The 223532-nt window shown below is 68.1% G+C and carries 215 protein-coding genes, 1 tRNA gene and 1 riboswitch (1 of these 217 only partly in view); of the genes, 116 read left to right on the top strand and 100 right to left on the bottom strand.

Annotation, left to right across the window (positions count from 1 at the left end):
* From ACS5PN_RS22355 to ACS5PN_RS22325, 7 genes are all read left to right on the top strand, one after another.
* Positions 1–892: the final stretch of a hypothetical protein gene (locus ACS5PN_RS22355; RefSeq protein ID WP_439466212.1), read on the top strand. Its footprint begins 1382 nt before the window's first position; the window shows 892 of its 2274 coding nt (coding positions 1383–2274); the start codon falls outside the window, past its left edge; its stop codon occupies positions 890–892.
* A gap of 87 nt (positions 893–979) precedes the next feature.
* Entirely contained in the window at positions 980–2542 is a 1563-nt protein-coding gene (locus ACS5PN_RS22350) for a methyl-accepting chemotaxis protein (protein WP_439466211.1), read from the top strand.
* Between the two features lie 77 nt (positions 2543–2619).
* Positions 2620–3684, top strand: coding sequence for a sensor histidine kinase (locus tag ACS5PN_RS22345; protein WP_439466210.1), 1065 nt, complete (start codon positions 2620–2622; stop codon positions 3682–3684).
* Positions 3681–4457, top strand: a complete 777-nt coding sequence (locus ACS5PN_RS22340; protein ID WP_439466209.1) for a LytR/AlgR family response regulator transcription factor — start codon at positions 3681–3683, stop codon at positions 4455–4457. The genes ACS5PN_RS22345 and ACS5PN_RS22340 overlap by 4 nt, the downstream gene beginning before the upstream one ends.
* 51 nt (positions 4458–4508) lie before the next feature.
* On the top strand, positions 4509–4766 hold the full coding sequence (locus ACS5PN_RS22335) for a hypothetical protein (protein ID WP_439466208.1): 258 nt from the start codon (positions 4509–4511) through the stop codon (positions 4764–4766).
* A 13-nt stretch (positions 4767–4779) separates the two neighbouring features.
* Positions 4780–5598 carry a hypothetical protein gene (locus ACS5PN_RS22330; protein ID WP_439466207.1) on the top strand — a complete coding sequence of 273 codons (819 nt, stop codon included), beginning with the start codon at positions 4780–4782 and terminating at the stop codon, positions 5596–5598.
* Positions 5599–5656: 58 nt separating this feature from the next.
* Positions 5657–7426 (top strand): glutamine--tRNA ligase/YqeY domain fusion protein, encoded by a 1770-nt coding sequence (locus ACS5PN_RS22325; protein ID WP_439466206.1) that lies wholly within the window; start codon positions 5657–5659, stop codon positions 7424–7426.
* A 9-nt stretch (positions 7427–7435) separates the two neighbouring features.
* Here the strand turns inward: ACS5PN_RS22325 and ACS5PN_RS22320 are convergent, their stop codons facing one another.
* Both ACS5PN_RS22320 and ACS5PN_RS22315 read right to left on the bottom strand, forming a co-directional pair.
* The gene (locus tag ACS5PN_RS22320; RefSeq protein ID WP_439466205.1) at positions 7436–7645 is read right to left on the bottom strand and encodes a hypothetical protein; all 210 of its coding nucleotides are present in this window, start codon (positions 7643–7645) and stop codon (positions 7436–7438) included.
* Positions 7646–7773: 128 nt separating this feature from the next.
* A complete protein-coding gene (locus ACS5PN_RS22315) occupies positions 7774–8667 on the bottom strand; it encodes a hypothetical protein (RefSeq protein WP_439466204.1) in 894 nt (297 codons plus the stop codon).
* 185 nt (positions 8668–8852) lie between these two features.
* Between ACS5PN_RS22315 and ACS5PN_RS22310 the strand changes: the two genes are divergently transcribed.
* Positions 8853–9359, top strand: coding sequence for a hypothetical protein (locus ACS5PN_RS22310; protein ID WP_439466203.1), 507 nt, complete (start codon positions 8853–8855; stop codon positions 9357–9359).
* Positions 9360–9363: 4 nt separating this feature from the next.
* Here ACS5PN_RS22310 and dbpA read toward each other — a convergent pair whose 3' ends face one another.
* From dbpA to ACS5PN_RS22270, 8 genes are all read right to left on the bottom strand, one after another.
* The gene (dbpA, locus tag ACS5PN_RS22305) at positions 9364–10761 is read right to left on the bottom strand and encodes an ATP-dependent RNA helicase DbpA (protein ID WP_439466202.1); all 1398 of its coding nucleotides are present in this window, start codon (positions 10759–10761) and stop codon (positions 9364–9366) included.
* Between the two features lie 21 nt (positions 10762–10782).
* The gene (locus ACS5PN_RS22300) at positions 10783–12009 is read right to left on the bottom strand and encodes a cysteine desulfurase-like protein (RefSeq protein ID WP_439466201.1); all 1227 of its coding nucleotides are present in this window, start codon (positions 12007–12009) and stop codon (positions 10783–10785) included.
* A gap of 45 nt (positions 12010–12054) precedes the next feature.
* Complete coding sequence (locus tag ACS5PN_RS22295; protein ID WP_439466200.1) at positions 12055–12456, bottom strand: hypothetical protein; 402 nt, start codon at positions 12454–12456, stop codon at positions 12055–12057.
* A gap of 92 nt (positions 12457–12548) precedes the next feature.
* The gene (locus tag ACS5PN_RS22290) at positions 12549–13967 is read right to left on the bottom strand and encodes a S41 family peptidase (RefSeq protein WP_439466199.1); all 1419 of its coding nucleotides are present in this window, start codon (positions 13965–13967) and stop codon (positions 12549–12551) included.
* A 73-nt stretch (positions 13968–14040) separates the two neighbouring features.
* Positions 14041–15138: a helix-turn-helix domain-containing protein gene (locus ACS5PN_RS22285; protein WP_439466198.1), complete on the bottom strand. Its 1098-nt coding sequence runs from the start codon at positions 15136–15138 to the stop codon at positions 14041–14043.
* A 6-nt stretch (positions 15139–15144) separates the two neighbouring features.
* Complete coding sequence (locus ACS5PN_RS22280; RefSeq protein ID WP_439466197.1) at positions 15145–15489, bottom strand: translation initiation factor Sui1; 345 nt, start codon at positions 15487–15489, stop codon at positions 15145–15147.
* Positions 15486–17690 carry an alpha/beta fold hydrolase gene (locus ACS5PN_RS22275; RefSeq protein WP_439466196.1) on the bottom strand — a complete coding sequence of 735 codons (2205 nt, stop codon included), beginning with the start codon at positions 17688–17690 and terminating at the stop codon, positions 15486–15488. The genes ACS5PN_RS22280 and ACS5PN_RS22275 overlap by 4 nt, the downstream gene beginning before the upstream one ends.
* 20 nt (positions 17691–17710) lie before the next feature.
* Entirely contained in the window at positions 17711–18118 is a 408-nt protein-coding gene (locus ACS5PN_RS22270) for a rhodanese-like domain-containing protein (RefSeq protein WP_439466195.1), read from the bottom strand.
* Between the two features lie 64 nt (positions 18119–18182).
* Between ACS5PN_RS22270 and ftrA the strand changes: the two genes are divergently transcribed.
* Together ftrA and ACS5PN_RS22260 are read left to right on the top strand one after the other, a co-directional pair.
* On the top strand, positions 18183–19175 hold the full coding sequence (gene ftrA / locus ACS5PN_RS22265; protein WP_439466194.1) for a transcriptional regulator FtrA: 993 nt from the start codon (positions 18183–18185) through the stop codon (positions 19173–19175).
* 85 nt (positions 19176–19260) lie between these two features.
* On the top strand, positions 19261–19920 hold the full coding sequence (locus ACS5PN_RS22260; protein ID WP_439466193.1) for a peroxiredoxin: 660 nt from the start codon (positions 19261–19263) through the stop codon (positions 19918–19920).
* A gap of 61 nt (positions 19921–19981) precedes the next feature.
* On the opposite strand, the gene ACS5PN_RS22255 is transcribed toward ACS5PN_RS22260, so the two are convergent.
* A complete protein-coding gene (locus ACS5PN_RS22255; protein ID WP_439466192.1) occupies positions 19982–20257 on the bottom strand; it encodes a DUF4242 domain-containing protein in 276 nt (91 codons plus the stop codon).
* Positions 20258–20375: 118 nt separating this feature from the next.
* On the opposite strand from ACS5PN_RS22255, the gene ACS5PN_RS22250 reads away from it, so the two are divergent.
* Together ACS5PN_RS22250 and ACS5PN_RS22245 are read left to right on the top strand one after the other, a co-directional pair.
* Entirely contained in the window at positions 20376–22826 is a 2451-nt protein-coding gene (locus ACS5PN_RS22250) for an ATP-binding protein (protein ID WP_439466191.1), read from the top strand.
* 96 nt (positions 22827–22922) lie between these two features.
* Positions 22923–23621, top strand: coding sequence for a DUF899 family protein (locus ACS5PN_RS22245; RefSeq protein ID WP_439466190.1), 699 nt, complete (start codon positions 22923–22925; stop codon positions 23619–23621).
* Here the strand turns inward: ACS5PN_RS22245 and ACS5PN_RS22240 are convergent.
* From ACS5PN_RS22240 to ACS5PN_RS22225, 4 genes are read right to left on the bottom strand one after another with little or no spacing between them, the layout of a single operon-like run.
* Positions 23618–24091 (bottom strand): nuclear transport factor 2 family protein, encoded by a 474-nt coding sequence (locus ACS5PN_RS22240; RefSeq protein ID WP_439466189.1) that lies wholly within the window; start codon positions 24089–24091, stop codon positions 23618–23620. The genes ACS5PN_RS22245 and ACS5PN_RS22240 overlap by 4 nt on opposite strands.
* A gap of 12 nt (positions 24092–24103) precedes the next feature.
* Complete coding sequence (locus ACS5PN_RS22235; protein ID WP_439466393.1) at positions 24104–25012, bottom strand: tRNA dihydrouridine synthase; 909 nt, start codon at positions 25010–25012, stop codon at positions 24104–24106.
* Positions 25013–25026: 14 nt separating this feature from the next.
* Positions 25027–25521, bottom strand: coding sequence for a YgjP-like metallopeptidase domain-containing protein (locus ACS5PN_RS22230; protein ID WP_439466188.1), 495 nt, complete (start codon positions 25519–25521; stop codon positions 25027–25029).
* A gap of 51 nt (positions 25522–25572) precedes the next feature.
* On the bottom strand, positions 25573–26064 hold the full coding sequence (locus ACS5PN_RS22225; protein WP_439466187.1) for a 6,7-dimethyl-8-ribityllumazine synthase: 492 nt from the start codon (positions 26062–26064) through the stop codon (positions 25573–25575).
* Positions 26065–26152: 88 nt separating this feature from the next.
* A riboswitch (FMN riboswitch) is annotated at positions 26153–26307 on the bottom strand.
* A gap of 55 nt (positions 26308–26362) precedes the next feature.
* On the opposite strand from ACS5PN_RS22225, the gene ACS5PN_RS22220 reads away from it, so the two are divergent.
* Positions 26363–26638: a 2Fe-2S iron-sulfur cluster-binding protein gene (locus tag ACS5PN_RS22220; protein WP_439466186.1), complete on the top strand. Its 276-nt coding sequence runs from the start codon at positions 26363–26365 to the stop codon at positions 26636–26638.
* 1 nt (position 26639) lies between these two features.
* On the opposite strand, the gene ACS5PN_RS22215 is transcribed toward ACS5PN_RS22220, so the two are convergent.
* Together ACS5PN_RS22215 and ACS5PN_RS22210 are read right to left on the bottom strand one after the other, a co-directional pair.
* Positions 26640–28313 (bottom strand): serine hydrolase domain-containing protein, encoded by a 1674-nt coding sequence (locus ACS5PN_RS22215; protein ID WP_439466185.1) that lies wholly within the window; start codon positions 28311–28313, stop codon positions 26640–26642.
* Positions 28314–28441: 128 nt separating this feature from the next.
* Positions 28442–29614, bottom strand: coding sequence for a serine hydrolase domain-containing protein (locus tag ACS5PN_RS22210; protein ID WP_439466184.1), 1173 nt, complete (start codon positions 29612–29614; stop codon positions 28442–28444).
* A 235-nt stretch (positions 29615–29849) separates the two neighbouring features.
* On the opposite strand from ACS5PN_RS22210, the gene ACS5PN_RS22205 reads away from it, so the two are divergent.
* Both ACS5PN_RS22205 and ACS5PN_RS22200 read left to right on the top strand, forming a co-directional pair.
* Complete coding sequence (locus tag ACS5PN_RS22205; protein WP_439466183.1) at positions 29850–30440, top strand: 1-acyl-sn-glycerol-3-phosphate acyltransferase; 591 nt, start codon at positions 29850–29852, stop codon at positions 30438–30440.
* A complete protein-coding gene (locus tag ACS5PN_RS22200; protein ID WP_439466182.1) occupies positions 30437–30676 on the top strand; it encodes a VF530 family DNA-binding protein in 240 nt (79 codons plus the stop codon). The genes ACS5PN_RS22205 and ACS5PN_RS22200 overlap by 4 nt, the downstream gene beginning before the upstream one ends.
* On the opposite strand, the gene minE is transcribed toward ACS5PN_RS22200, so the two are convergent.
* Genes minE through minC form a run of 3 tightly spaced genes read right to left on the bottom strand, consistent with a single transcriptional unit; the run spans position 30673 to position 32642 of the window.
* On the bottom strand, positions 30673–30939 hold the full coding sequence (gene minE / locus ACS5PN_RS22195) for a cell division topological specificity factor MinE (RefSeq protein ID WP_439466181.1): 267 nt from the start codon (positions 30937–30939) through the stop codon (positions 30673–30675). The genes ACS5PN_RS22200 and minE overlap by 4 nt on opposite strands.
* Positions 30940–30952: 13 nt before the next feature.
* Positions 30953–31768, bottom strand: a complete 816-nt coding sequence (gene minD / locus ACS5PN_RS22190; RefSeq protein WP_439466180.1) for a septum site-determining protein MinD — start codon at positions 31766–31768, stop codon at positions 30953–30955.
* 37 nt (positions 31769–31805) lie between these two features.
* Complete coding sequence (gene minC / locus ACS5PN_RS22185; protein ID WP_439466179.1) at positions 31806–32642, bottom strand: septum site-determining protein MinC; 837 nt, start codon at positions 32640–32642, stop codon at positions 31806–31808.
* A 591-nt stretch (positions 32643–33233) separates the two neighbouring features.
* Between minC and ACS5PN_RS22180 the strand changes: the two genes are divergently transcribed.
* Genes ACS5PN_RS22180 through ACS5PN_RS22165 form a run of 4 tightly spaced genes read left to right on the top strand, consistent with a single transcriptional unit; the run spans position 33234 to position 36597 of the window.
* Positions 33234–33416, top strand: coding sequence for a hypothetical protein (locus ACS5PN_RS22180; protein WP_439466178.1), 183 nt, complete (start codon positions 33234–33236; stop codon positions 33414–33416).
* A gap of 39 nt (positions 33417–33455) precedes the next feature.
* Positions 33456–35522, top strand: a complete 2067-nt coding sequence (gene metG, locus ACS5PN_RS22175; RefSeq protein ID WP_439466177.1) for a methionine--tRNA ligase — start codon at positions 33456–33458, stop codon at positions 35520–35522.
* A 28-nt stretch (positions 35523–35550) separates the two neighbouring features.
* Positions 35551–35754 (top strand): DUF3460 family protein, encoded by a 204-nt coding sequence (locus ACS5PN_RS22170; protein ID WP_439466176.1) that lies wholly within the window; start codon positions 35551–35553, stop codon positions 35752–35754.
* 3 nt (positions 35755–35757) lie between these two features.
* Positions 35758–36597, top strand: a complete 840-nt coding sequence (locus ACS5PN_RS22165; protein ID WP_439466175.1) for a segregation and condensation protein A — start codon at positions 35758–35760, stop codon at positions 36595–36597.
* On the opposite strand, the gene ACS5PN_RS22160 is transcribed toward ACS5PN_RS22165, so the two are convergent.
* Both ACS5PN_RS22160 and ACS5PN_RS22155 read right to left on the bottom strand, forming a co-directional pair.
* Entirely contained in the window at positions 36598–37503 is a 906-nt protein-coding gene (locus tag ACS5PN_RS22160) for a DUF808 domain-containing protein (protein WP_439466174.1), read from the bottom strand.
* A 48-nt stretch (positions 37504–37551) separates the two neighbouring features.
* Positions 37552–38007, bottom strand: coding sequence for a MaoC family dehydratase (locus tag ACS5PN_RS22155; protein ID WP_439466392.1), 456 nt, complete (start codon positions 38005–38007; stop codon positions 37552–37554).
* An 89-nt stretch (positions 38008–38096) separates the two neighbouring features.
* On the opposite strand from ACS5PN_RS22155, the gene ACS5PN_RS22150 reads away from it, so the two are divergent.
* The 10 genes from ACS5PN_RS22150 (at position 38097) to ACS5PN_RS22105 (ending at position 46729) form a co-directional block, all read left to right on the top strand.
* Complete coding sequence (locus ACS5PN_RS22150; RefSeq protein WP_439466173.1) at positions 38097–38756, top strand: response regulator; 660 nt, start codon at positions 38097–38099, stop codon at positions 38754–38756.
* Positions 38753–40135 carry a sensor histidine kinase gene (locus ACS5PN_RS22145; protein ID WP_439466172.1) on the top strand — a complete coding sequence of 461 codons (1383 nt, stop codon included), beginning with the start codon at positions 38753–38755 and terminating at the stop codon, positions 40133–40135. The genes ACS5PN_RS22150 and ACS5PN_RS22145 overlap by 4 nt, the downstream gene beginning before the upstream one ends.
* Positions 40136–40187: 52 nt before the next feature.
* Positions 40188–40754: an outer membrane beta-barrel protein gene (locus ACS5PN_RS22140; protein WP_439466171.1), complete on the top strand. Its 567-nt coding sequence runs from the start codon at positions 40188–40190 to the stop codon at positions 40752–40754.
* A gap of 29 nt (positions 40755–40783) precedes the next feature.
* Positions 40784–41440 (top strand): NAD(P)H-dependent oxidoreductase, encoded by a 657-nt coding sequence (locus ACS5PN_RS22135; protein ID WP_439466170.1) that lies wholly within the window; start codon positions 40784–40786, stop codon positions 41438–41440.
* Complete coding sequence (gene kefC / locus ACS5PN_RS22130; protein ID WP_439466169.1) at positions 41437–43284, top strand: glutathione-regulated potassium-efflux system protein KefC; 1848 nt, start codon at positions 41437–41439, stop codon at positions 43282–43284. Before ACS5PN_RS22135 ends, kefC begins: the two co-directional genes overlap by 4 nt.
* Positions 43281–44111, top strand: a complete 831-nt coding sequence (locus ACS5PN_RS22125) for an SIR2 family NAD-dependent protein deacylase (RefSeq protein WP_439466168.1) — start codon at positions 43281–43283, stop codon at positions 44109–44111. The genes kefC and ACS5PN_RS22125 overlap by 4 nt, the downstream gene beginning before the upstream one ends.
* 22 nt (positions 44112–44133) lie before the next feature.
* Positions 44134–44565, top strand: coding sequence for a DUF1841 family protein (locus ACS5PN_RS22120; protein WP_439466167.1), 432 nt, complete (start codon positions 44134–44136; stop codon positions 44563–44565).
* A gap of 198 nt (positions 44566–44763) precedes the next feature.
* Positions 44764–45132 carry a hypothetical protein gene (locus ACS5PN_RS22115; RefSeq protein ID WP_439466166.1) on the top strand — a complete coding sequence of 123 codons (369 nt, stop codon included), beginning with the start codon at positions 44764–44766 and terminating at the stop codon, positions 45130–45132.
* A gap of 109 nt (positions 45133–45241) precedes the next feature.
* Complete coding sequence (locus tag ACS5PN_RS22110) at positions 45242–45826, top strand: TetR/AcrR family transcriptional regulator (protein WP_439466165.1); 585 nt, start codon at positions 45242–45244, stop codon at positions 45824–45826.
* Positions 45827–45955: 129 nt separating this feature from the next.
* Positions 45956–46729: an SDR family NAD(P)-dependent oxidoreductase gene (locus ACS5PN_RS22105; RefSeq protein WP_439466164.1), complete on the top strand. Its 774-nt coding sequence runs from the start codon at positions 45956–45958 to the stop codon at positions 46727–46729.
* A gap of 48 nt (positions 46730–46777) precedes the next feature.
* Here ACS5PN_RS22105 and ACS5PN_RS22100 read toward each other — a convergent pair whose 3' ends face one another.
* The 3 genes from ACS5PN_RS22100 to flgA form a co-directional block, all read right to left on the bottom strand.
* On the bottom strand, positions 46778–47167 hold the full coding sequence (locus tag ACS5PN_RS22100) for a hypothetical protein (protein WP_439466163.1): 390 nt from the start codon (positions 47165–47167) through the stop codon (positions 46778–46780).
* A gap of 3 nt (positions 47168–47170) precedes the next feature.
* Positions 47171–47503, bottom strand: a complete 333-nt coding sequence (gene flgM, locus ACS5PN_RS22095; RefSeq protein WP_439466162.1) for a flagellar biosynthesis anti-sigma factor FlgM — start codon at positions 47501–47503, stop codon at positions 47171–47173.
* Positions 47504–47641: 138 nt separating this feature from the next.
* Positions 47642–48337, bottom strand: coding sequence for a flagellar basal body P-ring formation chaperone FlgA (flgA, locus tag ACS5PN_RS22090; protein WP_439466161.1), 696 nt, complete (start codon positions 48335–48337; stop codon positions 47642–47644).
* 158 nt (positions 48338–48495) lie between these two features.
* Here flgA and flgB point away from each other — a divergent pair, with 158 nt between their 5' ends.
* From flgB to ACS5PN_RS22050, 8 genes are all read left to right on the top strand, one after another.
* Positions 48496–48909: a flagellar basal body rod protein FlgB gene (flgB, locus tag ACS5PN_RS22085; protein WP_439466160.1), complete on the top strand. Its 414-nt coding sequence runs from the start codon at positions 48496–48498 to the stop codon at positions 48907–48909.
* A 14-nt stretch (positions 48910–48923) separates the two neighbouring features.
* On the top strand, positions 48924–49340 hold the full coding sequence (flgC, locus tag ACS5PN_RS22080; protein WP_415657274.1) for a flagellar basal body rod protein FlgC: 417 nt from the start codon (positions 48924–48926) through the stop codon (positions 49338–49340).
* Positions 49341–49356: 16 nt separating this feature from the next.
* Complete coding sequence (locus tag ACS5PN_RS22075) at positions 49357–50001, top strand: flagellar hook assembly protein FlgD (RefSeq protein ID WP_439466159.1); 645 nt, start codon at positions 49357–49359, stop codon at positions 49999–50001.
* Positions 50002–50031: 30 nt separating this feature from the next.
* A complete protein-coding gene (gene flgE, locus ACS5PN_RS22070; protein ID WP_439466158.1) occupies positions 50032–51378 on the top strand; it encodes a flagellar hook protein FlgE in 1347 nt (448 codons plus the stop codon).
* 25 nt (positions 51379–51403) lie between these two features.
* The gene (gene flgF / locus ACS5PN_RS22065) at positions 51404–52135 is read left to right on the top strand and encodes a flagellar basal-body rod protein FlgF (protein WP_439466157.1); all 732 of its coding nucleotides are present in this window, start codon (positions 51404–51406) and stop codon (positions 52133–52135) included.
* A 2-nt stretch (positions 52136–52137) separates the two neighbouring features.
* Positions 52138–52920, top strand: coding sequence for a flagellar basal-body rod protein FlgG (flgG, locus tag ACS5PN_RS22060; protein WP_439466156.1), 783 nt, complete (start codon positions 52138–52140; stop codon positions 52918–52920).
* A gap of 11 nt (positions 52921–52931) precedes the next feature.
* Complete coding sequence (locus ACS5PN_RS22055; RefSeq protein ID WP_439466155.1) at positions 52932–53600, top strand: flagellar basal body L-ring protein FlgH; 669 nt, start codon at positions 52932–52934, stop codon at positions 53598–53600.
* 68 nt (positions 53601–53668) lie between these two features.
* Positions 53669–54397, top strand: a complete 729-nt coding sequence (locus ACS5PN_RS22050; protein WP_439466154.1) for a substrate-binding periplasmic protein — start codon at positions 53669–53671, stop codon at positions 54395–54397.
* On the opposite strand, the gene ACS5PN_RS22045 is transcribed toward ACS5PN_RS22050, so the two are convergent.
* The 4 genes from ACS5PN_RS22045 to ACS5PN_RS22030 all read right to left on the bottom strand — a co-directional run bounded on the left by ACS5PN_RS22045 (position 54387) and on the right by ACS5PN_RS22030 (position 58466).
* Positions 54387–55655: an amidohydrolase gene (locus ACS5PN_RS22045; RefSeq protein ID WP_439466153.1), complete on the bottom strand. Its 1269-nt coding sequence runs from the start codon at positions 55653–55655 to the stop codon at positions 54387–54389. The genes ACS5PN_RS22050 and ACS5PN_RS22045 overlap by 11 nt on opposite strands.
* A gap of 45 nt (positions 55656–55700) precedes the next feature.
* Positions 55701–56621, bottom strand: coding sequence for a glucosamine inositolphosphorylceramide transferase family protein (locus tag ACS5PN_RS22040; protein ID WP_439466152.1), 921 nt, complete (start codon positions 56619–56621; stop codon positions 55701–55703).
* The gene (locus tag ACS5PN_RS22035) at positions 56621–57712 is read right to left on the bottom strand and encodes a glycosyltransferase (protein WP_439466151.1); all 1092 of its coding nucleotides are present in this window, start codon (positions 57710–57712) and stop codon (positions 56621–56623) included. Before ACS5PN_RS22035 ends, ACS5PN_RS22040 begins: the two co-directional genes overlap by 1 nt.
* Before the next feature lie 352 nt (positions 57713–58064).
* A complete protein-coding gene (locus tag ACS5PN_RS22030; protein ID WP_439466150.1) occupies positions 58065–58466 on the bottom strand; it encodes a hypothetical protein in 402 nt (133 codons plus the stop codon).
* A 225-nt stretch (positions 58467–58691) separates the two neighbouring features.
* Between ACS5PN_RS22030 and ACS5PN_RS22025 the strand changes: the two genes are divergently transcribed.
* From ACS5PN_RS22025 to ACS5PN_RS22005, 5 genes are read left to right on the top strand one after another with little or no spacing between them, the layout of a single operon-like run.
* The gene (locus ACS5PN_RS22025) at positions 58692–59792 is read left to right on the top strand and encodes a flagellar basal body P-ring protein FlgI (protein ID WP_439466149.1); all 1101 of its coding nucleotides are present in this window, start codon (positions 58692–58694) and stop codon (positions 59790–59792) included.
* Positions 59792–60673, top strand: coding sequence for a flagellar assembly peptidoglycan hydrolase FlgJ (gene flgJ / locus ACS5PN_RS22020; RefSeq protein ID WP_439466148.1), 882 nt, complete (start codon positions 59792–59794; stop codon positions 60671–60673). Before ACS5PN_RS22025 ends, flgJ begins: the two co-directional genes overlap by 1 nt.
* 10 nt (positions 60674–60683) lie before the next feature.
* Positions 60684–62666, top strand: a complete 1983-nt coding sequence (gene flgK, locus ACS5PN_RS22015) for a flagellar hook-associated protein FlgK (RefSeq protein WP_439466147.1) — start codon at positions 60684–60686, stop codon at positions 62664–62666.
* A 2-nt stretch (positions 62667–62668) separates the two neighbouring features.
* Positions 62669–63955: a flagellar hook-associated protein FlgL gene (flgL, locus tag ACS5PN_RS22010; protein ID WP_439466146.1), complete on the top strand. Its 1287-nt coding sequence runs from the start codon at positions 62669–62671 to the stop codon at positions 63953–63955.
* A gap of 56 nt (positions 63956–64011) precedes the next feature.
* Positions 64012–64899 carry an NAD(P)-dependent oxidoreductase gene (locus ACS5PN_RS22005; RefSeq protein ID WP_439466145.1) on the top strand — a complete coding sequence of 296 codons (888 nt, stop codon included), beginning with the start codon at positions 64012–64014 and terminating at the stop codon, positions 64897–64899.
* On the opposite strand, the gene ACS5PN_RS22000 is transcribed toward ACS5PN_RS22005, so the two are convergent.
* The gene (locus ACS5PN_RS22000; protein WP_439466144.1) at positions 64853–65644 is read right to left on the bottom strand and encodes an AraC family transcriptional regulator; all 792 of its coding nucleotides are present in this window, start codon (positions 65642–65644) and stop codon (positions 64853–64855) included. The genes ACS5PN_RS22005 and ACS5PN_RS22000 overlap by 47 nt on opposite strands.
* Before the next feature lie 105 nt (positions 65645–65749).
* Between ACS5PN_RS22000 and ACS5PN_RS21995 the strand changes: the two genes are divergently transcribed.
* The 3 genes from ACS5PN_RS21995 to ACS5PN_RS21985 are packed head-to-tail and all read left to right on the top strand — an operon-like array spanning position 65750 to position 70035.
* On the top strand, positions 65750–66934 hold the full coding sequence (locus tag ACS5PN_RS21995; RefSeq protein WP_439466143.1) for an EAL and HDOD domain-containing protein: 1185 nt from the start codon (positions 65750–65752) through the stop codon (positions 66932–66934).
* Positions 66935–66963: 29 nt separating this feature from the next.
* On the top strand, positions 66964–69411 hold the full coding sequence (locus ACS5PN_RS21990) for a sensor histidine kinase (RefSeq protein WP_439466142.1): 2448 nt from the start codon (positions 66964–66966) through the stop codon (positions 69409–69411).
* 9 nt (positions 69412–69420) lie between these two features.
* A complete protein-coding gene (locus ACS5PN_RS21985) occupies positions 69421–70035 on the top strand; it encodes a response regulator (protein ID WP_439466141.1) in 615 nt (204 codons plus the stop codon).
* Here the strand turns inward: ACS5PN_RS21985 and ACS5PN_RS21980 are convergent.
* Positions 70032–71366 carry a sensor histidine kinase gene (locus ACS5PN_RS21980; protein ID WP_439466140.1) on the bottom strand — a complete coding sequence of 445 codons (1335 nt, stop codon included), beginning with the start codon at positions 71364–71366 and terminating at the stop codon, positions 70032–70034. The two genes, ACS5PN_RS21985 and ACS5PN_RS21980, sit on opposite strands and share 4 nt — an antisense overlap.
* 174 nt (positions 71367–71540) lie before the next feature.
* On the opposite strand from ACS5PN_RS21980, the gene ACS5PN_RS21975 reads away from it, so the two are divergent.
* The 6 genes from ACS5PN_RS21975 to ACS5PN_RS21950 all read left to right on the top strand — a co-directional run bounded on the left by ACS5PN_RS21975 (position 71541) and on the right by ACS5PN_RS21950 (position 78416).
* Positions 71541–71909, top strand: a complete 369-nt coding sequence (locus tag ACS5PN_RS21975) for an Hpt domain-containing protein (RefSeq protein WP_439466139.1) — start codon at positions 71541–71543, stop codon at positions 71907–71909.
* 11 nt (positions 71910–71920) lie between these two features.
* The gene (locus ACS5PN_RS21970) at positions 71921–74143 is read left to right on the top strand and encodes a putative bifunctional diguanylate cyclase/phosphodiesterase (protein ID WP_439466138.1); all 2223 of its coding nucleotides are present in this window, start codon (positions 71921–71923) and stop codon (positions 74141–74143) included.
* A gap of 3 nt (positions 74144–74146) precedes the next feature.
* On the top strand, positions 74147–76012 hold the full coding sequence (locus tag ACS5PN_RS21965; protein WP_439466137.1) for a GGDEF domain-containing protein: 1866 nt from the start codon (positions 74147–74149) through the stop codon (positions 76010–76012).
* A 7-nt stretch (positions 76013–76019) separates the two neighbouring features.
* Positions 76020–76919, top strand: coding sequence for a helix-turn-helix domain-containing protein (locus ACS5PN_RS21960; RefSeq protein WP_439466136.1), 900 nt, complete (start codon positions 76020–76022; stop codon positions 76917–76919).
* A gap of 34 nt (positions 76920–76953) precedes the next feature.
* Positions 76954–77613 (top strand): ankyrin repeat domain-containing protein, encoded by a 660-nt coding sequence (locus ACS5PN_RS21955; RefSeq protein WP_439466135.1) that lies wholly within the window; start codon positions 76954–76956, stop codon positions 77611–77613.
* Positions 77614–77699: 86 nt separating this feature from the next.
* Positions 77700–78416: a substrate-binding periplasmic protein gene (locus ACS5PN_RS21950; protein WP_439466134.1), complete on the top strand. Its 717-nt coding sequence runs from the start codon at positions 77700–77702 to the stop codon at positions 78414–78416.
* Here ACS5PN_RS21950 and ACS5PN_RS21945 read toward each other — a convergent pair.
* The 5 genes from ACS5PN_RS21945 to flhA are packed head-to-tail and all read right to left on the bottom strand — an operon-like array spanning position 78406 to position 85050.
* Entirely contained in the window at positions 78406–79752 is a 1347-nt protein-coding gene (locus ACS5PN_RS21945) for a methyl-accepting chemotaxis protein (protein ID WP_439466133.1), read from the bottom strand. The genes ACS5PN_RS21950 and ACS5PN_RS21945 overlap by 11 nt on opposite strands.
* A 51-nt stretch (positions 79753–79803) precedes the next feature.
* Entirely contained in the window at positions 79804–80517 is a 714-nt protein-coding gene (locus ACS5PN_RS21940) for an RNA polymerase sigma factor FliA (RefSeq protein WP_439466132.1), read from the bottom strand.
* A 17-nt stretch (positions 80518–80534) separates the two neighbouring features.
* Positions 80535–81317 carry a MinD/ParA family ATP-binding protein gene (locus ACS5PN_RS21935; protein WP_439466131.1) on the bottom strand — a complete coding sequence of 261 codons (783 nt, stop codon included), beginning with the start codon at positions 81315–81317 and terminating at the stop codon, positions 80535–80537.
* On the bottom strand, positions 81317–82963 hold the full coding sequence (flhF, locus tag ACS5PN_RS21930) for a flagellar biosynthesis protein FlhF (protein ID WP_439466130.1): 1647 nt from the start codon (positions 82961–82963) through the stop codon (positions 81317–81319). Before flhF ends, ACS5PN_RS21935 begins: the two co-directional genes overlap by 1 nt.
* Entirely contained in the window at positions 82960–85050 is a 2091-nt protein-coding gene (gene flhA, locus ACS5PN_RS21925) for a flagellar biosynthesis protein FlhA (protein ID WP_439466129.1), read from the bottom strand. Before flhA ends, flhF begins: the two co-directional genes overlap by 4 nt.
* A gap of 281 nt (positions 85051–85331) precedes the next feature.
* Between flhA and ACS5PN_RS21920 the strand changes: the two genes are divergently transcribed.
* The 6 genes from ACS5PN_RS21920 to ACS5PN_RS21895 all read left to right on the top strand — a co-directional run bounded on the left by ACS5PN_RS21920 (position 85332) and on the right by ACS5PN_RS21895 (position 88908).
* Positions 85332–87182: a hypothetical protein gene (locus tag ACS5PN_RS21920; protein WP_439466128.1), complete on the top strand. Its 1851-nt coding sequence runs from the start codon at positions 85332–85334 to the stop codon at positions 87180–87182.
* A 10-nt stretch (positions 87183–87192) separates the two neighbouring features.
* The gene (locus ACS5PN_RS21915; RefSeq protein WP_439466127.1) at positions 87193–87522 is read left to right on the top strand and encodes a hypothetical protein; all 330 of its coding nucleotides are present in this window, start codon (positions 87193–87195) and stop codon (positions 87520–87522) included.
* Positions 87523–87527: 5 nt separating this feature from the next.
* Positions 87528–87872 carry a hypothetical protein gene (locus ACS5PN_RS21910; protein ID WP_439466126.1) on the top strand — a complete coding sequence of 115 codons (345 nt, stop codon included), beginning with the start codon at positions 87528–87530 and terminating at the stop codon, positions 87870–87872.
* Entirely contained in the window at positions 87869–88186 is a 318-nt protein-coding gene (locus ACS5PN_RS21905; protein ID WP_439466125.1) for a hypothetical protein, read from the top strand. Before ACS5PN_RS21910 ends, ACS5PN_RS21905 begins: the two co-directional genes overlap by 4 nt.
* 110 nt (positions 88187–88296) lie before the next feature.
* On the top strand, positions 88297–88596 hold the full coding sequence (locus ACS5PN_RS21900) for a hypothetical protein (RefSeq protein WP_439466124.1): 300 nt from the start codon (positions 88297–88299) through the stop codon (positions 88594–88596).
* 21 nt (positions 88597–88617) lie between these two features.
* Positions 88618–88908 (top strand): hypothetical protein, encoded by a 291-nt coding sequence (locus ACS5PN_RS21895; protein WP_439466123.1) that lies wholly within the window; start codon positions 88618–88620, stop codon positions 88906–88908.
* A gap of 20 nt (positions 88909–88928) precedes the next feature.
* Here ACS5PN_RS21895 and flhB read toward each other — a convergent pair whose 3' ends face one another.
* Positions 88929–90098, bottom strand: a complete 1170-nt coding sequence (gene flhB / locus ACS5PN_RS21890) for a flagellar biosynthesis protein FlhB (protein ID WP_439466122.1) — start codon at positions 90096–90098, stop codon at positions 88929–88931.
* Between the two features lie 174 nt (positions 90099–90272).
* Here flhB and ACS5PN_RS21885 point away from each other — a divergent pair, with 174 nt between their 5' ends.
* A complete protein-coding gene (locus tag ACS5PN_RS21885; protein WP_439466121.1) occupies positions 90273–91019 on the top strand; it encodes a transporter substrate-binding domain-containing protein in 747 nt (248 codons plus the stop codon).
* Between the two features lie 3 nt (positions 91020–91022).
* Here the strand turns inward: ACS5PN_RS21885 and ACS5PN_RS21880 are convergent, their stop codons facing one another.
* The 9 genes from ACS5PN_RS21880 to ACS5PN_RS21840 form a co-directional block, all read right to left on the bottom strand.
* Positions 91023–91604 (bottom strand): hypothetical protein, encoded by a 582-nt coding sequence (locus ACS5PN_RS21880; protein WP_439466120.1) that lies wholly within the window; start codon positions 91602–91604, stop codon positions 91023–91025.
* Between the two features lie 157 nt (positions 91605–91761).
* A complete protein-coding gene (locus tag ACS5PN_RS21875; protein WP_439466119.1) occupies positions 91762–92397 on the bottom strand; it encodes a protein phosphatase CheZ in 636 nt (211 codons plus the stop codon).
* Positions 92398–92420: 23 nt separating this feature from the next.
* Positions 92421–92813 carry a chemotaxis response regulator CheY gene (gene cheY / locus ACS5PN_RS21870; RefSeq protein ID WP_233371843.1) on the bottom strand — a complete coding sequence of 131 codons (393 nt, stop codon included), beginning with the start codon at positions 92811–92813 and terminating at the stop codon, positions 92421–92423.
* 54 nt (positions 92814–92867) lie between these two features.
* Positions 92868–93866, bottom strand: coding sequence for a flagellar motor protein MotB (motB, locus tag ACS5PN_RS21865; RefSeq protein WP_439466118.1), 999 nt, complete (start codon positions 93864–93866; stop codon positions 92868–92870).
* Positions 93867–93877: 11 nt separating this feature from the next.
* Positions 93878–94735, bottom strand: a complete 858-nt coding sequence (gene motA / locus ACS5PN_RS21860) for a flagellar motor stator protein MotA (RefSeq protein ID WP_439466117.1) — start codon at positions 94733–94735, stop codon at positions 93878–93880.
* 90 nt (positions 94736–94825) lie between these two features.
* Positions 94826–95578: a class I SAM-dependent methyltransferase gene (locus tag ACS5PN_RS21855; protein ID WP_439466116.1), complete on the bottom strand. Its 753-nt coding sequence runs from the start codon at positions 95576–95578 to the stop codon at positions 94826–94828.
* Positions 95579–95601: 23 nt separating this feature from the next.
* The gene (gene flhC, locus ACS5PN_RS21850; protein ID WP_119043339.1) at positions 95602–96138 is read right to left on the bottom strand and encodes a flagellar transcriptional regulator FlhC; all 537 of its coding nucleotides are present in this window, start codon (positions 96136–96138) and stop codon (positions 95602–95604) included.
* Positions 96139–96190: 52 nt separating this feature from the next.
* Positions 96191–96511 carry a flagellar transcriptional regulator FlhD gene (gene flhD / locus ACS5PN_RS21845; RefSeq protein WP_439466115.1) on the bottom strand — a complete coding sequence of 107 codons (321 nt, stop codon included), beginning with the start codon at positions 96509–96511 and terminating at the stop codon, positions 96191–96193.
* A gap of 226 nt (positions 96512–96737) precedes the next feature.
* Positions 96738–97199 (bottom strand): tetratricopeptide repeat protein, encoded by a 462-nt coding sequence (locus ACS5PN_RS21840; protein ID WP_439466114.1) that lies wholly within the window; start codon positions 97197–97199, stop codon positions 96738–96740.
* Between the two features lie 443 nt (positions 97200–97642).
* Between ACS5PN_RS21840 and ACS5PN_RS21835 the strand changes: the two genes are divergently transcribed.
* The 7 genes from ACS5PN_RS21835 to ACS5PN_RS21805 all read left to right on the top strand — a co-directional run bounded on the left by ACS5PN_RS21835 (position 97643) and on the right by ACS5PN_RS21805 (position 104290).
* Positions 97643–98551, top strand: coding sequence for a flagellin N-terminal helical domain-containing protein (locus ACS5PN_RS21835; protein WP_439466113.1), 909 nt, complete (start codon positions 97643–97645; stop codon positions 98549–98551).
* Positions 98552–98842: 291 nt separating this feature from the next.
* On the top strand, positions 98843–99757 hold the full coding sequence (locus ACS5PN_RS21830; protein ID WP_439466112.1) for a flagellin N-terminal helical domain-containing protein: 915 nt from the start codon (positions 98843–98845) through the stop codon (positions 99755–99757).
* A 178-nt stretch (positions 99758–99935) separates the two neighbouring features.
* Positions 99936–100910: a flagellin N-terminal helical domain-containing protein gene (locus ACS5PN_RS21825; RefSeq protein WP_439466111.1), complete on the top strand. Its 975-nt coding sequence runs from the start codon at positions 99936–99938 to the stop codon at positions 100908–100910.
* Between the two features lie 144 nt (positions 100911–101054).
* Positions 101055–102476 carry a flagellar filament capping protein FliD gene (gene fliD / locus ACS5PN_RS21820; RefSeq protein ID WP_439466110.1) on the top strand — a complete coding sequence of 474 codons (1422 nt, stop codon included), beginning with the start codon at positions 101055–101057 and terminating at the stop codon, positions 102474–102476.
* Between the two features lie 128 nt (positions 102477–102604).
* Positions 102605–103042 (top strand): flagellar export chaperone FliS, encoded by a 438-nt coding sequence (gene fliS, locus ACS5PN_RS21815; protein WP_439466109.1) that lies wholly within the window; start codon positions 102605–102607, stop codon positions 103040–103042.
* A 46-nt stretch (positions 103043–103088) separates the two neighbouring features.
* The gene (locus ACS5PN_RS21810; RefSeq protein WP_439466108.1) at positions 103089–103388 is read left to right on the top strand and encodes a flagellar protein FliT; all 300 of its coding nucleotides are present in this window, start codon (positions 103089–103091) and stop codon (positions 103386–103388) included.
* A 170-nt stretch (positions 103389–103558) separates the two neighbouring features.
* Complete coding sequence (locus ACS5PN_RS21805) at positions 103559–104290, top strand: flagellar brake protein (protein WP_439466107.1); 732 nt, start codon at positions 103559–103561, stop codon at positions 104288–104290.
* Between the two features lie 55 nt (positions 104291–104345).
* Here ACS5PN_RS21805 and fliE read toward each other — a convergent pair whose 3' ends face one another.
* The gene (gene fliE / locus ACS5PN_RS21800; protein WP_439466106.1) at positions 104346–104672 is read right to left on the bottom strand and encodes a flagellar hook-basal body complex protein FliE; all 327 of its coding nucleotides are present in this window, start codon (positions 104670–104672) and stop codon (positions 104346–104348) included.
* Between the two features lie 147 nt (positions 104673–104819).
* On the opposite strand from fliE, the gene fliF reads away from it, so the two are divergent.
* The 14 genes from fliF (at position 104820) to ACS5PN_RS21730 (ending at position 118947) form a co-directional block, all read left to right on the top strand.
* Positions 104820–106511 (top strand): flagellar basal-body MS-ring/collar protein FliF, encoded by a 1692-nt coding sequence (gene fliF / locus ACS5PN_RS21795; RefSeq protein WP_439466105.1) that lies wholly within the window; start codon positions 104820–104822, stop codon positions 106509–106511.
* A gap of 120 nt (positions 106512–106631) precedes the next feature.
* Positions 106632–107627, top strand: a complete 996-nt coding sequence (gene fliG / locus ACS5PN_RS21790; protein ID WP_439466104.1) for a flagellar motor switch protein FliG — start codon at positions 106632–106634, stop codon at positions 107625–107627.
* Between the two features lie 9 nt (positions 107628–107636).
* Positions 107637–108413: a FliH/SctL family protein gene (locus ACS5PN_RS21785; RefSeq protein ID WP_439466103.1), complete on the top strand. Its 777-nt coding sequence runs from the start codon at positions 107637–107639 to the stop codon at positions 108411–108413.
* Positions 108410–109837 (top strand): flagellar protein export ATPase FliI, encoded by a 1428-nt coding sequence (fliI, locus tag ACS5PN_RS21780; protein WP_439466102.1) that lies wholly within the window; start codon positions 108410–108412, stop codon positions 109835–109837. Before ACS5PN_RS21785 ends, fliI begins: the two co-directional genes overlap by 4 nt.
* Positions 109838–109908: 71 nt before the next feature.
* The gene (gene fliJ / locus ACS5PN_RS21775; protein ID WP_439466101.1) at positions 109909–110364 is read left to right on the top strand and encodes a flagellar export protein FliJ; all 456 of its coding nucleotides are present in this window, start codon (positions 109909–109911) and stop codon (positions 110362–110364) included.
* A 14-nt stretch (positions 110365–110378) separates the two neighbouring features.
* Positions 110379–111680 carry a flagellar hook-length control protein FliK gene (locus tag ACS5PN_RS21770; RefSeq protein WP_439466100.1) on the top strand — a complete coding sequence of 434 codons (1302 nt, stop codon included), beginning with the start codon at positions 110379–110381 and terminating at the stop codon, positions 111678–111680.
* A 135-nt stretch (positions 111681–111815) separates the two neighbouring features.
* Positions 111816–112421 carry a flagellar basal body-associated FliL family protein gene (locus tag ACS5PN_RS21765; RefSeq protein WP_439466099.1) on the top strand — a complete coding sequence of 202 codons (606 nt, stop codon included), beginning with the start codon at positions 111816–111818 and terminating at the stop codon, positions 112419–112421.
* Positions 112422–112431: 10 nt separating this feature from the next.
* A complete protein-coding gene (gene fliM, locus ACS5PN_RS21760) occupies positions 112432–113436 on the top strand; it encodes a flagellar motor switch protein FliM (RefSeq protein ID WP_439466098.1) in 1005 nt (334 codons plus the stop codon).
* A complete protein-coding gene (fliN, locus tag ACS5PN_RS21755) occupies positions 113426–113872 on the top strand; it encodes a flagellar motor switch protein FliN (protein ID WP_439466097.1) in 447 nt (148 codons plus the stop codon). Before fliM ends, fliN begins: the two co-directional genes overlap by 11 nt.
* A gap of 129 nt (positions 113873–114001) precedes the next feature.
* Entirely contained in the window at positions 114002–114325 is a 324-nt protein-coding gene (locus ACS5PN_RS21750; RefSeq protein ID WP_439466096.1) for a FliO/MopB family protein, read from the top strand.
* Positions 114315–115064, top strand: coding sequence for a flagellar type III secretion system pore protein FliP (fliP, locus tag ACS5PN_RS21745; protein WP_439466095.1), 750 nt, complete (start codon positions 114315–114317; stop codon positions 115062–115064). Before ACS5PN_RS21750 ends, fliP begins: the two co-directional genes overlap by 11 nt.
* A 9-nt stretch (positions 115065–115073) precedes the next feature.
* On the top strand, positions 115074–115343 hold the full coding sequence (gene fliQ, locus ACS5PN_RS21740; RefSeq protein WP_056199307.1) for a flagellar biosynthesis protein FliQ: 270 nt from the start codon (positions 115074–115076) through the stop codon (positions 115341–115343).
* Between the two features lie 683 nt (positions 115344–116026).
* Positions 116027–116791, top strand: coding sequence for a flagellar biosynthetic protein FliR (fliR, locus tag ACS5PN_RS21735; RefSeq protein WP_439466094.1), 765 nt, complete (start codon positions 116027–116029; stop codon positions 116789–116791).
* Between the two features lie 104 nt (positions 116792–116895).
* Entirely contained in the window at positions 116896–118947 is a 2052-nt protein-coding gene (locus ACS5PN_RS21730) for a M13 family metallopeptidase (protein ID WP_439466093.1), read from the top strand.
* 187 nt (positions 118948–119134) lie between these two features.
* Here the strand turns inward: ACS5PN_RS21730 and ACS5PN_RS21725 are convergent, their stop codons facing one another.
* From ACS5PN_RS21725 to ACS5PN_RS21680, 10 genes are all read right to left on the bottom strand, one after another.
* Positions 119135–121225 carry a prolyl oligopeptidase family serine peptidase gene (locus ACS5PN_RS21725; protein WP_439466092.1) on the bottom strand — a complete coding sequence of 697 codons (2091 nt, stop codon included), beginning with the start codon at positions 121223–121225 and terminating at the stop codon, positions 119135–119137.
* 121 nt (positions 121226–121346) lie between these two features.
* Positions 121347–122663, bottom strand: coding sequence for an ABC transporter permease (locus ACS5PN_RS21720; RefSeq protein WP_439466091.1), 1317 nt, complete (start codon positions 122661–122663; stop codon positions 121347–121349).
* 1 nt (position 122664) lies between these two features.
* Positions 122665–123834, bottom strand: coding sequence for an ABC transporter permease (locus ACS5PN_RS21715; RefSeq protein WP_439466090.1), 1170 nt, complete (start codon positions 123832–123834; stop codon positions 122665–122667).
* 9 nt (positions 123835–123843) lie between these two features.
* Complete coding sequence (locus tag ACS5PN_RS21710) at positions 123844–124536, bottom strand: ABC transporter ATP-binding protein (protein WP_439466089.1); 693 nt, start codon at positions 124534–124536, stop codon at positions 123844–123846.
* On the bottom strand, positions 124533–125753 hold the full coding sequence (locus ACS5PN_RS21705) for an efflux RND transporter periplasmic adaptor subunit (protein WP_439466088.1): 1221 nt from the start codon (positions 125751–125753) through the stop codon (positions 124533–124535). Before ACS5PN_RS21705 ends, ACS5PN_RS21710 begins: the two co-directional genes overlap by 4 nt.
* A gap of 200 nt (positions 125754–125953) precedes the next feature.
* Positions 125954–126469 carry a YfiR family protein gene (locus ACS5PN_RS21700; protein ID WP_439466087.1) on the bottom strand — a complete coding sequence of 172 codons (516 nt, stop codon included), beginning with the start codon at positions 126467–126469 and terminating at the stop codon, positions 125954–125956.
* Complete coding sequence (locus tag ACS5PN_RS21695; RefSeq protein WP_439466086.1) at positions 126466–128400, bottom strand: TonB-dependent receptor plug domain-containing protein; 1935 nt, start codon at positions 128398–128400, stop codon at positions 126466–126468. Before ACS5PN_RS21695 ends, ACS5PN_RS21700 begins: the two co-directional genes overlap by 4 nt.
* A gap of 10 nt (positions 128401–128410) precedes the next feature.
* A complete protein-coding gene (locus ACS5PN_RS21690; protein ID WP_439466085.1) occupies positions 128411–129631 on the bottom strand; it encodes a diguanylate cyclase domain-containing protein in 1221 nt (406 codons plus the stop codon).
* 70 nt (positions 129632–129701) lie between these two features.
* Entirely contained in the window at positions 129702–130349 is a 648-nt protein-coding gene (locus ACS5PN_RS21685; protein WP_310263010.1) for a response regulator transcription factor, read from the bottom strand.
* Positions 130346–131503, bottom strand: a complete 1158-nt coding sequence (locus ACS5PN_RS21680) for a response regulator (protein ID WP_439466084.1) — start codon at positions 131501–131503, stop codon at positions 130346–130348. The genes ACS5PN_RS21685 and ACS5PN_RS21680 overlap by 4 nt, the downstream gene beginning before the upstream one ends.
* A gap of 198 nt (positions 131504–131701) precedes the next feature.
* Here ACS5PN_RS21680 and ACS5PN_RS21675 point away from each other — a divergent pair, with 198 nt between their 5' ends.
* The 5 genes from ACS5PN_RS21675 (at position 131702) to ACS5PN_RS21655 (ending at position 137510) form a co-directional block, all read left to right on the top strand.
* Positions 131702–132169 carry a hypothetical protein gene (locus tag ACS5PN_RS21675; protein WP_439466083.1) on the top strand — a complete coding sequence of 156 codons (468 nt, stop codon included), beginning with the start codon at positions 131702–131704 and terminating at the stop codon, positions 132167–132169.
* 53 nt (positions 132170–132222) lie between these two features.
* Positions 132223–132588, top strand: coding sequence for a response regulator (locus ACS5PN_RS21670; RefSeq protein ID WP_233371888.1), 366 nt, complete (start codon positions 132223–132225; stop codon positions 132586–132588).
* A 28-nt stretch (positions 132589–132616) separates the two neighbouring features.
* A complete protein-coding gene (locus ACS5PN_RS21665) occupies positions 132617–134749 on the top strand; it encodes a chemotaxis protein CheA (RefSeq protein WP_439466082.1) in 2133 nt (710 codons plus the stop codon).
* Positions 134750–134776: 27 nt separating this feature from the next.
* Positions 134777–135298: a chemotaxis protein CheW gene (locus ACS5PN_RS21660; protein WP_439466081.1), complete on the top strand. Its 522-nt coding sequence runs from the start codon at positions 134777–134779 to the stop codon at positions 135296–135298.
* A gap of 85 nt (positions 135299–135383) precedes the next feature.
* A complete protein-coding gene (locus ACS5PN_RS21655) occupies positions 135384–137510 on the top strand; it encodes a methyl-accepting chemotaxis protein (RefSeq protein ID WP_439466080.1) in 2127 nt (708 codons plus the stop codon).
* Between the two features lie 27 nt (positions 137511–137537).
* Here ACS5PN_RS21655 and ACS5PN_RS21650 read toward each other — a convergent pair whose 3' ends face one another.
* A complete protein-coding gene (locus tag ACS5PN_RS21650; RefSeq protein WP_439466079.1) occupies positions 137538–138677 on the bottom strand; it encodes a serine hydrolase domain-containing protein in 1140 nt (379 codons plus the stop codon).
* Between the two features lie 245 nt (positions 138678–138922).
* Complete coding sequence (alaS, locus tag ACS5PN_RS21645; RefSeq protein WP_439466078.1) at positions 138923–141547, bottom strand: alanine--tRNA ligase; 2625 nt, start codon at positions 141545–141547, stop codon at positions 138923–138925.
* A gap of 107 nt (positions 141548–141654) precedes the next feature.
* On the opposite strand from alaS, the gene ACS5PN_RS21640 reads away from it, so the two are divergent.
* A complete protein-coding gene (locus ACS5PN_RS21640; RefSeq protein WP_439466077.1) occupies positions 141655–143139 on the top strand; it encodes an NAD-dependent succinate-semialdehyde dehydrogenase in 1485 nt (494 codons plus the stop codon).
* 87 nt (positions 143140–143226) lie between these two features.
* Here the strand turns inward: ACS5PN_RS21640 and ACS5PN_RS21635 are convergent, their stop codons facing one another.
* A complete protein-coding gene (locus ACS5PN_RS21635; protein ID WP_439466076.1) occupies positions 143227–146634 on the bottom strand; it encodes a TonB-dependent receptor in 3408 nt (1135 codons plus the stop codon).
* Between the two features lie 433 nt (positions 146635–147067).
* On the opposite strand from ACS5PN_RS21635, the gene ACS5PN_RS21630 reads away from it, so the two are divergent.
* From ACS5PN_RS21630 to ACS5PN_RS21615, 4 genes are all read left to right on the top strand, one after another.
* A complete protein-coding gene (locus tag ACS5PN_RS21630; protein ID WP_439466075.1) occupies positions 147068–148744 on the top strand; it encodes a bifunctional metallophosphatase/5'-nucleotidase in 1677 nt (558 codons plus the stop codon).
* Positions 148745–148898: 154 nt separating this feature from the next.
* Entirely contained in the window at positions 148899–151502 is a 2604-nt protein-coding gene (locus tag ACS5PN_RS21625) for a response regulator (RefSeq protein WP_439466074.1), read from the top strand.
* Positions 151499–152437 (top strand): diguanylate cyclase, encoded by a 939-nt coding sequence (locus ACS5PN_RS21620; protein ID WP_439466073.1) that lies wholly within the window; start codon positions 151499–151501, stop codon positions 152435–152437. The genes ACS5PN_RS21625 and ACS5PN_RS21620 overlap by 4 nt, the downstream gene beginning before the upstream one ends.
* Positions 152438–152481: 44 nt before the next feature.
* A tRNA-Gly gene (locus tag ACS5PN_RS21615) sits at positions 152482–152555 on the top strand.
* 72 nt (positions 152556–152627) lie between these two features.
* Here ACS5PN_RS21615 and ACS5PN_RS21610 read toward each other — a convergent pair.
* Positions 152628–153254, bottom strand: a complete 627-nt coding sequence (locus tag ACS5PN_RS21610) for a LysE family translocator (RefSeq protein ID WP_439466072.1) — start codon at positions 153252–153254, stop codon at positions 152628–152630.
* Positions 153255–153406: 152 nt separating this feature from the next.
* Here ACS5PN_RS21610 and ACS5PN_RS21605 point away from each other — a divergent pair, with 152 nt between their 5' ends.
* The 4 genes from ACS5PN_RS21605 (at position 153407) to rpoH (ending at position 160770) form a co-directional block, all read left to right on the top strand.
* Positions 153407–155968 (top strand): ABC transporter permease, encoded by a 2562-nt coding sequence (locus ACS5PN_RS21605; RefSeq protein ID WP_439466071.1) that lies wholly within the window; start codon positions 153407–153409, stop codon positions 155966–155968.
* A complete protein-coding gene (locus tag ACS5PN_RS21600) occupies positions 155965–159141 on the top strand; it encodes an ATP-binding protein (protein ID WP_439466070.1) in 3177 nt (1058 codons plus the stop codon). Before ACS5PN_RS21605 ends, ACS5PN_RS21600 begins: the two co-directional genes overlap by 4 nt.
* 31 nt (positions 159142–159172) lie before the next feature.
* On the top strand, positions 159173–159673 hold the full coding sequence (locus tag ACS5PN_RS21595; protein WP_439466069.1) for a chemotaxis protein CheW: 501 nt from the start codon (positions 159173–159175) through the stop codon (positions 159671–159673).
* A 179-nt stretch (positions 159674–159852) separates the two neighbouring features.
* Positions 159853–160770 (top strand): RNA polymerase sigma factor RpoH, encoded by a 918-nt coding sequence (gene rpoH / locus ACS5PN_RS21590; RefSeq protein ID WP_439466068.1) that lies wholly within the window; start codon positions 159853–159855, stop codon positions 160768–160770.
* Positions 160771–160814: 44 nt separating this feature from the next.
* Here rpoH and ACS5PN_RS21585 read toward each other — a convergent pair whose 3' ends face one another.
* From ACS5PN_RS21585 to ACS5PN_RS21565, 5 genes are read right to left on the bottom strand one after another with little or no spacing between them, the layout of a single operon-like run.
* The gene (locus tag ACS5PN_RS21585) at positions 160815–161429 is read right to left on the bottom strand and encodes an SCO family protein (RefSeq protein ID WP_439466067.1); all 615 of its coding nucleotides are present in this window, start codon (positions 161427–161429) and stop codon (positions 160815–160817) included.
* Entirely contained in the window at positions 161429–162334 is a 906-nt protein-coding gene (gene cyoE / locus ACS5PN_RS21580) for a heme o synthase (protein ID WP_439466066.1), read from the bottom strand. The genes ACS5PN_RS21585 and cyoE overlap by 1 nt, the downstream gene beginning before the upstream one ends.
* A 2-nt stretch (positions 162335–162336) precedes the next feature.
* Positions 162337–163437 carry a COX15/CtaA family protein gene (locus ACS5PN_RS21575; RefSeq protein ID WP_439466065.1) on the bottom strand — a complete coding sequence of 367 codons (1101 nt, stop codon included), beginning with the start codon at positions 163435–163437 and terminating at the stop codon, positions 162337–162339.
* A complete protein-coding gene (locus ACS5PN_RS21570) occupies positions 163434–164066 on the bottom strand; it encodes an SCO family protein (RefSeq protein ID WP_439466064.1) in 633 nt (210 codons plus the stop codon). The genes ACS5PN_RS21575 and ACS5PN_RS21570 overlap by 4 nt, the downstream gene beginning before the upstream one ends.
* A gap of 16 nt (positions 164067–164082) precedes the next feature.
* Positions 164083–164790, bottom strand: a complete 708-nt coding sequence (locus ACS5PN_RS21565; RefSeq protein WP_439466063.1) for an SURF1 family protein — start codon at positions 164788–164790, stop codon at positions 164083–164085.
* Positions 164791–164820: 30 nt separating this feature from the next.
* On the opposite strand from ACS5PN_RS21565, the gene ACS5PN_RS21560 reads away from it, so the two are divergent.
* Complete coding sequence (locus ACS5PN_RS21560; protein ID WP_439466062.1) at positions 164821–165039, top strand: DUF2909 domain-containing protein; 219 nt, start codon at positions 164821–164823, stop codon at positions 165037–165039.
* A gap of 72 nt (positions 165040–165111) precedes the next feature.
* Here the strand turns inward: ACS5PN_RS21560 and ACS5PN_RS21555 are convergent, their stop codons facing one another.
* From ACS5PN_RS21555 to ACS5PN_RS21525, 7 genes are all read right to left on the bottom strand, one after another.
* Positions 165112–165996 carry a cytochrome c oxidase subunit 3 gene (locus ACS5PN_RS21555; RefSeq protein WP_439466061.1) on the bottom strand — a complete coding sequence of 295 codons (885 nt, stop codon included), beginning with the start codon at positions 165994–165996 and terminating at the stop codon, positions 165112–165114.
* Between the two features lie 47 nt (positions 165997–166043).
* A complete protein-coding gene (locus ACS5PN_RS21550) occupies positions 166044–166292 on the bottom strand; it encodes a DUF2970 domain-containing protein (protein WP_439466060.1) in 249 nt (82 codons plus the stop codon).
* On the bottom strand, positions 166289–166906 hold the full coding sequence (locus tag ACS5PN_RS21545) for a cytochrome c oxidase assembly protein (RefSeq protein WP_439466059.1): 618 nt from the start codon (positions 166904–166906) through the stop codon (positions 166289–166291). Before ACS5PN_RS21545 ends, ACS5PN_RS21550 begins: the two co-directional genes overlap by 4 nt.
* 1 nt (position 166907) lies before the next feature.
* Complete coding sequence (locus tag ACS5PN_RS21540) at positions 166908–167024, bottom strand: cytochrome oxidase small assembly protein (protein WP_439466058.1); 117 nt, start codon at positions 167022–167024, stop codon at positions 166908–166910.
* Positions 167024–168670 carry a cytochrome c oxidase subunit I gene (gene ctaD / locus ACS5PN_RS21535; protein WP_439466057.1) on the bottom strand — a complete coding sequence of 549 codons (1647 nt, stop codon included), beginning with the start codon at positions 168668–168670 and terminating at the stop codon, positions 167024–167026. The genes ACS5PN_RS21540 and ctaD overlap by 1 nt, the downstream gene beginning before the upstream one ends.
* Before the next feature lie 30 nt (positions 168671–168700).
* The gene (gene coxB / locus ACS5PN_RS21530) at positions 168701–169879 is read right to left on the bottom strand and encodes a cytochrome c oxidase subunit II (protein WP_439466391.1); all 1179 of its coding nucleotides are present in this window, start codon (positions 169877–169879) and stop codon (positions 168701–168703) included.
* A gap of 216 nt (positions 169880–170095) precedes the next feature.
* Entirely contained in the window at positions 170096–171019 is a 924-nt protein-coding gene (locus tag ACS5PN_RS21525) for a class I SAM-dependent methyltransferase (protein ID WP_439466056.1), read from the bottom strand.
* Positions 171020–171042: 23 nt separating this feature from the next.
* Here ACS5PN_RS21525 and ACS5PN_RS21520 point away from each other — a divergent pair, with 23 nt between their 5' ends.
* Positions 171043–171798 (top strand): ComF family protein, encoded by a 756-nt coding sequence (locus ACS5PN_RS21520; RefSeq protein ID WP_439466055.1) that lies wholly within the window; start codon positions 171043–171045, stop codon positions 171796–171798.
* Positions 171799–171975: 177 nt separating this feature from the next.
* The gene (gene trmL, locus ACS5PN_RS21515; RefSeq protein ID WP_439466054.1) at positions 171976–172446 is read left to right on the top strand and encodes a tRNA (uridine(34)/cytosine(34)/5-carboxymethylaminomethyluridine(34)-2'-O)-methyltransferase TrmL; all 471 of its coding nucleotides are present in this window, start codon (positions 171976–171978) and stop codon (positions 172444–172446) included.
* Here the strand turns inward: trmL and ACS5PN_RS21510 are convergent, their stop codons facing one another.
* From ACS5PN_RS21510 to ACS5PN_RS21495, 4 genes are all read right to left on the bottom strand, one after another.
* Positions 172447–173445: an NAD(P)H-dependent glycerol-3-phosphate dehydrogenase gene (locus ACS5PN_RS21510; protein ID WP_439466390.1), complete on the bottom strand. Its 999-nt coding sequence runs from the start codon at positions 173443–173445 to the stop codon at positions 172447–172449.
* A gap of 76 nt (positions 173446–173521) precedes the next feature.
* Positions 173522–173995, bottom strand: a complete 474-nt coding sequence (gene secB / locus ACS5PN_RS21505) for a protein-export chaperone SecB (protein ID WP_439466053.1) — start codon at positions 173993–173995, stop codon at positions 173522–173524.
* 140 nt (positions 173996–174135) lie between these two features.
* Entirely contained in the window at positions 174136–174396 is a 261-nt protein-coding gene (grxC, locus tag ACS5PN_RS21500) for a glutaredoxin 3 (protein WP_439466052.1), read from the bottom strand.
* A 12-nt stretch (positions 174397–174408) separates the two neighbouring features.
* Positions 174409–174819, bottom strand: a complete 411-nt coding sequence (locus tag ACS5PN_RS21495) for a rhodanese-like domain-containing protein (RefSeq protein ID WP_439466051.1) — start codon at positions 174817–174819, stop codon at positions 174409–174411.
* Between the two features lie 87 nt (positions 174820–174906).
* Between ACS5PN_RS21495 and gpmA the strand changes: the two genes are divergently transcribed.
* A complete protein-coding gene (gene gpmA / locus ACS5PN_RS21490) occupies positions 174907–175650 on the top strand; it encodes a 2,3-diphosphoglycerate-dependent phosphoglycerate mutase (protein ID WP_439466050.1) in 744 nt (247 codons plus the stop codon).
* Here the strand turns inward: gpmA and ACS5PN_RS21485 are convergent.
* A complete protein-coding gene (locus ACS5PN_RS21485; protein ID WP_439466049.1) occupies positions 175647–176624 on the bottom strand; it encodes a glycosyltransferase family 9 protein in 978 nt (325 codons plus the stop codon). The two genes, gpmA and ACS5PN_RS21485, sit on opposite strands and share 4 nt — an antisense overlap.
* A 53-nt stretch (positions 176625–176677) precedes the next feature.
* On the opposite strand from ACS5PN_RS21485, the gene ACS5PN_RS21480 reads away from it, so the two are divergent.
* Together ACS5PN_RS21480 and ACS5PN_RS21475 are read left to right on the top strand one after the other, a co-directional pair.
* Complete coding sequence (locus tag ACS5PN_RS21480; protein WP_439466048.1) at positions 176678–177307, top strand: DUF4254 domain-containing protein; 630 nt, start codon at positions 176678–176680, stop codon at positions 177305–177307.
* Positions 177304–178062, top strand: coding sequence for a hydroxypyruvate isomerase family protein (locus ACS5PN_RS21475; RefSeq protein WP_439466047.1), 759 nt, complete (start codon positions 177304–177306; stop codon positions 178060–178062). The genes ACS5PN_RS21480 and ACS5PN_RS21475 overlap by 4 nt, the downstream gene beginning before the upstream one ends.
* Here the strand turns inward: ACS5PN_RS21475 and ACS5PN_RS21470 are convergent.
* Genes ACS5PN_RS21470 through ACS5PN_RS21445 form a run of 6 tightly spaced genes read right to left on the bottom strand, consistent with a single transcriptional unit; the run spans position 178046 to position 182498 of the window.
* Entirely contained in the window at positions 178046–178774 is a 729-nt protein-coding gene (locus tag ACS5PN_RS21470) for a lysophospholipid acyltransferase family protein (protein WP_439466046.1), read from the bottom strand. The genes ACS5PN_RS21475 and ACS5PN_RS21470 overlap by 17 nt on opposite strands.
* On the bottom strand, positions 178771–180075 hold the full coding sequence (locus ACS5PN_RS21465; RefSeq protein ID WP_439466045.1) for a dihydroorotase: 1305 nt from the start codon (positions 180073–180075) through the stop codon (positions 178771–178773). Before ACS5PN_RS21465 ends, ACS5PN_RS21470 begins: the two co-directional genes overlap by 4 nt.
* Positions 180072–181034 carry an aspartate carbamoyltransferase catalytic subunit gene (locus ACS5PN_RS21460; RefSeq protein ID WP_439466044.1) on the bottom strand — a complete coding sequence of 321 codons (963 nt, stop codon included), beginning with the start codon at positions 181032–181034 and terminating at the stop codon, positions 180072–180074. The genes ACS5PN_RS21465 and ACS5PN_RS21460 overlap by 4 nt, the downstream gene beginning before the upstream one ends.
* Positions 181034–181519, bottom strand: coding sequence for a bifunctional pyr operon transcriptional regulator/uracil phosphoribosyltransferase PyrR (gene pyrR, locus ACS5PN_RS21455; RefSeq protein WP_439466043.1), 486 nt, complete (start codon positions 181517–181519; stop codon positions 181034–181036). Before pyrR ends, ACS5PN_RS21460 begins: the two co-directional genes overlap by 1 nt.
* The gene (ruvX, locus tag ACS5PN_RS21450) at positions 181516–181923 is read right to left on the bottom strand and encodes a Holliday junction resolvase RuvX (RefSeq protein ID WP_439466042.1); all 408 of its coding nucleotides are present in this window, start codon (positions 181921–181923) and stop codon (positions 181516–181518) included. Before ruvX ends, pyrR begins: the two co-directional genes overlap by 4 nt.
* Complete coding sequence (locus tag ACS5PN_RS21445) at positions 181920–182498, bottom strand: YqgE/AlgH family protein (RefSeq protein ID WP_439466041.1); 579 nt, start codon at positions 182496–182498, stop codon at positions 181920–181922. The genes ruvX and ACS5PN_RS21445 overlap by 4 nt, the downstream gene beginning before the upstream one ends.
* Positions 182499–182522: 24 nt before the next feature.
* Here ACS5PN_RS21445 and ACS5PN_RS21440 point away from each other — a divergent pair, with 24 nt between their 5' ends.
* The gene (locus ACS5PN_RS21440; RefSeq protein ID WP_439466040.1) at positions 182523–183974 is read left to right on the top strand and encodes a cryptochrome/photolyase family protein; all 1452 of its coding nucleotides are present in this window, start codon (positions 182523–182525) and stop codon (positions 183972–183974) included.
* 231 nt (positions 183975–184205) lie between these two features.
* Here the strand turns inward: ACS5PN_RS21440 and ACS5PN_RS21435 are convergent, their stop codons facing one another.
* From ACS5PN_RS21435 to ACS5PN_RS21390, 10 genes are all read right to left on the bottom strand, one after another.
* Positions 184206–185045, bottom strand: coding sequence for a response regulator (locus tag ACS5PN_RS21435; RefSeq protein ID WP_439466039.1), 840 nt, complete (start codon positions 185043–185045; stop codon positions 184206–184208).
* A gap of 114 nt (positions 185046–185159) precedes the next feature.
* Positions 185160–185795 (bottom strand): response regulator, encoded by a 636-nt coding sequence (locus tag ACS5PN_RS21430; RefSeq protein ID WP_439466038.1) that lies wholly within the window; start codon positions 185793–185795, stop codon positions 185160–185162.
* The gene (locus ACS5PN_RS21425) at positions 185792–187192 is read right to left on the bottom strand and encodes a CHASE3 domain-containing protein (protein WP_439466037.1); all 1401 of its coding nucleotides are present in this window, start codon (positions 187190–187192) and stop codon (positions 185792–185794) included. The genes ACS5PN_RS21430 and ACS5PN_RS21425 overlap by 4 nt, the downstream gene beginning before the upstream one ends.
* Before the next feature lie 203 nt (positions 187193–187395).
* Positions 187396–188436: a GGDEF domain-containing protein gene (locus ACS5PN_RS21420; RefSeq protein ID WP_439466036.1), complete on the bottom strand. Its 1041-nt coding sequence runs from the start codon at positions 188434–188436 to the stop codon at positions 187396–187398.
* An 11-nt stretch (positions 188437–188447) separates the two neighbouring features.
* On the bottom strand, positions 188448–194600 hold the full coding sequence (locus ACS5PN_RS21415; protein WP_439466035.1) for an Hpt domain-containing protein: 6153 nt from the start codon (positions 194598–194600) through the stop codon (positions 188448–188450).
* Positions 194601–194632: 32 nt separating this feature from the next.
* Positions 194633–197002, bottom strand: coding sequence for a methyl-accepting chemotaxis protein (locus ACS5PN_RS21410; RefSeq protein WP_439466034.1), 2370 nt, complete (start codon positions 197000–197002; stop codon positions 194633–194635).
* A gap of 81 nt (positions 197003–197083) precedes the next feature.
* Complete coding sequence (locus ACS5PN_RS21405; RefSeq protein ID WP_439466033.1) at positions 197084–197614, bottom strand: chemotaxis protein CheW; 531 nt, start codon at positions 197612–197614, stop codon at positions 197084–197086.
* Positions 197615–197616: 2 nt separating this feature from the next.
* The gene (locus tag ACS5PN_RS21400) at positions 197617–197982 is read right to left on the bottom strand and encodes a response regulator transcription factor (RefSeq protein WP_439466032.1); all 366 of its coding nucleotides are present in this window, start codon (positions 197980–197982) and stop codon (positions 197617–197619) included.
* A 26-nt stretch (positions 197983–198008) separates the two neighbouring features.
* Positions 198009–198398: a response regulator gene (locus ACS5PN_RS21395; RefSeq protein WP_439466031.1), complete on the bottom strand. Its 390-nt coding sequence runs from the start codon at positions 198396–198398 to the stop codon at positions 198009–198011.
* A 70-nt stretch (positions 198399–198468) separates the two neighbouring features.
* Positions 198469–198621, bottom strand: a complete 153-nt coding sequence (locus ACS5PN_RS21390) for a rubredoxin (protein WP_119043521.1) — start codon at positions 198619–198621, stop codon at positions 198469–198471.
* 181 nt (positions 198622–198802) lie between these two features.
* On the opposite strand from ACS5PN_RS21390, the gene thiD reads away from it, so the two are divergent.
* From thiD to mpl, 3 genes are read left to right on the top strand one after another with little or no spacing between them, the layout of a single operon-like run.
* Complete coding sequence (gene thiD / locus ACS5PN_RS21385; RefSeq protein ID WP_439466030.1) at positions 198803–199750, top strand: bifunctional hydroxymethylpyrimidine kinase/phosphomethylpyrimidine kinase; 948 nt, start codon at positions 198803–198805, stop codon at positions 199748–199750.
* Between the two features lie 18 nt (positions 199751–199768).
* Entirely contained in the window at positions 199769–201055 is a 1287-nt protein-coding gene (gene hemL / locus ACS5PN_RS21380) for a glutamate-1-semialdehyde 2,1-aminomutase (protein ID WP_439466029.1), read from the top strand.
* Between the two features lie 29 nt (positions 201056–201084).
* Positions 201085–202446 carry a UDP-N-acetylmuramate:L-alanyl-gamma-D-glutamyl-meso-diaminopimelate ligase gene (gene mpl / locus ACS5PN_RS21375; RefSeq protein ID WP_439466028.1) on the top strand — a complete coding sequence of 454 codons (1362 nt, stop codon included), beginning with the start codon at positions 201085–201087 and terminating at the stop codon, positions 202444–202446.
* Positions 202447–203030: 584 nt separating this feature from the next.
* Here mpl and ACS5PN_RS21370 read toward each other — a convergent pair.
* Both ACS5PN_RS21370 and ACS5PN_RS21365 read right to left on the bottom strand, forming a co-directional pair.
* Positions 203031–203441, bottom strand: coding sequence for a PaaI family thioesterase (locus ACS5PN_RS21370; protein WP_439466027.1), 411 nt, complete (start codon positions 203439–203441; stop codon positions 203031–203033).
* Positions 203442–203525: 84 nt separating this feature from the next.
* Complete coding sequence (locus ACS5PN_RS21365) at positions 203526–206186, bottom strand: zinc-dependent metalloprotease (protein WP_439466026.1); 2661 nt, start codon at positions 206184–206186, stop codon at positions 203526–203528.
* A 112-nt stretch (positions 206187–206298) separates the two neighbouring features.
* Here ACS5PN_RS21365 and ACS5PN_RS21360 point away from each other — a divergent pair, with 112 nt between their 5' ends.
* The 13 genes from ACS5PN_RS21360 to ACS5PN_RS21300 all read left to right on the top strand — a co-directional run bounded on the left by ACS5PN_RS21360 (position 206299) and on the right by ACS5PN_RS21300 (position 217872).
* Positions 206299–206889, top strand: a complete 591-nt coding sequence (locus tag ACS5PN_RS21360; RefSeq protein ID WP_439466025.1) for a YqiA/YcfP family alpha/beta fold hydrolase — start codon at positions 206299–206301, stop codon at positions 206887–206889.
* A 5-nt stretch (positions 206890–206894) separates the two neighbouring features.
* Positions 206895–207635, top strand: coding sequence for a 3-oxoacyl-ACP reductase FabG (fabG, locus tag ACS5PN_RS21355; protein WP_439466024.1), 741 nt, complete (start codon positions 206895–206897; stop codon positions 207633–207635).
* Positions 207636–207830: 195 nt separating this feature from the next.
* The gene (locus tag ACS5PN_RS21350) at positions 207831–209858 is read left to right on the top strand and encodes a ribonuclease catalytic domain-containing protein (protein WP_439466023.1); all 2028 of its coding nucleotides are present in this window, start codon (positions 207831–207833) and stop codon (positions 209856–209858) included.
* Positions 209855–210715 (top strand): energy transducer TonB, encoded by an 861-nt coding sequence (locus ACS5PN_RS21345; protein ID WP_439466389.1) that lies wholly within the window; start codon positions 209855–209857, stop codon positions 210713–210715. The genes ACS5PN_RS21350 and ACS5PN_RS21345 overlap by 4 nt, the downstream gene beginning before the upstream one ends.
* Positions 210712–211530: a shikimate dehydrogenase gene (aroE, locus tag ACS5PN_RS21340; RefSeq protein WP_439466022.1), complete on the top strand. Its 819-nt coding sequence runs from the start codon at positions 210712–210714 to the stop codon at positions 211528–211530. The genes ACS5PN_RS21345 and aroE overlap by 4 nt, the downstream gene beginning before the upstream one ends.
* Positions 211530–212243 (top strand): monofunctional biosynthetic peptidoglycan transglycosylase, encoded by a 714-nt coding sequence (gene mtgA / locus ACS5PN_RS21335; protein WP_439466021.1) that lies wholly within the window; start codon positions 211530–211532, stop codon positions 212241–212243. Before aroE ends, mtgA begins: the two co-directional genes overlap by 1 nt.
* Positions 212240–212824 (top strand): hypothetical protein, encoded by a 585-nt coding sequence (locus ACS5PN_RS21330; RefSeq protein WP_439466020.1) that lies wholly within the window; start codon positions 212240–212242, stop codon positions 212822–212824. The genes mtgA and ACS5PN_RS21330 overlap by 4 nt, the downstream gene beginning before the upstream one ends.
* 7 nt (positions 212825–212831) lie before the next feature.
* Positions 212832–213353: a TlpA disulfide reductase family protein gene (locus ACS5PN_RS21325; RefSeq protein ID WP_439466019.1), complete on the top strand. Its 522-nt coding sequence runs from the start codon at positions 212832–212834 to the stop codon at positions 213351–213353.
* A gap of 116 nt (positions 213354–213469) precedes the next feature.
* Positions 213470–213919, top strand: a complete 450-nt coding sequence (aroQ, locus tag ACS5PN_RS21320; protein WP_439466018.1) for a type II 3-dehydroquinate dehydratase — start codon at positions 213470–213472, stop codon at positions 213917–213919.
* Between the two features lie 56 nt (positions 213920–213975).
* Positions 213976–214443, top strand: a complete 468-nt coding sequence (accB, locus tag ACS5PN_RS21315; protein WP_439466017.1) for an acetyl-CoA carboxylase biotin carboxyl carrier protein — start codon at positions 213976–213978, stop codon at positions 214441–214443.
* Between the two features lie 14 nt (positions 214444–214457).
* Positions 214458–215807 (top strand): acetyl-CoA carboxylase biotin carboxylase subunit, encoded by a 1350-nt coding sequence (accC, locus tag ACS5PN_RS21310; protein WP_439466016.1) that lies wholly within the window; start codon positions 214458–214460, stop codon positions 215805–215807.
* A gap of 39 nt (positions 215808–215846) precedes the next feature.
* Complete coding sequence (prmA, locus tag ACS5PN_RS21305) at positions 215847–216734, top strand: 50S ribosomal protein L11 methyltransferase (protein ID WP_439466388.1); 888 nt, start codon at positions 215847–215849, stop codon at positions 216732–216734.
* Positions 216735–216807: 73 nt separating this feature from the next.
* Positions 216808–217872 carry a DUF3426 domain-containing protein gene (locus tag ACS5PN_RS21300; RefSeq protein ID WP_439466015.1) on the top strand — a complete coding sequence of 355 codons (1065 nt, stop codon included), beginning with the start codon at positions 216808–216810 and terminating at the stop codon, positions 217870–217872.
* 344 nt (positions 217873–218216) lie between these two features.
* On the opposite strand, the gene ACS5PN_RS21295 is transcribed toward ACS5PN_RS21300, so the two are convergent.
* The 4 genes from ACS5PN_RS21295 to ACS5PN_RS21280 all read right to left on the bottom strand — a co-directional run bounded on the left by ACS5PN_RS21295 (position 218217) and on the right by ACS5PN_RS21280 (position 223443).
* Positions 218217–218804: a histone gene (locus ACS5PN_RS21295; RefSeq protein WP_439466014.1), complete on the bottom strand. Its 588-nt coding sequence runs from the start codon at positions 218802–218804 to the stop codon at positions 218217–218219.
* 208 nt (positions 218805–219012) lie between these two features.
* Positions 219013–220185 carry a ribonucleotide-diphosphate reductase subunit beta gene (locus tag ACS5PN_RS21290; RefSeq protein WP_439466013.1) on the bottom strand — a complete coding sequence of 391 codons (1173 nt, stop codon included), beginning with the start codon at positions 220183–220185 and terminating at the stop codon, positions 219013–219015.
* Between the two features lie 157 nt (positions 220186–220342).
* The gene (locus tag ACS5PN_RS21285; protein WP_439466012.1) at positions 220343–223246 is read right to left on the bottom strand and encodes a ribonucleoside-diphosphate reductase subunit alpha; all 2904 of its coding nucleotides are present in this window, start codon (positions 223244–223246) and stop codon (positions 220343–220345) included.
* A gap of 11 nt (positions 223247–223257) precedes the next feature.
* Positions 223258–223443: a hypothetical protein gene (locus tag ACS5PN_RS21280; RefSeq protein ID WP_439466011.1), complete on the bottom strand. Its 186-nt coding sequence runs from the start codon at positions 223441–223443 to the stop codon at positions 223258–223260.
* Positions 223444–223532: the final 89 nt, after the last annotated feature.

Here is a 223532-nt window from a genome sequence, read left to right as displayed (position 1 = left end):
CGCGGCCCTGGCCAAGGCATCGGCCGGCGCCCACAACCTCGTGGCCCAGCAAGGCCTGGCGCTGGCGCGCAACCTCGACGAAGCCACGCCCTGGCTGGCCCGCGCCTGGAGCGGCTGGCGCGACCCCGACACCCGCGCCCAAGGGCCGGCCGAGAGCGTCAAGTTCGCGTTGGCCGCTGACAGTGCGGCCTATATCGCCACCCGGCTGACGCTGGCGCAATGGCAGGGCCTCGTCGAAGGCAAGGCCCTGCCCGCGCCGCTGCGGCTGACGCTGGCCGGGGCCCTGTGGTGGCGGGCCGAGTTCATCGGCCAGGCCGACCGCGCCCGCGCGGCAGCCCAGTTGATGCAGACGCTGGATCGCCGCCATGCCCCCGCCGTGCAGCCCTATCTCGCGGCCCGCAGCGCCGAGGCCCGTCGCGACGCGATCTGGCGCGCAGGCCTGCGCCACGACCTGTCAGCCAAGCTCTACAGCGGCTCGGGCAATGATGAGGACAGCGGCAACCGCCCGGAGACGGTCAAGCCGGAAGACGCCGTTGCCGGCGCCTGGTGCACGCTGGCTGAAGCCGAGCACGATGGCCTGGGCGATGCCGAGGTCGAGCGCGCGCCGCCGCTGCCGCCGGCCGAGGCCAGCCCCGAGCTGGCCGCCGAACGCACGGCGCTCGCCGCCCAGGGCACGGCGACTGGCGCCTACGCCCGCTGGGTGCAGGAGGTCGCCCGCCGCCAGCCCGCGCCGGCCGACCTCGACTGGCTGCTTTATGTGGGCGTGCAGTCCACGCGCGGCGGCTGCGTCGACGCCGACAACGGCACGCGCTCCAAGGCCATGCATGCACTGCTGCACAAGCGCTTCCCGCAGTCGCCTTGGGCGGCCAAGTCCCCCTACTGGTATCGCTGAGCGCCTCTTTTCGGGTCGACGGCGTGCGGGCCTTGGGGCAGACTGCTCCAACGCCACCGCCCTGCGGTGACACCCAAGGGAGAGGCCATGGAGACTCTGAAGCAGTTGCGCATCGGCAAGCGGCTGGCCGTCGCGTTCGCGGTGGTGCTGGCGCTGATGCTGGTCGTATCGGTTGTCGGTGTGCGCGGCATCTACCGCGTGGCGGCGGGTCTCGAGACGGTCTACAAGGACCGCACCGTGCCCCTGGCCCAGCTCGGCGAGATCAACAACATCACGACACGCAACCGGCTCATCATCGTGGAGATGTTGCGGGCACCGGGCTTTGACGAGATCAAGAAGCGCAGCGAAGAACTCGGCGCCAACATCAAGCGCGGCCAGGAGCTGCTGGACAACTACCTGGCCACCCAGCTCACCAGCGACGAGCGGACTCTCGCGCAGCGCTTCGTCGAGGCGCGCAAGGCCTACCGGGACGAGGGGCTGCTGCCCGTCGCCACGGCGCTGTCCTCCGGCGGCATGACGACGGCACAGCAAATCTACGAGGAAAAGACGCTGCCCCTGGCGACCAAGGCGCGCGAGCTGGCCGACCAGCTCGTCAAGCTGCAGGTCGACGAGGCCGCGGCCGAGTTCCAGCGCGGGCAGGACACACGCAGCTCGGCCGTCGCCCTGACCGTCATCCTCACCGCCGTGGCGCTCGTGCTGGGCCTGGCGATGGCGTGGATGATCACGCGCTCCATCACGGCGCCGGTGCGCGACGCCGTCGGTTTCGCCCAGGCCGTTGCCGGCGGCGACCTGACCGCCGACATCCGCGCCCAGGGGCGCGACGAGATCGCCGAGCTGCTCGCGGCCCTGTCCAGCATGCGCGACGGCCTGGTGCAGATCGTGCGCCAGGTGCGCAGCGGTGCCGACTCCATCCTGACCGGTGCCGGCGAGATCGCCAGCGGCAACGCCGACCTGTCGCAGCGCACCGAAGAGCAGGCCGCCAATCTCGAGGAGACCGCGGCGTCGATGGAGCAGATGAACGCCACCGTGCGCCAGAACGCCGACACGGCGCAGACGGCGACCCAGCTCGCCGCATCGGCCAGCGGTGTGGCCGCACGCGGCGGCGAGATGGTGCAGCAGGTCACCGCGACCATGGGCGATATCTCGGCCAGCTCGCGCAAGATCGCCGACATCATCGGCACCATCGACGGCATCGCCTTCCAGACCAACATCCTGGCGCTGAATGCCGCGGTGGAAGCCGCGCGGGCCGGCGAGCAGGGCCGCGGCTTCGCCGTCGTGGCCGGTGAGGTGCGCGCCCTGGCCCAGCGCAGCGCCCAGGCCGCGCGCGAGATCAAGGCGCTGATCGGTCAGAGCGTCGACAACGTCGACACCGGCTCGCGCCTGGTGGGCGAGGCCGGCAGCACCATGACGGAAATCGTCACCCAGGTGAAGCGCGTGGCCGACCTGATCGCCGAGATCGGCTCTGCCACCCAGGAGCAGACGACCGGCATCGGCCAGGTCAGCGAGGCCGTGTCGCAATTGGACCGCGTCACGCAGCAGAATGCCGCCCTCGTCGAGCAGGCAGCAGCGGCCGCCGACAGCCTGCGCGGCCAGGCCCAGCGCATGAATGAAGTGGTGGGCGTGTTCAAGATCTCCGGCCACGCCCGCTGAATGCGGCCGACGCCGCTCACCGCCTGTTCGTCACACGGCTCACGCCGGCGGGCCGGCGCTCTGCGATGCTGAGCGGCATGGCTTCCTCGCACCCACCCAACCGCCTGCTGGCCCACGTGGTCGGCACTGCCGCGATCTGCGTTGTCGTCGGCTTCCTGCTCTTCCTGATGCGTGGCCGCAACCTCGGCACGCACATGCTGTACTCCTTCACCATTGGCAGCCAGATCTCGCTCTACATCTCACTGCTGCAGTACGGCGCGGCCGAGGTGCTGCGCCGCCGCGGCGCGGGCGACGAGAAGCTGCAGCAGGGCTGGGTGGGCTGGCGCTGGATGATCCCCTGCACGCTGCTGGGCGCATTCGCCGGCTACTGCGGCGGGCTCTGGCTCGGCGACCTGATCACCGGCCAGCACTCCAGCCAGCCCTGGGACGGCGATCTCGGCGGGTCGGCGACGACGCTGGCCTTCACGCTGCTCATCGCGGCGCTGGGCACGCTGTTCTTCGTGTCCTATTTCAGCCTGCAGGCGCTGAAGCTCGGCGAGGCCCAGGCCCTGCAGCAGGCCGCCGAGGCCAGGCTGACGCTGCTGCAAAGCCAGCTCGAGCCGCACATGCTGTTCAACACCCTGGCCCACCTGCGCGTGCTGATCAAGCTGAGGCCCGACGAGGCCCAGCGCATGCTGGACCGGCTCATCGACTATCTGCGCGCCACGCTGCAGGCCAGCCGCGCGACAGAGCACGCGCTGGCCGACGAGTTCGAGCGCCTGTCGGACTACCTCGCGCTGATGCAGCTGCGCATGGGCGAGCGCCTGCGCGTGAAGCTGGAGCTGCCGGCCGAACTGGGCAGCATCGCCATCCCGCCGCTGCTGCTGCAGCCCCTGGTGGAGAACGCCATCAAGCATGGGCTGGAGCCGCATGTGGATGGCGGCGAGCTGCGCGTGACGGCGGCGAGGCAGCAGGCCCGGCTCATCCTCGAAGTGGCCGACAGCGGTGCCGGGCTGACGCATGCAACCGGCCTGCCCGGCACGGGGTTTGGGCTCTCTCAGGTCCGCGAACGCCTCGCCCAGCGCTACGGCAACGCAGCAAGCTTTGAACTCAAGCCACAACCGGGCGGCGGCAGTGTCGCCCGCATCGAGATCCCGTCATGACCACTGCCCTGATCGCCGAAGACGAACCCCTGCTGGCCGAGAACCTGCGCGCCGAGCTGGCTGCGGCCTGGCCGGCGCTGGACATCGTGGCCCAGGCCGGCAGCGGCACGGCCGCCGTCGAGCTGGCCCTGCAACACCGGCCCCAGCTCTGCTTCCTGGACATCCGCATGCCCGGCATGACGGGGCTGGAAGCGGCCCAGGCCATCAGCGAGGACTGGCCCGAGGAGGCCGGCCCCCTGCCCCTGTTCGTCTTCGTGACCGCCTATGACCAATACGCGCTGCAGGCCTTTGAAACCGCGGCGGCCGACTATCTGCTCAAGCCGGTGACGTCCGAGCGCCTGGCCCAGAGCGTCGCGCGGCTGCAGGCCCGCATCACCCAGCCTGCCGCGGGCGACGCGACGCTGGCCTCGCTGCGCCAACTGCTGACCCAGGTCACGGCACCGGCGCCGCGGCTGCGCCATCTGCAGGCCGCCGTCGGCGATGCCATCGAGCTGGTGCCGCTGGATGACATCGTCTACCTCGAAGCCGCCGACAAATACGTGCGCGCCGTGACGGCCCAGCGCGACTACTGGGTGCGGGTGTCGCTGCGCGAGCTGGTCCCGCAGCTCGATCCCGAACGCTTCTGGCAGGTGCACCGCTCCACCGTCGTGCACATCGACGCCGTCGCCCGCGCCTTGCGCCAGGAGAACGGCACCGTGCTGCTGGAGCTGCGCCAGCGGCCGGAGAAGCTGACCGTCAGCCGCGTGCACGCAAACCGTTTCAAAGCCCTGTAGCCACGCGGTAGCGGGAAAACGATGAAAACCGTATAAACGGTTTTCATCGTTATGAGCCAGCACCGCAAACCCCCGCCCCCTTCTGAGCGCGCCAAGCTCGTGCGCGACGGCTTCACCATGCCCGAGGCCGACTACGCCCTGTTCAAGGAGCTGAAGAACCGGCTCCACGACGTCAAACGCGAGGCCAAGAAGAGCGAACTGCTGCGCGCCGGACTGCAGGCACTCGCCTTGCTGGACGCGCAGGACCTGGCTGCGGCCCTGGACCGGCTGACGCCGGTCAAGACGGGGCGACCGCGCAAGCCGGACTGAGGAGTAGTACGACATGACCGACGCAACCTACTGGTGGCATCTGCTCTGCGCCATTGCCGGCGTGAACCTGATCGCCTGGACGGCCTCGACCGCCTGGCTGCACCGCAACCGACCCGACGGCACGACCTGGCCCCACCAGCGCCTGCAATTGCTGCTGTCGGCCCTGTATGTGCTGGGCTGCGGCTACCGGTCCTTCCTGCCGGTCTTCGACGTGCCGCGCGTCGTCATGGTGGATTCCTGGGCCTCCAGCGTCCTCGTCGGGCGCACGGTGGCCACCATCGCCGAGCTGAGCTTTGCCGCCCAATGGGCCCTGCTGCTGCGCGGCGGCGCCCTCACGACCGGGCACCGCTTCAGCCTCTGGGTGGCCCATGCCATCGTGCCGCTGATCGCCATCGCCGAGGTCAACTCCTGGTATGCCGTGCTGACGACGCGCAATATCGGCCATGTCGTCGAGGAGTCGCTGTGGGGCACGGCCGCGGTGCTCAGCGTGCTCGCCATGCTGGCCATGTGGCCGAAGGCGAATGCCCGCGGCAAGCGCTGGCTGGCCCTGGCCATGGTGGCCGGCGGCCTCTATGCGGCCTATATGTTTGCCGTCGATGTGCCCATGTACTGGGCACGCTGGCTGGCCGACGAAGCCGCCGGCCGCAGCTATGCCACCGTGGCAGCCGGCATCGCGGATGCGTCCAGCCGCTGGACCGTCTCCCACGACTGGGCGCACTGGCACAGCGAGGTGGTCTGGATGACACTGTATTTCAGCGTCGCGGTCTGGATCAGCATCGCCCTGGCCCACGTCAGACTGCCGTTGAAGCTGGAGCAACGGCCCCGTCCTTAGAATCGTCGCTATCGCGGGCCGAAATAACAGCGGCCCGCTTCCATTTGCATAGCCGACGATGAGCAACCCTGCCGCCCCCGCCGCCCCGGCGACGAATTTCCTGCGCCAGCGCATCGAGAACGACCTCGAGACCGGCGTGTTTGCCGGCCGCCACTTCGCCGGCACGCCCGGCGACGCCGCCCACCATGGCGCCGGCCCGCTGGATGAAGCGCGCATCCGCACCCGCTTCCCGCCCGAGCCGAACGGCTATCTGCACATCGGCCATGCCAAGAGCATCTGCCTGAACTTCGGCCTGGCGCGCGACTTCGGCGGCGCCTGCCATCTGCGCTTCGACGACACCAACCCCGAGAAGGAGGAACTGGAGTACGTCAACGCCATCAAGGAGATGGTGCAGTGGCTGGGCTGGAGCTGGGGCGACAACCTGTTCGAGGCCAGCAGCTATTTCGACTTCATGTACGCGGCCGCCGAAGCCCTGGTCAACGCGGGCCATGCCTATGTGGACGAGCAGAGCGCCGAGGACATGAAGGCCAACCGCGGCGACTTCGGCCGTCCGGGCGTCAACAGCCCCTTCCGCGATCGCACGCCGGCGGAGAACCTGGCCCGCCTGCGCGAGATGCGCGACGGCAAGCATGCCGACGGCGCCATGGTGCTGCGGGCCAAGATCGACATGGCCTCGCCCAACATCAATCTGCGCGACCCGACGCTGTACCGCATCAAGCATGCGGAACACCACGCGACCGGCAACAAGTGGTGCATCTACCCGATGTACACCTTCGCCCACCCCATCGAGGACGCGCTGGAGCGCATCACCCACAGCATCTGCACGCTGGAGTTCGAAGACCAGCGGCCCTTCTACGACTGGCTGCTGGAGCACCTGGCGGACTTGGGGCTGCTGGCGCGCCCGCTGCCGCAGCAGATCGAATTCGGCCGCCTCAACCTGAACTACGTCGTCACCAGCAAGCGCAAGCTGCGCCAGCTGGTCGAGGAAAAGCACGTCAACGGCTGGGACGACCCGCGCATGCCGACCCTGGTGGGCCTGCGCCGCCGCGGCTTCACGCCGGCCAGCCTGCGCGCCATGGTCGAGTCCACCGGCGCCAGCAAGCAGAACGCCTGGATCGACGACACCGTCCTCGACCAGGCCCTGCGCGCCGACCTCGAGCCGCAGGCACCGCGCGCCTTCGCCGTGCTGCAGCCCCTCAAACTCAAGCTGACCAACTACGCCGAAGTGTTCGGCTCCGCCGACCATCGCGAGCCCTGCGAAACCGCCGCCCATCCGCACAAGCCCGAACTGGGCCAACGCAAGTTCTCGCTCGGCCCCGAGCTGTGGATCGAGGCGGAAGACTTCGTCGAGACGCCGCCCAAGGGCTACTTCCGCCTGTTCCCGGGCAACAAGGTGCGCCTGAAGGCCGGCTACATCATCGAGTGCACCGGCGCCGAGAAGGATGCCGACGGCAACATCACCGCCGCCCTGGCCACCGTCATTCCCGACACCAAGAGCGGCACGCCGGGCGCGGATGCCGTCAAGGTCAAGGGCACCATCGGCTGGGTGGGTGCGCATGAGGCCGTGCAGGCCGAGGTGCGCTTGTATGAGCGCCTGTTCGCAGAAGCCCAGCCCGACTCCGGTGGCCGCGACTTCCTCGAGTTCGTCAACCCGAATTCACTGCGCGTGGTGCAGGGCTTCGTCGAGCCCTCGCTGGCCGGCGCCGCGGCCGACCAGCGCTGGCAGTTCGAGCGTCACGGCTATTTCGTGACCGACCGCGTCGACCATCGCGCGGACAAGCCGGTGTTCAACAAGATCACGGGGCTGAAGGACAGTTTCGCCAAGTAGCCGGCGGCGTCAGAGGCGGCGGACGGTGGGGCTGGCGTAGTCCCGCCCGACGACGGCGCGGGCGAACAGATAGTTCTGCAGCGCCTTCTCGCTCAGCGAGTCCAGCCGCACGCCACCGCGTGCATCGCACGGAAAGGCCAGCGCGCGACCGGCATGGAACAGGGACTCGAAGCGGAGTTCGTAGTCGTCGGACATCAAGGGCATGGGGCGTGAGTTCATGGGGCACCTCGTCTTGCTTGCAGACTAGGCGCCGCCTCCTCCCATTGCGCGTGAAAACGTCGCAGACCGCCCCGGCGCCCCCCGCAGACGCCTGTCCGGGCGCCAAGATGTCACGGCTGTAGCGGCTGCTAACGCGGTGCGGCCTTGAGCACGTCGATCTGGAAAGGCCGGTCGTTCATCTCGACGACGGCCGGGCTGGGCACGTTCAGCGTCATCAGCCGGCGCTGCGGCAGCTTGAGCAGCGCCAGCGAAGGCTGCAGATGCTGGCGCAGCAGGGCCTGCAACGAGCCGTCGGCATAGGCCTGGCGCAGACCGCGGGCGACGCGCTCGATGGCCGCCTGGTTGCCGGGATGGGTGTAGAGGTATTGCGGCAGGTCATAGGCCAGCAGCAGGCTGTCGTCCAGGGCCAGGCCCTTGAGGCCGGCGTGGGCCTTGGCCTCCTCGCCCACCTCCAGCACGCTGCGGCAGAAAAGGTCGGCCCGGCCCAGGGCCACCATCTGGAACAGGGCCTCGTAGGTGCCGATCTCAGCCACCGTGAAGCCATTGGCACGCAGGATGTCAGCGTCGGCCCATCCGCGACCCTGCACATGGCGCAGCCGGGCCACGGCACTCAGCGTGTCGGCCTCGCGCACCAGGGCGCGGTGTGGTTCATGCACGAAACAGACACGGTAGCGATTCACACCCAGGTGGATGGGAAACGGCACCGGCGCCAGGCCCGCCGCCCGGCCGGCATCCGGCCCGGTGACGACGAGGAAGTTGGGCGCGCTTTGCTGGGCCGCTTCCAGCAGCGCGCGTCGCTTGTTCATGGGCGCCGACAGCTGCAGGCGGTAGGCGCCGTCGCTGGCGCGCGTCTTGTCCAGGGCCAGCTGCACGGCGTCGCGGATATAGGCATTGCGCAGGTCCGTCTCGCTGTCCGGCGCGCGCAGCGTCAGCGTGAGCTCCTGCGCATGGGCCACCCCGGCAGCCAGCGCCATCACGGCGGGCAGGCCCCTCAGCAGTTGGCGTCTGTGCAGGCTGGACACCGGCCGAATGTAGCCCCGCCCGGGCCAGTCGGGAATCGCCAACACCCCTGAATGGCGGCGTTATGAGGCCGACCAGCGGTCGTGACTTCTTCCACACTTTGGGGCAGGCTGCGCGCTGCGCTTGCAATTGCTCACATTCAGCGCCAGAGGCCCTCCCTAGCATCTCGTTCGCCAGAGGAAACGCCATGCCGACCGCCATCACCAACCCCGTCCAACGCCCCGCCCAGCCCCGGCTGCTCAGTGGTGCGGGCGGCCGGTCCGGCGCCGGCACCCGGACAGCCACCGACGCAACCACCTTCACCGCCACCCTGCCCTACAAGCGGCCCGAGGCGACGACTGCGCGCGGGGCCACGGCTGCAGCCCCCGCCAAGGAAGGCCTGCCGCGCTGGGCCAAAGGCTTTGTCATCGGCGGCGTGCTGCTGGCCATCGCCATGCCGGCCTCGGTGCTGATGTCGCGTTCCATGATCGTCCAGGAAGCCCTGGCTCAGGAGAGCGGATCCAAGGCGGCCATGGTCTGCACTGCCGGCGAAGGCCGCGCCGTCGACGATTCCAGCCTGCTGGGCTGGCTGTTCGGCGGCTCCTACTTCAGCTGCGGCGACTGGGAAACCCGCGAGGCTCGCGTGCAGCGCGATCGCGATCGCGACCAGGCCAACTACATGGCCCGCGAACGGGCCAAGCAGGGTCTGCAGTAGAGACTCACTCCAGGTCGGCCATGCGGCGGACCTTGACCTTGCGGCCCTTCAGCTTGCCCAGCGACAGCCGGCGCACCGCTTCTTTCGCAATGCTGCGCTCCACGGCGACATAGCTGTGGAAATCGGTCACGTTGATCTTGCCGATCTGCGTGCCCGCGAAGCCGGCCTCGCCCGTGAGCGCGCCCAGGATGTCGCCGGGGCGGATCTTCTCCTTGCGGCCACCCAGGATCTGCAAGGTGTCCATGGCCGGCAACAGCGGGCCGCCAGGAGCGTCCTTGAGGCTGTCCAGTGGCTCCCACTTGAAGGCTTCGCCCTGCAGCTGCTCGATGCGGCCGATGCGGCCCATCTCGTCAAGACTCGCTAGGCTGAGGGCCAGGCCTTCCGCGCCGGCGCGGCCGGTGCGGCCGATGCGGTGCACATGCTGTTCGACGTCGGCACTGATGTCGACATTGATGACGCAGGCCAGGTTGGCGATGTCCAGGCCGCGCGCAGCCACGTCGGTGGCCACCAGCACCGAGGCGCTGCGGTTGGCGAACTGGATCAGCACCTGGTCGCGGTCGCGCTGCTCCAGGTCGCCATGCAGGGCCAGGGCAACAAAGCCCTGGGCGGCCAGCACCGCTTCCAGGTCGCGGCATTGCTGCTTGGTGTTGCAGAAGGCGATGGTCGACTCGGGCCGGAAGGCGCGCAGCAGGCGCGGCACGGCATCCAGGCGCTCGGCCTCGCTGACCTCGTAGGCGATCTGGCGGATGGTGGACGCGGCAGCGCTGGTCGAGCCAGCCACCTTGACCGTCTGCGGCTCGCGCATGAACTTGGCCGCGATGTCGTTGACGCCCTCGGGGAAGGTGGCCGAGAACAGCAGGGTCTGGCGGTTGCCGGGCGCGCGCTTGGCGATCGCCTTGATGTCGTCGAGGAAGCCCATGTCCAGCATGCGGTCGGCCTCGTCCAGCACCAGGGTGTTCAGCGCCGACAGATCGAGCGAGCCGCGGTCCAGGTGGTCGATGAGGCGGCCCGGCGTGCCGACGACGATGTGGGCGCCGAAGGACAGGCTCTCCATCTGCGGCTTCATGGGGTTGCCGCCGCACAGGCTCAGCACCTTGATGTTGTCGGCGGCGCGCGCCAGGCGGCGGATCTCCTGCGTGACCTGGTCGGCCAGCTCGCGCGTGGGGCAGAGCACCAGGGACTGCACGCGCGGCAGGTCGGCCTTGAGGCGGTGCAGCAGCGCAATGGCGAAGGCCGCCGTCTTGCCCGAGCCGGTCTGCGCCTCGCCGATGACGTCCTTGCCGGCCAGGGCCAGCGGCAGGCTGGCGGCCTGGATGGGCGTCATCTGCACATAGCCCAGTTGGCCGAGGTTGGCCAGCATGGCGGGGCTGAGGGGCAGGCGGTCAAAAGCGGTATCGGTCATACCGCGATTGTCCCCGCCCGTTCAGAGGATGGGATCGAGGACCGCGATCAGGCGGTCGATCTCCTCGGCCGTGTTGTAGTGGGCGATGGACACGCGCACCACGCCGCCCTGCTCGCGCAGGCCCAGGTTGTCGATGAGGCGGCGGGCGTAGAAGTCGCCGAAGCGGATGCCGATGCGGTGGGGGTCGACCTGCCGCACGATGGTCTCGCTGTGCTGGCCGGCGGCCACGAAGCTGATGGTCGGCACGCGCTGCCCGTCCCCTGTGCTGGTGGGCCCGATCAGCTTCACGCCGGGCTTGCTGGCCAGAAAACCCAGCAGCCGCTCGGCCAGCGCGTCCTCATGCTGCTCGAAGGCATCGAAGGCGGCCTGCATGCGCGCCCGCCCGCTGCCTGGCGTGCCCAGGCGCTCGCCCACCTCGACGAGATAGTCGGCAATGCCGGCGCAGCCCCAGCTCAGCTCGTAGTTCACATTGCCGGGCTGCAGCTTGTAGGGCAGCGTGGTCGGCGGGATGAAGTCGTGATTGAGGCTGGCCAGCGACAGCAGCAGCTCGCGCCGCCCCCACAGCACCGCGTAGTGGGGGCCGAACACCTTGTAGAAGCTGAACACGTAGAGATCGGCGCCGCTGGCCTGCACGTCCACCAGCCGGTGCGGGGCATAGGCCACCGCGTCCACGCACAGCCGCGCGCCGGCGGCGTGCACCAAGGCGGCCACCTCGGCCACCGGGTTCACCGCGCCCAGCACATTGGAGGCCTGCGTCATCGCCACCCAGCGCGTGCGGTCGTTCAGCAGGGCTTGCAGGTCATCCAGCTCCAGCCGCATCGTCTCGGGCCGCATGCGCCAGAAGCGGATCACCGCGCCGGCCTCGGCCAGCCGGCCCCAGGCGCCGATATTGGCCTCGTGGTCGGTATCGGTCACGATGATCTCGTCGCCCGGCCGGATGCCAGCGCGGATAGCCTGCGTCACCTGGAACATCAGCAGCGTGGTGGCGCCACCCATCACCACTTCTTCGTCATGCGAGGCGTTGATCAGCCCGGCCACCGCCCGCCGCGCCGCCAGCACCTTCTCGCCCGCCGCCTGCGACACCGCATAGCTCGCGCCAAGCTGCACCGGCGTCGTTACCAGGTAGTCGCGGATGCGGTCCGCCACACGGCCCAGGCACTGCGAGCCGCCGGCGTTGTCGAGGTAGACAAAGTCACCGGCGAGGGCGGGGAACTGGGCGCGGATGAAGGGGAGGTCGAGGGCGGGCATGGGGGAGGTCGGAGTCGGGAGGCCTAGTGCCGGCCTGATAGACGGTCAGTAAAGCTTAATCTCGAGGACAAGGTCGGTCAGTCGGTGAGGGACCCCACTTGACGCCAGGACCCGCGACAACTCGTCCAGGTTCTGCACCTTCGTTCCATGCGTATGCGTATCGTCCGCAAAGTCGCCGGCCTCCCAGTCGAATGTTCGCGGAATAACGATGTGGGCAAGGGTCGTGTAAAGGAAGGGCTGCCCCCACACCCCGCCGTCCTTGACGTGCGAGCCGGCCACGTCCTGCAGTGCGGGAAGGCCACAGGTCCAATAGTGCAGGTCGCTGCTCAACCTATCGAACAGAGTCCACGCGCACCAAGTAGTGCTCTTAGCAGGATCGCGGTGTCCGTCAGAACCAAGGACAGTGGCGCAAGCCTCAAAAAACGTTTTCCACTGCTGGTCGGTCATTGCAAGCGCCTAACACCCAGAGTGCCCATTCTCACCGTCCACAACCTGCACTCTGCGGATTTAGCCGCCGCCGAACGGGTGCGCCAGAGCCTTCAGTAGCCGCCCAGCAACCGCATCGCAGCGGCCAGTTCGGCGTCCACACCAGCGGCCACGTCGGCCCAGCGCGGCCGCACGACAACATCCGGCCGCACACCTGCATCCGGAGGCTCGCCGGGCGCAAAGTTCGCCACCAACGGGATGTCCACGGCCACGCCCGACGCCGGCAGCGTGATCCAGGCCAGTTGCCCGCCATTCAAGCCGCGCAGATTGCCGCCGGTGGGCTGGCCCAGCAGCGTGGCCGCGCCGCTGGCCTTGAGGTCGCGCGCCAGCAGATAGCCGGCCGAGCTGTTGTTGGGGCCGACCAGGGCGATGACGCGGCCTTTGAAGGGCCGGGCCGCCGGTTCGACGATGTTCGGCGGGCTGTCCGCCATCGCCCAGTTGCGGCCCGACGTCTTCGTCACCTGGCCGGTGCGGTCGAAGAAGCCGAAGTCCCAGGTGTCGAGATAGCGCGCCAGCACATAGGGCACACGTTCGTAGGCCGACTCGCGGCGGCTGCCGGGCTGGGTGAAAGGCTGAGTGATCAAGTGGCTGAGCAGGGCTCGGCCGAGGGCGTCGTCGCCGCCTTCGTTGTCGCGCAGGTCGATGACGAGACGGGCGATGCGGCGTTCGGCCAGTTCGGCAAAGGTCCGGTCGAGGAAGGCGGCGCCATCGAATTTGCGGTCCCAGAAGGAGAAGGTGGGCAAAGTCAACACGGCGACGCCGCTCTCGATGCGCAGCCGCCAGCCCGGGTCGGGCTCGCGCCAGCCTGCCACCCGCAGCGCCTGTTCGCGCTCGGCGGCTGTCAGCGCCGGCGCCCTCACCTCCCGCCCATCCGCCAAGCGCAGCCGCCAGCCGTCGGCGGCAGGCGGGAAGAGCAGCGGAAAGATGCGCTGCATCGCACCGCCATTCGCATCGTCGTCCAACTGGATCAGGCGCTTGCCGTCGCTGCTGCCGTCGGCGCGCAGATAGGGCAGCAGGGCGCTGGCGATCTCGGCGGGCGTCAGGCCTTCGATGGCCACCAGCTCACTGCCGGCCGGCACCGTTGGCGTGGCGCTGGCCAACACGCGGATGCGGCCTTCGACAAAGCGCAGCACCAGCGGCAGGGTCTGGCGACCCAGCAGGGCCTGCATGGCCGGCGGCTGGTTGGACGGGTTGGTCCAGGTGTGGCCACAGCGCACCGCGGCGGCCAGGCGGGTGGCCAGCAGATAGAGCTGGGTGCGGCTGGCGCCGTTCGCCACCTCGGCCTGGGCCGCCGCAAAACCGGCCTCGATCTGCGTCGGCGTGACGTAGCGGTAGAGGCCGGGGTGCAGGTCGACGAACGCACGCTTCAGGATGCGCAGATCGCGCTGGGCCTGTTCGGCGCTCAGTTCGGGCGCCGCCTGGGCGAGGCTGAAACCGAGGGCCAGGCAGAGGGCGAGGAGGAGGTTCTTCATGCCCGCCAGCGTCGCCGCGGGCGCCGCGCTGCGCGACCCGAATCGCCGCAAACCCGCGCGCGGCTTCAGTTTTTCAGGATCTGGCACGTCGCCAGGCCGACGGCGTCATGCCGGTCTGGGCCTTGAAGACGCGGTTGAAGCTGGTCTTGGAGCTGAAGCCGGCCTGCAGGGCCAGGTCGAGCAAGTCCTCGCTCGCACCGGCGGCCAGGCGCTGCTGCAGCCAGGCCACGCGCAGGCCGCCGATGACGTCGGCGAAGCCCTGGCCCAGGCCTTCGTTGAAGGCGCGCGACAGATAGCTGGTGTTGGTGCCGAGCTTGCGAGCCAGGCTGTCCAGGCTCAGCTCGGGGTCGCGGAACCAGGCTTCGGCTTGCGTGCGCTCGCGCCAGGCCGCACCCAGCGCAGCCCAGTCGGGCGGCGGGCGAGGCGCTGGCGGCTCGGTGGGCGCCATCTCGGGTTGCAGCGGATGGTGCTGTCCGGCATGTCGCCAGGCCTCCAGGCCCAGGGCGAAGACGAGGCCGGTCAGCGCGAGATAGAGGCCGAAGCGGTCGAAGTAGTTGAGCCGCCAGAGGGCCGTTGCCGCCTCATAGGGCAGGCTGATGGTCAGCAGCAGGGCCAGCGCGATCAGCGTGCCGGAAAGGCCGCTGTAGCGGTGCTCGTCGGCATTGCTGACATGCTGGCCCAGCCAGGCCTGGAAGTCGCGATGCCGGCGCCAGGCCAGGGCCAGATAGAGGGCCAGGGACAGCAGGCCGGCCCAGGTCAGGGCCGGGGCGACGAAACGGGCGTGGACGCTGTCGTTCCAGTCCTCCTTCCAGGCCAGCGGCTGCACGAAGCATGCGCAGTAGTACAGCGCCACCAGCGCGGCCGGCAGCAGATGCCAGGCCCAGCCTCGCGGCAGCGTCGCCCGCGTGCGCTGCTGCACATGCAGCCACAGCAGCGGCCCGAAGGCCAGCCCATGGTCCAGAGGCGCAAAGCTCAGCCAGGGCCAGGCGTCGTAGAAACCGGCATAGCCGATGACATAGGGCGTCAGCTTCAGTGCCATGACGGCCAGCAGCGCTGCCACCCAGCGGTTGGCGTGGCGCTGGGCTGGCACGGCCACCAGGGCTGCGGCCACGGCCAGCGCGAACAGCGCGCCCAGGCCCAGTGTGGTGCTCCAGGGGCCGAAGCGGATCATCCCGATTCAGCCGCCGGCGCGCTTGATCGTCCAGCCCTCGGGGCGCGCCTTCAGCCAGACCATGACCTTGTCCAGGTGGTCGCCCTGGATCTCGACGACGCCGTCCTTGACCGTGCCGCCGCTGCCGCAGGCCGCCTTGAGCTGCTTGGCCAGCGCCACCAACGCCTCGTCGTCCAGTGGCAGGCCCTTGATGAGGGTGACGCCCTTGCCCTTGCGGCCGGCCGTCTCGCGGCTGACGCGCACGATGCCGTCGCCGGCTGGGCGCGCCTTGGCTTTGCAGATGCACTGCGCGATGGGCTGGCCGCAGCCGGGGCAGACGCGGCCGACGTCGGTGGAATAGACGAGGGTCATGGCGCTGGCTTCAGATGCCGCTCGAAGAAGGCATCCATGGTGCGGTAGAGATGCAGGCGCGCCGCGCGGCCGGCGATGCCATGGGCCTTGCCGGGGTAGATCTGCAGGTCGAAGGTCTTGCCCGCGGTCTGCAGCGCTTCCACCAGGCGCAGCGTGTGTTCGAACAACACGTTGTCGTCGGCCGTGCCGTGGACCAGCAGCAGCGGCCTGGACAGCAACGACGCGCGCGCCGGCAGGTTGGCACTCGCGTAGGTGGCGGCCTTGCCGCCGTCCGGCATGCCGAGATAGCGCTCGGTATAGGCCGTGTCGTAGAGCGTCCAGTCGGTCACCGGCGCGACGGCCACGGCGGCGGCAAACGGTGTGTCGGCATCCAGCATGGAGCGCGCACCCAGGAAGCCGCCATAGCTCCAGCCGAAGAAACCGATGCGCGTCGCGTCCACGCTGTTGACGACGCTCGGCAGCTGGCGCACGGCGGCGAAGAGGTCGGCAATCTCGTGCTTGCCGAAGCTGCGGTAGTGGGCCCGCGTGAAGTCGCGGTCGCGGTTCTCCATGCCGCGCCCGTCCACCATCAGCACGCCGTAGCCGCGCTGCTGCCAGTAGGCGATCAGCGGCATGTCACGGCCCCAGCCCCAGTTGACGGTGGCGGAACCCGGGCCGCCATAGGCCAGCACGATGGCGGGGTGCTTGCCGCCGGGGCGCTTGGCCGGGAAGAAGAAGGCGTTCAGCGGCGTCTTGCCGTCGGCAGCCACCAGGTCCAGAGGCTGCGGCGTGTTGCTGAAGGCAGCCAGCGCCGGGTCGGGCGCGTCGCCGGCCAGGGCGATGACGCCGTCGCGGCCCAGGCTGCGCAGTTCCAGCCGCGGCGGCTGGCCCCAGGCGGAGCGCGTGATGAGCAGGCGGCTGCAGGAGCCGTCGGCCTTGGCATCGCGCCATTGATGCTCGGCCGTGCCCGGCAGGGTCAGGGCCTTGCCGCCGGGCAAGGGCTGCAGATAGAGCTCGCGACTCTTGCCGCGGTCGCCGGCGGCGGCAAATACGACGCCCCGCTCGCCCACGCAGATCGCGTGGGCCACGGCCTCGGCCTGCTGGGTCAGCGGCGTGCGCTGGCCGGTCGCGCGGTCGATCAGCAGCAGCTGGCGGCGGCCCGAGGCCTCGCTGGACCACAGCAGGCCGCGCGGCGTCTCCATCAGGTCGTCGTGCACCTCGACCCAGGCGGCGTCGGTCTCGACGGTGATGTCATGGGATGCCGACTTGAACTCGGTCAGCGTCAGCCGCGTCTGGTCGCGGTTGAACCACTGCAGCCAGGGCGTGCCGTCCTTGAACCAACCGGCACGGGCGATGTACTCGGCACCAGCCGGCAGCGGCAGCGGCAGCGCCTCGGCGGTGGCAACACCGATGACAAAAGCGCTGACCGAGGCATTCGCTTCACCGGCGGCCGGGTAGCGCTGCTCCGTCATCTCGGTGCGGTCCGCAAAGATCTGCGCCCGCGTCTTCAGGCCGACCTTGGATTCGTCGACGCGCAGGGCCAGCAGCTGGCGGCCATCGGGGCTCCACCAGTAGCCGCGGTGCCGGCCCAGCTCCTCGCCGGCAATGAACTCGGCCAGGCCCCAGCTGACCTGGCGATCCATGCGCGCGCCGAACAGCGGGCGTGGCTGGGCGCCAGCCTGCAGGGGCAGCACCATCAGCTCGCCGCCCTGCACATAGGCCAGGGTCTTGCCGTCGGGGGCGCAGCGCGGGTCCTGCTTGGGCGCGTCGGGCGTGCTGGTCAGGCGCTGGGCCTGCGGACCACCGGCCGTCAGGCGCACCAGGTAGAGGTCGCCCGACAGCGGGAAGAGCAGCGCGCTGTCGTCAGCGCCGCACCATTGGTAGCCGGTGATGCCGCGCTGGCTGATGCGCTGGCGCTCCAGCGCCATCTTCTCGGCCTCGCTGAGCTTCTGGGCGGCGCCGCCAAGCAGGTCGGCGGCGCTGACGAGCTTGCGTGGCTCGCCGCCACTGCTGGGTTGGGCCCAGAGCTCCAGCACCTCGCTGTCGGCCGCCGACGGGCGCAGGAAGCTGACCCATTGCCCCCCCGGCGAGATCTCCGCCTGGCGCGGCAGACGGCCGGCCAGCGGTGGGTCGGCGGTGAGGCGTTCGAGACTGAGGGCGGGGGTCTGGGCCAGCACCGCGCTTGTGGCGCAGGCAGCCAGCAGGGTCAGCAGGGTTTTCATCCCGCCATGCTAGAGCCTGTTCACGCCACGACCGGGGCCGTGGCCAGCTCGAAGCCTTCGTCCACCCAGCCGGTGATGCCGCCGGCCATGATCTTCACCGGCCGGCCCAGCCGCGCCAGGCGCAGCGCGCCACGAGCGGCGCCGTTGCAGTGCGGGCCGGCGCAGTAGGTGACGAAGAGGGTGTCGGCCGGCCAGGCAGCCAGCTTGCTCTCGACCAGCTTGCCGTGCGGGAAGTGGATGGCGCCGGGCACATGGCCGCGGGCGTAGTGCTCGGCCGAGCGCACGTCCAGCAACACGAAGTCGACCTCGCCGCGGCTGAAGGCATCGTGGACATCCCAGCAGTCGGCCTCGAAAGTGAATTCGGCAGCGAAATGGGCTTGCGCCTGGGCGGAAGGTGCGGCGGGAACAGCGGTCACATGAGAGGGCATGAGGGGCTCCGTTGAAAGGTGAAGCCATGGTCGCGACAGGAGGCTTGCGCCACAATTGGCCGCAATGACGACTATCGACAAGATCACGCCAAAGACGACGGGGCCGCTGGTGGTGGCGCCGGTCTACGACGGCCTGTGCACCTTCGAGTTCGCCATCGCTGCCGAGATCTTCGGCCTGGCGCGGCCGGAGATGGGGCCGGGCTGGTACCGCTTCGCCAGTGCCGCCATCGAGCCCGGGCCGCTGCGCGCGCACGGCGGCCTGAGCGTGACGACCGATGGTGGCTTGGAGCTGCTGGACCGCGCCGACCTCATCGTCATGGCCGGCTGGAAGGGTGCCGATGTGCCGGTGCCCGAGGCCTTTGCCGCGCGATTGCGCCAGGCCTGGCAGCGCGGCGCGCGGCTGGCGTCCATCTGCTCGGGCGCCTTCGCACTGGCGGCCACTGGCCTGCTGGACGGCCGCCGCGCCGCCACGCACTGGCGCTATGCCGACAAGCTCGGCAAGCGCCATCCGGCGATCGATGTCGACGCCGGCGTGCTCTACGTCGAGGAAGACCGCGTGCTGACCTCGGCCGGCAGCGCCGCCGGCATCGACCTGATGCTGCATATCGTGCGCAGCGACTTCGGCGTGGAGGCGGCCAACAGCGTCGCGCGCCGCCTCGTCATGCCGGCCCACCGCAGCGGCGGCCAGGCCCAGTTCATCGAGCGGCCCGTGCCGCCCGACCGCGGCCACCGCCTGGCCGGCGTGATGGAGCAGGTGCGCGCCGACCTGCGGGCGCCCTGGACGGTGGGGCGCATGGCCGAGGCGGCCTTGATGAGCCCACGCACCTTTCTGCGCCGCTTCACCGAAGCCACCAGCCAATCGCCCGGCGACTGGCTGATCGCCGAGCGCGTCGCCGAGGCACAGCGGCTGCTGGAGGCCAGCGCGCTGTCGATTGAGCGGGTTGCCGCGGAAACCGGCTTTGGCAGCGTGCAGGCCCTGCGCCATCACTTCCAGGCCCGGCTGGGACTGGCGCCACGGGCCTACCGCGCATCGTTCGGCGTGGCGCAGCAGGCATAGCCGGTTTCCGAACAAGCTCATGCGCAACAAGAGCTTGCTTACTTCCTATGATCCGCCCCACCCCCGGTCAACCCTGGAGACTTCCATGTCCCTGCGCATCAACGACATCGCCCCCGACTTCACCGCCCAGACCACGCAAGGCGAGATCAAGTTCCACGACTGGATCGGCGACAAGTGGGCCGTGCTGTTCTCCCACCCCAAGGACTTCACGCCGGTGTGCACGACGGAGCTGGGCTATATGGCCAAGATCGAGCCCGAGTTCACCAAGCGCAATGCCAAGCTGATCGGCCTGTCGGTCGACCCCGTGGACAACCACCACCGCTGGGCCGCCGACATCGAGGAGACCCAGGGCCATCTGCCCAAATACCCCATGATCGGCGACCATGACCTGAACGTCGCCAAGCTCTACAACATGCTGCCGGCCGACATCGAGGGCACATCCGAGGGCCGCACCGCCACCACCAACGCCACCGTGCGCTCGGTCTTCATCGTCGGCCCGGACAAGCGCATCAAGCTGATGCTGACCTACCCGATGACGACGGGCCGCAACTTCGACGAGATCCTGCGCGTGCTGGACAGCATGCAGCTGACCGCCAAGCACAAGGTGGCCACGCCGGTGAACTGGAAGCAGGGCGACGACGTCATCATTGCCGGCTCGGTGTCGGATGAAGATGCCAAGACGCTCTTCCCCGCGGGCTGGAAGGCACCCAAGCCCTATCTGCGCATCACCAAGCAACCGAGCTGAAGCACTTCGGTCCCATGAAGCGGCCGGTGCGGGCAGGCAGCCTGCACCGGCCGCTGTGCTTTCAGACTTCTGCCGTCACGGGATCGATGATGCGCCGCACCTGGGCCACCGAGTCGGCCGGGAAGCCGCCCAGCCGCGCATGCTCGCGCACCTTGGCCTCGTCGGGGGCGTTGTAGACGCAGTAGATCTTGTCGTCGGTCACATAGCTGTGCACCCACTGGATGCTCGGACCGAGGTCGCGCAGCACGCCGCAGGACGTGGCCGAGATGGCCTGCAGCTGCTCGCCGCTGAGCTGGCCGGCGCCGGGGATGTTTCTTTCGATGACGAACTTGGGCATGACAGTGCTCCTGAGTTGAAAGCCGCTCGGAGATCGAGTGGCCTGGCGTCATCCTCTTTTCCTGGGGGTGGGCGCGTCCTTTACCCGGCCTGAAATCTGGATAAATTCGCGTTCAGACATGAGCGCTTCCCACTACCGTTTTGGCGACTTCAAGCTGCTGCCGGCCGAGCGACTGCTGTTCCGCCGCGGCAGCGAGGTCGCGCTGACGGCGCGTGCCTTCGAGCTGCTGGTGGCCTTTGTCGAGCGTGCCGGGCAGCTGCTGGCCAAGGACGAGCTGCTGCGGCGCGTCTGGGCCGGCGTCGTGGTCGAGGAGAACAACTTGGCCGTGCAGGTGGGCGCACTGCGCAAGCTGCTGGGCGCCGACGCCATCAACACCATCCCCGGCTTTGGCTACCGCTTTGCCCTGCCGGTACTGGACGTGGCCGAGGCCGCGCCGGCGCAATCCAGCCCGCAAGGACGGCTGCCGCTGCGCCTGCCGCCCCTGATCGGCCGCGAGGATGAACTCGCCGAACTGCAGGCCCTGCTGCGCAGCAGCCCGGCCGTCACGCTGTGCGGCGGGCCGGGGGTGGGCAAGACCCGCCTGGCCCAGGAACTCGCGCTGCGCCTGGTGCGCGAGCAGGCCGACGGCGCCTGGTGGGTGGACCTGACGCTGCTGCGCGAGGAAGAGCCGGTGGTCGCCGCCGTGGCGCGAGCGCTGGGACTGCCGCCCAGCCAACTGACGCTGGCCACCCTGGCCGCGCGGCTGGCGACGCTGCAACTGCTGCTGGTGCTGGACAACGCCGAACACCGCGCTGCCGACGTCGCCGAACTCGTCACCGCCCTGGTGCAGAACACCGAGAGCGTCAGCGTCCTCGTGACCAGCCAGCTGCCGCTGCAGGCCCCGGGCGAGCGCGTCCATCGCCTGGCGCCCCTGCCCCTGCCCGATGCGGTGCGCCTGCTGGCCGCGCGCACCGGCGAGGCCGAGGCCGGCAGCGCCGCCCGCGCCGAGGAGATCTGCGCGGCCCTGGACTGCAACCCCCTGGCCATCGAACTCGCCGCCTCGCGCCTGGACGTGCTCGGCCTGGACGGCCTGGCCGCCCGCCTGCACGAGAGGCTGACGCTGCTGGCCCCGGCCGATGCCCGCAGCCCGTCGCGCCGCAATGCGCTGGCCGAGGCGCTGAGCTGGTCGCACGAACTGCTGGCCGAGCGCGAACGCCGCGTGCTGAGGCGGCTGGCCGTCTTCCCCGGCAGCTTCTCGCTGGAAGGCGCAGCCCTGGTGCTGGCCGACGACGACCTGCCCGCGGCCGCCGCGGTGGCCGCCGTGCTCAGCCTGGTCGAGCGTTCCCTGGTCAGCATCGACCGCGGCACGACGCAGCGACGCTTCCGCCTGCTGGAGACCATGCGCCTGTTCGCCATGGACAAGCTCCTGGCCGCCGGCGAGACCGCCCTGGCCCAGGCCCGCCTTGCCCATGGCCTGGGCTGGCTGCTGGACGATGCCTACGAGGAATCCTGGCGTCTGCCACATGCCGGCTGGAAGGCACGTTATGAGCCCGAGCTGCCGGGCCTGTGGGCCGCCCTGGCCTGGAGCCGCGAGCACGACCTGGCTGGCGCCGTCGCCCTGTTCGGCGCCGCCGCGCCGCTGTGGATGCCGCGCGCCACCCAAGCCCGGCCGCATGCCCTGGCCTTGGCCGAGCAGGTGGCGGAAGCCGGCGGCATCCCGACACCGGTGCTGGCGCGCTTCTGGTGGGCCTGTGCACGCTGCCACAGCGTCGTCCACCCCGGCCTGGCCCGCGAAGCGGCCGAGCGCGCGGCGCGGCTGTACCGCGAGCTGGGCGACGAACGCGGCGAGTACCTCGCCCTGGTCGAACAGGCCTTCAACTGGCGCGTCGATGGCCCCGAGGCGCGCGCCCTGCTGGCGGCCGCCCGCACCCTGGAGAATCCCGCCTGGCCCGCGGCCGTGCTGGAGCGCGGACTGACGACCGAGGCCGTGCTGCACCTGACCTCGGGCCGACACGACGAGGCGCGGCGCTGCTACCGGGCCGCGCTGGACCTCTGCGAGCGCGGCGGCTTCGATGCCGGCGTCGTCCGCGCCAGGCTCAACCTCGCCGACCAGGCCCGTGCCGCCGGCGATCTGGACGGCGCCGTGGCACTGGGCGAGGCCCTGCTGGCGGAGCCCGGCGACGCCGGCGACCTGACCTGCCTGGCCTCCATCATGGGCAACTTGATCGGCGCCCTGGTCGCCCAGGGCCGCTTCGACCGCGCCCGCGAGGTCGCCTTGCAATGCCCGCCGCGCCTGGGCCGGCTGGAACTGGGCGAGCAGCTCTGGGTCAGCCTGGATGCGCTGGCCCTGCTGCATCTGCATGCAGGCCGCACGGCGCTGGCCGCCCGGCTCGCCGGCGTGGCCGATCGCGAGTTCGAGGCCCATGGCCAGATGCAGCGCCAGCCCAACGAGGCCGTAGACCGCGCCGCGCTGGCCGAGGGCCTGGCGGCCCGCTTGAGCGCAGCAGACATCCAGAAGCTGGCCCAGGAGGGCCGGCGCATGAGCCTGCCCGACGCGATGCGGGCGGCCTTCGAGTTGGGCACGGCGTAGGCGCAGTCCTGCGTCGTACCGGAACACCGGCTGACTTTGTCGTTATGTCGGTCGGTCCAGCATCAGGGGGTGCCTCGCGCCGACAGGAGATTCCGCATGGCCCCGCTCACGTCCGCCACCCAGCTCGCCGAGAAGGCCAACCTGCCTTTTCCTGGCGCCTCTGCCGACTACACCCGGGCACGCAAGGCCCTGCTGGCCGAGGAGATCGAATTCCGCCGTCACATGACGCGCGTGGCCGAGCAGCGCCGCGCGCTGCCGCCAGGGCCTGTCATCGCAAAGGACTACCGCTTCAAGGACGAGCAGGGCTTCGAGGTCAGCCTGCTCGAGCTCTTCGGCACCAAGGACGCGCTGGTCACCTATTTCTGGATGTACGGCCCACAGCGCGAACGCCCCTGCCCCATGTGCACCAACTGGCTGGGCGCCGTCAACGGCAACGCGGCCGACATCAAGCAGCGCGTGGCGCTGAAGATCCTCGGCCGCTCGCCCGTCGAACGCCAGTACGCCTTTGCCCAGCAGCGCGGCTGGCGTGACCTGAACTTCGTCCAGACCGTCGGCGATGACTACGCCAGGGACCTGGGCCTGCTCAACCCCGACGGCAGCGAGAACCCGGCCCTGGTCGTGTTCAAGCGCGACGGCGACCAGGTGCGGCTGTTCTGGTCCAGCGCGATGACGCGCGACATGGCCGACCCCGACCAGGACCCCCGCGACGCGCCGGACATTGCCTCGCTGTGGTCCATCCTGGACCTGACACCCGAGGGACGGGCCAAGGACTGGTATCCCAAGCTGCAGTATTAAGGCGGCGTCATGGGCCGGTGGTCGTAGCTGAACACCTTGGCGATCTGCCAGTGGCTGCCGTCGAAGCGCCACAGGATGGTGAAGCGGCCCTGCTGAATGCAATCCGGCCGGCCGGCTTCGGCAAAGCAGTGCCTGCCCATCTGCAGGGCGCCGACCTTGGCCATCGGCCAGACTTCCATCGAGCCGGGCAGCAGCCGGCGCTCCACTTTGCCGCAGATGTTCTTGCGCACCGCCTGGATGAATTGCTCATGGTTCAGGATGCGCCCGGTCAGGTCGTGGAAGAACTCCACGTCGGGCGCGTACAGCGCCTGCAGCGTCGGGATGTCGCAGTGGTTGAAGGCGTCGAAATGGCGCTGGTCCAGCTTGGCGATCAGCGCAGGCAGCTCGGCGTCCGGGATGCTGGGGTGCACCGACTGCGCCTGCGCTGCGCCCATCAGCACCACGCCGAGCGCCAGCAGCCATCGTTTCATGGTCGTTCCTTTTCAGGCGAACAGCCGCCTGGCCAGTTCATCGGCATCGTTGACGGTGCGCAGCTCGGCGTAGGCCTGATCCGCCTCAGGATAGGCGCGCTTCAAATAGTGCAGCCACTGCTTGAGCCGGCCGCCCTGGTGCCTGGCCGCGACGGTGGCGCGCACCTGGGCGAAGAAGACCTGCATCAGCGGCAGCAACTCGGCCCAGGGCAAGGGAGTTTCTCGCGCTCCGGCGACACGCAACGCCAGCCCCGGGTCGGCCACCATGCCGCGGCCCAGCATCAGGTGCTCGCAGCCGCTGCGCTCGCGCGCCAGTTCGGCGTGCTCGACGGTCCAGATCTCGCCATTGGCGATGATCGTCAGTGGCACGGCCTCGCGCACTTCGGCAATGCGCTCCCAGTAGGCCGGCGGCTTGTAGCCATCGGCCTTGGTGCGGGCATGCACGACGATCTCGCTGGCGCCCGCGGCATGGATGGCGCGGGCGACGTCCAGGGTCTTGCTGCTGTCCATATAGCCCAGCCGCATCTTGGCCGACACCATGACGTCGGCCGGCACGGCGCGGCGCACGGCGGAGACGATCTCGTGGATGAGCTCGGGCTCGTCCAGCAGTACCGCACCACCGCGATGGCGGTTCACGCATTTGGCCGGGCAGCCGAAGTTGAGGTCGATGCCCTCGGGCTTGAGTTCAGCCAGGCGGGCCGCGTTCTCGGCCAGGCAGTTGACGTCCGAGCCCAGCAGCTGCGGATGCACGGGCACGCCGGCCAGCGTGCGACCGCCGTTGTGCAGCTCCGGCACGATGCGCGTGAAGACCCGCTTGGGCAGCAGCTGATCGGTCACGCGGATGAACTCGGACACGCAGCGGTCCACGCCGCCGACGCGGGTCAGCACATCGCGCAGGATGTGGTCGAGCAGGCCCTCCATGGGCGCGAGCAAGATCACTGCGGGTTCTCCATATTCATCAGGTAGAGCCGCAGATCGAACTCGAGCTGGAAGTAGTCCGGCTCCATGTGCTGGCAGAGCTGGTAGAAGGCCTTGTTGTGCTCCAGCTCGCGCAGATGCGCCAGTTCGTGCACGACGATCATGTTCAGCAGCGCCGCGGGCGCCTCCTTGAACAGCGTGGCGACGCGGATCTCGCGGCGCGTCTTGAGCTTGGCGCCCTGCACCTGGGTGCGGCGGGTGTGGGTGCCCAGGGCCTGCTGCAGCACACGCAGCTTGGCGTCGAAGCCCACGTATTGCAGCGGGCCGGCGTTGCGCATGTGGCGGTTCTTCAGTTCCTGCACATAGTCGAACAGGGCCGTGTCGCTGCGCACCTCGTGGGCTTCGGGCAGCCGGCGGGCCAGATGGTCAGCGAGACGGCCTTCCAGGCGCAGCGCTTCAGCTTGAGCGATCAGTTCCGGCGGATAGCCGGCGAGGTAGCGGGCGGCAAGCATGCGGTCGGGTCAAAAGGCGCGGCACCCTGGGGCGCCGCGCCGGGAGCGAGGTCAGGCGGCCAGCGCTTCGAGCTGGTCCAAGCTCGCTATTGTCGCGAGGCAGGCGCGCGCCACCTCCAGGCCCTTGGTGGAGAAGTGCTCGGCGAAGAAGCGTTTGTGCTCGCCATGCTCGTGGAAGTGGTGGGGCGTCAGGACGCAGGAGAACACGGGCACGTCGGTCGCCAGCTGCACATCCATCAGCGCCTGGATGACGGTCTGGGCGACAAAGTCATGCCTGTAGATGCCGCCATCGACAACCAGGCCGCAGGCGATGACGGCGTCGAAACGGCCGCTGCGCGCCAGGCGCTGGGCATGCAGCGGGATCTCGAAGGCGCCCGGCACCTCGATGACACTGACCTGGTCGGCCGGGATCCGACATCGGCCGAACTCGCTGCGGATGGCCGAAACGGCGACGCCGACGATGTCCTTGTGCCAGCTGGCAGCCAGGATGGCCACGCGCGGCAGGCGGGACAGATTGAAGGTGGGGTTGAGGGTCTGATTCATGGTGTCCTCTTGAAAGACGGTTTTTCCAGAATCAGGGCAAGCGCACGCAGCAGCGGCGCAGACCATGGGCATGGCTGCGCCGACGCTTGCGCGATCTCTTTCATCCGGACTGTGACCGTCGGCCCTGGCATCGCACCAGGTCTGCTGACCCTTCACCGTTTGGGCGGCGAAGGCGCTCGCGGGCTCGCGCTCTTTCGAACGCATACCGCCGGTGGGGAATTCCGCCCCGCCCTGAGAACGCTGCCGGCCTTGCGGGCCGGCGTGCGCATGTTAGAGCGAGGACGGCATGATGGCGGTCATGTCCGAGACATTCCTGGTGACCCTGCAACCCGGCGGCGAGAGCTTCGCCTGCGCCGCCGACCAGCCGCTGATGCTGGCCGGCCTGGCCGCGGGCGTCACCCTGCCCTGGTCCTGCCGCAACGGCACCTGCCGCACCTGCATATCCAAGCTGGTGGCCGGCCGCATCGAGCACAACATCCCCTGGCCCGGCCTCTCCGCCGAGGAGAAGGCCGAGGGCTGGGTGCTGCCCTGCGTGGCCTGCCCACGCAGCGACGTGACGCTGCAGTGGGTCTGAGTCAGTCCTTTCGAGGCATCACAAGTTTGCCGCCGCCCTGGGTCAGCGTCACCGATGTGGCCTTGCCGTCCTCAGGGCTGAAGTCGAGCTGGGCGTCGACCTCGGTCACATGCACGCGCCGTGGCGTGCTGGCCTTGAGCTCGAAGGCCGGCTGGCCCGGCGCCTGGCCCATCAGCCGGCCATTCTTCTCGTCCATGAAGACCTTGATCGAGAACTCCGGTGCGCTGTAGCTGCCGAGCAGGACCTGCTGCTGCGCCGCGCTGAGCTTGATGAAGGTCCTGGCCACCGGTGCGTCACCGGTGCGCGCCCAGCGCTCGGGTTTGCTGCCACCATCGCTGAAAAGGTTGACGGCCACGGCCTTGCCGTCGGCGCCGCGTTCGATCTGCAGATCGGTCATCTGGTCGGGGAAGGTGTAGCGGTCGTTGCCCAGGGGCGTCAGCGGGCTGGTCATGCCGCCGGCGCGCTGGCTGACCAGCACGCCGTCCTGAACGCTCAGCGTGCGCACCTGCCTCTCGTCGATGGCGTAGACGCCTTCGGCCGATTTCAGCTGCTCGGCCGCCACCGCCACCGCCTTGCGATCGACGAAGGGCTCGCCGATGGCGAATGCAGCCAGCTTGCGCGCGACGCCGTCCGTCGAGAAGCCGGGGCCGTCGCTGTTGCGCAGGATGACCACCGTGGTCTGGCTCTGCGGCAGGTAGTTCAATGCCGACACGAAGCCGTTGATGCCACCGCCATGCGACAGCATGGGCTGGCCGCGCAGCGTGCCGGTGGCGATGCCAAAGCCGTAGTTGCGCGGCTTGGCGGGGCCTTCCGGCGTCGTCATGCGCGCATAGCTGGCGGCGCTGATGAGCTTGCCGCCGTGCAGGGCCTGGTTCCAGCGCCACAGGCCCTCGGTGTTGGCGATCAGCGCGCCGGCCGCGTGCGGCTGGGTCATGCTGAGGAAACCGGCCGGGGCGACCTCGCCCTGGGCATTGAGGGTATAGCCCTGGGCCATACCTTTGAAGAGCTTGTCCCCCTCCGGGAAATGGACGGCGCCGATGCGGGCGGGCTGGAGCAACGCGGCGTCGAGCTGCTGGTACCAGGGCTTGCCGGCGATGGCTTCGATGACGGCGCCGACGAGCACATAGCCGGAGTTGTTGTAGGCCCACTGCTCGCCAGGCGCGAAATCGACCGGCTGATCCTTGAACTCCTTGACCAACTCCGCCGTGCTCAGGTCGCGGCGGATCGGGTTGCCCATATAGCCCGCAATGCCGGTGTAGCTCTTCACGCCCGAGGTGTGGTTGAGCAGCTGCACGACGGTGATCTTGCTGCCGTTGGGGTAGTCGGGCAGGAACTTGGAGAGCGGGTCGTCCAGCTTGGCCTTGCCCTCGTCGATCTGCTTGAGCAGGGTCGTGGCTGCGAACTGCTTGGTGACGGAACCGATGCGCATCAGCTGGTCGGCCTGCATGGGCACGCCCAGCTCGATGCTGGCCATGCCGCGCGCGCCCTTGTAGAGCAGCTGGTTGCCGCGCGCAACCAGCACGGTGACCCCGGGGCCGCCGCGGTCCAGCTTCTGCTCGTCGAGCAGCTTGTCGGCATAGGCCGCCATGGCCGCGGGCGTGGCCGGCTGACCGGCATGGGCCGAGAAGGCGAGCAGGAGGGACAGAGCGGCGACGCTGAGTTGGGTGGGGCGCATGGGTTGACGGGGTGGTTTTGAAGCGGCGCAGCATCGCGGGCCGCCTGCGCCGCGGCAAACTGGCATGCGACGAACGGTACAAACGAAGGCATGAGCTGCAGCGACCCTGAGCGCGGGCGCGCCGATGTTCAGCGGCGCGCGGCGAGCTGCATGGGCACCGGTGGCACCGCACGCGTGCCGGGCGGCAGCGCTGCAACCCGCGACTGCGCGTAAGGCTCACCGATGGCGAAGGCCGCGAGCTGGCGCGACACCAGGTCCATATCGAAACCCCGGACATCGCTGTTGCGCAGGATGACGACCGTGACACGGCTCTCGGGCAGGTAGAGCAACGCCGACACGAAGCCGTGGATGCCACCGTAGTGAAACAGCGTCGCGTGGCCCTGCGTCTTGCCGGTCATGATGCCGAAGCCGTAGCTCTGCGCCCGCGCCGGGCCTTCGGGTGTTGTCATGCGCGTGTAGCTGGCCGCGCTGATGAGCCGGCCACCATGCAGCGCCTGGTTCCAGCGCCACAGGCCTTCGCTGTTGGCGATCAGAGCGCCGGCGGCGTGCGGCTGCGTCATGCTGAGGAGGCCGGCGGGCGCCACCTGGCCATGGCCGTTCAGCGTGTAGCCTCGCGCCATCCCTTTGAACAACTGGTCGCCGGCCTCGTAGTGGACGCTCGTGATCTTTGCCGGCTTGAGCAGCGTGTCGTCCAGCGTCTGGTGCCAGTTCTGGCCGGAAATCGCCTCGATGACGGCGCCGAGCAGCACATAGCCGGAGTTGTTGTATTCCCACTGCTCGCCGGGTGGGAAATCCGCGGGCAGATCCTTGAATTCGCGGATCAGCTCGGCCGTGCTCAGATCGCGACGCACCGGGTTCAGCATGTAGCCCGGGATGCCGGTGAAGCTCTTCACGCCGGACGTGTGGTTGAGCAGTTGCAGCAGTGTGATGCGGCTGCCGTCGGGGTAGTCCGGCAGAAATTTGGACAGCGGGTCGTCGAAGCTCGCCTTGCCCTCGTCGATCTGCCGCAGCAGCGTGGCGGCTGCGAACTGCTTGGTGACGGAGCCGATGCGCAGCAGCTGGTCTGGCCGCATCGGCACGCCCAGCTCCACGCTGGCCATGCCACGCGCGGCCTTGTACAGCAGCTGCTCGCCCCGCGCGACGAGCACGGTGACGCCCGGGCCGTCGCGGGCGATCTCCTGGCCGTCCAGCAGCCGGTCTGCATAAGCCGTCATCGCGGCGCGCGTGGCCGGCGAGCCGGCCTGGACGTTGCCGGTCAGCAGTGCAAGCCCGAAGGCGGCGACGAGCAGGGGGTGGCGCATGGGCGGGAAGCGTGCAGTGGCGAGACGCGCATCATCGTCAACTCGGCGGCACATCGGCACGCCCGCGTGCGGCGGGCTTGCACAAGGCCTCGGAGCGCTGGCCCGCGAATCCACAGCATCTGTGGACAACACCGTGCACAGACTGCGGGCGAATGTCGCAAGTCCTTGGTCGTTCAGGACTTTTCTTAAGCTGCCTCAGTTTCGGGCAGGGGTGTCGGGCGGGACAATCGCCGCCATGCATCGCACCATCTTCACGACGCCCGGACTCAGCACCGTGCTGCGCGGCGTCTCCCTGGCCTGGCTCAAGCTCGCAGGCTGGACCGTCCAGGGCAGCTTGGCGCCCGAGGCGCGCAAGAGCGTCTTCATCGCTGCCCCTCACACCAGCAACTGGGACCTGCCCTACACGCTGTTCGCGTCCTTCGCGCTGCGCCTGACGCCCTACTGGATGGGCAAGTCCTCGATCTTCAAGTTCCCGTTCGGCGGGCTGATGCGCTGGCTGGGCGGCATCCCGGTGGACCGCAGCCAAGCGAACAACCTGGTGGCCGCGTCGGCGGCGGCTCTGCAGGCAGCCGACGGCCCGGTGCAGCTCATCGTGCCGCCGGAGGGCACGCGCAGCAAGACCATCTACTGGAAGACCGGCTTCTACTGGATCGCCGTCACGGCCCAACTGCCCATCGTCATGGCCCACATGGACTATCCGCGCAAGCTGGTAGGCCTGGGCCCGCTGTTCCAGCCGACGGGCGATGTCGAGGCCGACATGGCCGCCATCAAGCGCTACTACGCCCAGTTCAAGGGCAAGAACTCGGACCAGTTCACACACGAATGAACGGCAGCAAAGATCCCCTGCACGGCCTCACCCTCGAGGCCATCGTGACCGAACTGGTCGCGTACTTCGGTTGGCGGGAGCTGGGCCAGCGCATCGAGATCAAATGCTTTCGCATCGATCCCAGCGTGGCGTCCAGCCTGAAGTTCCTGCGCAAGACGCCGTGGGCGCGCGCCAAGGTCGAAAGCCTCTACCTCTTCATGCGGCGCGAGCAGGCGCGCAATGCGCCCAGGGCTTAGCGGCCAGCCGCCGCTTCCGGAAGTTCGATCTTCACTTCGAGCACCTCCAGGTCGCCCTGGCGCTCCATGTGGACCTTGATGTCGTCGGGGTTGATCGACACGTATTTGCTGATGACGGCGACCAGCTCCTTCTGCAGCTGGGGCAGATAGTCGGGGCTGGCGCTGCGGCCATTGCGCTCGTGCGCCAGGATGAGCTGCAGCCGCTCCTTGGCGACGCTGGCCGAGCTCTTCTTCTCGCCGAGGAAAAAGTTCAGGAATCCCATCGCGTGGCTCCCATCACTTGGCGCCGAAGACGCGCTTGAACCAGCTGGGCTTCACGGCTTCGGTGAAGCGCATGGGCTTGTCCTCGCCGAGGAAGCGGGCCACGACGTCCTTGTAGGCCTCGGCCACATCGGTGCCCTGCAGATGGATGGCCGGCGTGCCCTGGTTGGAGGCCTGCAGCACGCTCTCGCTCTCGGGGATGACGCCGATCAGCGGCGTGCGCAGGATCTCGTGGATGTCGTCCAGGCTCAGCATCTGGCCGCCCTCGACGCGATTCGGGTTGTAGCGCGTGATGAGCAGGTGCTCCTTCACGGGCTCGCCGCCTTCGATGGCGCGCTTGGTCTTGCTGGAGAGCATGCCGAGGATGCGGTCGCTGTCGCGCACCGAGGAGACCTCGGGGTTGGTCACCACCAGCGCCTCGTCGGCGTAGTGCATGGCCATCAGCGCGCCGGTCTCGATGCCGGCCGGCGAGTCGCAGACGATGTAGTCGAACTCCATCGCCTTCAGCTCTTCGAGCACGCGTTCGACGCCTTCCTGCTTCAGCGCGTCCTTGTCGCGCGTCTGCGAGGCGGCCAGGATGTAGAGCTTGTCGAGCTGCTTGTCCTTGATCAGGGCCTGGGTCAGCTTGATCTCTTCGTTGACGACGTTGATCAGGTCGTAGACGACGCGGCGCTCGACACCCATGATGAGGTCGAGGTTGCGCAGGCCGACATCGAAGTCGATGACGCAGGTCTTGAGGCCGCGCATGGCGAGGCCAGTGGCGAAGCTCGCGCTGGTGGTGGTCTTGCCGACCCCGCCCTTGCCGGAGGTGACGACGACGATCTTGGTCATCTGGAGCTTTCCTGTTCGTTCAGTTCAATCGGGGGCGTCAGAGAGCGAGGGGCTGCATCAGCAGCTTCTCGCCGTCGAGATAGACCTGGGCCGGCTTGCCCGACACCTCGGGCGGCAGCGGGTTCTCGGTCGTGCGGTAGATGCCGGCAATCGACAGCAGCTCCGCTTCGAGGCTGTGGGCATAGATGCGCGCGGACGTGTCGCCGCGGGCGCCGGCGATGGCCTTGCCGCGCAGCGGTGCGTAGACGTGCACGCTGCCGTCGGCGATGACTTCGGCGCCATGGTTGACGAGGGCCAGCACGACAAGGTCACCGCCCTTGGCGTAGATGCGCTGGCCGGAGCGCAGGGGCTTGTCGACCACCATCGTGGGCGCCGGCGTTGCCACGGGAACAGGCTTCTCGATGATCTTCTCGACGGTGATCTCGCGCACCACCTCTGCCGGTGCCGCCGCAGCGGCACGTTCGACAGCCGGCTCGTCGGCGGCGTCCGCCAGGCCCAGCTCATGGGCCAGGGCCAGCTCCTCGGCCGTCGCACCGGCCACGGCCACCGGCTGCAGCTGGCTCTTGCGCAGCAGCTCGACGATGGATCGGAGGTCGACCGGCGCCGGGCCGTCCAGGGCCAGCGGTGCCTGGCCTTCGACGGCCTCGGTCGTGGTGACGGGCAGGCGCTCCAGCTGGCTGAGGTCGATGACGACGGGCTCATGCTCGAAGCCGCCGGCACCGGCGCGCTGGGACCAGTCGGCGGCCAGCTCGGCCAGGTCGGCGCTGTGCAGCACCAGACCCAAAAGGCTGAAACGGCGCGACTTCAACTCGAAAGTGCCGGCGCGCGATGCGCTCTTGCCACGCCCGCCACTTTCCTTCTGCAAATCCGCCATTGCCCCGCTGTCGCCCCGCTCAAAAGGCCGCGAGTTTAGCCGCCGGCCTCAGGCGCACTTCTTGGGGACTGCCCCCAGAGCCCAGTTCGAGACCGCCTCAAAAGCAGGCAGACCACTCGGAGCGGTGGCCGATCAAGCACTTAGCGCCGCTGTCGTCAGCCCGCCCACAGACTTGTCCACAGTTGACGGGGACAAAGCGCACCGAAATGTCATCCCAACCCGTGACATCTGCACTTGGCGGCTTGACTTATCCCCAAATCTGGAACGCGTCAAGCCCTGCGACCCCGGCCGCCGCCTGCCACATGAGTCCATCGGCGCATGAGGCTAAGTTATTGATTCATATAGCCGCTCCGCGGCTGCCTAGAAATGAGGCAAGCTAAGACAACCCGCATTCCATAAGGGCTTGGCCGCGATGGAGTGGGGTTCTCCACAAAGTTTTCCACAGACTCGGTGGATAGCTTTCGGAAGCGTTACAAATCAGTGACTTAAGCGCGTTCCTTGATGCGGCGTGGAGCTTTCGGCTGCAACTTGGGAGCGCTGTCGGGCCCGGCGCAAGCTACATTGGGCCGGCCACCTCAAGGAGAGTCCATTTTGGCTACCCCGAACTACAGCTATGAAAAACGCCAGCGTGAGCTGGCCAAGAAGCGCAAGGCCGAAGAGAAGCGCCAGCGCAAGCTCAGCGGCAAGCCTGACGACGCCAATGCGCCGGACGAACCCCAGGCCGATGGCGAGGCCGCAGCCGACCCGGCCGCGCCGACCGACCCGCAAACCTAGAATCCGCAGTTCCGCCCGCCAGCCCCGTCACTCGCGCCCATGCCCCGCCAGCTCTTCGTCACCACCGCCCTGCCCTATGCGAACGCCGGTTTCCACATCGGCCACATCATGGAGTACACCCAGGCCGACACCTGGGTGCGCTTCCAGCGCATGGCGGGCCACGAGGTGCACTTCGTCTGCGCGGACGACGCCCACGGCGCGCCCATCATGATCTCGGCCGAGAAGGCCGGAAAGTCGCCGCAGGATTTCGTCGCCGGCATCGCCGCCGGACGCAAGCAATACCTGGACGGCTTCCACATCAGCTTCGACAACTGGCATTCGACCGACGGTCCGGAGAACCATGAGCTGTCCAAGGCCGTCTACCTGGCCCTGCGCCACAACGAGCTCATCTCGACCAAGACCATCGAGCAGTTCTTCGATCCGGCCAAGTCCATGTTCCTGCCGGACCGCTTCATCAAGGGCGAGTGCCCCAAATGCGGGGCCATGGACCAGTACGGCGATTCCTGCGAGGTCTGCGGCGCCGTCTATGCGCCCACCGAGCTGAAGAACCCCTACTCGGTGCTGTCCGGCGCGACGCCGGTGCTCAAGACCAGCGAACACTATTTCTTCAAGCTCAGCGACCCGCGCTGCGTCGACTTCCTGACGCAGTGGACCCAGGAGCCCGGCCGCCTGCAGCCCGAGGTGCTGAACAAGATCCGCGAGTGGTTCGAGACCGACGAGGACGGCAACAACAAGCTCAGCGACTGGGACATCAGCCGCGACGCGCCCTATTTCGGCATCGAGATTCCCGATGCGCCGGGCAAGTATTTCTATGTCTGGCTGGACGCGCCCATCGGCTACCTGGCCTCGCTGAAGAACTACTTCGGCAAGATTGGCAAGGACTACGACGCCTTCATGGCCAACCCTGACGTGGAGCAGATCCACTTCATCGGCAAGGACATCACCTATTTCCACACGCTGTTCTGGCCGGCCATGCTGCACTTCAGCGGCCGCAAGACGCCGAACCACGTCTTCGTGCACGGCTTCATGACCGTGAACGGCGGCGAGAAGATGAGCAAGAGCCGCGGCACCGGCCTGGACCCGCTGAAGTACCTCAGCCTCGGCCTGAACGCCGAATGGCTGCGCTACTACATCGCGGCCAAGCTCAACGCCAAGGTCGAGGACATCGACTTCAACCCCGAGGACTTTGCGGCCCGCGTCAACAGCGACCTGGTCGGCAAGTTCATCAACATCGCCTCGCGCGCCGCCGGCTTCCTGACCAAGCGCTTCGACGGCCACCTGAGCGCTGACCTCGGTGTCGAAGGCCGCACCCTGCTGGACGCGCTGCGCGCCCAGAGCGCCAACATCGCCGAGCTCTACGAAACCCGCGAGTTCGGCAAGGCCATCCGCGAGATCATGCTGCTGGCCGACAAGGTCAATGAATTCGTCGACCAGCACAAGCCCTGGGAGCTGGCCAAGCAGGAGGGCATGGACGCCGCCCTGCACGATGTCTGCAGCGTCTGCATCGAGGCCTTCCGCCTGCTGACCCTCTACCTGAAGCCCGTGCTGCCGGCCCTGGCCACCCAGGTCGAGAGCTTCCTGAAGATTGCCCCCCTGCAGTGGAAGGACAGCGCCCGCGCCCTGGGCGCCCACCAGATCGGCGTCTACCAGCATCTGATGCAGCGCGTGGACCTGGCCAAGGTCGAGCAGCTCTTCGAAGCCCCGCCGGCACCCAAGGTCGTGCCCGGCGGTGAAGACATTGCGGCCGAGATCAAGATCGACGACTTCGCCAAGGTCGACCTGCGCATCGCCAGGATCGTCAAGGCCGAACTGGTGGAAGGCTCGGACAAGCTGCTGCGCCTGACGCTGGATGCCGGCGAAGGCCCCGACCCGCAGGGGCGTCCGATCCATCGCAATGTGTTCAGCGGCATCCGGAGCGCCTACAAGCCCGAGGACCTGGAAGGCAAGCTGACCGTGCTGGTCGCCAACCTCGCGCCGCGCAAGATGAAGTTCGGCATCAGCGAGGGCATGGTGCTGGCCGCCGGCCACGCCGACGAGAAGGCCCACCCCGGCATCTTCGTGCTCGAGCCCCACGCTGGCGCCCAGCCCGGCATGCGTGTCCGATAATCCCGCCCCTCACCGAAAAGACACTGCCATGCCGCTGTTCTGGAAGCCCTACAAGTCCGAAGTCACCAACTTCATCGAGCAACTCAAGGCCCAGCGCCCGACGCTGGAGGCCGAACAGCGCGCCGGCCGCGCCCTGCTGTGGGACAAGGAGCAGGACCGCAGCGCCCAGGCCGGTTTCGACGACGCCCGCGTGCCCCAGCAGCCCTACGTCTATCAAACGTCCGGCAAATAAGTCTTGAGCGTCGTGGCTGAGGAATCCAGCCAGACCGGGTCCGACCTGCCCGAGGTCGTCGATGCGGTGGCCGTGGCACGCCTGTACGGCGAGCCGCTGTTCCAGATGCCGCTGGACCTCTACATCCCGCCGGATGCGCTGGAGGTCTTCCTGGAAGCCTTCCAGGGCCCGCTGGATCTGCTGCTGTACCTGATCCGCAAGCAGAACTTCAACATCCTCGACATCCCGCTGGCCGACGTCACGCGCCAGTACCTGAGCTATGTCGAGCAGCTGCGCAAGCACAACCTCGAGCTGGCCAGCGAATACCTGCTGATGGCCGCGATGCTGATCGAGATCAAGTCGCGCATGCTGCTGCCGCCCAAGAAGAGCGAGGATGGCAAGGAAGCCGAGGATCCGCGCGCCGAACTGGTGCGGCGCCTGCTCGAGTACGAGCAGATGAAGCTGGCCGCGGCGCGGCTGGACCGCCTGCCGGTGCTGGGCCGCGACTTCCTGCGCGCCCAGATTCACATCGAGCAGTCGCTGACGCCGCGCTTCCCCGACGTCAACAGCGACGATCTGCGCGATGCCTGGCTGGACATCCTCAAGCGCGCCAAGCTCAACCAGCACCACAAGATCAGCCGCGAGCAGCTGTCGGTGCGCGAGCACATGAGCATCGTGCTGCGCCGCCTGCAGGGCCAGCGCTTCGTCGAGTTCGAGGCCCTGTTCGACGTCACGCGCGGCCAGGCCGTCCTCGTCGTGACCTTCATCGCGATGCTGGAGCTCGCCAAGGAGCGCCTGCTGGAAATCACGCAGGCCGAGGCCTTCGCGCCCATCTATGTGCGGCTGGCCTACTCGGCCAACTGATCACTTGCCACGCAGCTTCTGCACCGCCATCACGGCGGCCAGCACGAGAGCACCGGCCACCACACCCACCAGCGCATTGGCGCCGTTCTCGATCAGCGCCGACACGGCCCAGGCCTGACCTTCGGCCAGCTGCGCAATGGCGTGATGCAGCGGCGCGATGCCATGCACCAGGATGCCGCCGCCGACCAGGAACATCGCCGCCGTGCCCAGCACGGTCAGCGTTTTCATCAGCAGGGGCGCGGCGGCCAGCAGGAAGCGGCCCAGAGCCTGCGCCGTGGCCCCGGCCTTGCGCGACAGCAACAGACCCGCATCGTCCATCTTGACGATGCCGGCCACGAAACCGTAGACGCCCACCGTCATCGCGATGGACACCGCCACCAGCACCGCCAACTGAGTCTGCAGCGGCGCGCCGGCCACCGTCCCCAGCGCGATGACGATGATCTCGGCCGACAGGATGAAGTCGGTGCGGATGGCGCCCTTGACCTTGTCGCGCTCGAAGGTCGGCATGTCGACCTGCGGATCGGCAATCGCCTGGACCCGTTCCTCGCGATGCGCCTGGTCCTCTTCCTCGCTGTGCAGGAATTTGTGAGCCAGCTTTTCGAAGCCCTCGAAGCACAGATAGGCGCCGCCCACCATCAACAGCGGCGTGATGGCCCAGGGCAGGAAGGCCGAGATGGCCAGGGCCGCCGGCACCAGGATGGCCTTGTTCAGCAGCGAGCCCTTGGCCACGGCCCAGACGACGGGCAGCTCGCGGTCGGCATTGACGCCGGTGACCTGCTGGGCATTGAGGGCCAGGTCGTCGCCCAGCACACCGGCGGTCTTCTTGGCGGCGACCTTGGTCATGGTCGCCACGTCGTCGAGGACGGTGGTGATGTCGTCGAGCAGGACGAGGAGGCTGGAAGCCATGGGACGGTCAGGCGGTCGTGGAAACGGCCGCCATGCTATCGCCCCCGTTCAGCGGAAATGCCGCGCCAGGCTCTCGGCCACGCAAACGGGCTTGGACACCCCCTCGGCTTCGATGGCCACTTCCACGGTCAGCTGCACGGCGCCGCCGGCCACATCGTCCATGGCCAGCAGCTTGAAACCGGCCCTCAGCCGGCTGCCCACCGGCACCGGTGCCGTGAAGCGCACCTTGTTGAGGCCGTAGTTCAGCACCATGCGGCTCTCGCGCACGGCAAAGCCGGTTTCGAAGAAATAGGGAATCAGCGACAGCGTCAGGAAACCATGCGCAATGGGCCCGCCGAAGGGCCCGGCCTGGGCCCGCTCGGGGTCGACATGGATCCACTGCCGGTCCTCGGTCGCCTCGGCGAAGGCGTTGACGCGGGCCTGGTCGACGGTGATCCAGTCGCTGTGGCCCAGGAGCTGGCCCGTCAGGGCCTGGAGCTCGGCGAGGGTGTCGAAATGGCGCATGCGCATGACCCGGGGAAACGGCGGTGGACTACGTTACCCTCGCGCGCCTTGCCCGACCGTAGCCCAGGCGACACCGCCGCCCCCGTTCCATGCACATTCTTTTGATCGAGGACGACCTCGACCTGGGTCGCGCGCTGCAGGCCGCGCTGCAGACCGAAGGTCACAGCAGCACCTGGCTGCGCCGTGCCGGTGATGCACCGCCCCAGCTGGACCCCGCCGCCCAGGACGCCGTGTTGCTCGACCAGACCCTGCCCGATGGTGACGGCCGCCAGCTGCTGACCCGCTGGCGGCGCCAGGGCAGCCTGGTGCCCGTGCTCGTCATCACTGCCCGTGCCGCGCTGGAGGACCGCCTCGCCGGCTTCGACGGCGGCGCCGACGACTACGTCATCAAACCCTTCGAAATGCCCGAACTGATTGCCCGCCTGCGCTCGGTGCTGCGGCGCAGCGCCCAGCAGGCCAGCGATTGCTGGACGCTGGGCGACCTCACCATCGAGCCGCGCCGCCAGCGCGTGCAGCTGAGTGGCGCCGAATTGGCACTGTCGCCGCGCGAATACCAGCTGCTGCTGGAACTGGCACGCGAACGAGGCGGCGTGGTGGCCAAGCACGCGCTGGCGCAGCGCCTGGCGCCGCTCGGCGAGCCGCTGGAGTTCGGCACCCTGGAGGTCCACCTGGCCAATCTCCGCCGCAAGATCGGCCCCGCTCGCATCGGCACGCTGCGCGGTGTGGGTTACTGGCTGGAATGCGCATGAGCTGGAACTGGCTGCGCCCGACACTGACGCGCCGGCTGATCGCCGCGCTGCTGCTGGCCTTCACGCTGTGCGCCGTGCTGCTGCTGGTCGAGGACCAGCTCGACATCCAGCAGACGCTGGCCACCGACTCCCCCTTGCGCCAGTTCGGCAGCGGCATCCTTGCCGGCATCAACGAGATCGACGACGCGACCGTGGCCGCCCAGGTGCTGGACGGCCACATGCGCCATGTCAACCGGGTGCGTGAGGCGCAGCACATGACACAGGGCCCGCTGCTGGCCCGGCTGGTCGACGCCGATGGCCGCGAGGCCTACGGGTCCCCCGTCGCTTTCGACATTGGCAAGGGCGGCATCGGCGAGCAGCAGATCGCGGGCAGGACTTACTGGACCTACCGCCAGGACGGCCCCCGTTGGTCGCTGCGGCTGGCCGAGCCGGCGCTGTCGCGTGCGAGCCTGCTGAGCTTTGCGAGCTGGGAGCTGGGCAAGCAGCTGTTGCTGGCCTTCCCGCTGATGCTGCTGCCGCTGTGGATCGCCGTCTACACGGGCCTCGCGCCGCTGCGCCGCTTTGCGCGCCGGCTGCACGGACTGGACCCCAGGCAAGACCTGGCACCTCTGGACGCCGACCTGCGCTATGGCGAACTGCGCCCATTGGGCCAGGCCTTCGACGCACTGCTGCAGCGCCTGCGCGAGCGCCGCGCCCGCGAACGCGCCTTCGTGCACGAGGCCGCGCACGAGCTGCGCACGCCCCTGGCCGTGGTCGCCACCCAGGCGCACGCTCTCGTACAGGCAGGGGATGAGGCCACCCGCGCCACGGCCGCCGCGGCGCTGCAACAGGCCATCGCCCGCAGCGCCCACCTGTCACGCCAGCTGCTGGATCTGGCCAGCCTGGACAAGGAACAAGCTGCCGAGCCCGCCGCGCTCGACCTGGCCCATTTCTGCGCGCAGCGGCTGGCCGAGCTGGCAGGTGTTGCGCGGGAACGCGGCATCGCGCTGACATTGGATGCACCCGAGCATCTGCCCGCCTTTGTCGATACCGTCGCGCTGCATTCGGTGCTGCAGAACCTGCTCGACAACGCGCTGCTCTATGTCGGCCGCGGTGCAAGTGTCGAAGTGCAGCTGGCCGTCACGCGCGACGGGCTGCGGCTGGCCGTGGCCGACGACGGCCCAGGCATCGCCGCGGCCGATCGCCCCCTGGTGTTCGAGCGCTTCTGGCGCGGCGCCGGTCACGACGTGACCGGCAGCGGCCTGGGGCTGGCCATCGTGGCGCGGGCTGCTGAACGGCTGGGTGGCCGGGTCAGCGTCAGTGATGGCCTGCCACGCGCCGGTGGTTGCGGCGCGCGCTTCGAGCTGCTCCTGCCTGCCACCGTCTTGGGCGTTTCTTAAGGCGCGGATTTCAAGAATGACCGGGTCACTTTCCAACCGACCCGGAGTTCCCTTGAATCTGAGAAGCCTGCCCCTCGCCGCCGCCCTGTTTGCCCTTGCTACCGCGGCCCGTGCCGCCGATCCTTACGTGGGCCTCAACATCACCACGCCGGGCGAAGCCAACTTCAGCATCAACGGCCACGACGTCGGCAATGACAACAAGCCGCATGCGATGAAGCTGTATGCCGGGCTGCAGTTCACGCCGTCCTGGGCGGCCGAACTGGGCTACGGCGCCTTCGGCAGCTATCACGCCGCCGACCCGACGCCGGGTTCGCATTACCAGGTCAAACTGTCCTCCAACGTGGCCTACTTGGCCGCGCGCGCCACCACGCCACTCGGCGAATCCTTCGCCCTCTTCGGCCGGTTCGGCGTGGCAGTGAACCGGCTCAAGGCCAGCGACTCGCTGGGCCATGGCGATCGCGAGTCCTTCGTGCGACCGATGTTCGGTGGCGGCCTGGAATGGAAGCTGGCACCCCAGCTGTCGGCCACTGTCGAATACAACCGCTACGGCTCGCACAACAGCGACGGCAACCGCTTCACGCAGCAGAAGGCCGAGCTGGGGCTGGCCTTCAAGTTCTAGTCGGGGCGGGCAAGTTAATCTCGCGGGCCATGCCTGAAGCCAACGCCCGCGACATCCTTGTCCTCGCCGCCCACCCCGACCTGGCCCGCTCGCATGCGACGCGCACCGTGCTCGACACGCTGCGCGCCTCGCCCGTGGCCGGCCGCGTGGAGCTGCGCGACCTCTACCGCCTCTACCCGGACTTCCACATCCACATCGACGCCGAGCAGCAGGCGCTAACCCATGCCAAGCTGGTCGTCATGCTGCACCCCATCTACTGGTACAGCATGCCGGCCCTGCAAAAGCTCTGGCTGGACGAGGTGGCGCGTCTGGGCTGGGCTTACGGCCCGGGCGGCACGGCCCTGCATGGCAAGGACTTCTGGCTGGTGGCCTCCACCGGCGGCGGCGCCGAGGCCTATGCACCCGGCGGCCACAACCACCACGCCATCGAGGAATTCCTGCTGCCCTACCAGCAGTCGGCCAAGACCTGCGGCATGCACTACCTGCCGCCGCAGATCCTGCACGCGGCCCATCGCGCCACCGACGAGGAGATCACCGCGCACGCCGAGCTGTTCGTGAAGCGGCTGACGCACTACCCCGAGTGGTGCCACCACCTTGCCGCGCCCGAGGTGGGCGATGAGGAAGCGGTGGCCCTGGACGAAAGGCCGCCGATGTTTTCCACGCTGGGCGGAGGGAGCGAGCCATGAGTCATGGCAATTGGCTGCAACTGCCTCTCGTCTTCCTCGCCGCCGCGGTGGTGGCGGTGCCGCTGGCGCGTTGGCTGCGCCTGGGTTCCATCCTCGGCTATCTGGTCGCCGGTGTGCTGATCGGGCCGGCCGTGCTGGCGCTGATCCCGGAGACGACGGCCATCCCCGAGGTCGCCGAACTCGGCGTCGTGCTGATGCTCTTCCTGGTCGGCCTGGAGCTGGAGCCCAAGCGGCTGTGGGCCATGCGCCGACCCATCTTCGGCTGGGGCAGCGTACAGCTGCTGGGCTGCGCGGCGGTGCTGACCGCCGTCGGCATCGCGCTGGGCTACCCGTGGCGGCTGACCGTCGTTGTGGGCCTGGGCCTGGCCATGTCGTCCACTGCTGTCGCCCTGGCCGTGATGGCCGAGCGCAACCTCGGCCGCACCACGGCGGGCGAAAGCATCCTGTCGGTCGCCCTGCTGCAGGACATCGCCGCCATTCCGGTGCTGGCCCTGGTGCCCGTGCTGGCACTCAGCGGCGCGCATGACGACGGCGACGGCAAGACCTGGCTGGCAGGAGCCAAGGCCGTGGGCGCCATCATCGTCATCATCTTCGGCGGCCGCCTCGCCCTGCGCCCGGCCCTGCGCTGGATCGCCCACAGCAAGACGCCCGAGATCTTCACGGCCGCGGCCCTGCTGCTGGTGCTGGGCACGGCAGCCCTGATGCAGCTCGTCGGTCTGTCGATGGCTCTGGGCGCCTTCCTGGCCGGTGTGCTGCTGGCCGAAAGCGAATACCGCCGCGAGCTGGAGACCGACCTCGAGCCCTTCAAGGGCCTGCTGCTGGGGCTGTTCTTCATCGCCGTCGGCATGGGGCTGGACTTGAAGGCCGTGGCGGGCCAGCCAGGCTTGGTGCTGGCCATCCTGGCGGCCCTGCTGGTGTGCAAGATCTTCGTGCTGGTGCTGATGTCCAAGGCCATGAAGATCCCGCTGGTCGAGCGGCCGGCCTTCGTCATCCTGCTGGCCCAGGGCGGCGAGTTCGGCTTCGTCGTCTTCCAGCTCGCCCAGAGCGAGGGCATGATCAACGCGGCCCAGAACTCGGCCCTGGTGGCCGCCGTGGCGCTGTCGCTGGCGTTGACGCCGCTGCTGCTGACCGGCGGCGACCGGCTGATGTCGCAGAAGCTGGCCCGCCGCGGCCTCAAGAAGCAGCGCAACGAAGCGCCGCCCGTCCCTTCGCCCATCATCATTGCCGGCAGCGGCCGCTACGGCCAGGTCGTCGCCCGCATGCTGCGCGCCAACGGCATCGAGGCCACGGTGCTGGACCACGACTCCGAGGCCATCGAGAGCCTGCGCCGCTTCGACTGGACGGTCTACTACGGCGACGCCACACGCCTGGACATGCTGAAGACCGCCGGAGCCGCGAAGGCCCGCATCCTCGTCATCGCCATCGACGACATCGCCCAGAGCGTCGAACTGGCCGAGCTGGTGCGCGAGCATTTCCCGCAGATCACCGTCGTCGCCCGCGCCCGCAATGTGCAGCACTACTACCAGCTGCGCGAGGCCGGTGTCGAGTTCGTTGAACGCGAGACCTTCGACTCGGCACTGATGAGCGCGCGCAGCGTGCTGGAGCTGACCGGCATGGAACCCCATGCCGCACGCCGTCAGGCCATGCGCTTTCGCCACCACAACATCGAGGTGCTGAACCAGATGGTGCCGCTGCAGGGCGACGAAAACGCGTTGATCGCCGCCGCCCGACTGGGCCGTCAGCAGTTCGAGCAGTTGATGGCCGCCGAGCGCGAGGCCGAAGACGCGCACCGCAAGGCCCAGCGCGGCGGCTGGGACAAGCACGACGTCGAACAGGACGCATGAACGAAGCGGCGCTGGACCAGGCCGCCGAGCTGATCGCCCAGGCCGATGCGCTGGTCATCGCCGCCGGCGCAGGCATGGGCGTGGACTCGGGTCTGCCGGATTTCCGCGGCCGTGAGGGCTTCTGGCGCGCCTATCCGGCCCTCGGCCGCGCGGGGCTGGACTTCACCAGCGTGGCCTCACCCCAGACCTTCGAGCGCGACCCGCACCTGGCCTGGGGCTTCTACGGCCATCGCCTGGCTCTCTACCGCCGCACGGTGCCGCACGCCGGCTTCGCGTTGTTGAAGCGCTGGGGCGAGCGCATGCCACAGGGACTGGCCGTGTTCACCAGCAATGTCGACGGCCAGTTCCAGCGCGCCGGCTTCGATGACACGGCGCCCCTGCATGAGTGCCACGGCTCCCTGCACTGGCTGCAATGCCTGCGCGGCTGCGGCCAGGCGCCCTGGCCGGCCGACGGCGTCGAGCCCGACATCAACGAAGCGGAATGCCGCTGGCCAGGTGAGCTGCCCGCCTGCCCCAGCTGCGGCGCCCTCGCTCGGCCCAACCTGCTGATGTTTGGCGACTGGGGCTGGGAGGGCGACCGCTACGAGGCCCAGTCCCGGCGGCTGTCCGACTGGCTGGGCTGCGTGGAGCGCGCCGTCGTCGTCGAACTCGGTGCCGGCACCGCGGTCCCCTCGGTGCGCCATTTCAGCCAGCTCGTCGTCGCTGCCCACGGTGGACAGATCCTGCGCATCAATGTGCGCGAGCCTCAGGTCGCCGCGGCCTTCGGCATCGGCTTGGGCCTGGGCGCGCTGGAGGCCCTGCAAGCCCTGGCGAGACGGCTGGATTGAGGGCGGCGGCGACAATCGCCCCATGTTCGCTCCCTCCCAGCTCGAAGTCCGGCGCTTCTTCTGTGCCACCTACCGCAAATGGCGCGACGGCGCGCCGCTGATCCCGATGGAAGCGATCGCCGCGGACTGGATTGCCGAACACCCCGAGTACCACGAAGACCTGTCCGACGAGGCAGCGGCGCTGGAGAAGGTCTACACGGTCGAGGAAGGCCGCACCAACCCCTTCCTGCATCTGTCCATGCACCTGACGATCACCGAGCAGCACGCCATCGACCAGCCCTCGGGCATCCGCCAGGCCGTCGACCTGCTGTCCGCCAAGCGCAACTCCCGGCACGAGGCCCACCACGTGGCCATGGAGGCGCTGGGCGAAATGATCTGGGCCTCGCAGCGCAGCGGGATGCCGCCCGACGGCCATGTCTATCTGGACAAGGTGCGCCAGGCCGCTACCCGCTGAGCCAGCGAATTCAACCTGTTTTCAGCACGACAGCAATTTGTCGTCGATGATTGTTTTCAATTTTCGAACGACGCATTGCTGCGGCACTGGTGTTTCTACTGAGGGGTGATGCCTACAGTTCAAGCCATGGACACCGCGGTCGCGATGCCCAAGCAAACCAGGCGGCACAACCCGCCACGGAACTTGAAGGAAATCATCATGAGCAAGCTGTCTACCGCCCTGAACACTTTTGCTGCCGCCGCCCTGCTGATCGCCGCCGGCGCCGCCTCTGCCCAAACCACCCGCGAAGCCGTCATCGCCGACCTGGTCGCCGCCCGCAACAGCGGTGAACTGGCCGCCCTGCAAGGCGAAAAGGGCGTCGAAGCAACCGTCCCCGTCGCCGCCAAGCGCTCGGCCGTCGCAACGGTCAAGCTGCCCCGCCAGGCTATCCTGACGGTCAAGCCGACGGAACTGCGCACCGAAACCGCCGCCGCCCTGGCTGCCGACCACGGTGAGAACGCCGCCCGCGAACTGGGCGACTTCCCGGCTCCGGTCGCCCGCCGTGCCACGGCCCTGGCTGCCAAGTAAGCGGCGCCTCGCACCATGACAAGCGACCCTTGGGGTCGCTTTTCTTTTGCCGATTGACAAACCTACCAATTGGTAGGCAAACTAGCGCCATCGACTCAGCCCCCGTGCCATGAAGCACTTCTCCGAACTCAGCCCCACCGCGGAACGCGTCGTCGACGTCGCCGAGAGCCTGCTGCAACTGCAGGGCTACAACGGCTTTTCCTATGACGACGTGGCCCAGCAGGTCGGCATCAAGAAGCCCAGCGTCCACCACCACTTTCCCACCAAGGGCGATCTGGCCGCCATGGTCGTGCAGCGCTACACGCACCGCTTCCGCGAGGAATTGCTGCGCATCGATGGTCGCCACGCGCACGCCCGCGAGCGGCTGGCGGCCTATGCCGAGTTGTTCGATCGCACCTTCGCCCGCGAGCGGCGCCTGTGTGTCTGCGGCATGCTCGGGGCCGAGGCGCACGACCTGCCCGAAACGGTGCGAGACGAGGTGACGCGCTTCTTCGACATCAACCTGCGCTGGCTGCGTGACAGCTTCGACCTGGGCCGCCGCGAAGGTGCGCTGAACCCACAAGCCCAGCCGGAGGCGCTGGCCCGCGCCTATCTGTGCGCGCTGGAAGGCGCCATGGTCGTCGGCCGCGGCCTGGCCGACGGCCAGGGGCCGACCGCTGTCGGCATGGCCATGCTCGATCTCTGCTGGCGCTGAACTGACGCCGGTCGGCGCCGCAGGCTTCACTGAAGGATTCCACCCGGCACCCGCGTGAGCGGGGGTGCAGCCACGGGCAAGCTCCGCTCACAAAACCTACCAATTGATAGGTAGTCAAAGGAGATTTTCATGACCCAGAACTTCCATGGCCACAAGGTACTCGTCATCGGTGGTGGCGGCGGCATCGGTGCGCAAGTCGCTGCCGATTTGCTGGACCAGGGCGCCCACGTGGTGGCGGTCGGCCGCAGCGCCGCCAAGCTGCAGGCGCTGGCCGGCGCGGCAAGCGCACCCAGCCGGCTGGCGACGATTGCGGCGGACATCACGACGCCCGAGGGCTTCGCTGCTGTCACCGCTGCGCTGCATGGGCCGCACCGGGACGTCGACCTGTTGGTCAACGCGGCCGGCGTGTTCGTACCCAAGCCCTTCCTGGCACACGAACCGTCCGACTACGACGCCTACCACGACCTCAACCGCGCCAGTTTCTTTCTGACCCAGGCCGTCGCCCGGCTGTGGGTGGAGGCACAGCGCCCGGGCGCCATCGTCAACATCGGCTCGATGTGGGCAAGGCAGGCCATTGCGGCGACGCCGTCGTCGGCCTATTCCATGGCCAAGGCCGGTCTGCACGCGCTGACCCAGCATCTGGCGATGGAGCTGGCGCCGCACCGCATCCGCGTCAACGCGGTGGCACCGGCCGTCGTGGCCACGCCGATCTACGAGGGCTTCATCGCCAAGGACCAGATCGAGCCGACGCTGCGCAGCTTTGACGCCTTCCACCCCCTGGGCCGTGTGGGCCAGCCGCAGGATGTCGCCAGCGTCATCGGCTTCCTGCTGTCGGAGCAGGCGGGCTGGGTGACCGGCGCGGTGTGGGATGTGGACGGCGGCGTCATGGCCGGCCGCAACTGAGAAATGAAAAAGCCACCCCGCGGGTGGCTTTCTCGAATCGGGGCGCTATCAGGCCTGGTAGCTGCCGCCGCCGACGCTGCGGCGCTCGGCCTTGCCGCCGGCGCCATACAGGCCGGTCGGTTCGCTGGGAATCAGCACGTCCAGGGCTCGATCCAGGGATGCATTGCCACGGGCCAGGGCCTCGCGCTGGGCGGCCAGCAGGCCACCGGCGCGCACCAGGCGGTTGCGCAGCGCGCTGGGCACGCTGCCGTTGCGGGCGGCTTCGCTGAAGCTCTGCACCGCCTTGGCCAGATGCTGATGCAACTCGGCCGCATGCTGCTCGATGGCCGCCGCATCACGGCGAGCCAGCGCATCGCCAAGCTGGTTCAGCGCGGCTTCGACAGCCAGCAGGGGCTGTTCGAGTTCGGCGCTGAGAGGAGACGAAGCGGTGGCGGTCATGTTTCAGTGTTTATTGACGCGGCTGTCCAGCAATTCTTGCGCATTCGAGACCAGCTTGTCCGCGATGGCGTTCGCGTTGACCGTGAACTTACCCTCACTGATGGCCTTGGAGATGCGGGCGACCTTGGCGGCGTCGAAGCTGCCATCGTCATTGCCCTGGGCGGCGGCGATCTTGGCCGTATTGGAAATGGCGACCTGGGCGCTGGGCGACGAGGTGGCGGCCTGGGCGGTCTGACGGACGATGTCGGTCGTGCTGGCGGCCTCGGGCTTGCGCGAGGCGGGACGCTCGGCCTTGGGCGGGCTGGCGGTGCCGTCAGGGCTGTTACCGATCTTCATGAGCTTCTCCAGGGTGCGGGGCGGGCCCCGCAGAGGGCATTGCAGGGGAGTTTCCCCCTGTATCGGCCCCCAGCCTAGGAACTTGAGCGGGAACTGGCGGGTTTTTCCAGCCAGTTGTAGCGATTCGTGGCAGTTTGCTCACAACAGCACATCCACCCGGCGCTCGCCGACCGCCCGGCCGCTGACGACGCGGCCACTTTCGAACCTCACCCTGACCTCCTGGCCCTCGACGCCGGCCGACAGGGCCTGGGCCTCGGAGGCAACGGCAAATCCCTCACCCACGGCCCGAACCTGGACGGTCTCTCCGGCAGCAAACCACTGGCGCGACTTCAGCACCGGCGCTCTGACGGCCTCGGAGGCGCTCAGCGGCCGCGCGAGCGTGCGCCCGATCAACAACGCAGGGTCGGTGAACACGGCGCCCGGCTCGGCAGCGATGTCGATATCGGCCAGGGCCAGTTGTTCTTGAGACAAATTCACGCCGGCCGGCAGAGGCCCGTTGGCGACGACGGCCCGGCCGTATACGGCGACGCGCACCGGCAGCGTCACATTCCAGCGTGCGACGCCATCGGTGCAGCGCAGGCCGATGCGGCTTTTGCCCCAGACGGCCATGCCGGGAGGCAGATAGGGTTGGATCTGCTGGCAGGGCGCCAGGCGCAGCCGGGCGTCGAGGGCGCCGATCTCGACGGCGACGCGGGTATTCGGGGGAGCCGCCGCACGGGCGGCAGTCTCGGCCAGCACGCGAACCCGTTCCAGCAGGGCTGGATCGAGCACGGTCTGCGCCCGCCCGGGCAGGGCGGCAAGCAGGCAGCCGAGGAGCAGGGTGGCACGGAGCATGGGCAGCACTCTAGAGAAGGGAGTCGTCCGCTCTAGGTCGGAATTGAACGGCTTTGGCCCCGCTAATCCCGCTCATGTTTTCGGGCCTGCTTCAGACAATTTGCGCAAGAGCCATCCCGGCCCTTCGGCCAGAAAGCTCCCTCGAAAGAGGCCCCCAGATGTTGAACCGACTCACCGACACGCTGAACTTCCAGACCCAGGCGCTCACGCTGCGGGCGGAGCGCCAGCGCCTGCTCGCCAGCAACATCGCCAATGCCGACACGCCGGGCTACCAGGCCCGCGACATCAATTTCGCCAAGGCGCTGCGCGAGGCCACCGGCGAGGTCGCCACCAACGGCGCCCTGCAGACCACCCAGCGTGGCCACATCGCCCCGCTGGCCGGCGCGCGCGGCGAGAGCGGCAAGGAATATGCGCTGCAGTCCCAGACCAGCCTGGACAGCAACGGCGTCGACATGGACCGCGAGCGCGCCAGCTTCGCCGACAACTCGGTGAAGTACGAGGCCACGCTGCGTTTCATCAACGGCTCGGTGCGCACGACGCTGGACGCCATGAAGTCCTACAACCAAAGCTGAGGGAGGACTGAGCCATGTCGATGTTCCAGATCTTCAACGTGTCGGGCAGCGCGGTCAGCGCGCAAAGCCAGCGCCTCAATGTGGTGGCCAGCAACCTGGCCAACGCCGACACCGTGGCCGGCCCGGACGGCCAGGCCTACAAGGCACGCCAGGTCGTCTTCCAGACCCAGCTGATGGGCGCCGGCAACGACAGCGGCAACGCCGGCGTGCGCGTGACCAATGTGACCGAGGACCAGACCCCAGGCCGCCGCGTGCACGACCCCAAGCACCCGCAGGCCGACGCCGACGGCTATGTGACCTATTCCAACGTGAACCCGGTGGAAGAGATGGTCAACATGATCTCGGCCTCGCGCTCCTACCAGAACAACATCGAAGTCATGAGCACGGCCAAGAGCCTGCTGCTCAAGACCCTGCAACTCGGCCAGTCCTGACCGCTGAAGGCACACCATGGACGTCACAGCACTCAACGGCAGCAGCACCACGCAGACGCCGACCACCTCGGCCAAGAACGCGGCCGAAACCCAGGACCGCTTCCTGAAGCTGCTCGTCGCGCAGATGAACAACCAGGATCCGCTCAACCCCATGGACAACGCCCAGGTGACGAGCCAGATGGCGCAGATCCAGCAGGTCACCAGCCTGTCGACGCTGGACACCAGCATCAAGGGCCTGGGCAGCCAGCTCGGCCAGATGCAGGCCCTGCAGTCCATCTCCCTGGTGGGCCGCGAGGTCAGCGTGCCCAGCGACAAGCTGATGGTGGAAAACGGTGCCGCCGAGGCCAGCTACGAGCTCGACGGCGCGGCCCAGGCCGTCAAGCTGGAGATCCTCGGCCCGGCCGGCAACGTCATCGACACCCAGCAGCTGGGCGCCCAGGGCTCCGGCCGCCAGACCTTCTCCTGGGATGCCACCAACAAGGCGACCAACGGTGCCGAACTGAAGTACCGCATCACCGCCACCAACGGCGCCAAGGCCGTCACGTCCACCCTCTACACCCACGACAAGGTGGACGCCGTCTACAGCGAGAACGGCAGCCTCAAGCTCAATCTCGAACATCTCGGCCCCGTGGACTACACGGCCGTCTCCTCGGTCAACTGATCACCACCCGCACGACAGCAAGGACTCCCCATGAGCTTCCAGCAAGGCCTCTCCGGGCTCAATGCCGCTTCCAAGAACCTGGACGTCATCGGCAACAACATCGCCAATTCCGGCACCTATGGCGCCAAGAGTTCGCGGGCCGAGTTCTCCGACGTCTACGCCGCCGCGCTGAACGGCGCCGGCCAGAACCAGGTCGGTATCGGCACCTCGCTGCAGTCGGTCGCCCAGCAGTTCACGCAAGGCAACATCACCACGACCGAAAACCCGATGGACCTCGCCATCAACGGCGGTGGCTTCTTTCAGGTCAGCGACGGCGTCAATCCGACGCGCTACACCCGCAACGGCCAGTTCAAGGTCAGCAAGGACGGCTTCATCGTCAACAACGATGGCCTCAAGCTGATGGGCTACCCCGCCAATGGCGCCGGCGTCATCCAGCCCGGCACCGCCCAGCCGCTGTCCCTGCCCACCGGCGGCATCCCGCCGGCCGTGACCACCAAGGTCAACATGGAGTTCAACCTCGACTCCCGCCTGAAGATGACGGCGCCCGCTGCCGGTACCGGCACCGGCATGGACCTGAAGGACAGCACGACCTACAACAACGCGACCTCCATGACCGTCTATGACGCCAAGGGCCAGGACGTCGCCGTGACCTTCTACTTCCAGCGCGCTGCCGACCCCAGCGGCGCCGTGCCTCCCAACGACGTCTGGAACGTCTACGCGACCGCCAACGGCACGCCCTTCGATACCGATGCTTCCGGCAACGGCATCGTGCTGGATGCCAACGGCAACCCGACGACGCCCTACACCACCATCACCTTCCCGCCCACCGGCGGCGCACCGTCCGGCATCGCCGGCAGCGCGACGACGCCGCCCGGCACCATTCCCATGCCCGTGCCTGCCGGCACCAGCGCGCGCGGCAACCCGACGCTGGGCATCACCGGCATCCAGCTCGACCTGACCAAGGCCAGCGAGAACGGCAGCAGCTTCGCCGTGACCAACCTGACCCAGGACGGCTATGCGCCGGGCCAGTTGACCGGCATCCAGGTCGCCAACGACGGCATCGTCCAGGCCCGCTATTCCAACGGCCAGAGCAAGCCCGCCGGCCAGGTAGAACTGGCCAGCTTCCGCAACCCGCAGGGCCTGCAGACCATGGGCGGCAACGTCTGGATCCGCACCGTCGCTTCGGGCGACGCTGTCGTCGGCGTGCCGGGTGACGGCAATATGGGTGCGCTGCAGTCCGGCGCCCTGGAAGAAAGCAACGTCGACCTGACCGCCGAGCTCGTCAACATGGTGACGGCCCAGCGCGCCTATCAGGCCAATGCGCAGACGATCAAGACGCAGGACCAGGTCCTGCAGACCATCGTCAACCTGCGCTGATCGCAACCCAGGCTGAGGACGCGCGATGGACCGCATGATCTACCTCTCGATGGCCGGCGCCAAGGCGGCCATGCAGCGGCAGGACGTGCTCTCGCACAACCTCGCCAACGTGACGACCAATGGCTTTCGCGCCGAGTTGCAGGCCTTCCGCGCCGTGCCGGTGCGCGGCGACGGCGCGTCCACGCGTGCCTACTCGCTGGAAACCACCATCGGCTACAACGATGCCCAGGGCCCGCTGACGCCCACCGGCCGCAACCTGGACGTCGCCATGCAGGGCAATGCCTGGCTGGCCGTGCAGGCCAACGACGGCACCGAGGCCTACACCCGCGCCGGGTCGCTGGACGTGAATGCCGAGGGCATCCTCGTCATGCGCAACGGCATGCCGGTGCTGGGCGATGGCGGCCCCATCAATGTGCCGCCCAACAGCGAGGTGTCCATTGGCAGCGACGGCACCGTCAGCGCCAAGGCGCCCAACCAGAAACCGACGACGGTGGGCCGGCTCAAGCTGGTCACGCCCGAAGCGGCCAACCAGCTCACCCGTGGCGACGACGGCCTGTTCCGCGCTGCCGACGGAGACCTACCCGCCAACCAGGCCGCCCGCCTGCAGGACGGCGCGCTGGAAGGCAGCAACGTCAGCCCGGTCGAGACCATGGTCGCCATGATCGCGGCCGGCCGCCAGTTCGAGCAGCAGATGAAGCTGCTGCAGATTGCACAGACCCAAGGCCAGCAATCGGCCAAGCTCCTCGGGAGTACCTGACCATGATGCGCTCGCTCTGGATTGCCAAGACCGGCATGGAAGCCCAGCAGACCCAGCTGGACAACATCTCTCACAACCTCGCCAACGTCGCCACCAATGGCTACAAGCGTTCGCACGCGGTGTTCGAGGATCTGATCTACCAGAACATGCGCCAGGCCGGCGCCAACAGCACCGACCAGACCACGCTGCCCACCGGCCTGCAGGTCGGCCTGGGCGTGCGCCCGGTGGCCACGGCCCGCATCTACACGCAAGGCAACTTGCAGCAGACCAGCAACAACCTGGACCTGGCCATCAAGGGCGACGGCTTCTTCCAGGTGCAGATGCCCGATGGCACCACCAACTACACCCGCGACGGCAGCTTCCAGCTCAGCGCCACGGGCCAGGTGGTGACCAGCAACGGCTACACCGTGCTGCCCGGCATCACGATCCCGCAGAACGCGCAGACGCTGACCATCGGCAACGACGGCACCGTCAGCGTCACCCTGCCCGGCCAGACGGCGGCGCAGACGGTCGGACAGATCCAGATGGCCAACTTCGTGAACCCGGCCGGCCTGGATCCGCGCGGCCAGAACCTGTTCGCCGAGACCGCCGCCAGCGGCACGCCCAACACCGGCGCCCCCAGCGCCAACGGCATGGGCGCGCTGCAGCAGGGTTTCGTCGAAACCTCCAACGTCAACGTCGTCGAGGAGCTGGTGCAGATGATCCAGACCCAGCGCGCCTACGAGCTGAACTCCAAGGCGGTGCAGACGTCGGACCAGATGCTGCAAAAGCTCGCCCAGATCTAAGGCAAACCGCCATGAAGTACCTCGCCCTCCTCGCTCTTCCCGCCCTGCTGGCCGGCTGCTCCACGCCCTATCCCGAGCCGCATGTGGAGATGGCCGCCACGCCGGTCGTCAACCTGCCGCCGGTGCAGCCCATGGCCACGACCAACGGCTCCATCTACCAGGCCGCCGCCTATCGCCCGCTGTTCGAGGATCACCGTGCTCGCCTCGTCGGCGACACGCTGACCATCAACATCACGGAGAAGGTGTCAGCCTCGCAGACCAGCACCAGCGAACTGAGCAAGACCGGCAGCCTGTCGGCCGGCATCACGGCCCTGCCCGCCATCTCGCCCAAGGCCTTCGCGCGCGCCGGTGCCGAGGCCACCTCGGCCAACGACAACAAGGGCAAGGGCAGCAACCAGAACACCAACGAGTTCACCGGCGCCATCACCGCCGTCGTGACCGGCGTGCTGCCCAACGGCCACCTGATGATCAGCGGCGAGAAGCAGATCGGCGTCAATCACAACGTCGACGTGCTGCGCTTCTCCGGCCAGGTCGACCCGCGCATGATCGGCCAGGGCAATGCCGTGGTGTCGACCGCCGTCGCCAATGTGCGCATCGAGCAGCGCGGCCGTGGCGCCACGTCCGACGCCCATGCCGTGGGCTGGCTGTCGCGCTTCTTCCTGAACATCGCACCGAGCTGACCCGCTGCGCGCCTCGTCGGCATACCATCGGCCCCAGGGGAGAACCCACGAGCTGAGGGGCGATAGGCATGAAGCTGTGGCGACGCCGCGAAGCCGTTTCGGCCCTCGCCGGGGCCTTGCCTTGGGCGGTACTGGCCGAACCGCCGCCGCTGCGTTTCGCCACCGACGCCAACGACCAGAGCGGCCTCGCGCCCGCCGGCCGTGCTGTCCTGAGCCGCGCCCTGCAACGCCTCGGGCTGTCGGTCCGCTTCGACGCCCTGCCGCTGCGCCGCTCGCTGCGCATGACCGAGCAGGGCCAACTGGACGGCGAGACGCTGCGCATCCGCGGCATCGTCGAGGGCCATCCCCATCTGCTGCTGGTCCCGGTCGCCATTGCCACCGTCCGGGTCGTGGGCTGGGTGCGCCAGCGCGCGCCCGGACCGGGTGACTGGTCGGCCCTGCCGCAGCTGCGCGTGGGCTATCCGCGCGGCATCGTGCTGATCGAAAACCTGCTGACCGGCGTGCCGCAAAAAATCGAGGCGACGACACACGCCGACCTGCTGCGCCTGTTGCGATCCCATGCCATCGATATCGCCCTGCTCACGCTGGCGGCCGGCGAGCCGGAGCCCGACGCCGAGCAGATGGCCGGCCTGGCCTTGATGCCGAGCCCGCTCAGCACGACTCCCCTGCATCCCCTGCTGCACGAAAGCCACCGCGAACTGCTGCCGCGCCTGACCGCCACGCTGCAGCAGATGGAAGACAGCGGCGAGTCCGAGCGACTGCGCCGCATCGCCTGGAACAACTCCCTCATCCCTTGATCGAGGCGAGATAGTCCACGGCCAGATTGGCCAGGGCGCGCACCCCCACCTCCAGGCCACGCTCATCGACAACGAAGCGCGGCGAATGGTTGGAGTAGGCCTTGCTCGGCTCGATCTCCGGCGGCGTCACGCCGACGAAGAAGAACAGCCCGGGGATCAGGCGCTGGAAGAAGGAGAAGTCCTCGGCCCCCGTCGCCTTGGGCACGACCTCGATGCCCATGGGACGCGGGCCGGTGCTGGCGACGCGGGTCAGCGTGGGCACCATCTGCTCGGTCAGCACGGGATCGTTGCGCGTCACCGGGTAGTTGCGCGTGATGCAGACCTTGCACGAGGCGCGTGAGGCCGCCGAGATTCCCTCGGCCAGCTGCGTGACGCGCTCGTGGATGGCCTCGCGCATGCCTTCGTCGAAGCTGCGGATGGTGCCGCGCATCTCCACCGTGTCCGGGATGATGTTCTCGCGCACGCCGCCCTTGATGGCGCCGATGGTGACGACCGCCGGCTCGCGGTTCAGGTCCAGCGTGCGGCTGACGATGGTCTGCAGGCCCAGCACGATCTGGGCCGAGGTGACGATGGGGTCGACACCCAGCCAGGGCGCCGCGCCATGGGTCTGCTTGCCCTGCACGGTGATCTTGAGCTTGTCCGAACTGGCCATCGTCGGACCGGGCCGGTAGCCGATGACGCCGGCGGGCTGGCGCGACGTGACGTGCAGGCCGAAGATGGCGCTGGGCGTCGGGTTCTCCAGCGCGCCCTCCTTGATCATCAGCGCCGCGCCGCCCTCCTCGCCCTCGGGCGGCATTTCCTCGGCGGGCTGGAACAGGAATTTGAGGGTGCCGGGGATGTCGTCGCGCAGGCTGGCCAGGATGCTGGCCACGCCCATCAGGATGGCGACATGGCAGTCATGGCCACAGGCATGCATGACGCCGACCTCTTCGCCATTCCAGACCGCGCGGGCCTTGGACGCGAAGGGCAGTTCCACCTCCTCGGTGACGGGCAGGCCGTCCATGTCGGCGCGCAGCGCCACCACGCCGCCAGGCTTGCCACCCTTGAGCAGGCCGATGACGCCGGTGTGGGCGACACCGGTCTTGACCTCATCGAAACCCAGGCTGCGCAGATGCTCGGCGACGACGGCGGCGGTACGGAATTCGCGGTTGCCGAGCTCGGGATGCTGGTGCAGGTCACGCCGCCAGGCGATGACCTGGGGTTCGAGCGCCGCCGTCAGCGCGGCGATGCGTTCGCTCAGGGAGGACTGGGGGCTCATGCAGCCATGGTAGGCCGCGGCGGGCCGGCTGTGTGCCGCTCCGTGTCAGCCGCCCCACATGCGGCGTAACCGACGTTTCCAGTCCAGCCATTGCTTGGCCCGCGAACGGTCGATGCGCTTCACATCGATCAGCGTGTAGTCGCCGCAGCCGGTCAGCGTGTGCAGGCCGGCCGTGTGGCTGTCACTGGCAAGGTCACCCGTCAGGCGCTCGGTGCCGGCCGCGATCTCCACATGTTCGGGCGTCAGCACCGGGAAGCGCAGCAGTCGCGTGGCGCCGCCGTAGCCGGTCGTGCTGTCCTGCACCGGCAGGGTTAGCACGCCGTCGCGGCCGACAAAGGGGCGGCCGGCGGGGCGGGCACCCTCACGATTCACCCGCACCGGGTTGGTGGCCAGCGGCGTCCAGGGGCCGACGAGGGCGGGGGCATGCGCGATATGCAGCTCGCGCTGGTCGCGCGCGCCCGGGCCGACCAGGGTGTAGAACATCCACCAGCGGCCCTGATGCTCGATGACCGAGGCGTCGGCACCGGGAATGCCGCCCAGCAGGGCGCACTCGCGTTCCCAATGGTTCAGCGAGCTGTCGGTGGCGCGGTAGAGGGCGATCTCGCCGGCCTGGTAGCTCTCCGGCACCATCCAGGTATCGCCGTCATGCTCGAAGACCTGGGGGTAGGACAGGTGAAAGGGCTTGTCCAGCACCGTGGCCTGGCGGCGCCAGCTCAGGTCGGCCAGGTCGAACTCGTGGCGCTCGATGGTGGCGCGCTTGATGCGGTAGTCGAAGGCCTCGACGAAGACGTGCAGGACGTCGCCGCGCACCAGGCCAAAGGGGTCGGCCAGATAGCGCCAGCGCCCGGCTTCGGGCAGCCAGGTGATGCGCTCGCGCACCGCGCTGAGGCGGCGGGCATCGAGATCTTCGACGCGCAGGGGGACGATGCCGACTTGCCAGAAGTCGGTCCGCGGACGCTTGAACATCAGACGTGCCAAGCGGCGTAGGCCTCTTCCTCGCCGTCGAAGCTCGTGGCTTGGGCGGCCTGGTGAACCATCACGTCGCGATAGAAGCCCAGGGTGCGGGCGACCGCATTGGACCGGTCATAGGCTGCCGTGGCGTAGCGCACGCTGCGCTCCTGGGGCGCCAGCGGACGCATGCGCGCCAGCTCTTCAGCCAGGGCGTGGCCGAGGGCGTGGGCGTCGCCCACGGGAACGAGCCGGGCCGGCTGGCCGGCCAGCATTTCCTGGGGCCCCTGGGTGGCGCTGGACAGCACCGGCCGTCCGGCACGCATCGCCTCCAGGATGGCCAGGGGGAAGGCTTCCTCGCGCGAGGGCGACACGAAGAGGTCGAAGGATTTCAGGCATTGATCGACGTCGCTGCGGAAACCCAGCAGGCGCACCCGCGCGTCGCCGGCCGCCAGTTGCTTCAGCGCCGTCTCGTGCGGGCCTTCGCCCAGGATGGCCAGCACCGCGTCGGCGGGCGCATGGGCCTTGAAGCCGGCGATCAGCAGGTCCATGCCTTTGCTGGGATGCAGACGGCCGACACTGCCGACCAGCAGCTGGCCCGGCGCCAGGCCCAGTTCGGCACGCAGGTCGGTATGGCGGGCAGCGCTGGCGGCATCGCGCTCGGGTGCCCAGTTGTAGATGACGCTGGCCAGGCCGTCGATGGCGGGCAGGCCGTCATGCTGGGCTCGATTCACGCAGACCAGCCCGTCCAGGCGGGCATGGTGATGGGCCTTGTAGCCGACATGCAGGGTGCCGATGCGCGTCGCCGAGCGGGCGTGCGCCACCGCCTTGCAGGCCGGGCCGAGGTGGCCGTGGCAGATGACGGCGCCCAGGCGGCGCACCAGGGCCGCAACGCGCCAGCCACGCAGCAGCGGCAGCTTGAGGCCGTGGAAGCTCACACCCGGGGCCAGTGCGCCAGCGACGGCAGAGCCGGCGGTACCGATGACATGGACGCGGTGGCCGAGGGCGGCTTGGGCATTGGCCAGGTCAACACAATGTCGCTCCCCCCCCGCGAGACGGGACGAAAACACGACGTGAACCAGGGTCAACGGCTCGAAGGGCGGGGGCATGGCAGGTCTTGCAAACGAATGCAGCTCGGGTCGGTATGCAAAACTTTACCGAGGTACACATTCAGAAACCTGTCATGAACCCCAGCGAATCGGGGCCTGAGTGCGCCGGAATTTCCGTGAAACGCCAACAAATGGCGAGAAATCGGCGGATACGTGAACTAATTCCATCCGCATCAACCGACCTGCATGAACTCGCCGCGCAGTTCGCGGGGTCAGGAGTCGGGATTGACAGAGCATCCCATGACGTTCCGCCCCAAGCTGAGTACGAGCTTGCAGCAGGCCCACAGGAAAATGCCCGACCGAGCGGTCGGGCATTGGTGCCGACGCCGGCCGAACCGGCCTGCGGGCGGCCTCAGCGCACCTTGCTGATCCACTCGTTTTGCTGCTCGTCGTAGCGGTACATCATCAGAAAGCGCAGCGTTTCCATGTTGACCTGCTCACGGGTCAATGTGCTCATGTCGCGCGGCGCCTTGACGGGCACCCAGGTGCCAACGGTGTCGTCGTAAACATTCATGCGCAGGAACTGGTCGCGCATGGCGATGACTTCGGCGCGCGACATGACGCCCTTGGGCGGCTCCATGCCGGACTTCAGCACCCACATGCCGGTCAGTTCGTCCCAGCGCATCAGCGCTAGGAAGGCATCGCGCTCCATCTTGACCTGTTCGCGGGTCAGGCCCTGGGCCTGGCCAGGGACAGAGAAAGCGGCGAGGGAGGCGGCCAGCAGCAGGGGCAGCAGGGAAAGGCGGTTCTTCATTTCGGTCTCCAAAAAGGGGTTGGGGCAAAGATCGCTGTGCTGCCTGGGCGCCTCAGTCTTCACAGGTGCTCTGTGGTCGGGCGAGGCCCGCCAGCCTTACAGCCCTGGCGGGGTGTGAAAAATCCCCGCCCTGCTCCGGGGCCACGACCGATGGTTTGAAAAAGGGGGGCTGTCGGCGTCCTTTTCTATGGCTTCGCGGGCTCAAGCGTCCGCAGAATCTGCCGAGTGAAGTCCCTGAAAGTCCTCCTCCTCTGCCTGGCCGTCGTGCTGGCGCCCTTCTCCCATGCCACGCGCATCAAGGAAGTGGCGTCGGTGGCCGGGGTGCGTTCCAACCCGTTGACGGGCTATGGCCTGGTCGTCGGCCTCGACGGCACGGGCGACCAGACGACGCAGGCGCCCTTCACCGGCCAGAGCCTGACGGCCATGCTGCAGCAGTTCGGCGTGCTGCTGCCCCAGGGCGTGACCATGCAGCCGCGCAATATCGCCGCCGTCATGGTGACGGCCTCGCTGCCGCCCTTCGCCCAGCCCGGCCAGCAACTGGACATCAATGTCTCCTCCATCGGCAATGCCAAGAGCCTGCGCGGCGGCACGCTGATCGCCACGCCGCTGCGCGGTGCCGACGGCCAGATCTATGCCATCGCCCAGGGCAACCTGGTCGTCGGCGGCGCCGGCGCCTCGGCAGGCGGCTCCAAGGTGCAGATCAACCACCTCAGCGCCGGCCGCATCCCGGCAGGCGCCCTCGTCGAGCGCTCGGTGCCGACGCCCCTCGCCCAGGGCGACAGCCTGCAGTTCGACCTCAACAGCAGCGACTTCACCACCGCCCGCGCCGTGGCCCAGGCCATCAACAAGGCCAAGGGCGCCGGCACGGCCCAGGCCCTGGACGGCCGCGTCGTGCGCGTGAAGGCGCCCACGACGCCGGACGACCGCGTCGCCTTCCTCGCCGATGTCGAGAACCTCGACGTCAGCATGGCCGCACCCGCCGCCCGCATCGTCATCAATGCCCGCACCGGCTCGGTCGTCATGAACCAGGCCGTCACGCTGTCGGCCTGCGCCGTCGCCCACGGCAGCCTGTCGGTGACCATCAGCTCCACGCCCGTCATCAGCCAGCCCAACGCCTTGTCCAGCGGGCAGACCGTGGTGGCCGAGAAGGCCGACATCTCCATCCGCCAGGAGCCCGGCAGCCTCATCCAGCTGGCCGCGGGCGCCCGCCTGTCGGACGTGGTCAAGGCGCTGAACTCCCTTGGCGCCACACCTCAGGATCTGCTCGCCATCCTGCAGGCCATGAAGAGTGCGGGCGCCTTGAATGCCGAGCTTGAGGTGATTTGATGGCCTCCACCTTCCAGTCCATTTCCGGGCAGAGCCTCGGCAGCGTCGACGCCCTGAACGGGCTCAAGGCCCAGGCCGCGCGCGACCCCAAGGCGACCATCCGCGAGACGGCCAAGCAGTTCGAATCGCTCTTCATGCAGGAAGTCATGAAGAGCATGCGCGCTTCCACGCTGTCCAGCGGCATGCTGGACAACAACGCGACCCAGCTCGGTACGGAAATGCTGGACACCCAATTCGCCGGCAAGCTCAGCGGCCTGCCGGGCGGACTGTCGGACGCCATCCAGAAGCAGTTGCAGCGCCAGATGGGCATCCAGGACCTGTCGCCCGAGAACATCCGCAAGAACAGCCAGACCACGCTCGCCCAGGCCCTGCCGGCCCTGGCCACCAAGGGCATTCCCAACCACGTGCAGGGCTTCATCCAGAAGCACGACGCCTCGGCCCGCGCCGCTTCGGCCGCCACCGGCATCCCGGCCAGCTTCATGGTGGCCCAGGCCGCCCACGAGAGCGGCTGGGGCAAGCGCGAGATCACCGGCGCCGACGGCACGCCTTCGCACAACGTCTTCGGCATCAAGGCCACGCCGGGCTGGACGGGCAAGACCGTCGACGTGCAGACGACCGAGGTCATCAACGGCCAGGCTCACAAGGTCACGGCCAAGTTCCGCGCCTACGGCAGCTATGACGAAGCCTTCAAGGACTACGCCAAGCTCATCAGCGGCAACGAGCGCTATGCCAAGGTCGTCGCCCAGGCCCAGAGCGGCAACGCCGCCGGCTTCGCCCGCGGCCTGCAGCAGGCCGGCTACGCCACCGACCCCGCCTATGCCGAGAAGCTGGCCAAGACCATCCAGACCACCCAGCGCGTGCAAAGCACGATGATGGCTTGAGGACCTAGACATGGCCGGCTTGCTCACCCTCGGCGCCCGCGCGATGTTCGCCAACCAGGCGGCATTGCAGACCATTGGCCAGAACATCGCCAACGCCAACACGCCGGGCTATTCGCGCCAGTCCGTGGTGCTGACGACGTCGCCCGGCCAGTACACCGGCGCCGGCTTCTTCGGCAAGGGCGTGGACGTGCAGACCGTCGTGCGCTCGCACAACGAGTTCCTGACCAAGGAAGCCGCCAGCTCCAAGGCCACGGCCACGGCCGATGCCACCCGCGCCGAGCAGCTGGCGCGCATGGAAAAGATCTTCCCGCCCGGCACCGACGGCCTGGGCTATGCGGCCAGCCAGTTCCTGAACTCCATGGTCGACGTGACCAGCCGCCCCAACGATCCCTCGGCCCGCCAGGTCGCCCTGGGCCGCGCCAACGAGCTGGCCGTGCGCTTCTCCAACGCCGGCCAGCAGATCACCGACCTGCAGTCGGGCATCGTCAGCGACCTCAAGGCCAACGTCGTCGTCGTCAACCAGCTGGCGCAGCAGATCGCCAACATCAACGACCAGATTTCCAAGACCCGCGGCAGCGGCCACACGCCCAACGACCTGCTGGACCAGCGCGAAAAGCTGATCTCCCAGCTCGGCGAGCATGTCGCCGTCACGACGCTGCCAGCCGACGATGACACCGTCGGCGTCTTCATCGGCGGCGGCCAGCGCCTGGTGCTCGGCAACCAGGCCTCCACACTGCAGGTGTCCGCCGACGCCTATGACCCGTCGCGCGCCGTGGTCTCCCTCAGCGAAGGCGGCATCACCCGCCCGCTGGATGAAAGCGTGCTGACCGGCGGCTCCATCACCGCCCTGCTGAGCTTCCAGAACAAGGACCTGCAGGACGCCAAGAACATGCTCGGCCAGCTCGCCGCGGCCATCGGCACGCGCGTCAACGAGCAGAACGCCCTGGGCCTGGATCTGTCCAACCCGCCCGGCCAGGGCGCGGCCATCTTCAAGGTGGCGCCGCCCAATGTGCTGCCGGCTGCCACCAACCAGCGCACCCCCGGCGGCGGCTTCACCAACGGCGTCGCGGCCACCATCGTCGACGCCAGCCAGCTGCAGGCCAGCGGCTACAAGCTGACCTCCCCCACGGCCGGCACCTACGAGCTGACGAGGCTGTCCGACGGCCTGGTGCGCACCGTCAACGACGGCGACACCATCGACGGCTTCAAGATCCAGTTCACGCCGGCCCCGCCCGCCGCGGGCGAGAGCTTCCTCATCGAGCCCGTGGGCAGCGCCGCCGTCAACATGAAGCGCGTGCTGGACAACCCCAACGGCATCGCCGCCGCGTCGCCGCTGACGGCGTCCGCCAGCGTCACCAACACCGGCACTCTCAGCGTCGACAGCCTCTACGCGGTCAACCAGAACTTCAGCGCGGCCAACGCGCCCATGACGCTGCAGTTCGGCGGCCCGGACCCGGCCAACGCGAACAGCGTGCTCTACACGCTGACGTTGGCCAACGGCACCGTGCTGAACGGCAGCTGGAGCGCCGGCCAGCCCATCGGCAACCAGCCGGCGGCCGGCATCGACCTGGGTTTCGAGCTGCGCACCAATGGCGTGCCGCGCAATGGCGACAAGATTTCCATCGACCCGACCATCTACACCGCCACCAACAACGGCAATGCCAAGGCCTTCCTGAACATCCAGGCCGAGACCTTCGTCGGCCGTCAGCTGCTGGCCGGCGGCGGCACCACCCAGGGCTCGACCATCAACGACGCCTATGCCGCGGCGATGAGCGATGTCGGCGCCCGCGTACAGAGCGCGAACTACCTGTCGGACGTCTCCACCAGCGTCGCCGGCGACGCCGAAACCAACCGAGCCGGCCAGGCCGGCGTCAATCTCGATGAGGAAGCCTCGCGGCTGATGCAGTTCCAGCAGGGCTACCAGGCCGCCGCCAAGGTGCTGCAGACGGCCCAGACCCTTTTCGACGAACTGATGCGCATCGCTCAGAGGTAATCATGAGACTTTCGACGGCCAACCTCTTCGACAACTCCATCGCCAATCTGCAGCGTCGCCAGACCACGCTGCAGAACCAGCAGGAGCAGCTGACGTCCGGCAAGCGCATCGCCCTGGCCAGCGACGACCCGACCGGCGCCGCGCGCGCCGAACGTGCCCTCGCCTCCATCGGCCGCGTCGAGGCCAACCAGCGCGCGCTGGAAGCCAGCCGCAACAGCATGACCCTGGGCGAATCGGCCCTGGGCGACGCCAACGAGCTGCTGCAGCAGGCCCGCGAGACCATGGTCTCGGCCGGCAACGCCAGCTATTCCGACTCCGAACGCGCCGGCCTGGCGACCAAGCTCAAGGGCATCCGCGACCAGCTGCTGGCCATCGCCAACCGGCCCGACGGCTCCGGCGGCTACATCTTCTCGGGCCAGGGCGCCTCCACCCCGCCCTTCCTGGACCAGGCCGGCGGCGTCGCCTACATCGGCGTGCCGGGCAGCATCCAGACCGGCAACCTCGACAATTTCCAGCTCACCATCGACGGCCGCTCCTCCTGGGAGGAAGCCTCCAGCGGCAACGGCAGCTTCGAGACCGCGCCGCGCATCCTGACCACCGACCCCAGCACCGGCAAGCCGGTCGTGCAGTTGATCGACCCCGCCACCGGCGGCCCGCTGGTCAACGGCATCTCCGGCCAGGTCGCCTCGGGCTGGATCGACAGCGGTCGCACCACCGACCCCAAGCTGCTGACCGGCCACAACTACCGCATCGACATCGCCGGCACCACGCCCAGCCAGACCTACACCCTGACCGACACCGACCTCGGCAGCGTCGTCTCCAGCGGCGCCTTCAAGCCCGGCCAGGCCATCACTGGCGACGGCATGGCCGTCACCATCTCCGGCGCGCCGGTGGACGGCGACGCCTTCGCCATTGCCGGCTCCAAGAACAGCCTCAAGGTCTTCGACGTCATCGACAAGGCCATCGCCGACCTCAACACCACCAACCGCACGCCGACCCAGGTCACCCAGGCCAACACCGCCAGCATCCGCGACATCGACGCCGTGATGGGCAATATGCAGAGCATCCGCAGCCAGGTCGGCGAGCGGCTGAACAACCTCGACGGCACCGAAAGCCGCCTGGCCGCGCTGAAGCAATACAGCGCGGAAGAGAAAAGCGCCGCGGAGGATCTGGACATGGTCCAGGGCATCTCCGAGTTCCAGAACCAGCAGACCGGCTACCAGACCGCCTTGCAGACCTACGCGACGGTGCAGCGCATGTCGCTGTTCCAGTACCTGCAGGGCGGCTGACACAAAGCTTCTAGACGCCGCTGGGACGGCAGCGCTAGCGTCTCCTGCACAAGGAGATGCTCATGGAAATCGGATTCATCGGACTCGGCGTCATGGGCCTGCCCATGGCGCGCCGGCTCGCTGCTGCGGGGCGGTCGCTGCTCGTCTGGAGCCGCAGTGGCACCTCAGCCTTGACCGAAACGCCGGGTGTGCGCCATGCAGCGAGCGCTGCCGAGGTGTTTGCCCAGGCCGACACCGTGCTGCTGATGCTGGCCAATGCCGCCGCCAGCGACGCCGTGCTGACCCGCGGCACGCCGGAGTTCGCAAGCCTCGTCCAGGCCCGCACCGTGGTGCAGATGGGCACGACGGCCCCCGAATACTCCGCCAGCCTGGCCGCCGACGTGCGCGCCGCGGGCGGCCGCTATGTCGAGGCGCCGGTCTCAGGCTCCCGCGTGCCGGCGGAGAACGGCCAGCTCGTCTGCATGCTGGCGGGTGAACCCGACGACGTGGCCCGCGTGCGGGAGTTGCTGGCGCCGCTCTACAAGGACTGCTTCGCCTGCGGCGCCCCGCCCGCTGCCCTGCGCATGAAGCTGTCGGTCAACCTTTTCCTCATCACCCTCGTGGCGGGCCTGGCCGAGGCGGTGCACTTCGCCCGGCGCCAGGGCGTGGACCCGGAGCTGCTGCGCGCCGTGCTGGACGCCGGGCCCATGGCCAGCGCCGTCTCGCGCATCAAGATGGACAAGCTCGTCAGGCAGGACTTCAGCGTCCAGGCCGCCATCAGCGACGTGCTGATGAATGCCCGCCTCGTCGCCGCCGCCGCGCGCCAGGCCGGCGCCACGACGCCGCTGCTGGACGACAGCCTGCAGCTCTTCGCCGCCACCGAGGCCCTGGGCCTGGGCCGCGAGGACATGGCCGCCGTCATCCAGGCGTTCGAAGCAGCGCCGCCCGCCACCGGGCCGGCGTGAGGCCCACCGTACGGCGGAACTGCCGGGTGAGGTGGCTCTGGTCGGCAAACCCGGCTTCAGCTGCCGCCGCCGCCAGCGCCAGGCCGGCGCGCATCAGCGCCTGGGCTCGGGCGACCTGGCGCTGCACGCGATAGCCACTGGGGCTGACGCCATAGGCCAGGCGGAACTGGCGTGCCAACGTCCAGCGGTCCAGGCCGGACAACGCCTCCAAACCGGCCATGGCCGGCTGCCGCTCGGGCGCGGCCGCGAGGCACTCGCGCACCCGGGCCAGCGCGGGGCGGTCCAGGGCGATGGGCGCCGGCCTGCGCCCCGCGGCCCTGGCCAGCAGATCGGCCAGGCCCTGCACCAGGTCATGGCTCGCCAACGCGTCCAAAGGGCCTTCGAATTGCCAGGGTGACAGGTCGGCCCCATCCAGCAGCGGCGCCGCCACGAAAGGCAAGGCGCCGCCGCCCAGGGCCTCGCCGACCCGGGCCGGGTCCAGATAGACCATGCGATAGGCAAAGCCGGCCGCCGTGCCCGGCACGCCGTCATGCAGTTCGTCCGGATGCAGCACGTGCACCTGGCCCGGCATGCCATTCCAGCTTGCGCCCCGGTAGCGGAAGCGCTGCACGCCCCGCAGCGTCAGTCCCAAGGCATAGCAGTCGTGCCGGTGCAGTGCGAAACCGCGGCCGGCAATCGCCGCGTCAAAACGCGCCACGCCGGGCGCCGAGCCCTGTGGGCGGATGCTGACGGATTGATCGGCCATGGCAGGAGTGTCATCCCGGCGAATGAATTCGGTCACGATTCGTCCGCATGGGCTGGCGGCGCTCATGGCAGACTGCCGCATTCACCGCCAGCCACGTGCCGCGCCATGTCAGACAACACACCCGACGCCCTCGACCACGCCATCCTGCCCGGTGTCGCCCTGGGCTACGCACCGGTCATCGACCGCCAGCGCAACATTGCCGGCACCCGGCTGACGCTGGTGCCGCTGCGCGCCGACGCCAAACCCGACCATGCCGAGCTGCTGGCCGCGCTGTCCGCCACCTGGCCCAAAGGCGGTGAGGTCATCAGCGCCCAGGGTGAGGCCCTGCTGGCCGCCCTGCTGGCCCAGCCGCCCGCCGAGCCGACCCAGATCGAGGTGCCGGCCTTCATCGCCGCCGACCCCGCCCATGCCGACGCCATTGCCGCGCTGAAGGCGGCGGGTCATACCGGCCTGCTCAAGGGCCTGCCCAACGCACCGCTGCCGGCAAACGTCGCCGCCCTCTTCAAGCAGGTGGTGCTGGAGCCCGGCCAGGCCGCCCCGGCCGGCGTCGCGGTGGTGCACGCCGGCGTGCGTGGTGCCGACGCCATCGACGCCAGCTTCAAGGCCGGCGCGGCAACCGTCATCGGCTGGCCCATGGACGGCGCCTTCGAAGCCGCTGCCGGCGCCCCCAAGACCGAGATCGCTGCCGACCTGCAGGTCATCATGGAGCTCATTTCACGCGTCGACGAGGGTGAGGACGTCGAGCGCCTGGAGCAGACGCTGAAGCGCGACCCCAGCCTGGCCTTCAAGCTGCTGCGCTACATGAACTCGGCCGCCTTCGGCCTGCCGGTCGAGGTGTCCAGCTTCCGCCACGCCATCATGCTGCTGGGCTATGCCCGCCTGAAGCGCTGGCTGGCCCTGCTGCTGACGACGGCCAGCAAGGACCACAGCATGCGCCCCATCATGTTCGGCGCCGTGCGCCGCGGCCTGCTGATGGAAGAGCTGGCCGCCGGCATCGAAGACCGCGAGCAGCGCGACGAGATGTTCATCTGCGGCCTGTTCTCGCTGCTGGACCACATGCTCAAGCAGCCCTTCGAGAAGCTGCTGCAGTCCATCCCCGTGCCCGAGCGCGTACGCCAGGCCCTGGTAGACGAGAGCGGCCCCTTCCTGCCCTATCTGCAGCTGGTGCAGGCCATCGAGTCCGAGAGCGTGTTCGACTACCGCGAGCGCGCCGATGCGCTGATGATCGGCGCCGGCGAGGTCAATGCCTGCGTGCTGCGGGCCCTGCACAAGGCAGCCCAACTGGAATGATGCGGCCGACATCGGACGGCTGACCCGCCATGTTCGGCGCGCCCGCCTCCCCTGCCCTGCTGGACCTCGTCGGCGACCCGGTGCTGACGCTGCGGGCCGACCTGTCGGCCCTGCGTGCCAATCCGGCCGCGCGCGAATGGCTGGGCAGCGACGCCGCCGAAGGCTGGCGGCTGCTGCGCCATGCGGCCGGCATGCGGCTGGAAACCTGGCTGCGCGAGGCCACCCATGCCATCGACGCCGGCCGCGCGCCGCCGCCCGCTCCGCCCCTGAAGCTGGCCGACGGCCAGCGCGCCACCCTGCACCTGCTGCGTGAGCGGCCCAACTGGCTGCTGCATGCCCGCCTCAGCGCCGCCGACCCGGGCGAGCCGCCGCTGGCCGAGTGGCTGGCGCTGTCCCCGCAGCCCGCCATGCTCGCCGACGCCGCCAGCGGTGCGCTGCTGCGCCACAACGCGGCTTTCGACGCCCTGTGCGCCGCCCCACCCCGCCATCTGAACGACCTGCCCGACCTGCTGCAGGCCCTGCTGGGCTGGATGCGCGGCGCACCGCTGCCGGCGCTGACGGACCAGCGCGCCCAGGACGGGCCACTGCTCACCGAAGCGGAATTCATCGACCCCCAGGGCCGCCACCGCTGGCTGCAGGCCCGGCTGCGGCTGTGGCGTCACGACGGCCGCGCCCTGCTGCTGGCCCAGCTCGAGGACCAGAGCACCCTGCACGAGCGCGACCTGGCCCACCAGCAGCTCGACGCCCTGATGGACACGGCCGCCGTCGGCCTGGCCACCTTCCAGCCCGAGGCAGGCTGGCTCAAGGCCCATCGCAAGGGGTCGCCCTTCAAGCCCGGCGCCAAGCCCTCCGTCGGCTCGCTGCAGGGCATCAACCGCGAGATCGTCGAGCCGGCATCATTGCCCGAATTCGAGCGCCTGCAGCGCGCGCTGAAGAAGGGCGATGCCGTCGAGGTGCGCTATGCGGTGCGCCACCCCGAGCTGGGCCGGCGCTGGCTGCTGACGCGCGTCGCGCCGGGCCTGCTGGCCGGCGGGCGGCGCAGCACTTCGGTCGTCACCCTGGACGTGACCGCCCAGGCGCAGGCCGAGAACGCCCTGCTGCTGCGCGCCGAAAGCGAGCGTGCGGTGCTGGATTCGGTGCTGGTGGGCATCGTCACCGTCGGGCCCGACGGCATCGAGTGGATGAACCGCTCGGCACGGCGCATGTTCGACTGCGAGCTGGAAGACGTGCAGGGCCAGCCCATGGGCGTGCTGGCGCCGGAGGACGACGAACACGCCTTCCACGCCGAGCCGGGCACCGATGTCTTCGAGTGCCGGCTGCGCGGCCGCGACGGGCGAGAGTTCTGGGTCATCGGCAACGCGGTGCAGACGCCGCGCGAGGACGGTGGCACCCAGACCACCTATGCGCTGCTGGATATCGACCGCCGCCGCCAGGCCGAAGCCCAGAGCCGCATGGCCCAGGCCTCGCTGGCCCGCATCATCGAAGGCGCGCCGCTGGCCATCACCCTGCACGAGGCGCAGAGCCTGCGCATCGTCAAGCTCAACCACGCCGCGGCCACGCTGGCCGGCCGGCCCGAGGCGGCCATGCTGGGCGGCACGCCGGCCCAGCTCTTCGGCGACGAACAGGGCGCCCAGGTGGTGGCCGACATGCGCGAGGCGCTGGAATCGCAGACCGTCGTGCAGCGCGAATACCGCGTGCCGGCCGGGGGGGCCACACGCATCTGGGACGCGCGCCTGCTGCACCTCGCCGGCGTCGGCGGCGACGACACGCCCGAGCTGCTGCTGCTGGTTGCCAGTGACGTGACCGAGCAGCGCGCCGCCGAGCAGGCGCGGCTGCAGGCCGCCATCTCGCAGCGCGAACTGCTGGTGCGCGAAGTGCACCACCGCATCAAGAACAACCTCCAGGGCGTCGCCGGCCTGCTGCAGCAGATCGCCGTGCGCCGCCCCGAAGTGGCCGGCGTGCTGAAGGAAGCCGTCGGCCAGGTGCAGGCGATTGCCCAGGTCTACGGCCTGCAGGTCGGTGCGACGGGGCCGCTGGTGCTGAAGCGAGTGTTCGACGCCATCGTCGGCTCGGTGCAGCGCATGCAGGGCCGCGTCCTGACCACGACGGCCGAGGGTGGCGCGTTGCTGAACGACTGGTGCCTGCCGGAGGCCGAGGCCATCCCGATTGCACTGAGCCTCAACGAGTTGCTGGGCAACGCGCTGAAGCACAGCAACGAAGCCCAGGTGCGCTGCCAGCTGATCTGCGACACGGCCGGCGTCACCGTCGAGATCGCCAACCCCGGCCGCCTGCCCGAAGGCTTTGCGCTGCAAAACGTCAAGAGCGGCGTGTCGGGCCTGGGCCTGGTGCGGGCCCTGCTGCCGCGGCGCAGCGCCATCCTGAGCCTGGAGCAGCAGGGCGAGGACGTGGTTTGCCGCCTGGAACTGATTCCACCCAGCGTGGTTCACAATCCGGCCACAAAACCAAGTTCTGGATAGAGGGGCACGGTGAGCAAGGGCAAGATCCTGGTCGTCGATGACGACCGTCTGGTATTGGCGACGCTGAGCTACGGGCTCACGCAGGCCGGCTTCGAGGTCATCGACGCCGACAACGGCGACGACGCCATCCTGCTGGCCCGCGAACACCGGCCCGAGCTGGCCCTGCTGGACATCCGCATGGAAGGCCTGACCGGCTTCGATGTGGCCGCCTATCTGCGTGAATACCTGCAGACGCCCTTCATGTTCCTGTCCGCCTTCGCCGACGAGGCGACGGTGGCCAAGGTCAAGGAGCTGGGCGCCGTCGCCTACCTCGTCAAGCCGCTGGACATCTCGCAGATCGTGCCCGCCGTCGAAGCCGCCTTCGCACGCTCGACGCCCCCTGTTCCCGCCACGCCTGCGGCTCCGGCCACCATGGCCGAAGCCTTCGAAGCGCCTTCCGAGCTGCCGCAACTGGACATGACGGCCGTGGCCGTTGGCGTGCTGATGCATCGCTACTCGCTGCCCCGCGACGAGGCGCTGGCGCGGCTGATGAGCCTGGCTTCGGCCGACGGCCACAGCCTGCCCGAGCAGGCACGGCGGATCGTCGATGCGCTGGAGCTGCTGGCTCGGCCCGGGGCTCGCTAAGCCAGCGTGAAGTAGAAGCGGGAGCCTTCTCCCACCGCAGATTCCGCCCAGATGTCCCCGCCATGGCGGCGGACGATGCGCCGCACCAGGGCCAGACCCACGCCCGTGCCCTGGAAATCGCTGGCGCTGTGCAGGCGCTGGAAGACGCCGAACAGGCGTTCGGCAAAGCGCATGTCGAAGCCGGCACCGTTGTCCGACACGACAAACACGCGACGGCCCCCTTGCTGCACGCTGCCGAAGCTGATCTCGGTCTGCGGCACCTTGCTGCTGTACTTCCAGGCATTGCCCAGCAGGTTCTCCAGCACCATGCGCAACAGCGTCGGGTCGCCCTGCACCGTCAGGCCCGGCTCGATGTCCAGCACCAGCTCGCGCTGCGGCGCACCGCGGCGGATCTCTTCCATCACGTAGCCGGCCTGCTGCGACAGGTTGACCGGCTGACAGGCCAGTGGCCGCGTCGACAGCTGGCTCAGCGACAGCAGCGCGTCGATCATGCTGTTCATGCGCGCCGCGGCGCTCATGACACGATCGAGGTGGTCGTTGCCGACGCGATCCAGGCGGGTGCCGTAGTCTTCCTTGAGGATGCGCGCAAAGCCTTCGACGACGCGCAGCGGCGCGCGCAGGTCGTGGGAGACGGTGTAGCTGAAGGACTCGTGCTCGGCCGTCAGGTCGGCGGCCTGGGCCGGCTGCGGCGCCGGCGTGGCCTCCGGCTCGTCAAGACGCGCCGTGCCCAGATAACCGGCGAAATGCCCCTGGGAATCGATGCACGGCAGGCCGCGCAGCTGCCAGCGCAGGGCGCCATCGGCAGCCGCCAGCTTCAGGTCGGCAAAGGGCTGGTGGACGGCGAGCCGCTCACGCAAATGGGCGGCCGGCTCGGCATCCTCGAAACGGTCCCACAACAGCTGGGTGCCAACGCCGCCCGCCACCCAGCTCGACGACGGCACACCCTGCGGGGCCTGCCAGCGCACCAGGCGATGCTCGGCATCGGTGGCCCATTGCCAGTCGCGCTGCAACTGGGCCTGCATCAGGATCTGCTGGCGCGCCTCGCGCAGCGGCTCGGACAGGCGCTGGCGCGTCAGGCGAACGCCCGCATGCCAGCCCAGGGCCGCCGCAACCAGCACCATGACTCCGGTGAAGAAAGCCGTCAGCACCAGCGCGGCGTGCACGAGGCCGACCTCGCCGCCCCAGACGCGCATCAGCGCGAGCACCACCAGCCCCCCCAGCACCAGCATCAGGATGGAGACCGTGGCCAGCGCCAGCATCAGCAGCCGCATCGGCAGTCGTCGCTCCTGGCGGCGCGACGTGAGCGCGCTGTCCTCGCTGAGGCTGTTCATGCGATTCATTGTAGGCAGCGCTTTCCCGGCGACAGGCGGGGGCAAGCCCGGTGTGGTTCGATGTCAATAACCACAGCGCGCAGCGCTGAATGTGTGCATTTCTTCGCGTCTGACCCCCCTCCCACCCGAGATACATTTAGAGGCATGCCGAGTCCCTGACCCGCAGACTTCTTCATGACCGCCCCAAATCCCGCAGCCCTGCTCGATCCCGAGGCGATCCGTCGCCTGCGGGAGCTTGACCCGAGCGGTGGCAACAAGCTGCTGGAGCGCGTGGTGGCGGCCTTTTCCAACTCACTGGACCGTTTGCTGCCCGACCTTGCCCGCGCCCGAGAAGGCGACGCGATCGACCTCGCCGTCGTGCGCCATGTCAGCCACACGCTGAAGTCCTCGTCGGCCAGCCTGGGCGCCATGGCCCTGTCGGCACGCTGTGCCGACATCGAAACCATGGCCCGCGACGGTCGCACGGACGGTCTGGACGCGCAGTTGGACGCTATGCTCCAAGACATCCAACAGGTACGCACGGCCCTGGCCGCGCTGCTTTGACACCCAGCCTCATGCTGCCCACCGGTCAAGCCCTCGACGACCTGCCGCCACGCCCGCGCGTGTTGCTGGTGGACGATGACGAGGTCAACCTGCTGTTGACCGCTGCGGCGCTGCGCGAGCGTGGCTTCGAAGTCACCGAAGCCCCCAGCGGCAGCGAGGCCCTGGGCCTGCTGTCCACGCGTACGCCCGACGTCGTCGTGCTGGACGCGCTGATGCCCGAGCTCGATGGTTTCGAGACCTGCTCGCTGCTGCGCGCCACGCCCGGCTTCGAATCCCTGCCCGTGCTGATGCTGACCGGCCTGGACGACGAGGCCTCCATCAACCGTGCCTACCAGGCCGGTGCGACGGACTTCTTCGTCAAGTCACCGCAATGGAGCCTGCTGGACGGGCGGCTGCGCTATCTGCTGCGCAGCTCGCGCACGCGGCTGGAGCTGGAGCGCAGCAAGGCCAAGCTGGCGCGCGCCCAGGACCTGGCCCGCATGGGCAGCTTCGAATGGTGGCGCGACACCAGCGCCAGCTTCGCCATCTCCGCCGAGGGCCTGCGCGTCTTCGGCCGCGGCCCGCAGGACCGGCTCGACTTCATCGGCGTCATGCGCATGGTGCCGACCGATGACCGCCATGTCTTCCTGCGCCTGCTGCGCGACGTCATCGCCCACACTTCCGTCCTCGTCACCGACCTGCCGCTGACCCTGCCCGATGGTCGCCAGCGCGTCGTCCACATCGAGGCCGAGCCCGAATTCAACGAGCAGGGCGGCGTCAACGGCTACACCGGCATCCTGCAGGACGTGACCGACCGCCGCCAGGCCGAGGACCGCATCCGCCAGCTCGCCCACTTCGACGCGCTGACCGGCCTGCCGAATCGCCGCCAGCTCATCTACCGCGTCGAGCGCGCCATCGAGAGTGCCCGCCGCGGCGGGCATGAAGTCGGCCTGCTGCTGATCGACCTGGACCGCTTCAAGGTCATCAACGACACCCTGGGCCATGCCGCCGGCGACGAGCTTCTCGTCGAGGTCGGCCGTCGCCTGCGCAGCTGTGTGCGCCATTCCGACCAGATCCTGGAAGGCGTCCTCGACGGCCTGGGCAACCGCAGCCACCGCGGCCTGGAAGCCGTGGGGCGCCTGGGTGGCGACGAGTTCGTCGCCCTGCTGCCCGAGGTGGCCGACGAGCGCGATGCCGAGCGCGTTGCCCAGCGTGTGCTGGACGCCCTGCGCGAGCCCATCTTCGTCGGCGGCCAGGAATGCTTCGTCACCGCCTCGGTCGGCATTGCGCTCTACCCGCGCGACGGCCAGACCATGGCCGATCTGCTGCGCAATTCCGACGTCGCCATGTATGCCGTCAAGAGCCAGGGCCGCAACGCCTCGGCCGTCTATTCGCCGCAACTGGCCGGCCACGGCAAGCAGAAGCTGGAGCTGGAGAGCGCCCTGCACAAGGCGCTGGAGCGCAACGAGATCGTGCTGCACTACCAGCCCAAGATCGACGTGCGCGCCGCCCGCATGGTGGGCGCCGAGGCGCTGATGCGCTGGCAGCGCGGCAATGTGCTGGTGCCGCCGGCCGACTTCATCCCGCTGGCCGAGGAGACCGGCCTCATCGTGCCGCTGTCCGAATGGGCCCTGAAGGAAGCCGCCCGCCAGGCCAAGCTGTGGTCGCTGCAGTTCGGCTTCAGCGACTCCATCGCCGTCAACCTGCCCAGCCGGCTGTTCGAGCGCACCGATCTCGTCGAGCACATCCACCAGTGCGTCAGCGCCTATGGCGTGCCGCACCGTTCCATCCAGCTCGAGATCACCGAAAACAACCTGATGAAGGACCTGCAGAACGTCATCCCGTCGCTGCACCGCTTGAACGAGGTCGGCGTCGAAATCTCCATCGATGACTTCGGCACCGGTTATTCGTCCCTCGGCTACCTGACCACGCTGCCGATCTCGGAAGTGAAGGTCGACCGCACCTTTGTGCGCGACCTCGGCATCACGCCGCAGAGTTCCGCCGTCGTCACCGCCATCATTGCCTTGGCGCGCGCCCTGGGCCTGCGCGTCATCGCCGAAGGCGTCGAGACGCTGCGGCAGATGGAAGTCCTGCACCGCCTCGGCTGCTCGCTGATGCAGGGCTTCCTGTTCAGCAAGGCCCTGCCGGCCGAAGAGCTGGAGCGCTGGATCGCCCAGACCGTGCTGCCGCGCAAGGCGCCGTGGATCACGCAGGCCGACGGCGCTTCCGACATCGCATCGCGCGGGCAACGCTAAGCCATGCGGTCCAGCCTCCCGCCGGCGCAAATCGCCAAGGCCGCGCTGCAACGCCTGGCCCAGGCGCGCCTGGAGCCCACGCCCGAGAACTACGCCCGCGCCTACGCCATCGAAGGCGGCGGCGAGCCGGCGGCAGCCGCCAACGGCTCCAATGGCGCCGTGCCGGAGCGCATCCAGCAGCTGATGTCCAAGCTCATCAGCCTGGCCCTGCCCTCGGGCAGCACGCGCCAGGACCTGCAGACGACGCTGCGCGAACAAAAGCTCGACGAGTTGCAGCGCCAGGTCGACAAGCTCCTGGACGTGGCCGGCCCCGGCGCCCAGGCCGAAGCCCTGGCCCAGGCTATCGAGCGCCTGGTGCGCGGCCTGGAGCGCGGCGGCAAGCACTGGACGCTGGCGCGCAAGAAGGACGGCATCAACCGCGTGCTGGAACTGGGCCGCAACGACAGCCAGAAGCTGGTCAAGCGCCTGGGCCAGCTGGTTGCGAGCTGGGACAAGGACGGCGACGGCAGCGGCGTCGAGACGGACGAGGACGGCGGCACACCCAGCCAGTTCTTCTCCGAAAGCACGTTTGCCGAGACGGGATTCCGCGACAGCAGCGGCTTTGGCGAGCTGAGCCGCACCGGCCTGCGCGACACGCCCGCCGCCGCGCCCGGCATAGACACCAGCCCGCAATGGGCCGACGTCAGCGGTGAACTCAACGGCACCGTGCGCCATGCGCTGCGCTCGCCGCAGACCGAGGCGACGCCGGCCGACGCGCTGATGCGCGAGCTGGACGCCGCCCAGGCCGAACTCAAGGCCAAGGGGGCCAGCCCCGAACGCGCGACGCAGATGGCCGCCTTGTGCCTGCGCGCCCGCCATCTGCTGGACCACCGCCGCCATCTCTTCGACGAGCTCGGCGGCCTGTGCCGCGAGCTGAGCGGCAGCCTGGTCGACCTGGCCGAGGACGATTCCTGGGCCCGCGGCCAGGCCGAGGCCATGAACAACACGCTGGCCCAGGGCCTGTCGGGCCGCGGCGTGCGCACGGTGTCCGAGCTGCTGGCCGGCACGCGCGATCGCCAGCGCGCCTTGCGCGACGAGCGCTCCAGGGCACGCGACGCTCTCAAGGGCTTGATCCAGCGCATGCTGACCGAGCTCGGCGAGCTGGGCCAGCACACCGACCGCTTCCAGAACAACGTCGGCCGCTATGCCGATGCCATCGAGCAGGCCGACACGCTGGAAAGCCTGGCCGGCACCGTCCGCGAGATGGTCGAGGAAAGCCGCAGCGTGCAGAGCCTGGTGAGCCAGACGCAGCAGCGCCTGACCCTCGAACACGACCGCGCGGCCGCGCTGACCCAGCGCGTGGACGAGCTCGAAGGCGAGTTGCGCCGCCTGTCCAACGAGGTCCACACCGACCAGCTGACCCAGGTCGCGAATCGCCGCGGCCTCATCCAGGCCTTCGGCATCGAGCAGGCCAAGGCCGAGCGGGAGTCAACTCGCGTCGCCCTGGCCCTGCTGGACATCGACAACTTCAAGAAGCTCAACGACAGCCTGGGCCACCATGCCGGCGACATCGCGCTGAAGTCGCTGGCCGAGCGCACCCAGGCCTCGCTGCGCCCCGGCGACATGGTGGCGCGCTACGGCGGCGAGGAGTTCGTGCTGATGCTGCCCAACACGCCGCTGGACGAGGCCCAGCAGGTGCTGGTGCGGTTGCAGCGCTCGCTGTCCAGCGCCCTTTTCAACCACGAAGGCAAGGACGTCTTCGTGACCTTCTCGGCCGGCGTGACGCTGTACCGCGCCGGCGAGACGCTGGAGCAGGCCCTCGACCGCGCTGACGTGGCCCTGTACGAGGCCAAGCACACCGGCAAGAACAGGGCTTGCATCGCGGAGTGAGGCTGTCGTGCTGCTGATCCGCACGACACCCGAGAGCCTCTTCGACGCCAATGTGCTGCTGCGCGCGCGGGGTCGCGTGCATCACGTGCGCGCCTATCCAGGCCCGCTGTCGATCAAGTCGGTCGTGCGCGGCCAGGCGCGCTGGACCGTTGGCGGCCAGACCTTCACGCTGAGGCCCGGGCGCTTTCTCGTCACCACGCACGGTGAGCCCTATGACCTCGACATCGCCGCGCCTGAGGCGGTGCAGACGCGGGTCTTGTTCTTCGCCGATGCCCTGGTGCGCGACGTCGCCTCGACGCGGCTCAGCGCCCTGGTGCGCCTGCTGGATGCACCGGATGCCCGCGACACCGAGGCCATGCCCGTCAACCGGCGCCTGTGGGACCGCGACTCGGCCATCGGCCGCTTCATGCTCGGCCTGGACCGCCTGCCCGCCGGTGGCGCGACGGATGGTTCCGGTCATTGGGACGGCTGGCTGCGCGAGGCCCTGGATGCCCTGGCCGACCTGGCCACCCAGGTGCGCGAGGAGCGCGAGCGCATCGTCGCCGCCAAGCCCGCCGTGCGCCAGGAAATCCACCGCCGCGTGCTGCGCGGCAAGGCCTGGCTGGACGAGCATTTCGAGCAGGCCTTCGACCTCGCCAGCGCCGCCCGCGAGGCGGCGATGGCGCCACACCACTTCCACCGCAGCTTCCGGGCGCTGGTGGGCGAACCGCCCGCCGCCCATGTCGCCCGGCTGCGGCTGGAACGGGCGCGCGGCATGCTGGAGGAGGACGGTCTGTCCATCACCGACGTCTGCGCGGCCGTCGGCTACGACAGCCTGCCCACGTTCTCGCGCCGCTTCAGCGCCGCCTACGGCCAGTCACCGTCGCGCTACCGCCAGACCTTCAAGACAATTGGCAAGCCAGGATAAGCGGCCTGGGCCGATCCGACCTAGGCTTGCACCCATGAACGCCGAACCCGCACTGCAAGCCCTGCTGGACGCCATTGCCCAGCGCAACACCGATGCCGCCCTGGCCCTGGCCGATGCCGACCCCAGCCTGCTGAGCCAACGCTCGGCGGCGGGTGTCTCGGCGCTGACCTGGGCCGCCTACATGTCGCTGAGCGATCTCGTGGCAGCGCTGCGCCAGCGCCGTGGCAGGCCGGACTTCTTCGAGGCGCTGATCCTGGGTGAGACCGACGTGGTCGAGAGCGCGCTGGCGGCCGGCCAGGACGTCAACCAGCTCGCGCCCGACGGCTTCACGCCGCTGGGCCTGGCGGTGTTCTTCCACCACGACGGGCTGGCGCTGCGGCTGCTGGAGGCCGGCGCCGATGTGAATGCACAGGCGAACAACGCCCAGCGTGTCGCCGCCCTGCATGCGGCCGTCGCCCGCGGCAATGCCGCCATGGTCGAGGAACTGCTGAAACGCGGCGCCACCGTCGACCTGCCCCAGCAGCAGGGTGTCACGCCGCTGCAGGGCGCGGCCGGCGCCGGGCGGGCCGATCTGGTCGACCTGCTGCGTCGGGCTGGTGCCGACCCACACCGGCTGGACGATGCCGGCCGCGATGCGGCGGCCCATGCGCTGGCACACGGCCATGCCGAGCTGGCCCGGGCGCTGACCGGCTGAAGCCGAGTCAAACCACACGCGCGGCGCTCACGACCCGGATTGCCGAATGACGGCGGTCTGGCTAGGCTCAGTGCTGAGCCGCCCGCATGAATCATCCGCCCTCCGCTCCGCTGCGCCCCCTCTTCGCCCGCCTGTTGACGACTGCCTTGGTGATGCTGGGCGCCGCCGTGGCGCAGGCCCGGCCTGCGGCGCGCACCGTGCCGCTGTGCCTGACCGAATTTCCGCCTTATGTGAGCGCCGACCTGCCCGACGGCGGCAGCCTCGGCGCATTGGCGCGGCGGGCCTTCAACGCGGGTGGGCTGGGCGTGCAGGTCTTGCAAGTGCCCTGGGCGCGCGCCTTCCTGTTGGCGAAGAACGGCGATTGCGTCCTGCTGACGCTGTGGCGCAATGAGGAGCGCGACGCCCTCTTCCGCTATTCGCTGCCGGTTGCGCGCATGCAGCTGGGTTTCTTCGTGCACACCGACCGCAAGACCGCGTTGCCGCCCGATGCCGCAGTGGCCTTCCAGCGCGGCTCATACCTGCCGCCCGATCTGGCCAACGGCAGCTACCGCCTGCACGAGCTGACCGACTTTCGCCCCGGCATCGAGATGCTCCGGCTGGGCCGCGTGGACGCCGTGTTCTCGGAGCGCGCCTCGCTCGAATACCTGCTGGAACGCCAGCCTCGGCTGAGCAAGCTGTTGCGCTGGCAGGCGCCGCCACTGGAGGTCAAGACGACCTTCATGGCCATCAGCAAGAACCACCCCCAGGCCGATGCCTGGCTGGAGCTGCTGAATCAGGAAATCCGAGCCTCGATCAAAAATTGAACGCGAGGCGCAGGCCACCCCAATGCTTGCCGGCGACGTGGATGGGGGCGGTGGCTTCCTTGAGCACCACAAAGCGGCCACCGCCCATGTCGCGGCGGTAGGTCTGCAGCAGGAAGGGCCGGGTGTTGCGCGCCGACGCGAGGCCGGTGCGGTCATTGAAGATGCGGCGGTAGCGGCTGTTGGCCGTGTTCCAGACCGTGTCGCCCGGCCGCTGCGGCTGGCAGTATTTGCGGTTGTGCGTCGCGATATAGCCGTTGCGATCGGCCGCGATGCAGAACACCACCTTGTCGCTGAAGGCCAGCGCCTTCTCCTGCACGGTTGGAAAGAGCTTGTCCGTCAGCTGGCAGAAGCGCGTCGTGTGCTGCGGCGGGTTCGTACCTTCGATGGGGCGGTAGCTCTGGTCGAAGAGGTCGGCGGCACTGATCTGGCCGCTCTTCAGCGCGTCCTCGAGCAGGCCGGCAATCTCGTCGGCGGCCGCCTGGGCGGCGCGGATGAAAGGCATGTCGTCGACCTCGACACCGCTCTCGGCAATCTGCTCGACCAGCTCCTCCGACATGCGCAGGAAGCGGTCACTGCCGTCGAAGGCGACCTTGAGGCCGTGCGAGGCCTCCGACACCTCGCGCTCCAGCTCATGGGCCTGCTCGTTGAGCAGCCTCATCTGCTGGCCGCTCTCGCCGGCCGACACCGAGATGCGCTGCACGTCCTGCTCAACCTCGTGGAAGGCGGCGTGGATTTGGCTGGGCTTGGCGGCGTTCTCGGTCAGCTCGGCGCTGAAACGGTCGATGCGCTCCTGCAGGCTGGAGATGGCGCTGACGATGGCCTTGGACGAGGCTTCGACCTGGCCGGCCAGGGCCTTGACAGCCTCGGCGACGACCGCAAAGCCGCGGCCGGCATCGCCGGCATGCTTGGCCTCGACGGCGGCGTTGAAAGCCACCAGGCGGGTCTGCAATGAAATCTTGGTGATCTCGGCGGCCGCGTCGGACACCTGGGCCAGCGTGGACGCCATGCCGACGACCTCGCCACCGACGACGCCCAGCGCGCCGCGGGCGCGCTGCACGGCGGCGGCGCTCTGGGCGGTGGCATTGGCGATGGCGGCCTGGGCCTGGCCGATCTGGTTGAGCTGCTGGGCCAGGGCCTGCATGGCCTGACTCTGGGCCTGCACGATGCGCTGGGTGTCCTCGAGGGCGCCACGCACTTCGGCGGCATCCTTGCCGACCGTGGAAATCGAGCGGGCCAGCCGTTTGACGACGTTCAATGCCGCGCTGTCATCGCGCCGGTAGGGCTCGTCGCGAGGTGTGGCGGTGGACGAGCCACCGCTCTTGGGCCACTTGAACATGCGTTGTCCCCGCTTTATTGGCCGGGGCTCGGCAAGAAGTGGCCCCGTGGATTACCAGTCCCGCAGCTTAACGCGCAACCTTGCAATCGACTGACTGTGCAATTGGCAGACGCGCGACTCCGTGACCTTGAGCACGGCCGCAATCTCCTTGAGATTCATGTCGTGCTCGTAGTACATGCTCATGACGAACTGCTCGCGCTCGGGCAGGTTTTTGATCGCTTCCACCAGCGCCTCGCGCATGCGGTGGTCCTGCAGCATCGCGACCGGGTTGGCGTTCTCGTCGGCCACGTGGCGGTCGAGGTAGTCGTTGTCGCCATCGTCGCCGGACATGTCTTCCAGATAGACCAGCTGGGTGCCGCGCACCTTGCCGAGCAGTTCCTGGTATTCGGCCAGCGGCAGGCCCATCTCGGCAGCGATCTCGTCCTCGCGCGGCGCGCGGCCGAGACGCTGCTCGACCTTGTGCACGGCGACCTCGATCTCGCGCTGCTGGCGGCGCGTGCCGCGGCTCATCCAGTCGCCGCCGCGCAGCTCGTCGAGCATGGCGCCGCGGATGCGCTGGGTGGCGAAGGTCTCGAACTGCACGCCCTGCTCGGCATCGAAGCGCGACAGCGCATCGTTCAAGCCGATCAGCCCGACCTGGATCAAGTCGTTGACTTCCACGTTGGCCGGCAGCTTGGCAATCATCTGGTGCGCCAGGCGTCGGACCAACGGGCTGTACTGCTTGATCAGCGTGTTGTTGTCGAGGCGGCCTTTGGGCGTGTACATATCAGCTCCCGGCGGAGTCAATGCGCTGCGATGAGGGGGTTAGACACCTTGCGCGCCGGGCGCAGCGGGGTCGCGTCGGAGGCGGCCGCGTCGACGGCCGCTCCGGGAGGCGCCGCGAGCAGCAGCTCGCGGGCGAGATGGCGCAACTCAGGCGTCAGCGGTGCGTTCTGGGAGGCTCTCGGGTCCAGGCAGGCCCAGTCGCGCAGCACCGCGCCGAGGAAGCCGTCGGCGCAGGAGTGAAGCTGTTGCGCGATGCGGGTGGCCACGCGCAGCTGAGGGTGGCAGGCCATGAGCAGACTGTAGACCATCAGGCCGGCCCGTTGTGTGAGCCATTTCATGCCGGCATAGGCTTCCGTCACGCTGGCCGGCTCGGTATCAGCCAGCAGCAGCGGGCGCACCTCGCGCAGGGCCACGACGCGGGCCAGTTCGGCCGCCGGTGCATGCAGCAGGATGACGTCGGCATCCGGCGCGGCATCAGCCACGGCTTCCAGGAAGGAGGCCGCCGAACCATGGGCGTTGATGTGGCGCAGCGGCAGGCCGCGGGCGGCCAGGTAGGACACCTTGGGCGACAGGCGCTCGATGCAGTTGGAGAGGTCCACGCCCGCCAGCTCGGAGGGCTTGGGCGAATGCTCGCCGGCATCGACGACCAGGGTGTGCAGATTCAGCTCGGCAAAGGCCGAGCACAGGCCTTCGAGCAGAGCGCCGGCACCCATCACGCGCGGGTTGCTGACCACCGGCACGAAGCGGGTCTTGGACGCCGCGAACAGGCGGCGCAGGCCATGGGCTTGGTCGACCATCATCAGTGGACAGCCCTCATGCCTTCGGTCAGCGGCGCGCCGGCAAAGATGAGGTTGACGTCGGTGTTGTCCATGCGCCAGGCACCCGAGGCGGCGCCCTTCAGCGCGCGCTGCACCAGGGCCACGCTGGGCAGGCGATGCCAGTCTTCCGGCACGCGCTGGCCGTTGGCCACGCCCAGCACCTTGAGCTTGTGGCGGATCAGGGTGTCCAGGGCCGGGGCCAGCTTCACGGCTTCGTCGATCTTGCTGAGCACGACGCCTTCGCAGGCGGCGCCCTTCCAGGCGTTGACGACGTCTTCGATGGTCTCGCCCTGCTGGGCAGCATTGATGACGAGCAGCTTCTTGATGCTGGGATGGGCCAGCATCTCCAGCAGCTCTTGCGTGCGGCTGTCGCGCTGGGCCATGCCGGCGGTGTCGATGAGGACCAGCTTCTTGCTGGACAGCAGGTCCAGCAGGTCGTCCAGCGAGGCGCGGTCGTGGGCGGTGTGCACGGGCACGCCGAGGATGCGGCCGTAGGCACGCAGCTGTTCGTGGGCGCCGATGCGGTAGGCGTCCAGCGTGATCAGGCCGAGCTGGCTGGCGCCGAACTTGGTGGCGAAGTGGGCGGCCAGCTTGGCGGTCGTCGTCGTCTTGCCGACGCCGGTGGAGCCGATCAGCGCAAACACGCCACCGCGGTCCTCGATGGCCCGGGCGGCCTCGTCGGTCTGCAGATTGCGCGACAGCACATGGGCGGCCCAGGCGGTCTCGTCGGCGACGTCGGTGCCGCGGAAGTCGGACGGGCAGCTCTCGGCCAGCTTGCGCACCAGGGCGGGCGAGAAACCCAGCTCCAGCAGCTTCTGCGTCAGGCGGGCCTGTACCGGCTGGCGCTGCAGCTTTTCCATGAAGGCCAGCGAGGAGAAGCGCTCCTCGATGAGGCCGCGCATCTGGCGCAGCTCGGAGGCCATGTCCATCTGGCTGCGCTGGTTGGCGGTCGGCTGGCCCGGCAGGGGCATGGGTTCCATCGCGCTGATGTCGCTCAGTTGCGGCACGGCACGCTGGGCGGTGGCCGTCGGGATGCGGATCTCGTCGCGCAGCACCGGCGGCGCGGGGCGTGCCTGAGGCGGCGTGGGCGGCGGCATGGCGCGCTTGGGCGCCAGCGCGGCCATGGCTTCGGCGGCACGCTGCTCGCGACGGGCGCGGGCCGCGTCCAGCGAGGTCGCGGCCGGCTGGGTCGGCGGCGGGGCGATGCGCGGGGCCGCGGCCGCGACAGGGTCGGGCTGGCCGGTCATCTCGGCCTGGCGGCGGCGCAGCACGCGCTCGCGCACATAGTCCTGGAAGCTCAGCGTGCTCATGGCCAGCTGCTCAACGTCGCCACCCACTTCGGGGCTGCCGAAGCTCGGCTCCATGCGGGCGCGGTCGGCGAAGCTGCCGCGGGCGGCGGGCTGCTGGGGCACGGTCGGCGGCGGGGCGACCTGCGGGCGGGCCACGGTGCGCGGCGCCGACTGGGCGATCTGCTCGATCTGTCCCATGCCTTCGGGCGCCATGGCCAGCACTTCCACGCCTTCCGGCACGTTCTTGTTGGACAGCACGACCGCGTCGGGACCGAAGGCCTGCTTGACGAGGGCCAACGCCTCGCGCGAGGAGCGGGCGGTGAATTTACGGACGTTCATGCTGTGCCTCCGATGATGGAGCCGATGCGGATGGTGTGGGTCTCAGGAATCTCACTGTGGCCGAGCACCTTGAGTCGGGGTGCCGCGCGCTTGAGCAGGCGGGCCATGGGTGCGCGGATCAGGTCGGGCACCAGCAGCGTGGCCGGCACGCCGCGGTCTTCCTGTTTCTGGGCCGTCTCGGCAGCGCTGCGGGCCAGGGTGTCGGCGACACCGGGGTCCAGGGCCGCGCCATGCGGCGAATTGAGGGCTTGCGTGACCAGGCGCTCGAGCTCGGGCTCCAGCGCGATGACGTCCAGCTCCTTGGTGGAGCCGTAGATCTGCTGCACGATGGCCGGGGCGATGTGGGTGCGGATGCGGCGGGCCAGCTCGACCGGGTCGGTGACGGCGGCGGCGTTCTCGGCCAGGCATTCGACGATGGAGCGCATGTCGCGGACGTGCACGCCCTCCTCCAGCAGCAGCTGGAGAACGCGTTGCAGGGTGGCGATGCTGACCATCTTGGGAATCACGTCTTCGATCAATTGCGGCGCCTGCTTGGTGAGGTGTTCCACCAGGGCTTGCGTCTCCACACGGCCCAACAACTTGGCCGCGTGCACTTGCATCAAGTGTGAAAGGTGGGTGGCCACGACGGTCGAGCAATCAACGACCGTAAACCCGCTCATTTGGGCCATCTCCTTCTGCCGTTCCTCGACCCACACCGCCGGCAGGCCGAAGGCGGGGTCGGTGGTCGGCGTGCCGATCAGCTTCTGCGTCGCGTGGCCGGGGTTGATGGCCAGCCACATGCCGGGGTAGGCCTCGGCTTCGCCGACGACGGCGCCGCGCAGCGAGATGCGGTACTGGCTGGGGCGCAGCTCGAGGTTGTCGCGGATGTGCACCGGCGGCGGCAGGAAGCCGACTTCCTGCGCGAACTTGCGGCGCACGCCCTTGATGCGGCTGAGCAGGTCGCCCTCGCGGGTCTTGTCCACCAGCGTGATGAGGCGGTAGCCGACTTCCAGGCCCAGGGTGTCGACGGGCACCAGGTCTTCCCAGCTGGCCTCGCCGGCGCCTTCGGTGCTGGGCATGATGGGCTTGACGGCCTTGGCGGCCTCCAGGGCCTGCTCCTTGCTGCGCAGCCAGTAGGCCAGGTAGCCCAGGCCGGCGGCGATCAGCAGGAAGACGATGTGCGGCATGCCCGGGATCAGACCGAGAGCGCCGATGACGCCAGCCGTGATGGCCAACGACTTGGCCGAACCGAAGACCTGCTTGCCGATCTGGCTGCCGATGTCCTTGTCGGTACCGACGCGCGACACCACCATGGCGGCGGCGACCGAGATCAGCAGAGCCGGCACCTGGGCGACCAGGGCATCACCGACGGCCAGCAGGATGTAGCTGTCGGCGGCCTGGCCGGCCGAGAGGCCGTGCTGGGCGACGCCGATGATGAAGCCACCGACGATGTTGATGGCCAGGATCAGCATGCCGGCGACCGCGTCACCGCGCACGAACTTGCTGGCACCGTCCATGGAACCGAAGAAGTCGGCTTCGTCGGACAGTTCGGCGCGGCGGCGCTTGGCCTCCGCCTCGTTGATGAGGCCGGCGTTCAGGTCGGCGTCCACCGCCATCTGCTTGCCGGGCATGGCATCCAGGGTGAAGCGCGCACCAACTTCCGCGATCCGCTCGGCACCCTTGGTCACCACGATGAAGTTGATGACAACGAGGATGGCGAACACGATCAGGCCGACCGCGAAATTGCCGCCGATCAGGAAGTGGCCGAAGGACTCGATGACCTTGCCGGCGGCGCCCGTGCCGGTGTGGCCCTGCAGCAGCACCACGCGCGTGGACGCAACGTTCAGCGACAGGCGCATCAGCGTGGTCAGCAGCAGCACGGTCGGGAAGGCCGCGAAGTCCAGCGGCCTGACCATGTGGGCTGCCACCATCATGACCATGACGGCCATGGCGATGTTGAAGGTGAACAGCAGGTCCAGCGCGAAGGGCGGCAGCGGCAGCACCATCATCGACAGCACCAGCAGCACCGCGATCGGCGCGCCAAGCGCCGCGATGATGCCGGCACGCGGGCCGAGCAGGGATTGCAGCTTCTGGATCAGCGGGTTCATGGATCGGCTTGGGGCCAGCGGGTCGAAAGCGGTCGGATGAGGGACTTCGTGAACTGGCGCACAAAGCGCGGACGCCATGAGCCCAGATCACCTGGGAAGCCATTGTTCTGGGCGGGTCCGAAAACTTGAGCCGGAAATGAGGGGGGATTCCAGGCCAATCCCCGGGTCTGGAGCTGCGGCCGACCCTAGCGCCGCGCGGCGCCGAAATAGGAGCGCCGGCAATTGCCCACAAAGTCACGCCCCCGTTCAATGGCGCCACCAGAGAACCCAGGGAGAAAGCCTTGCGCTTGGAAACCTTTGGCGCCGTCCCTTTCGAGGACTTGGCGCCCAGCGAGACTTCGGAAATCGCCGAACCGGCAGCAGTGCCAGCAGAAGTGCAACCCCAGGAATCCAGCCAGACGCTGAGCGACATGGGCCAGCAGCTGCCGCATTGGGTCAACCTGGCGCCGGCCGCCCACGACACGCCCGCCGGCGCCGCACTAACGCCCCCGCCGCCAGAGCCGCAAGAACCCGACGCCGCAGCCGACCGCAGCGCCGACCTCGCTTTCATCTCCCAGCATCAGGCCACTCTCGCCAGCATGCTGGAACAGGCGCAAGCACGGCTGGGCCGGGTGGACACCTTCCACCACGGCGTCAGCGAGGGCTATCTGGACTACGCCTCCGAGATGGAATTCGACGCCGCCAGCAGCGAGGTGCAAAGGCTGGAGACGGAGATGGCGGAGAGCGCAGGCCCGCAGGACTACGAGTCGGAATTGGCCATCGACGAACCGGAGCCGCTGCCCACGGAACTGCCGCCGGAGCCCGTCGAGGATGCGCCGCCCCCGACGGGCGACAGAAGCCTGCTCAACGCCGTGGAGCAATCGGCGAACCCTGCGGCCTACGCCACGGTCAAGAGCCGCACGGCCGAAAGCGGTGACTCGTGGGCCCGAATCGCCAAGCAGGAATACGGCGACGAACGCTATGCGCAGGCACTGGCCCAGGCCAATGGCGCCTCATCTTCATTGCTCTTGCGGGGTCAGCAGGTGATGCTGCCCGACCTGAGCGGCGCCAACTTGAGGGCGGGCGGCGCCTTCATCGCGGCAGATGCGGCGACCCGCGCAGTCCCGGCGCACTCAGTCATTGATGCTTCGGGCATCGATTTGAGCGGTGCCAGCTTTGAGCAGATGAGTGCACAGGCGCCTGCAACCGTTGCAGCCCGACCTGCACCTCAGACGCCCGCGAAGCAGGAGATTGATGAAGCTGCCACATACGCAGCGTTGGGAGACGCAAATCCAATGGCCTACGCCCTGGATGGCGACTCGACGCGCGGCAAGTTCGTCACCGGGATTGCCAACGGGCTGTGGAAAGGCCTCACCGAGCTTCCGCTTGAAGTCACGGACGTGGTGACCGCCGCCTGGAACGTTGCCACGGGCGATGACCTGCACGTGGGCTACAGCATGCTGGGCGAGAAGCTGATGGCCGGCCCGGGCGGACTGCAGGGCACCGGCATAGGCCTTTGGGAAACCGCGAAGAACACGGTTTCCGTCATTCCGCTGGTGGGTGGGACGCGCGCAGCCTACAACCTCGGCGAAGCTTTGCAGAACGGCGATCCGGCAGCCGCCGGCGCCGCCGTGGCTGGGCTTGGGACCAGCTTGGTAGCCGCGAAAGCACTGGACTACGGCACGACGGCCATCGTTTCAGAGGGTTTGAAAGGACCGCTGTCTCAACGAGGCGCCATCGCAAACTTCCGGCTTGAACCCCTGTTCGAAAACCAACTGCCCGGCAGTCTGGCCGAAGAACTGGCCATCGCCCGGAGCAGTGGTGTCAGCCCCATATCGCCGGTCGGCCCTGGGTTCGATGCAGCCATTGGCCAAGGCACGATCAAATACGCCGTGACAGCCTCGGGAGACCTTCTCGTCATTCCGAAGCTGGCCGCTGGCGGAACTGAAATCTCACATGCCGTGATCACCGGAGGCAAGCCGGTCATTGCCGCCGGCGAGGCTGAAATTGCCGGCAACGCACGGGACGGTTATGTAGGCCTTGACATCAACGAGCACAGCGGACACTTCATGAATGGCAATACTGCCGCGCAAAATGCGGCCGTGTTGGTTCGGGCGAAGAACGCTTTTGCCAAGTACGGCATTGAGTTCTGAAAGGACAGTGATGAAGGTGCACTCTTGGACGGAGATCTCCGATAGAGATCTCACAGAAGATGCGGTGAAAGCGCTCTTCCCGGCGGAACAGGGACATCGGTTTTTCCCCAACCGCTATGACGCGGGGGCGAAGTTTTCGGGAAGCCTGTCTCAGGCCAGTCGGGTGTATGTCTTTGAAGGCCGCTGCACCTATCACACGGATGCGGGCCCGGCCCTCGTGCACGCTGGAGAGTATGCAGATTTGCTGCCAGGCCCCTATGAGTTCGAGGCGTCGGTCGAATCGGCCGTTTGCCTGATGAAGGTTTACAGGCTCCCGCAATTCACCGATAAAGCAAGCTGACGCGATTGAGCCCTCGCGCCGACAACATCCGCAGTTTCCTCGACGCCTCGTTGAATGACTTGAACATGGAGCTGATGGTCGTCAAGGACGTCGTGCCGACCGCAGGCGGCCAGACCCTGCTCACCGGACCTCTTTTGCTGAAGGAGTTCTCGCGAAGAAGCGAAGTGGAGCAGGCGTTTGGAGCGCGCGTGACTGTGTCCAGCGTCGGTGGCCAGCGGGTGCTGGTACCGGTGAACGGCGTGTCCGTAAGCCAAGCCATGTCGGGCAGCTGGCAAGTCAGCGTCGCCATCGACTTTCCGGGTGAGCTGTCCGATGTCGCTCTTGAAAGCCTGGTCACACGCGAGCCATGAGCCCGATGACGATGCCGTTTGCCGCCATGCGCTGGAAGTACTACCAGCTTACCGATGGCTCCGGTGGCCCCTACGAGATCTATAGGCAGTTGGACGATGGCAAGCCCTTTTTTTCGCCGCACGAACCGGGCGGCTTGTACCTGGCGCGCAGGAACGGCGGGTGGTCCAATCACACCGACGACATCCGCGGCTTCCTCAACGCTTCGCTGTCCGGAGAGTTCGATCCCGATGATGACGAGATCACTGAAGCGCAGGCGCTGAGCTATCTTGAACAGTGGCGCACCGTCGGCCCTTGGCCGGGAAGACGGTGGTGATCTGCACTCTCGCGATCACGCGCGTTGCCCCAAAGGCATGTTGAGATGGATACCGGTCTGTACAACGACACGCTGCGCGGGCTGTAGTTGCCAGCCTCAGCGACAAACCCATGCCTTTTGTGCTGCTGTTCAATGCGTCAGATCGACAGGAGGCCGTACTGAATGAGTTCAAGAGCCTGCTTCCGGGCTCGGAACAAGTGCGCGGCGCATTGGTATACCGGGATACCGTGCTCAAGTTCGAGAAGAACCCACTCCAGGGGGAGGGTGACGAATGCGATCTGCAAATCTCGGCGTTCCCTCTCCTCGTTCTGAACGAAGCGCAGCAGCAGGCGGTTCTCAACGAAGTGCTGGGCGCGCTGCAGGGCCTTGTCGGCCATGTGGACGTGCTGGCCGAGGATGAGCTGCGATAGAACGTGCGAGGTCGCAAACCCATGGAGCTGGTCGTTTCAGCCGATGACGACGTCAAGGAACTCTTCAGGCATGTCGCCAGGGAGTTGCAGCAGGCGTTCGGCCATTCGCAGGTGCAGGCTGAGCGCCTGGCCAAGGACTACCACGACCGATTCACGGATGCCGGGTTCTGCAAGTCGATAGGCATCCCACCGCAGGACGACGACTTTTTCTTCCACGAAGCTGCGGGTGGCGTTGCCTTGCGGGCCGAGTACTACCTGGTGATCCAAGGACCCTCGGACCCCTTTGAATTCATCAAGTGGCGCACGACCTAGTGCGAGTCACGGCGCAGGCCTTAGAAATCCTCGTCAGGCTCCGGCTGCCAGCCCGGCTTGTTGTGCGGGTCGAGCTCCGGCGGCACATGCGGCTTGGGCACGTCCGGCCGCGCCACGTTGCGTGAGGCCAGGGCGGCGCGCAGCTGGTAGACATAGGCCAGCACCTGGGCCACGGCGCTGAACAGCGCAGCGGGGATCTCGTGGTCGACCTTGGCGTGGGCGTAGAGGGCACGGGCCAGCACGGGCTGCTGCAGCACCGGCACCTTGCTCTCCTTGGCCAGGTCGCGGATCTTCATGGCCAGCAGGTCGGCGCCCTTGGCCACGACCTTCGGAGCAGCCATCTTGCCTTCCTCGTACTTGAGGGCCACGGCGTAGTGGGTCGGGTTCATGACCACCAGGTCGGCCTGGGGCACCGCGGCCAGCATGCGGCGCTTGGCCATCTCGCGCATCTTGGCGCGCACCTTGGCCTTGATCTCGAGGTTGCCTTCAACCTCCTTCATTTCCTGCTTGACCTCTTCGCGCGTCATGCGCATGCGGCGCATCCAGAGCTGGCGCTGCAGCGGCACATCGATGGCGGCAAAGACGGCCAGTGCAACCGCCAGCAGGCCCAGGCCCCCCATCAGTTGCTGGCCGGCATAGGCGAGGGCCGACGGCAGGGGCACGGACATGATGCCCACATAGGCCGCCAGGCGGTCCTTCAGCACCATGGCGCCGACGATGCCGAGCACCAGGGCCAGCAGAACCGCCTTCAACGCCGAGCCAAAGCCCTGGCCGCTGAAGAGGCGGCCCAGGCCGGCCAAGGGGTTGAGATGCGTGAACTTGGGGGCCAGCGGCTTCATCGTCCAGTTCCAGCCGCCGCTGGCCAGGTTGCTGGCGATGCCGACCAGCATCAGCAGGGCTGCGATCGGTCCGGCGACGGCGGCAAAGGCCAGTGTCATCTCGGCGAGGCGCTCGCCCATGAAGCCGGGCCGGGCCAGCAGGCTGGCGTCGAAATGCAGGCCGGTGATCAGGGTCTGGCGCATCTTCTCGATGATCTGCGGCCCCCCGGCGGCCAGGGCGGCGCCGCCGGCGACCATCATGGCGAAATGCGGCAGGTCGCGCGAACGCGGCAATTGCCCCTCGGCCCGGGATCTTTCGATCTTCTTGGGCGAGGCGGGTAAGTTGCGATCCTGTGCGTCGTGGTCGGCCATGGGGGTGATGCAGCGCTGGACAGCATTGTTCGAGGCGCCCTGCCCGACTTGAGCGAGAAAAGCGGGAGGCTTGGCCGGCTATTCCGCGCCGGGCGGCGTAGCCAGGGCCAGGATGTGAAGGATTGCCGCTCCAACGGTGGTGACGACCGTCTGGCTGGGGCTAATCTTCCATCCATGGCCCGCCTCGCCCGCTTGCTCGCCGTGACCGTCGCCTCTTGCGCCGGCGCCACCGTGGCGCAGCCGCTGACCATCGAGTACCGCGACAAGCCGCCCTACACCCATACCGTGGACGGCAAGCCGGCCGGCTTCCTGATGGAGCGCACCATCAAGCTGCTCAAGCGTGCCGGCGTCCAGGCGCAATACGCCGAAGTGCCCATCCGCCGCACGCTGCAGCATCTGCAGGCCAACCAGGCACCGCTGTGCTCGCCGGGCCTGTACAAGAACCCGGAACGCGAGGCCTTTGCCCGCTTCAGTCTGCCCATCCACCGCGACAAGCCGCATGTGGTGCTTGCCCACGCCGCCGTTGCGGTGCAGATCCGCGCCATCCCGCGCATCGCCCAGCTGTTTGCAGACGGCTCCCTGCAGCCCGGCCTGATGGAGGGCGTGTCCTACGGCCAGCAGCTCGACCAGCTCCTGGCGAGCGCCGCCAGGCCGCCGCTGCGCGCCCAGCTCGCGCCGCTGCAGCTGGCGCGCATGGTGGGTGTGCGCCGGGTCGACTACATGCTGATCGACGAGGAGGACCTGAGCTGGCTGCGCAAGGATCCCGAGTTCACACCACTGCCGCTGGTGCGCATCGAGTTCGCCGACATGCCGCGCGGGGAGCTGCGCTACCTGGCCTGTTCACAGTTGGTGGCGCAGCAGACTCTGGACAAGCTCAACCAGGCCATCCGCGAGCTGGTGCCCGAGGCGCAGCCGGACTGAGGGTCAGAAGCGCTGGCGGAAACCCAGCGTGACGGGCACGGCGTCGGTACGGGCGCCGCTGGCATCGCGGGCACTCAGGATGTCGAAGCCCAGTTCCAGCGTCGACGTTTCGGTCGTGCGCCAGCCGAGGGAGAAACCGCCGGTGGCGCGAACGTCGTGCTGGCTGCCGCCGTCGCCGGTCGCATTGACAAAGGCCGCGCCGACACGCCAGGTGGCCTCGACGTACCGCCCCCAGCGCGCAGACCAGGCACCGCCCAGCACGGCGGCGCGCATATGGGCCGAGGTGGCAGGACCCCAATAGTCGGCGCCGAAATTGGCCTTGCCGAGGTCCATATACCAAGCCTCGACGGCCGAGACGCCGAAGCGATAGCCGGCGCCGACCTTGAGGGCCGTGGCGCTGCCCTTGCGGCAACGGCAGAGGACAAAGCCGGGTTCGGACTCGTAGCGGGTGCCGCCGACCGCGAAGTCGCCGTACCAGCCGATGCGCGAGTCCGTCTCGCTGGCTTGCGCCTGGGCCTGGGCTTGCGGCGCCGCAACGGCCAAGGCCGCCGCGAAGGCGAGCGTCGCCTGCTTGAATCGAATCATTTGATGATCTCCCTGATGTTGTTGACCTCGCCCTTGTGAGGCGAGGCGGCGTTTTTAGCAGAAGCGCAGCACCCCGCCGGGCGACCCGCATCACAACATTCGAGGACAAGAAAAAAGCCCGCCGATGGCGGGCTTGATGCCGAGCGCAGGGCGCGCGTCAGAAGCCGAGGCTGGCCAGCAGGTCGTCGACTTCGCCCTGGTTGGTGACGACATCGGTACGGCCCTCGGCGTTGACGACCGGGCCCTGCAGGATGGTCGGATCGACCTTCTCGCGCTGCTCGGGCGGCACAACCTGCACCAGCAACTTGACCAGGCTGTCTTCCAGGTCATTGGCCAGCTTGACGACCTTGGCCACGACCTGACCGGTCAGGTCGTGGAAGTCCTGGGCCAGCATGATGTCGGTCAGGTGGTTGTCGATGCTCGTGGTGCGGTTCTCGACATCCTTGACGAAGTTCATGACGGCGCCGCTGGCGACGGCGCGAACCGGATCGGCCACGATGGCAGCCGCCAGTTCCTTGGTGGCATTGCTGATGCCGGCGTGCTCGGCCTTGGCCTGGTCGACGGAGTTCAGCACCTTCTCGGCGGCGGCGGCCGTCTTTTCGGCGATATAGCTCAGGCGGCTGCGCGCGTCGGGCAGGCCGTCGGTGGCCACCTGCAGCTTGGGCATGACGCCCAAGCGCTGCATGGTGTCGTGCAGCGTGCGTGTGATCGTGCCGAGTTGCTGGAAGACTTCGGGCGAGACAAGCAACGGCTCCTGGGCCTTGCTCAATTGGTCCAACTGTTCCATCGACATGGCAGTCCCCTTGATTGTTGTTGTCAGGCGGCCGCGGCCAGCTTCTGCATGATCTTCAGGACTTTTTCTTCCAGCGTCGCCTTCGTGAAGGGCTTGACGATGTAGCCCGCGGCGCCCGACTGGGCGGCCAGCACGATGTCTTCCTTGCGCGCTTCGGCGGTGACCATCAGCACCGGCAGGTGCTTCAGGTTGGGATCTTCCTTGATGGCCTTCAGCAGCTCGAAGCCCGTCATGTTGGGCATGTTGATGTCGCTGACGACGAAGTCGAACTTGGCGCCCTTGAGCATGCTCAACGCCTCGACGCCGTCTTCGGCCTCTTCGCAGTTGTTGTAGCCGATTTCCTTCAGCAGGCCGCGCACGATGCGGCGCATGGTGGAGAAGTCGTCGACGACCAGGAATTTCATGTCAGCGCTCATGGCGATCCTCTCTCGGGTGCGGGCAGTTTTTCGGGGTCAGCACGCAGTCTAGTTCTAGCGCGCCGGAGCCGGCGTTTGAGTTTGCGGCATTTTGCCGGTCCCCGGCACTTGCGTGAGCCCGCCAGCAGGCGCTTGTGTGCCTGCGGCATCGGCGGCGGGCGCCTCGGCCTCCGGCTCATCGGGCAGGTTCTTCAGCACGGCGTCCTCGGCATCACGGTTCATGACGATGATGCTGATGCGACGGTTCAGTGCGCCATTGGGATCCTTGGCGTCGAGCAGCTTGCTGGCGGCCAGGCCCTGCACGCGCAGCATGCGCGCCTCCGACAGCCCACCGGCGACGAGTTCGCGGCGCGAGGCATTGGCGCGGTCGGCCGACAGCTCCCAGTTGCTGTAGCCCTTGTCGCCGCCCGGGAAGGCCTGGGCGTCGGTGTGACCTTCCACGGTCAGGCGGTTGGGCACCTCGGTCAGCACGCTGCCGAGCTCGCGCAGCAACTCGCGCATATACGGTTTCACGACGGCGCTGCCGCTGTCGAACATGGGCCGGTTGCCCTCGTCGACGATCTGGATGCGCAGGCCCTCGCGGGTCATGTCCAGGCGGATCTGGCCGCCCAGGGCCGCCAGCTTGGGGTTCTCGGCCAGCACCTCTTCGACCTTGGTCTTGAGCTGCTCCAGCCGCGCCCGCTCCGCCTTGCGCTGCTCTTCCTTCAGCGCACGCAGGGTGTAGCTGGACTTCTTGGCCTCGCTCTGGCCTTCCTTGACCTGGCCGGTCTCGCGTGTCAGGTCCTTGCCACCGCCACGCACCACGCTGGAGGAGTCGCCCGAGCCCGAACCGCCCAGCATGGCCACCTTCAGCGGCGACTGGAAGAAGTCGGCAATGCCCTTCTTGTCGCCCTCGGTCGTGGAGCCGAGCAGCCACATCAGCAGGAAGAAGGCCATCATGGCCGTGACGAAGTCGGCGTAGGCAATCTTCCACGCGCCGCCATGGGCCGCGTGGCCGCCCTTCTTCACCTTCTTGATGATGATGGGCTGGAGCTTCTTGGCGTCGCCGGCCATTCAGGGCTCCATCACTTCTTTTTCACGTGACCTTCGAGCTCGCTGAAGCTCGGACGGTCACCGGAGAACAGCACCTTGCGGCCGAACTCGATGGCCACCTGGGGCGCATAGCCCTGCATGCTGGCCAGCAGCGTCGTCTTGATGCACTGGAATTCCTTGCCGCCGTCCTCGACCTTCTGCTCCAGCAGGCCTGCCAGCGGCTCGGCGAAGCCATAGGCCAGCAGAATGCCCAGGAAGGTACCGACCAGGGCGGAACCGATCATGCCGCCCAGCACGGCCGGCGGCTGGCCGACCGAGCCCATGGTGTTCACGACACCCAGCACGGCCGCCACGATGCCGAAGGCCGGCAGGCCGCCCGCCAGGCGCTGCAGGGCCGCAACGGCCGCATGCTCTTCCTGGTGGTGGGTCTCGATCTCGCTGTCCATCAGCGATTCGATCTCGTGGGCGTTCAGGTTGCCCGACACCATCATGCGCAGGTAGTCGGTGATGAATTCTGTGACGTGGTGGTCGTTGCCCACCGTCGTGTATTTCTGGAACAGCGGCGAGCTGTGCGGGTCCTCGACATCCTTTTCAATGGACATCAGGCCTTCCTTGCGCGCCTTCTGCAGGATGTCGTACATGAGAGCCAGCAGCTCCATGTAGCGGGCCTTGCTGTATTTGCTGCCCTTGAAGCACAGGCCCAGGCCGGCAGCCGTCGCCTTGACGACCTTCATCTGGTTGTTGGCCAGGAAGGCACCAATGGCGGCGCCGAAGATGGTGATCATCTCGAAGGGCAAGGCGTGCAGGATGACGCCGATGTTCCCGCCGTGGGCGATGAACACGCCGAAGATGCAGGCCATGGAGATGGCCCAGCCGATGATGACGAACATGCGCGGTTGAGTTGGGGGTGTTCAGGCCATATCGGCCCGGTGCCGGGGGGCTTGAGCAAAGTATGCCGCGATGAAGCCCGCCGTATGCACTCAATTGGCGGGCTTTGCCGGCCCATTCCGTACCGGGCGGTAAAGCCACACGTTCTGGCCGTTGGACAGTTGCCAGTTCGCCACCGGTGTCACATCGGGCACGGCGAAGTCCAGACTGGCCAGCCAGGCGTCGGGCGCCAGCTCGGCACAGGCCTTGGCCCAGACGCGGGGCATGGATTCGGGCCGCTGGAAGACATAGACCAGGGCAAAGGGCGCCCAGTCGTCGGCCCAGAGGTCGCCCTGGCGCACCCGGGCGCCGCGCGCCCGCAGCCGGGCAACCCAAGCCAGCGGCCGGCTCCACTCGACGCCCTCGACGCGGGCTTGCGGGTAGGCGTGAAGCAGTTCACGAAGGCCATCACCGACGCCGCAGCCGGCGTCCAGCACACGCGCCTGCGCCTGCAGCGGAGCCAGGGTCGGCAGTTGCTGCAGCGCACCACGCGGCGTGGGGAAGAGCGGCGCCTCGGACCAGGTCCGGCGCGGGTAGAGCCACCACAGCAGGGCCAACGGCGCCAGCCACAGCAAGCCAGACGCCCCGCCCTGCCAGCCCAGGGCCAGCACCGAGGCCGGGAAACCCAGGGCGACGATGAGACGACGCCAGCGCTCGTCATTCAGCCAGGCGAGCGCGGCGGCGACGGCGGCGCCCAGCGCCAAAGCCGGCCCGGGCGACAGGCCGGCCCACAACGAAGCCGCATAAATGAACCAGGCCGCCAGCCAGCTCAACAGAGCCGGCAGCGGCCAACGGGTGATCCACATGGCGACAGTGTCGCCCTATTAAGTTAGTGCATCTGGATGGAGCCCTGGGCGCGGCCCTTGCCGGCGCGTGCGGGCGGGTTGCAAAGGCCACAGACGAAGTGGCGGGCCGTCTCGTGCGGGTGGGTGACGAACTGGCCATTGCACTTGGAGCACTTGGTCAGCGTCAGCATGCCGTTGTCGACGAACTTCACCAGGCGCCAGGCGCGGGTGACGGACAGCATGGCTTCCAGGCCCTGGGCCGTGGTCTGCTCCTGATAGAGCTGGTAGGCCTTGATGACGGTGTCGATCTCGTCAAGTGCCGCAGCCTTGTTCAGGTACTCATGGATGTTCAGGAAGAGGCTGGCGTGGATATTGGGCTGCCAGGTCATGAACCAGTCGGTCGAGAAGGGCAGCTGGCCCTTGGACGGCGACTTGCCGCTCACTTCTTTATAGAGACGCAGCAGGCGCTCGTAGGACAGATCGGTTTCGGATTCCAGCACCTGCAGGCGAGCACCGAGGTGGATCAGCTGAACGGCACGGTCGATCTGCTTGGCTTCGGTGAGGATGCTCTTGACGCGCATGGTGGGCTCCGGAATCTGTAACTGGGGTGGGCAGCGAATCGGGGAAGACGGATCAGGCGTGCTCGTGGCGGCCGGCCATCAGGATGGAAGCGTGCAGGCGGGACACGCTCTCGTTCGCGCCGGGCTTGCTGTGGTTGGTCAGCAGGCCCCACACCAGGTCGTCGCTCATGCGGAAGGCGCACAGCAGGGTGTTGCCGGAAGCGATCTTCATGATCTGGGCCGGGCTCAGCGTGCCGATCAGCGCGGCCGTGTCCTCGCTGATGCCCAGGCGGTACAGGGCCTGTTCGCGGTCGGCGCGGATCAGGCTCTGGGCCAGCATCAGGTAGGACAGGTTGGCTTCACGGATCTCGGCGAGCATTTGGTCGGCGTTCATGGCGGGCTTCCGTTTCAGAGGTAGAGGGGTGTTGCGGATCAGTGAAACGGATTGTGTTGAAGGCCCTTTTCTCGCGATATCAGGCTGCGTCGGTGCGCAGCGTCACCCTGACAGGAAGCCCTTGTCAGCGAAATTCCTACAGCCGCGTCGGGGTCTCCCGCCGCCAAAGAATCGGGGCCCCGCCAGCTTGCGCCGGCGGGGCCCCGAAAGTGTGGAATCCGTCTCGTCAGCCGAGCAGTCGCTGCAATTCCGTCATGGCCACGGGCATCAGCTCGGGCGACTCGGCGCGCAGGCTGTCAGCGGCCGGGCCGGCCTTCAGCGCGCTCAGCACCTCGATGGCCTGCTTCTTCTGGCCGCGGCCCGACAGCGCAAAACCCAGGGTGTAGAGGCTGGGGCCGTGGTCGGGGTGGATCTTGAGGGCACGCTCTGCGCATTGCGCGGCCTGATCGTGGCGGCCAGCGACGAGCAGCAGGGCGCCCATGTCGGCCAGCAGCTCGTGACTCATGGGTTCGTCCTCCAGGGCATCCTGCAGGATGCCCAGGCCCTGTCCCAGATTGCCTCGAGCGGCCTCGGCGAAGGCGGCGTTGCGGGCTCGGGCCAGCAGCATCAGGGCGTCTTCCGGCATCGCCTGGGCGGCGGTGGGAAGCTGAACAACGTTTTGACGGGTCGAGGCGGACAAGGCGGGCATCTGAGGCTCCAGTCCGGCGCGGGGTATCGGCCGGGATGGAGCGCACTTTAGGCAGGCCGGTTTCGGCCGATCCCATGAAAAGCCAGGCCCTTTCGGGCCAAAAAAACGCCGTCCGGCCGATCCGATGAACAAGGCTTTGCACCTGCCTCTGTTCAAAAGATCACACCCCTTGACAAAAGCGCCTCAAGAAACGTGTGGAGACATCCGATAGCCATTCCAACGGCGCCGGCAACGGTTCCGTGGTCCGGCTGGAAAGCCGAGGTGGTGTCCCATCGCCCAAGCGATGGGACAGACTTCAACGGTTGACTGGCGTCGGGCGTAGCCACAAGGGCTTGCCACTAACTAATAAGGCGGGTCTGCGTGGGCAGCACGGGTGCCTCACCCGGGCACCTGGGTCTTCGCCGGCGCCTTTGCCGGGTTATCTCTAGCTAAAAGGAAGCATCATGCCCGCAGTCATCAATACCAACCTGCTGTCGCTGAACGCACAGCGCAACGCCAGCTCCGCCCAAAGCTCGCTGGCCACTTCGATGCAACGTCTGTCGTCCGGCCTGCGGGTGAACTCCGCACGCGACGACGCCGCCGGCCTGGCCATCGCGGAACGCATGAATTCCCAGGTCAAGGGGATGAATGTCGCCATCCGCAACGCCAACGACGGCATTTCGCTGTCGCAGACGGCTGAAGGCGCCCTCGGCAAAGTGAACGACATGCTGCAGCGCATGCGTGAACTCGCCGTGCAGTCCGCCAACGGCACCAACAACACCGACGACCGCACCGCGCTGAACAACGAGTTCACGCAGCTGCAAAGCGAAATCACCCGCCTGAGCACCAACACGACCTTCAACGGTCAGGCCGTGCTGACGAACACGACGTCGTTCAACTTCCAGGTCGGCGCCAACGCCACCACCAACGACACCATCACCATCAGCGGTCAGAACATGCTGGGCACCGTCACGGCTGCCGGCAAGAACGACGGCGCCCTGGCTGAAGTGGCCAACTCGGCCAACACCGACATCTCCAACGTCGGCGCGGCCGGCACCGGCGCCACCTTCGACGCCTATGCCGGCGCCACCAAGGGTGCGCTGGATTCGATCGCCAAGATCGACCAGGCCATCTCCCAGGTCAACGTGGCCCGCTCGACCTTCGGTGCCGCCCAGAACCGCTTCGACGCCGTGATTTCCAGCCTGGGTACCGCGGTCGAGAACCAGTCCGCCGCCCGCAGCCGCATCATGGATGCCGACTATGCGATGGAAACCGCCAACCTGAGCCGCGCCCAGATCCTGCAGCAAGCCGGTACGGCCATGATTGCCCAAGCCAACCAGCAGCCGCAGCAAGTGCTGTCGCTTCTTCGATGATCCTGGGCCAGCCTCAACGCTGGCCCTGAGCTCAACAACAGCGACGGCAGTCGTCGTTGACCCCCGAGGGCAAAGCCCGCCAGCTCAAGCACCCTAAAAGGCCGCCAATCACCCCGCAATTCGCGAGATTGAGCGGCCCGTTTTACACAGGATCACTCTCAAGCGCCTCCTCACCCGGTCCGATAACGGTCTCAACGGGTCCCAGCTCGCAGCCAACGCAAAGGCCAACATGCCACCAGCGTCGACTGCCAGGGCTCGGATTCCACCTATTGGCACTGAAAGGAACGCGCCATGTCTGCCACCATCAACACCAACATCGCCTCGCTGAACGCTCAGCGCAACACCTCCGCCTCGCAGGGCTCGCTGATGGTCAGCATGCAGCGCCTGTCATCGGGCCTGCGTGTCAACTCGGCCAAGGACGACGCCGCCGGCCTCGCCATTGCCGAACGCATGAACACCCAGGTGCGCGGCATGAGCGTCGCCATCCGCAACGCCAACGACGGCATCTCCTTCGCGCAGACCGCTGAAGGCGCGCTGGGCAAGATCGGCGACATGCTGCAGCGCATGCGTGAGCTGGCCGTGCAATCAGCCAACGGCACCAACAACGCCGACGACCGCACCGCGCTGAACAACGAGTTCTCGCTGCTGCAGTCCGAAATCACGCGCCTGTCCAGCAACACCAACTTCAACGGCAACTCCATCCTGACGGGTTCCGCTGCCACCACCTTCCAGGTGGGCGCCAACGCGACGGCCAACGACACCATCACGATCACGGGCTCCGACATCCTGAATACCGCCACGGCCGCCGGCACCAATCAGGGCGCCCTGGCCGAGGTCGCCAATGCGGCCAACACCGACATCTCCAACGTCGGCGCAGCCGGCACCGGCGCCACCTACGATGTCTACGCTGGCGCCACCAAGGGTGCGCTGGACTCGGTTGCCAAGATCGACCAGGCCCTGTCCCAGGTCAACACGGCCCGCTCCACCTTCGGTGCGGCCCAGAACCGCTTCGACGCCGTCATCTCGAGCCTGCAGGTGTCGGTGGAAAGCCAGTCGGCCGCCCGCAGCCGCATCATGGACGCCGACTACGCCAGCGAAACCGCCAACCTCAGCCGCGCGCAGATCCTGCAGCAGGCCGGTACCGCGATGATTTCGCAGGCCAACCAGCTGCCCCAACAGGTCCTGACGCTGCTGCGCGGCGGCTGATAGAAGCCCCGGAAGACGGCGGTGGGGGCACCGCCGGTACAGGCCTTTAATGGCCGTGGTTTTGGGCGCTGTTCGCGGCTTTGGGCGGTGAACAGCGCCAACACAATGCACTCCATGACGTCGCTGATTTTGCGGCGGCGACACCGGAATCCACCGGGCTGTTTGCAGGAGTGCTCAAATGCCCCAGACCATCAATACCAATATTGCCTCGATGAACGCGCAGCGGAACTTGAACAGTTCCCAAGGGCTGCTGGCGGTCTCGATGCAACGCCTGTCCTCTGGCATGCGTGTCAACTCGGCCAAGGACGACGCCGCCGGTCTGGCGATCGCCGAACGCATGAACACGCAGGTCCGCGGCATGTCGGTGGCCATGCGCAATGCCAATGACGGCATCTCGCTGGCGCAGACGGCTGAAGGCTCGCTCGGCAAGGTGGGCGACATGCTGCAACGCATGCGTGAACTGGCCGTGCAGGCGGCCAACGGCACCAACAACGTGCAGGACCGCGCCGCGCTGAACAACGAGTTCACGCAGCTGCAGACCGAAGTGGGTCGCCTCATCCGCAACACCAACTTCAACGGTTCGCAGATCCTGACCGGCTCGTCGACCTCGTTCACCTTCCAGGTGGGCGCCAACGCGACGGTGGATGACCAGATCGTCATCACCCAGAGCGACATCCTGACGACGACCGTCGGCACGACCGGCACGCCCAACGGCAACGACGGCGCCCTGGAGGCGGCCATCAACAGCACCAAGATCAACATCCTGGGTGCCTCCGGCAGCGGCACGGGCGGTGTACCGCCGACCGCGGCGGTGGACTTCGCCGCCGCCGGCGCGCCGCCTGCTCTGACCGGCGCCAACTCCGATCAGGGCGACCCGTCGGTGGCCGTCCAGTTCCTGGACTTTGCCCTGGCCCAGGTCAACCTGGCCCGCTCCACCTACGGCGCGACCCAGAACCGCTTCGATTCCGTGATCGGCAACCTGCAGGTGGCCGTCGAGAACCAGACCGCGGCCCGTTCGCGCATCATGGATGCCGACTACGCCCAGGAAACGTCCAACATGTCGCGGGCACAAATCCTGCAACAGGCGGGCAATGCCATGGTCGCCCAGGCCAACCAGCTGCCGCAGCAGGTGCTGCAACTGCTGAAGGGCTGAAGCGCCCGACCCCAGCAACGCCGGGATTCCGCGTGTCGGAAGTCCCGGCGTCGTCGTTTCAGCGCCGGCCCCGCGAAAATTTTCCTAAAGTTCGCTCCCGGCATGCCGAAGGCCCTACCGAACGGGTCTCAATAGGAAAGGGATATGGCCACCATCTCATCGCTCGGAATCGGCAGCGGTCTCGATGTCGAAACCTTGGTTACCAAGCTGATGTCGATCGAGCAGCAGCCGATCAATGACATCAAGACAGCTTCCGCCAAGCTTCAGACCAAGATCTCTGCCTATGGCCAGATGCAGTCGGCCGTATCCAGCATGCAGACGGCCGCCCAGAAGCTGTCCGACGCCGGCCTGTGGAACGCCTCCACGGCCAGCGTGTCCGACACCTCGGTCGCCACTGTCAGCGCCAGCAGCGCCGGCAGCCAGAACCACCTGCTCAAGGTCAGCCAGCTGGCGTCCGCCCAGTCGGTCGCCAGCCGCATCTTCACCAACGGCAGCCAGACACTGGGCGATGGCACGTTGACCATCGCCCTCGGCCGATGGGACGGCGACCCGCCGGTCTTCACGCCCGGCAGCAGCACCCCCGCGGCCATCACGGTCAACGCAACCGACACCCTGTCCAGCATCCGCGACAAGATCAATGCCGCCAACGTCGGCGTCAACGCCAGCCTGGTGAACGACGCCGCCGGCACCCGCCTGGTCATCCGCTCGCTGAGCACCGGTGAAAACCAGGCCTTCCAGATCAGCAGCCCCGACGCCGCCCTGGCCGACCTCGTCTACGACGGCAGCGGCACCGGCATGAACCAAACCCAGGCAGCCAGCAATGCCAAGTTCAACTGGGATGGCCTGGACCTGACCTCGCAGAGCAACACCCTGTCGGGCCTGTCTGACGGCATCACGGTGAACCTGCTCAAGACGACCGTGCCCGCGGGCGGCACAGCCGCCAACGCCGCCACCGTCAGCATCGGCACCAGCAACGACACGACCAGCATCAAGAAGGCGATCACGGATTTCGTGGACTCCTACAACAAGCTGTTCAACCTGATGCGTGACCAGACCAAGTACGACGCCGGCACCAAGACCGCCGGCGTGCTGCAAGGTGACACCAAGGCGGTGTCGGTACAGCAGATGCTGCGCGGCATCACGGGTGGTACGACGACGCTGGCGGGCGCCTTTGGCCGCCTGTCCGACATCGGGCTGGAACCCGGCCAGAACGGCACGCTGACCGTCAACTCGACCAAGCTCGACAAGGCCCTGACCAATCTGCCAGACCTCAAGAAGCTGTTCTCCGCGCCGGACACCGCCCACAAGCAAAACCAGGGCTTTGCCCTGCAGTGGAACAGCTTCGCCACCCAGATCCTGGGCACGGACGGTGCCATCACCACCGGCCAGAGCAGCCTGCAAAAGCGCATTGCCAACAACGACACCACGATCAGCAAGATGCAGGACTCGCTGACCCTGACCGAGAAGCGCCTGCGGGCCCAGTACAGCGCGCTGGACACCAAGATGGCCTCGCTCAACCAGCTGTCGGCCTACGTCACCAAACAGTTCAGCAGCTCGTCGAGCTGAGCGCCTCAGCAAACTTTGTAAACAAGGCGCCTTAGGGCGCCTTTTTTCACGCCGCCAGGGTGGGTCGGCTCCCTCAAGTTCCTCCGCAGGGCGCCGAAATTTGAAGGTATCCAGCCCAGAGAGCCCTCATGTACGGATCCTCCTCCCCGTTTGCCTCCCGAGCCCACCGCAGCGGTTCGGCCTATGGCAAGGTCGGCGTCGAAACCGACGTCCTCAGCGCCAGCCCGCACCGCCTCGTGGCCCTGCTGTTCGATGGCGTCGTCGAAGGCATGAACCTGGCCCTGGCCGCCATCCAGGCGGGCAACACCCCCGTCAAGAACAACTCGCTGTGCCGCTGCGTGCGCATCCTGGACGAGGGCCTCAAGGCCGCCCTCAACCTGGAATCGAACCCGCTGGCCCACGATCTGCGTGACCTCTACGCCTACCTGTGCATGCGGCTGACCTACGCCAATCTGCACAGCGACATCGCCGCGATCGAGGAATGCAAGCGCCTGCTGCTGCCGGTGCGCGACGCCTGGCACGCCATCGCCGACAACCCGGCGGTGCGCCCTCCCCAGGCCGCCTGACGCGCCCCCTTCGCCCCGCCCCGATCACGCTTTCCGGTACGCCCCCATGAATTCCGAACTGCTCAACTATTACGAGGCCATCGAACAAGCCAGCGCCGACATGCTGTCGGCCGCCCGCACCGGCAACTGGGACGAAGTGGTCAAGCTCGAAGGCGCCTGTGTGCTGCTGATTTCGCAGCTCAAGTCCGCCGCCAGCCAGGCCCAGTTGGCGCCGGGCGAGTCGCAGCTGAAGACGCGCATCATGCAGCGCATCCTGCTGAACGACGCCGAGATCCGCCACCTGGCCGAGCCCTGGCTGGAGGACCTGGATCAGGTGATGAAGGGCAAGAGCCGGATGGTGCATTGAAGCCACTCGCTCAGCCTTGCACCGGCTGAACGCCGGCAAGGCTGATCGGTCCCCCGAGGGGACGGCGATGCTTGCGGCGTCGAGCCGCAAGCACATCGCCCAAGGCGAGCCGGCTAGGGAGCGGCCCGGCGCTCGGCCCGCAAGACAAACAGCCCAGCTACCATCGCGGCATGACCGCTTCTGAAGCCACCCCCGAGGAATTGCGCGTCGCCTCCGGCGCCGAGATCGCGGCCTATCTGCAGCAGTTGCAGCGTGAGAACGCCGGCGTGCTGCTGAGTGGTCCCCAGGGGCAGAGCCTGTCCAGCCGCATCGTCGCGCTGGATGTCGACGCCGACCTGGTCGGGCTGGAGATCGGTACCGACCCCGAGGGCATCAGCCAGGCCCTGGTGGCAGAAGGCGAAATCACCGCCGTCGCCTACCTGGGCGCCATCAAGCTGCAGTTCGAACTCGAAGCGCCCGTGCTGGTCAGCGGCCAGCACGGCACCGCACTGCGCAGCGCCCTGCCGACCCGCCTCTATCGTTTCCAGCGCCGCCAGTCGTTCCGCGTGCAACCGGCCGGCAGTGCCTATCCGCGCATCGTGCTGCCCGGTGCCGAGCAACCCGGCCAGGCCCTGCGCGTGCTGGACATCAGCATCGGCGGCCTGGCGCTGGCGTTGCCGCCGGATTTCTCACCTTTGCCCCTGGGCCAGGTCAGCGACAAACTGGTGCTCGAACTGGACCGCATCAGCGCCTTGCGGGTCACGCTGCTGCCCCATCACGTCAGCCCGATCGCCGGAGACGGCAGCGGCCAGCAGCAGCTGGGATGCTCTTTCGTCGACCTCGACGCCAATGCCGGCCGGTCGCTGCAGGTCTATGTGGACCAGACGCAGAAACGCCGCCGCTTGCTGAAGCTGGATCCCTGACGCCCATGCGGGCCGTGTCCGGTGCCCGCTTTGCGAGCGGCCCGGAGCGCCGGCCTCAGATCTGCATGTTCATGATCTCGGAGTAGGCCGAGACCAGGCGATTGCGCACCTGCAGCGTCGCCTGGAATCCGATCTGGGCCTTCTGCATCGAGACCATGGTCTCTTCGAGGCTGACGGTCGGGTTGTCCAGCTGGACCTCGCGCTGCAGCCGGGCGGACTCGTTCTGCTGGGCGCTGACGCCCTTGAGCGCCTGCGTCATGGCGTCGCCGAAGCTGGCACCGCCAACGGCCGCCGGCTTGGATGACAGCGGCGTGCCATTGACCGCCAGGCCCGCTCGGGCGGCGGCCTGGGCAAAGTCGAAGGGGCGCAGCTTCATGTCCATGGGACAGGACTTTGGCAGCAAGTCACGCCCGCGAAGCGCAGAGATGCGCCACCCGCGTCGGCCACTTCAGCGCTTTCTTGAGGGTGGCGGCACGAATAATTTGCGCCATCGCCGGATTCCCCGGCCTCCGCTGTATCTGCCCCTCCGATGGACAACGCCCTGAGCGCCCCCGCTGCCGCCGCCCCGGTGATGATCACCCCGGTCGACGGTCAGCCCAACTTCGTGCAGCGCCTCAACGGCCTGCCGCTGCGCAGCAAGCTGACCATGGGCGCCGGCCTGCTGGCCTTGGCCGGCGCGGTGCTCGCCATCACGCTCTGGTCCAGCCAGGGCGACTACCGCCCCCTCTTCACCGGCCTGGCCGACAAGGACGGCGGCGCCGTCATCGGCGCGCTGTCGGCCATGCAGGTGCCCTACAAGCACGAAGCCGGCGGCACCATCCTCGTCCCCGCCGGCCAGGTGTACGACCTGCGCATGAAGCTGGCCGCCCAGGGCCTGCCCAAGGGCGGCAGCGGCAACGCCGTCGGCTTCGAGCTGATGGACAAGTCCTCCATCGGCCAGACCCAGTTCAACGAGCGCCTGAACTTCCAGCGCGCGCTGGAAGGCGAGCTGACCCGCACCATCACCGCCATGTCCGACGTGGCCGACGCCCGCGTGCACCTGGCCATCCCGCAGCAGAACGGCTTTTTCCGCGAACAGCAGAAGCCCAGCGCCTCCGTCATGCTGACGCTGCGCGGCGGCCGCACCCTGGACCGCAACCAGATCGCCGGCATCGTCCACCTCGTCTCCAGCAGCGTGCCCGAGCTGTCGCCCAAGGCCGTCAGCGTGCTGGACCAGACCGGCGCGCTGATCTCCCAGACCGGCGCGGACAACGCCACCGGCCTGGACAGCCAGCAACTGCTCTACAAGCAGCAGGTCGAGGCCGGCTACAACAAGCGCATCCTCGAACTGCTGGAACCCGTCGTCGGCCGCGACAACCTGCGCGCCACGGTCACCGCCGACGTGGACTTCTCGCAGACCGAGGCCACCGCCGAGGAATACCGCCCCAACCAGGGCCCCAACGCCCAGGCCGCGGTGCGATCCAGCCAGAGCAACGAATCCAGCAACAGCAGCAGCGCCACGCCCACCGGCGTGCCGGGCGCGGCCACCAACCAGCCGCCGGTGCCGGCCACGGCCCCCGTCAACGGCGCCAGCGCCCCGCTGCAGGCCACCCAGACCGGCGGCGGCAATGGCAACAACCGCCGCGAGCAGGTCACCAACTACGAAGTTGACAAGACCGTGCGCGTCACGCGCGGCGCCGTGGGCAACGTCAAGCGCCTGAATGCCGCCATCGTCGTCAACCAGAAGCAGGTGACCGATGCCAAGGGCAAGACGACGAGCCAGCCGGTGCCGGCCGAAGAGATCACCCGCCTGACCGACCTCGTCAAGGAAGCCATGGGCTTCAGCGCCGACCGCGGTGACTCGGTCAAGGTCATCAGCGCACCCTTCGTCGTCGACAAGGTGGAGCCGACCGACGTGCCGGTGTGGAAGCAGCCCTGGCTGCTGGACATCGCCCGCAGCGCCATCGTGCCGCTGGCTTTCGTCGCCATCGCGCTGATCGCCGTCTTCGGCATGATCCGCCCTGCCATCAAGGCCGCCGCACCGCTGCCGCCGGAAGAGAAGCCGGAAACCGTGGACGAAGTCGTCGACGATGCCGAACTGCTGCCCGGTGCCGATGGCATGCCGCGCCTGGAGGCGCCCATGCACAACGAAAAACTCGACCGTGCCCGCGCCCTGGCCCGCGACAATCCGGTCGCCGTCGCCAACATCGTGCGCGACTGGATGGCCGGCGAAGCGGCATAACATGGACCACCCCCTGCTCGCTTCGCGAGCCCCCTCGAGGGGGCGCTGCCAATGGCCTGGCAAAGCCAGTTCCATGGCAGCCACTGGGGAAGGCACTACGCCTCGGGTTGAGGTTTGATCATGGACGACAAAGGGACCGAAAACGCCGCAATCCTGTTGATGTCGCTGGGCGAAGAAGAAGCCAGCGAGGTCTTCAAGCATCTGTCGCCCAAGGAAGTGCAGGCGCTGGGCGAGACCATCGCCAAGCTCAAGGTCATCAAGCGCGCCCAGGTCGAGACCGTGCTCGACAAGTTCGACTCGGTCGCCGAGACCCAGAGCACCCTGGTCACCGACACCGATGAATACGTGCGCGCCGTGCTGCGCAAGGCCCTCGGCGAGGACAAGGCCAATCTGCTGCTGGACCGCATCCTGCAAGGCAGCGACGTGTCGTCCATCGAGAGCCTGAAGTGGATGGACGCCGCCAGCGTGGCCGAGCTGCTGCGCAACGAGCACCCGCAGATCATCGCGGCCATCCTGGCCCACCTGGACTTCGACCAGACCAGTTCGGTGCTGAAGATGTTCACCGAGCGCGGCCGCAACGAGGTGCTGATCCGCATCGCCACGCTGGACGGCATCCAGCCGACGGCGCTGAAGGACCTCAACGAGGTCATGAGCCAGATCCTGGCCGGCGGCGAGCGCATGAAGAAGAGCTCGCTGGGCGGTGCCAAGACGGCCGCCGAAATCATCAACATGATGGGCTCCAGCGTCGAAGCCTCGGTGCTGGACTACATCCGCGAGGCCGACTCCGACCTGGCCCAGAAGATCATGGACAACATGTTCACGTTCGACGACGTGAACAAGATCGACGACAAGGGCATCCAGGCCGTACTCAAGGAAGTGCAGAGCGAGAGCCTCGTCGTCGCGCTCAAGGGTGCCAGCGCCGACCTGCGCGAGAAGGTCTTCCGCAACATGTCCACCCGCGCCGCCGAAACGCTGCGCGAAGACCTCGAGACCCGCGGTCCGGTGCGGCTGTCGGAGGTCGAGGCCGAGCAGAAGGAAATGCTCAAGATCGTGCGCCGCCTCGTCGACGAGGGCCAGATCGTCCTGGCCGGTGGCGGCGACGACCAATTCGTTTAAGGTTAGGCGATGGTCACCCGTCAGCCCCCGCGGCAAGTGCCGCCGCCCGACCGCCGCGAAAGCGACCGCCGCAACACCTACGCCCGCTTCATCCCCGGCGAGGAAGTCCAGGGCGCCAAGGCCTGGAGCATGGACAACCTGGGCAACACCGCGCCCTCGCCGTTTGCGCCGATGCGTCCGGGCACACCACAGCCGCCGGCCGCCGCTGCGGCACCGGTGGAGCCCCCTCCTCCGCCCGAGCCCAGCGCCCAGGAACAGTTGCACGCCGCCCGCCAGAGCGGCTACCAGGACGGCTACCGCGACGGCATGGCCGCGCTGGACGCCTTCAAGCAGAGCTTTGCCCAGCAGATGAGCAAGCAGCTCGGTGGGCTGGTGACCGGCTTCGACACCGAGATGCGCGCACTGGAAGACGAGATGGCGGCAGCGATAGCCCGCATTGCCGTCGAACTGGCCCGCCAGGTCGTGCGCAGCGAGCTCGAGCAGCGCCCCGAGCTGATCGCCCGTGTCGCCCATGACGCCGTCGAGGCCCTGCAGCTGTCGGCCCGCCATGTGCGCGTGCGCGTCCACCCCGACGACCACGCCCTGGTACAGGAAGGCGCCGGCAACGAGCTGCAGGCCCGCGAGGCCCAGCTCATCCCCGATCCGGAAGTGCCGCGCGGCGGCGTCAAGGTCGATGCCGACGTCGCCAGCGTGGATGCCACCATCGCGACGCGCTGGCAGCAGGCCGTCTCGGCCATCGGCCAGCAGTCGATCTGGGAAGACCGCCGCGGCGCGGACGACGAATGACTTCCGCCCGGACGGACCGCTGGCAGCGCTACCTGGGCGACCTCGAGACGCTGGCCGCCAACGCCGCGCCGCTGGAATGCCAGGGCAAGCTGGTGCGCGTCGCCGGCCTGGTGCTGGAAGCCACCGGCATCAAGGTGCCGCTGGGCTCGGTCTGCCGCATCCAGATGCCCAGCAGCGGCAACAACCCGCGTCGCGGCTCAAGCCCGGTGAACGCCGAAGTGGTCGGCTTCTCCGGGGATCGCGCCTATCTGATGCCCACCGACGAGGTGCAGGGCCTGTCCAGCGGCGCCACCGTCGTACCCCGTCATCTGCCGCCGCTGGCACCGCAGCTGGGCCAGCCCCTGCATCCCTGGCGCCGCGGCGAGGACCGCGGCCTGCACCTGCCCATGGGCGACGGCCTGCTCGGCCGCGTCGTCGACCCGCACGGCCACCCGCTGGACCGCGGCGGCGAACTGGGCAACATCCACAACGAACCCATGGTGCGGCGCCCCATCAATGCGATGGACCGCGACCCCGTGCGCACGCCGCTGGACACGGGCGTGCGCGCCATCAACGCCATGCTGACCGTCGGCCGCGGCCAGCGCCTGGGCCTGTTCGCCGGCACCGGCGTCGGCAAGTCGGTGCTGCTGGGCATGATGGCGCGCTACACCCAGGCCGATGTCATCGTCGTCGGCCTGATCGGCGAGCGCGGCCGCGAAGTCAAGGAATTCATCGAGGACATCCTCGGCGACGAAGGCCGCAAGCGCAGCGTCGTCGTCGCGGCGCCGGCCGACGCCCCGCCGCTGATGCGCATGCAGGGCGCCCACTACGCCACGGCGATCGCGGAGTATTTCCGCGACCAGGGCCGGCATGTGCTGCTGCTGATGGACTCGCTGACCCGCTACGCCATGGCCCAGCGTGAAATTGCTCTCGCCATCGGCGAGCCGCCCGCCACCAAGGGCTATCCGCCGAGCTGCTTCGCCAAGCTGCCCCAATTGGTGGAGCGCAGCGGCAATGGCCTGCCGGGCGAGGGATCCATCACGGCTTTCTACACGGTGCTGACCGAGGGCGACGACCCCCAGGACCCGATTGCCGACGCGGCGCGCGGCATCCTGGACGGCCATATCGTGCTGTCGCGCGAGCTTGCCGAGGCCGGCCACTACCCGGCCATCGACATCGAGCGCTCCATTTCCCGGGTGATGACCAGTGTTGCACCCCAAAACCAGGTCGATTCCGCGCGTCGATTCCGCCAGCTTCTGGCGAAATACAACAAGGCCCGCGACCTGATCCAGCTCGGTGCCTATGCCCCGGGCGCCGACCCCGAGCTGGACCTGGCCGTACGCCTGCATGCCGACATGACGCGGCTGCTGCAACAGGACATGCACAGCCCGGCACTTCTTCACGCCAGCGTCAGCCAATTGCAGGCTGTGGTCCAAGGCGCCTAAACCTCCAGGTCGGCGCCGCCGATACCTCTTTAGCGCCCGACCGCGGGTTAGGCGCTGCGCTGGAGTTTTGAATGAGTGCACCCGCCAAAGACACCCTGGGCCTGCTGCTGGAACGCGCCGAGAGCGAGCGCGACGCCGCTGCACAGGCCCTGCATGCCGCCAGCACCCAGGCGCAGCACGCGCGCGCCCAGCACGGCGAACTGGCCGGCTATCGCCAGGACTACCAGCAGCGCTGGACCCAGAGCTTCGCCCAGGCCACCACCATGGACATCGTCGGCTGCTACCAGAGCTTCGGCCGCCGCATCGACCAGGCGATAGACACCCAGGGCCACGTGGCCAACCATGCCGACGCCCGCCAGCAGCGCGCCCGCGACGCCCTGCGCGAAGCCGAAATGCGTGTCGCCGCCCTGCGACAGCTGATCGCCCGCCGCCAGGCCGAGGCCGACAAGGTGGTTCAGCGCCGCGAACAGCGTGCTACCGACGAATTCGCCGCGCGCGCCCATCTGCGCCGCATGGCCCACGTCTGAGAGGGCCCGCCACCATGCTCAGCAACGCCTCATCCGTCACGCCCAAGCCGGCCGCCATGCCGCCCGCCGCCCCGGCGGCCCAGCCCGCCCTGCCCACCCCGGGTTCGGCCGGTGGCCCCACTTTCGCCCAGTTCCTGAACGACCAGCCCAATCTGCCGCCGGCCCATCCCGATCCCGTGCCGAGGGATCCGGACACGGCTGGCGAGGCCAAGACCGCGGCTCCCGCTCCTGCGGCAAACACGGCACCGGCCCGCCGCAAGGATGGCAATGCCTCGGCCACCAAGCCGGCCCAGGGTCGCCCGTCCGAAGCCACGGATACCGCCAAGCCGGTCAAGGATGCCAAGGTCAGCGACGACAAGACCGAAGCCGCCGACGCCGCATCGGCCAGCGACAAGGACCCCGAGACCTCCGGCCTGGACGAATTCACCCAGCTCATCGGCCTGGCCGTGCCGCCGCAGACGGCTGGACCTCAGCCGGTCACCCCGGGCCTGCCGGGCGCCGCGGATGCCGTGGCCGAAGCCGGCGGCAAGGGCGTGCGTGCCTTGCGCACCGGCCGCGAGGCCGACGATGCCACCACGCGCGGCGACGCCACCGAATCCACCGCCACGTCGTCGTCCGAACGCCGCCCGTCCGATTCGCACGCACGCGCGGCCGACACACCGCATGCCAAGGGCATCGAGCTTGCCGCCGACAAGGCCGCGGCCGCCCGCAGCGACAGCAGCCAGGCCCTGCAGACCGCCACCGCCACACCCAGTGAGGCCGCACCTCGCGCCGCGGCCGTGACGGATGTCGCAGCTCCGAACTTTGCCGCCGTGCTGGCCCAGGCCATGCCGGCAACGGCCGCGGCCGCGGACACGGCGCCCGTCGGCGCCAACGGCCAGGTCAACGCCGCCGTGCACAGCAGCGCCTTCGCACCGGAACTCGGCGCGCGCGTCAGCCTGCTGGCCGTGGACGGCGTGCAACAGGCCGAACTGCAGCTCAACCCGTCCGACATGGGCCCGGTGGCGGTGCAGATCGTCGTCGATGGCAATCAGGCCCAGGTCTCCTTCCATGCGGCCCAGGCCGAGACCCGCCAGGCCCTGGAACAGAGCCTGCCGGATCTGGCAGCCGCCCTGCAGAACCAGGGTCTGACGCTGTCCGGCGGGGGTGTCTTCCAGCAAGCGCCCCGTGACGCCCAGGGCGGCGACGCCGAGGCGGGTCGCGATGAGGGTCGCAGCTCGCGCAGCGGCAGCGGCACATCCCGCATCGGCGCCAGCGCCGGCGTGGCAGCGGCTCCGGTACGCCGCAGCGTGGGCCTGCTCGACACATTTGCCTGATCCTGAAGCGGAAATAGCCACGACTGGCTTGACCTAATCGGGGCTTGCCGGACGGGCCTCAGGTCAATAATCAGGCGCAATGGTGCCCCTGGTCTGCAAAGGCCGCCGGGGTGAAAGACGTCTCAAGGAGTTCACATGGCGACTGCGCCGGCTGCCGAAGCCGCCGCGCCCAAGGGCGGCGGCAGCAAGAAGCTCATCATCATCATTGCCGCCGTGCTCGTGCTGGTGCTGGTGGGCGGCGGCGCGGCCGTCATGCTGCTGAAGAAGAAGCCCCCGGCCGAGGATGGTGAGGACGGCGCCGAAGCCACCGAAGCACCAGCCAAGCCCAAGGCCCACGCCAAGAGCGACCACCCGCCCACCTTCGTGCCGCTGGACCCCTTCACGGTCAACCTGGCCGACAAGGACGTGGACCGCTTTGCCCAGGTCGGCGTCACGCTGCAGGTCGAGGACCCCAAGTTCGCCGACCAGATCAAGGCCTACATGCCGGCCATCCGCAGCAATGTGCTGATGGTGCTGGCGCACAAGACCGCGGCCGAGCTCCTCACCAAGGAAGGCAAGGAAAAGCTCGCCAAGGACATCATGCGTGAGTCGGTGCGCCCCATGGGCATCGAACTCGACGACGAGGACGAGGACGACCACGCCGCTGCCGCCGACGCGCCCAAGAAGAAAAAGAAGAAGAAAAAGGCCCACGTCGAAAGTCCCGTGACGCAAGTCCTGTTCTCCAACTTCATCGTGCAGTAAAGCCGCGCAAATGAATCAGCAGATTCTTTCGCAAGACGAAGTCGATGCACTGCTCCAGGGCATCACCGGCGAGAGCCAGAAGCTCGAGGCCGAAGAGGAGCAGGTCGGCGGCATACGCGAGTACAACCTCGCCAGCCAGGAACGCATCGTTCGTGGGCGCATGCCCACGATGGAAATCATCAACGAGCGGTTCGCGCGCAACATCCGCGTCGGCCTGTTCAACTTCATCCGCAAGAGCCCGGAAGTCGCCATCGGCGGCATCAAGGTGCAGAAGTACAGCGCCTTCCTGCGCGAGATCGTCGTCCCGACCAACTTCAACATCGTGTCGGTCAAGCCGCTGCGCGGCAGCGGCCTGATCGTCTGCGACCCGACGCTGGTGTTCGCCGTCATCGATTCGCTGTTCGGCGGCATCGGCAAGTTCCACGCCCGCATCGAAGGCCGCGACTTCTCGCCCACCGAGCAGCGCGTCATCACCCGCATCGTCGAGGTCATCCTCGCCGAGTACCACAAGGCCTGGAAGGGCATCTACCCGCTCGAGCTGGAATACCAGCGCTCGGAGATGCAGCCCCAGTTCGCCAACATCGCCACGCCCAGCGAAATCGTCGTGTCGACGTCCTTCACGCTGGAAATCGGCGAGACCAGCGGCACCATCTACTTCTGCATTCCCTACTCGACGCTGGAACCCATCCGCGACGTGTTGTATTCGACAACGGTCGGCGACTCCTCCGAGCCGGACCGGCGCTGGATCAATCTGCTCAAGACCCAGATCCAATCGGCCGAAGTGGAACTGGTGGCCGAGCTGGGCACGGCGCCGGCCACGGTCGAGCAGCTGCTGGCCTTCAAGCCGGGCGATTTCATAGAACTGGATCTGAACCCCATGATCCAGACCAAGGTGGACGGCGTCCCCGTCTTCGACTGCCACTACGGCACGTCCAACGGGCGCTATGCCCTCAAGATCGACAAGATGCTGACTGGCCCGCAAGAGGGCTGGTTGGGAGCCAAACATGAGTCCTGATTCACCCAGCCAAGAAGAACAGGACGCGATGGCGGCCGAATGGGCTGCGGCCCTGGCCGAAGCCGCGCCTGCCGCGTCTCCCGCCACCGAAGTGGTCGCCGAGGTGCCTGAACAGGTGTCCACGCCCAGCTTCGCCAACTTCACGCCGACCAGCGGCGCGGGGCCGGGCAACGACATCAACATGATCCTGGACATTCCCGTCCAGCTGACCGTGGAACTGGGCCGCACCCGCATCCCGATCAAGAACATCCTGCAACTGGCCCAGGGCTCGGTCGTGGAGCTGGACGCCCTGGCCGGCGAGCCCATGGACGTGCTGGTCAACGGCTACCTGATCGCCCAGGGCGAGGTGGTGGTCGTGAACGACAAATTCGGTATCCGCCTGACCGACATCGTCACGCCGTCCGAGCGCATGCGCCGCCTGTCCAAGGCCGCTTGAGGGCTGCGCCGCCAGCACGCGGCGTGCAGCCGAAAGCCCGTGCCGTTGGCGCGGTCTTGGGACAACCAAGGGTTTGCCGGGCCATTTAGGGGGTTCGGCCGCTCAAGTCCGTCCGCAGAATGCCGAGGCATGAATGCTTCCGGCCTGCTCCCCTTTCTCTGGTTCCTCGGCATCGTCGCGCTGATCCCGGTCGCGCTGTGGCTGCTCAAGCGCACGCCGCTGGGCGGCGCCGCGGCAGCCGGCGTGCTGCGCGTGGTGGCCCAGCTGCCCACCGCGCCCAACCAGCGCCTCCTCGTCGTCGAGGTCGGCCAGGGCGAAGACCGCCGCTGGCTGGTGCTGGGCGCCACCGCCCAGAACATCACGACCCTGCATGTGATGCCGCCCCAGGCCGAGCCGGTCGCACCGGCCAGCTTTGCCAAGCTGCTCAGCAAGGAGCGCGGCAATGAAGCCTAAATCCCTGTTGATGGCCGGCCTGCTGCTTGCAGCCGGCTCCGCCTTCGCCCAGCAAGGCCAGACCCCGCCGGCTTCACTGCCCTTGCTGGTCGGCCAGGGCTCGGGCGGCAGCTATTCGGTGCCCATCCAGACCCTGCTGTTCTTCACGGCCCTGGGCTTCCTGCCCGCCGTCATCCTGATGATGACGGCCTTCACACGCATCGCCATCGTGCTGAGCCTGATGCGCCAGGCCCTGGGCACACAGTCGGCGCCGCCCAACCAGGTCATCGTCGGCCTGAGCCTGTTCCTGACCTTCTTCGTCATGAGCCCGACGCTGGACAAGGTCTACGCCGAGGCCTGGCAACCCTACAGCGCCGGCACCATCCAGTTCGATGAGGCCTTGAAGCGCGCCGAGGTACCGATGCGCGGCTTCATGCTGAAGCAGACCCGCCAGGCCGACGTGGCCCTGTTCTCGCGCCTGGCCAAGCTGGACGCCAGCGTCAAGGCCGAGGACGTGCCCTTCAAGGTGCTGGTGCCCGCCTTCGTGACCAGCGAGCTGAAAAGCGCCTTCCAGATCGCCTTCCTGATCTTCATCCCTTTCCTCGTCATCGACATGATCGTGGCGAGCGTGCTGATGAGCCTGGGCATGATGATGCTGTCGCCCGTGCTCGTCGCCCTGCCCTTCAAGCTGATGCTGTTCGTGCTCGCGGACGGCTGGAACCTGCTGCTCGGCTCTTTGGCCGCCAGCTTCGTGACCTGAGAACCGACCATGGACGCCCAACAAGTCTTCACCTTTGGCCAGCAAGGCCTCTACATGATGATGCTCGTGGCCGCACCGGTCCTCATCGTCGTGCTGCTCGTTGGCGTCGTCGTCAGCGTGATCCAGGCGGCCACGCAGATCAATGAGGCGACGCTGTCCTTCGTGCCCAAAGTCATCGCCACCGTGCTGACGCTGGCCGTCGCCGGGCCGTGGATGATGACGACGCTGGTGGAGTACATCCAGCGGACGTTGATGACGATTCCCAACGTGGTTGGCTGAGGCTGTCGCAGTGGCGCCGGCTTTCTGCCAAGGCCCAGCCGGGAGTCCCGCCCGGCGGCGGGGTAACTTTCTTCTGCGGGGCCAGAAGAAAGTCACCAAAGAAGAGGCCCTGAACCGCACACGAGTATCACGACGCCATGAACGGCGCGCGAAAACGACCAGCGGCATCGCACCCAGACGCGACCCGCTGCGCTCTCGCTGCTGTCCCTATGACGAGCATCACGCATCGCGCCAGCGGGGCGCTGAACGCGCGGCTGCACGCCGGGCTCACCAGAAAACAAGAAACAGCGTCGCTCGGGCGACGCGACGAGTGCGCCCGTTCGATGCGTCGCCCCAGCGACGCTGCATTCCTGGTGAGCCCGGCGTGCAGCCGGCGTTAACGGGCGTGAAGGAGCGATGGATGGCTCTCTTCACAGGGACAGCAGCGAGAGCGCAGCGGGTCGCGTTTGGGCACGGTCCAGTTCCGAGCATCGCGAGCGCATGCCACCGCTCGAGTGCGGATTGCATTCAGCGCTCCTCTTTTGGTGACTTTTCTCTGGCGCGTCAGAGAAAGCCGAAGGCTTCGCCAAAAGTTACCCGCCCTGCCGGGGCGGACTCCCGGCTCACTGCACCGAGCCGAAAGGCTCTACGCAAAAGTGTCCCGACACAATCTGCCTCTGAGTGACGAAGCGACCAGCAAGAACATGTTCTCCGTCACCGAAGCCCAACTCCTCGCCTGGCTGAACCCACTCCTGTGGCCCTTCATCCGCACGCTGGCCCTGTTCGCCGGCATGCCCACCTTCAGCCAGCGCAATGTGCCGCTGCGCCTGCGCATCGGCCTGGCCCTCTTCATCTCGGTGGCGGCCCAGCCGTCGCTGCCGACCATGCCGGTCACGCCGCTGGACTCCCTGCCCGGCCTGACGCTGCTGGTGGCCCAGCAGCTGCTCATCGGCCTGTCCATGGGCTTCGCGGTGCGCATCGTGTTCGCGGCCCTGGAGTTCGCCGGTGAAATCATCGGCCTGCAGATGGGCCTGAACTTCGCCGGCTTCTTCGATCCCAGCACCGGCGCCCAGGGCACGGCCAGCGCACGCTTCTTCGGCAGCATGGTGGCCTTCCTGTTCATCGCCATCAACGGCCATCTGCTGCTGATCAACGCGTTGATCCAGAGCTTCTACGCCTTCCCGGTCGGCACCGAACCCTTCGCCTTCCTGCGCATGGCGAAGCCCCAACAATGGGGCGCCGAGATCTTCAGCATCGGCCTGTGGATCGCGCTGCCGCTGATCACCATGCTGATGTTCGTCAACCTCGTGCTCGGCGTGATCTCCCGCGTCGCGCCCCAGATCGGCGTCTTCTCGGTCGGCTTCCCGCTGACCGTCAGCATCGGCCTGATCGGCATGGTGGCCACGCTGCCGCTGATGCAGACGCCGTTCACGGTGGCGCTGGAAAGATTGCTGGCGGCGTTCAGTTAGGCGCAGGGTGTCGGCGGCTCTCGGATGGCCAGCCAGGTCTGCCCCATGCGGATCCGCGGCGTCTGCAAGAATGACCGCAACCCAAGGCGCCATCAAGGACCGTCATGAAGTCGATCTGCATCAGTTTCCTGCTCATGGCGGCGTCGGGCCTGGGCGCGCCTGCGCTCGCGGCCGATATGCCAGCGCAGGCGGGCAAGCCCTTGATCTCGGGCGTCGACGTCAAGTCCTTCGATCCGGCCGTGCGGCCGCAGGACGACTTCTACGCCTACATCAACGGCCGCTGGGCGCGCGGCACGCAGATCCCGGCCAGCAAGGCGCGCTGGGGCACCTACGACGAACTGCGCGAGACGGCAGCCTTGCAGGTGCGGGCGATCCTGGAAGACGTTCTGAAGAACCCGGGCGCGGCCGGCAGCGAGACCCGAAAGATCGCCGACCTGTACACCACGTTCACCGACGACAAGGCGCGCGACGCGCGCGACTTCGCACCGCTGGCGCCTGAATTCGCGCGCATCACCGCCGTCACCCGCCACCAGGACCTGGCCGCCTTGATGGCCGAGCTGGAACGACAGGGCGTGACCGTGCCCTTCAGCGTCTTCGTCGGGCAGGACGCCCAGAACGCGGAACGCTACGTCGTCTATGCGGCCCAGTCCGGGCTGGGCCTGCCCGACCGGGACTACTACCTCAACGAGACGGACCAGAAGCTGACGGCCGTGCGGCAGGCCTATGTGCAGCACATCACCAAGCTCTTCACGATGCAGGGCGATGCGCAGGCCGAGCGCCATGCGGCCAACGTGCTGGCCCTGGAGACCCGGCTGGCCCAGCTGCAATGGAACCGCGTGGACAACCGCGACGCCCTGAAGACCTACAACCCGCGCACCTTCGCGCAGCTGGCCGAAGAGGCGCCCGGACTGGAATGGCCGGCCTACCTGCAGGCCGCAGGCATCGCGGGCAAGGCCACGTCGCTGGTGGTGCGCCAGCCGAGCTACTTCGCAGGCCTTTCGAAGCTGGTGACCGAGGTGCCGCTGGAGCAGTGGCAAAGCTATTTCAAGTGGCAGGTGCTGGCGGCCTATGCACCCTACCTCACGCGGGCCGCGGCCGATGAGCGCTTCGCATTCACCGGCACGGTGCTGCGCGGTGTGCCCGAGAACGAGCCGCCCTGGCGCCAGGCCCAGCAGTTCGTCGACTCCGTCATGGGCGAGGCGGTGGGCAAGCTCTATGTGGCCCGGCACTTTCCGCCCGAGAACAAGGCGCGCGTGCTGGCCATGGTGAACAATTTCCTCGCCACCTTCCGCGAAGGCATCGCTGAACTGGAGTGGATGAGCCCGGCAACGAAGAAAGAGGCGCAGGCCAAGCTGGCGCTGTTCACGCCCAAGATCGGCTACCCGGATGTCTGGCGCGACTACACGGCCCTGACCACCAGCAGCACCGACCTGATCGCCAACGTGCGCGCGGGCCGCCGCCATGCCTTCGACCGCGGCATCGCCAAGCTCGGCAAGCCGGTGGACCATGGCGAATGGGGCTTCACGCCGCAGACCGTCAACGCCAGCTACAGCCCGCTGCAGAACGCCATCACCTTTCCGGCGGCGCTGCTGCAGCCGCCCTTCTTCGACGTGAAGGCGGAGGACGCCATCAACTACGGCACCGTCGGCACCAGCATCGGCCACGAGATCAGCCATGGTTTCGACGACCAGGGCAGCCGCTACGACGGCCATGGCAACCTCCGCAACTGGTGGACGGCGGAAGACCGCGCCGCCTTCACCGCGCGTGCCAACGGGCTGGTGCAGCAGTACAGCGCCTTCAGCCCGGTGCCGGGCTACTTCGTCAACGGCCAGTTCACGCTGGGCGAGAACATCGGCGACAACTCCGGCGTGACCATCGCCTACAAGGCCTACCGCAAGTCACTGGGCGGCCAACCTTCGCCCGTGATCGACGGGCTGACCGGCGAGCAGCGGCTGTACATCGGCTGGGCCGTCAAGTTCCGCACGCTGCAGCGCGAAGAGGCGGCCATCGTCCAGATCAAGAGCGACCCGCATTCGCCGGGCGAATTCCGCGTCAAGGGCACGCTGGCCAACCAGGCCGGCTTCTACGAGGCCTTCGACATCAAGCCAGGCGACAAGATGTATCGCCCCCCTGACCAGCGCGTGAAACTGTGGTGAGCGGCCACAGGCCTCGATAGCTGGCAGCGGTCAGGCCTGACGCGAACGGCAGCCTTCGGCCTGCAGCCAACGCCCATCACCAGCGCCCTCATGCGCTGTCGCTGGCTGGGAAAGAGGCGAATCCATCAAACTGAGGCCGGCGCCACCGCGATCGGCCTCCCAGATCACGCCGTCCGCCGGCTCAAATCTAGCGCGCCCTGTCCCACGCAAACGCGAAGATGTCGGCGTACTCGGCCGCCCTCGCTTCCTCGGCGGTACCGTGGCCGTGGCCGCCATCGGTTTCGGCGCGCAGCCAGATCTTGCGCCGGTCGCCGAACCTGGCTTGCGCCCGTGCGGCGAACTTGGCACTCATCCAGGGGGCGACGCGCTTGTCGTTGAGGCCGATGGTGATCAAGGTGTCGGGCATGTCTGTCGCCGTGGTCAGGGCCTGGTAGGCGTCCATGGCGAGCAGAGCCTTGAAACCTTCAGGGGTCGCTGGGTCGCCGAACTCGTCGAACTGGTTGGCGCCGTTGGGCGCTGCAGCCAGGCGCGAGGTGTTGAGCACGGCCACGCGCGGCACCAGGCCTGCAAAGGCGCCGGGCTGCTTCAGCGCCGCGGGCGGGACGAGAGCGCCGCCTGCGCTGGTGCCCATGCCGACGACGCCCTTGGGCTTGGCAATGCCCTTGGCCTTGAGCGTCTGCGCGCAGGCGATGAAGTCGGCATGGCCATTGGGCTTGTTGGCGCTGCGCCCGCCTTCATGCCAGGCCCGACCGCGCTCGCTGCCGCCGCGCACGCCGCAAAAGGCCATCGCCCCACCGCGCGAGAGCCATGCCATGAAGTCGCGCCAGTAGACGGGCGTCGTGGAGGACACGCCGTAGGAGCCGTAGGCTTCCAGGATGGTGGGCATGCCGCCCTTGGGCAGCGGCCCCTTCCTGTGCAGCACCACCAGCGGCACCATCGTGCCGTCGGCGCTTCTGGCCTGCATGCGGTCCACCTGCATGCCGCGGGCCCCGTCCCACGTCTGGCTGCCGATGCCGGTATCGGTGATCCTGCCCTTGGCCAGCGCGTAGCTGCGAGCGTTGGACACCCAGCCCATCAGCCCCAGCGTGGCGCCGCTGCCGTCGACATTGACGTGCGGGTCGAGGATGTCGCCGGCCTCCAGCGGCAGCTTGACCTCGGCGAACTTGCGCTGCCCGTCAGGGCTGTAGAAGAGACGCGTGACGCCGTCGGTCTGCGCGGCGGCATAGATGCCGTCCTTGGCGACGATGAGGCCGGTCAGCACGAGCCGCGCGCCCCCTTCGAACACCGTGGCGGGCTCGCCCAGGCCCGGGCCGTTGAGGGTGCGGCGGACGATGGCACCCGAGGGGTTGGTCTTGGTGGTCAGCACAAAAGCGGCGTTGCCGAACACGTCGGCATCATTGGCCTTGTCGTCCAACGTGGCGAGCACCGTCCACGCCGGCTTGCCGGCAGTCAGGTCGGCCTTGCGTGCGATCCAGTAGTTGACGTCGACCCGCGCACCGCCGCCCGTGGCCAGCACCCACTCGCTCCATGGGGTGCCGCGCACGGCGGGAAAGTCTTTCTCGGCGAAGGCAGGCCCCTGCGACTCAAACCCGAAGACGGGCTGCCCGGGACCGGCGTCGGACACTCGCTTGAGGAAGGTGCGCATGCCGGTGATGGGGTCGGCGCGGCTGCCGGCGGGCGCCATCTGCGTGTAACTCACCCAGTCGTCACCCAGCCATTGCAGCGCAAACTCACTCCAGATGTTCGGGATGGGCGCGCCCACCGCCTGGCCCGTGGCGACGTCGTAGAGGGTGATGTCTCCCACCTCGGCGCCGCCCTTGGACTGGTGCACCGCCACCAGCTTGCCGTCGGGCGACAGCGACACACTGCCTATCGCCACGACCGAGCCCTGCACCGTGTTGGGATCGATCAGCACGCGTTCCTTGCCGTTCTCCCGGACGATGAGCTTGGCTGTCTTGTCGCCGGCGGCGGTGCGGCGAAACACGGTCACAGGGCCAGCGACCTGCACGTCGCGCACCTTGGTGAGATCGGACGACACCTCCCTGAGCGCCGCCGCGAACGCTCCGCGCTCGGGCAACGCCCGCAGCGAAGCATGGGCGGTAGACGATTCGGACAACACCCAGGCGCTCAGTTCTGCGGCCTTGGCGGGATCCTCCATCCAGCGGTACTCGTCCGCCAGCGGGATGCCGTTCACGGTCTCCATGAACGGCAAGGCAGCAGGCGGAGCCGCAGCAGCCAGCGAGGCCAGGCATGCGGCGGACAGGGCGAAATGCTTCATGCGGGGAATCCTCTTCGTCCGTCGTGCAGCCGACGGCGAAGGGATTCCAGCATGGATGGGACGCCGCCCTGTCCTGAACGTCCCCAAGGTTGAGGGCATGAAGCTGCCGGGCGCCGCCGGCTCACGCCTCCCGCAGCGCCGTCGTCACCGGCAGCGAAGCCGCCCGCACCGCCGGGAACAGCCCGCCCACAAAGCCGATGGCCAGGGCCCATTTGATGCCCTCCCACAGCAGGCCCGGCGAAACGGCCAGGTTGAAGCTGAGCTTGCCGACCGAACCGGCCGCCATCGTCGAGGCCTCGAAGCCGTTGAAGATCAGCCAGGCCACGCCGCCACCGATGAGGCCGCCGATCAGGGCCAGCAGCGTCGTCTCCAGCATCACGGCCACCACCACCGGCAGGCCGCGGAAGCCGATGGCCCGCAGCGTGGCGATCTCACGGGCCCGCGCCGCCACGGCCGCGAACATGGTGTTCAGTGCGCCGAACACCGCGCCGACGGCCATGATGGAGCCGACCACGATGCCGATGATGCGCAGCACCTTGGTCATCTGCTCGCTCTGCTTGGCGAAGAAGTCCAGCGTCGTGCTGGCCTTGACCTTGAGCTGCGGGTTGTTTTCGAGCGACTCGCTGAAGGCCTTGATGGCCGCCGGGTTCTCGAGCTTGACCGTGGCCGAGTTGCGGCCGCTGCCGCGCTTGTAGGCGTCGTTGACGACATTGGCGTCGGCCCACAGCTCCGACTCCATCGCGTCGCCCGAGGCGAAGATGCCGACGATGGTCCAGGGCTGGTTGCCCAGCTTCAGCGTCGCGCCGACCTTGAGGCCCTCGAACTGGCGCACGGCGCCCTTGCCGACGACGATCTCGCGCAGGCCGGGCTGGAAGATCTTGCCCTCGACGATCTTGGCGTTGGGGCGCACGACGAAGGCCGCCTCGCTGATGCCGCGCACCTGGGCGCTGCCGGACTCGTCGGCCTTGCCGCCCTTGATGGGCAGGTTGGCCGCCACCACCGTCTCGGCCGAGATCAGCGGCTCGCCCTTGGCGTTACGGGCGATGCCCGGGGCCTGCTCGATCTGCACGATGTCCTCACGGCTCAGCGAGGACGACACCTCGTTGGCTGAGGCGCCGCGCATGACGATGGCCGTGTCCAGCGACCCGGAGTTGCGCAGGGTCTGCGCATAGCCCTCGGCCATGGCCAGCAGGGCCACCAGCACGCCCACCACGCCGGCGATGCCGACAACGATGACGGCCGACGAGCCCAGGCGCTGCGTCAGCGTGCTGATGCCCACCGCGGTGACCGAGCGGGCCTGCGCGCCGCTGCGGAACAGGAACATCCACAGGCCCAGCAGCACAGCCACGGCGAGTGCGCCCTGCCAAGGCATCATCACCCAGGCCACTAACACGATGACGAGCAGCAGGACGAGCCCGAAGTTCTTCAGGAATTTCATGTCATGCCCTCCCGGCCAGTGCATCGGTGATGTTCACGCGCATGGCACGTACCGCGGGCAGCGCGCCCACGGCCAGGCCGAAAAACAGCGCCAGGCCGATGCCCGTCATCCAGCTCGCGGCTCCCGCCGCCGGCAGATTCAGCGCGCCACCGCTGCCCTTGCTGACGACGGGGCCAATGACGCTGGCCAGCAGCAGGCCGACCGAACCACCGATCAGCAGCAACAGCACCGACTCGGCCAGCACCATGGACAGCACGCTCTCGCCCGAGAAGCCCAGCGTCTTCAGCACCGCGATCTCGCCGGTGCGCTCGCGCACCGCCTGCATCATGGTGTTGCCGGCCAGCAGCAGCAGCGTGAAGAACACGGCGCCCATGATGGAGGTGACGATGAGGTTGATGTCGGCCACCTGCTTCATCCAGCTGGACATGGCCGCCGCCTCGGTCTGGGTGCGCGTCTCGTGGTCGGAATTGGCCGAGATCTCGTCGATGGCCTTCAGCACGCGGTCGGCCTGGTTGACGTCCTTGACGCGGGTCACATACCAGCCCACCTGGCCGTTGTTCCAGGGCGTGGTGTCGTCGAAATACTTCCAGTTCAGCAGGAACATCTGGTCGTACCAGGCGCCCGACTTCTTGTCGGCCACATGGATGAGGCCGACGATCTTGAACGGCCAGTTCTGGCTGCCGTTGCGGTCCGGAAAGATGGTGGATTGCATGGGCACCGTGTCGCCCACCTTCCAGCCGAACTTGCGCGCCAGACCTTCGCCGACGATGGCACCGTCCTTGGTTTCGGCAAAGGCCTTGCGATGCTCGGCCGAGACTTCCATCTCCGGATAGACATCCAGGTAGTTGGGCGCGACGGCGAAGCTGAAGACTTGGTTCTCGGGCTTCTGGTAGGCCCCACCAAACCAGTTGGCGAAGGCCACGTCCTTGACGCCGTCGATCTGCGAGATGCGCGCGCTCAATGACATCGGCAGCAGCTGGATGAAGCTGAGCTTGGAGCCCGTCTGCAATCTCTGGGCGCCGTTGGCACTCTTGCCGGCCTGGTCAAAACCGACGCGCACCGCGTCCAGCAGGCCGAACAGCAGGAAGGCCGTGATGATGGACACCAGGGTCAGGAAGGTCCTGCCCTTGCGCCGGAACAGCGCGGCCCAGATGAGATGGAGGTATTTCATCGCGCCTCCTCAAGCGGTGGCTTCGGTCACCAGCGTGCCCTTGTCGAGGTGCAGGGTGTGGCTGGCACGGGCGGCGGCGCGCGGGTCGTGGGTGACCATGACGATGGTCTTGCCATGCTCGCGGTTCAGGGCCTGCAGCAGCGTCAGCACATCCTCGGCCGACTGGCGGTCCAGGTCACCGGTGGGTTCGTCGCAGACCAGCAGCGTCGGGTCGGACACGATGGCGCGGGCAATGGACACGCGCTGCTGCTGGCCGCCCGACAGCTCGGTGGGCTTGTGCGAGGCGCGGTCGGCCAGGCCGACGAGTTGCAGCGCGATGGCCGCGCGCTTCTTGCGCTCGCCGGCGGACAGCTTGGTCAGCAGCAGCGGCAGCTCGACGTTCTTCTGCGCCGACAGCGTCGGCATCAGGTTGTAGAACTGGAAGACGAAACCGACCTTGGACGCACGCCATTTGGCCAGGGCCGCGCCCGACAGCTTGTCGATGCGCTCGCCGCCCACGCTGATGGCGCCGCCGCTGGGGGCGTCCAGCCCACCCATCAGATTCAGCAGCGTCGTCTTGCCCGAACCCGAGGGGCCCATCAGCGCCAGGAAATCGCCCTGCTGCACATCGAGGTCGATGTGGTGCAGCACCTCCACCTTCTGCTTGCCGCGGGTGTAGACCTTGGACAGGTCACGGACTTCGATCAAAGCGCTCATCTTCATTCCTTGTTGGAAATGGTGGATCCCTGCTTCAGCTCGGCCGGGGGCGACACGACGACCGTCTCACCCGCCTTCAGGCCGGAGGTGACGAGCTTGAACTTGCCCACGTCTGCACCGAGCTTGACAGCTCGCTGTTCGGCGCGGTTGTCATGGACGACGAAGACGGCATCGCTTCCATCGCGCTGGGCCAGCGCGTCCGGCGGCAGCAGCACGCCGGGCACGACCGCCACCTCGGCCTTGGGCTTGGTAGCCAGGAAGCTGACGCGCACCCCCATGTCGGGCACGACGCGGTCGTCCTTTTTCTCCAGGGCCACGCGCACCTTGACGGTGGCCTTGCCGCGGTCGGCGCTGGGGATGACGGCCACGACGTGGGCGGGGATCTTCCAGTCCGGGTAGGCGTCCAGCACGGCCTCGCAGGGCATGTCGGCCTTGACCTGGGCGATATAGGCCTCGTTGACGTCGACGTTCACCTCCAGCGAGTCCATGTCGACGATGGTGCCCACGCCGGTGCGCGTGAAGCCGCCGCCGGCGGACAACGGCGAGATGATTTCGCCCACCTGGGCTGCGCGGGCCGTGACGACGCCGTCGAACGGCGCCTTCACGGTGGCGTAGTCGAAGTTGACGCGCGCCTGGCGCACCTGGGCCTGCGCCGCCTCGGCCTGGCGCAGCGAGGCCTCGATCTGGGCCTTGATGGTCTTCACGGCAGTGGCCGTCTGCTCCTGGTTCTGGCGCGTGCTCATGCCGCTGGCCGACAGTTCGGCCTGGCGGCGCGCATCGGCCTCGGCCTGCGCGAGCTGGGCGCGCAACTGGCCGGTGGACGCCTCGGCTGCGGCGGCCTGCGCCTGGGCCGCTGCCAGGCCGGCCTTCAACCCGGTGTCGTCCAGCCGTGCCAGCACCTGGCCCTTCTTGACCTTGAAGCCTTCGTCGATGAGAACCTCGGTCAGCGTGCCGGTCATCTGGGCCGACACGGTCGCCATGCGGCGTGCCGTCACATAGCCCGTGGCCTGCAGCACGGCATCGGCACTGGCGCCCTGGCCATTGGCGCGGACCGTGGCGGTCTGCACCGGCACGGGCTTGTTGCCCGACAGCCACCACCAGGCCCAGGCGCCACCGCCGGCCAGCAGCACGACGGCCACGATCAAGGCCCACACCCATTTGGGCGGCCCGCCGCCGTCATGGTCCTCGCGATGCGCACCTTCGATGCGCAGCTCCTTCAGCAATCCGGTATCGATGACACGCCCCCTGAAAGTCCTGCTCGCCAGACCTCAACGGCCCACGAACGCACCGGCCTCACGGCCACCCTTTTGGAACCGGGGCGGATTGTGCAGCGCCTGCTGCCACAGGGTGTCATCAATCGATGAACGGCGACCCGGGCTGGCGAATCGACAGCCCGGGGGGATGAACGGCGGGTGCGCCCGCCTTAACGAACCTCGCGGGCCAGCTTCAGCACCGGGGCCGCCAGGCTCAGGCCGCGCCGGCGCGACTCGCCATGGTTGACGGCAAAAGCCATGCCCTGGGGCTCGCTGATGAGGGCGATGCAGACACCGGCGCGCATCGCCTCGGGGCTGGTGGCGATGACGAGAACGGGTCCGTCGCCGGCGGCCGCGATCCAGTGGCGCAGCGTCGCCGCGTCGGCATGGCCGAGCAGCAGCACCTGGCAGTCACGCGCCGCGTCGCGCGGCTCGCCGAGCACCCTCACCTTGAGCTGGGCCGCCCCCACCTGGCGGCTCGCCAGTGCGCGCACGGCCTCCAACCCGGCGGGCTGCAGGCCCGCCGCGCACAGCGACAGCGTCGGGCTCTCGGCCGCCGGCGCCGGCCATTGGGTGTACTGGGCCAGGCGCAGCACGAATGCGGCGCGCAGCCTGTCCTCGTCCAGGCTGTCGGCCCGCACCAGCGCGGCGGCCAGCAGCAGCGGCAACAACCGCCAGGATCTCAAGGCGCGTCTCCGCGCCAGGTCAGGCCGGCCTGCCAGCGCGTGCCCTGGTGATAGGCGGGTGCGGTATAGCCGGCGCCGCTGGACTCGGCATAGGCGCGGCCGCCCACGTTCTCGGCGCCGACGAAGAAGTCCCAGCGCCGGCTCGGTTGCCACAGCAGATGGGCCTGATGCTGGGCGTAGCCGGGCAGGCGCTGATCGCCGACGCGCTCGGTCGTCGCCCAGCCGCTCAGCGACAGGCGCAGCGTCGGTCCCGCCACGGGCATCTGCAGCGCCCACTTCAATGTCTCGCCGGGGCTGTAGGCCTGGCGGCTGCCGTCGGCCGCGCGGTTGCGCTGGCCCATGAGGCTGAGCTGCAGCTGCCAGCCCTCGCCCCAATGGCCGTTCAAGCCCAGCTCGGCGCCGCGCGAACGCGCGACCGGCATGTTGGCAAAGGGCTTGGCGTCGCCGCGCTCGATGAAGTTGACGAGATGACTCGTGAACAGCGAGGCCTGCCAGGTCCAGGCCCCGACGCCCCAACCGGGCAGCGGTCCTTGCCAGGCCAGTTCGGTGGTGCGCAGGCGCTCCGGCCGGGGCGCGTCGACACCCGAGCCCTGGTTCAGCGAACGCTCGAAGCGGTTGGGCGCGCGAAAGGCCGTGCCCCACATCAGCTTCAGGCTCTGCCCCGGCGCGGGCGACCAGACCCAGGCCGCGCGCGGGTTCCAGCTCGAGTCGCCGCCCTGCACGCCGTCCTGGCGCAGGCCCAGCACCAGGCGTTGGCGCTCGGCCAGCCGCCACTCGTCCTGCAGATAGAAGCCGAGGCGCTGCGACGTGTAGTTCTCGTCATAGGGCGCCTCGCCCAGGTAGACGTAGCGGAAGCGCTGCACGCTGTCACGCTGCCAGTCCATGCCGAAACTGGTGGTGTGGCTGTCGCCGTCGGGGCCACCCCAGGCGCGCGCCAGGCGCAGCTCACCCAGCCACCAGCGTCCCAGCGCCTCGAAGCGGCTGGTGCGCAGCTCGGCCTCGCTGTCGTCGGCCTGCTCCTCGCGGTAGCGCGACTGCTGCCAGGCCAGGCCCAGGTGCAGGTCCCAGTCGGCGGCCCGCCCCTCCCAACCGGCCTGGGCGAAGTTCTCGCGCAGGGAGTTGACGCCGCCGGTGATGTCGCCCGACTTGGGCAGGAAGGTGTAGAGGCCGCGCTCGCGCTGCACGCCGCCGACGCGCAGCGACAGCCCGCCGGCCCGCCCGCCCAGCAGCCAGCGCCTGGCCCTGTCCCATTCCAGCGGCTGCAGTTGCGCGCGGTATTCCTGCGGCTCGCCGAACAGCAGCGGCGTGTGGGGCTCCTCGTCGCTGCTGAAGGCGGCGAGCCACTCGGCGCCACTGTCCAGGCGCTGGGCATAGCTCAGCCGCGCGCTGACCTGGCCACGCGGCGACAGCACCACATGGGCTTGCGGGCCGGCCAGGGTGTCGGCACGCTGGGTGACGATGTTGACGACGCCCAGCAGCGCGTTGCTGCCATACAGGGCCGAGCCGGGACCGGGCGTGAACTCGACACGCTCGATGAGGCTGACGTCGACATAGAACTCCCGGTTGATGGGGCCGGCGTCGTAGAGGTTGTCGTTCAGCCGCAGGCCGTCGAGCAGGAAGAGGACGCGGCCGTTGAAGTCGCCCGGCGCCACGCCGCGCACGGCCACGCGGGTGAACTCGTCGTCCTCGCGCACCTCCAGGCCTGGCATGCGGCGCAGCACGTCGCCCAGGGTGCGCAGGCCCAGGCGGGCGATGTCCTGGCGGCTGACGACATGGGTGACGGCAGGCGCCAGATCGGCGCTCTGGGCCTGGCGCGAGGCGGTGCTGACCGACACATCGGCAGCCGCGCCGCGCCGTTCCGTGCGGATCAGGTCTTCCAGGCTGGGAATGTCACTGTTCTGGGCCAGGGCGGGCGCGCCCAGCAACAGCAAGGCGCAGAGCTCAAGGGCCCGCAGGGTGGTCGCTGGTCGCCCTGCGAAAGGTGTTCTTGCCGGCATGCTTGGCAGCGTACATGGCGGCGTCCGCAGCGGACAGCAGCGACTGGGGGTCGGTTGCGTCATCGGGCACGAAAGCCAGGCCCACGGTGGCCCCGACGGGCTGGACCTGGCCCTGAACCACGAGGGGCTGGTTCACGCTGTCGATGAGGCGGCCGGCCAGCTGCTCGACGACGTCGGGTTCCGCGACGTCGGCCACCAGCAGGGCGAACTCGTCGCCGCCGAGGCGGAACAGGGTGTCGCTGGCGCGCAGCACGCTGCTCATGCGCCGGCTGACCTCGGTGAGCACGGCGTCGCCCGCGGCATGGCCGCAACGGTCGTTGACATGCTTGAAGTTGTCCAGGTCGATGAAGAGCAGGGCCAGGCGTTGCCCCCCGGCCTGGCCGGTCGGGGGTGCGTGGTGCAGATCGATGAAGAGGCGTTCCAGCGTCAGCTCGAAGGCCAGGCGGTTGGGCAGGCCGGTCAGGGTGTCGCGATGGGCCAGTTGCTGCAAGGCGCGGCCGCTCTGCTGCTCCTGGGCGAGCCGCTGGTTCATGTCCTCGTGCCAGACTTCGATGCGCCTGAGCATGCCGTTGAAACGCTCGGCCAGCCGTCCGACCTCGTCGTTCTCGCGCACGGCGGCGCGCAGGCTGTAGTCCTGGCTGGTGGCGACCCGCTCGGCCAGGCGCGACAGCGCAATCAGCGGCGCCAGCGCACGCCGCTGCGTCCAGCGCAGCAGCAGGCTGGCGCCCACCAGGGCGAGGGCCAGCACCGTGACGGCGCCAGCGGCCAGTCGCAGCAAGGTGTCGTTCAAGGCCTCAAATGACTCCTGCCAGCCCAGGCTGCCGAGGCGTTCACCGTGCAGCCGCACCGGCACCACCAGGCGCAGCCCCTGCCAGTCGACCTGGACCGGCGCATCGCTCCAGGGCGCCGCCGCGATCGCCCCCGGCCAATGCGAGAAGGTTTCGCCATTGGGTTGGCGCACGACCAGGCTTTGCAGGCCCTCACGGCGGCTGAAGGCGACCAAGGCCTCGCGCGTCGCTCTCTCGTCATGGAAGGCCAGGGCCGGCGCCAGGTTCTCGGCCAGCAGCTGGGCTGACTGTTCGGCCGCCTTGAGCTGGGCCTCGCGCAGGCTGTGGTGCACCCACACGGCCAGGGCCAGCGAGCTCAACAACAGGGCGGCGCCCATGACGGTGACGCTGAGCCGCGTCAGCCGCCGGACCAGCGAAGGCCGACGGCGCGGTCGTCCGGACGGCCCCTCAGCTGGCGACGAGGCCATTGCGGATGGCATAGACCGTCAGCTCGGAATTGTTCGTCAGCCCCAGTTTCTCCAGCACGCGGGCGCGGTAGACGCTGACGGTCTTGGGGCTGAGCATCAGCTCCTCGGCGATGTCCGACAGGCGCTTTCCCGAGGCGATCATGACCAGGGTCTGCAGTTCGCGGTCGGACAGCTTGTGGTGGGCCTGCTCGGTGACGGGCGCGGTCAGGCTCTCGACCAGCATCTGCGCGATCTCGGGCGTCACGTATTTGCGGCCCTGGGCCACGGTGCGCACCGCCTGCACCAGCGTGGCCGGGTCACCGCCCTTGTTGACATAGCCATAGGCGCCGGCCTTCAGCGCGCGGATGGCGTACTGGTCTTCCGGGTACATGGACACGATCAGCGTGCGCACCGGGTTGCCCTCGTCCTTGAGCACATGCAGCACGTCCAGGCCCGAGCGGCCCGGCATGTTGATGTCCAGCACCAGCACGTCGCAGGGGTTGTCCTTGCCCAGGGTGTGCAGCAGGCCGCGCAGCTCGGTGTAGTCGCCGGCTTCGCCGACGACCTCGATGTCCTGGGCATCGGCCAGCGTGTCGCGGATGCCGCGGCGGATCAGGCCATGGTCGTCACAGAGGATGACGCGGATCACACACGCCCCCAGATCGAGTTGCCGTCATCCTTGCTGAAGTCGGTCGAGTCGTCCAGCGCGTCGATGGCGTCCTGGGCCAGCGGCACGGTCAGGATGAGGCTGGTGCCCCCGCCCGGCGGGCTGGACAGGTCGACCCAGCCACCCACGGTGGCGGCGCGCTCATGCAGGCCGCGGATGCCGAAGGACCGCTCCTTGGCGAGGTCGTTGGCGCCCATGCCGCGGCCGTTGTCGCGGATCTCCAGTGTCAGCACGCCGGAATCCTGGCTGAGTTCGATGTCGACCCGGGTCGCCAGCGCATGCTTGGACACATTGGTCAGCGCCTCCTGGGCGGTGCGGTAGGCCACCAGGGGCACGCCCGAGGGCAGCTCCAGCCTCTCCTCGCCGATGCGCAGGCCGGCCTCGATGCCCGTGCGGCGCTCGAAGCGGGCCGTCATCCACTGCAGGGCCGCTACCAGGCCCTGCTCCAGGATGGCCGGGCGCAGGTTGTGCATGATGCGCTGGCTGGCCTCGATGGCGGCATTGACCGTCTCCAGGGCCGCGCTGACCCGCGCCCTCACCTCGGGCTCCTGGGCATGGCGGTCGATCCAGGCCAGGTCGAACTTGACGGCCGTCAGCGACCCGCCGACATCGTCATGGATCTCGCGCGCGATGGCGGCCCGCTCCAGCTCGACGCTGGTCTGCAGATGGCCGGCCAACTGGTGCAGGCGCTGCTTGGACTTGACCAGCTCGTGGTCGGCCGCGGCGCGGGCCTTTTCGCTCTCGGCCGCGTCGATGGCATGCAGCAGGGCCGGCGCCAGGCGGTTGAGGTTGTTCTTCAGCAGGTAGTCGGAGGCGCCGTTGCGCATCGCCCCGACGGCGGTGTCCTCGCCGATCTCGCCGGACACCAGGATGAAGGGCATCAGCAGGCGGCGTTCCTTCAGGGCCTCCAGCACCTCCAGGCCCGTGAAGCCCGGCAGGTTGTAGTCCGAGATGATGGCGTCCCACGGGCGATCCAGCGCAGCCAGCACGGCCGGCAGCGCATCCAGCCTCTCCATCTCGACCTTCAGCCCGGCGCGGCCGAGCTGGGCGAGGATGAGTTGATGGTCGAGTTCGGAGTCCTCGACATGCAGCACACGCAGGAGCCGGGGCGCCTGCCCCACACCAGAAATCGTCATGGGGGCGCAGTATGCCGCCGCCTGCGACATATGGCCCGGCACCACACTCGACCCGGTTCAGACCGGTAATACGGCTCGTTCTCGCGACATCTCAAGGTCGACAGTGGCCGAAAAAGGGGTGAACATGCCATGATGCATTCGCCCTGAGGGTATCCACAGGGCTTGGGACAAGAAGCAGCATCCCCTCGCGGAGACACGATGCAGACAGAACCTTCCACCGCCGCTGAATTCGATGGAGCCGTGGCCGCCATGCCGCTGCTGGCGGCCGCGGAACTGCAGGATCACCTGATGACGGTGACCCACGACCTCGAGCGCCTGCAACGCCTGCTGGACGACGCCGGCGAAGCCCTGTCCAACCATTTCTACAGCGCCTCCAACCAGGCCATGTCGCTGTTGAGCGGCACGGATGGCGGCCCCGCCGCCGATGGCCTGAAGCAGATCATGCAGGACATCGCCGGCGCCATCACGGCCCTGCAATTCCAGGACATGGCGACACAGCTCATCGCCCACACCAGCCAGCGCCTGCGCAACTGCTCCGACCAACTGGCCCGCGACACCTTCGGCATGGACGACGAGGACGGCGCGGCCGTCGTCGAGATCGCGCCGCTGCGGCCCAACCCGGTCACGCAGGACGAGATGGACGCTGGTTCCATCGAACTCTTCTGAATCCCCCCGCCAATCTCAGCCCCCAGGCAACAAGTCCCCTCGGAGAAAAACAGATGACCCACTCAATCCTTGCTGTCGACGACTCGGCCTCGATGCGCCAGATGGTGGCCTTCACGCTCAAGAACGCCGGCTTCAACGTGGTGGAAGCGGTGGATGGGCAGGACGCCTGGGAAAAATCCGGCCAGCGCGACTTCGACCTCGTGCTGACCGACCAGAACATGCCGCGCATGGATGGCATCAGCCTGACCAAGAAGCTGCGCGAGAACCCCAAGTTCAAGACCACGCCCATCCTGATCCTGACCACCGAGTCCAGCGACGCGATGAAGCAGGCGGGCCGCGCCGCCGGCGCCACCGGCTGGCTGGTCAAGCCTTTCGATCCGGCCAAGCTGATCGAAGTGATCGGCAAGGTCATCCGCTGAAGTCAGAGTTTCCAGGGGAGCACCAGCCATGGGTGACATGACCTCAGAAGGCGCCAGCATCAGTGCTGGCATCGACCTCAGCCAGTTCTACCAGGTCTTCTTCGAAGAAGCCGGCGAGAACCTCGACAACATGGAGCAGTTGCTGCTCAATGTGAACGTCGAGGCGGCCGACGATGAAGAGCTGAACGCCATCTTCCGCTGCGCCCACTCCATCAAGGGTGGTGCGGCGACCTTCGGCTTCAGCGACGTTGCCGAGCTGACCCACCAGATGGAGACGCTGCTGGACAAGCTGCGCCGCCACGAACTGCAGCCCAATGCGGCCATGGTGGACGTGCTGCTGCAGTCGGGCGACGCGCTGCGCGCCCAGCTCGGCCGCCACCAGGGCTCGGGCGCCGACCCTTTCGACACGACCGACCTGCTGGTCAGCATCAAGAGCTTCGTCGAAGGCGGCGGCGCTCCGGCGGCTGCGCCCGCACCGAAGGCTGCCGCCGCACCGGCCTCCGCCCCCGTGGCTGCCGCACCCGCAGCGCCGGCCAAGCCCGGCGCGCGCCTGCTGGAGTTGCAGGTCGGCCCGCTGACCGACATGAGCCTGGCCGACAACCTGGTCGAGCTGTTCAAGGAAATCACCGATCTCGGCACCATCGAGCCGCTGGACGCGGGCCAGAGCTCGGACGGCATGCGTCGTTTCAAGGTGCTGACCAGCTCCACCGACAACGACCTGCTGGACCTCTTCACCTTCCACGTGGCCCGCGAGCAGGTCAAGCTGATGCCCCTGGGCACCGGCTTCGGCTTCTACGACGGCGCTCCGGGCGCCCCGCCGGCCGAAGCGCCGTCCGGCGACCCCGGCTATGGTTTCTTCGACGACGCCCCGGGTGTGCCGGCCGGCGCTGCGGTCGAAGCCACCCCCACCGCAGCGCCCGCACCGGCTGCCGCCATCGTGCCGGCCCGTGCCGCCACGCCGGCCAAGACCGATGCCAAGCCCGCGGGCGGCGGCATGGACCAGACGACGCTGCGCGTCTCCATTGAAAAGGTCGACCAGCTCATCAACCTCGTCGGTGAACTCGTCATCACCCAGGCCATGCTGGCCCAGAACAGCCGCGAGCTCGATCCCGGCCTCTACCAGCAGCTGACCTCGGGCCTGGCCGACCTGGAGCGCAACACGCGCGACCTGCAAGAGTCCGTCATGTCGATCCGGATGATTCCGATGTCGACGGTGTTCAACCGCTTCCCGCGCATGCTGCGCGACCTGGCCGCCAAGCTGGGCAAGAAGGTCGAGCTGGTCACCCAGGGTGAAGCCACCGAACTGGACAAGAGCCTGGTCGAGAAGATCACCGACCCGCTGACCCACCTGGTGCGCAACAGCTGCGACCACGGTGTCGAAATGCCGGCCGACCGCATCGCCCGCGGCAAGCCCGAGCAGGGCACGATCACACTGGTCGCTTCCCACCAGGGCGGCAGCATCGTCATCGAAGTGCGCGACGACGGCCGCGGCCTGAACCGCGACAAGCTGATCAAGAAGGCCCGTGAAAAAGGCATCGACGCGCCGGACACCATGACCGACGCCGAATGCTGGAACCTGATCTTCGCGCCCGGCTTCTCCACCGCCGAGCAGGTCACCGACGTGTCCGGCCGCGGTGTGGGCATGGACGTGGTCAAGAAGAACATCACCTCGCTGGGCGGCACGGTCGAGATCGACTCCGCCGAAGGCTACGGCATGAAGGTGTCCGTGCGCCTGCCGCTGACGCTGGCCATCATGGACGGCATGAGCGTGGGCGTCGGCGACGAGTGCTACATCCTGCCGCTGTCCTCCGTCGTCGAGTCCTTCCAGGTTCAGGCCGACACCATCAAGACCGTCGCCGGCTCCGGCCGCGTCGTCGAGGTCCGTGACGAGTACATGCCCGTCATCGAGCTCGAGAAGGTCTTCGACGTGCCGCGCTTCGACTTCGAGCACGTGTCATCCATCATGGTCGTCGTCGAGGCCGAAGGCGGCCGCGTCGCGCTGCTGGTGGACGAACTGCTCGGCCAGCAGCAGGTCGTCGTCAAGAACCTCGAGGCCAACTACCGCAAGGTCAACGACGTGTCCGGCGCCACCATCATGGGCGACGGCCGCGTGGCCCTGATCCTGGACGTCGGCAGCCTGGTGCGCCGCTCGCGCCACTGAACCATCACAACACTAGGAGAGGTCTGCATGGAAGCCAACGTTCCGGCCCTGCGCCAGCAAGGCGCCGTCACTGCCAAGGCCCACGGCCCCAAGAGTGGCGAATACCTGACCTTCCGCCTCGGCTCCGAGGAATACGGCATCGACATCCTGAAGGTGCAGGAGATCCGTTCCTACGAGCAGCCCACGCGCATCGCCAATGCGCCGGACTTCATCAAGGGTGTCGTCAACCTGCGCGGCGTCATCGTTCCCATCGTCGACCTGCGCCTGAAGCTCAACTGCGCCACGGCCGAGTACAACAGCTTCACGGTCGTCATCGTCTTGAACGTGAAGAACCGCGTCGTCGGTGCCGTCGTGGACTCGGTCTCCGACGTGCTGGAACTGAGCCGCGACGCGATCAAGCCGGCCCCCGAGCTCAGCTCGGCGTCGGTGGACACCAGCTTCATCACCGGCATCGGCTCGGTCGGCGAACGCATGCTGATCCTGATGGACATCGAAGGCCTGATGAGCAGCGCCGAGATGGGCCTGATGGACGCGGCCATCGCCGCCTGATCACCGGCCCTGATTCACGTTCACGTGCCCCCGCGACGAGGCGGGGTGCGCGGAGCCTTGCACGCTTTGGTTTCTGGAGATTCGCATGAGTCAGCCCGTCAACTCCATTGCCCGCCAGGTCTCGCTGACCGGCGCCGTCGCCGTCGCAGGGGTGCTGCTGGTTGTCAGCCTCATCGTCGGCACCCTGCTGAAGCGCTCCGCCAATGAGCAGGTGCAGACCTGGGTCGGCGACAAGGCCGCCACCCTGGTCGACACGATGCAGGCCATGGACGAAGTCGCCGCCAAGCAGGTGCAGCGCAGCTTCGGCTCCTTCCGCCAGGACTTCGGCCCCAGCTTCAACCTCGACGAGGCCACCGGAGACCTGCGCGACTGGGGTCCCAAGCTCAACGGCAACTTCACCCAGGTCGACAAGTTCGCGGCCGTCAATGGCGGCGTGGCCACCGTCTTCGCGCTCAAGGGCGACGACTTCGAGCGCATCACCACCTCGCTGAAGAACGACAAGGGTGAGCGCGCCATGGGCACCATGCTGGGCAAGCAGCACCCGGCCTACGCGAATGTCATGGCCGGCAAGTCCTATACAGGCCGCGCGCTGTTGTTCGGGCGTGCCTACATGACGCATTACGAGCCCATCAAGAGTGACGCCGGCAAAGTCGTGGGCATCCTCTTCGTCGGCTTCGACCTCGATGCCTTCGAGCAGGCCATGGACCGCATGGCCGGCAGCGCCAAGTTCTTCGAGCATGGCGGCACCTACATCGTCGCCGTACCCAGCGATCCGTCCAAGGCCCAGCTCGCCGCCCACCCGACGGCCAAGGGCAAGCTGCTGTCGAGCGTCGCACCGGGCTTCGAGAAGATCCTGGCCGAGCAGAAGGAGAGTGCCGTCATCTTCGACGACGCGCCCGACGTGCTCGGCAACGGCCTCTCCGACAACTTCGCCATCGCCCGCAAGAGCGACAAGACCGGCTACTGGGTCGTCGCCCAGGTCTCGCGCGGTGAGGCCTCGGCCGCCGGCCGCTCGACGCTGTTCTTCTTCTGGGGCGCCCTGGCCCTGACGGCCGTGGGCCTGGGTTTCGGCCTGCTGTGGATGATGCGTCGCTGGGTGGCTCAGCCGCTGGCGTCGCTGCAGAAGGCCGTTGGCGCGATTGCCGACGGCGACCTCAGCCAGTCGGTCAGCAGCACGCGCAACGACGAGATCGGCTCGCTGATCCAGGACACCGAGAGCATGCGCCAGCGCCTGGCCTCCACCATCGGCACGGTACGCAACTCGGTCGACAGCATCGGCACCGCCAGCACCGAGATTGCCACCGGCAACCTCGACCTCAGCCAGCGCACCGAACAGACGGCCAGCAATCTGCAGAACGCCGCCTCGTCGATGAGCGAGCTGACCGGCACCGTGCGCCAGACCGCCGACTCGGCCCGCACCGCCAACCAGCTGGTGCAGTCCGCTGTGTCCGCGGCCACGCGTGGCGGTGAGGTCGTCGGCCAGGTCGTCACGACCATGGACGAGATCAACGCGGCCAGCAAGAAGATCAGCGACATCATCGGCACCATCGACGGCATCGCCTTCCAGACCAATATCCTGGCGTTGAACGCCGCGGTGGAAGCAGCGCGCGCCGGCGAACAGGGGCGCGGCTTCGCGGTCGTGGCCGGCGAGGTGCGCTCCCTGGCGGGCCGCAGCGCCGAAGCCGCCAAGGAGATCAAGGCCCTGATCGGCAACAGCGTCGAACGCGTCGAGAACGGTGCCCGCCTGGTGCAGACGGCCGGCACCACCATGGGCGAGATCGTCTCCAGCGTGCAGCGTGTGCAGGACATCATCGGCGAGATCAGCTCGGCCGCCACCGAGCAGAGCGAAGGCATCGCCTCGGTCAACACCTCGGTCGTGCAGCTCGACCAGATGACGCAGCAGAACGCGGCCCTGGTGGAAGAGTCCGCCGCCGCGGCCGAAAGCCTGAAGGAACAGGCCCAGCGCCTGGTCGAAGCGGTGGCCGTCTTCCGTGTTTCAGGCAGCGAATCGCATCGCGTCTCGGCACCCCGGCCGGCTCCGGCTCCCGTCACGGCTTCCAAGCCTGCGGCCGCCAAGCCCGCGGCACCGGCGCCCAAGGCGGCGACGCCCCGCCCTGCCCCGCCGGCAGCCAAGCCCGCACCGGTCAGTGCGCCGAGGCCGGCGCCGGCGCCCGCCGCAGCCACCGATGAAGGCGACTGGGAGACCTTCTGAGTCGCCCACGCGGCTGTTGATGCGCGCCTAGGGCGCCATCGCCTTGAGCGTGGCGATCGCCACCGCACGAACGGCCTTGTCGGCCTCGACGTCTTCACTGGCATTGCCTGTCACCAGCACGGCGTCTTCGGTGTCCGGCTTCAGCACGATGAGGGCGAACCAGGCGCCGTTGCTGCCGGTATGGGCGAGGTGGCGGGCGTTCACGCCGGCCATGCTGTTCTGCGCCCGCCAGCCAAGCGCGAACTTGCCACCTTCACGTGCCGGTTGGTGCAGCAGACGGTAGGTCTCGGCCTTCAGCAGCTTGCCGCGGCCCTGCTCGCCGGCCATCTGATCGATGGCGAACCTGGCCCAGTCTTCCAGCGACAAGGTGATGCCACCGGCGGGCGCAATGACGGCGGGGTTGTCCGCCTCAACGCCTTCGACAGGCTCGCCCGCCTTGTGCCCCAGGGGCTGCCCGCGGTGGGTGGCGCCGAAACCCGCGCTGCGCAGGCCCAGCGGTTCGAACAGCTCGCGCTGCATCAGGGCCTCGTAGGGCAGGCCGGTGGCCCGCTCGGCGGCCAGGCCAGCGATCAGCACCCCTGAGTTCGAATAGCCGTCGCCGGCACCACGCGCATAGGCCGGGGCCTGCGCAAGCGCAATGCGGGCGAAGGCCAGGCGCTGTTCATGCAAGGCGCGCTTGTCCTTGTAGAAGACGGCCATCCAGGATTCGTCGATATCCCCCTGGAGGCCGGCCTGGTGGGCGAGCAGGTCACGCAGGGTGACGTCACGATAGGCGGCCTGCATGTCGGCGGCCAGCTCAGGCAGCAACTGACCCAGCGGCGCGTCCCAGGACAACACGCCCTTCTCCACCAGGCGCGCGACCATCGTGGCCGTCATGGCCTTGCCGTTGGAGCCGAGGTGCCAGACATCGCCGCGCTGAACCGCTTCGGCGCCGCCCTTGGCGCGCAGGCCGGCGACCGCAAGCTCCATCACCTGGCCATGGCGTATCACCACGGCGCCCATGGCCGGCACCTTGCTGCCGTTCACGCTGGCCGTGAGTCGGGCCTGCAGGCTGGCGGCGGGCGCAGCCTGGGCAGCGGAGGCGGGCGTCTGAGGCGCATCGGCAGCATGGGTTGCGAATGAGGCAGCGCATGCGGCCAGAGCGATCATGCAGATTCTGTGGTTCATCACGGGAGCTTCTTCAGTTGGGACACACCGATCCCGAAGCTCGACGCGACGACGCAGGACCGCCCTCCTGAGGCGTGGGCAGGATGGAGGGCCGGCGCAGTGTTGTCGGCGCCCTCCTCGCGAACCAGCACTTGCCGACGAAACGCAGGAACGTCGGCATGGTCGGCAGCCCGCCGCCCCAGGCCGTACCTGCCAAAGAAAAAGGCCCGCAATCAGCGGGCCTCGTTCGTGGGGGCAGGTGTTGACTACACGCGCTCTGCGACCCAGCCTGCGACGCTGTTCAGCGCAGCAGCCACACCCGCGGGTTGCGTGCCGCCAGCCATGGCCAGGTCGGGCTTGCCGCCGCCCTTGCCGCCGACCTGCTGGGCGACGAAGTTGACCAGATCGCCGGCCTTGACCTTGCCAATGCTGTCGGCCGTGACGCCGGCCGCCAGCTGGACCTTGTCGCCGTCCACGGCCGCCAGCACGATGGCCGCCGTCTTCAGCTTGTCCTTGAGCTTGTCCATGGTCTCGCGCAGGGTCTTGGCATCGGCGCCTTCGAGCCTCGCGGCCAGCACCTTGAGGCCCTTCACGTCCACGGCCTGGGCCAGCAGCTCGTCGCCCTGGGCGGAAGCCAGCTTGCTCTTGGCCGCGGTGAGTTCCTTCTCCAGCGACTTGATCTGATCCAGCACCGCGTGCAGGCGGGCGCCCAGCTCGTGCGGCGAGGTCTTCAGCGTCATGGCGGCGCCCTGCACCGTCGTCTCGAGCGACTGCAGATAGGCCAACGCGTTGTCGCCGGTGACGGCTTCGACGCGGCGGATGCCAGCGGCAACGCCCGATTCGGCCACGATCTTGAACAGGCCGATGTCGCCGGTCGCCTTCACGTGGGTGCCGCCGCAGAGTTCCTTGGACGAGCCGATGGACAGCACGCGCACGGTCTCGCCGTACTTCTCGCCGAACAGCATCATGGCGCCCGACTTCTGCGCGTCGTCCAGGGCCATGACCTGCGCATTGGCGCCGGCGTTGCCGAGGATCTCGGCATTGACCAGCGCCTCGATCTCGCGGATCTCCTCGGCCGTCATGGGCGCGTTGTGGGCGAAGTCGAAGCGCGTGCGCTCGGCGTTCACCAGCGAGCCCTTCTGCTGCACATGGGCGCCCAGCACCTCGCGCAGGGCCTTGTGCATCAGGTGGGTGGCGCTGTGGTTGCGCACGGTCTTGGCGCGACGCTCAGCGTCGACGCGCGCGACGAACACGTCACCGACCTTGACCGTGCCCTCGACGACCTGGCCATGGTGGCCGAACACGTCGGCCTGGATCTTCAGCGTGTCGGCCACGACGACGCGCGTCGTGCCGTTGCGCAGCTCGCCGGCGTCGCCGACCTGGCCGCCGCTCTCGGCATAGAAGGGGGTGTGGTCCAGCACGATGACGGCGTCGTCACCGGCCTGGGCCTCATTGACTTGCGCGCCATCGACGTAGATGGCCGTGACCTTGCTGTGCTCGCAGACGAGGTGCTCGTAGCCGTGGAACTCGGTGGCCGCGCCGCTGTAGGCCAGGCCCTGGGCCATCTTGAACTTGCCGGCGGCGCGGGCACGGTTCTTCTGCTCTTCCAGCAGCTCGTTGAAGCGGGCCTCGTCCACCGTCACGCCGCGCTCGCGGCAGACGTCGGCGGTCAGGTCGACCGGGAAGCCATAGGTGTCATGCAGCTTGAAGGCGGTGTCGCCATCGACGTTGCCGCCCTTGGCCAGCGCCGCTTCGAGGATTTCCATGCCGGTGGCGATGGTCTGGAAGAAGCGCTCTTCCTCCTGCTTCAGCACGTCGGTCACGCGTCCTTGAGCCTGGCGCAGTTCGGGATAGGCGTCGCCCATCTCAGCACTCAGCGCCGCCACCAGCTTGTGGAAGAAAGGCGTGCGAGCGCCCAGCTTGTAGCCGTGGCGGATGGCGCGGCGGGCGATGCGGCGCAGCACATAGCCACGGCCGGCGTTGCCGGGGATGACGCCGTCGACGATGGTGAAGGAGCAGGCGCGGATGTGGTCGGCAATGACCTTCAGCGACGGGCTCGTGGCATCACAGTCGCCACCGCCGGCTGCGTCGACCGCCGACTTGGCGGCCGCCAGCAGGTTCACGAAGGTGTCGATCTCATAGTTGCTGTGCACATGCTGCAGCACCGCGGCCAGGCGCTCCAGGCCCATGCCGGTGTCCACCGACGGCTTGGGCAGCTTGTGCATGACGCCGTCTTCAGTGCGGTTGAACTGCATGAAGACGTTGTTCCAGATCTCGATGTAGCGGTCGCCGTCCTGCTCGGCCGAGCCCGGGGGGCCGCCGGCCACGTCGGGGCCGTGGTCGTAGAAGATCTCGGTGCAGGGGCCGCAGGGACCGGTGTCGCCCATCATCCAGAAGTTGTCGGACATGTAGCGCGCGCCCTTGTTGTCGCCGATGCGCACGATGCGCTCTTGCGGCACGCCCACCACCTGGTTCCAGATCTCGTAGGCCTCGTCGTCCTCTTCGTAGACCGTGACCCAGAGCTTGTCCTTGGGCAGGCCGAAGTTGACGGTCAGCAGCTCCCAGGCGTAGCTGATGGCGTCATGCTTGAAATAGTCGCCGAACGAGAAGTTGCCCAGCATCTCGAAGAACGTGTGATGGCGGGCGGTGTAGCCGACGTTGTCCAGGTCGTTGTGCTTGCCACCGGCGCGGATGCACTTCTGGCTGGTCGTCGCGCGGGTGTAGGCGCGCTTGTCGAAGCCCAGGAACACGTCCTTGAACTGGTTCATGCCCGCGTTGGTGAACAGCAGCGTCGGGTCGTCGCCCGGCACCACCGGGCTGGAGGCGACGATCTGGTGGCCCTTCGACTCGAAGAACTTCAGAAAGGTCTGGCGGATCTCGGCGGCTTTCATCCCGGGGGCTTCCTGGAAAAGGTCAGTGACAAAGAGGGGCGATTGTAGAGAGGGGGCTTTACGTCCCGCGGGTAGAGTGGGTGTCAATACGACTGGAGAAGCCCCTGATGGACGCGAATTCCCCCCTGGAAGCGCTCGAAAACCCCGGATTGCTGCGCACCCAGGCCCTGATCAATGGCAATTGGGTGGACGGCCCGGCCACCTTTGCCGTGACCGACCCGGCCACCGGCCGCGAGCTGGCCCGGGTGCCCAATCTGGGCCGCGCCGACGCTGAAGCCGCGATTGCAGCGGCTGCCAACGCGCTGAACGCCTGGCGCTCCAAGCCCGCCAAGGAACGCGCCGCCGTGCTGATGCGCTGGCAGCAGCTGCTGGTCAAGCATGCCGACGACCTGGCCCGGCTGATGACGGCCGAACAGGGCAAGCCCCTGGCCGAGGCCCGCGGCGAGGTCATCTACGGCGCCAGCTTCCTCGACTGGTTTGCCGAGGAAGGCAAGCGCGTCTACGGCGAAACCATCCCGACGACCGACCCCACCAAGCGCTATCTGGTCATCAAGCAGGCCGTCGGCGTCTGCGCCGCCATCACGCCGTGGAACTTCCCGCTGGCCATGATCACGCGCAAGGTCGCTCCGGCGCTCGCCGCGGGCTGCCCCGTCATCATCAAGCCGGCCGAGGCCACGCCGCTGACGGCCCTGGCCGCGGCCGAACTGGCCCAGCAGGCCGGCATGCCTGCGGGCGTCCTGAACGTGCTGACGGCCGACTCGCAGCAGTCCATCGAGATCGGCCAGGTGCTGTGCGAGAGCGACGTGGTGCGCCACCTGTCCTTCACCGGCTCCACCGAGGTCGGCCGCATCCTGATGAAGCAGTGCGCGCCCTCCATCAAGAAGCTCAGCCTTGAGCTGGGTGGCAATGCGCCCTTCATCGTCTTCGACGACGCCGACCTCGACTCGGCCGTGGAAGGCGCCATCGCCAGCAAATACCGCAACGCCGGCCAGACCTGCGTCTGCGCCAACCGCATCTATGTGCAGGCCAGCGTCTACGACGCCTTCCTGGAGAAGTTCGCGGCCAAGGTCGGCGCGCTGAAGACAGGCAACGGGTTTGACGCCGGCATCAACGTCGGCCCGCTGATCGACGACGCGGCGCTGCAGAAGGTCGAGACCCATGTGGCCGACGCCATTGCCCTGGGCGCCAAGCTGCTGACGGGCGGCAAGCGCCTCGAGACCGCGGGCGGCAACTTCTTCGAGCCGACGCTGCTGGCCGATGCGACACCGCAGATGCTGTGCTCGCGCGAGGAGACCTTCGGCCCGGTGGCGCCCATCTTCAAGTTCCAGACCGAAGAGGATGCGATCCGCCTGGCCAACTCCACCGAGTTCGGACTGGCCAGCTATTTCTACAGCCGCGACATCGGCCGCATTTTCCGCGTCGGCGAGGCGCTGGAATACGGCATGGTGGGCATCAACACCGGCCTGATCTCCACGGCCGAGGTGCCTTTCGGCGGCGTCAAGCAATCCGGCCTGGGCCGCGAGGGCGGCCGCCAGGGCATCGAGGACTATGTGGAGGTGAAGTACCTCTGCCTGGGCGACATCCAGAAATAGCCGGTTCGCGCGGCAATGAAAAAGGGGCCCTTTTGGGGCCCCTTTGCTTTGGCAGGACCGATAAGGCGGTCCAGCTTTTCTGCTCTTTTAGAACTCGTACTTGGCCGTGATCTGCATGGCCCACTGCGATTCGCCGCGGGTCTGCTTGGTCGTGTAGTCGGTCGGATCGTTCACGGCATAGATCATCTTGCCGGTCGAGGGATCGATACCGCCGTAGTTCACGAAACGGCGCGTTGCGCCGCCAGTGCCGAAGGCGACTTCGTCGATGTGGCCCCAACGCTTGTTGATCAGGTTGCCGAAGTTCAGGATGTCCAGCGTCAGCGTGCCCTTGTTGTTGCCGAAGAGGCCAGGCATTTCCTGGCTGACGCGCACGTCGAAGCTGTTGACGAAGGGCGAGAACGACGCGTTGCGGCCGACGACCTTGCCCTTGGAGTTGCGCAGACCCGGATTGGCATCGACGATGGACCAGAACTTGGCCTCGGCAGCCGAGGAGGTCTGCTGCGTGAAGGCGTCCAGTCCGGCCTGGGTCGTGATGGTGTTGGTGGTGCTGCTCGAGCGGAAGATCACTTCGCCGGAGCCCGGGCCCTTCGGAACGTACAGCAGGTCGTTGCCCGCCACGCCGTCGCCGTTGACGTCGTTGTTGAACGTCCAGCTGTACGGGTGGCCCGAACGGCCTTCGTAGAACAGGCCGAAGGTGGTCTTGTACTTGCCGAAGAAGGCCTTGGCCCAGTTCACATTGCCCGTGAAGCGGTTGCGGATCAACGTCGCTGCGTTTGCCGCCACTTCTTCGTTCGGGTTGTAGACCGCGCGGTTCAGCCAGCCGGAGTTGGCGGTCGACGAGGTCAGGCCGCTGACTTCCGTGGCGCGGGTGTAGCTGTAGGCCACGCCCCAGCCCAGGCCGGACCTGTTGGGCGAGTTCAACGACAGCGTCAGCACGTCGCCATCACCCTTGCTGGTGTTCTGCAGCAGGGTGACGTTGCCGTAGGACGTGTTGTTCAGCGCCTTGCCGCCGCGACCAGCGCCGCCATTGCAGGCGGTGGCCAGTGCACCGGTAGGTGCCGCATCGTTCGAACCCGCGTAGCACAGTGGGTTGCGGCCCTGCAGGTTGTAGTACATGTCGCGGCCGTCGGTCGGCGACTTGGAAATGGACGGCCCCAGGTTCAGGTACTGGTAGTACAGGCCCTTGTCGACTTCCGTGTGCAACCACTCGGCACCAGCCACGAGGCCGTACCAGGGCAGTTCCTTGTCCAGCGCCAGGTTCATCTTCCAGACGGTCGGCTGCTTCACGCCCGGGGCGATGAAGTCGACGTTGGCCGCCGGCGGATTGGTCGCAGGCAGCGTCGGCTGGGCGTTCGGATCAGGCGAGTAGTGGATGGTGTTGCAGGCGACCGTGCTGTTGCCGCACTGCAGGTTGGCGGTCGTGACACCCGTGTTCTGGTACGGGTTGGTCAGCCACACCGAGGCGGCCGAGCCCATGAACAGGCCCACGCCACCGCGCAGCTGGGTCTTGAGCTTGTCGACAGCGTCGAACTGATAGTTGAAGCCGACGCGCGGCTGCACGATCTTCTGGCCATCCAGCGTGTAGCTGTTGTCGTAGCCGAAGCCGCCCGTCTGGCGAGTGTTGGTGCCGGGGTTGCCCGCCACGAACGCGCCAGATGCAGCTGCGTTGAATTTGGGCTTGTCGTCAGTCTTGAGCGTGTCCAGGCGCAGGCCGCCGACGATGCTCAGCTGCTTGCTGACCTTCCAGGTGTCCTGCACGAACAGGCCGATGTTGGACAGCGTCCAGTTGGCGGCACCGTCGCGCAGCGTGTTGCCTCCCAGCGGCGTCTGGTCCTGGTAGGAGAACGGCACGCCAGCCTTCCAATCGGCGATCGGGTCGGTCGACTGGAAGACGTAGACGCCCTTGGTGTTCTGCAGGAAGGCGTTGAAGATCTCGTTGCGCTCGACGTCAACGCCGGCCTTGATCTCGTGCTTGTCCAGGAACAGGTTGCCTGCGAAGAAGCCATTGAAGGTCTTCGTGTGCAAGCTGTTGAAGTGGCGGCTCATTTCCGTGCCGAGGTACAGCGTCCGGTTGCCGGTTTGCGTGCCGGCCGGTGCGGGCGTCGTCCAGATCAGCGCAACCTGCGGCAGGTTGGAGTTGTTCGTCGGATCGCTCTTGTAGTCGCGCTGCGAAAGCTTCAGTTCGGTGGAGAAGTTGTCCGTCCAGTCGGCGAACCACTGGCCGACGACGGTCTCCAGGGTCTTGACCTGGGTGTACCAGTTCGACGACAGCGACAGCGTGTTCGCGGCGAAGTTCGGGAAGATCGGGTTGCTCTCTTCCGACTTCGTGTAGCGCAGGTTGACCTTGTGGTTGTCGCTGACGTTCCAGTCCAGCTTCAGCAGCGTGTCCTTGGCCACCAGTTCCACGCCCTGGGGCGTCGACAGGTCGCCAGCGGCGATGTGATAAGTGTTGGTCGCAACGTCCTGGGCCGCGGCGATCTGGGCCGCGGTGATGCCGACGTTGGTGGAGTTGCTGCCCACCGGACCGAAGGCCGGCGAGGAGCGGCTGCTCTTGAGCTCTTCATAGCCGGCGAAGAAGAACAGCTTGTCCTTGATGATGGGGCCACCCGCGGTGAAGCCCATCAGCTTCTCGTAGAAGCCCGGGGTGCGGTTGTAGACGTTGCGGCCGCGGTCGTAGCGGTCACCGGTCAGCTTCTCGTCGCGATAGGCGTAATAGACGCTGCCCGTGAACTCGTTGGTGCCGGACTTGGTCACGGCGTTGATGTTGGCGCCGGTGTAGCCCTGCTGCGTCACATCGTAGTTCGAGATGTTGACCTGCACGGCCTGGATGGCGTCGATGGAGATCGGCTGCTTCAGCGTGGGCAGGCCGTTCAGTTCCAGACCGAAGGTGTCGTTGATCTTCACACCGTCGATGGTGACGGTGTTGAAGCGGCCGTTCTGACCGGCGACGGAGATTTCGCCGTTGCCCTTGTCGGACTGGGCGACGCGCGGGTCATTGCGGGCGTAGTCCTGCAGGCTGCGCGAGATGGACGCGTAGGCGGCCAGCTCTTGCTTGTTGATGCTGGTGCCAGCACCCATGGCGCTGCTGTCGAACTTGTTGCTGCCGGTAGCGCTGCCCGTCGTCACGACGGTGTCCAGCACATTGGAGCCGCGGAAGCGCAGTTCCAGGTTCTGCGTTTCGGCCAGGGCCAGGTAGACGTCGTTCTGGACTTCGCGATCGCCGCCCTTGATGGCGGTGATGGTGTAGGGACCGCCGACGCGCAGGCCGCGAGCCGAGAAGCGGCCATCCGCGTCGGTCGTCAGCGTGTTGGTCGAGCCCGATTCACGGTGCACGATGGTGACGGTGGCACCCGACATCGGCTTGCCGTCGGCACCGATCACCTGGCCGCCGATGGCAGCCGTGGTGTTCTGCGCCATCGCCGGCGCGGCGGCCACGATGGCCACGGCGGCGCACAGCGCCGATAGCGGGAACCCAGACCCAAACCTGTTGCTCATCCCAATCACTCCTGTTGTGCGCGTGGCGGGGCACGCGGCTGATGTGTCGAAAGCTGTCACGCAAACGTCATGAAACGCTTGCGGCGGTTGCGTTTTCCGGCGCCGGCAGAGGGCCCGGCCGCAACGGTGACGGAATTGTCATGACTTTCTGTGACAGAACTTTACGGGTAAGTCAGAAGTGGCCCGTTTCAGACACTCGCGCCCCGCAGCGGGCACTGGGACAGTGCGTCGCCGACCGGCGACAACCCCCCAATTCCTGCCGGTGAGCTCCGGCAAGGACGTCCAAAACCTAGCCATCTGGCGACTTTTGCACCACGTTGGTGCAATCTTTACGGGAATGTAAACCTAGCTCCGACGACCTTACGCTGTCGCAAAACCGCGACAAACTAGCGCTACAAATCCACCTCACCGACCTCATCCAACCCAGCTCGTCATGGCCCTGACCTCTTCCTTCCGGCTCAGCACCGGCCTCCTCCTTGGCGCCCTGCTCGTTGGTTGCGCCACCCGGCAGCCCGGCGCCCCGACCGAGCTGACGCTGCTGTCGATCAATGACTTCCACGGCAACATCCAGCCGAACGACCCGACACCGTTGATGCCCCGCCTGCCCGACGCGACCGGCGCGCTGAAGGCCCAGCCGGCTGGCGGTGTGGCGTATCTGGCGACCGCCATGGCGGACCTGAAAGCCAAGAATCCCGACGCCCTGGTGCTCGCCGGTGGCGACCTGATCGGCGCCTCGCCGCTGATCTCCAACCTGCTGCGCGACGAGCCCACACTGACGGCCATGTCCCAGCTCGGCATCACGGCCAGCGCCCTGGGCAACCATGAGCTGGATGCCGGCCTGCCGGAACTGCTGCGCAAGGCGCGCGGCGAATGCGGCCCCGGCGAATGCCTGTGGCCAGGCTTCAAGGGCCCCGGCTTCCCCTACCTCGGCGCCAATGTGCTGGACGCCAACACCGGCAAGCCGCTGCTGCCCACCCACGTCATCAAGCAGGCCGGCAAGCTCAAGGTCGCCGTCGCCGGCGTGGCGACGCTGGAGACACCCCATGTCATCGTCGCCCGGGCCATCCAGGGCATCCACTTCGCCGACGAGGCCGACACCCTGAACGCCCTGGTGCCCCAGCTCAAGGCCGAAGGCGCCCAGGTGCTGGTGGCCGTCATGCACGAGGGCGGCGTGCAGGCCCAGGGCGCCGGCGCCAACGACTCGACCTACGCCTGCCCGACGCTGACGGGCCGCGTGCAGGACATCGCCAAGCGCCTGGACCCCGCCTACGCCATCATCGTCGGCGGCCACACCCACCAGGCCTACACGTGCAAGATCGACGGCCGCCTCGTCGTGCAGGCGGGCAGCTATGGCGGCTGGATCACCGAAAGCCATCTGAAGTTCGACGCCGCCGGCAAGGTCATCGATGCGCAGGCCGTGAACCACCCGGTGCTGCAATCGGCCTATGCCCCCAACCCGGCCCTGGTCGCCCTGGTGGCCCAGGCCGCCGCGCTGACCGAAGCCGCCCGCAACAAGCCCGTCGCCACGCTGGCCCAGAGTGCCTCGCGCAACGCCAAAGAGCCCAACGGCGACTCCACACTGGGCAATCTGATTGCCGACAGCCAGCTCGCCTTTGCGCGCAAGCAGGGGCCGGCCGACGTGGCCTTCATGAACCCGGGCGGCATCCGCGCCGAGCTGACGGTCAAACCCGGCAAGCCGACGACGATGAGCGACCTGCTCGCCATCCAGCCCTTCGGCAACGACATCGTCGCCGTCACGCTGAGCGGCCAGCAGCTGCTGGACATCCTGCAGCGCCAGCTGCCCAAGGCCGACGCCGCGCCGCGCATGCTGCAGCCCTCGTCCACGCTGCGCTACCGCTACCGCATGGGTGCCGACGGCGTCGCCCAACTCGTCGACCCGCGCATTAATGGCGAACCGGTCGACCCGGCGCGCAACTACCGCGTCATCATCAACAACTTCCTGTCCGAAGGCGGCGATGCGCAAACCGGCTTCAAGCATGGCCGCGACCGCGCCGTGCTGGGCACCGACATCGACGCCCTGGTCGAACTGCTGCGTGACAACCCCCAGGCCCTCGCCCAGGCCGCCCCCGGCCGCATCACGCGCGAGTGAGGGGGTGCCCGTTACCACTCGAACGGTGGCCTAGGGCAAACCTGTAACTTCTTGTAGCGACCCGCCAGCGGCAGCCCGGTGGGCCGTCCTAGACTCGAAGCGCCCGGCATCGCTCGCCGGGCAGCAGCGGGTCGGGGGAGTGATGGCGTGGGACATGCAAGCTGGCACTGACGCCGAGCCTCGGGCCGGCCCCGCGGCCGCGGGTACTTCGCGGGACTCCTCCAGTCCCTTGGTCCGCGAAGTCATCGCCCACCTGCCCTGCGGCCTGGCGGTTTTCGACGCCGAACGACGGCTGCTGGTGCACAACGCCGAATTCGAGCGCCTGCTCCATGTGCCGGCCTCGCTGTTCGAAGAGCCGCCGCTGCGCTTCGACGACCTCATCCTCTTCTTCGCCGCCCGCGGCGACTATGGCGAGGGCGAAAAGGCCCGCGCCTGCGTCGACGCGGCCCTCGCCCTGGGCCGGGACCAGCGTGCCAACCGCCTCGAAACCTATCGCACCGGCGACCGCCTCATCGAGGCCCGCACCGCACCGCTGCCCGATGGTGGCTTGGTCCTCACCGTGCTGGACCTGACGCCGCAAGCCCAGGCACGGCTGGCCGCCGAACGCGCCTCACAGGCCAAGACGCGCTTCCTGGCCAATATGAGCCACGAGATCCGCACGCCGATGAACGCGGTGCTCGGCATGTTGCGCCTGCTGCAGAAGACGCCGCTGGATGCCCGCCAGCGCGACTACGCCGTCAAGAGCGAAGGCGCCGCCCGCGGCCTGCTCGGCCTGCTCAACGACATCCTCGACTTCTCCAAGATCGAGGCCGGCCACCTCGGCCTGGACCCGCACCCCACCCGCCTGGACGAGCTGCTGCGCGACCTGTCCGTCATCCTGGCCGCCAATGTCGACAAGCGCGAGCTAGAGCTGATCTTCGATCTCGACCCGGCCCTGCCGCCCATCATCCTGGCCGACGCGCTGCGACTGCAGCAGGTCCTCATCAACCTGGCCGGCAATGCCATCAAGTTCACCTCCACCGGCGAGGTCGTGCTCGGCATCAGCCGCGTGTCGCAGAGTGCCAGCGGCGTCGTGCTCGCCTTTTCCGTGCGCGACACCGGCATCGGCATCGCGCCCGAGCAGCAGCAGCGCATCTTCTCGGGCTTTGCGCAGGCCGAGGCCTCCACGGCGCGACGCTTCGGCGGCACCGGCCTGGGCCTGGCCATCAGCCGCCGCCTGGTGCGGCTGATGGGCGGCGACATCCACCTCGACAGTGCCCCCGGCCGCGGCAGCTGCTTCAGCTTCACGCTGAGCTTCCCGCTCCCCGCCGAAGAACCTGCCCCGACGCCCCGGCAGCACCTGCAGGCCCTGGTCATCGACGATCACCCCGAGGCCCGCCGCGTCATCGGTGCGCTGGCCGAATCCCTGGGCTGGGCGCCCCGCCTGGCGGCCAGCGGTGCCGAGGCCCTGCAACTCATCGAGACCGGTACGCCGGAAGTCGTGCTGCTCGACTGGGTCATGCCCGGCATGGACGGCTGGCAGACCGCTGTGCGACTGCGCCAGCGCCTCGGCCCCGAGCCGCTGATCCTGATGGTCACCAGCCACGACCGCGAGCGACTGTCCCAGCGCAGCGCGCCCGAGCAGGCCCTGCTCGACGGCTTCCTCGTCAAACCCGTCACGGCAGCCCTGCTGAGCCAGGCCGTGAACGCCGCCATCCAGGCCCGCTGCAGCGACGGCGCCACGCCCGAACCGGCGCCGCAGCGCCTGGCCGGGCTGCACCTGCTCGTCGTCGAGGACAACCCCGGCAACCAGCAGGTCACGCGCGAATTGCTCGAACTCGAGGGCGCCGAGATCAGCCTGGCCGGCGACGGCCAGCAAGCCCTGACCCTGCTGGCCCAGACCCGCGGTCGGCGCGGCTTCGACGCCGTGCTGATGGACGTGCAGATGCCCGTCATGGACGGCACGACGGCGACGCGGCTGATCCGCCGCCGCCTCGGCCTGACCCTGCCCGTCATCGCGATGACGGCCGGTGCCCTCGACACCGAACGCCAGGCCTGCCTGGAGGCGGGCATGGACGAGCACATCGGCAAGCCCTTCGACCCGGACGTCGTCGTGGCCGTGCTCAGGCGGCGCTGCGGCGCGGCGCCCGTCGCCCCCAAGGCCGCGGCTGACGAGCTGCCGCCGAGGTTGCTCGCCGACGCCGGCCGCGCCGGCATTGCGCTGGCCGAGGCGCTGGCGCGCATGTCGGGCCGCGTCGAGCTGTTCGAGCGCACGCTGGCCGCCCTTCACGAGCAGGACCGCAAGCTCGCCCAGTTGCTGGCGGAAGGGGGCCGGGTCGCGACCCGCGGCCTGCACGGCTATCGCGGGCTGGCTGCCATGCTGGGCGCAGGAGAACTCGCTGCCCTGGCTGCCGAGGGCGAACATGCCGCTGAACCCAACGACGACTGGCGCCGCCGCTTTCTCGAACGCCGCCAGGCCGACCTCGCCGCGCTGGATCGCCTCGCCGCTGACCTGCAGGCCCGCCAGGCCGTGCATGACCACCATGCCGAGCAGGACAGGCCGGCGCCGACCGGCAGCCTCGCCCAGCGCCTGGATCGCCTGGCCGAACTGCTCGACGGAGCCGACCTCGAGGCCCTGGACGTGCACCAGAGCCTGCGCGAAGGCATGCCCAACGAAGACGCCACGGCCGAACTGGACGCCGCCATGTCCGCCCTCGACTTCTCCACCGCGCTGACGCTGTGCCGCCGCCTGCGCACCTCGCTGGAGGCCCAACCATGATGCAGCTCTTCCTGCCCGAGCGCACGCCGCTGGCGCCTGGCCACGCCCCACCCGGCCGCCGGCCGCGGCTGCTGCTCGTCGACGACCAGCCCGTCAACATCCAGGCCCTGCACCGCGTCTTTGCCAGCGACTGCCAGGTGCTCATGGCCACCGACGGCGCCCGCGCCCTGCAGCTCTGCCGCGACCGCCAGCCCGACCTGGTGCTGCTGGACGTGCAGATGCCCGGCATGGACGGCCACCAGCTCTGCGCGGAAATGAAGTCCGACCCGCTGCTGCGCTCGATTGCCGTCATCTTCGTGACCTCCCAGGACCAGCCCGAGGACGAGACACGGGCCCTGGACGCAGGCGCCGCGGACTTCATCACCAAGCCCTTCAATCCCACCGTGGTGCGGGCGCGGGTGCGGACGCAACTGACCTTGAAGGCGCAGTCCGACCTGCTGCGCGAACTGGCCTTCGTCGACGGTCTGACCGGCGTGCACAACCGCCGGCATTTCGACGAGCGCTTCGTTGCCGAAGCGCGCCGCTCCCAGCGCTCCCGTTCCCCGCTGGCCGTGGTGCTGGCGGACGTCGACCATTTCAAGCGCTACAACGATGCGCTGGGGCATCTGGCGGGCGACGACTGCCTGCGGCGTGTCGCGGGGGCCTTGCGGGCCTGTTTGCGGCGGCCGACGGACCTGCTGGCGCGCTATGGCGGCGAGGAGTTCGTCTGCCTGCTGCCGGACACCGATCTCGCCGGAGCTATCGGCGTGGCGCAGCTGATGGAGGACACGGTGAGGAATCTGTCGTTGCCGCATCCGGGAGTGGAAGGCAGCGTGACAATCAGCCTCGGCGTGTCGGCCGGGAACCAGGGCCAGGGGCTGGTGGAGGCGGCGGACAAGGCGCTGTACCTGGCGAAAGCGGCCGGCCGCGGGCGCGTCAGCTGGGTGGAAGGCTGATTGCCGGTCATCCTGCCGAGCACCTCTAGAATGAAGGTGCCAACGCGGGATTCGTATAGTGGCAATACCCTAGCTTCCCAAGCTAGAGCCGCGGGTTCGATTCCCGCATCCCGCTCCATCGCGCGGCCCTGAGCAACGCCCTTGGAGTGCATCGATGCCTCCTCCAAGGAGGCCAAGATCAGCGCCTACGTCAGCGCTGCTGGGCGGCAACCTTCAGCCCCAGCGAGACGAAGATCACGCCGATCACCTTGCCTTGCCAGCGGCTGAACCGGCTGAAGCGCTTCAACAGGCGACCCAGGGGCTTGATGGCCAGCGCGAGCAGCGTCGTGTAGACAGAACTCAGCGCCACGAAGATCAGCCCCAGCACCATGAACTGCAGGAAGGCTGAGCCGCGCTCCGGGTGCACGAACTGCGGCATGAAGGCCAGGAAGAACAGGGCGGTCTTGGGGTTGAGCACCTCGGCCGGAATGGCCTGCACGAAGGCCCGCAGCGGCGCGACGGCCTGGGTCTTGGGCAGCGACGGATCGGTCGGCTTCTCCAGGAAGGCCCGCACGCCGAGATAGATCAGGTAGGCCGCCCCGACGAACTTGACGACGTTGAACGCGAGCGCAGACGTCATCAACAACGCGGACAGACCTACTGCCGCGAAAAGCGTGTGGATGAAGTCGCCGGTGGCGATCCCCAGCCCGGTGGCGACGCCGGCCTGGCGGCCGCCCTCCACCGTGCGGCTCAGCACCAGCAGCACGGCCGGCCCCGGAATCAGGAACAGGCCCAGCACGATGGCCACGAATCCGGCAAGCGTCGAGAACTCGAACATCACGATCTCCAGTGGGGTCCAGCCGCAGCCTCCGGCGCGGGCCAGCGGCCGATTCTGCAGGCCGCGGCGGTGCCCCGTGCGTCAAGGGGAAATGCAGCGCTCCGGGGCCTGACCGACGTCAGGCCCCATCGCGCGCGGCTACAGTCGCGCGCATGACGTCCCCTGCTGTTTCGCGTCCGCCCGCCACGCTGTTGATTGCCTGGCGGCAATTGCTGCGGGACTGGCGCGCGGGTGAGCTGCGCCTGCTGATGCTGGCCGTGGCCCTCGCCGTCGCCGCCCTGTGCGCCGTGGCCTTCCTGTCCGACCGCCTCGACCAGGGCCTGCGCCGCGATGCGGCCCAGCTGCTGGGGGGTGATGCCGTCGTCGCCAGCGACCAGCCCACGCCGCAGGCCCTGGTCGACCTGGCCGCCACGCAGAACCTGACGACGGTGCGCACGGCCACCTTCCCCAGCATGGCGCGCAGCGACGAGGCCCAGGGCGGCGAGAGCCGGCTGGTGGCCGTCAAGGCAGTCGGCGCCGGCTATCCATTGCGCGGCAGCATCAAGCTCCGCGACGCCCTGCCCGGCCGCAGCGGCTCGCCCGCGGCCGGCGAGGTCTGGGCCGACCCGGCCGTGGCCGACGGCCTGGGGCTCAAGCTCGGCGACATGCTGCTGCTGGGTGACGCGCGGCTCAAGCTCGCCGCCCTCATCGAGACCGAGCCCGACCGCGGCGCCGGCTTCATGAACTTCGCGCCGCGGGTCATGCTGGCCGAGGCTGATCTCGACGCGACCCGTCTCGTGCAGCCAGCCAGCCGCCTGACCTATCGCATGGCCGTGGTCCCCGGTTCGGCCGCCGCGCCGGAGTCGGTCGCCAACTTCGTGAAGGGCGCGGAGCAGCTCGTCGAGAAGGACAAGCTGCGCGGGGTGCGCCTGGAGTCGCTGGAATTCGGACGCCCCGAGATGCGCCAGACCCTGGACCGCGCGGCGCGCTTCCTGCGCCTGGTGGCCATGCTGTCGGCGCTGCTCGCGGCCGTCGCCGTGGCCCTGGCCGCGCGCGACTTCGCGGCCCGGCATCTGGACGACTGCGCCATGCTGCGCGTGCTCGGCCAGCCGCAGCGCCGCATCGCCTGGGCCTACGGGCTGGAGTTCCTGCTCGCGGGCCTCAGCGCCAGCGCCGTCGGCGTCCTCGGCGGCTTGGCCCTGCACCAGGTCTTCGTGTCGCTGCTGGCCGGGCTCATCGACGTCAACCTGCCGCCGCCCAGCATCTGGCCGGCCCTGCTGGGCCTGGGCCTGGGCCTGTCGCTGCTGATGGGCTTCGGCCTGCCGCCGGTATTGCAACTCGCCGCCGTGCCGCCGCTGCGCGTCATCCGCCGCGATCTGGGGGCGCCCAAGGCCGGCTCCCTGCTCGTGCTTGGCGCAGGCGTGGCGGGCCTCGCTGCCATCCTGGTCGTGCTGGCCGGCGACATGAAGCTGGGCGCCATCGCCGCCGCGGGCTTTGCCGGCGCGGTGCTGCTGTTCGCCCTGCTGGCCTGGTGCGCGGTCTGGCTGCTGCGCCGCGTCGTGCCGGTCAATGTCAGTGGCGCCGGCGTGCCGCGCTGGCTGCTGCTGGCGACGCGCCAGGTCGCCGCGCGGCCGGCCTTTGCCGTCATGCAGGTGGCCTCGCTGGCCGTGGGCCTGCTGGCCCTGGCCCTGCTCGTGCTGCTGCGCACCGACCTCATCGACAGCTGGCGCCGCGCCACGCCGGCCGCGGCCCCGGACCGCTTCGTCATCAACATCCAGCCCGATCAGGGCGAGGCCTTCCGCAAGACGCTGCGCGACGCCGGTGTGAAGGACTTCGACTGGTACCCCATGATCCGCGGTCGCCTGACCACCATCAATGGTGATCCGGTGCAGGCCAAGCGCTTTGCCGAGGAGCGCGCCCAGCGCCTGGCCGAGCGCGAGTTCAACCTCAGCCACACGGCCGACAAGCCGGCCCACAACCAGATCACCAGTGGCCACTGGGGCGACGCCAGGCCCGGTGAGATGGGCATGAGCGTGGAGGAAGGCCTGGCCACGACGCTCGGCCTCAAGCTCGGCGACACCCTGGCCTTCGACATCGCCGGCCAGCCCGTGCAGGGGCGCATCACCAGCCTGCGCAAGGTCGACTGGTCGTCGATGCGGGTCAACTTCTTCGTGCTGTTCGAGAAGGCCGAACTGCCCGACCTGCCGGCCACACAGATTGCGGCCTATCGCAGCCCGCCGGCCACCAAACTGGACCGCGAACTGGCGCGCCAGTTCCCCAACCTGACCGTCATCGACGTGTCGGCCCAGCTCAACCAGGTGCAGGGCGTGCTCGACCAGGTCATCCAGGCCGTGCAGTTCCTGTTCGGCTTCACCTTGGCCACGGGCCTTGTCGTGCTGCTGGCCGCCGTCGGCAGCACGCGCGAAGCCCGCACCCGCGAGTTCGCGCTGATGCGGGCCCTGGGCGCGCCGTCATCGTTGCTGGCCCAGGTGCAGCGTGCCGAGTTGCTGGGCGTCGGCGCCCTCGCCGGCTTCCTCGCCGGCGCCGTGGCCCTGGTGCTGGCGGCCCTGCTGGCGCGCTTCGTCTTCGAGTTCGACTGGCACATCAAGCCCTGGGTCCCGTTTGTCGGTGCGGCCTGCGGTGCCCTGCTGGCCTGGAGTGCCGGCTGGTGGAGCCTGCGCGGCGTGCTGCAGCGGCCCGTGGTGCAGACGCTGCGGGAGGCGCAAGCCGAATGAAGTCGGTTGACGCCCGCGACATCGGCCGCTATCTGGCGCTGTCCGCGGCCGTCATCGGCGTCTACTATCTGCTGGCCCGCCTGGGCCTCTTGATGGTGCTGCCGCCCTACCAGGTGGCTCCCATCTACCCGGCCGCCGGCTGGGGCCTGGCCGTGCTGCTGGCCTGGGGCCTACGCTACACGCCGGCCGTGGCCCTGGGCTCCTTCATCGTGCAGGCCACGATGATGAGCGAACAGGGTGGCGTGCTGCCGCTGTCCCTCGGCATCGGCCTGGGCGCGGCCGCCCAGGCGGTGGCGGGCACGCTGCTGATGCGGCGCTGGTGCGGCCAACCGCTGGTGCTGGCCTCCCCGCGCGAGGTGGCTGGCTATCTGGCCGCCGCCGCCCTGGCCGGCTGCATCAGCCCGAGCTGTGCAACGCTGCTGCTGAAAGTCTTCGGCGTCATCTCGACGGCTCAAACCACGCTGGTCTGGACGGTCTGGTGGACCGGCGACCTGATGGGCGTGCTGATCGCCACGCCCATCACGCTGGCCCTGATCGGCAAGCCACGCTCGGCCTGGGCCACGCGACGCTTCAGCGTCGGCCTGCCCATGCTGCTGACGACGCTGCTGGTGGGCCTGGGCGTCGCGGCGACGATGGAGTGGGACCACCAGCGCAACCGCGCCGACTTCACGCGTGATGCGAGCAGCGCAGCCCAGGACCTGGCGGGCCGGCTGCGCGAGCCGCTGCTGGCACTGGAGGGCGTGCACGGCCTGGTCAAGGTCAAGCCGCGGCCGACGCGCGAGGAGTTCGCCCGGGTGACCCAGGGCTTTCTGACGCAGGACAGCCCGCTGATCGCCCTGGGCCTGACGCTGCGCGTGGCGCGAGCCGACGTCGACCGTTTCAACGCCGGCGCCCTGGTCGACTTCCCGAGCGGCTACCAGGCGCGCGACCGCCTGCGCGCCGGTGATCTGCGCCCGCCGGCCGACGAGGACATGATGGCCATCCGCCTCATCGAGCCGCTGTCGCGCAATGCCGGCGCGCTGGGCATCAATGTGCGCACCATCCCCGGCGCCCGCGCCGCCATCGAGAAGGCGGCCCGCCTGGGCCGGCCGCTGGCGTCGGCGGGCTTCCAGCTGTCGCAGGACAAGGAGGCCGCTGTCGGCGTCGTCGTCTACCAGCCGCTGTACCGCGGCAGCGGCGGCCCCAGCGAGCAGGCCCTGGACGGCGTCGTCTTCGCCACGCTGCGGCCCGACCTGCTGCTGTCACGCCTGTCGGCCAACTGGCCCGAACACCTGGGTGCCTGCCTCGTCGACATGGAGCCGGGTGCCCTCTATCCCCGCCTGGGCGGCCGCATCGGCTGCGAGGCCGTGCAGCGCGGCGACGACGCCCTGCTGCCGCTGGTCAAGCTGCCCCTGGAATTCGGCGGTCGCCAATGGGAGGTGCGCATCTACGACCTGCCGGGCCTGGTGCAGGCGCCGGGGCGCAGCTGGGCCTTCGCCCTGGTCGGCCTGCTGGCCACGGCCATGGTGGGCGCTCTGCTGCTGCTGATGTCGGGCCGCACCCAGCACGTCGAGGCCCTGGTCAGCGAACGCACGGCGGCGCTGGAGCGCGAGGTGGCCAGCCGCGCGCAGGGCGAGCGGGCGCTGAGCCAGAGCGAGCAGCGTTTTCACAGCATCTTCGAGACCGCCCCCATCGGCATCGCCTTCACCGACCTGAACGGCGGCTTCCAGGAGGTCAACGCGCATTTCTGCAACCTGGTCGGCTACCCGGCCGAGGCCCTGCTGAGCCGGCGTTCCATCGACGTGACGCATGCGGACGACCGCCGCGAGGACATCCGCCTGGCGCGCCGTCTGATGCGCGGCGAAATCCCCTACTACCGGCGGCTCAAGCGTTATGTGCGGCCGGACGGCAGCGTCGCCCACGCGCGCGTGCTGGTCAGCCTGCTGCGTGGCGCCGATGGCCGGCCGTACCGGCTGGTGGGCGTGGTCGAGGACATCACCGACCAGTTGCGCATCGAGGAGCTGGACCGCGCCCGCGAGGCCGCCGAGGCGGCCAACCAGGCCAAGAACGAATTCCTGTCGCGCATGAGCCATGAGCTGCGCACGCCGATGAATGCCATCCTGGGCTTCACCCAGCTGATGCAGATGGACGCCAGCGAGCCGCTGCCGCCGGGCCAGCGCGGCCGCGCCCAGCAGATCGCCCAGGCGGGCTGGCATCTGCTGGAAATGATCAACGACACGCTGGACCTTTCGCGCATCGAGGCCGGCTCGCTGCGCCTGGAGCCCGCGCTGCTGGACCTGCCGCCGCTGCTGGCCCGCGCCCTGACCCTGGTGCAGGGCCAGGCGGCCGAGCGGGGCCTGGCCATCGGCCAGCGTGTCGACCCGAGCGCCATGCGCCTGGTCGGCGACCCAACGCGGGTGACGCAGATCCTGACCAATCTGCTCAGCAACGCGGTCAAGTACAACCGGCCGAACGGCAGCGTGAACGTGGAAGCTGTCAGCCCGGAGCCGGGCTGGGTCGAAATCGCCGTGCGCGACACCGGCCTGGGCCTGACGCCGGAGCAGCATGCCGCCCTCTTCCAGCCCTTCAACCGCCTGGGCCGGGAGCGCAGCGGCCTGCCGGGCACCGGCATCGGCCTGGTCATCAGCCAGCGGCTGGCCGAGATGATGGGCGGCAGCCTGCGGGCCGAAGTGCTGGACGGCCCGGGCGCCTGCTTCGTGCTGAGATTGCCCGCCAGCGGAGACGCCAAGCCGCTGTCTCAAGAAGCCGCGCCGCAGGAGCCCACCGGCCCACGCCCGGGACCGCAGCGGCGGCTGCTCTACGTGGAGGACAACCCCCTCAATGCCGAGGTCATGCGCGGCATCCTGGAGCAGCGGCCCGGCATCGAACTCGATGTCGCGCCCACGGTCGAGGCCGGTGTGCGAGCCCTGCGCGAGCATCCGCCCGCCCTGCTGCTGCTGGACTGGCAACTGCCAGACGGTGACGGCCTGACGCTGTTGAGCCGCATGCGCGAGCTCGGCATCACACTGCCACCCGTTGTCGTCGTCTCCGCCAATGCCCAGCCCGAGCAGATCGCCGCGGCCCAGGTGGCGGGCGCCCAGCACTACCTGACCAAGCCGCTGGACGTGCGTGAATTGCTCGCCCTGGTCGATGAATTGTTGGCGCCGACAGCCGGGCCGGAACGTGCAGAATGAGGGCCCAGCCCCCCACACGCAACAGCGCAAGATGAGTTCGACCGACCTTGTTCCCAGCACCGGTGCCCAGGCCGTGCAGGCCCTGGCACGCAACGATGGCCGCCAGTTCCTGACCTTCCGCATCGGCGCGGAGGAGTACGGCCTGGACATCCTGCGCGTGCAGGAGATCCGCTCCTACGAGCCGCCCACCCGCGTCGCCAATGCGCCGTCCTTCGTCAAGGGCGTCGTCAACCTGCGCGGCGTCATCGTGCCCATCCTGGACATGCGCCTGCGCCTGGGCCAGGCCGGCGAATACAACGCCTTCACGGTCGTCATCGTGCTGAACGTCGCCGGCCGCATCGTCGGCGTCGTCGTGGACTCGGTGTCCGACGTGCTGGAACTGAGCGCCGACGCCATCAAGCCCCGCCCCGAGGTGGCCGCCGCCCTGGACGCCCGCTTCATCACCGGCCTGGGCAAGATCGGCGAGCGCCTGCTGATCCTGCTGGACATCGAGGCCATGATCAAGAGTCCGGATTTCGGCTTGGTTGACTGAAGCACAGCCCCGGTTTCCGGCATTCGGCATGCCTGGAAGTTAGCGGTCGCCCACTGTTTCAACCTGAGAAACATTGCATTCCAAACGAGTCATCGTCTGACTTAGCACTCGCCCAAGTGGAGTGCTAATATCTCGTTCACCGCGGCATTCCGCGCTGCGGTTAGCAAGGATTCAAGACGATGTCCGCTTCTTCTGCCATTGCCGTCCGCGACCCCTGGGCCCTCGTGCCCTCGCTGGGCAATCTGGACGCATACATCTCCGCCGTCAACCGCCTGCCGCTGCTGACGGCCGAGGAAGAAGGTTCCGCTGCGCGCAGCCTGCGCGACAAGGGCGACCTCGAAGCCGCCGGCCGCATGGTGCTGTCGCACCTGCGCCTGGTGGTGTCCATCTCCCGCCAGTACATGGGCTATGGCCTGCCCCAGGGCGACCTGATCCAGGAAGGCAATGTCGGCCTGATGAAGGCCGTCAAGCGCTTCGACCCGGATCAAGGCGTGCGCCTGGTCAGCTACGCCATGCACTGGATCAAGGCCGAGATCCACGAGTACATCCTGAAGAACTGGCGCATGGTCAAGGTCGCGACGACCAAGGCCCAGCGCAAGCTGTTCTTCAACCTGCGCTCGATGAAGCACCAGCTCAAGGCCGACCAGGCCGAGGGCCAGACGCACCGCAACACGCTGAGCGAAGCCGAGGTGGCCCATGTCGCCCGTGAGCTCAACGTCAAGCGCGAGGAAGTGCTCGAGATGGAGACCCGCCTGTCGGGCGGCGACGTGGCCCTGGAGCCGCAGACCGACGACGACGGTGAGAGCTTCGCCCCCATCGCCTATCTGGCCGACGACAGCCATGAGCCCACCCGCGTCATCGAGGCCCGCTCGCGCGACTCGCTGGCCGGCGACGGCATCCAGCGCGCGCTGGACGTGCTGGACCCGCGCAGCCGCCGCATCGTCGAAGAGCGCTGGCTGAAGGTCAACGACGACGCCTCGGGCGGCATGACGCTGCACGAGCTGGCCGCCGAATACGGCGTGTCGGCCGAGCGCATCCGCCAGATCGAGGTCGCGGCGATGAAGAAGATGAAGAAGGCGCTCACCGAAGCGGCCTGATCTTCAGCACCCGCCAAGCAAAAGGCCCCGTCAGGGGCCTTTTTTCATTTCTTGCCAGCCTCGGCCAGCAGCAGCTTGATGTCGTCCGCCAGCGGCTGGGCACCGGCGCCATAGCGGGCATAGACGCGCACCCGGCCCTCGGTGTCGAAGATGAAGCTGGCGGCCGTGTGGTCCATGGTGTAGGTCTCGGGCGTCTTGCCCGGCACCTTGGCGAAGAAGACCTTGAACTCCTTGGCGGCGGCCTGGGTCTGCTCCTCGCTGCCGCGCAGGCCGACGAAGCTGGGGTCGAAGCTGGCCAGATAGGCCTTCAACAGCTGGGCGGTGTCGCGTTCGGGGTCGATGGTGACGAAGACGCCCTGCACCTTGTCGCCATCGGCGCCCAGGCTGCGCTTGACCTCGGCCACCTCGGCCATGGTCGTCGGGCAAACGTCGGGGCACTGGGTGTAGCCGAAGAAGACCACCAGCACCTTGCCCTTGAAGTCGGCCAGGGAGCGGGCGCGGCCGTCCTGGTCGGTCAGGTTGAGGGTGCGGGCGTACTCGGCGCCGGTCAGGTCGATGCCCTTGAAGGCCGGCTTGTCGGGACCCGACTTCTGGCAGGCAGCAAGGAAAACCAGCGAGGAGGCGGCGAGCGCAGCCAGCGCGAAACGACGGGTGTTCATCATGCGATGTAGTGGTCGATCAACAGGGCCGCGAACAGCAGCGACAGATACCAGATGGAGAACCAGAAGGTCCGGCGCGCCAGCATCTCGGAATAGGACCGCCACAGCCGGAAGCCATAGGCGCAAAAGCCCAGGCCCAGCGCCACCGCGGCGACCAGGTAGAACCAGCCGCTCATGCCGGTCAGGAAGGGCAGCAGCGTGGCCGCCAGCAGCACCCAGGTGTAGAGCAGGATCTGCAGCCGGGTGTAGTCGTTGCCGTGGGTGACGGGCAGCATGGGCAGGCCGGCGCGGGCGTAGTCCTCGGCGCGGTACAGGGCCAGGGCCCAGAAGTGCGGCGGCGTCCACAGGAAGATGATGAGGCAGAGCAGCCAGGCCTCGAAACCCACGTCGCCGCGCATCGCGGCCCAGCCCAGCACCGGCGGCATGGCGCCCGAGGCGCCCCCGATGACGATGTTCTGCGGTGTCGTCGGCTTCAGGATGACGGTGTAGACGATGGCGTAGCCGACGAAGGTGGCGAGGGTCAGCCACATGGTCAGCAGGTTGACGTAGACACCCAGGATGGCCATGCCGATGCCGCACAGCAGGGCCGAGAAGGCCAGGGTCTGCGGGCGGCTGAGCTCGCCCTTGGCCGTGGCGCGCCAGGCGGTGCGCTTCATGCGCGCGTCGATGCCGTCCTCGATCAGGCAATTGAAGGCGGCGGCCGCACCGGCCACCAGCCAGATGCCGGCGACCGCGGCCAGCATGGTCAGGGCCTGCTGCAGGTCGGGCAGGCCCGGCACGGCCAGGGCCATGCCGATGGCGGCGCAGAAGACGATGAGCTGGACGACGCGCGGCTTGGTCAGCTGGTAGAACTGCTGCCAGCGCGGGCTGTGCACGAGGGCACTGGCGGTGGACGTGGAAGCCATGGTCAGGATCCGGCGCGCTTCAGGCGCGCAAGCAAGGTGGTGAGCAGGGCCAGCAGCATGGCGGCACCTGCGGTGTGGGCGAGGGCGGCAACGATGGGCCAGTCGAGCACGACATTGGACAGGCCCGAGGCCAGTTGCCAGCCGGCGGCGGCAAGCAGCCAGCGCGACCACTGCGGTGCTGTCTGGCGCAGCCACCAGGCTAGCGCCAGGATGGCAGCGAAGACGAAGCCGGCGCCGATGCGGTGGGCCATGTGGATGGCCGCGAGGGCCTCGAAACCGAGATAGCCGCCGTCGGCACGCTGGCCCAGTTCGCGCCAGAGCTGGAAGCCCTGGGCGAAGTCCAGATGCGGCCACCACTCGCCGCCATGGCAGGTCGGGAACTCGTCGCAGGCCAGCACCGCGTAGTTGGTGCTGACCCAACCGCCCAGGGCGACCTGCAGCAGGGCCAGCAGCAGGACCGCAGCCACGGCAGCGCGCAGCCAGCGCGGCACGACGATGCGCTGCGGCGCGAAGGCCTCGCCCTGCCAAGCCAGCAGCATCAAGAGTCCCAGCCCGAACAGCAGGTGCAGGGTGACGATGGCCGGGAAGAGCTTCATCGTGACGGTCAGCGCGCCAAAAGCGCCCTGCACGCAGACCCACAGCAGCGTCAACGTCGGCAGCCAGGGCGACGGGGTCCCCTCGCCGCCCTTTGTCCGTGTCTGGCGCTTCAGCCGCCAGCTCAGCACCGTCATGACGAGGATGAGCAGGCCCACGCCGCTGGCGAGGTAGCGGTGGACCATCTCGATCCAGGCTTTGCCATGCGTCACCGGGCCGGTCGGCATCGCCGTCTGCGCCGCCTCGATGTGCTCGTGCGCGCCGACGGGACTGGCCGCGCTGTAGCAGCCGGGCCAGTCGGGACAGCCCAGGCCCGAGTCGGTCAGGCGCGTGAAGGCACCGAAGACGATGAGGTCGAAGGTCAGGAACAGCGTCAGCAGCGTCAGCGCGCGCAGCCGCCCAGCCGGCGTGTTCGCACGCGAGCGCTGGCGCCACCAGATCAGCGGGCCAAGGGCCACCGCGCCGCCGATGGCGGCGACCTGGCCCAGCGGGAGCAGCAGCTCGTTCATCGGCCGGCCGTATCCCAGCTGGCGCTGGCGCGCAGCACCTTGTCGAGGTCGGCCTTGAGCTTCTTGGGCTCGGGGTCGGCGGGAGCGCGCTCCATCCAGTTGCCCATGGGGTCGACAAGGAAGAAGTGGTCGGCCAGCGTCTTGCCGGCGGCCGGCTTGAGCCAGGCTTCCAGGCGGTCCTGGGGCACGCGCAGCACGGTCACTTCGGCACCCTTCTGGCTCAGGGCGGCCAGCAGCTTGGCGTTGGGGACGGCGTCGCCCGGCACCAGCCAGACCTTGTCCACGCGGCCGCGCTCCTTGCCCAGCATCTCGCGCAGTTGGCGCTGCACATAGAGCTGGCGCTCGCAGGCCTCGGGGCAAGCCGCGGGCTGGGCCACCACCAGCAGCCACTGGCCATGCAGCGACTTCGGCGCCACGGTAGCGCCTTGCAGGTCGGTCAGCGGCAGGTCGGCCGGCATCTCGACGACGGGCGCAAGCAACTCGTAGTTGGCCGAGCCGCGCGGCTTGAGCACGTAGAAGGTGAAGTAGGAGCCCACCACCGGCGCGGCGCACATGGCCATCACCAGCAGCATCTTCCAGCGGCCCACGCGCTGCTGTGCAGTGGCCTGCGGGTCGGGCAGGCTGTGCACCGCGAAGCTCAACGGTTCAGGGCTGCTGGCGGAGGCGGGGACGGAGGAGTTGGAACCAGACATAGAGACCGACGATCAGCGCGCAGAGCGCGAACCATTGAAAGGCATAGCCATAGTGTTTCTGCAGGCCGAGATCGGGCGCCGGCCAATGGCGCAGCAGCGTGTCGTCGGGCGAATCGGCGGCGGCCTGCACGACGGTCAGCGGCAGCAGCTTCAGGCCGGACTCGACGGCAAAGGCCGCAGGATCGAGATTTTGCCGGATCGCGCCGGGCGAGCCTTCGCCGAGCTCATAAAGCCGGGAGGGCGAGGCCGCCAGCCGGCCTTGCACAACGACCTCGCCGGTGGACGTGGCCAGCGGCGGCAACTGCTGCCGGTCCAGCTGGTTGCGCGGTGCCCAGCCGCGTTGCACGAGGATGACATCATCGCGGCCGGCCAGGCGCAGCGGCGTGACGACGAAGAAGCCGGTGTGGCCGTCCATGGGCCGGTTGTCCAGCCAGACGGTGCGCTCGGCCACCCAATGGCCGCGCAAGACCACGCGGCGGTGCAACTGCTCGCGGCTGCCCAGTTCAGCATTGGCCAGGGCTGACTTGCCCGCCTCGGCGTCGATGGCGGCCTGCAAGGCGATCTTCTGCGCGGCGCGGTCGAGCTGCCAGACGCCCAGCCGGGCCGTCAGCGCCGCGGACAGCAGGGCCGCCAGCAGCACCAGCCAACGGCGGCCCGTCATGAACCGACCTCGCGCGGATAATTCGACCCCATGAAATTCGTGATCCTGGTCGCCTTCATCGGCATCCTCGGCGCCCTCGCCGCCGCCGGCTTCTTCATGCTGCGCAAGGGCGGCAACAAGAAAAGTCCCAACATGGCTCGCGCGCTGGCGGTGCGGGTCGCCGTGTCGGTGACGCTCTTTCTCATCATCCTGCTGAGCTGGAAGATGGGCTGGATACAGCCGACGGGCCTGCCGGTGAAATCTGCATAAAAAAAGCGCCGCGACTGCGGCGCTTTCTCATTGTGGGTGAAGGGAGGGCCTGCACAGGCCCTCCCTCCACGATCACATCCAGTAGACGATGATGTACAGGCCCAGCCAGACCACGTCCACGAAGTGCCAGTACCAGGCGGCACCTTCGAAGCCGAAGTGGCGCTCGGGCGTGAAGTGGCCCTTCATCAGGCGGATGGTGATGAACAGCAGCATCAGCGCGCCCACGCAGACGTGGAAGCCGTGAAAGCCCGTCAGCATGAAGAAGGTCGAGCCGTAGATGCCCGAGTTCAGCTTCAGGTTCAGCTCGGTGTAGGCGTGGTGGTATTCGTAGGCCTGGAAGCCGACGAAGGTCGCGCCCAGCAGCACCGTGATCCACATCCAGGCGATGGTCTTGCCGCGGTTGCCGGCGATCAGCGCATGGTGGGCGATGGTCAGCGTGATGCCCGAGGTCAGCAGCAGCGCCGTGTTGATCGTCGGGATGGGCCAGGGGCCCATGGTGCTGAAGGCCTCGACCGTGCCGGCCGGCGCAGCGGTGAAGCCCGCGGCGGTGCTCGGCCAGATGGCCTTGAAGTCGGGCCACAGCAGCGCGTTCTGCAGGCTGCCCAGTTCCGGCACCGAGTACAGGCGGGCCCAGCCCAGCGCGCCGAAGAAGGCGGCGAAGAACATCACCTCCGAGAAGATGAACCAGCCCATGCTCCAGCGGAAGGAGACGTCGATGCGGTCGCTGTAGAGGCCGCCCTCGCTCTCGCTGATGGCGTCACGGAACCAGGCCTGCAGCACGAAGGCCCAGAAGGCCAGGCCGCCGAACAGCGAGTACATGCCCCAGCCGTGGCCGTTGATCCACTGGCCGGCGCCAAGGATGACGAAGAACAGGCCGGTGGCGGCCATCACCGGATGCCTCGAGGGCGCCGGGACGAAGTAGTACGGGGCCTTGCCCGGGGTAGTCGTTGCCGACATGTCGTTCTCCTAGTTCTCGCTCGTTCTAACCTTGTTGCGGCAGGCCGTCAGGCCGCCGCCACGCCGCTGCCGATGACCCAACGGACCAGCAGCACCAGCATCAATACAAACAGGGCGGCACCAAGCACGCCCGCAATCACCACATGCACCGGGTTGAGCTTGGCCATGTCGTTCTCATGGTCGCGGCCCCGGCGCACGCCGAAAAAACTCCAGGCCACGGCCGAGATCGTCTGGGCGAGGGAGGCCTTGCGGCCCACCGCTTCCTTCAGATCCTGGCCTGGCTTGTCACTGCTCACAGCGCGGCTCCCTTGCCCGAATTTCCGCTTTGGGGCGCCTGGCCGAGCTTGACCCCGCCCTTGCCCGCCACCTCGAAGAAGGTGTAGGACAGGGTGATGGTCTTCACATCCTTGGGCAGCTTGGGGTCGATGACGAACACGACCGGCCACTGCTTGCTCTCGCCCGGCTTCAACGTGTATTCGTTGAAGCAGAAGCATTCCAGCTTGTTGAAATGCGCGCTCGCCTGCATCGGCGCATAGCTCGGGATGGCCTGGGCGGCCATGGTCCGATCCTGGATGTTCTTGAACTCGTACATGACCTGGGTCAGCTCGCCCGGGTGCACCGTCAGGTGGCGCACCGCCGGCTTGAAGTCCCAGGGGCCGCGCGCGTTGGTGTCGAACTCGACCGTGATCTCGCGGCTGAAGTCGATCTGGCCATTGCCGTTGGCCACGCCCTTCTCGGCCAGCAGCGTCTGCTTCTCGGCCAGCGACAGCACATTGATGCCGAGCGCATTGCAGATGGCCTTGTAGAGCGGGACCATCGCGTAGCCGAAGCCGAACATCAGCGCCACGACCACCGCCAGCTTCACGAAGAGCTGACGGTTGTCGCGATGCAGGGCGGCCAGGAAGCGCATGTCAGTGGGCCAGCATCACCATCTTGGCGACGAAGCCGACGCCAAAGACCAGTGCAATCGACAGCAGGATCAACGCCAGACGGCGGTTGGCCTTGCGCTGTTCAGGCGTGAGGGCCATCAGGCGACGATCTTGGTGGCCGAAGCGTTCAGCTTGGGCGGTTCTTCGAAGGTGTGGAAGGGCGCCGGCGACGGCACTTCCCACTCCAGGCCTTCAGCGGCTTCCCAGGGCTTCTGCGCAGCCTTCTCGCCCTTGCCGCGCATCATCGGAACGACGACGAACAGGAAGAAGTAGACCTGCATCAGACCGAAGCCGAAGGCGCCGATGGACGCGATCTGGTTGAAGTCGGTGAACTGCATGGGGTAGTCGGCATAGCGACGCGGCATGCCGGCCAGACCCAGGAAGTGCATCGGGAAGAAGGTCACGTTGAAGAAGATCAACGAGCCCCAGAAGTGGATCTTGCCGCGCGTCTCGGAGTACATGACACCGGTCCACTTCGGTCCCCAGTAGTAGACGCCGGCGAACAGCGCGTACAGCGAGCCGGCCACCAGCACGTAGTGGAAGTGGGCCACGACGTAGTAGGTGTCCTGCAGCTGGATGTCGACCGGCGCCATAGCCAGGATCAGGCCGGTGAAGCCGCCCATCGTGAACACGAAGATGAAGCCGACGGCGAATAGCATCGGCGTCTCGAAGGTCATCGAGCCGCGCCACATCGTTGCCAGCCAGTTGAAGATCTTCACGCCCGTGGGCACGGCGATCAGCATGGTCGCGTACATGAAGAACAGCTGGCCCGTCACCGGCATGCCGGTGGCGAACATGTGGTGGGCCCAGACGATGAAGGACAGGATGGCAATCGACGCCGTCGCGTACACCATGGAGGCGTAGCCGAACAGGCGCTTGCGGGCGAAGGCCGGCACGATCTGGCTGATGATGCCGAAGGCCGGCAAGATCATGATGTAGACCTCGGGGTGACCGAAGAACCAGAAGATGTGCTGGTACATGACCGGGTCGCCGCCGCCCGCGGGGTTGAAGAAGGCGGTGCCGAAGTGGCGGTCGGTCAGCGTCATCGTGATGGCACCGGCCAGCACGGGCATGACGGCGATCAGCAGATAGGCCGTGATCAGCCAGGTCCAGGCGAACATCGGCATCTTCATCAGCGTCATGCCGGGGGCGCGCATGTTGAGGATGGTCACGATGATGTTGATGGAGCCCATGATGGACGAGGCGCCCATGATGTGCATCGCGAAGATGCCGGCGTCCATGGACGGGCCCATCTGCAGCGTCAGCGGCGCGTACAGCGTCCAGCCCGCGGCGGGGGCGCCGCCGGGCATGAAGAAGCTGCCCACCAGCATCAGGGCCGCCGGAATCAGCAGCCAGAAGCTGAGGTTGTTCATGCGCGCGAAGGCCATGTCACCCGCGCCGATCTGCAGCGGGATCATCCAGTTCGCGAAGCCCACGAAGGCCGGCATGATGGCGCCGAACACCATGATCAGACCGTGCATGGTCGTGAACTGGTTGAAGAGTTCGGGGTTGAAGAACTGCAGGCCGGGCTTGAACAGCTCGGCACGGATGCACAGGGCCAGGATGCCGCCGACCATCAGCATCGTGAAGGAGAACAGCAGGTAGAGGGTGCCGATGTCCTTGTGATTGGTCGCGAACACCCAACGGCGCCAGCCGTGGGGTGCATGGTGGTCATCGTGATGGTCGTCGTGGGCGTGGCCATCATGGCCGCCGTGAACACCGTGGGGGGGGAGCACTGCACTCATGTGATTTCCTCTGATTCGGTGTTCAGGCGATTACTTGCGGGCGGCCAGGACTTCGGCCGGCTGCACCGTCTGACCCGTCTTGTTGGACCAGCTGTTCTTGGTGTACGTGATGACGGCGGCGATCTCTGTATCGCTCAGCTGCTTCCACGACGGCATGCCCTTGTCCATGCGGCCGTTCAGCACGACCTGGATCTGCTGCAGCTTGTCTTCGGCCAGCACGACGGGCGACTTGTCCAGCGGCTTGATCGGACCGGCGCCGGAGCCATCGGCCTTGTGGCAGACCGCGCAGTTGGCGGCGTAGACCTTCTCGCCGCGGGCGATCAGGGCAGCCTGTTCCCAGACCTTGTTCGGGTCATCGGCCTTGGCGGCGATTTCCTTCTTCTTGCCGTCCACCCACTTGGTGTAGTCCTCGGCGGACACCACCTTCACGTGGATGGGCATGTAGGCGTGTTCCTTGCCGCACAGCTCGGCGCACTGGCCGTAGTAGTCACCGATCTTCTCGGCCTTGAACCAGGTGTCGCGCACGAAGCCGGGGATGGCATCCTGCTTGACGCCGAAGGCCGGGATCATCCAGGCGTGGATGACGTCGTTGGCCGTCGTGATGATGCGGATCTTCTTGTCCACCGGCACCACCAGCGGGTTGTCGACCTTGAGCAGGTAGTTGTCGACCGGCTCGGGGTGGCCGGTGTTGGAAGACTCGCGCTGGGCGGTGTCCAGGGTCGCCAGGAAGCCGATGCCCTCGCCTTCGCCCTTCAGGTAGTCATAGCCCCACTTCCACTGGTAGCCGGTGGCCTTGATGGTCACGTCGGCGTTGGTGGTGTCCTTCATGGCGACGACCACCTTGGTGGCCGGCAGAGCCATGCCGATGACGATCAGGAAGGGCACCACGGTCCAGGCGATCTCGACGGCCACGCTTTCGTGGAAGTTGGCCGATACCGCGCCCTTGGACTTGCGGTGCTTGAAGATGGAATAGAACATGACGCCGAACACGGCGACGAAGATGACCAGGCAGACGATCATCACGAAGTTGTGCAACCACATCTGGTCATGCGCGATGCGCGTGACCGGCTCGTGCAGATTGAGCTGATTGACGCCGGGCCCGCCCTTCAGGTCGTTGACCGCCAGGGCCGGAGCCGCTGCCAGGGCCGCCATCGCCGCCGTGGCCCAACGGCCCCAAGCGCGTGAGGCGCTATGCACTCGTGCGTTCATCATCGTCATGGTTGTCACTTGGTTCTTTGAAGAGCGGGGCTTGCCTGTCCGCCTCGCTGGCCGGACGTCAATCGCAAGATCCGTGGTTTGGGCCGGGTTTTGCCTAAGCCCCTATGCGGCGCGGGATTTTAGCCCAGGCTCCGAGAGCGACCGGACCGCTCCGCCCCCGGGGATTCACCCCCTTCGGCCCGGTTTCGGCCCTGTTTCCGGCTCTTTTCAACCCGACTCCCGTCCCTTGCGCAGCGTCGCCCGCATCGCGTCGATGGACACATGGGTCTCGGCCGCCACTGTCAGCCGCGGCGCCGCCTTGAAAGCATGGCCGAAAACCAGCTCCAGCGTCAGCGCCAGCTTGCCGTCGGCATCTCGCAGGGTCTCGAGCTGGGCCAGCAGGGCCGCCTTCCAGGCCCGGCCGCGCAGGCCAGCATAGCGGCTGGGCGCCAGGTTGCCACCCAGGCTGCGCAAATCCGCAAGCAGGCTTTCGGCGGAGGCCCAGGTCAGGCGCAGTCGCTGCTGGTCCATGACGGGGTCGGCAAACCCGGCCTTGAGCACCAGGTCGCCGATGTCGTGCATGTCCCACCAATCCGGTGCCGGCCGGCCCCAGCCGGCGCGGGCGTACAGCGGCCGCAGCTCGACAAAGCTGTCCGGGCCGAGGCAGGAGAACATGACGAAACCCCCGACCGCGATGCTGGCCTGCCATGCGGCCAGCACGCCCGGCAGGTCGGCACAGGCATGCAGAGCCATGTTGGACCACAGCAGGTCGACTTCGGGCCGCGCCGGCAGGGCGTCGACCTGGCCGGACGACGCGCCGCGCAGCTTTTGCCACCAGTTGCGCTGGCGGGCCAGGGCAGTGCGCGCCGCCAGGACGGCGTCGGCCTCATGCCACAGCATCTCGGCATCGGGGTAGGCCCGGCGCAGCAGCTCGCCGCTGGCACCCAAAGCGGGCGACGCGTCCAGCACGCGCCGGGGCTGCAGCTTGATATAGGTCAGGCGCTCGGCCATGCGGCCTGCCACCTCTTCATGCAGCCAGGGCGGCTGGGCGGCAGACGCCAGGCGGCGCGACTGGTGACGCACGGCGGCGGCGTCCAGATCCTGGGGCCGCGGCCCCTTGTTTGAATTAGGGGTCGATGCCGGTTCACTCATGGAGCGGTCAGTATATTGAGCCGATGCCAGAGCGCTCTTTGGCGGCCCCCAAGCCCGCACTGATCGAGAAGGTGCTGATGCGCTGCGCCGGCCAGTGCGCGGTCTGCCGCGCCTGGAGCCACCAGACCATCTGCGAATCCTGCCTGGGCCTCTACGCCCGCCCGCTGCCGCGCTGCTGGACCTGTGCGGCCAGGCTGCCACCCGCCTTCGTCGGCAGGCCCAGGCCCCAGTGTGGCCGCTGCCTGCAAACCGCGCCGCCGCTGGATCGCGCCGTCGCGGCCCTGGACTACCGCTTCCCCTGGGACGGCCTGCTGCAGCACTTCAAATACCACCAGGCCCTGGACCTGCGCGAAAGCCTGCTCGAGCGGCTCAACACGGCCCTCAGCGCGGCCGAGGTCGAGGCGCCGGACTGGCTGCTGCCCGTGCCCTTGTCCATCGAACGGCTGCGCGAGCGCGGCTACAACCAGTCCCACGAACTCGCCAAGGCCCTGGCGCGGCGGCGCGGCCTGCGCTGCAAGCCCGAGATGCTGCTGCGGGTGCGCCACAACGACCGCCAGGCGGGGCTGAAGCTCGAGGACCGGGCCGCCAATGTGCGCGGCGTCTTCGCCGTCGAGCCCCTGCTCGCGGCCCGGCTGCGCGGCACCAGCGTGGCCCTGCTGGACGACGTGATGACCAGCGGCTCCACGCTGTTCGAGCTGGCCGGCGTGCTGCTGCAGGCCGGCGTCATGAGCGTGCAGGCCTGGGTCATCGCGCGCACCCCGGAACCTGGAGACGAATAACGCCTGATCGCGTGACTGAGGGCATTCGGGCCGAGCGCCGGGCCGCGCCCTAGCCGGCCCGCGCTGGCGATGTGCGCGCGGCTCGATGCCGCGCGCATCGCCGTCCCCTCGGGGGACCGACCAGACACGCCGCGTTCAGCGGAGCGAGGCTGGGCGAGGGGCTTGATACTCGCGTCCATGTTCCATATCGTCCTCGTCCAGCCGGAGATCCCGCCCAACACCGGCAACGTCATCCGGCTCGCTGCCAACACCGGCTGCGGCCTGCACCTGATCGAGCCGCTGGGCTTCTCGATGGAGGACAAGCTGCTGCAGCGCGCCGGCCTGGACTATCACGAGTACGCCCGCGTGCAGCGCCATGCCGACTGGGCGACCTTCCTGGCAGCCGAATCGCCCGACGCGACGCGCATGTTCGCTTTCACGACGCGCGGCAGCCGGCCCTTCGGCGAGGTGAGCTGGCAAGCGGGCGACTGGCTGGTTTTCGGCAGCGAGACGGCAGGGCTGGCTCCCGACCTGCGCGAAAGCTTTCCGACCACACAGCGCGTGCGTCTGCCGATGCGGGAGGGCCAGCGCAGCCTCAACCTCAGCAACAGCGTCGCCGTGGCCGTCTTCGAGGCGTGGCGTCAGAACGGCTACGGCGGCGGAAGCTGACTACTCTGCGCGAGAGTCGCGGCTCATCAACCGTTCGACCGCCTCGCCCACGCGCAAGCGCCCCTCCAGCAGCGCCACCATGCCCTCGGTGATGGGCATCTCGATGCCCGCCGCGCGGGCGCGCGCCAGCACCGTCGGCGCGCTGTAGACGCCTTCGGCCACATGGCCCAGCTGCTGCAGGATTTGCGGCAGGGCCAGGCCCTGGGCCAGCATCAGGCCCACGCGCCGGTTGCGCGACAGGTCGCCCGTCGCCGTCAGCACCAGGTCGCCCAGGCCCGACAGGCCCATGAAGGTCTCGGCCTTGGCGCCCAGGGCCAGGCCCAGGCGCAGCATCTCGGCCAGGCCACGGGTGATCAGGGCGGCACGCGCGTTCAGGCCCGGTGCATCGGGCGCGGCGGCCGACAGGCCGTCGCAGATGCCCACCGCAATGGCCATCACGTTCTTGACGGCACCGCCGACCTCGACGCCGACGGGATCGCTCGAGGTGTAGACCCGCAGGCGCTCGCCGTGGAAGGCATCCACGGCCGCCTGGGCCAGGTCGGCGTCCTCGCTGGCTGCCACCAGGGCCGTCGGCCGGCCGGCCGCCACTTCCTGCGCGAAGCTGGGGCCGGACAGGATGCCCACGCGCATGCAGGGCTGCAGTTCGCGCGCGATCTCGTGGCCGAGCCGGCCGGTGCCGGCCTCGAAACCCTTGCACAGCCACAGCACGCGCTGAGTGGAAGGCAGGGCGGCCAGGGTCTCGCGCAGGCCGGACATGGGTGTGGCGACGATGGTCAGGCCTTCGGCGGCGTGGGCGATGCAGGCATCGCGGTCGGCGCTCAGGCCGAGGGCTGCTGGCAGTTCGCTGTCGGGCAGATAGGCCGCATTGCGACGGCTCGCGCGCATCTGCTCGATCGCCGCGGCGTCGCGCCCCCACAGGCTCACTTCATGGCCGGCCTCGGCGGCCTGGATGGCCAGGGCCGTGCCCCAGGCGCCGGCGCCCAGCACGCTGATCTTCATCGTCGTCATGCGCAGAAGTGTCCCCCAAGTAAAACGCCCCGCACTGGGCGGGGCGCTGTCATGGAGCGATGCTCGCTCAGTTCACGGCCTGGCCGCCCTGGGCGGCGCGCTGGGCCTGCTGGGCTTCGAACATGGCCTGGAAGTTCACTTCGGTCAGCAGCACGGGCGGGAAGCCGGCGCGGGTGCAGACGTCGGAGACGATGGCGCGCAGATAGGGGTAGACCATCTGCGGGCAGACGATGCCCAGGATGCCGTCGACCTGGTCGGCGGGCACATTGCGGATCTCGAAGATGCCGGCCTGCTTGGCCTCCACCAGGAACAGCGTCTTGTCGCCGACCTTGGTGTTGACCGTGGCCGTCACGCAGACCTCGAAGATGCCGTCGGTGACCTGCTCGGCCGACAGCGTCAGGTTGATGTCGACCTGGGGCTGTTGCTGTTCCAGCAGGATGTGGGGCGCGTTGGGCTGCTCCAGCGACAGATCCTTCAGATACATGCGCTGGATCTGGAACACGGGGGTGCCTTCGGCGGCAGCTTGGATCTCGTCGGCCATGGAACTCTTTCTAGCGAAGCGTCAAACAAAAGCCCGCAGGCGGCATGCTGCGGGCGGTAGCTGGATTATGGGCGAGGCCCCGTGACAGGGCGCCCGGGGCTTGCCCGGGCTTGAAATCAGACGTTGCGGCCGAAGGCGGCTCAGGCCGCCTGGAGCAGGGGCAGCAAACCGCCCTTCTGGTCGAGGGCGATGAGGTCGTCGCACCCCCCGACATGGGTGTCGCCGATGAAGATCTGCGGCACGGTGCGGCGGCCCGTCGTGGCCATCATGTGCTGGCGTTCGGCCGGATTCAGGTCGACGCGGATCTCGTCGATCTGTTCGACGCCACGCTGCTTGAGCAGCATCTTGGCACGCACGCAGAACGGGCAGACCAGGGTGGTGTACATCTTGACGGGAGCCATTGCGCAGTCCTGTTAGGCGGTCTTTTCAACCGGCAAATTGGCCTCCCGCCAGGCCTTGAGGCCACCTGCCAGCACCTGGGCCTTGTCATAGCCCAGCTTGCGCAGCATGCCTGCGGCGCGGCCGGCGCGCGCGCCCGTCGGGCACACCAACACCAGCGGCAGGGCCTTGTTGGAGGGCAGTTGCTTGTGGCCCTCGATCTGGCCAAAGGGGATGTTGCGGGCGCCCACGGGATGACCCTTGGCGTATTCCTCGGGCTCGCTGACATCGATCAGCACGCCCTTCTCCCGGTTGACGACCTGGACCGCCTCGGCAGGACTCAGGCCGCCGCCCTGGGCCCCCGACACCAGCAGGGGGTAGAGCAGCATGCCGCCGGACACCAGCGCGGCGACGATCAAAAACCAGTTCTCGATCAGGAAGTTCAAGCAAGCATCCCGTGTAATTCAACGAAGCCGGTGATTATCGCCGGAGCCGATAATCCGCCGCCTTCCACCACCTGTGCGTTCCTGCCCATGTACAAGCTCGTCCTCATCCGCCACGGCGAATCGACCTGGAATCTGGAAAACCGCTTCACCGGCTGGACCGATGTGGACCTGACGCCCACCGGCGTCGAGCAGGCCAAGAGCGCCGGCCGCCTGCTGAAGGAAGCGGGTTATGACTTCGACATCGCCTACACGTCGGTGCTCAAGCGCGCCGTCTGGACGCTGTGGCATGCCCTGGACCAGATGGACCGCACCTGGCTGCCGGTGCGCCACGCCTGGCGCCTGAACGAGCGCCACTACGGCGGCCTGCAGGGCCTGAACAAGGCCGACATGGCCAAGCAGTACGGCGACGAGCAGGTGCTGATCTGGCGCCGCAGCTACGACACGCCGCCCCCGGCCCTGGAAGCGACCGACCCGCGCAGCGAGCGCAGCGACGTGCGCTATGCCAAGCTGGACCCAAACGACATCCCGCTGACGGAATGCCTGAAGGACACGGTCGCCCGCGTGTTGCCGTTCTGGAACGACACCATCGCTCCGGCCATCAAGGGCGGCCAGCGCGTGCTGATCGCCGCCCACGGCAACAGCATCCGCGCCCTGGTCAAGTATTTGGATGGCATCGCGGACGACGCCATCGTCGGCGTCAACATCCCCAACGGCATCCCGCTGGTCTACGAGCTCGACGAAAACCTCAAGCCCATCAAGAGCTACTACCTGGGCGACGCCGAAGCCGCGGCCAAGGCGGCCGCTGCGGTGGCCAATCAGGGCAAGGCCTAGGGCCTGTTTGCCCTGAGGCAATGGGGCGCGCAGGCCCCCACCGCCGCTAGCACCTCGTCGACGCTGACCCACTCGGTGGGCCCGCGTCGCATCAAGGTAACCGTCGAACCCCAGGGCGCCCAGCGCGAGGCGTCCACCGGCCCCCAGATGCTCAGCAGCCGGGCGCCCACGCCCGCCGCCACATGGGCCGGCCCGGTGTCGTTGGCGACGACGACGCCGGCCAGCTGCAGCAGCGCGCTGTAGACCCCCAGGGCGACACCGTCAAGGCGGATCGCTTCCGGATAGAGGTCCTGGGCGCCCTGCACCTCCGCCGGTCCGGGCACGATGACGACCTGGCGGCCTTCAGCGCGCAGGCGCCGCACGAAGTCCGGAAAGGCCGGCCAGCTGCGGTCCAGGAACTCCACGCGACCGTTCGCAAACGGGCAGATCAGCACGAAACGGCCCGGCTCCAAGCCCTGCGCCGCCAGCAGCGACCGTGCCGCGTTCCGCTGGGCCTCGCTGACCTGCATGCCGATGTCGCGCGGCGGTTCGGCCTGCACGCCAAGGAAGTCGCTGGCCAGTTCCCAGTACTCGACCAGGGTGTGCCGCCCCTCGCGTTTCGGCAGGCCGCGCTGGAGCAGCCAGCCGCGGCCATCGCTCGCATGGCCCTCGGCCTTGAGCCCGGCCAGGCGCGAATCCAGGGCGGCTGAAAAGGCATAGGGGAAGAGCAAGGCATTCGAGCGCGCCTCAAACCCCGGGTCTTCGGCCCTGAACTGGCGCCTGAGCTGGCGCAACTGGGCCACGCGCTCGCGCAGCCCGTCCGGCCGCACATGCACCCTCCAGCCTTCGGCCTCCAGCAGGCCGCGCGCCCAGCCCTTGCCCACCAGCTCCAGGCGATAGCCATGGCTTTGCAGCAGACGCAGTGCCGGAATGCTCAGGACCGTGTCGCCCACGAAGTTGCGCAGGCGAACGATCAGGGGGCGGGCTTCTATCATCTGCGTCAGTTGGACAAGCGGCGCGGGATTCTCCCTGCGCAGACCCGCCCTTCATGCCCGAGATCACCCTGCCCGCCTCTGCCGAAGTGATCGCCGCCCACGATGCAGCGCTGGGTGCCCCACCGTTTGCTGCCGAGGCCACGGACGTCCGCGGCTGGGTGGCCGTCAACCACTTCCACAACCGCAGCCTGTGGGCCCAGGAAGACCTGGCCCGCCGCACCCAGGCACCGGATGCCGAGATCGTCGCCAACAAGCGCGCCATCGATCGCCACAACCAGGCCCGCAACGATGCCGTCGAGCGCATCGACGAATTCCTGCTGTCGGCCCTGGGCCTGGTCGACCCCGCCACCCTCACCGGCGCCCTGCCCCGCTCCACGGCGCCAGCCGGCGCACGGCTGAACAGCGAGACGGCCGGCTCCATGCTGGACCGCATCTCCATCCTCGGCCTGAAGATCGCCGCCATGCGCGAGCAGACCTTGCGCACCGATGTGGACGACGCTCATCGCAAGGCCTGCGCACAGCGGCTGGAGCGGCTGATGCAACAGCGCGCCGATCTGGGCCGCTGCTATGACGAGCTGCTGGCCGACGCCCGCGCCGGCCGGGCCTATTTCAAGGTCTACCGCCAATTCAAGATGTACAACGATCCACGGCTGAACCCGGCCCTGGTGGCGGAGTCCCAATGATCCCGCGGCGCTTCGAGGCCAACCTCGATTGGCTCTACACCGAGCACGCCTATCTCGACCGCCCGGCCGCGGCAAGAGCTGATGGCTTCACGGCCGTGGAGTTGCAGCAGCCGCATCTGCATGACGCCGCCGCGCTGAAGGCCGCGTTGGCCGAGCTGCGAGTCGTGCTCATCAACGCCCCGGCCGGTGACTGGGCGGCCGGCGAGCGCGGCTTTGCAGCCCTGCCCGGCCGCAAGGCCGAGTTCCGCGAGGCCACATTGCGCGGCCTGGACCTGGCCCATAGGCTGGAGTCGGCGCGCGTGCATCTGCTGTCCGGCTTGGCCGACGACGGCGCCGAGACCCGGGCGACCTGGCTGGCCAATCTTTCGTGGGCAGCCGCGCAGTCAACGCTGCCCCTGGTGGTCGAGCCCATCAACCGGCGCGACATGCCAGGCTATTTTTTGCACCGCCAGGCCCAGGCCCTGGAGCTGCTGACCGCGCTGGACTCGCCGCGCGTGCAGCTGCAGCTGGACCTCTACCACTGCCGCGTCGCCGAGGGCGAGTCGCTGACGCATCTGGCGCGGGCACTGGACCTGGGGCTGCTGGGTCATGTGCAGGTCGCGGGCGTCGATGGCCGGCACGAGCCCGAGGCTGGCGAGTACGCGGCGGATTTCGTGCTGCTGGAAGAAGGCGCCTGGCCCGGCGCCGTCGGCCTCGAATACCGCCCGCGTGCCGCGACGTCGGCCGGGCTGGCCTGGCTTACAAGCGTGCGCTGATCACGCCGCGCAGCGTCTCGCCCAGCGCCCGCCGGTCCTGGCCTTCGGTCATCACGCTGGGCAGGATCTGCACATCGATGCCGAGGCCCTTGGCCGAGGCGATGCTCCACAGGCTCTGGGCCAGCGTCATGTCGCCGATGAAACGGGCCGAGGAGCTGAAGCGCTCGCCGGGCTCGTACCAGCGCAGCACCAGGGGCAGCACCGGCGCGCCGGTCGAGACGGCCGCCTGCAGCAGGTTGGCGTGGAAGGGCAGCATCTCGGGACCGGCGCCCGTCGTGCCTTCGGGGAAGACAGCCACACAGTCACCGGCCTGCAGGGCGGCCGCCGTCTGGTGCACGACGCGCAATGCGTCGCGCTTGCTGGTGCGCTCGATGAAGAGCGTGCCCGCGCCTTCGACCAGGGCCCCCACCAGCGGCCAGTGCTTCACATCGGCCTTGGACACGAAGCGCGCCTGCGGCAGCACCGCATGGACGCCGCAGATGTCCAGCCAGGAGATGTGATTGGCCACCAGCAGATGACCCGTGGGCAGGGCCTGGCCCTGGCTCTTCAGCTCGATGCCGAGGATGCGCAGGAACTTGATCGACCACCACTGGATCTGCCCATGCCGCTCGCAGGTCGTCATCAGCTCGAAGCGGCGCTTGACGATCCACAGGCCGTGCAGCACATGGGGTGCCAGACGGGCCAGGCGCCAAACGGCGACGAGGGATCTCATGCAGCTTCGTAGGCGATATGGCCCGCCACCAGGGTCGCACGCACACGCGCCGGCAGCTCGAAGCCGCTGGAGGCGTAGGCGAAGGGCGTGTGCTTGCCCTGGCTGGCCAGCTTGTCGGGCGTGACGGCCCAGCTGGCGCCGGCGTCGAAGACGCAGACGTCGGCGACACCGCCTTCCACCAGGCGACCGGCGCTCGCCGACAGCGAACCCAGGGCCGAACCGAGCACGCGCACCGGCTCGGCCGTGACGACGGCCAGGGCGCGCTGCAGCGGCAGCTCGGCATCCCTGGCCCAGCGCAGGGCCAGGCTGAGCAGCAGCTCCAGGCCGGTGGCGCCGGGCGTGGCCTCGGCGAAGGGCACGGCCTTCTCATCGGTGGTCACGGGCATGTGGTCTGACACCAGCGCATCGATCGTGCCGTCGGCCAGGCCGGCGCGCAGCGCGTCGCGGTCGCGGCCCTGACGCAGCGGCGGCGTCAGGCGCATGGCGGAGTCGAAGTAGCCGATGTCGACGTCGCTGAGGTGCAGGGAGTTGATGGACACGTCGGCCGTCACCGGCAAACCTTCCTGCTTGGCGGCCCGCACCAGCGCGACGCCGGCGGCGCTGCTGAGGCGGCAGACATGCACGCGGGCACCGGTCGCACGAACCAGCTCGAAGAGGGTGTGCAGGGCCACGGTCTCGGCACTGACCGGCACGCTGGACAGGCCCAGCCGCGTCGCGACCGAGCCGCTGGCGGCCACACCGCCGCCCAGCCAGGCGTCCTGCGGGCGCAGCCAGACGGTGTAGCCATAGGTCGCCGCGTATTGGAGGGCGCGGCTCAGCACCAGCGTGTCCTTGATCGGCACCTCGGCCTGCGAGAAGCCGATGCAACCGGCCTCGGTCAGCTCGGCCATCTCGGTCAGGGCTGCGCCCTGCAGCTGGCGTGTCAGCGCGCCCAGCGGGAAGAGGCGGCAGCGGCTGAGCTTGCGGGCACGGAACTTCAGCATCTCGACCAGGCCGGGCTCGTCCAGCACCGGGTCGGTGTCGGGCGGGCAGACCAGGCTGGTAACGCCGCCGGCGGCCGCGGCTGCGAGTTCGCTCTCCAGCAGGCCTTCATGCTCGTGACCGGGCTCGCGCAGGCGGGCGCAGAGGTCGACGAGGCCGGGCGCGACGATGAGGCCGCTGGCGTCCACGGTGCGGTCGGCGCCGAAGTCGCTGACATCGCCCAGGTGCACGATGCGGCCGTTGGCGATGGCGACATCGCCGATGCGGTCGAGATTGCTGGCCGGGTCGATCAGCCGGCCGCCTTGGATGAGGATCTTCATGCTTCGTTCCCTGCGAGGATGGCCATCACAGCCATTCGGACAGCGATGCCGAATGTCACTTGGGGCAGGATGACGCTGCTCTTGCCGTCGGCCACCTCGGACGCGATTTCCACGCCACGGTTGATGGGGCCGGGGTGCATGACGATGGCGTCGGGCTTGGCCAGGGCCAGCTTCTCCGGCGTCAGGCCGAAATGCTTGAAGAACTCGCCGCTGCTGGGCAGCATGCCGCCGTTCATGCGCTCGTTCTGCAGGCGCAGCATGATGACGACGTCGGCGTCCTTCACGCCCTCGGCCATGTCTTGGCAGACGCGCACGCCCATGTCGCGCAGATCGCCCGGCACCAGGGTCTTGGGGCCGACGGCGCGGATCTCCGGCACGCCCAGGATGTTCAGCGCGTGGATGTCGGATCGCGCCACGCGCGAATGCACGATGTCGCCGACGATGGCCACCGTCAGGTTGCGGAAGTCCTTCTTGAAATGCCGGATCGTGTACATGTCCAGCAGGCCCTGGGTCGGGTGGGCATGGCGGCCGTCGCCGGCATTCACCACGTGGACATGGGGCGCGCAATGCTGGGCGATCAGGTGGGGCGCCCCGCTCTCGCTGTGGCGCACCACGAACATGTCGGCGTGCATGGCGCTGAGGTTGGCCACCGTGTCCAGCAGGGTCTCTCCCTTGGCCGTGGAGGAGCGCGCGATGTCGAGGTTGATGACGTCGGCGGAGAGGCGCTTGGCGGCGATCTCGAAGGTGGTGCGGGTGCGGGTGCTGTTCTCGAAGAACAGGTTGAACACCGACTTGCCGCGCAGCAGCGGCACCTTCTTGACCTCGCGGTCGTTGACCGAGAGGAAGCTGCCGGCGGTGTCCAGGATCTGCTCGATGACCGCGCGCGGCAGGCCTTCGATGGACAGCAGGTGGATGAGCTCGCCGTGCTTGTTGAGTTGTGGATTGCGCTTGGACAGCATCACTTCACCTCGAACTTGAATCGTCGGTCCTCGCCCCGGGCCAGGCGCAGGCTCTGGCCGGCCTGCAGCGATACGCGCGCGGCCGAGAAGGCCGGCTCGATGGGCAGCTCGCGCCCGCCGCGGTCCACCAGCACGGCGAGTTGCACGCGCGCCGGGCGGCCGAAGTCGAACAGCTCGTTGATGACGGCCCGCGTGGTGCGGCCGGTGTAGAGCACATCGTCGATGAGCAGGATGTCGCGGCCGTTGACGTCGAAGGGCAGCGTCGTGTGGTCGGCCTTGGCCAGGCCGCGCGAACCGAAGTCGTCGCGGTGCAGGGCACTGGAGATGGTGCCGGCGGCGACGGTCAAGTCGGCCGCCAGGCGCTCGGCCAGCCAGGCGCCACCACTCCAGATGCCCACCAGGGCGGTGTCGGGCGTCAGCAGCCGCTGCACGCCTTTCTTCAGCTCGAGGTAGAGCGCCTCGGCATCGAGCAGCAATTCACTCATGGATGTTCTCGGAAGAATTGTTCAAGGATGAGGGCCGCGGCGGCGGCGTCCACGTCGTGCGCGCCTTGGCTTTCGGCTTCGACGCTGGTGTAGCGCTCGTCCACCTCGAAGACCGGCAGGTGGTAGCGCCCGGAGAGTCGCCGGCCGAAGTTCTGTGCCTTGGTCGTCATCTCGTGGGGTGCGCCGTCGGGGTGGCGGGGCACGCCGATGACAAGGGCGTCGGGCTGCCAGGTCTTGATCAGGCTGGCGATGGCGTCGAAATCGCCGCCCTTGACGGTGCCACGCGGCTCGGCCGAACCGAGCAGGCGCGTGCCGCTGGCCACGCCGATGCGGCGCAGGCCAAAGTCAAAAGCAAGAAAGGATTGGAATCGAGCGGGGTCGGCGGAGGCCACGTCAGGCCTCATGCGTGACCGGCGTCCGAGCTGAGCATGCGCTGGTCCACGCCCAGCAGGGCCAGGGCCTTCTCGTAGCGCAGCTCCACGGGCGTGTCGAAGATGATTTCCGGCGTCGCGTCCACCGTCAGCCAGCCATTGCGCCCGATTTCCTCTTCGAGCTGGCCGGCGGCCCAGCCGCTGTAGCCCAGGGTGACGAGGATCTTGCGGGGGCCGGCGCCGTTGGACAGCGCCTCCAGCACGTCGCGGCTGGTGGTCATTTCCAGGCCGCCGGGCACCGCCAGCGTGGCGTTGTAGTGGCCGCCTTCCTCGTCCAGCGGCTCGTGCAGCACGAAACCGCGGTCGGTCTGCACCGGCCCGCCGTAGAAGACGGGGCTGTCGGCCAGGGGCTCGGCCGGCGGGCTGAGCTCGACCTTTTCGAACAGGCTGCCCAGCGTCAGCGAGGTCGGCTTGTTGACCACGAGGCCCAGGGCGCCGTTGTCGTTGTGCTCGCAGAGGTAGACCACCGTGCCCGCGAAAGCCTCGTCGGCCATGCCCGGCATGGCGATGAGGAACTGGTTGGTCAGGACGATCCGTTCGGCAGGCATGACGGACATTTTATTCTGTGGGTCATGACCACCCGAATCGACCGTGCTCTTGTCTGGTTTCGCCGCGATCTGCGCGTGGACGACCAGGCCGCCCTGTACCAGGCACTGAGGGCCGCGAAACAGGTGTTCTGCGCCTTCATCCTGGACCGCGACATCCTGGACGCCCTGCCCCGCCAGGACCGGCGCGTCGAGTTCATCCTGGGCGCCCTGCAGGTGCTGGACGAAGACCTGCGCAAGCTCGGCGGTGCGCTGATCGTGCGTCATGGCTTCGCGACCGACGAGATCCCACGCCTGGCGGCCGAGCTGGGCGTGCAGGCCGTCTTCACCAACCACGACGACGAGCCCCAGGCGCTGAAGCGGGACGCGCTGGTCGCCGAGCTGCTGAAGAGCTTCGACGCCGAACTGCACACCTCCAAGGACCACGTCATCTTCGAGCGCCGCGAGGTCATGACGGCCGCCGGCGGCCCCTACGGCGTGTTCACGCCCTACAAAAACGCCTGGCTGAAGAAGGTCGACGACTTCTACCTGAGCAGCTATCCGGTCGAACGCCATGCGGCGGCGCTTGCAAAGACCAAGCTGGCCAAGGCCATCCCCACGCTGACAGACATCGGCTTCCAGCCCGCCGGGCTGACGCCCCACGTCGGCCAGGGCAGCCGTGGCGCCGAGACGCTGCTGGACGATTTTCTCGACCGCATCGATGAGTACGACCGCAAGCGCGACTTCCCGGCCGTGAAGGGCCCGAGCTATCTGAGCGTGCACCTGCGCTTCGGGACCGTGTCCATCCGCCGCGTCGCGCGCATCGCCTATGAACTGATGCAGGGCGGCGACCATGGCGCCGAGGTCTGGCTGTCGGAGCTGATCTGGCGCGACTTCTATCACCAGGTCATGCACCACCACCCGCACGCGATGACGGCCGCCTTCCGGCCCGAGTACGACGCCATCGGCTGGGAAACGGGCGAGCATGCCGACAAGCTCTTTGCCGCCTGGTGTGAGGGCCGCACTGGCTATCCGCTGGTGGACGCTGCCATGCGCCAGCTCAACCAGACCGGCTATATGCACAACCGCCTGCGCATGGTGACCGCCAGCTTCCTGAGCAAGGACCTCGGCCTGGACTGGCGCCGCGGCGAGGCCTATTTCGCTCAGCAGCTGCTGGACTTCGACCTCGCCGCCAACAACGGCGGCTGGCAATGGGCCAGCAGCAGTGGTTGCGACGCCCAGCCCTATTTCCGCATCTTCAACCCGACCAGCCAGAGCGAGAAGTTCGACGCCGAAGGCCGCTTCATCCGCCGCTACTGCCCGGAGCTGGCGGAGCTGGACGCCAAGACCATCCACGCGCCCTGGGACCGCGCCCCATTGGCGATGGCGGGTGTGGACTACCCACGCCCCGTCGTCGACCATGCCATCGCCCGCGAGCGCACGCTGGCGCGCTACGCCGTCGTCAAGACCCGCGCCCTGCCCGAGCCGGCTCAGAAATAGGTCAGCGTGACGCTGATGCAGACGTAGAAGCTATGCGCCGGCGCCAGGCTCAGCACGTGGCAGCGGCCAGCGGGTCGATGCTGGAGCCGAAGTTCAGCGTCGTGCCGGACACGGTGCAGGCGCTGGTCACCGTGGCCGTGACCTGGAAGCTGTTGCCGGCGCTACCGGCCTGGGCCAGGGCGGGCAGCAGGGCAGTTTCTTCATCATTTGTAGGACTCCCTTGGGTGAAGATCAGATCGCGCCGAAGGCCGTGGCCTCGGCGAGCGTCAGCAGGGCGCGCGGGGCGACGGCGTCGGCGGGGAACAGGGCCATGCCGATCTCGATGCTGAGGACATGGTTGCGGCCAGCGTGGCTGAAGGGCTCGGCCAGCAGCGTCGCCAGGCTGCGGGCGTGGGTGGCGGCCTGCTCGGCATGGTCCAGACGGGTGCGTACGACGGCGAACTGGTCGGCCGAGCTGCGCGCGACGATGTCGGCGTCGCCGCTGGCTTCGCGCAGCCGCAGGGCGACCTGCCTGGCCAGCGCATCGCCGATGTCCTCGGGCAGGCTGGCCAGGCCGGCCAGGCGCAGCACATACACGGCCAGGTCGACGCCGTCGCGGGCCGCGTCGCGGGAGGCCTGGTCCAGGCGCTCGTGCAGGGAGACTTCGTTGAACAGGCCGGTCAGGCCATCGCGCAGCTGCACGGCGGGCTTGTCATCCAGCGTGGCCGGGCGGGTGGCGGCGAACTCGACCAGATCGTCGAACAGCGTCTCCAGGCCGCTGGCCTTGTCGTAGAAGGCATCGGCACCGGCATCCAGGCAGGCGCGGCGGTAGGCGTCCACGTCCTGGGCCGTCAGCACGGCGATGCGGCCGGCGTAACCGGTGCGGCGCAGCTGGGCAACCAGGCCGAGGCCGGAGCCGCTGGCCAGTGACAGGTCCAGCAGCACGACGTCGGGCTTGGTCCACTGGATCAGGGCCAGTGCCTGGCGCTCGCCGCCGGCCTCGCCGACGACACGCATTCCGGGCATGGCTTCCAGGCGGCGCACCAGCAGGCGGCGGATGGAGGCGGAGTCTTCGACGAGGAAAATGTTCATGGACGCCATCCTCGGCCGACAGCGGTCTGGCTGACAGCGGGGGATGCCGGCAGGCCGGCAGCGAAGTTGCCGTGACCTCGTGTAGGTGATTTGCCTACACGCTGGCATAACGCGTTAGACGTCCGTGAGACCGTGTTGCACGCAGTACTTCGTCAGCTCGGTGTTGTTGGCCCAGCCGGCCTTTTCCAGGATGCGCGCGCGGTAGCTGCCCACCGTCTTGACCGACAGATGCATGGTGTCGGCGATCTGTGCCGGCGTCCTGCCCGCGGCGATCAGCAGCATGACGCGATGCTCCTGGGCCGACAGCTGCTCGTGCGGCAGCGCATTGGGCGCCTTGCCGCTGAGCAGTCCGAGCAGGTGGTCGGCCATGGCCGAGGTCACATAGCGCCCGCCCTCGGACAGCCGGCGCAGCGCCACGCGCAGCTCCTCCGGCGCGCGGTCCTTGGGCAGATAGCCCGCCACGCCCATCTGCAGCAGCCGCGCGGCGTAGGCGGCCTCGGCGTTCAGGCTCAGCACCAGCAGCGGCACGCCGGGCAGCGCGCGCAGCAGCCGGCTGGCGCCCTCGGTCCCCTGGGAATCGGGCAGGGACAGGTCCAGCGTGACCAGGTCGGGCCGCGCGGTGGCGATGCGCGTCAACGCGTCCGCGATGGTCGGCGCCTCGTCGATCTGGGCATCGGGCCACTCCTGCAGCACCAGTTGGGTGATGCCCATGCGCATCAGCGGGTGATCGTCGACGATGAGCAGTCTCACAACCAGGCCTCCTCTTGCTTGTTTTGTGCCGGGGCCGGCAGCGCTGCCTCCAGCGGCAGCCAGACACGCACGCAGGTGCCGGCGCCGGCCGCGGGGCCGAAGTCGAAGCTGCCGCCCGCCAGCTCGGCGCGTTCGCGCATATTGCGCAGGCCCGAGGCGTCGGGACGCGTGCCGCCGGGGCCGCGGCCATCATCGATGACCTCGAGCTCATAACCCTCCCGTGCACCGACGATGCGCGGGCGACCGGCCACGCGCAGCGTGCGCGCCTGGGCATGCCGGAGCACATTGGTGCAGGCCTCCTGCACGATGCGGAACAACGGGCTGGCCTGCTCCTGCGGCAGCAGGTTGTCGTCACTCAGGTCGAGCTGGGTGGCCAGGCCGGACTGGCGCGCCAGCGTCTGCAGATAGTGGCCCAGGGCCGCCTCCAGCCCGAGCTCGTCCAGCAGCGGCGGCCGGAGCTCGGCCGAGATGTGGCGGGCGGCGCGGATGGCTTCGTCGGCCATGCCGAGCAACTCGTCCACCAGCGGCTCGCTGCGCGGCGCGAGCTTGGTGCGCAGCGACAGCGTCAGCATCTTGATCGCCGTGCCAACCTGGCCGACCTGGTCGTGCACCTCGCGGGCCAGGCGGCGGCGCTCGGCCTCGATGCTGCGGTCCATCTCGACGGCGAAGCTGCGGATGCGCGCCAACGCCTGGCTCAGGGCCTCGGTGCGCTCGGCCACCTGCTGCTCCAGGCCGGCGTTGGCGTCGCGCAGCGCCGCCTCGGCCAGGTCGCGCAGGCGGCGCTCCCTCAACAGCAGGGCCGCGGCCACCACCAGGGTCACCAGGCCGACGCCAGGCAGCAGATGGGTCAGGCGTGTCGTGCGCTGGCGCACCGTCTGCGTGGCTTCGTCGGCCGCGGCGACGCGGCGCTGCTGCTCGCGAGCCAGCTGGTCGATCTGGAAGCGCAGTTCGTCCATCACGCGCTTGCCGTCCACATAGGCGCTGAGGTCGCGCGTCACCGTGCTGCCCTCGGCGAGCCGGCGCGCAACGGTCTGCCGGGTCTGGGCCAGTCGCTCGTCGATGAGGGCATCCAGCCGGACCAGGGTCACAGCCTGGGCACCCTGGCGCTGCAGGCGCTCACGCAGGCCGGCCCGCACGTCGACAAGCTCGCCGAGAGCGTCCTCGTATGGGCGCAGGAAAGGCTGCTGGCCGGTGATGAGGAAGCCCCGCTGGCCCGTCTCGATGTCGACCAGCAGCATCAGCAGATGCTGCAGCTCGGTCTGGGTGCGCAAGGCCTGGCTGCGCTCGGCATCGCGCTCCAGCAGGGAGCCCAGGCTCTGGGAGGCGCCCACGGCCGTGCCGACGAAGGCCAGGAAGGCCGCCACCAGGAGGCTCAAGGGAAGCCAGGAATAGCGCATGCACGATCCGCAACAGGCCGCAAACCGGGGATCGTCGCGAGCACCGCGCACGGCGACGCCAGCCCACGCCACCCCCGCACTGGGCCGCCCGCCAGCGTCTGGGACGCGCCGGTTCGGGCGATGCCCCTAGGCTATGGCGAGGACGATGGGTAAGTCAAGCCGCGGTGTTGCCGCGTGCAGTTGCGGCATTAGCCCGCCGCAACTCAGAACAGCTCGATGTCGCTGAGCTGGGTGGCTTCCTGGATCACGCCGCTGGCCACCAGGGCCGCATAGTTGTGGACTTGGTTCCGGCCATGGCCCTTGGCGTGATAGACGGCCTTGTCGGCGCGCTCGAAGGCCGCCGCCGGTGCGTCGCCGCCCCTCACCTCGGTGAAACCGATGCTGACCGTGATGCGGCCCACCTGCGGGAAGGCATAGCGCTCGGTGTTCACGCGCAGCCGCTCAAAAGCCTCGCCGGCATGAATTTCTTCGTCGCAACGCATCAGCACGACGAATTCCTCACCACCGAAGCGATAAAGCAGGTCGTGGAAGCGGAAGGAGCCGCGCATCAGCCGCGACAGCAGCAGCAGCACTTCGTCACCAATCAGGTGGCCGAAACGGTCGTTGACGGACTTGAAGTGATCGATGTCGATGACGCCGAGCACATAGTGAGGCACGGCGGCCTCGTGGCGGCGGTCCTCGGCACCATTCTGCGAGGGCTGCGTCTTGGTCGGCAGCTCGGAGAGCACCTTCAGGAAGCTCTCGTCGAAGGTCTTGCGGTTCAGCAGACCGGTCAGGGTGTCGCGCTCGGAGTAGTCGAGCAGGCCCTGGAAGTTGTGATAGATCCGCAGCACGCTGCTGACCATGCGCTGCGAACCCGCACCCAGTCGCCGCGTGGACAGGATCTCGATGACGCCGATGACGTCGCGGTCGGTCGCGATGGGGAAGAGGTAGAGCCACTTGCCGGCTTCGACCACCTGCGTGACGCTGCGGCTGCGCATGGCCTCCAGCCGCAGCGGATGGTCGGCCGCAGGCGGCAGCGCCTCGGGCTTGGCCCACAGCGGGTCGGCCGACGCGACGGCGTCACCGGCGCGCAGGTGGGCGCGCGTCAACCAGCGTTCCTTGCCCGGCTCGCCCACCAGGCGGTAGATGGCGGCCGACTCGGGCTCGAGCAGGTCGCGCAGCGCCATGACGAGCGTGACGTCCATGACATCACGGTCACGGAAGCCCGTCAGCTCGGCAAGGTGGTCGACAACCTGGGACATGGTGCTGGTGCTCAGGCCGCCATGGGCTGCCGGGTGAATTGCTGGATCAGGCCCAGCAGGTATTCCTCATCGTAAGGCTTGCCGAGGTAGTGATCGACCCCCAGTTGCGCCGCGTAGTCGCGGTGCTTCTGGGCGATGCGCGAGGTGATCATGATGACGGGCAGGCCGGCCAGCCGCGAGTCGGCGCGCATATTGCGCACCAGGTCGAAGCCGTCCATGCGTGGCATTTCGATGTCGGACAGTACCACCGACGGCAATTCGTCGGCCGACAGCTTCTCCATCGCATCCAGGCCGTCCTTGGCCAGCATGACGCGCAGGCCGACACGCTCCAGGAAGCGCTGGGTCACGCGGCGCACCGTCAGCGAATCGTCGACGACCAGCACCAGCGGCGCCTGCGTGACGGTTTCGACGACGGACACGACCTGCTGCTGCGGCACCTCGCCGTGGGCGATGGCATGTGCCGCCTGCAGTCGGGCCTGGGCGTCCAGGCCATACCAGTCGGCCAGCGCGACGACGTTGTAGATCAGGGCCACTTCGCCCGAAGCCAGCAGGCTGATGCCCGCCAGGCCCGGCACGCGGTTGAGCTGGGCGCCGAGGTTCTTGACCACGACTTCCTGGTTGCCGATCACTTCATCGACGTGCAGGGCCAGGGCGCCCTGGGCGCTGCGCACCAGCACGACGTGGGTGTGGCGTCCGTGCACATGGCCGCGGCCGGCGTGGCCGAGCAGGCCGCCCAGCCAGTAGAACGGCATGTCGGCGCCACCATGCTGCAGCTTGCCGGTGGCGTAGGCGGCCTCGACCGCATCGACCGGCACGCGCTGCACAGAGGCCATCAGGGCCGCAGGCACGGCGATGACCTGGTCGGCGCTGCGCAGCAGCACGACCTGGGTCAGCGCGGTGGTCAGCGGCAGGCGCAGCAGGAAGCTGGTGCCCTGGCCGCTCGTCGACGTGGTCTCGATGGTGCCGCCCAGCGTACCGACTTCGGCACGCACGACGTCCATGCCGATACCCCGGCCGCTGAGCTCGGTGATCTGGCTGGCGGTCGAGAAGCCCGGCGCAAAGATCAGGCGCTTGAGCTGGGCGTCATCGGGCTCTGCATCGGCCGAGATGAGGCCCAGCTGCAGGCCACGCTCGCGGATGCGGGCGAGGTTCAGGCCGGCACCGTTGTCCGAGAAGTTCAGCAGCACTTCGTTGCCATGCTGGCTGACCTCGATGCGCAGCGTGCCGACCGGATCCTTGCCGGCTGCCGTGCGCGCCTCAGGCGTCTCGATGCCATGGGCGACGCTGTTGCGCAGCAAATGCTCGAAGGCACCGGCGGTCCGTTCCAGCACCGAGCGGTCCAGTTCGGTCTGGCCGCCGACGATTTCCAGCTTGACCTGCTTGCCGCTGTCGCGCGAGGCCTGGCGAACCACGCGGTGCATGCGCTCGCCGATGGAATCGAAATCCACGAGGCGGGTGCGCAGCAGGTCGTCCTGCAGTTCGCGCGTCAGACGCGACTGGGCGGCCAGTTCGTCTTCGCCGGTCTGCACGTTGCGGCCCAGCGAACGCTGCAGGGTGGCCACGTCGCCGACCGACTCGGCCAGCATGCGGGTCAGTTCCTGGAAGCGGGTGTAGCGGTCGAACTCGAGCGGGTCGAACTCGCGGCCACCCTGCTGTGCCATCTCCTGCTGGATGTGCATCTGGGCTTCGGCCTGCAGTTCCAGCTCGCGCAACTGGGCGCGGATGCGGTCCAGGTTGTCGTCCAGGTCGTGCAGCGAACCCTTCATCTGGACCAGCTCGGACTCCATCCGCGCGCGGCGGATGCTGACCTCGCCGGCCTGGGTGGCCATGCGTTCCAACAGGCTGCCGCGCACGCGCACCAGGGCCTGGCCGATGGCGAGGTTGTCGCCGCCGGCGGCGATTTCTGCGGTGTCGGTGAAGCGGCTCCAGTCGATGTCGCGGGCCGGCTCTGCCGGCCTGTCGACAAAGGTGGAGGCGACCGGCCGCACGTCGGCTTCGGCGATCTCGGGCAGCGCGTGTTCGACTTCGGGCGCCGGTGTCTCGACCACCAACTGCGGCTTGGCAGCGGGTGCGGGCGGCGGCGGCGCGACGACGGCCGGCGCGGCCGGCATGGCCGCGGCAGTCGCCAGGCGGCGGCCGAGTTCCTCGAAGGCGTGCTCCAGGGCATCGCCTTCGTGCTGCAGGGCCTGCACCTGGCCACGGTCGGCGCTGCCGGCACGCAGCAGGTCCTCGATGGCGGATTCCAGGTGGTGGGCCTGCTCGCCCAGGCGCATCGCCCCGGCAAGACGGGCACCGCCCTTGAAGGTGTGCAGGGCACGCATGCAGGCGTCGGAGCGGCCCAGCTCGCCCGGATGGGCCAGCCAGTCGCGCAACGCGCCATGCAGTTGTTCCAGCAGGTCGCGGCCTTCCTCTTCGAAGATCGGATAGAGGTCGGGCTCGATGTGGTCGGGCAGGCCGGGCTCGGGCTCGGCCTCGTCGGCTGTCGGCACCGGCAGGGATGCGGCCACCGTCTCCGGCACAGGCTCGGGTTCCGGTTCGGGCTGGACTTCGGCGACCGGCTCGATGACCGGTTCGTCGATGGGCTCGGCTTCGACGACGGGTTCTGCCACCGTCTCGACGGCGGGCTCGACAACTTCGACAACCTCGACCGGCTCGGCGACTTCGATGATCTCCGGCTCGGGCAGCTCTGCGGCCACGGTCGCCTGCACATCCAGGTCGCCGGCCACGGTGTCGTCCAGCGCGTGCAGAGGCATCGGATCCAGCACGGCGTCCGCGGTGAAGGACTCCTCCTGCGGCTCGTAGGCGTGCAGCTGGGCGAGCACCTCGGGGTCGTTGGGCTTCAGGAAGCCGGCGGCGAACTGGTGCAGCAGGCGGCGGATGTCGTCGGCAGCGCGGACGAAGAGCTCGGCATCGGCCGGCTCGTAGCGGATGGCGCGCTGGGCACGGCCCAGCGTGTGCTCGAGTTCGCGGGCCAGCGCCGACAGCTCTTCATAGCCCACGGTGGCCGCATTGCCGGCCAGGGCATGGGCCTGCACCTCGCAGCTCTGCGGCACCGGCGAGCTGAGCTCGACGGCCCATTCGGCCAGGCTGACGGACAACTTGCGCGACAGCTCGTCGGCTTCGTTGAGGAAGATGTTGAACAGCGCGATGCTGATGCGCAGCGGGCCGATGACCTTGAAGCCTTCGTCGGGGTCGATGGACTCGATCTCCGGCTCGGGTTCGGGCGCCGTGACCAGGCTGAGCACCGGCGCTGCCGGCTCCACGGCCTCCACGACCTCTTCTTCGTCGGCCTCGAGCAGCCTGGCCATGGCCAGCGTGGTCTCTTCCGGACGCACCGGAACTTCGCCCACGGGCTCGGCGGTCACCACGGCCTCGGGTTCGTCCAGGTCCAGCGTGACGGCGAAGTTGGCCAGCGTCGGCTCTTCGTCGGGCATGACCGGCAGGGGCAGGGGTTCGGTCGGCGCATGCGCGCCGAATTCGACGACCGCTTCCTCCTCGACGGGCACCTCGGTCGGCGCGAAGTCCAGCACAACGTCCGGCGAGGCCAGGGCGGCTTCGGCCTCGACCTGCTCCTCGCTGGCCGGAGCAGCCAGTTCGAGAACGAAGTCCGGCGCCAGCGGCGGCGTTTCCTCCATCTCGGCCGGCAGCGCGGCGACGAGGGGTTCGGGCGCCGGCTCGGCCATGGCCTCCGGGCCACGTTCGACGGCCTCGGGCACAGCGGTCTCGTCCAGGGACGGTTCCGCGGATTCGGCCATGGCTGCCTGCAACGGCAGGTATTGGCCATGCAGCCGCAGCGAATCGGCGCTGTGGCGCACCGGATCGGGCGAGCTCTGGCCCGGCTCGGTGCCGGCGATCTGCTCGCGCCAATGGGCGAAATAGTCCAGGGCTTCGGTCGTGAAGCCCAGCAGGGCCTTGTCGGCCTGCGGCGTCGCCTCGGCGAGGCGGGCGTTGTAGAGCTGCTCGCAGGCCCAGGCGCCTTCGCCGAAGGCGTCGAGGCCCACCATGCGGGCGCTGCCCTTCAGCGTATGGAAGGCGCGGCGCACGACGGTCAGCTGGCCGTGATCGGCCGGCGCTTCGCGCAGTTCGGCCAGCGCGGCACGGGCATTGCCGATGACCTCGTCGGCTTCCTCGAGGAAGATCTCGCGCATCTCCGGGTCGTCGGCGACGCTGGGCGCGGGTGCAGGCGCGGGCGGCGGGGGAGCGACAACGGGAGCGGGAGCAGCCACGGGCTGCGACAGGTCGACGTCGGGCAGGCTGAGGTCGGGCAGGTCGAGCGAGCCGAAGTCGACGCGCAGCGGCTGGGTGGCCTCGTAGGACGGCGCGGCGACTTCGGGCGATTCGTCGCCCAGGTCAACGTGGAAGCCGCTGGCTTCGAAGCTGGGCAGCTCGACGGCGCCTTCACGGCGGCCCATGACGGCGTCCAGGCGGCCGCTGGCATCGTCGAACTGGAACATGCGCTTGGCCAGGGCCGGCTGCACGCTCAACATGTCGATCAGGAAGCCGAGGGCGCCCAGGTTGTTGGCCAGGCGCTCGAAGACGTCGCGCGCGCCGGGGCGGTTGAAGTCGATCTCGGTGCTGGCGAGGCCGTCGACCTCGTCACGCATGCGAACCGTGGCCTGGGCGGCTTGGTCCAGGCCCAGCACGCTGAGCACGCCGCGCATGGCCTGCAACTGGCCGGGCACGGGGATCAGCAGCTCGCGCTGGGTCGGGTCACGGAAATACTCATCGCACTGCTTCTCGACTTCCGAGAGGCTGGCGCGCAACTCATGCACGACGCTGCCCAGGGTCTGGCGATCGGAGACCCGGCGGTACAGGTCCTCCATCCAATCTTCCAGCGGCTCGGGCGTCTGGCCGTGGGCGACGGCCTCGACGCGGCGGGCCAGGCGGCGCACGCGGTCGGCCTGCTCGGGCTGGTCGAAGGCAGCGTCTTCCAGCGCGGCTTCGACATAGAGCAGGCTGGTCGCGACTTCCATCGCCAGGGCCGGCGGCGGCGTGCTGCGCGAACGCAGGGTCGCGACGACGGCGCGCTGCAGGGTCTGGGCCAGCACCTCGCCGCTCGGGAACAGGCGCGTCAGGGACTCGGCGAGGGCCGCGAACTGCTCATCCAGGCTGGCCAGGCGATGCTGGTCACCTTCGGCAGCACTGGACCAGCTTTCCTTGGCCGCCATGACGCGGCGCTTGGCCTGGGCGACCCAGGCCGGATCGATGCGACCAAGGCTGGCGTCTTCATAGTCGCCGGAATGCTCTTCGGTCAGGCGGTAGGCCTCGTGGACGGCGGCCAGGCGCGGGCCGGCCCCTCGGGCCAGGCGACATTGGGCGCAGAAGAACAGCAGGTCCTGGGCCAGGCGATCGCGCGCCGGGTCGCTGCCCTGGTCGCCGTGGCCGACCACGCGCAGCTCGTGCAGCAGCTTGGAGCCCAGGCGCTTGGTATAGGCGTCGCTGCCGATCAGCTTGAGGGCCTGGCCCTCGAAAACGGCGGCGGCAAGTTGCCACAGGGTGCGCGTCGCACCCGCCGGCAGGGACGCGGCCAGACCGGCGCACAGGCCTGACAGATTGGTCGCATGCGCCGGGCTGGGCTCGCGCATATGGCGCAGCAAGGCGGCTTCGAACGGCGCACGCACAGCCTCGGCCGAACGCGGCTGCACGCCGGCCTCCGGCGCAATGCTGCGCCAGGACCAGTCGTACTGCCAGAGGTCGGCCGGATGGATGCGCTCGGCATTGTTGAGCTGCTGCAGCGCGCGATAGCCCGGATACAGGGCCAGCGGCGAGGTCTTGTTGCCGGCCAGCAGGCGGGCGACATAGGCCATCAGCGCGAAGTCGGCACGTTCGATGATGTCGACGGTGCTGGCTTCCACCTCCAGCGGCTTCTCGGCCAGGCGCGCGACGGCGGTTTCGGCGGCGCGCAGCACGCTGGCACCGGCCGGCAGGCCGACCAGGGACAGCACGCCGCTGACCTGGTGCAACTGCGCAGAGGCCTGCTGCAGTGGCACGCTGGGCTGGGCGTCGCTGCCGAAAGCGGCGAGGCGGTTGTCGCCACTGCCATCGCGCACATGACGGCGCAGGGTCTTGTGCACCGTCTCCAGGGAGCGGCGCAATTCCTCCTGAACCCACGCCAGTGGGCTGAGGTCGGCCGGGAGTTCGGAGTCTCGCAGGGAGCTGTCCATGCGTGGGCTTTCTCGCTCGGTGCGGGGGTCGGTCAAGCGACCTTGAATCGGGAAACGGACGTGCGCAGCGCCTCGGCAGAGCGGGACAGCTCATGCACCATCTGGGCGGTAGAGCGCGTGCCCTCCGACGTCTGCTCGGTCACCGCGAAGATGTGCTGGATGTTGGACGCCACTTCGTTGGCATGCTCCGCTTCCTGCTGCGCCTGGGTCGAGATCTGTCCGATCAGGCTGTCCAGTTGGCGCGACACGCTGTCGATGTCTTCCAGGGCTTTACCGGCCGCGTCAGACAGTTGCGTACCTTCCACCACACCGCGCGTCGAGCGCTCCATGGCGGCCACCGCGTCGTGGGTGTCGGTCTGAATGGTCTTCACCAGCGCGGCGATTCGGCGCGTGGCATCGCCGGAGCGTTCGGCCAGTCGCTGCACTTCTTCCGCAACCACCGAGAAGCCGCGACCGGCTTCACCGGCAGACGCTGCCTGAATGGCCGCGTTCAGAGCCAGCACGTTCGTCTGTTCCGTAATGTCCGAGATCAGCTCCGTGATCTCGCCGATTTCCTGAGAAGACTCGCCCAGTCGCTTGATGCGCTTGGAGGTCTCCTGGATGGAGTCACGGATGGTGTTCATACCAGCGATGTTGTTCTGCATCGCGGACAAGCCTTGTTCAGCGGCCTGACGGCTTTGACGTGCCACATCGGCCGTCGTCTGCGCCTGCGCGGACACCTCGGTGATTCGACCCGCCATGCCGAGCACAGCCTCGCCGGTGGCGCGGATCTCGTGCAGCTGTTCCTTGGAAGCGGCCAGCAGGTCGGTGGACGTCTGGTCCACCGCGCCGGTCGTGTCCGTCACGCGGGCTGCCGTGGCCTGCACCTGGCCGACCAGGTTGCGCAGTTCCTCCACCGTGTAGTTCACGGAGTCGGCGATCGCGCCGGTGATGTCTTCCGTCACCGTGGCTTGCTGTGTCAGGTCACCTTCAGCGACGCTGGCCAGTTCGTTCATCAAACGCAGAATGGCGGCCTGGTTGGCGTCGTTGACGCGCTTGGCTTCTTGCTCTTGCGCCTCCGCTTCGCGGCGCTGGGCTTCGGCAAGCTCGGCACGACCGGCCTGGTCGGCCAGGTAGAGCCGCAGGAAGCCGACGGCGCCGACGATCAGGGCGGCCAGGGACAGGATCAGCAGGATGATGAGGCCGGCACCGGCACCGCCGGACTTTTCCAGCTCGGCAGCGGTCTGCTCCAGGCCTTTGCGCAGCGGTTCGGAGTCGTTCAGGATGGCCGTCTGGGCTTCACGAGCCGACACCAGGCCCTGCAGGTTGCCCAGAATGGCGGAGGCCTGCGTGCGGGTCTGCTCGTACTGCTTGAGCAGGGTCTGCAGGCGTTCCTTCAGCTGCGGGTCACGCGCGGCGTTCAGGCGCAGCTCGGGGCTGCCGCTGATCAGGGCCTCGGTGATGAGCTTGAAGGAGTTCAAGTCCTTGCCCAGCAGGAACACGGCTTCGGGGCTCACGCCTTCCTGCGTCAGGAATTCGTTGGCGCTCTTGCCGATACGCTGGGTCAGCATCACGAGCTGACCGACCGCGGAGACTTCACCCGCCGAAGAACCGATCTGCAGGGCTTGAGATGACACGGCCTCGGCGCTTTCCAGCAGGTCGCTGGACTGGCGGTTGATGGCGCGCAGCGCCTGGCCCACCTGGGTCAGGATCTTTTCCTGGGCCTGCACGACCTTGCCGTTCTTCTCGGCGCGCTCGACCAGGGGCTTGAGGCCGTCCAGCGTCGGCTGCACGGCATCGGGCGCCTTGGCCAGATCACCTTCACCGGTGCGCAGGTTGTTGACGACGCCGCTCAGCGTGCTGACCGATTCGCGCAGTTCGGCGAAGGCGGCCGGATTGCCCACCAGGGCCGCGGACACGGACTTGGCCATGCGCTGCGAATGCATCAGCGCCTGGCCGGAAGCACGCACCTGGGCCGCGCTGCGGTTGGAGCTGGCCAGCACCAGCGAGACCGAGACCGCCGTACCAACCAGGCCGAGGGCGACCAGACCCGTCAGCACGCGCTGGCGGTGGCGGCCGAACAGGTCGGTCAGCTTCTCGGCGCCCGTGGCCGCCTGGGGCGTCGGCAGCATGGTCGGGTCGGCGGCCTGGGTCGTCGGCGCGAAATTCATCGTGCTGCTGGGCGGGAACTCGCTGTTCGGGCCCGGCTCCGTCGGCACGGCCGGCGAAATGATGGACGGTGCTTCCGTGCGCGGATAGATCTGCGTCGGCATCTCCACGCCGGCGAGCGTGGAATCGGCATTGCGGGTGGCGTCGAAGCCCGCGCTTCCGCGCGAATCGATGGTCGTGTCGACACCTTCCGGCGGCGCCAGCGGCAGATCATCGGCTTCGGACTTTCCCCTGATTTTGTCCAGCAGGCTCATCTCACCCTCGTCCTTCAGTGTTTGTGATGTCCGCGTTTTGAAGCGGCTCGGAGCTCGTAAGCTTGGAAATAGATGTGTGCATCACGCGACGATGTGCAGGAAATTCTCCTGCCGCGACAACGCCTCGAGATTGATTTCTTGCCAGTTGCGGCCGGCTTCGTCGCGGCGCAGCTGGCCGGCAAAGCGAGGCAGCGGCCCGGCGGGCTGCTGGGGCGCCAGCGGCAGTTGCTCGTCGCTTCGCAGGCCGGCCAACCGGTCCACGAGCAGCGCGCAGTTCAGATTCAGATCGCTGCCCAGCGACACCAGGCGGCTGTTTGCGGCCACGGCGCGACCGGGCGTGGGGTCGCGCAGGCCGAGATACACGGCCAGGTCGACCACGGTGAACAGGCCGCCGCGCAGATTGGCCACGCCAGCCAGCCAGGGCTTGGCATAGGGCACCGGCTTGATCGGCACGGGGGCGAAAATTTCGCTCGCCTGCTTCAGCGAGAACAGCAGGCCCGCGCCGGCGCATTCGACCGCCAGCCAGTTCGCGATGAGCGTCTGCTCACGCGCGGCCTGCATGCGCTCGGCCAGGCGCTGCTGGAGCTCACGGAGTGCGGTCTTGTTTGCCATGGTCAGCCGAGAGCCTTGATCTTGGCCAGCAGTTCTTCGGCCTTGACGGGCTTGACGACATAGTCGCTGGCGCCTTGGCGCATGCCCCAGACCTTGTCGGTCTCCTGGCCCTTGCTGGTGCACATGATGATGGGGATGCCGATATAGCGCTCGTCACGGGTGATGGCGCGGGTCAGCTGGAAGCCGTTCTGGCCCGGCATGACGACGTCCATCAGGATCAGGTCAGGCTTGCCTTCGGCCAGGCGCTTCATGGCTTCCTCGGCGTTCTCGGCCGTGCGGACATTGAAGCCGCGCTTGACCAGCATCTCCGAAAGGGCATGCAGTTCGGTCTTGGAATCATCAACCAGCAGGATGTTCTGAATGCTCATGGCAGTTCTCTTTCTTTACGTGCTTCTCAGGGCCGGTGCTGCAGCACCGCCTGAAGCAGCTGGTCCTTGGTGAAAGGCTTGGTCAGGTAGTCCTGCGAGCCCACCATGCGCCCGCGGGCCTTGTCGAAGAGGCCGTCCTTGGACGACAGCATGATCACCGGCACTCCCGAAAACTGCGGGTTGCGCTTGATGATGGCGCAGGTCTGATAGCCATCCAGGCGCGGCATCAGGATGTCGCAGAACACGAGATCGGGATGAAAGTCGCCCAGCTTGGCCAACGCGTCAAAGCCGTCCTCCGCCAGGGCCACCGTATGGCCGCCCTGCTTCAGGAAAATCTCCGCGCTGCGGCGGATGGTGTTGCTGTCGTCGATGACCAGGATGCGGGTAGGTCCCGCACCGGAAACTTGCTCGTTCAAACGTCGTCTCCTCGAAACTTCAGCTCGGGGTCAGGCCTTCTCGGCCCCCCGTGAGGCTTTTGAGGCCGAGTCAGATGCGCACCATCTCAAAATCCTCTTTGCGGGCACCGCAATCGGGGCAGGTCCAGTTCATGTCCACATCGGCCCAGGCGGTGCCGGGCGCAATGCCATGCTCAGGATCGCCTGTCGCTTCGTCATAGATCCATCCACAGATCAGGCACATCCAGGTACTGGGTTCGCTCACGGTGCTTAGAGTTTGCTCACTACAATCGAATCATTCTAGCCAGGGCCCGAGAGCGCAATGCTGAGGGCAAACGCCTGTGCCCAGGGCCTCATAAGCGCCCTTTTAGCGGCAGACTCCACGCTTTGCGGCACCAATTGACCGCATCCGCAACGACCTTCCCATGAGCCCAACACCCCTCACCACCGACCCCGAGGTCGATGAACCCCAGGACGAGCAGGAGAGCCCGCCGCCGGCCTGTGTGCTCAGTTTCAATGCCAGCGACGCCTCCGGCGCCGGTGGCCTGGCCGGCGACGTGGCCACCATAGCGGCCATGGGGGCCCACTGCCTGCCCGTCGTCACGGCCGTCGTGCTGCGCGACACGGCCGAGGTCTTCGAGCACGAGAACCTCGATCCCGACACTGTCGCCGAGCAGGCCCGCCACATCCTCGAGGACGTGCCCATCACCGCCTGGAAGGTCGGCTTCCTCGGCAACGCCGAGGCGGTGGCCGCCGTCGCCGAGGTGCTGAGCGACTATCCGGATGTACCTCTGGTTACTTATTTGCCCTCGGTCGCCTGGATCGACGAAGACGACCAGCAGAGCTATCTGGACGCCGTGCGCGAGCTGGTGCTGCCGCAGACGGCGGTCCTGGTGGGCAACCACAAGACCATGACCGACTTCCTGCTGCCCGACTGGGACAACGAGCGCGCGCCGTCGGCCCGCGAGCTGGCCGTGGCCGCGGCCCAGGCCGGCGCCCAGCATGTGCTGGTGACCGGCATCCAGCTGCCCAACCAGTTCGTGGACAACGTGCTGGCCAACGCCCAGGGCCCCATCACGGGAGAGAAGTTCGAGCGCTTCGAGACCGCCTTCGTCGGCTCCGGCGACACGCTGTCGGCGGCCCTCGCGGCCCTGCTGTCGGTGGGCGCCGAACTGCACTCGGCCGTCAGCGAGGCCCTGTCCTTCCTGGACCAGTCGCTGGACGCGGGCTTCCGCCCCGGCATGGGCAATGTCATTCCCGACCGCTTCTTCTGGGCCCTGCCCGCCGCCGACGAGGAAGGCGGCGAGCCGCCCGACTTCGAGCCCGATCCCGAACCCGAGCAGCCGCCCAAGACGCCGCGGCGCATGCACTAATTTCCTGATCCTGTCCCCATGGCCAGCAATATCGAGCTCTTCGAGCGCGCCGCGCGCGTCATTCCTGGTGGCGTCAACTCGCCCGTGCGCGCCTTCCGCGCCGTCGGCGGCACGCCTCGTTTCATCGCCCGCGGTGACGGCGCCTACATCTTGGATGCCGAAGGCAAACGCTACGTCGACTACATCGGCTCCTGGGGCCCGATGATCCTGGGCCACGGCCATCCGGCCGTGCTGGAGGCCGTCACGAAGGCCGCCGCAGAGGGCTTCTCCTTCGGTGCACCGACCGAGCGAGAGATCGAGCTGGCCGAGGAGATCCTCAAGCTTGTGCCCAGCATGGACCAGGTGCGCCTCGTCAGTTCGGGCACCGAAGCGACGATGAGCGCCATCCGCCTGGCTCGCGGCGCCACCGGCCGCGCCAAGTTCATCAAGTTCGAGGGCTGCTACCACGGCCATACCGACGCCCTGCTGGTCAAGGCCGGCTCGGGCCTGGCCACCTTCGGCCACCCCACCAGCGCCGGCGTCACGCCAGGCGCTGCGGCCGACACCGTGGTGCTGGAATACAACAACGTCGAGCAGCTCGAAGCCGCCTTCGCCCAGTACGGGGCTGAGCTGGCCTGCGTCATCATCGAGCCCATTGCCGGCAACATGAATTTCGTGCGCGCCTCCCTGCCCTTCATGACGGCGCTGCGCAAGCTCTGCACCCAGCACGGCGCCCTGCTGGTGCTGGACGAGGTGATGACGGGCTTCCGCGTCGGCCTGGGTTCGGCGCAGGCCCACTATGCGAAGCTGATTCCCGGCTTTGCGCCCGACATCTCGGTCTTCGGCAAGGTCATCGGCGGCGGCATGCCGCTGGCCGCCTTCGGCGCGAAGCGCGAGGTCATGCAACATCTGGCGCCCCTGGGTGGCGTCTACCAGGCCGGCACCTTGTCCGGCAACCCGGTGGCCACGGCCTGCGGTCTGGCGACGCTGCGCGAGATCCAGAAACCCGGCTTCTTCGAGTCGCTGTCGGCCAAGACCTCGCAGCTCGTCGACGGCCTCAAGGCCGTGGCGAGAGAGAACAGCGTGCCTTTCAGTGCCGACTGCGAAGGCGGCATGTTCGGCTTCTTCCTGCTGCCCGAGCTGCCGCAGAACTACACCACCGTCATGACGACGGACAAGGAGCGCTTCAACCGCTTCTTCCATGCGATGCTGGACGCCGGCATCTATCTTGCTCCGGCCTTGTACGAAGCGGGTTTCGTGTCGGCGGCGCACAGCGAGGCCGACATCGAGGCCACCCTCGCGGCCGCGCGCACCGCCTTGCGCTGATCCTTTGACGCCCTGAGGGGCGCGCTGACATGCATCTCCACATCCTCGGCATCTGCGGCACCTTCATGGGCGGCCTCGCGGCACTCGCGCGCGAAGCCGGCCACAAGGTCACGGGCTGCGACGCCAACGTCTACCCGCCGATGAGCACCCAGCTCGAGGCCCTGGGCATCGAGCTGATCACCGGCTTCGGCGCCGAGCAGCTGGAGCTCAAGCCCGATGTCTTCGTCATCGGCAACGTCGTCACCCGCGGCGAGCGCTTCCCGCTGATGGAAGCCATCCTCGACGCCGGCCTGCCCTACACGTCGGGCCCGCAATGGCTGGCCGAGCATGTGCTGCAGGGCCGCCATGTGCTGGCCGTGGCCGGCACGCATGGCAAGACGACGACGACGTCCATGCTGGCCTGGATCCTGGAACATGCGGGCCACAAGCCCGGCTTCCTGGTGGGCGGCGTGCCGCAGAACTTCGGCGTATCGGCTCGTCTCGGCGAGGGCAAGGCCTTCGTCATCGAGGCGGATGAGTACGACACCGCTTTCTTTGACAAGCGCAGCAAGTTCGTGCACTACCGCCCGCGCACGGCCATCCTGAACAACCTCGAGCACGACCACGCCGACATCTTCCCGGACCTGGCCGCCATCGAGACCCAGTTCCACCACCTCGTGCGCACCGTACCCGCGAGCGGCCGCCTGGTCGTCAACGCCCGCGAGGAGGCCCTGCAGCGCGTCATCGCCCGCGGCTGCTGGAGCGAGGTGCAGCGCTTCGGCGCCAAGAAAGAAGAAGCCGGCATGCTGCGCGCCCGCGGCGAGCCGCAGGCCTTCGACGTGCTGCGCGGCAGCTTGAAGGTTGCCCGTGTGGAATGGGGCCTGATCGGCGAGCACAACCAGCTCAATGCGCTGGCCGCCATTGCGGCGGCCGAGCATGTTGGCGCGCCGCCCGAGCAGTCAGCCGCGGCCCTGGCCGAGTTCCAGAACGTGCGCCGGCGCATGGAGCTGCGTGGCGAAGCGCGTGGCATCAAGGTCTACGACGACTTCGCGCACCATCCGACGGCCATCCGCACCACCATCAACGGCCTGCGCCGCCGCGTCGCGCCGGCCGACCGCATCCTCGCCATCTTCGAGCCGCGCTCCAACACGATGAAGCTTGGGACGATGAAGGCTCAACTGCCGTGGGCATTGGAGGAGGCCGACCTCGCCTTCTGCAATCAGCAGGGGCTGAGCTGGGATGCGAAGGAGGCGCTGGCGCCGATGGGTCAGCAGGCTGTGGTGGGCGCGGATGTGGATGAGTTGGTGGCTGCTGTCGTCAAGGTGGCGAAGCCTGGGGATCACTTGCTCTGCATGAGCAACGGTGGCTTCGGTGGCATTCACGAGAAGCTGTTAGCTGCGCTGGGGAAGTAGCCGCTTCATCGCTGCATTGCCGGGAGTCCGTCTCGGCGGCCGGGTAACTTTCTTCTGCGGGGCCAGAAGAAAGTCACCAAAGAAGAGGCCCTGAACCGCACACCATCCCGACGCCGCAATGGGCGGCGCGCGAAAACGGCCAGCGGCATTGCGGGAAGACGCGACCCGCTTCGCTCTCGCTGCTGTCCCTATGAAGAGCACCATCGCTCGCAACAGCGGGCCAATGAACGCGCGGCTGCACGCCGGGCTCACGAGAAATGCCAAATGCAGCGTCGCTCGGGCGACGCGGCTGTTCGGTATTTCCTGGTGAGCCCGGCGTGCAGCCGGCGTTAACGGTGGTGAAGCGGCGATCCGTGATGGTCGTCACAGGGACAGCAGCGAGAGCGCAGCGGGTCGCGTGTAGGCACGGCCCCACTCCGAGCACCGCGAGCGCACGACACCTCTCGAGTGCGGATTGCGTTAGCGCTCTTCTTTGGTGACTTTCTTCTGGCGCGTCAGAAGAAAGTTACCCGCCCTCGCCGGGCGGATTCCGGCGGCACTGCATACGAGTCATGAGGACGCCGGCAAAGGCAAGCTACCCAAACTCACTTCCCGTACAACACCATCTGCGTACACCGGAACAAGGCCATCGTCTTCCCCGTGTCCTTGTTCGTGACCACCGCATCCCACACCTGCGTCGTCCTCCCCAGGTGCACCGCCTTGGCCACGCAGGCAATCGTGCCCTCGCGCGCTGTGCCGAGGTGGTTGGACTTCAGCTCCACCGTCGTGAAGCCCACGGCCCCTTCCGGCAGCGCCTGCACACAGCCATAGCCCGCGCAGGTATCCGCCAGCGTGACCACACTGCCCGCGTGCAGAAAGCCGTTGGGGGCCATCAGCTCGGGCCGCACCGACAGCTCGGCATGGATCTCGCCGGGCTTCACGTCGGTGATGACGATGCCGAGATAACCAGGCAGGTTGTGAGCACCGAATTGATTCAGTTGGTCGGGTGTGGACATGGCGGATTTCTCGAAGTGGCGGCCATGCTATGACAAGAAAAAAGGCCGGCATGAAGCCGGCCTTTTGACAAAGCGCGAAGCCGATCAGCCGCGCACCAAAGTCGCCTTCAGCATCGAGTTCAGCATGTCCAGCGTCTCGGCCAGATGGGCGCGCGTCTCGACCGACAGGCCCGGCTTGGCCGACGCCACGCGCAGCTCGTTGGCGAGCTGGCTGGCATGCCAGCGGGCCATCGAGAAGGCGTCGGCATAGACCGTCGCGCCGTTGGTCGCGCGGTTCAGTTGCCCCTGCAGGCGGCGCAGGTACTCGCGCTGCAGGCTGCGGCGCATGCGGTCGATCTCGGCACCGGTCTTCAGCTCGCTGAAGATGGCGCCCTGCAGCGTGCCGTAGACCTCGCTCAGCGACACCGCGCCCTTGCGCTGGGCTTCGGGCAGGTAGGCGCCCTGCTCGATGAGGCGGCGAGCCGTGTTGGGCGACATCAGGCGGTCCAGCACGCGGCCCTGCAGCGCGGCCACGCTGTCGGGGATGGACAGCGGCAGGCCGCGATCCCACTCGTTGTAGTCCAGGGTCTGAGTGACGAGGAACTCGGGCTTGAACTTGAACGAATCGCTGGACAGCAGGCCGCTGGCGATGAAGCGCAGGGCTTCACGCTGCTGGACGTTGTCCACCGGCTTGAAGGCCGGGCCGGTCGTGACACCCGGCACCACGCGCTCGGCATACAGGCCCCCGACGTATTTGCTGATGTTGTTGGCCGTCATGCCCAACTGGCGGAAGCTCTCGAAGATGGAGCGGCGGTTGCGCAGCGGGTCGTCGCCGACGGCGGCCGGGCGCGACTGCACGCGTTCCCACAACTCCTGGCTCAGCTTCAGGCGCTTCTTGGCATAGGCCAGGGGGTCGTCACCCAGGTCGCGCTGGTTGGTGCGCGGGTCGAAGCCGTCGTAGGGGCCGCCAACGCCCTGGTCGAAGTCGTCGCCATAGGCCAGCTGCGGCTCGGTCGAGCGCGCGGCGATCTTGGCCAGTTCGGCCGCTTCCTGCTCCGCGGCGATCGGCTTGTAGGCGTACTCGATGGCCCAGTAGTCGTAGGCGCCCAGCGTCGTGTTGGTCAGGCTGGCCTTGGGCTCGCCCTTCAGCGGCAGGTTGTAGGCGTTGTAGTCCATCACCGAGTTGGAGATGCCATGGGCCTCGGTGAAGGCCTTGTCCTTGAGCTGGGCCTGGGTGATGGTCGTGGAGGAACGGAAGTTGTGCTTCAGGCCCAGGGTGTGGCCGACCTCGTGCATGACCACGTCCTTGATGACGGCCTGGGCCAGGGCCTCGGCCTCGGGACCGTTCATGTCCATGCCGTCGCGCAGCGACAGCAGGTCCAGCGCGAAGCCGAGCTCGTTGGCCTGGTCGGCCATGTAGCTGCAGTTCTGCTCGGCCAGGTGCTGGCTGCGCTCGCCCATCCAGGCGCTGTTGAAGGCTTGGGCGCCCGGCAGGATGTCGTCGGTGGCCAGGCGGCGCGAGCCGCGGCCGAAGACGTCGCTCATGCCGATGTCCGCGTCCAGGATTTCGCCGGTGCGCGGATCGCGGTTGCTCGGGCCGATGGCGAAGCCGACGTCGGAGCCGGTGAACCAGCGGATGGACGCGTGCGTCGAGTCCATGTTGTCCCAGTCAGCATCGTCGGGCTGCTGCTTGGCCTGCACGGCGTCCTTGAAGCCGATTTTCTCGAAGGCCTTGTTCCACTCCTCGATGCCGGCCTTGACCGCGGCGCGGTACTTCTCGGGGATGTTCTTGTCCATCCAGTAGACGATGGGCTGGACCGGCTCGGACAGGGCGGCGGCCGGGTCCTTCTTCTCCAGGCGCCAGCGGGCAATCATGTGCACGCGCGGGTTGGCGTTGAGGTCGTCGCCGAAGTCGGCGTAGCTCTCCATGAAGTGGCCCAGACGCGGGTCCGCATGGCGCACGGCGGCCGGCGCTTCAGGCAGGGCACGGAAGCTGTAGACGAAGCTGAAGAACATCGAGCGCGGGTCCGGCGTGGCCTGGGGCGGCGTCGGCGTCGGCACGGGCGGCGGCACCAGGGCCGGCGCCGGGATGCGTGGCGTGGCGAAGTGCACGCGCGAGGTCAGCGTGGACACCTGGGCATCGGCGCGCGTGGCCTCGATGAAGGAATTGGTGCGGTCGGGCGCGAACGGCAGGCGGTAGGCGAACTCCAGGCGCGTCGAGTAGCCGGGGATGTCGCCCAGCAGCAGGCCGCTGGCATCGACGAGCACCGACTTGCGGTCCGGGTGGTCGGCGCTGGCCACCGGCGTGGCGGCGATCAGGCTGGGCGAGAAGGCCTGCTCGATGGCCAGCTTGCTGGACGGGTTGGCGGTGCGGAACTTGGTGTTCAGCGCGATCAGCTGCACATGGTTGCCGATGCGGCGCCATTCGGCCATCTCGTCGCCCAGCATCTGGCTGGCGTACAGACCCCGCTCACCCACGGCGTTGGCCACGTTGACGCTGAACAGGAAGGGCTTGTTGAAAGCCTCCTTGGGGATCTCGATCCAGACCTTCTCGTCCTTGCGCCAGATCGGGAACAGGCCCGGCTGCTCCTTGGCGCCCTTGATGACGTCGGCAAAGGGCTTGGGGGCGGTGGGGTCGGCCGCGGGGCGTGCGCTGCCGGGAGCGGAGGCGGCACCGGCGGGAGCAGGCGGGGTCTGGGCTTGGGCGACCGCAGCCATTGCGAGCAGGACGGCGGTGGCCAGGGCGGTGCGGGACATCGGATTCATGGGGCGGTCCGGGAATGCGGAAAGGCAGGCACTGTGGCGGGCAGCGACACTCGCGTCAATCCGCGTCCGCCCCCGTCGCAGGGGCACAAAACTTCACGTCAAAACTTCCGTCATGGATCTCACACATCTGCTCTATTTGCACGGCTTTCGCTCCTCGCCGGCCTCGGCCAAGGCGCGCCGCATGGCAGCCTGGGCAGCCGAACAGGGCCTGAGCTTCGTGGCACCGCAACTGCCGCCCTCGCCGCTGGAGGCCATGGAGCTGGTCGCCGGCCTCATCCAGGGTTGGCCGGCACAAGGCGCCGCCGTCATCGGCAGCTCGCTGGGCGGCTTCTATGCCACCTTCGTTGCCGAGCAGCCGGCCCACCGCGGCTGGCGCGCCGCCGTACTGAACCCGGCCGTCGACCCGGCCCGCGACCTGGCCCGCCACATCGGCACGCTGACGGCCTGGCACGACCCGCAGCTGCAGTTCGAGTTCACGGCCCGTCATGTGGCCGAACTGGCCGCGCTGAGGCCGCCGGCGCGGCTGCACAACCCCGCCCGCTACTACGCGCTGATCGCCAAGGGCGACGAATTGCTGGACTGGCGCGAGATGCTGGCCCGCTATGCCGGCTGCGACGGCGAAGTGCTGGAGGGCAGCGATCATGGCCTCACCGATTTCGACGACCATCTGCAACCCCTGACGGAATTCCTGACGAAGCCATGACGACGATGAAACTCCAGAACAAGGTCTGCATCATCACGGGCGCGGCCCAGGGCATCGGCCTGGCCACTGCGCTGAAATTCGCCCGCGAAGGCGCCATCGTCATCGCCTGCGACCTGCGCCCCGAGGGCGTCGAAGCCGCCGTCAAGGCCTGCGAGAGGCTCGGCGCCACCGCCCAGGGCTACACGGTGGACGTGGCCGACCGCGTGTCGGTCGACCTGATGGTGGCCGCCGTGCTGGCCGACTTCGGCCGCATCGACGTGCTGGTCAACAACGCCGGCATCACCAAGGACGCCCGCCTGCAGAAGATGACGCTGGCCCAGTTCGATGCCGTCATCGACGTCAACCTGCGCGGCGTCTTCCACTGCGCCCAGGCCGTGGCCGACACCATGGTGGCGCAGGGTTCGGGCGTTATCCTGAATGCCTCGTCGGTGGTCGGCATCTACGGCAACTTCGGCCAGACCAATTACGCGGCCGCCAAGTTCGGCGTCATCGGCTTCACCAAGACCTGGAGCCGCGAGCTTGGCCCCAAGGGCGTGCGCGTCAACGCCATCGCTCCCGGCTTCATCGACACCCCCATCCTCGGCACCATCCCCGACAAGGTGCTGGAGGAGATGCGCGCCCATGTGCCGCTGAAGCGCCTGGGCAAGCCCGAGGAGATCGCCAACGTCTACGCCTTCCTGGCGAGCGACGAAGCGAGCTACGTGAACGGCGCGGTCATCGAGGTCTCCGGCGGCATGACAGTCTAGAACGGGAAGCCCCTCGTTCAGCCGCACACCGCTGAACGAGGGGCGTCTGACCGGTCCCCCGAGGGGACGGCAATGCTTGCGGCATCGAGCCGCAAGCACATTGCCAACGCGGGCCGGCTAGGGAGCGGCCCGTCGCTCGGCCCGAACGGCACAACGCCCGGCGCCCTGGAGAACTGAGGCGACAATCCCAGACTTATGTTTGCGCTTTTTGATGACGCCGGGAAATTCCTCGCCGGCCGGGTGATGTCGGAGGCCGATGCCTCGCTGCAGGTCGAGCTGGACTCGGGCAAGCGGGTCAAGGTCAAGTCCGCCAATGTGCTGTTGAAATTCGAACAGCCGGCGCCTGCCGTGCTGCTGGCCGAGGCCCGCCAGCTGGCCGACGAGATCGACCTGGACCTGGCCTGGGAATTCGCCCCCGAGGGGGAGTTCGGCTTCGCCGACCTGGCCCGCGACTATTTCGATGCCAAGGCCGGCATCGTGCAGCAGGCCGCCGCCCTGTTCCGCCTCTTCGACGCGCCGCACTATTTCCGCCGCGCCGGCAAGGGCCAGTTCAAGAAGGCCCCCGAGGACATCGTCAAGGCCGCGCTGCTCGGCATCGAGCGCAAGCGCCAGCAGCAATTGCAGATCGAGGCCTGGGCCGAAGAACTGGTGCAGGGCGCCTGCCCCCAGCCCATCCAGGACCAGATCTACAAGATCCTCTTCAAGCCCGACAAGAACGGCCCCGAGTACAAGGCCGTCGTCGAGGCGAGCAAGCGCTCGCACAAGGCGCCGCTGGACCTGCTGCAGGCGGCCGGCGCCATCACCAGCCCCTACCAGTTCCACTGGAAGCGCTTCCTGTTCGAGAACTTCCCCAAGGGCGTCGGCTTCCCGGCCCTGACGGCGCCGGCCATCAAGGACGAACTGGCGCTGAGCCCGGTGCAGGCCTTCTCCATCGACGACTCGCAGACCACCGAGATCGACGATGCGCTGTCGGTACAGGGCCTGGGCACGGGCACCGTCACCTTCGGCGTGCACATCGCCGCCCCCGGCCTGGCCATCACGCCGGATTCGGCCGTCGACAAGGTGGCCCGCGAGCGCCTGTCCACCGTCTACATGCCGGGCTGGAAGCTGACCATGCTGCCCGACGAGGTCGTGCAGGCCTACACGCTGATCGAGGGCCGTGACTGCCCGGCCGTGTCCATCTATTTCACGATGGACGAGGCGACGTTCGAGATCAAGAGCCGCGAGACCCGGCTGGAGCGCGTGCACATCGCCGCCAACCTGCGCCACGACAAGCTGGACGGCATCGTCACCGATGCCACGCTGTCGGGCGAAGCGCCGGCAGACTATCTGTTCGCTCCAGAACTCGCCTTCACCTGGCGCATGGCCAAGCATCTGAAGGCCCAGCGCGAGGTGGTGCGCGGCAAGCCCGAAAACTTCAACCGGCCCGACTACAACTTCCGCCTCGCCGGCGAGCGCTCGGAAGCGCCCAACGGCAGCGAGTCGGTCGAGATCAGCGTGCGCGCCCGCGGCAGCTCGCTGGACCTGATCGTGGCCGAGGCCATGATCCTGGCCAATTCCGCCTGGGGCGGTTGGCTGGCCGAGCTGGGCCTGCCCGGCATCTACCGCAGCCAGGCCAGCCTCGCGCCCGGCATCAAGGTGCGCATGGGCGTCAAGGCCCTGCCCCACGCCGGCATGGGCGTGTCCAGCTACACCTGGGCCAGCTCGCCGCTGCGCCGCTATGTCGACCTGGTCAACCAGTGGCAGATCATTGCCGCCGCCCGGCATGGCAAGACGGCGGCGCTGGTCGCGCCCTTCAAGCCCAAGGACGCCCAGCTCTTCTCCATCATCTCGGGCTTCGAGGCCGCCTATGCGGCCTACAACGGCTTCCAGAATGGCATCGAGCGCTTCTGGACGCTGCGCTGGCTGCAGCAGAACGGCACGACCGAGCTGACCGCCAGCGTCATGAAGGAAGGCCTGGTGCGGGCCGACGATCTGCCCCTGGTCTTCAAGGCCCTGGGCTGCGACTCTCTGCCGCGCGGCAGCCATGTGAAGGTGCGCATCACCGGCCTGGACGAGATGACGCTGGACGTGCATGCCACGCTGATCGAACGTCTGGACGAGACGGCGCCGGCCGACGAATCCGAAGGCGACGATGACGAGCTCGAGGCCGCGGCGGCACCGCTGACGCTCGCGATCGACGTCAACGAAGCTGAGCCGGCCGAAGCCGCGTCGTCCAACTGAAGATGCCCAAGCTCAGCACGCTGCAGATCGCGCTGGCGTTTTCGCTTGGCGTGCATGCCGCACTGCTGAGCCTGCGCATTGCCGCGCCCGAGGCCTTCAATCGCATCTTCCAGGACACGCCGCTCGAGGTGGTGCTGGTCAACACGCGCTCCAACGAGCCTCCCGTCAAGGCCCAGGCCCTGGCCCAGGCCAACCTGGCTGGCGGGGGCAATATGGAGACCGGCCGGGCGACATCGCCGCTGCCGCCCGCGCGACAGAACGAGATGGGCGACGCGGCCGAATCGCAGAGCTCGCATATCGCCCAGTTGCAGCAGCAGCAACAGCAGTTGCTGACCCAGGTGAGACGGGAGTTGGCCCTGCTGCCGCCGCCCGACCCGCGCCGCGAGAAGACCGACGCCACCGAGCGCGCCCTGGCCGAAAAGCGCCGCCAGCTCGTCGACCTGCTCGCCGAGATCGAGAAGCGCGTCAACGAGGAGAGCGCCCGGCCGCGCAAGCGCTATGTGAGCCCGGCCACGCGCGAGGTCGTCTACGCCCAGTACTACGACGGCCTGCGCCGCCGCATCGAGGAGAAGGGCACACGCGACTTCCCCGAATCGCGCGGCAAGAAGCTCTACGGCGAGCTGACCATGAACATCCACATCGACCACAAGGGTCGCGTCATCGAGACCGAGATCGTCGCCTCCAGCGGCAACCCGACGCTGGACCGGCGCGCCATCGCCATCGTGCAGGCGGCCTCGCCCTTCGGCAATTTCAGCAAGGAGATGCTGCGCGGCGCCGAGGTGCTGGTCATCACCTCACGCTTCAAGTTCACGCGCGACGAGAACCTGGAAACGACGCTGCAGGGGCTGCCGCAATGACGATGGACAAATACGCGGTGGTCGGCAACCCGGTCGAGCACAGCCGCTCGCCGGCCATCCACGCGATGTTTGCTGAGCAGACCGGGCAGAGCCTGGTCTACGAGCGCCTGCTCGCACCGCTGGACGGCTTCGAGGCCACGCTGCGCGGCTTCGCGGCGGCCGGCGCCAAGGGCTGCAACATCACCGTGCCTTTCAAGTTCGAAGCCTTTGCGCTGGCGACGGAGCACACGGAACGCGCGGCTCTGGCCTGCGCCGTCAACACGCTGCGCTTCGACGAAGGCGGCTGGGTCGGTGACAACACCGACGGCGCGGGCCTCGTCAACGACATCCAGCGCAACGCACGCCGACCGCTCGAAGGCCTGCAGGTGCTGCTGGTCGGCGCGGGTGGCGCGGCCGCGGGCGTGCTGGGCAGCCTGATCGCGGCCAGGCCCGCTCGCATCACCGTCGTCAATCGAACGGTCGACAAGGCCCAGAGCCTGGTGGCCAGCCACGCCCATCTGGGCGTTGAGCTTGCCGCTGCGACGCTGGCCGATGCGCCGGCGGCCCACGACATCATCGTCAACGCCACCAGCACCAGCCTCGCCGGCGCGGCTTCACCCGTCGACGCGCGCGTGCTCAAGCCCGGCGCCCTGGCCCTGGACATGATGTACGGCCCCAAGGCGCAGAGCTTCCTGGACTGGGCCGCGGCCCATGGCGCCGAGCCGCGAGACGGCCTGGGCATGCTGGTCGAGCAGGCGGCCGAGGCCTTCTTCTTCTGGCGCGGCCAGCGGCCCGACACCGCGCCGGTATTGAAGGCGCTGAGGGACTCGCTGTGATGCGCCACGTCGGCCGCCTCGTGGCCGTGCTGGCCCTGGCCGTGCTGTGCCTGCAGCTCTGGTTTGCCGGGCGCATCCTGATGATGCGCTTCATCGCGCCGCAGTCGACCAGCTTCCAGCGCAGCGAGGCCCTGCGCCTGCTGAAGGAAAAGCAGCAGGTCGCCTGGAGCCAGCAATGGGTGGACGACGCCCAGCTGGCCACCACGCTGAAGCGCGCCGTCATCGCCAGCGAGGACGACTCATTCGCCGAGCACGGCGGCGTCGACTGGGATGCGCTGAAGGGCGCCTGGAAGAAGAACGAGAAGGCGCAGGCCCGCGCCGAGGCGCGCGGCAAGCCGACGGCCAAGGTCATCGGCGGCTCGACCATCACCCAGCAGCTGGCCAAGAACCTCTTCCTGTCCGGTGAGCGCACCCTGCTGCGCAAGGGCCAGGAGCTGATCCTGACGCTGATGCTGGAGGGCCTGCTCGACAAGCGCCGCATCCTGGAGATCTATTTGAACAGCGTCGAATGGGGCGAAGGCCTGTTTGGTGCCCAGGCGGCAGCCCGCCATTACTTCCATGTCGACGCGGCACGCCTCGGCACGTTCGAGGCCGCACGCCTGGCCGTCATGCTGCCGGCGCCCAAGCGCTTCGAGCGCCAGCCCACCTCGCCCTATGTGATGGGGCGGGCCGGCGTCATCAGCGGGCGCATGAACAGCGCCCAACTTCCATGAGTGATTCGGAAGAAATCGCGGCCGCGGCCGCCCGCCTCATCGTCGACGAAGGCATGGACTGGGGGCCGGCCAAACAGCGCGCGGCCCGCGACCTCGGCGTGCCACGTGCCGCCCTGCCCGGCAACGACGAGGTCGAGGACGCGGTGCGCGAGCACATCGCCATCTTCCATGCCGACACCCAGCCGGCCGAGTTGCGCGCCCTGCGCGAACTGGCCGCGCTGTGGATGGCGCGCCTGGCCGAATTCCGCCCCCATCTGACCGGCGCCGTCTGGCGCGGCACGGCCACGCGGCTGTCCAACATCCATCTTCAGCTCTATTGCGACGACAGCAAGGCCACGGAGATCGCCCTGATCGACCGCGGCATCGATTTCGACGTGGCCGAGACGACGGCCGGCCGCGGGCGACAGGTCGACATGCTCATCCTCGACACGCCCTGCCCCGCGCTGGGCGAGCGCGTGACGCTGTGCCTGACCATCCTGGACTTCGATGACCTGCGCGGCGCCCTCAAGCCCGACGCACGCGGTCAGACCGAACGCGGCGACCTGGCCGCGCTGCAAACCCTGCTGAACGAATCGGAATGAGCCCCTCATGAGCCCAGTCTCTCGCCGCCTCATGCTGGCTGGCGCCGGTCTCGGAGCAGCCGCCCTCGGCGCCTCCCTGGCTTGGCGCAAGCTGAACCCGCCCCAGGTCTCGGCCGTCGCCCAGGCCTTCTGGACCCGCCGTTTCGCCGGCGTGGACGGCACCGAGCTGGACGTCGCCCGCTGGCGCGGCCAGCCCCTGCTCGTCAACTTCTGGGCGACCTGGTGCCCACCCTGCGTCAAGGAACTGCCGGAGATCAACCAGTTCTACAACGAGGCCAAGGGCAAGGGCTGGCAGGTGCTGGGCCTGGCGGTGGACCAGATGGACCCCGTGAAGGCCTTCCTGCAGAAGACGCCGCTGGACTTCGCCATCGCATTGGCCGGGCCGGAAGGTCTCGGGCTGGTCCGCGAACTCGGCAACGCGGCCGGGGGCCTGCCTTTTTCCCTGATCTTCAACGAATCCGGCGACATCAGCTGGCGCCGCCTGGGCGTCAGCCGGCTGGAAGAGCTGCGCGAACTGGCCAAAAGCTGAGCCACCCCGAGAATTTCCCTATCCAGCGGGAAATCGGCGCCAAAACGCGTAAAGTTCGCCCTTCCTCAATTTAGTGGTGGCTCTCTAGACCTACGGGCTGGTGCGTCACCACGCGTTTGATGCAAGTTCTTGTCCTGCATGGGCCCAACCTCAATCTGCTCGGCACCCGCGAGCCCGAGGTCTACGGTTCGCAGACTCTCGCGCAGATCGACGCCGAACTCGGCGTGATCGCGAAAGATGCCGGCGCCGCGCTGAGCAGCTTCCAGAGCAACCATGAAGGTGCTCTGGTCGACCGCATCCAGGCCGCGCGCACCGACGGCACGCGCTTCATCATCATCAACCCGGCCGCCTACACCCACACCAGCGTCGCCATCCGCGACGCGCTGGCGGCCGTGGACCTGCCCTTCATCGAGGTCCACCTGTCCAATATCCACCGCCGCGAAGCCTTCCGCCATCACAGCTATATGAGTGAGCTGGCGGTGGGCGTCATCTGCGGCCTGGGCGCCAACGGCTACCGCCTCGCGTTGCGCCACGCCCTCGATTCGTTGGGAACGGCTGGCGCCTGAAGCGGCGCCTGCCTTCCTTTCCTTTCCCCACAACAACAACACAGCCTGGAGCCACGATGGACCTGCGCAAGCTCAAAACCCTGATCGACCTGGTCTCGGAATCGAACATCTCCGAACTGGAAATCACCGAGGCCGACGGCAAGGTCCGCATCGTCAAGTCCGACCCGGCCGCCGCCGTGGCCATGCAGCCGGTCTACACCGCCGCTCCGGCCGCACCGGTCGTGCATGCCGCCGCTGCCGCTCCGATGGCCGCCGCTGCCGCCCCGGCCGCAACAGCGCCTGTCGAGACCGGCCACATCGTCAAGTCGCCCATGGTCGGCACCTTCTACCGTGCATCCAGCCCCAACGCCAAGCCTTTCGCCGACGTCGGCCAGCAGGTCAAGGAAGGCGAGGCCATCTGCATCATCGAGGCGATGAAGATCATGAACGAGATCGAGGCCGACAAGACCGGCACCATCACCAAGGTGATGTGCGAGAACGGCCAGGCCGTCGAGTTCGGACAGCCGCTGTTCGTGATCGAGTAAACAAGGACTTCCTGATGTTCAAGAAGGTCCTCATCGCCAACCGAGGCGAAATTGCATTGCGAATCCAGCGAGCTTGTCGCGAGCTGGGTATCAAGTCCGTCGTCGTCTATTCCGAGGCCGACCGGGACGCCAAATACGTGCGACTGGCCGACGAGGCCGTCTGCATCGGCCCCGCACCGTCGGCGCAGAGCTATCTCAGCATGCCGGCCATCATCGCGACAGCCGAGGTCACCGACGCTGAGGCCATCCACCCCGGCTACGGCTTCCTAAGCGAGAACGCCGACTTTGCCGAGCGCGTCGAGCGCAGCGGCTTCACCTTCATCGGCCCGACGCCCGAGTCCATTCGCATGATGGGTGACAAGGTCTCGGCCAAGCAGGCCATGATCCGCGCCGGCGTGCCCTGCGTGCCGGGCTCCGAAGGCGCCCTGCCGGAAGACCCCAAGGAGATCATCAAGATCGCCCGTTCGGTGGGCTATCCGGTCATCATCAAGGCGGCCGGCGGCGGTGGCGGGCGCGGCATGCGCGTCGTCCACACCGAGGCGGCCCTGGTGCACGCCGTGCAGACGACGCGCGCCGAAGCGGGTGCCGCCTTCGGCAACCCCGAGGTCTACATGGAGAAGTTCCTCGAGAACCCGCGCCATGTGGAAATCCAGATCCTGGCCGACACCTTCAAGAACGCCGTCTGGCTGGGCGAGCGCGACTGCTCGATGCAGCGCCGCCACCAGAAGATCATCGAGGAAGCGCCGGCTCCCGGCATCCCCCGCCGCAACATCGAGAAGGTGGGCGACCGCTGTGCCGCCGCCTGCAAGAAGATGGGCTACCGCGGCGCCGGCACCTTCGAGTTCCTGTACGAGAACGGCGAGTTCTACTTCATCGAGATGAACACCCGCGTGCAGGTGGAGCACCCGGTGACGGAACTGGTCACAGGCATCGACATCGTGCAGCAGCAGATCAAGATCGCCGCCGGCGAGAAGCTGCCCTTCACGCAGCGCCAGATCGAGATGCGCGGCCACGCCATCGAGTGCCGCATCAACGCCGAAGACCCGGTCAAGTTCGTGCCCTCGCCCGGCCGCATCACGATGTGGCATGCGCCTGGTGGCCCCGGCGTGCGTGTGGACTCGCATGCCTACACGAACTACTTCGTGCCGCCCAACTACGACTCCATGATCGGCAAGATCATCGTCCACGGCGACACGCGCGAGCAGGCCCTGGCCCGCATGCGCATCGCGCTGAGCGAGACGGTGGTCGAAGGCATCCAGACCAACATCCCGCTGCACCGCGAGCTGATGGCGGATGCCAAGTTCATCGAGGGCGGAACGTCCATCCATTACCTCGAAGGTTGGATGGCTGCACACAAGCGATGAAGGCGGCGGCAGTCGCGGGACAATAGGCGCATGAGTCACTTGTTTGAACTTGCGCTGGTCTGCCGCGAGGCCGACGTCGAGACCGTCAGCGATGCGCTGATGGAGATCGACGCCCTCGCCGTGTCCGTTGAAGACGCCGATGCCGACACCGATGCCGAGCACGCCCTGTTCGGCGAGCCCGGCATGCCGGCCCCCAAGGCGGGCTGGGAACGCTCGGTCGTCAAGGCCCTCTTCCCCAGCGAACCCGAAGCCACCGAGGCCGCCACCCTGCTGCTGGCCCAGGACTGGGCCGCCGACGTCCATGTGCAGGCCATCCAGGCCGTGCCCGAGCAGGACTGGGTGCGCCTGACGCAGAGCCAGTTCGCGCCGGTCGAGATCACGCCCGAGTTCTGGATCGTGCCGAGCTGGCACCAGGCGCCGCCGCAGGCCCGGCGCGTCATGCGCCTGGACCCCGGCCTGGCCTTCGGCACTGGCACGCATCCGACGACGCGCATGTGCCTGCGCTGGATCGCCACCCATGCTCAAGCGTGGCCGCGGGTGCTCGACTACGGCTGCGGCTCCGGCATCCTCGCCATCGGCGCGGCCCTGCACGGCGCCCACGACATCGACGCCGTCGACATCGATCCTGCCGCCATCACCTCGTCGCGCGACAACGCGTCGGCCAATGGCGTCACGCTGAACCCCGGTCTGCCCGAACGGGCCAACGGCGAATACCCGCTGGTCATCGCCAACATCCTGGCCACGCCGCTGAAGCTGCTCGCGCCCCTGCTCTGCGCCCATGTCGCGCCGGGTGGCAACCTCATCCTGGCCGGCATCCTGAGCCGCCAGGCCGACGAGCTGAAGGCCGCCTATGCACCCTGGCTGGCCCTCGAAGTCAGCGACGAAGAAGAGGGCTGGATCCTGATGACGGCCCGACGCGCTGCATGAGCGAAGTGCCGGGCCGCCCCAAACAAGCTCGCTCCCGCCTGGCGGGACAGGCCGCAGGCCGAAGGGTGCACCAATGAGCCTCGCAACGCGCTGCACCGCCTGCGGCACGATCTTCAGGATCGTTGAGGATCAGCTGCGCGTGTCCGACGGCTGGGTGCGCTGCGGCCGTTGCGCTGAGATCTTCGACGCACGCGAACTGCTGTTCGACATCGAACGGGAGGCACCGCCGCCGTGGCCGGTGCAGTACGCGCCGGCCGCGATCGCGCCCGAACCCGAACCCGAGCCGCTGCCGCCTCCCCCGCCGCCGCCTCCTCCTCCTCCGGCACCGGTCTACACCCCGCCGCCGGACTGGATGCCGCCACCCGAGCCCGAGGCGCGTAGCGAGGCCTTGCCTACCGGCTGGCCGACGGAGTACGGCCGCCAGGAGCCCAGGCCCGAACCGCGTTGGATGGACCAGGAGAGCGCCGCCGAACCGGTGGCCGAACCCGAGCCCATGGTGGCTCGCGATCCCGACCCCGAGCCGTCGGCGGCCGAGATGGCGCCCATCACCGCCGAGCCGGCCGAACGGCCTGGCAAGCCGGTCAAGCCCGCCAAGGCCAAGAAGGCCGCAAAGTCCGCCGACACCCCGGTTCCCGAGTTCATGCGCCAGGCCCAGAGCACGGCACGCTGGAATCGCCCCGCCGTGCGCGCAGCCCTGGGTGCCGCGTCCGTCGTGCTTGCCGCCTTGCTGGTGTTGCAGGTCATGCTGCACTTCCGTGACGCGATTGCCGCCCTGCATCCGCCGCTGCGCGACTCGCTGAAGGCGCTGTGCAGCAGCGCAGGCTGCGAGATCAAGCCCTGGCGGCGCATCGATGCCCTCAGCATCGAGTCGACCGCGTTGAGCCCGATCGGCACCGGCAGCTACAAGCTCAGCCTGTCGCTGCGCAACAAGACCGGCGTGGATGTCGCAGCGCCTTGGGTGGAGTTGAGTCTCACCGACGCCAATGGTGCCCCCTTCTCGCGCCGCGTCCTTGGCCCCGAGACCCTGACCCCTGCACTGACCCAGCTCAACGCCGAATCGGAGCAGGGCCTGAGCCTGGTGTTCAGCACCGGCGGGCAGAAGGTCAGCGGCTACAGCGTCAACATCTTCTACCCCTGAAAGCGGGCACGGGCGCTACGCAACCCGCCAGGGGAAAGGCGCAGAGACCGTGCGAGTCCCCGAGACTTGAGCGATGGATCCGACGTCAAGCGTCTGGACGGCACGCGCTGTCGTGCTGCGAGGAGAGAGGCAAGGAGTCTGCGCCCAAGAAGACTCTAGGCCACGTTCCGCGGAGCTCCTGTAGGACCACGACGCATCGCCCGCATCAGCTGTCAGCGGATGCATCCGCGCCCCGACATGAGGCCCAATAAAAAACCCGGCACCGATTGCTCGGGCCGGGTTGGACTGGATCACCGGGATCCGGGTGGATGAACCACCCGGCGGTGAGTCAGCGTATCGCCTGATTAGGGCTTGTTGCCGGTCGGGAAGGGCCAGGCAGCTTGCGGGCTCAGAGCCGTCTTGGCGGCAGGAGCGGGCGCAGCAGCGGCAGGCTTGGCAGCAGGGGCAGGCTTGGCGGCAGCCTTCTTCGGAGCAGCGGCCTTCTTGGCAGCAGGCTTCGCGGCGGGCTTGGCGGCAGCCTTCTTGGGCGCAGCAGCCTTCTTGGGCGCAGCAGCCTTCTTGGCCGGAGCAGCCTTCTTGGCCGGAGCGGCCTTCTTGGCCGGAGCAGCCTTCTTGGCCGGAGCGGCCTTCTTCGCCGGAGCAGCCTTCTTGGCCGGAGCGGCCTTCTTCGCCGGGGCGGCCTTCTTGGCCGGAGCGGCCTTCTTCGCCGGAGCAGCCTTCTTCGCCGGAGCGGCCTTCTTGGCCGGAGCGGCCTTCTTCGCCGGAGCGGCCTTCTTCGCCGGAGCAGCCTTCTTCGCCGGCGTCTTCTTGGCCGGAGCGGCCTTCTTCGCCGGCGCGGCCTTCTTGGCCGGAGCGGCCTTCTTCGCCGGGGCAGCCTTCTTGGCGGCGGCCTTCTTCGGTGCGGCCTTAGCCGGGGTCTTTGCAGTTGCCATGGTTTTCTCCTTGATCAAGTGGAAAAGACGCCGTCCCACACGGACCGGTCCGTGCAGATACGGCTATTCACCGTCCGAGAGTCGCTCAGGAGGAACGCCTCGGTACGGTGAATGGGATCGCCATGCAGCCCCGCCACCTCGAGGGTGTTGATGCGGGTTTCGCTCGGTGACTGCATTGGCCAGGTCTTGATCGGGTTGCGGCTGGGGTTCAGTCCCAGCTCAGGGCCCCGCCCGATTGATATTCGATGACGCGCGTCTCGAAGAAGTTGCGTTCCTTCTTCAAGTCGATCATCTCGGACATCCAGGGGAAGGGGTTTTCTTCGTTCGGGAACAGGGCTTCGAGGCCGATCTGCACCGCACGGCGGTTGGCGATGAAGCGCAGATAGCCCTTGAACATGGAAGCGTTGAGGCCCAGCACGCCGCGCGGCATGGTGTCCTCGGCGTAGCGGTATTCGAGCTCGACGGCCTTCAGGAACAGCGCCTTGATCTCGGCCTTGAACTCGGCCGTCCACAGGTGCGGGTTCTCCAACTTGATCTGGTTGATCAGGTCGATGCCGAAATTGCAGTGCATGGACTCGTCGCGCAGGATGTACTGGTACTGCTCGGCAGCACCGGTCATCTTGTTCTGGCGGCCCATGGCCAGGATCTGCGTGAAGCCGACGTAGAAGAACATGCCTTCCATCAGGCAGGCGAAGACGATCAGACTCTTCAGCAGGGTCTGGTCGTTCTCGGGCGTGCCGGTGTTGAAGTTCGGGTCCATGATCGCGCCGATGAAGGGGATCAGGAACTCGTCCTTGTCACGGATGGATTGAACTTCGTTGTAGGCGTTGAAGATCTCGCTCTCATCCAGGCCCAGGCTTTCAACGATGTATTGATAGGCGTGGGTGTGGATGGCTTCTTCAAAGGCCTGACGCAGCAGGAACTGGCGAGCCTCGGGCGCCGTGATGTGGCGGTAGGTACCCAGCACGATGTTGTTGGCGGCCAGCGAGTCGGCGGTGACAAAGAAGCCGAGGTTGCGCTTGATGATGCGACGCTCGTCTTCGGTCAGGCCGTTGGGGTCCTTCCAGAGCGCGATGTCGCGGCTCATGTTCACTTCCTGCGGCATCCAGTGATTGGCGCAGGTGGCGAGGTACTTCTCCCAGGCCCACTTGTACTTGAACGGCACCAGCTGATTGACGTCGGTCTGGCCGTTGATGATGCGCTTGTCAGCGGCCTTCACACGACGTGCCGTCGTGGACTCACCGGACAGTTGGGGAGAGGGCATCGAGACGCTGGATGCTTCGCGCAGAGACGCCGAAGCGTGCGTCGCCGAAGGCATGGCCGCGAGAGGTTTCGCGGTGGGGGTATCAGTGGACTTCAGGTCTTCGTCCCAATCCAGCATGGTGTGCTTCCTATCACTTCGAATTATCCGCAGTGCTTGTGCAAATCAACAAGAACCAGCAACTGCTATTTGCATCATTCGCGCAAAGTTTGTTGCGCGACGACATCGAAAACACGCAGTGCGAACTTGTCTATACAAGTTCGCACTGCCGCTTCGATTACTGGCAGGCCTCGCAACCGGGGTCGTCGATGGCGCAGAACTTCATGTCGGTGGCCGGCAGTTCCGGCTCGACGACAGCGACCGGCGCAGCCGGTGCAGCCATCACCGGCGCGGCACCGGACGACACCGCGTTGAGCTGACCGGAGCGCGTTACCGTGCTCTTCTCGGCCTGCGTCGCGCTGATGGTGCGCAGGTAGTAGGTCGTCTTCAGGCCGCGGCTCCAGGCCAGCTTGTAGGTCTCATCGAGCTTCTTGCCCGATGCGCCGGCCATGTAGATGTTCAGGCTCTGCGCCTGGTCGATCCACTTCTGGCGACGCGCGCCGGCTTCGATCAGCCAGACGGTGTCGACTTCGAAGGCCGTGGCGTACAGCGCCTTGATGTCCTCGGGCACGCGGTCGATGCGGCGCAGCGAGCCGTCGAAGTGCTTGAGGTCCATGACCATCACGTCGTCCCACAGGCCCAGAGCCTTGAGGTCGCGCACCAGCGATTCGTTGATGACGGTGAACTCGCCGGACAGATTGGACTTGACCGACAGGTTGCCGAAGCAAGGCTCGATCGAAGCGTCCACGCCGATGATGTTGGAGATGGTCGCCGTCGGTGCGATGGCCACGCAGTTGCTATTGCGCATGCCGAACTTGCCGATGCGGCCGCGCAGCGCGTCCCAGTCCAGCGTCGTCGAGCGATCGACGTCGACGTAGCCGCCACGGGCTTCGGCCAGCAGGTCGAGCGAGTCGATCGGCAGGATGCCGCGGTCCCACAGCGAGCCCTTGTACGACGAATAGCGGCCACGCTCTTCGGCCAGTTCCGTCGAGGCCCAGTAGGCGTGATAGCAGACGGCTTCCATCGAGCGGTCGGCGAATTCGACGGCAGCTTCAGAGGCGTAGGGCGTGCGCAGCTGGTACAGCGCGTCCTGGAAGCCCATGATGCCCAGGCCGACCGGACGGTGGCGCAGGTTGGAGTCACGCGCCTTCTTGACGGCGTAGTAGTTGATGTCGATGACGTTGTCGAGCATGCGCATGGCCGTGCGCGTCGTCTTCTTCAGCTTGACCTGGTCGATCTGGCCATCCTTGATGTGCTGGGCCAGGTTGACGGAGCCAAGGTTGCAGACGGCAATCTCGCTGTCGTTGGTGTTCAGCGTGATCTCGGTGCACAGATTGGACGAGTGCACCACGCCGACGTGCTGCTGCGGGCTGCGCACATTGCAGGCGTCCTTGAACGTGATCCAGGGGTGACCCGTCTCGAACAGCATCGACAGCATCTTGCGCCACAGGTCCTTGGCCGGCATGCGCTTGAAGAGCTTGAGCTCGCCGCGATCAACCTTGTTCTCGTAGCCGACATAGGCTTCTTCGAAGGCCTTGCCGAACTTGTCGTGCAGGTCCGGGCAGGTCGAGGGGCTGAAAAGCGTCCAGTGGCCACCGTCCATCACGCGCTTCATGAACAGGTCGGGAATCCAGTTCGCCGTGTTCATGTCGTGGGTGCGGCGGCGGTCGTCGCCGGTGTTCTTGCGCAGGTCCAGGAACTCTTCGATGTCCAGGTGCCAGGTTTCCAGATAGGCGCAGACGGCGCCCTTGCGCTTGCCGCCCTGGTTGACGGCGACGGCCGTGTCGTTGACGACCTTCAGGAAGGGCACGACGCCTTGCGACTTGCCGTTGGTGCCCTTGATGTGCGAACCCAGGGCGCGCACCGGGGTCCAGTCATTGCCCAGGCCGCCGGCGAACTTGCTCAGCAGCGCGTTTTCCTTCAGCGCCTCGTAGATGCCGTCGAGGTCGTCGCTGACGGTGGTCAGGTAGCAGCTGGACAGCTGCGAGCGGCGCGTGCCGGAGTTGAACAGCGTCGGCGTGCTCGACATGAAGTCGAAGCTCGACAGCACTTCATAGAACTCGATGGCGCGGGCTTCGCGGTCGATCTCGCCCAGGGCCAAGCCCATGGCGACGCGCATGAAGAAGGCCTGCGGCATCTCGATGCGCACGTCTTCGATGTGCAGGAAGTAGCGGTCGTACAGAGTCTGCAGGCCGAGGTAGTCGAACTGCAGGTCGCGTTCGGCCTTCAGCGCGGCGCCCAGCTTGGCCAGGTCGTACTGGCCCAGCTTTTCGTCCAGCAACTCGGCGGCGATGCCCTTCTTGATATAGCCAGGGAAGTACTCGGCATAGCGGGTCTGCATCTCGCCTTGCGTGACTTCACCACCGATGATTTCGCGGCGGATGGTGTGCAGCAGCAGGCGGGCGGTGGCGCGGCTGTAGCCGGGGTCCTTCTCGATCAGCGTGCGGGCGGCCAGGATGGCGGCCTTGTAGACCTCGTCGATGGCGACACCGTCATACAGATTGCGCTGGGTCTCGGCCAGCACGGGGTCGGGCTTGACGTCGGCGCCGAGGTTTTCGCAGGCCGAGGCGATCAGCGATTTCAGCGCGCCGAGGTCCAGCGGGCGGCGCTCGCCGCGGTCCACCACCATCAGCTGCGGCTCGGCGGCGCGCGTGGCTTCACCCTGGGCGGCCCGCTCCTGGGTGCGGCGCTCGCGGTAGAGCACATAGGCGCGGGCCACGTCGTGCTGGCCGCTGCGCATCAGGCCCAGCTCGACCTGATCCTGCACATCTTCGATATGGAAGGTGCCGCCGCTCGGACGCGAGCGCAGCAGGGCGCGCACGACGTTCTGGGTCAGCTGTTCCACCGTCTCACGCACGCTGGCCGAAGCCGCGCCGCTGGTGCCATGCACGGCCAGGAAGGCCTTCATCAGCGCCACCGCGATCTTGCTCGGCTCGAACGAGACCACGGCGCCATTGCGGCGAATGATCTGGTAGGCCTGGTAGGTCGACAGCGTGGGCTGGGTGGCGGCTGCGGTCGCGTCGGATTCAAACGCGACCGGAACGGCGGTGGCCGTGGCCTGGCCGGAGACGGCTTGTTGCATGAGGGAATCCTTTATCGAAAAACTGCAAAACGATGCGCGGCTTCCACCCGGGGGCGGGCCTTCGCATCGTGGGGGGCTTCTAAAGAGGTGTTTCGTCCCTGCCGATCCATGACGTGGCCGGCTTGGCGGCACGTCTCCCTGGTGTGTTGCTGCGGGCCACGGGCCTCGGCAAACAGCGCGTCCAGGAAGATGGTCATGGGGGGTCGACTGGGTCAGCAGGATAGCACGAGAGACCACTATATATGTGGCACCCTCCCCCCTCAAGCCACTAGGGATAGTGTGAAAC

Source organism: Roseateles sp. NT4, from assembly GCF_051857475.1.
GTDB lineage: Bacteria > Pseudomonadota > Gammaproteobacteria > Burkholderiales > Burkholderiaceae_C > Pelomonas.
Note: the sequence above shows the minus strand (reverse complement) of the source record. Positions and strands in the feature narration are given on the sequence as shown.

Coding starts and splice junctions, on each gene's coding strand:
- ACS5PN_RS22350 (WP_439466211.1), top strand. CDS start 980: ATGGAGACTCTGAAGCAGTTGCGCATCGGCAAGCGGCTGGCCGTCGCG.
- ACS5PN_RS22345 (WP_439466210.1), top strand. CDS start 2,620: ATGGCTTCCTCGCACCCACCCAACCGCCTGCTGGCCCACGTGGTCGGC.
- ACS5PN_RS22340 (WP_439466209.1), top strand. CDS start 3,681: ATGACCACTGCCCTGATCGCCGAAGACGAACCCCTGCTGGCCGAGAAC.
- ACS5PN_RS22335 (WP_439466208.1), top strand. CDS start 4,509: ATGAGCCAGCACCGCAAACCCCCGCCCCCTTCTGAGCGCGCCAAGCTC.
- ACS5PN_RS22330 (WP_439466207.1), top strand. CDS start 4,780: ATGACCGACGCAACCTACTGGTGGCATCTGCTCTGCGCCATTGCCGGC.
- ACS5PN_RS22325 (WP_439466206.1), top strand. CDS start 5,657: ATGAGCAACCCTGCCGCCCCCGCCGCCCCGGCGACGAATTTCCTGCGC.
- ACS5PN_RS22320 (WP_439466205.1), bottom strand. CDS start 7,645: ATGAACTCACGCCCCATGCCCTTGATGTCCGACGACTACGAACTCCGC.
- ACS5PN_RS22310 (WP_439466203.1), top strand. CDS start 8,853: ATGCCGACCGCCATCACCAACCCCGTCCAACGCCCCGCCCAGCCCCGG.
- dbpA (WP_439466202.1), bottom strand. CDS start 10,761: ATGACCGATACCGCTTTTGACCGCCTGCCCCTCAGCCCCGCCATGCTG.
- ACS5PN_RS22300 (WP_439466201.1), bottom strand. CDS start 12,009: ATGCCCGCCCTCGACCTCCCCTTCATCCGCGCCCAGTTCCCCGCCCTC.
- ACS5PN_RS22295 (WP_439466200.1), bottom strand. CDS start 12,456: ATGACCGACCAGCAGTGGAAAACGTTTTTTGAGGCTTGCGCCACTGTC.
- ACS5PN_RS22290 (WP_439466199.1), bottom strand. CDS start 13,967: ATGAAGAACCTCCTCCTCGCCCTCTGCCTGGCCCTCGGTTTCAGCCTC.
- ACS5PN_RS22285 (WP_439466198.1), bottom strand. CDS start 15,138: ATGATCCGCTTCGGCCCCTGGAGCACCACACTGGGCCTGGGCGCGCTG.
- ACS5PN_RS22280 (WP_439466197.1), bottom strand. CDS start 15,489: ATGACCCTCGTCTATTCCACCGACGTCGGCCGCGTCTGCCCCGGCTGC.
- ACS5PN_RS22275 (WP_439466196.1), bottom strand. CDS start 17,690: ATGAAAACCCTGCTGACCCTGCTGGCTGCCTGCGCCACAAGCGCGGTG.
- ACS5PN_RS22270 (WP_439466195.1), bottom strand. CDS start 18,118: ATGCCCTCTCATGTGACCGCTGTTCCCGCCGCACCTTCCGCCCAGGCG.
- ftrA (WP_439466194.1), top strand. CDS start 18,183: ATGACGACTATCGACAAGATCACGCCAAAGACGACGGGGCCGCTGGTG.
- ACS5PN_RS22260 (WP_439466193.1), top strand. CDS start 19,261: ATGTCCCTGCGCATCAACGACATCGCCCCCGACTTCACCGCCCAGACC.
- ACS5PN_RS22255 (WP_439466192.1), bottom strand. CDS start 20,257: ATGCCCAAGTTCGTCATCGAAAGAAACATCCCCGGCGCCGGCCAGCTC.
- ACS5PN_RS22250 (WP_439466191.1), top strand. CDS start 20,376: ATGAGCGCTTCCCACTACCGTTTTGGCGACTTCAAGCTGCTGCCGGCC.
- ACS5PN_RS22245 (WP_439466190.1), top strand. CDS start 22,923: ATGGCCCCGCTCACGTCCGCCACCCAGCTCGCCGAGAAGGCCAACCTG.
- ACS5PN_RS22240 (WP_439466189.1), bottom strand. CDS start 24,091: ATGAAACGATGGCTGCTGGCGCTCGGCGTGGTGCTGATGGGCGCAGCG.
- ACS5PN_RS22235 (WP_439466393.1), bottom strand. CDS start 25,012: ATGGAGGGCCTGCTCGACCACATCCTGCGCGATGTGCTGACCCGCGTC.
- ACS5PN_RS22230 (WP_439466188.1), bottom strand. CDS start 25,521: ATGCTTGCCGCCCGCTACCTCGCCGGCTATCCGCCGGAACTGATCGCT.
- ACS5PN_RS22225 (WP_439466187.1), bottom strand. CDS start 26,064: ATGAATCAGACCCTCAACCCCACCTTCAATCTGTCCCGCCTGCCGCGC.
- ACS5PN_RS22220 (WP_439466186.1), top strand. CDS start 26,363: ATGTCCGAGACATTCCTGGTGACCCTGCAACCCGGCGGCGAGAGCTTC.
- ACS5PN_RS22215 (WP_439466185.1), bottom strand. CDS start 28,313: ATGCGCCCCACCCAACTCAGCGTCGCCGCTCTGTCCCTCCTGCTCGCC.
- ACS5PN_RS22210 (WP_439466184.1), bottom strand. CDS start 29,614: ATGCGCCACCCCCTGCTCGTCGCCGCCTTCGGGCTTGCACTGCTGACC.
- ACS5PN_RS22205 (WP_439466183.1), top strand. CDS start 29,850: ATGCATCGCACCATCTTCACGACGCCCGGACTCAGCACCGTGCTGCGC.
- ACS5PN_RS22200 (WP_439466182.1), top strand. CDS start 30,437: ATGAACGGCAGCAAAGATCCCCTGCACGGCCTCACCCTCGAGGCCATC.
- minE (WP_439466181.1), bottom strand. CDS start 30,939: ATGGGATTCCTGAACTTTTTCCTCGGCGAGAAGAAGAGCTCGGCCAGC.
- minD (WP_439466180.1), bottom strand. CDS start 31,768: ATGACCAAGATCGTCGTCGTCACCTCCGGCAAGGGCGGGGTCGGCAAG.
- minC (WP_439466179.1), bottom strand. CDS start 32,642: ATGGCGGATTTGCAGAAGGAAAGTGGCGGGCGTGGCAAGAGCGCATCG.
- metG (WP_439466177.1), top strand. CDS start 33,456: ATGCCCCGCCAGCTCTTCGTCACCACCGCCCTGCCCTATGCGAACGCC.
- ACS5PN_RS22170 (WP_439466176.1), top strand. CDS start 35,551: ATGCCGCTGTTCTGGAAGCCCTACAAGTCCGAAGTCACCAACTTCATC.
- ACS5PN_RS22160 (WP_439466174.1), bottom strand. CDS start 37,503: ATGGCTTCCAGCCTCCTCGTCCTGCTCGACGACATCACCACCGTCCTC.
- ACS5PN_RS22155 (WP_439466392.1), bottom strand. CDS start 38,007: ATGCGCCATTTCGACACCCTCGCCGAGCTCCAGGCCCTGACGGGCCAG.
- ACS5PN_RS22150 (WP_439466173.1), top strand. CDS start 38,097: ATGCACATTCTTTTGATCGAGGACGACCTCGACCTGGGTCGCGCGCTG.
- ACS5PN_RS22145 (WP_439466172.1), top strand. CDS start 38,753: ATGAGCTGGAACTGGCTGCGCCCGACACTGACGCGCCGGCTGATCGCC.
- ACS5PN_RS22135 (WP_439466170.1), top strand. CDS start 40,784: ATGCCTGAAGCCAACGCCCGCGACATCCTTGTCCTCGCCGCCCACCCC.
- kefC (WP_439466169.1), top strand. CDS start 41,437: ATGAGTCATGGCAATTGGCTGCAACTGCCTCTCGTCTTCCTCGCCGCC.
- ACS5PN_RS22125 (WP_439466168.1), top strand. CDS start 43,281: ATGAACGAAGCGGCGCTGGACCAGGCCGCCGAGCTGATCGCCCAGGCC.
- ACS5PN_RS22120 (WP_439466167.1), top strand. CDS start 44,134: ATGTTCGCTCCCTCCCAGCTCGAAGTCCGGCGCTTCTTCTGTGCCACC.
- ACS5PN_RS22115 (WP_439466166.1), top strand. CDS start 44,764: ATGAGCAAGCTGTCTACCGCCCTGAACACTTTTGCTGCCGCCGCCCTG.
- ACS5PN_RS22110 (WP_439466165.1), top strand. CDS start 45,242: ATGAAGCACTTCTCCGAACTCAGCCCCACCGCGGAACGCGTCGTCGAC.
- ACS5PN_RS22105 (WP_439466164.1), top strand. CDS start 45,956: ATGACCCAGAACTTCCATGGCCACAAGGTACTCGTCATCGGTGGTGGC.
- ACS5PN_RS22100 (WP_439466163.1), bottom strand. CDS start 47,167: ATGACCGCCACCGCTTCGTCTCCTCTCAGCGCCGAACTCGAACAGCCC.
- flgM (WP_439466162.1), bottom strand. CDS start 47,503: ATGAAGATCGGTAACAGCCCTGACGGCACCGCCAGCCCGCCCAAGGCC.
- flgA (WP_439466161.1), bottom strand. CDS start 48,337: ATGCTCCGTGCCACCCTGCTCCTCGGCTGCCTGCTTGCCGCCCTGCCC.
- flgB (WP_439466160.1), top strand. CDS start 48,496: ATGTTGAACCGACTCACCGACACGCTGAACTTCCAGACCCAGGCGCTC.
- flgC (WP_415657274.1), top strand. CDS start 48,924: ATGTCGATGTTCCAGATCTTCAACGTGTCGGGCAGCGCGGTCAGCGCG.
- ACS5PN_RS22075 (WP_439466159.1), top strand. CDS start 49,357: ATGGACGTCACAGCACTCAACGGCAGCAGCACCACGCAGACGCCGACC.
- flgE (WP_439466158.1), top strand. CDS start 50,032: ATGAGCTTCCAGCAAGGCCTCTCCGGGCTCAATGCCGCTTCCAAGAAC.
- flgF (WP_439466157.1), top strand. CDS start 51,404: ATGGACCGCATGATCTACCTCTCGATGGCCGGCGCCAAGGCGGCCATG.
- flgG (WP_439466156.1), top strand. CDS start 52,138: ATGATGCGCTCGCTCTGGATTGCCAAGACCGGCATGGAAGCCCAGCAG.
- ACS5PN_RS22055 (WP_439466155.1), top strand. CDS start 52,932: ATGAAGTACCTCGCCCTCCTCGCTCTTCCCGCCCTGCTGGCCGGCTGC.
- ACS5PN_RS22050 (WP_439466154.1), top strand. CDS start 53,669: ATGAAGCTGTGGCGACGCCGCGAAGCCGTTTCGGCCCTCGCCGGGGCC.
- ACS5PN_RS22045 (WP_439466153.1), bottom strand. CDS start 55,655: ATGAGCCCCCAGTCCTCCCTGAGCGAACGCATCGCCGCGCTGACGGCG.
- ACS5PN_RS22040 (WP_439466152.1), bottom strand. CDS start 56,621: ATGTTCAAGCGTCCGCGGACCGACTTCTGGCAAGTCGGCATCGTCCCC.
- ACS5PN_RS22035 (WP_439466151.1), bottom strand. CDS start 57,712: ATGCCCCCGCCCTTCGAGCCGTTGACCCTGGTTCACGTCGTGTTTTCG.
- ACS5PN_RS22030 (WP_439466150.1), bottom strand. CDS start 58,466: ATGAAGAACCGCCTTTCCCTGCTGCCCCTGCTGCTGGCCGCCTCCCTC.
- flgJ (WP_439466148.1), top strand. CDS start 59,792: ATGGCCTCCACCTTCCAGTCCATTTCCGGGCAGAGCCTCGGCAGCGTC.
- flgK (WP_439466147.1), top strand. CDS start 60,684: ATGGCCGGCTTGCTCACCCTCGGCGCCCGCGCGATGTTCGCCAACCAG.
- flgL (WP_439466146.1), top strand. CDS start 62,669: ATGAGACTTTCGACGGCCAACCTCTTCGACAACTCCATCGCCAATCTG.
- ACS5PN_RS22005 (WP_439466145.1), top strand. CDS start 64,012: ATGCTCATGGAAATCGGATTCATCGGACTCGGCGTCATGGGCCTGCCC.
- ACS5PN_RS22000 (WP_439466144.1), bottom strand. CDS start 65,644: ATGGCCGATCAATCCGTCAGCATCCGCCCACAGGGCTCGGCGCCCGGC.
- ACS5PN_RS21995 (WP_439466143.1), top strand. CDS start 65,750: ATGTCAGACAACACACCCGACGCCCTCGACCACGCCATCCTGCCCGGT.
- ACS5PN_RS21990 (WP_439466142.1), top strand. CDS start 66,964: ATGTTCGGCGCGCCCGCCTCCCCTGCCCTGCTGGACCTCGTCGGCGAC.
- ACS5PN_RS21980 (WP_439466140.1), bottom strand. CDS start 71,366: ATGAACAGCCTCAGCGAGGACAGCGCGCTCACGTCGCGCCGCCAGGAG.
- ACS5PN_RS21975 (WP_439466139.1), top strand. CDS start 71,541: ATGACCGCCCCAAATCCCGCAGCCCTGCTCGATCCCGAGGCGATCCGT.
- ACS5PN_RS21970 (WP_439466138.1), top strand. CDS start 71,921: ATGCTGCCCACCGGTCAAGCCCTCGACGACCTGCCGCCACGCCCGCGC.
- ACS5PN_RS21965 (WP_439466137.1), top strand. CDS start 74,147: ATGCGGTCCAGCCTCCCGCCGGCGCAAATCGCCAAGGCCGCGCTGCAA.
- ACS5PN_RS21955 (WP_439466135.1), top strand. CDS start 76,954: ATGAACGCCGAACCCGCACTGCAAGCCCTGCTGGACGCCATTGCCCAG.
- ACS5PN_RS21950 (WP_439466134.1), top strand. CDS start 77,700: ATGAATCATCCGCCCTCCGCTCCGCTGCGCCCCCTCTTCGCCCGCCTG.
- ACS5PN_RS21945 (WP_439466133.1), bottom strand. CDS start 79,752: ATGTTCAAGTGGCCCAAGAGCGGTGGCTCGTCCACCGCCACACCTCGC.
- ACS5PN_RS21940 (WP_439466132.1), bottom strand. CDS start 80,517: ATGTACACGCCCAAAGGCCGCCTCGACAACAACACGCTGATCAAGCAG.
- ACS5PN_RS21935 (WP_439466131.1), bottom strand. CDS start 81,317: ATGATGGTCGACCAAGCCCATGGCCTGCGCCGCCTGTTCGCGGCGTCC.
- flhF (WP_439466130.1), bottom strand. CDS start 82,963: ATGAACGTCCGTAAATTCACCGCCCGCTCCTCGCGCGAGGCGTTGGCC.
- flhA (WP_439466129.1), bottom strand. CDS start 85,050: ATGAACCCGCTGATCCAGAAGCTGCAATCCCTGCTCGGCCCGCGTGCC.
- ACS5PN_RS21915 (WP_439466127.1), top strand. CDS start 87,193: ATGAAGGTGCACTCTTGGACGGAGATCTCCGATAGAGATCTCACAGAA.
- ACS5PN_RS21905 (WP_439466125.1), top strand. CDS start 87,869: ATGAGCCCGATGACGATGCCGTTTGCCGCCATGCGCTGGAAGTACTAC.
- ACS5PN_RS21900 (WP_439466124.1), top strand. CDS start 88,297: ATGCCTTTTGTGCTGCTGTTCAATGCGTCAGATCGACAGGAGGCCGTA.
- ACS5PN_RS21895 (WP_439466123.1), top strand. CDS start 88,618: ATGGAGCTGGTCGTTTCAGCCGATGACGACGTCAAGGAACTCTTCAGG.
- flhB (WP_439466122.1), bottom strand. CDS start 90,098: ATGGCCGACCACGACGCACAGGATCGCAACTTACCCGCCTCGCCCAAG.
- ACS5PN_RS21885 (WP_439466121.1), top strand. CDS start 90,273: ATGGCCCGCCTCGCCCGCTTGCTCGCCGTGACCGTCGCCTCTTGCGCC.
- ACS5PN_RS21880 (WP_439466120.1), bottom strand. CDS start 91,604: ATGATTCGATTCAAGCAGGCGACGCTCGCCTTCGCGGCGGCCTTGGCC.
- ACS5PN_RS21875 (WP_439466119.1), bottom strand. CDS start 92,397: ATGTCGATGGAACAGTTGGACCAATTGAGCAAGGCCCAGGAGCCGTTG.
- cheY (WP_233371843.1), bottom strand. CDS start 92,813: ATGAGCGCTGACATGAAATTCCTGGTCGTCGACGACTTCTCCACCATG.
- motB (WP_439466118.1), bottom strand. CDS start 93,866: ATGGCCGGCGACGCCAAGAAGCTCCAGCCCATCATCATCAAGAAGGTG.
- motA (WP_439466117.1), bottom strand. CDS start 94,735: ATGTTCGTCATCATCGGCTGGGCCATCTCCATGGCCTGCATCTTCGGC.
- ACS5PN_RS21855 (WP_439466116.1), bottom strand. CDS start 95,578: ATGTGGATCACCCGTTGGCCGCTGCCGGCTCTGTTGAGCTGGCTGGCG.
- flhC (WP_119043339.1), bottom strand. CDS start 96,138: ATGCGCGTCAAGAGCATCCTCACCGAAGCCAAGCAGATCGACCGTGCC.
- flhD (WP_439466115.1), bottom strand. CDS start 96,511: ATGAACGCCGACCAAATGCTCGCCGAGATCCGTGAAGCCAACCTGTCC.
- ACS5PN_RS21840 (WP_439466114.1), bottom strand. CDS start 97,199: ATGCCCGCCTTGTCCGCCTCGACCCGTCAAAACGTTGTTCAGCTTCCC.
- ACS5PN_RS21835 (WP_439466113.1), top strand. CDS start 97,643: ATGCCCGCAGTCATCAATACCAACCTGCTGTCGCTGAACGCACAGCGC.
- ACS5PN_RS21830 (WP_439466112.1), top strand. CDS start 98,843: ATGTCTGCCACCATCAACACCAACATCGCCTCGCTGAACGCTCAGCGC.
- ACS5PN_RS21825 (WP_439466111.1), top strand. CDS start 99,936: ATGCCCCAGACCATCAATACCAATATTGCCTCGATGAACGCGCAGCGG.
- fliD (WP_439466110.1), top strand. CDS start 101,055: ATGGCCACCATCTCATCGCTCGGAATCGGCAGCGGTCTCGATGTCGAA.
- fliS (WP_439466109.1), top strand. CDS start 102,605: ATGTACGGATCCTCCTCCCCGTTTGCCTCCCGAGCCCACCGCAGCGGT.
- ACS5PN_RS21810 (WP_439466108.1), top strand. CDS start 103,089: ATGAATTCCGAACTGCTCAACTATTACGAGGCCATCGAACAAGCCAGC.
- ACS5PN_RS21805 (WP_439466107.1), top strand. CDS start 103,559: ATGACCGCTTCTGAAGCCACCCCCGAGGAATTGCGCGTCGCCTCCGGC.
- fliE (WP_439466106.1), bottom strand. CDS start 104,672: ATGGACATGAAGCTGCGCCCCTTCGACTTTGCCCAGGCCGCCGCCCGA.
- fliF (WP_439466105.1), top strand. CDS start 104,820: ATGGACAACGCCCTGAGCGCCCCCGCTGCCGCCGCCCCGGTGATGATC.
- fliG (WP_439466104.1), top strand. CDS start 106,632: ATGGACGACAAAGGGACCGAAAACGCCGCAATCCTGTTGATGTCGCTG.
- ACS5PN_RS21785 (WP_439466103.1), top strand. CDS start 107,637: ATGGTCACCCGTCAGCCCCCGCGGCAAGTGCCGCCGCCCGACCGCCGC.
- fliI (WP_439466102.1), top strand. CDS start 108,410: ATGACTTCCGCCCGGACGGACCGCTGGCAGCGCTACCTGGGCGACCTC.
- fliJ (WP_439466101.1), top strand. CDS start 109,909: ATGAGTGCACCCGCCAAAGACACCCTGGGCCTGCTGCTGGAACGCGCC.
- ACS5PN_RS21770 (WP_439466100.1), top strand. CDS start 110,379: ATGCTCAGCAACGCCTCATCCGTCACGCCCAAGCCGGCCGCCATGCCG.
- ACS5PN_RS21765 (WP_439466099.1), top strand. CDS start 111,816: ATGGCGACTGCGCCGGCTGCCGAAGCCGCCGCGCCCAAGGGCGGCGGC.
- fliM (WP_439466098.1), top strand. CDS start 112,432: ATGAATCAGCAGATTCTTTCGCAAGACGAAGTCGATGCACTGCTCCAG.
- fliN (WP_439466097.1), top strand. CDS start 113,426: ATGAGTCCTGATTCACCCAGCCAAGAAGAACAGGACGCGATGGCGGCC.
- ACS5PN_RS21750 (WP_439466096.1), top strand. CDS start 114,002: ATGAATGCTTCCGGCCTGCTCCCCTTTCTCTGGTTCCTCGGCATCGTC.
- fliP (WP_439466095.1), top strand. CDS start 114,315: ATGAAGCCTAAATCCCTGTTGATGGCCGGCCTGCTGCTTGCAGCCGGC.
- fliQ (WP_056199307.1), top strand. CDS start 115,074: ATGGACGCCCAACAAGTCTTCACCTTTGGCCAGCAAGGCCTCTACATG.
- fliR (WP_439466094.1), top strand. CDS start 116,027: ATGTTCTCCGTCACCGAAGCCCAACTCCTCGCCTGGCTGAACCCACTC.
- ACS5PN_RS21730 (WP_439466093.1), top strand. CDS start 116,896: ATGAAGTCGATCTGCATCAGTTTCCTGCTCATGGCGGCGTCGGGCCTG.
- ACS5PN_RS21725 (WP_439466092.1), bottom strand. CDS start 121,225: ATGAAGCATTTCGCCCTGTCCGCCGCATGCCTGGCCTCGCTGGCTGCT.
- ACS5PN_RS21720 (WP_439466091.1), bottom strand. CDS start 122,663: ATGAAATTCCTGAAGAACTTCGGGCTCGTCCTGCTGCTCGTCATCGTG.
- ACS5PN_RS21715 (WP_439466090.1), bottom strand. CDS start 123,834: ATGAAATACCTCCATCTCATCTGGGCCGCGCTGTTCCGGCGCAAGGGC.
- ACS5PN_RS21710 (WP_439466089.1), bottom strand. CDS start 124,536: ATGAAGATGAGCGCTTTGATCGAAGTCCGTGACCTGTCCAAGGTCTAC.
- ACS5PN_RS21690 (WP_439466085.1), bottom strand. CDS start 129,631: ATGGGCGCCGCCCTGTTGTTGAGCTCGCTGGCCCTGGCCGTGTGGGTG.
- ACS5PN_RS21680 (WP_439466084.1), bottom strand. CDS start 131,503: ATGACGATTTCTGGTGTGGGGCAGGCGCCCCGGCTCCTGCGTGTGCTG.
- ACS5PN_RS21675 (WP_439466083.1), top strand. CDS start 131,702: ATGCAGACAGAACCTTCCACCGCCGCTGAATTCGATGGAGCCGTGGCC.
- ACS5PN_RS21670 (WP_233371888.1), top strand. CDS start 132,223: ATGACCCACTCAATCCTTGCTGTCGACGACTCGGCCTCGATGCGCCAG.
- ACS5PN_RS21665 (WP_439466082.1), top strand. CDS start 132,617: ATGGGTGACATGACCTCAGAAGGCGCCAGCATCAGTGCTGGCATCGAC.
- ACS5PN_RS21660 (WP_439466081.1), top strand. CDS start 134,777: ATGGAAGCCAACGTTCCGGCCCTGCGCCAGCAAGGCGCCGTCACTGCC.
- ACS5PN_RS21655 (WP_439466080.1), top strand. CDS start 135,384: ATGAGTCAGCCCGTCAACTCCATTGCCCGCCAGGTCTCGCTGACCGGC.
- ACS5PN_RS21650 (WP_439466079.1), bottom strand. CDS start 138,677: ATGAACCACAGAATCTGCATGATCGCTCTGGCCGCATGCGCTGCCTCA.
- alaS (WP_439466078.1), bottom strand. CDS start 141,547: ATGAAAGCCGCCGAGATCCGCCAGACCTTTCTGAAGTTCTTCGAGTCG.
- ACS5PN_RS21640 (WP_439466077.1), top strand. CDS start 141,655: ATGGACGCGAATTCCCCCCTGGAAGCGCTCGAAAACCCCGGATTGCTG.
- ACS5PN_RS21635 (WP_439466076.1), bottom strand. CDS start 146,634: ATGAGCAACAGGTTTGGGTCTGGGTTCCCGCTATCGGCGCTGTGCGCC.
- ACS5PN_RS21630 (WP_439466075.1), top strand. CDS start 147,068: ATGGCCCTGACCTCTTCCTTCCGGCTCAGCACCGGCCTCCTCCTTGGC.
- ACS5PN_RS21625 (WP_439466074.1), top strand. CDS start 148,899: ATGCAAGCTGGCACTGACGCCGAGCCTCGGGCCGGCCCCGCGGCCGCG.
- ACS5PN_RS21620 (WP_439466073.1), top strand. CDS start 151,499: ATGATGCAGCTCTTCCTGCCCGAGCGCACGCCGCTGGCGCCTGGCCAC.
- ACS5PN_RS21610 (WP_439466072.1), bottom strand. CDS start 153,254: ATGTTCGAGTTCTCGACGCTTGCCGGATTCGTGGCCATCGTGCTGGGC.
- ACS5PN_RS21605 (WP_439466071.1), top strand. CDS start 153,407: ATGACGTCCCCTGCTGTTTCGCGTCCGCCCGCCACGCTGTTGATTGCC.
- ACS5PN_RS21600 (WP_439466070.1), top strand. CDS start 155,965: ATGAAGTCGGTTGACGCCCGCGACATCGGCCGCTATCTGGCGCTGTCC.
- ACS5PN_RS21595 (WP_439466069.1), top strand. CDS start 159,173: ATGAGTTCGACCGACCTTGTTCCCAGCACCGGTGCCCAGGCCGTGCAG.
- rpoH (WP_439466068.1), top strand. CDS start 159,853: ATGTCCGCTTCTTCTGCCATTGCCGTCCGCGACCCCTGGGCCCTCGTG.
- ACS5PN_RS21585 (WP_439466067.1), bottom strand. CDS start 161,429: ATGAACACCCGTCGTTTCGCGCTGGCTGCGCTCGCCGCCTCCTCGCTG.
- cyoE (WP_439466066.1), bottom strand. CDS start 162,334: ATGGCTTCCACGTCCACCGCCAGTGCCCTCGTGCACAGCCCGCGCTGG.
- ACS5PN_RS21575 (WP_439466065.1), bottom strand. CDS start 163,437: ATGAACGAGCTGCTGCTCCCGCTGGGCCAGGTCGCCGCCATCGGCGGC.
- ACS5PN_RS21565 (WP_439466063.1), bottom strand. CDS start 164,790: ATGACGGGCCGCCGTTGGCTGGTGCTGCTGGCGGCCCTGCTGTCCGCG.
- ACS5PN_RS21560 (WP_439466062.1), top strand. CDS start 164,821: ATGAAATTCGTGATCCTGGTCGCCTTCATCGGCATCCTCGGCGCCCTC.
- ACS5PN_RS21555 (WP_439466061.1), bottom strand. CDS start 165,996: ATGTCGGCAACGACTACCCCGGGCAAGGCCCCGTACTACTTCGTCCCG.
- ACS5PN_RS21545 (WP_439466059.1), bottom strand. CDS start 166,906: ATGCGCTTCCTGGCCGCCCTGCATCGCGACAACCGTCAGCTCTTCGTG.
- ACS5PN_RS21540 (WP_439466058.1), bottom strand. CDS start 167,024: ATGGCCCTCACGCCTGAACAGCGCAAGGCCAACCGCCGTCTGGCGTTG.
- ctaD (WP_439466057.1), bottom strand. CDS start 168,670: ATGAGTGCAGTGCTCCCCCCCCACGGTGTTCACGGCGGCCATGATGGC.
- coxB (WP_439466391.1), bottom strand. CDS start 169,879: ATGAACGCACGAGTGCATAGCGCCTCACGCGCTTGGGGCCGTTGGGCC.
- ACS5PN_RS21525 (WP_439466056.1), bottom strand. CDS start 171,019: ATGAGTGAACCGGCATCGACCCCTAATTCAAACAAGGGGCCGCGGCCC.
- ACS5PN_RS21520 (WP_439466055.1), top strand. CDS start 171,043: ATGCCAGAGCGCTCTTTGGCGGCCCCCAAGCCCGCACTGATCGAGAAG.
- trmL (WP_439466054.1), top strand. CDS start 171,976: ATGTTCCATATCGTCCTCGTCCAGCCGGAGATCCCGCCCAACACCGGC.
- ACS5PN_RS21510 (WP_439466390.1), bottom strand. CDS start 173,445: ATGAAGATCAGCGTGCTGGGCGCCGGCGCCTGGGGCACGGCCCTGGCC.
- secB (WP_439466053.1), bottom strand. CDS start 173,995: ATGGCCGACGAGATCCAAGCTGCCGCCGAAGGCACCCCCGTGTTCCAG.
- grxC (WP_439466052.1), bottom strand. CDS start 174,396: ATGGCTCCCGTCAAGATGTACACCACCCTGGTCTGCCCGTTCTGCGTG.
- gpmA (WP_439466050.1), top strand. CDS start 174,907: ATGTACAAGCTCGTCCTCATCCGCCACGGCGAATCGACCTGGAATCTG.
- ACS5PN_RS21485 (WP_439466049.1), bottom strand. CDS start 176,624: ATGATAGAAGCCCGCCCCCTGATCGTTCGCCTGCGCAACTTCGTGGGC.
- ACS5PN_RS21480 (WP_439466048.1), top strand. CDS start 176,678: ATGCCCGAGATCACCCTGCCCGCCTCTGCCGAAGTGATCGCCGCCCAC.
- ACS5PN_RS21475 (WP_439466047.1), top strand. CDS start 177,304: ATGATCCCGCGGCGCTTCGAGGCCAACCTCGATTGGCTCTACACCGAG.
- ACS5PN_RS21470 (WP_439466046.1), bottom strand. CDS start 178,774: ATGAGATCCCTCGTCGCCGTTTGGCGCCTGGCCCGTCTGGCACCCCAT.
- ACS5PN_RS21465 (WP_439466045.1), bottom strand. CDS start 180,075: ATGAAGATCCTCATCCAAGGCGGCCGGCTGATCGACCCGGCCAGCAAT.
- ACS5PN_RS21460 (WP_439466044.1), bottom strand. CDS start 181,034: ATGCTGTCCAAGCGCAATCCACAACTCAACAAGCACGGCGAGCTCATC.
- pyrR (WP_439466043.1), bottom strand. CDS start 181,519: ATGAGTGAATTGCTGCTCGATGCCGAGGCGCTCTACCTCGAGCTGAAG.
- ruvX (WP_439466042.1), bottom strand. CDS start 181,923: ATGAGGCCTGACGTGGCCTCCGCCGACCCCGCTCGATTCCAATCCTTT.
- ACS5PN_RS21445 (WP_439466041.1), bottom strand. CDS start 182,498: ATGCCTGCCGAACGGATCGTCCTGACCAACCAGTTCCTCATCGCCATG.
- ACS5PN_RS21440 (WP_439466040.1), top strand. CDS start 182,523: ATGACCACCCGAATCGACCGTGCTCTTGTCTGGTTTCGCCGCGATCTG.
- ACS5PN_RS21435 (WP_439466039.1), bottom strand. CDS start 185,045: ATGAACATTTTCCTCGTCGAAGACTCCGCCTCCATCCGCCGCCTGCTG.
- ACS5PN_RS21425 (WP_439466037.1), bottom strand. CDS start 187,192: ATGCGCTATTCCTGGCTTCCCTTGAGCCTCCTGGTGGCGGCCTTCCTG.
- ACS5PN_RS21420 (WP_439466036.1), bottom strand. CDS start 188,436: ATGTCCCAGGTTGTCGACCACCTTGCCGAGCTGACGGGCTTCCGTGAC.
- ACS5PN_RS21415 (WP_439466035.1), bottom strand. CDS start 194,600: ATGGACAGCTCCCTGCGAGACTCCGAACTCCCGGCCGACCTCAGCCCA.
- ACS5PN_RS21410 (WP_439466034.1), bottom strand. CDS start 197,002: ATGAGCCTGCTGGACAAAATCAGGGGAAAGTCCGAAGCCGATGATCTG.
- ACS5PN_RS21405 (WP_439466033.1), bottom strand. CDS start 197,614: ATGGCAAACAAGACCGCACTCCGTGAGCTCCAGCAGCGCCTGGCCGAG.
- ACS5PN_RS21400 (WP_439466032.1), bottom strand. CDS start 197,982: ATGAGCATTCAGAACATCCTGCTGGTTGATGATTCCAAGACCGAACTG.
- ACS5PN_RS21390 (WP_119043521.1), bottom strand. CDS start 198,621: ATGTGCCTGATCTGTGGATGGATCTATGACGAAGCGACAGGCGATCCT.
- thiD (WP_439466030.1), top strand. CDS start 198,803: ATGAGCCCAACACCCCTCACCACCGACCCCGAGGTCGATGAACCCCAG.
- hemL (WP_439466029.1), top strand. CDS start 199,769: ATGGCCAGCAATATCGAGCTCTTCGAGCGCGCCGCGCGCGTCATTCCT.
- mpl (WP_439466028.1), top strand. CDS start 201,085: ATGCATCTCCACATCCTCGGCATCTGCGGCACCTTCATGGGCGGCCTC.
- ACS5PN_RS21370 (WP_439466027.1), bottom strand. CDS start 203,441: ATGTCCACACCCGACCAACTGAATCAATTCGGTGCTCACAACCTGCCT.
- ACS5PN_RS21365 (WP_439466026.1), bottom strand. CDS start 206,186: ATGAATCCGATGTCCCGCACCGCCCTGGCCACCGCCGTCCTGCTCGCA.
- ACS5PN_RS21360 (WP_439466025.1), top strand. CDS start 206,299: ATGGATCTCACACATCTGCTCTATTTGCACGGCTTTCGCTCCTCGCCG.
- fabG (WP_439466024.1), top strand. CDS start 206,895: ATGAAACTCCAGAACAAGGTCTGCATCATCACGGGCGCGGCCCAGGGC.
- ACS5PN_RS21350 (WP_439466023.1), top strand. CDS start 207,831: ATGTTTGCGCTTTTTGATGACGCCGGGAAATTCCTCGCCGGCCGGGTG.
- aroE (WP_439466022.1), top strand. CDS start 210,712: ATGACGATGGACAAATACGCGGTGGTCGGCAACCCGGTCGAGCACAGC.
- mtgA (WP_439466021.1), top strand. CDS start 211,530: ATGCGCCACGTCGGCCGCCTCGTGGCCGTGCTGGCCCTGGCCGTGCTG.
- ACS5PN_RS21330 (WP_439466020.1), top strand. CDS start 212,240: ATGAGTGATTCGGAAGAAATCGCGGCCGCGGCCGCCCGCCTCATCGTC.
- ACS5PN_RS21325 (WP_439466019.1), top strand. CDS start 212,832: ATGAGCCCAGTCTCTCGCCGCCTCATGCTGGCTGGCGCCGGTCTCGGA.
- accB (WP_439466017.1), top strand. CDS start 213,976: ATGGACCTGCGCAAGCTCAAAACCCTGATCGACCTGGTCTCGGAATCG.
- accC (WP_439466016.1), top strand. CDS start 214,458: ATGTTCAAGAAGGTCCTCATCGCCAACCGAGGCGAAATTGCATTGCGA.
- ACS5PN_RS21300 (WP_439466015.1), top strand. CDS start 216,808: ATGAGCCTCGCAACGCGCTGCACCGCCTGCGGCACGATCTTCAGGATC.
- ACS5PN_RS21295 (WP_439466014.1), bottom strand. CDS start 218,804: ATGGCAACTGCAAAGACCCCGGCTAAGGCCGCACCGAAGAAGGCCGCC.
- ACS5PN_RS21290 (WP_439466013.1), bottom strand. CDS start 220,185: ATGCTGGATTGGGACGAAGACCTGAAGTCCACTGATACCCCCACCGCG.
- ACS5PN_RS21285 (WP_439466012.1), bottom strand. CDS start 223,246: ATGCAACAAGCCGTCTCCGGCCAGGCCACGGCCACCGCCGTTCCGGTC.
- ACS5PN_RS21280 (WP_439466011.1), bottom strand. CDS start 223,443: ATGACCATCTTCCTGGACGCGCTGTTTGCCGAGGCCCGTGGCCCGCAG.